219 protein-coding genes, 8 tRNA genes, 1 other RNA gene and 1 pseudogene (1 of these 229 only partly in view) are annotated in these 230,686 nt (G+C 27.0%); 144 read left to right on the top strand and 85 right to left on the bottom strand.

Annotated features, from left to right (window positions below):
* Nucleotides 1-663: the 5' portion of a lysophospholipid acyltransferase family protein gene (locus ACNSOS_RS09155; RefSeq protein ID WP_418185047.1), read on the bottom strand. The gene continues 1,041 nt to the left of window position 1, outside the view; only the first 663 of its 1,704 coding nucleotides appear in the window; it begins with the start codon at nt 661-663; its stop codon lies off the left edge, out of view.
* Nucleotides 664-1,055: 392 nt separating this feature from the next.
* On the opposite strand from ACNSOS_RS09155, the gene ACNSOS_RS09160 reads away from it, so the two are divergent.
* The 3 genes from ACNSOS_RS09160 (at nt 1,056) to ACNSOS_RS09170 (ending at nt 3,198) form a co-directional block, all read left to right on the top strand.
* Nucleotides 1,056-1,766 carry a DUF445 domain-containing protein gene (locus ACNSOS_RS09160; RefSeq protein ID WP_418185048.1) on the top strand — a complete coding sequence of 237 codons (711 nt, stop codon included), beginning with the start codon at nt 1,056-1,058 and terminating at the stop codon, nt 1,764-1,766.
* Between the two features lie 142 nt (nt 1,767-1,908).
* Nucleotides 1,909-2,673 carry a DpnI domain-containing protein gene (locus ACNSOS_RS09165; RefSeq protein WP_418185049.1) on the top strand — a complete coding sequence of 255 codons (765 nt, stop codon included), beginning with the start codon at nt 1,909-1,911 and terminating at the stop codon, nt 2,671-2,673.
* Entirely contained in the window at nt 2,674-3,198 is a 525-nt protein-coding gene (locus tag ACNSOS_RS09170) for a hypothetical protein (RefSeq protein ID WP_418185050.1), read from the top strand.
* Between the two features lie 7 nt (nt 3,199-3,205).
* On the opposite strand, the gene ACNSOS_RS09175 is transcribed toward ACNSOS_RS09170, so the two are convergent.
* The gene (locus ACNSOS_RS09175; protein WP_113908638.1) at nt 3,206-3,616 is read right to left on the bottom strand and encodes a hypothetical protein; all 411 of its coding nucleotides are present in this window, start codon (nt 3,614-3,616) and stop codon (nt 3,206-3,208) included.
* A 106-nt stretch (nt 3,617-3,722) separates the two neighbouring features.
* Between ACNSOS_RS09175 and ACNSOS_RS09180 the strand changes: the two genes are divergently transcribed.
* The 6 genes and pseudogenes from ACNSOS_RS09180 (at nt 3,723) to ACNSOS_RS09205 (ending at nt 14,787) form a co-directional block, all read left to right on the top strand.
* A complete protein-coding gene (locus ACNSOS_RS09180) occupies nt 3,723-4,028 on the top strand; it encodes a hypothetical protein (protein ID WP_418185051.1) in 306 nt (101 codons plus the stop codon).
* On the top strand, nt 4,028-7,015 hold the full coding sequence (mfd, locus tag ACNSOS_RS09185) for a transcription-repair coupling factor (RefSeq protein ID WP_418185052.1): 2,988 nt from the start codon (nt 4,028-4,030) through the stop codon (nt 7,013-7,015). The genes ACNSOS_RS09180 and mfd overlap by 1 nt, the downstream gene beginning before the upstream one ends.
* 26 nt (nt 7,016-7,041) lie before the next feature.
* Entirely contained in the window at nt 7,042-8,733 is a 1,692-nt protein-coding gene (locus tag ACNSOS_RS09190; protein ID WP_418185053.1) for an autotransporter assembly complex protein TamA, read from the top strand.
* Nucleotides 8,730-11,486: a translocation/assembly module TamB domain-containing protein gene (locus tag ACNSOS_RS09195; protein ID WP_418185054.1), complete on the top strand. Its 2,757-nt coding sequence runs from the start codon at nt 8,730-8,732 to the stop codon at nt 11,484-11,486. Before ACNSOS_RS09190 ends, ACNSOS_RS09195 begins: the two co-directional genes overlap by 4 nt.
* 345 nt (nt 11,487-11,831) lie before the next feature.
* On the top strand, nt 11,832-13,724 hold the full coding sequence (locus tag ACNSOS_RS09200) for a TonB-dependent siderophore receptor (RefSeq protein ID WP_418185055.1): 1,893 nt from the start codon (nt 11,832-11,834) through the stop codon (nt 13,722-13,724).
* Between the two features lie 297 nt (nt 13,725-14,021).
* Nucleotides 14,022-14,787, top strand: a pseudogene (locus tag ACNSOS_RS09205) (ORF6N domain-containing protein).
* Nucleotides 14,788-14,955: 168 nt separating this feature from the next.
* Here ACNSOS_RS09205 and ACNSOS_RS09210 read toward each other — a convergent pair.
* Nucleotides 14,956-15,903, bottom strand: a complete 948-nt coding sequence (locus ACNSOS_RS09210; RefSeq protein ID WP_418185056.1) for an endonuclease/exonuclease/phosphatase family protein — start codon at nt 15,901-15,903, stop codon at nt 14,956-14,958.
* Between the two features lie 105 nt (nt 15,904-16,008).
* Between ACNSOS_RS09210 and ACNSOS_RS09215 the strand changes: the two genes are divergently transcribed.
* The 14 genes from ACNSOS_RS09215 to ACNSOS_RS09280 all read left to right on the top strand — a co-directional run bounded on the left by ACNSOS_RS09215 (nt 16,009) and on the right by ACNSOS_RS09280 (nt 30,031).
* Nucleotides 16,009-16,440: a Spy/CpxP family protein refolding chaperone gene (locus ACNSOS_RS09215; RefSeq protein WP_418185057.1), complete on the top strand. Its 432-nt coding sequence runs from the start codon at nt 16,009-16,011 to the stop codon at nt 16,438-16,440.
* A 9-nt stretch (nt 16,441-16,449) separates the two neighbouring features.
* On the top strand, nt 16,450-17,130 hold the full coding sequence (locus ACNSOS_RS09220; protein WP_418185058.1) for a response regulator transcription factor: 681 nt from the start codon (nt 16,450-16,452) through the stop codon (nt 17,128-17,130).
* Nucleotides 17,127-18,356, top strand: coding sequence for an ArsS family sensor histidine kinase (locus ACNSOS_RS09225; protein WP_113908628.1), 1,230 nt, complete (start codon nt 17,127-17,129; stop codon nt 18,354-18,356). The genes ACNSOS_RS09220 and ACNSOS_RS09225 overlap by 4 nt, the downstream gene beginning before the upstream one ends.
* A 45-nt stretch (nt 18,357-18,401) precedes the next feature.
* Nucleotides 18,402-19,514: an NAD(P)/FAD-dependent oxidoreductase gene (locus tag ACNSOS_RS09230; RefSeq protein ID WP_418185059.1), complete on the top strand. Its 1,113-nt coding sequence runs from the start codon at nt 18,402-18,404 to the stop codon at nt 19,512-19,514.
* Nucleotides 19,515-19,565: 51 nt separating this feature from the next.
* Complete coding sequence (locus ACNSOS_RS09235; protein WP_418185060.1) at nt 19,566-20,966, top strand: methyl-accepting chemotaxis protein; 1,401 nt, start codon at nt 19,566-19,568, stop codon at nt 20,964-20,966.
* 1 nt (nt 20,967) lies between these two features.
* Complete coding sequence (locus tag ACNSOS_RS09240; RefSeq protein WP_113908626.1) at nt 20,968-21,342, top strand: response regulator; 375 nt, start codon at nt 20,968-20,970, stop codon at nt 21,340-21,342.
* A gap of 83 nt (nt 21,343-21,425) precedes the next feature.
* Nucleotides 21,426-23,258, top strand: a complete 1,833-nt coding sequence (locus ACNSOS_RS09245) for a PAS domain-containing protein (RefSeq protein ID WP_418185061.1) — start codon at nt 21,426-21,428, stop codon at nt 23,256-23,258.
* Nucleotides 23,255-25,681: a PAS domain-containing sensor histidine kinase gene (locus ACNSOS_RS09250; RefSeq protein ID WP_418185062.1), complete on the top strand. Its 2,427-nt coding sequence runs from the start codon at nt 23,255-23,257 to the stop codon at nt 25,679-25,681. The genes ACNSOS_RS09245 and ACNSOS_RS09250 overlap by 4 nt, the downstream gene beginning before the upstream one ends.
* A complete protein-coding gene (locus ACNSOS_RS09255) occupies nt 25,678-26,502 on the top strand; it encodes a TIGR00282 family metallophosphoesterase (RefSeq protein WP_418185063.1) in 825 nt (274 codons plus the stop codon). The genes ACNSOS_RS09250 and ACNSOS_RS09255 overlap by 4 nt, the downstream gene beginning before the upstream one ends.
* A gap of 50 nt (nt 26,503-26,552) precedes the next feature.
* On the top strand, nt 26,553-27,344 hold the full coding sequence (locus ACNSOS_RS09260; protein WP_113893507.1) for a hypothetical protein: 792 nt from the start codon (nt 26,553-26,555) through the stop codon (nt 27,342-27,344).
* Nucleotides 27,341-27,589, top strand: coding sequence for a hypothetical protein (locus ACNSOS_RS09265; protein WP_113893509.1), 249 nt, complete (start codon nt 27,341-27,343; stop codon nt 27,587-27,589). Before ACNSOS_RS09260 ends, ACNSOS_RS09265 begins: the two co-directional genes overlap by 4 nt.
* Before the next feature lie 24 nt (nt 27,590-27,613).
* A complete protein-coding gene (gene ubiE, locus ACNSOS_RS09270) occupies nt 27,614-28,324 on the top strand; it encodes a bifunctional demethylmenaquinone methyltransferase/2-methoxy-6-polyprenyl-1,4-benzoquinol methylase UbiE (protein WP_418185064.1) in 711 nt (236 codons plus the stop codon).
* The gene (gene xseA / locus ACNSOS_RS09275) at nt 28,324-29,517 is read left to right on the top strand and encodes an exodeoxyribonuclease VII large subunit (RefSeq protein WP_418185065.1); all 1,194 of its coding nucleotides are present in this window, start codon (nt 28,324-28,326) and stop codon (nt 29,515-29,517) included. Before ubiE ends, xseA begins: the two co-directional genes overlap by 1 nt.
* Nucleotides 29,518-29,554: 37 nt before the next feature.
* Complete coding sequence (locus ACNSOS_RS09280) at nt 29,555-30,031, top strand: chemotaxis protein CheW (protein ID WP_113893515.1); 477 nt, start codon at nt 29,555-29,557, stop codon at nt 30,029-30,031.
* A 1-nt stretch (nt 30,032) separates the two neighbouring features.
* On the opposite strand, the gene ACNSOS_RS09285 is transcribed toward ACNSOS_RS09280, so the two are convergent.
* A complete protein-coding gene (locus ACNSOS_RS09285; protein ID WP_113893517.1) occupies nt 30,033-30,578 on the bottom strand; it encodes a peptidylprolyl isomerase in 546 nt (181 codons plus the stop codon).
* An 87-nt stretch (nt 30,579-30,665) separates the two neighbouring features.
* Between ACNSOS_RS09285 and panD the strand changes: the two genes are divergently transcribed.
* The 8 genes from panD (at nt 30,666) to ACNSOS_RS09325 (ending at nt 37,383) form a co-directional block, all read left to right on the top strand.
* Nucleotides 30,666-31,049, top strand: a complete 384-nt coding sequence (panD, locus tag ACNSOS_RS09290) for an aspartate 1-decarboxylase (RefSeq protein ID WP_418185066.1) — start codon at nt 30,666-30,668, stop codon at nt 31,047-31,049.
* A complete protein-coding gene (locus ACNSOS_RS09295; protein ID WP_113893521.1) occupies nt 31,042-31,362 on the top strand; it encodes a YbaB/EbfC family nucleoid-associated protein in 321 nt (106 codons plus the stop codon). The genes panD and ACNSOS_RS09295 overlap by 8 nt, the downstream gene beginning before the upstream one ends.
* Nucleotide 31,363: 1 nt before the next feature.
* The gene (locus ACNSOS_RS09300) at nt 31,364-32,227 is read left to right on the top strand and encodes a polyprenyl synthetase family protein (protein ID WP_418186312.1); all 864 of its coding nucleotides are present in this window, start codon (nt 31,364-31,366) and stop codon (nt 32,225-32,227) included.
* Nucleotides 32,228-32,349: 122 nt separating this feature from the next.
* Nucleotides 32,350-32,607 (top strand): co-chaperone GroES, encoded by a 258-nt coding sequence (gene groES, locus ACNSOS_RS09305; RefSeq protein WP_113893525.1) that lies wholly within the window; start codon nt 32,350-32,352, stop codon nt 32,605-32,607.
* 85 nt (nt 32,608-32,692) lie between these two features.
* Nucleotides 32,693-34,330 (top strand): chaperonin GroEL, encoded by a 1,638-nt coding sequence (gene groL, locus ACNSOS_RS09310; protein WP_418185067.1) that lies wholly within the window; start codon nt 32,693-32,695, stop codon nt 34,328-34,330.
* A gap of 265 nt (nt 34,331-34,595) precedes the next feature.
* Nucleotides 34,596-34,802 (top strand): hypothetical protein, encoded by a 207-nt coding sequence (locus tag ACNSOS_RS09315; protein ID WP_418185068.1) that lies wholly within the window; start codon nt 34,596-34,598, stop codon nt 34,800-34,802.
* Nucleotides 34,803-34,980: 178 nt separating this feature from the next.
* Complete coding sequence (locus ACNSOS_RS09320) at nt 34,981-36,957, top strand: TonB-dependent siderophore receptor (RefSeq protein WP_418185069.1); 1,977 nt, start codon at nt 34,981-34,983, stop codon at nt 36,955-36,957.
* Nucleotides 36,958-37,047: 90 nt separating this feature from the next.
* Nucleotides 37,048-37,383, top strand: coding sequence for a ComEA family DNA-binding protein (locus ACNSOS_RS09325; RefSeq protein WP_418185070.1), 336 nt, complete (start codon nt 37,048-37,050; stop codon nt 37,381-37,383).
* 213 nt (nt 37,384-37,596) lie between these two features.
* On the opposite strand, the gene ACNSOS_RS09330 is transcribed toward ACNSOS_RS09325, so the two are convergent.
* The 5 genes from ACNSOS_RS09330 to ACNSOS_RS09350 all read right to left on the bottom strand — a co-directional run bounded on the left by ACNSOS_RS09330 (nt 37,597) and on the right by ACNSOS_RS09350 (nt 39,954).
* On the bottom strand, nt 37,597-37,974 hold the full coding sequence (locus ACNSOS_RS09330; RefSeq protein ID WP_418185071.1) for a DUF86 domain-containing protein: 378 nt from the start codon (nt 37,972-37,974) through the stop codon (nt 37,597-37,599).
* Complete coding sequence (locus ACNSOS_RS09335) at nt 37,967-38,266, bottom strand: nucleotidyltransferase family protein (RefSeq protein ID WP_418185072.1); 300 nt, start codon at nt 38,264-38,266, stop codon at nt 37,967-37,969. The genes ACNSOS_RS09330 and ACNSOS_RS09335 overlap by 8 nt, the downstream gene beginning before the upstream one ends.
* A gap of 51 nt (nt 38,267-38,317) precedes the next feature.
* On the bottom strand, nt 38,318-38,488 hold the full coding sequence (locus ACNSOS_RS09340) for a helix-turn-helix transcriptional regulator (RefSeq protein ID WP_418185073.1): 171 nt from the start codon (nt 38,486-38,488) through the stop codon (nt 38,318-38,320).
* Nucleotides 38,489-38,565: 77 nt separating this feature from the next.
* Entirely contained in the window at nt 38,566-39,609 is a 1,044-nt protein-coding gene (locus tag ACNSOS_RS09345) for a replication endonuclease (RefSeq protein ID WP_418185074.1), read from the bottom strand.
* A 78-nt stretch (nt 39,610-39,687) separates the two neighbouring features.
* Nucleotides 39,688-39,954 carry a hypothetical protein gene (locus ACNSOS_RS09350; protein WP_418185075.1) on the bottom strand — a complete coding sequence of 89 codons (267 nt, stop codon included), beginning with the start codon at nt 39,952-39,954 and terminating at the stop codon, nt 39,688-39,690.
* 143 nt (nt 39,955-40,097) lie between these two features.
* Between ACNSOS_RS09350 and ACNSOS_RS09355 the strand changes: the two genes are divergently transcribed.
* The gene (locus ACNSOS_RS09355; protein ID WP_152060394.1) at nt 40,098-40,346 is read left to right on the top strand and encodes a plasmid mobilization protein; all 249 of its coding nucleotides are present in this window, start codon (nt 40,098-40,100) and stop codon (nt 40,344-40,346) included.
* A gap of 34 nt (nt 40,347-40,380) precedes the next feature.
* On the opposite strand, the gene ACNSOS_RS09360 is transcribed toward ACNSOS_RS09355, so the two are convergent.
* From ACNSOS_RS09360 to ssrA, 5 genes are all read right to left on the bottom strand, one after another.
* A complete protein-coding gene (locus ACNSOS_RS09360; protein ID WP_418185076.1) occupies nt 40,381-40,881 on the bottom strand; it encodes a hypothetical protein in 501 nt (166 codons plus the stop codon).
* 1 nt (nt 40,882) lies between these two features.
* On the bottom strand, nt 40,883-41,749 hold the full coding sequence (locus ACNSOS_RS09365) for a hypothetical protein (RefSeq protein WP_418185077.1): 867 nt from the start codon (nt 41,747-41,749) through the stop codon (nt 40,883-40,885).
* Between the two features lie 30 nt (nt 41,750-41,779).
* The gene (locus ACNSOS_RS09370) at nt 41,780-42,178 is read right to left on the bottom strand and encodes a tyrosine-type recombinase/integrase (protein WP_418185078.1); all 399 of its coding nucleotides are present in this window, start codon (nt 42,176-42,178) and stop codon (nt 41,780-41,782) included.
* A 149-nt stretch (nt 42,179-42,327) separates the two neighbouring features.
* The gene (locus tag ACNSOS_RS09375) at nt 42,328-43,008 is read right to left on the bottom strand and encodes a tyrosine-type recombinase/integrase (RefSeq protein WP_418185079.1); all 681 of its coding nucleotides are present in this window, start codon (nt 43,006-43,008) and stop codon (nt 42,328-42,330) included.
* Between the two features lie 175 nt (nt 43,009-43,183).
* Nucleotides 43,184-43,584: a transfer-messenger RNA gene (ssrA, locus tag ACNSOS_RS09380) on the bottom strand.
* Nucleotides 43,585-43,724: 140 nt separating this feature from the next.
* Here ssrA and ACNSOS_RS09385 point away from each other — a divergent pair.
* The 7 genes from ACNSOS_RS09385 to def all read left to right on the top strand — a co-directional run bounded on the left by ACNSOS_RS09385 (nt 43,725) and on the right by def (nt 50,688).
* Nucleotides 43,725-44,927 carry a saccharopine dehydrogenase C-terminal domain-containing protein gene (locus ACNSOS_RS09385; RefSeq protein WP_418185080.1) on the top strand — a complete coding sequence of 401 codons (1,203 nt, stop codon included), beginning with the start codon at nt 43,725-43,727 and terminating at the stop codon, nt 44,925-44,927.
* Nucleotide 44,928: 1 nt separating this feature from the next.
* On the top strand, nt 44,929-46,077 hold the full coding sequence (gene nspC, locus ACNSOS_RS09390) for a carboxynorspermidine decarboxylase (protein ID WP_418186313.1): 1,149 nt from the start codon (nt 44,929-44,931) through the stop codon (nt 46,075-46,077).
* 21 nt (nt 46,078-46,098) lie between these two features.
* Nucleotides 46,099-47,022 carry a polyphosphate kinase 2 gene (ppk2, locus tag ACNSOS_RS09395; RefSeq protein WP_113893553.1) on the top strand — a complete coding sequence of 308 codons (924 nt, stop codon included), beginning with the start codon at nt 46,099-46,101 and terminating at the stop codon, nt 47,020-47,022.
* 9 nt (nt 47,023-47,031) lie between these two features.
* Entirely contained in the window at nt 47,032-48,162 is a 1,131-nt protein-coding gene (ppk2, locus tag ACNSOS_RS09400; RefSeq protein ID WP_418185081.1) for a polyphosphate kinase 2, read from the top strand.
* Between the two features lie 100 nt (nt 48,163-48,262).
* Nucleotides 48,263-49,564 (top strand): trigger factor, encoded by a 1,302-nt coding sequence (tig, locus tag ACNSOS_RS09405; RefSeq protein ID WP_418185082.1) that lies wholly within the window; start codon nt 48,263-48,265, stop codon nt 49,562-49,564.
* A gap of 14 nt (nt 49,565-49,578) precedes the next feature.
* Complete coding sequence (clpP, locus tag ACNSOS_RS09410; protein ID WP_113908595.1) at nt 49,579-50,163, top strand: ATP-dependent Clp endopeptidase proteolytic subunit ClpP; 585 nt, start codon at nt 49,579-49,581, stop codon at nt 50,161-50,163.
* A gap of 9 nt (nt 50,164-50,172) precedes the next feature.
* Entirely contained in the window at nt 50,173-50,688 is a 516-nt protein-coding gene (gene def, locus ACNSOS_RS09415; RefSeq protein WP_418185083.1) for a peptide deformylase, read from the top strand.
* A gap of 8 nt (nt 50,689-50,696) precedes the next feature.
* Here def and ACNSOS_RS09420 read toward each other — a convergent pair whose 3' ends face one another.
* Entirely contained in the window at nt 50,697-51,071 is a 375-nt protein-coding gene (locus tag ACNSOS_RS09420) for a hypothetical protein (protein WP_418185084.1), read from the bottom strand.
* Between the two features lie 83 nt (nt 51,072-51,154).
* Between ACNSOS_RS09420 and ACNSOS_RS09425 the strand changes: the two genes are divergently transcribed.
* From ACNSOS_RS09425 to ACNSOS_RS09470, 10 genes are all read left to right on the top strand, one after another.
* Nucleotides 51,155-52,660, top strand: coding sequence for a YifB family Mg chelatase-like AAA ATPase (locus tag ACNSOS_RS09425; RefSeq protein WP_418185085.1), 1,506 nt, complete (start codon nt 51,155-51,157; stop codon nt 52,658-52,660).
* 67 nt (nt 52,661-52,727) lie between these two features.
* Nucleotides 52,728-53,612 (top strand): GTPase Era, encoded by an 885-nt coding sequence (era, locus tag ACNSOS_RS09430; protein WP_113893595.1) that lies wholly within the window; start codon nt 52,728-52,730, stop codon nt 53,610-53,612.
* Between the two features lie 64 nt (nt 53,613-53,676).
* On the top strand, nt 53,677-54,561 hold the full coding sequence (locus ACNSOS_RS09435) for a hypothetical protein (RefSeq protein WP_418185086.1): 885 nt from the start codon (nt 53,677-53,679) through the stop codon (nt 54,559-54,561).
* On the top strand, nt 54,539-55,258 hold the full coding sequence (locus ACNSOS_RS09440) for a hypothetical protein (RefSeq protein WP_418185087.1): 720 nt from the start codon (nt 54,539-54,541) through the stop codon (nt 55,256-55,258). The genes ACNSOS_RS09435 and ACNSOS_RS09440 overlap by 23 nt, the downstream gene beginning before the upstream one ends.
* On the top strand, nt 55,227-56,591 hold the full coding sequence (locus ACNSOS_RS09445) for a GspE/PulE family protein (RefSeq protein ID WP_418185088.1): 1,365 nt from the start codon (nt 55,227-55,229) through the stop codon (nt 56,589-56,591). The genes ACNSOS_RS09440 and ACNSOS_RS09445 overlap by 32 nt, the downstream gene beginning before the upstream one ends.
* Nucleotides 56,591-57,769: a type II secretion system F family protein gene (locus tag ACNSOS_RS09450; RefSeq protein WP_418185089.1), complete on the top strand. Its 1,179-nt coding sequence runs from the start codon at nt 56,591-56,593 to the stop codon at nt 57,767-57,769. The genes ACNSOS_RS09445 and ACNSOS_RS09450 overlap by 1 nt, the downstream gene beginning before the upstream one ends.
* A gap of 11 nt (nt 57,770-57,780) precedes the next feature.
* Entirely contained in the window at nt 57,781-58,731 is a 951-nt protein-coding gene (corA, locus tag ACNSOS_RS09455; RefSeq protein ID WP_418185090.1) for a magnesium/cobalt transporter CorA, read from the top strand.
* A 27-nt stretch (nt 58,732-58,758) separates the two neighbouring features.
* Complete coding sequence (gene folE, locus ACNSOS_RS09460; protein ID WP_113893607.1) at nt 58,759-59,334, top strand: GTP cyclohydrolase I FolE; 576 nt, start codon at nt 58,759-58,761, stop codon at nt 59,332-59,334.
* Between the two features lie 218 nt (nt 59,335-59,552).
* Nucleotides 59,553-59,759: a hypothetical protein gene (locus ACNSOS_RS09465; protein ID WP_418184634.1), complete on the top strand. Its 207-nt coding sequence runs from the start codon at nt 59,553-59,555 to the stop codon at nt 59,757-59,759.
* A gap of 106 nt (nt 59,760-59,865) precedes the next feature.
* Nucleotides 59,866-61,911, top strand: coding sequence for a TonB-dependent siderophore receptor (locus ACNSOS_RS09470; RefSeq protein WP_418185091.1), 2,046 nt, complete (start codon nt 59,866-59,868; stop codon nt 61,909-61,911).
* 20 nt (nt 61,912-61,931) lie between these two features.
* On the opposite strand, the gene ACNSOS_RS09475 is transcribed toward ACNSOS_RS09470, so the two are convergent.
* Entirely contained in the window at nt 61,932-62,501 is a 570-nt protein-coding gene (locus ACNSOS_RS09475; RefSeq protein ID WP_418185092.1) for a YkgJ family cysteine cluster protein, read from the bottom strand.
* Nucleotides 62,502-62,564: 63 nt separating this feature from the next.
* Between ACNSOS_RS09475 and ACNSOS_RS09480 the strand changes: the two genes are divergently transcribed.
* The 14 genes from ACNSOS_RS09480 to ACNSOS_RS09545 all read left to right on the top strand — a co-directional run bounded on the left by ACNSOS_RS09480 (nt 62,565) and on the right by ACNSOS_RS09545 (nt 79,111).
* Nucleotides 62,565-63,338 (top strand): inositol monophosphatase family protein, encoded by a 774-nt coding sequence (locus ACNSOS_RS09480; RefSeq protein WP_418185093.1) that lies wholly within the window; start codon nt 62,565-62,567, stop codon nt 63,336-63,338.
* A gap of 61 nt (nt 63,339-63,399) precedes the next feature.
* On the top strand, nt 63,400-65,202 hold the full coding sequence (glmS, locus tag ACNSOS_RS09485; RefSeq protein WP_418185094.1) for a glutamine--fructose-6-phosphate transaminase (isomerizing): 1,803 nt from the start codon (nt 63,400-63,402) through the stop codon (nt 65,200-65,202).
* A gap of 181 nt (nt 65,203-65,383) precedes the next feature.
* Nucleotides 65,384-66,595, top strand: a complete 1,212-nt coding sequence (metK, locus tag ACNSOS_RS09490) for a methionine adenosyltransferase (protein ID WP_418186314.1) — start codon at nt 65,384-65,386, stop codon at nt 66,593-66,595.
* Between the two features lie 10 nt (nt 66,596-66,605).
* Nucleotides 66,606-67,472: an acetyl-CoA carboxylase, carboxyltransferase subunit beta gene (accD, locus tag ACNSOS_RS09495; protein ID WP_113893617.1), complete on the top strand. Its 867-nt coding sequence runs from the start codon at nt 66,606-66,608 to the stop codon at nt 67,470-67,472.
* A gap of 3 nt (nt 67,473-67,475) precedes the next feature.
* Nucleotides 67,476-68,087 (top strand): thiamine phosphate synthase, encoded by a 612-nt coding sequence (locus tag ACNSOS_RS09500; protein ID WP_418185095.1) that lies wholly within the window; start codon nt 67,476-67,478, stop codon nt 68,085-68,087.
* A complete protein-coding gene (locus ACNSOS_RS09505; protein ID WP_418185096.1) occupies nt 68,077-68,532 on the top strand; it encodes a 23S rRNA (pseudouridine(1915)-N(3))-methyltransferase RlmH in 456 nt (151 codons plus the stop codon). The genes ACNSOS_RS09500 and ACNSOS_RS09505 overlap by 11 nt, the downstream gene beginning before the upstream one ends.
* Before the next feature lie 53 nt (nt 68,533-68,585).
* Nucleotides 68,586-69,599, top strand: a complete 1,014-nt coding sequence (locus ACNSOS_RS09510) for a hypothetical protein (RefSeq protein WP_418185097.1) — start codon at nt 68,586-68,588, stop codon at nt 69,597-69,599.
* Entirely contained in the window at nt 69,599-70,531 is a 933-nt protein-coding gene (locus tag ACNSOS_RS09515) for a tRNA dihydrouridine synthase (RefSeq protein ID WP_418185098.1), read from the top strand. The genes ACNSOS_RS09510 and ACNSOS_RS09515 overlap by 1 nt, the downstream gene beginning before the upstream one ends.
* 70 nt (nt 70,532-70,601) lie before the next feature.
* Nucleotides 70,602-71,420: a 50S ribosomal protein L11 methyltransferase gene (locus ACNSOS_RS09520; protein ID WP_418185099.1), complete on the top strand. Its 819-nt coding sequence runs from the start codon at nt 70,602-70,604 to the stop codon at nt 71,418-71,420.
* Between the two features lie 3 nt (nt 71,421-71,423).
* The gene (gene ftsH / locus ACNSOS_RS09525) at nt 71,424-73,529 is read left to right on the top strand and encodes an ATP-dependent zinc metalloprotease FtsH (RefSeq protein ID WP_418185100.1); all 2,106 of its coding nucleotides are present in this window, start codon (nt 71,424-71,426) and stop codon (nt 73,527-73,529) included.
* 302 nt (nt 73,530-73,831) lie between these two features.
* Nucleotides 73,832-75,382, top strand: a complete 1,551-nt coding sequence (locus tag ACNSOS_RS09530) for a 2-isopropylmalate synthase (RefSeq protein ID WP_113893632.1) — start codon at nt 73,832-73,834, stop codon at nt 75,380-75,382.
* A 33-nt stretch (nt 75,383-75,415) separates the two neighbouring features.
* Nucleotides 75,416-75,733, top strand: coding sequence for a thioredoxin family protein (locus ACNSOS_RS09535; protein WP_418185101.1), 318 nt, complete (start codon nt 75,416-75,418; stop codon nt 75,731-75,733).
* Nucleotide 75,734: 1 nt separating this feature from the next.
* The gene (locus tag ACNSOS_RS09540) at nt 75,735-76,157 is read left to right on the top strand and encodes a heme-binding domain-containing protein (protein ID WP_418185102.1); all 423 of its coding nucleotides are present in this window, start codon (nt 75,735-75,737) and stop codon (nt 76,155-76,157) included.
* A complete protein-coding gene (locus tag ACNSOS_RS09545) occupies nt 76,154-79,111 on the top strand; it encodes a MutS-related protein (RefSeq protein WP_418185103.1) in 2,958 nt (985 codons plus the stop codon). The genes ACNSOS_RS09540 and ACNSOS_RS09545 overlap by 4 nt, the downstream gene beginning before the upstream one ends.
* On the opposite strand, the gene ACNSOS_RS09550 is transcribed toward ACNSOS_RS09545, so the two are convergent.
* Nucleotides 79,112-79,573 (bottom strand): hypothetical protein, encoded by a 462-nt coding sequence (locus ACNSOS_RS09550; RefSeq protein WP_418185104.1) that lies wholly within the window; start codon nt 79,571-79,573, stop codon nt 79,112-79,114.
* 222 nt (nt 79,574-79,795) lie between these two features.
* Here ACNSOS_RS09550 and ACNSOS_RS09555 point away from each other — a divergent pair, with 222 nt between their 5' ends.
* The 7 genes from ACNSOS_RS09555 (at nt 79,796) to ACNSOS_RS09585 (ending at nt 84,303) form a co-directional block, all read left to right on the top strand.
* Nucleotides 79,796-81,073: a Wzz/FepE/Etk N-terminal domain-containing protein gene (locus tag ACNSOS_RS09555; protein WP_418185105.1), complete on the top strand. Its 1,278-nt coding sequence runs from the start codon at nt 79,796-79,798 to the stop codon at nt 81,071-81,073.
* A 69-nt stretch (nt 81,074-81,142) separates the two neighbouring features.
* Nucleotides 81,143-81,388: a hypothetical protein gene (locus ACNSOS_RS09560; protein ID WP_418185106.1), complete on the top strand. Its 246-nt coding sequence runs from the start codon at nt 81,143-81,145 to the stop codon at nt 81,386-81,388.
* A 6-nt stretch (nt 81,389-81,394) separates the two neighbouring features.
* Nucleotides 81,395-81,661: a hypothetical protein gene (locus ACNSOS_RS09565; RefSeq protein WP_418185107.1), complete on the top strand. Its 267-nt coding sequence runs from the start codon at nt 81,395-81,397 to the stop codon at nt 81,659-81,661.
* A 95-nt stretch (nt 81,662-81,756) separates the two neighbouring features.
* Nucleotides 81,757-82,506, top strand: coding sequence for a hypothetical protein (locus ACNSOS_RS09570; protein WP_418185108.1), 750 nt, complete (start codon nt 81,757-81,759; stop codon nt 82,504-82,506).
* A gap of 96 nt (nt 82,507-82,602) precedes the next feature.
* Complete coding sequence (locus ACNSOS_RS09575) at nt 82,603-83,037, top strand: hypothetical protein (RefSeq protein ID WP_418185109.1); 435 nt, start codon at nt 82,603-82,605, stop codon at nt 83,035-83,037.
* Between the two features lie 61 nt (nt 83,038-83,098).
* Nucleotides 83,099-83,698 carry a MarC family protein gene (locus ACNSOS_RS09580; protein ID WP_113893642.1) on the top strand — a complete coding sequence of 200 codons (600 nt, stop codon included), beginning with the start codon at nt 83,099-83,101 and terminating at the stop codon, nt 83,696-83,698.
* A 2-nt stretch (nt 83,699-83,700) separates the two neighbouring features.
* Nucleotides 83,701-84,303, top strand: coding sequence for a hypothetical protein (locus ACNSOS_RS09585; protein WP_418185110.1), 603 nt, complete (start codon nt 83,701-83,703; stop codon nt 84,301-84,303).
* Nucleotides 84,304-84,310: 7 nt separating this feature from the next.
* Here ACNSOS_RS09585 and ACNSOS_RS09590 read toward each other — a convergent pair whose 3' ends face one another.
* The 9 genes from ACNSOS_RS09590 to ACNSOS_RS09630 form a co-directional block, all read right to left on the bottom strand.
* Nucleotides 84,311-87,343, bottom strand: a complete 3,033-nt coding sequence (locus ACNSOS_RS09590) for an efflux RND transporter permease subunit (RefSeq protein ID WP_418185111.1) — start codon at nt 87,341-87,343, stop codon at nt 84,311-84,313.
* Nucleotide 87,344: 1 nt separating this feature from the next.
* Nucleotides 87,345-88,037 carry an efflux RND transporter periplasmic adaptor subunit gene (locus tag ACNSOS_RS09595; protein ID WP_418185112.1) on the bottom strand — a complete coding sequence of 231 codons (693 nt, stop codon included), beginning with the start codon at nt 88,035-88,037 and terminating at the stop codon, nt 87,345-87,347.
* A 1-nt stretch (nt 88,038) separates the two neighbouring features.
* The gene (locus ACNSOS_RS09600) at nt 88,039-89,259 is read right to left on the bottom strand and encodes a TolC family protein (RefSeq protein ID WP_418185113.1); all 1,221 of its coding nucleotides are present in this window, start codon (nt 89,257-89,259) and stop codon (nt 88,039-88,041) included.
* Nucleotides 89,260-89,269: 10 nt separating this feature from the next.
* The gene (locus ACNSOS_RS09605; RefSeq protein ID WP_418185114.1) at nt 89,270-89,866 is read right to left on the bottom strand and encodes a TetR/AcrR family transcriptional regulator; all 597 of its coding nucleotides are present in this window, start codon (nt 89,864-89,866) and stop codon (nt 89,270-89,272) included.
* Between the two features lie 146 nt (nt 89,867-90,012).
* A complete protein-coding gene (locus tag ACNSOS_RS09610) occupies nt 90,013-91,869 on the bottom strand; it encodes a GGDEF domain-containing protein (RefSeq protein WP_418185115.1) in 1,857 nt (618 codons plus the stop codon).
* A 65-nt stretch (nt 91,870-91,934) separates the two neighbouring features.
* Entirely contained in the window at nt 91,935-92,642 is a 708-nt protein-coding gene (gene hisA, locus ACNSOS_RS09615; protein ID WP_418185116.1) for a 1-(5-phosphoribosyl)-5-[(5-phosphoribosylamino)methylideneamino]imidazole-4-carboxamide isomerase, read from the bottom strand.
* A gap of 106 nt (nt 92,643-92,748) precedes the next feature.
* On the bottom strand, nt 92,749-93,354 hold the full coding sequence (gene hisH, locus ACNSOS_RS09620; protein ID WP_418185117.1) for an imidazole glycerol phosphate synthase subunit HisH: 606 nt from the start codon (nt 93,352-93,354) through the stop codon (nt 92,749-92,751).
* 47 nt (nt 93,355-93,401) lie between these two features.
* Nucleotides 93,402-93,974: a ComF family protein gene (locus tag ACNSOS_RS09625; protein WP_418185118.1), complete on the bottom strand. Its 573-nt coding sequence runs from the start codon at nt 93,972-93,974 to the stop codon at nt 93,402-93,404.
* Nucleotides 93,971-94,915 (bottom strand): GlxA family transcriptional regulator, encoded by a 945-nt coding sequence (locus ACNSOS_RS09630; RefSeq protein WP_418185119.1) that lies wholly within the window; start codon nt 94,913-94,915, stop codon nt 93,971-93,973. Before ACNSOS_RS09630 ends, ACNSOS_RS09625 begins: the two co-directional genes overlap by 4 nt.
* Nucleotides 94,916-95,011: 96 nt before the next feature.
* Here ACNSOS_RS09630 and ACNSOS_RS09635 point away from each other — a divergent pair, with 96 nt between their 5' ends.
* Nucleotides 95,012-95,863 (top strand): MBL fold metallo-hydrolase, encoded by an 852-nt coding sequence (locus ACNSOS_RS09635; protein WP_418185120.1) that lies wholly within the window; start codon nt 95,012-95,014, stop codon nt 95,861-95,863.
* 17 nt (nt 95,864-95,880) lie between these two features.
* On the opposite strand, the gene ACNSOS_RS09640 is transcribed toward ACNSOS_RS09635, so the two are convergent.
* Entirely contained in the window at nt 95,881-96,498 is a 618-nt protein-coding gene (locus tag ACNSOS_RS09640) for a peptidase E (RefSeq protein ID WP_418185121.1), read from the bottom strand.
* Between the two features lie 13 nt (nt 96,499-96,511).
* Entirely contained in the window at nt 96,512-98,299 is a 1,788-nt protein-coding gene (gene lepA / locus ACNSOS_RS09645; protein ID WP_418185122.1) for a translation elongation factor 4, read from the bottom strand.
* Nucleotides 98,300-98,445: 146 nt separating this feature from the next.
* Here lepA and ACNSOS_RS09650 point away from each other — a divergent pair, with 146 nt between their 5' ends.
* Nucleotides 98,446-100,968 carry a heavy metal translocating P-type ATPase gene (locus tag ACNSOS_RS09650; protein WP_418185123.1) on the top strand — a complete coding sequence of 841 codons (2,523 nt, stop codon included), beginning with the start codon at nt 98,446-98,448 and terminating at the stop codon, nt 100,966-100,968.
* Nucleotides 100,969-101,045: 77 nt separating this feature from the next.
* Here the strand turns inward: ACNSOS_RS09650 and ACNSOS_RS09655 are convergent, their stop codons facing one another.
* Nucleotides 101,046-102,062, bottom strand: a complete 1,017-nt coding sequence (locus tag ACNSOS_RS09655; protein ID WP_418185124.1) for an OmpA family protein — start codon at nt 102,060-102,062, stop codon at nt 101,046-101,048.
* A gap of 61 nt (nt 102,063-102,123) precedes the next feature.
* Entirely contained in the window at nt 102,124-103,056 is a 933-nt protein-coding gene (locus ACNSOS_RS09660) for a ribose-phosphate pyrophosphokinase (RefSeq protein WP_113908558.1), read from the bottom strand.
* Nucleotides 103,057-103,225: 169 nt separating this feature from the next.
* Here ACNSOS_RS09660 and ACNSOS_RS09665 point away from each other — a divergent pair, with 169 nt between their 5' ends.
* Complete coding sequence (locus ACNSOS_RS09665; RefSeq protein WP_418185125.1) at nt 103,226-104,341, top strand: Opr family porin; 1,116 nt, start codon at nt 103,226-103,228, stop codon at nt 104,339-104,341.
* A gap of 27 nt (nt 104,342-104,368) precedes the next feature.
* Here the strand turns inward: ACNSOS_RS09665 and mnmA (ACNSOS_RS09670) are convergent, their stop codons facing one another.
* The 4 genes from mnmA (ACNSOS_RS09670) to ACNSOS_RS09685 all read right to left on the bottom strand — a co-directional run bounded on the left by mnmA (ACNSOS_RS09670) (nt 104,369) and on the right by ACNSOS_RS09685 (nt 108,150).
* A complete protein-coding gene (gene mnmA, locus ACNSOS_RS09670; protein ID WP_418185126.1) occupies nt 104,369-105,406 on the bottom strand; it encodes a tRNA 2-thiouridine(34) synthase MnmA in 1,038 nt (345 codons plus the stop codon).
* Nucleotides 105,407-105,417: 11 nt separating this feature from the next.
* On the bottom strand, nt 105,418-106,521 hold the full coding sequence (gene mnmA / locus ACNSOS_RS09675) for a tRNA 2-thiouridine(34) synthase MnmA (RefSeq protein WP_418185127.1): 1,104 nt from the start codon (nt 106,519-106,521) through the stop codon (nt 105,418-105,420).
* A gap of 47 nt (nt 106,522-106,568) precedes the next feature.
* Complete coding sequence (gene folK / locus ACNSOS_RS09680) at nt 106,569-107,054, bottom strand: 2-amino-4-hydroxy-6-hydroxymethyldihydropteridine diphosphokinase (protein WP_418185128.1); 486 nt, start codon at nt 107,052-107,054, stop codon at nt 106,569-106,571.
* Between the two features lie 70 nt (nt 107,055-107,124).
* Nucleotides 107,125-108,150 carry a M24 family metallopeptidase gene (locus tag ACNSOS_RS09685; RefSeq protein WP_418185129.1) on the bottom strand — a complete coding sequence of 342 codons (1,026 nt, stop codon included), beginning with the start codon at nt 108,148-108,150 and terminating at the stop codon, nt 107,125-107,127.
* A 79-nt stretch (nt 108,151-108,229) separates the two neighbouring features.
* Between ACNSOS_RS09685 and aroQ the strand changes: the two genes are divergently transcribed.
* The 3 genes from aroQ to sppA are packed head-to-tail and all read left to right on the top strand — an operon-like array spanning nt 108,230 to nt 110,834.
* Nucleotides 108,230-108,727, top strand: coding sequence for a type II 3-dehydroquinate dehydratase (aroQ, locus tag ACNSOS_RS09690; RefSeq protein WP_113893677.1), 498 nt, complete (start codon nt 108,230-108,232; stop codon nt 108,725-108,727).
* 3 nt (nt 108,728-108,730) lie between these two features.
* Nucleotides 108,731-109,954 (top strand): aminofutalosine deaminase family hydrolase, encoded by a 1,224-nt coding sequence (gene mqnF, locus ACNSOS_RS09695; RefSeq protein WP_418185130.1) that lies wholly within the window; start codon nt 108,731-108,733, stop codon nt 109,952-109,954.
* A complete protein-coding gene (gene sppA / locus ACNSOS_RS09700; RefSeq protein ID WP_418185131.1) occupies nt 109,947-110,834 on the top strand; it encodes a signal peptide peptidase SppA in 888 nt (295 codons plus the stop codon). Before mqnF ends, sppA begins: the two co-directional genes overlap by 8 nt.
* Before the next feature lie 67 nt (nt 110,835-110,901).
* On the opposite strand, the gene ACNSOS_RS09705 is transcribed toward sppA, so the two are convergent.
* From ACNSOS_RS09705 to ACNSOS_RS09720, 4 genes are all read right to left on the bottom strand, one after another.
* Nucleotides 110,902-111,252, bottom strand: a complete 351-nt coding sequence (locus ACNSOS_RS09705) for a hypothetical protein (RefSeq protein ID WP_418185132.1) — start codon at nt 111,250-111,252, stop codon at nt 110,902-110,904.
* A 26-nt stretch (nt 111,253-111,278) separates the two neighbouring features.
* Nucleotides 111,279-112,034: a hypothetical protein gene (locus ACNSOS_RS09710; RefSeq protein WP_418185133.1), complete on the bottom strand. Its 756-nt coding sequence runs from the start codon at nt 112,032-112,034 to the stop codon at nt 111,279-111,281.
* Nucleotides 112,035-112,045: 11 nt separating this feature from the next.
* Nucleotides 112,046-112,384, bottom strand: coding sequence for a hypothetical protein (locus ACNSOS_RS09715; protein ID WP_418185134.1), 339 nt, complete (start codon nt 112,382-112,384; stop codon nt 112,046-112,048).
* A gap of 93 nt (nt 112,385-112,477) precedes the next feature.
* Nucleotides 112,478-113,185: a hypothetical protein gene (locus tag ACNSOS_RS09720; protein WP_418185135.1), complete on the bottom strand. Its 708-nt coding sequence runs from the start codon at nt 113,183-113,185 to the stop codon at nt 112,478-112,480.
* Between the two features lie 203 nt (nt 113,186-113,388).
* On the opposite strand from ACNSOS_RS09720, the gene ACNSOS_RS09725 reads away from it, so the two are divergent.
* Entirely contained in the window at nt 113,389-113,766 is a 378-nt protein-coding gene (locus ACNSOS_RS09725) for a hypothetical protein (protein ID WP_418185136.1), read from the top strand.
* A gap of 39 nt (nt 113,767-113,805) precedes the next feature.
* Here ACNSOS_RS09725 and ACNSOS_RS09730 read toward each other — a convergent pair whose 3' ends face one another.
* From ACNSOS_RS09730 to ACNSOS_RS09860, 27 genes are all read right to left on the bottom strand, one after another.
* Complete coding sequence (locus ACNSOS_RS09730) at nt 113,806-115,005, bottom strand: acetate/propionate family kinase (RefSeq protein ID WP_113893685.1); 1,200 nt, start codon at nt 115,003-115,005, stop codon at nt 113,806-113,808.
* A 26-nt stretch (nt 115,006-115,031) separates the two neighbouring features.
* Nucleotides 115,032-116,027 carry a phosphate acetyltransferase gene (pta, locus tag ACNSOS_RS09735; protein WP_418185137.1) on the bottom strand — a complete coding sequence of 332 codons (996 nt, stop codon included), beginning with the start codon at nt 116,025-116,027 and terminating at the stop codon, nt 115,032-115,034.
* Nucleotides 116,028-116,217: 190 nt separating this feature from the next.
* On the bottom strand, nt 116,218-117,408 hold the full coding sequence (locus ACNSOS_RS09740; protein WP_113893689.1) for an acetate kinase: 1,191 nt from the start codon (nt 117,406-117,408) through the stop codon (nt 116,218-116,220).
* A gap of 100 nt (nt 117,409-117,508) precedes the next feature.
* Nucleotides 117,509-118,456: a cation diffusion facilitator family transporter gene (locus ACNSOS_RS09745; RefSeq protein WP_418185138.1), complete on the bottom strand. Its 948-nt coding sequence runs from the start codon at nt 118,454-118,456 to the stop codon at nt 117,509-117,511.
* Between the two features lie 4 nt (nt 118,457-118,460).
* The gene (locus tag ACNSOS_RS09750) at nt 118,461-119,651 is read right to left on the bottom strand and encodes an acetate/propionate family kinase (protein ID WP_418185139.1); all 1,191 of its coding nucleotides are present in this window, start codon (nt 119,649-119,651) and stop codon (nt 118,461-118,463) included.
* A gap of 16 nt (nt 119,652-119,667) precedes the next feature.
* Nucleotides 119,668-120,279: a 3'-5' exonuclease gene (locus ACNSOS_RS09755; protein ID WP_418185140.1), complete on the bottom strand. Its 612-nt coding sequence runs from the start codon at nt 120,277-120,279 to the stop codon at nt 119,668-119,670.
* The gene (locus ACNSOS_RS09760) at nt 120,272-122,113 is read right to left on the bottom strand and encodes a putative nucleotidyltransferase substrate binding domain-containing protein (protein WP_418185141.1); all 1,842 of its coding nucleotides are present in this window, start codon (nt 122,111-122,113) and stop codon (nt 120,272-120,274) included. The genes ACNSOS_RS09755 and ACNSOS_RS09760 overlap by 8 nt, the downstream gene beginning before the upstream one ends.
* A 59-nt stretch (nt 122,114-122,172) precedes the next feature.
* Nucleotides 122,173-123,840, bottom strand: coding sequence for a cation acetate symporter (locus ACNSOS_RS09765; protein WP_418185142.1), 1,668 nt, complete (start codon nt 123,838-123,840; stop codon nt 122,173-122,175).
* Nucleotides 123,840-124,157, bottom strand: coding sequence for a DUF485 domain-containing protein (locus ACNSOS_RS09770; RefSeq protein WP_113893702.1), 318 nt, complete (start codon nt 124,155-124,157; stop codon nt 123,840-123,842). Before ACNSOS_RS09770 ends, ACNSOS_RS09765 begins: the two co-directional genes overlap by 1 nt.
* 223 nt (nt 124,158-124,380) lie before the next feature.
* Nucleotides 124,381-126,027, bottom strand: coding sequence for a cation acetate symporter (locus ACNSOS_RS09775; RefSeq protein ID WP_418185143.1), 1,647 nt, complete (start codon nt 126,025-126,027; stop codon nt 124,381-124,383).
* On the bottom strand, nt 126,027-126,338 hold the full coding sequence (locus ACNSOS_RS09780; protein ID WP_258238022.1) for a DUF485 domain-containing protein: 312 nt from the start codon (nt 126,336-126,338) through the stop codon (nt 126,027-126,029). Before ACNSOS_RS09780 ends, ACNSOS_RS09775 begins: the two co-directional genes overlap by 1 nt.
* 121 nt (nt 126,339-126,459) lie before the next feature.
* The gene (locus ACNSOS_RS09785) at nt 126,460-127,095 is read right to left on the bottom strand and encodes a 3'-5' exonuclease (RefSeq protein WP_113908545.1); all 636 of its coding nucleotides are present in this window, start codon (nt 127,093-127,095) and stop codon (nt 126,460-126,462) included.
* A 1-nt stretch (nt 127,096) separates the two neighbouring features.
* Entirely contained in the window at nt 127,097-128,917 is a 1,821-nt protein-coding gene (locus tag ACNSOS_RS09790; protein WP_418185144.1) for a DUF294 nucleotidyltransferase-like domain-containing protein, read from the bottom strand.
* A 20-nt stretch (nt 128,918-128,937) separates the two neighbouring features.
* Nucleotides 128,938-130,635: a VC_2705 family sodium/solute symporter gene (locus ACNSOS_RS09795; RefSeq protein WP_418185145.1), complete on the bottom strand. Its 1,698-nt coding sequence runs from the start codon at nt 130,633-130,635 to the stop codon at nt 128,938-128,940.
* Nucleotides 130,636-130,893, bottom strand: a complete 258-nt coding sequence (locus ACNSOS_RS09800; protein WP_418185146.1) for a sodium/substrate symporter small subunit — start codon at nt 130,891-130,893, stop codon at nt 130,636-130,638. It abuts the gene before it with no gap.
* A gap of 74 nt (nt 130,894-130,967) precedes the next feature.
* Nucleotides 130,968-131,630, bottom strand: a complete 663-nt coding sequence (locus ACNSOS_RS09805) for a response regulator transcription factor (protein ID WP_418185147.1) — start codon at nt 131,628-131,630, stop codon at nt 130,968-130,970.
* Complete coding sequence (locus ACNSOS_RS09810) at nt 131,611-133,197, bottom strand: cache domain-containing protein (RefSeq protein ID WP_418185148.1); 1,587 nt, start codon at nt 133,195-133,197, stop codon at nt 131,611-131,613. The genes ACNSOS_RS09805 and ACNSOS_RS09810 overlap by 20 nt, the downstream gene beginning before the upstream one ends.
* A 69-nt stretch (nt 133,198-133,266) precedes the next feature.
* Nucleotides 133,267-133,343: transfer RNA gene (locus tag ACNSOS_RS09815), tRNA-Asp, on the bottom strand.
* 14 nt (nt 133,344-133,357) lie between these two features.
* Nucleotides 133,358-133,433: transfer RNA gene (locus ACNSOS_RS09820), tRNA-Val, on the bottom strand.
* 33 nt (nt 133,434-133,466) lie between these two features.
* A tRNA-Glu gene (locus ACNSOS_RS09825) sits at nt 133,467-133,541 on the bottom strand.
* Between the two features lie 21 nt (nt 133,542-133,562).
* Nucleotides 133,563-133,638, bottom strand: a tRNA-Lys gene (locus tag ACNSOS_RS09830).
* Between the two features lie 21 nt (nt 133,639-133,659).
* A tRNA-Asp gene (locus ACNSOS_RS09835) sits at nt 133,660-133,736 on the bottom strand.
* A gap of 14 nt (nt 133,737-133,750) precedes the next feature.
* A tRNA-Val gene (locus ACNSOS_RS09840) sits at nt 133,751-133,826 on the bottom strand.
* Between the two features lie 22 nt (nt 133,827-133,848).
* Nucleotides 133,849-133,923: transfer RNA gene (locus ACNSOS_RS09845), tRNA-Glu, on the bottom strand.
* Nucleotides 133,924-133,942: 19 nt separating this feature from the next.
* Nucleotides 133,943-134,018 (bottom strand) — tRNA-Lys (locus ACNSOS_RS09850).
* A 58-nt stretch (nt 134,019-134,076) separates the two neighbouring features.
* Complete coding sequence (locus tag ACNSOS_RS09855; protein WP_418185149.1) at nt 134,077-134,580, bottom strand: CinA family protein; 504 nt, start codon at nt 134,578-134,580, stop codon at nt 134,077-134,079.
* Between the two features lie 42 nt (nt 134,581-134,622).
* Nucleotides 134,623-135,978 carry an FAD-dependent oxidoreductase gene (locus ACNSOS_RS09860; RefSeq protein ID WP_113895052.1) on the bottom strand — a complete coding sequence of 452 codons (1,356 nt, stop codon included), beginning with the start codon at nt 135,976-135,978 and terminating at the stop codon, nt 134,623-134,625.
* Nucleotides 135,979-136,227: 249 nt separating this feature from the next.
* On the opposite strand from ACNSOS_RS09860, the gene ACNSOS_RS09865 reads away from it, so the two are divergent.
* The 11 genes from ACNSOS_RS09865 (at nt 136,228) to gmk (ending at nt 147,852) form a co-directional block, all read left to right on the top strand.
* Entirely contained in the window at nt 136,228-136,434 is a 207-nt protein-coding gene (locus ACNSOS_RS09865) for a hypothetical protein (RefSeq protein ID WP_418185150.1), read from the top strand.
* Nucleotides 136,435-136,618: 184 nt separating this feature from the next.
* Nucleotides 136,619-138,565 carry a TonB-dependent siderophore receptor gene (locus ACNSOS_RS09870; RefSeq protein ID WP_418185151.1) on the top strand — a complete coding sequence of 649 codons (1,947 nt, stop codon included), beginning with the start codon at nt 136,619-136,621 and terminating at the stop codon, nt 138,563-138,565.
* Nucleotides 138,566-138,737: 172 nt separating this feature from the next.
* A complete protein-coding gene (gene ileS / locus ACNSOS_RS09875) occupies nt 138,738-141,464 on the top strand; it encodes an isoleucine--tRNA ligase (protein WP_418185152.1) in 2,727 nt (908 codons plus the stop codon).
* A gap of 125 nt (nt 141,465-141,589) precedes the next feature.
* On the top strand, nt 141,590-141,865 hold the full coding sequence (locus ACNSOS_RS09880; protein WP_113895050.1) for a NifU family protein: 276 nt from the start codon (nt 141,590-141,592) through the stop codon (nt 141,863-141,865).
* A 4-nt stretch (nt 141,866-141,869) separates the two neighbouring features.
* Nucleotides 141,870-142,466 carry a hypothetical protein gene (locus ACNSOS_RS09885; RefSeq protein ID WP_113895049.1) on the top strand — a complete coding sequence of 199 codons (597 nt, stop codon included), beginning with the start codon at nt 141,870-141,872 and terminating at the stop codon, nt 142,464-142,466.
* Nucleotides 142,444-143,727, top strand: coding sequence for a UDP-N-acetylmuramoyl-L-alanyl-D-glutamate--2,6-diaminopimelate ligase (locus tag ACNSOS_RS09890; protein WP_418185153.1), 1,284 nt, complete (start codon nt 142,444-142,446; stop codon nt 143,725-143,727). Before ACNSOS_RS09885 ends, ACNSOS_RS09890 begins: the two co-directional genes overlap by 23 nt.
* A gap of 166 nt (nt 143,728-143,893) precedes the next feature.
* Nucleotides 143,894-144,688 carry a 30S ribosomal protein S2 gene (rpsB, locus tag ACNSOS_RS09895; protein WP_113908534.1) on the top strand — a complete coding sequence of 265 codons (795 nt, stop codon included), beginning with the start codon at nt 143,894-143,896 and terminating at the stop codon, nt 144,686-144,688.
* 1 nt (nt 144,689) lies between these two features.
* Entirely contained in the window at nt 144,690-145,733 is a 1,044-nt protein-coding gene (tsf, locus tag ACNSOS_RS09900; RefSeq protein ID WP_418185154.1) for a translation elongation factor Ts, read from the top strand.
* Nucleotides 145,734-145,772: 39 nt separating this feature from the next.
* Nucleotides 145,773-146,456 (top strand): ABC transporter ATP-binding protein, encoded by a 684-nt coding sequence (locus tag ACNSOS_RS09905; protein ID WP_418185155.1) that lies wholly within the window; start codon nt 145,773-145,775, stop codon nt 146,454-146,456.
* Nucleotides 146,453-147,232 carry a hypothetical protein gene (locus ACNSOS_RS09910; RefSeq protein WP_418185156.1) on the top strand — a complete coding sequence of 260 codons (780 nt, stop codon included), beginning with the start codon at nt 146,453-146,455 and terminating at the stop codon, nt 147,230-147,232. The genes ACNSOS_RS09905 and ACNSOS_RS09910 overlap by 4 nt, the downstream gene beginning before the upstream one ends.
* Entirely contained in the window at nt 147,229-147,852 is a 624-nt protein-coding gene (gmk, locus tag ACNSOS_RS09915) for a guanylate kinase (RefSeq protein WP_418185157.1), read from the top strand. Before ACNSOS_RS09910 ends, gmk begins: the two co-directional genes overlap by 4 nt.
* Here gmk and ACNSOS_RS09920 read toward each other — a convergent pair whose 3' ends face one another.
* The gene (locus ACNSOS_RS09920) at nt 147,853-149,472 is read right to left on the bottom strand and encodes an EAL domain-containing protein (RefSeq protein ID WP_418185158.1); all 1,620 of its coding nucleotides are present in this window, start codon (nt 149,470-149,472) and stop codon (nt 147,853-147,855) included.
* Nucleotides 149,473-149,556: 84 nt separating this feature from the next.
* Between ACNSOS_RS09920 and ACNSOS_RS09925 the strand changes: the two genes are divergently transcribed.
* On the top strand, nt 149,557-151,989 hold the full coding sequence (locus ACNSOS_RS09925) for a heavy metal translocating P-type ATPase (protein ID WP_418185159.1): 2,433 nt from the start codon (nt 149,557-149,559) through the stop codon (nt 151,987-151,989).
* 3 nt (nt 151,990-151,992) lie between these two features.
* Entirely contained in the window at nt 151,993-152,232 is a 240-nt protein-coding gene (gene ccoS / locus ACNSOS_RS09930) for a cbb3-type cytochrome oxidase assembly protein CcoS (protein WP_113895041.1), read from the top strand.
* A 14-nt stretch (nt 152,233-152,246) separates the two neighbouring features.
* Here ccoS and ACNSOS_RS09935 read toward each other — a convergent pair whose 3' ends face one another.
* The gene (locus ACNSOS_RS09935) at nt 152,247-152,537 is read right to left on the bottom strand and encodes a c-type cytochrome (protein WP_418185160.1); all 291 of its coding nucleotides are present in this window, start codon (nt 152,535-152,537) and stop codon (nt 152,247-152,249) included.
* Nucleotides 152,538-152,685: 148 nt separating this feature from the next.
* Between ACNSOS_RS09935 and ACNSOS_RS09940 the strand changes: the two genes are divergently transcribed.
* The 3 genes from ACNSOS_RS09940 to ACNSOS_RS09950 are packed head-to-tail and all read left to right on the top strand — an operon-like array spanning nt 152,686 to nt 154,776.
* A complete protein-coding gene (locus tag ACNSOS_RS09940) occupies nt 152,686-153,282 on the top strand; it encodes an ATP-binding cassette domain-containing protein (protein WP_418185161.1) in 597 nt (198 codons plus the stop codon).
* Nucleotides 153,269-154,195 (top strand): ferrochelatase, encoded by a 927-nt coding sequence (gene hemH, locus ACNSOS_RS09945; protein ID WP_418185162.1) that lies wholly within the window; start codon nt 153,269-153,271, stop codon nt 154,193-154,195. The genes ACNSOS_RS09940 and hemH overlap by 14 nt, the downstream gene beginning before the upstream one ends.
* 11 nt (nt 154,196-154,206) lie before the next feature.
* Nucleotides 154,207-154,776: a precorrin-2 dehydrogenase/sirohydrochlorin ferrochelatase family protein gene (locus ACNSOS_RS09950; protein WP_418185163.1), complete on the top strand. Its 570-nt coding sequence runs from the start codon at nt 154,207-154,209 to the stop codon at nt 154,774-154,776.
* Nucleotides 154,777-154,779: 3 nt separating this feature from the next.
* Here ACNSOS_RS09950 and cobA read toward each other — a convergent pair whose 3' ends face one another.
* Nucleotides 154,780-155,511: a uroporphyrinogen-III C-methyltransferase gene (cobA, locus tag ACNSOS_RS09955; RefSeq protein ID WP_418185164.1), complete on the bottom strand. Its 732-nt coding sequence runs from the start codon at nt 155,509-155,511 to the stop codon at nt 154,780-154,782.
* 144 nt (nt 155,512-155,655) lie between these two features.
* Between cobA and ACNSOS_RS09960 the strand changes: the two genes are divergently transcribed.
* From ACNSOS_RS09960 to ACNSOS_RS10070, 23 genes are all read left to right on the top strand, one after another.
* A complete protein-coding gene (locus ACNSOS_RS09960; RefSeq protein WP_418185165.1) occupies nt 155,656-156,411 on the top strand; it encodes a YdcF family protein in 756 nt (251 codons plus the stop codon).
* A gap of 352 nt (nt 156,412-156,763) precedes the next feature.
* Nucleotides 156,764-158,881 (top strand): TonB-dependent receptor domain-containing protein, encoded by a 2,118-nt coding sequence (locus ACNSOS_RS09965; protein ID WP_418186315.1) that lies wholly within the window; start codon nt 156,764-156,766, stop codon nt 158,879-158,881.
* Nucleotides 158,882-159,148: 267 nt separating this feature from the next.
* Nucleotides 159,149-159,889 carry a metal ABC transporter ATP-binding protein gene (locus ACNSOS_RS09970; RefSeq protein ID WP_418185166.1) on the top strand — a complete coding sequence of 247 codons (741 nt, stop codon included), beginning with the start codon at nt 159,149-159,151 and terminating at the stop codon, nt 159,887-159,889.
* A 12-nt stretch (nt 159,890-159,901) separates the two neighbouring features.
* Nucleotides 159,902-160,699 carry a metal ABC transporter permease gene (locus ACNSOS_RS09975; RefSeq protein WP_113908525.1) on the top strand — a complete coding sequence of 266 codons (798 nt, stop codon included), beginning with the start codon at nt 159,902-159,904 and terminating at the stop codon, nt 160,697-160,699.
* A 21-nt stretch (nt 160,700-160,720) separates the two neighbouring features.
* The gene (locus ACNSOS_RS09980; protein ID WP_113895029.1) at nt 160,721-161,557 is read left to right on the top strand and encodes a S1 RNA-binding domain-containing protein; all 837 of its coding nucleotides are present in this window, start codon (nt 160,721-160,723) and stop codon (nt 161,555-161,557) included.
* A 69-nt stretch (nt 161,558-161,626) separates the two neighbouring features.
* Entirely contained in the window at nt 161,627-161,902 is a 276-nt protein-coding gene (locus ACNSOS_RS09985) for a hypothetical protein (RefSeq protein ID WP_418185167.1), read from the top strand.
* Between the two features lie 15 nt (nt 161,903-161,917).
* On the top strand, nt 161,918-162,457 hold the full coding sequence (gene prx-suh, locus ACNSOS_RS09990; RefSeq protein WP_418185168.1) for a thiol peroxidase Prx-SUH: 540 nt from the start codon (nt 161,918-161,920) through the stop codon (nt 162,455-162,457).
* A gap of 126 nt (nt 162,458-162,583) precedes the next feature.
* On the top strand, nt 162,584-163,309 hold the full coding sequence (locus ACNSOS_RS09995) for a tetratricopeptide repeat protein (protein WP_418185169.1): 726 nt from the start codon (nt 162,584-162,586) through the stop codon (nt 163,307-163,309).
* 72 nt (nt 163,310-163,381) lie between these two features.
* Nucleotides 163,382-164,608, top strand: coding sequence for an NnrS family protein (locus ACNSOS_RS10000; protein WP_418185170.1), 1,227 nt, complete (start codon nt 163,382-163,384; stop codon nt 164,606-164,608).
* A 241-nt stretch (nt 164,609-164,849) separates the two neighbouring features.
* Entirely contained in the window at nt 164,850-166,892 is a 2,043-nt protein-coding gene (locus ACNSOS_RS10005; RefSeq protein WP_418185171.1) for an ATP-dependent helicase, read from the top strand.
* Nucleotides 166,893-166,918: 26 nt separating this feature from the next.
* Nucleotides 166,919-168,085 carry a cation:proton antiporter gene (locus ACNSOS_RS10010; RefSeq protein ID WP_418185172.1) on the top strand — a complete coding sequence of 389 codons (1,167 nt, stop codon included), beginning with the start codon at nt 166,919-166,921 and terminating at the stop codon, nt 168,083-168,085.
* A gap of 222 nt (nt 168,086-168,307) precedes the next feature.
* Complete coding sequence (gene soxC, locus ACNSOS_RS10015) at nt 168,308-169,642, top strand: sulfite dehydrogenase (RefSeq protein ID WP_113908470.1); 1,335 nt, start codon at nt 168,308-168,310, stop codon at nt 169,640-169,642.
* Nucleotides 169,611-170,819: a c-type cytochrome gene (locus tag ACNSOS_RS10020; protein WP_418185173.1), complete on the top strand. Its 1,209-nt coding sequence runs from the start codon at nt 169,611-169,613 to the stop codon at nt 170,817-170,819. Before soxC ends, ACNSOS_RS10020 begins: the two co-directional genes overlap by 32 nt.
* Before the next feature lie 9 nt (nt 170,820-170,828).
* Entirely contained in the window at nt 170,829-171,182 is a 354-nt protein-coding gene (gene soxX / locus ACNSOS_RS10025; RefSeq protein WP_418185174.1) for a sulfur oxidation c-type cytochrome SoxX, read from the top strand.
* Nucleotides 171,183-171,197: 15 nt separating this feature from the next.
* Nucleotides 171,198-171,644 carry a thiosulfate oxidation carrier protein SoxY gene (soxY, locus tag ACNSOS_RS10030; protein WP_418185175.1) on the top strand — a complete coding sequence of 149 codons (447 nt, stop codon included), beginning with the start codon at nt 171,198-171,200 and terminating at the stop codon, nt 171,642-171,644.
* Between the two features lie 58 nt (nt 171,645-171,702).
* Nucleotides 171,703-172,011, top strand: coding sequence for a thiosulfate oxidation carrier complex protein SoxZ (gene soxZ / locus ACNSOS_RS10035; protein ID WP_113895018.1), 309 nt, complete (start codon nt 171,703-171,705; stop codon nt 172,009-172,011).
* A gap of 32 nt (nt 172,012-172,043) precedes the next feature.
* Complete coding sequence (soxA, locus tag ACNSOS_RS10040; protein ID WP_418185176.1) at nt 172,044-172,958, top strand: sulfur oxidation c-type cytochrome SoxA; 915 nt, start codon at nt 172,044-172,046, stop codon at nt 172,956-172,958.
* 10 nt (nt 172,959-172,968) lie between these two features.
* A complete protein-coding gene (locus ACNSOS_RS10045; RefSeq protein ID WP_113895016.1) occupies nt 172,969-173,382 on the top strand; it encodes a hypothetical protein in 414 nt (137 codons plus the stop codon).
* Nucleotides 173,383-173,455: 73 nt separating this feature from the next.
* Nucleotides 173,456-175,222, top strand: a complete 1,767-nt coding sequence (gene soxB / locus ACNSOS_RS10050) for a thiosulfohydrolase SoxB (RefSeq protein ID WP_418185177.1) — start codon at nt 173,456-173,458, stop codon at nt 175,220-175,222.
* Between the two features lie 4 nt (nt 175,223-175,226).
* On the top strand, nt 175,227-176,018 hold the full coding sequence (locus tag ACNSOS_RS10055; protein WP_418185178.1) for a thioredoxin family protein: 792 nt from the start codon (nt 175,227-175,229) through the stop codon (nt 176,016-176,018).
* Nucleotides 176,018-176,467, top strand: coding sequence for an MOSC domain-containing protein (locus ACNSOS_RS10060; RefSeq protein WP_418185179.1), 450 nt, complete (start codon nt 176,018-176,020; stop codon nt 176,465-176,467). The genes ACNSOS_RS10055 and ACNSOS_RS10060 overlap by 1 nt, the downstream gene beginning before the upstream one ends.
* 3 nt (nt 176,468-176,470) lie before the next feature.
* Nucleotides 176,471-176,908, top strand: a complete 438-nt coding sequence (locus ACNSOS_RS10065; protein ID WP_113908462.1) for a DsrE family protein — start codon at nt 176,471-176,473, stop codon at nt 176,906-176,908.
* Between the two features lie 19 nt (nt 176,909-176,927).
* Nucleotides 176,928-177,701, top strand: a complete 774-nt coding sequence (locus ACNSOS_RS10070; protein WP_418185180.1) for an alpha/beta hydrolase — start codon at nt 176,928-176,930, stop codon at nt 177,699-177,701.
* 16 nt (nt 177,702-177,717) lie between these two features.
* Here the strand turns inward: ACNSOS_RS10070 and ACNSOS_RS10075 are convergent, their stop codons facing one another.
* The gene (locus tag ACNSOS_RS10075; protein WP_418185181.1) at nt 177,718-178,635 is read right to left on the bottom strand and encodes an MBL fold metallo-hydrolase; all 918 of its coding nucleotides are present in this window, start codon (nt 178,633-178,635) and stop codon (nt 177,718-177,720) included.
* 75 nt (nt 178,636-178,710) lie between these two features.
* Between ACNSOS_RS10075 and ACNSOS_RS10080 the strand changes: the two genes are divergently transcribed.
* Both ACNSOS_RS10080 and dgt read left to right on the top strand, forming a co-directional pair.
* A complete protein-coding gene (locus ACNSOS_RS10080; RefSeq protein WP_418185182.1) occupies nt 178,711-179,718 on the top strand; it encodes an HD-GYP domain-containing protein in 1,008 nt (335 codons plus the stop codon).
* Between the two features lie 24 nt (nt 179,719-179,742).
* A complete protein-coding gene (dgt, locus tag ACNSOS_RS10085) occupies nt 179,743-181,188 on the top strand; it encodes a dGTPase (protein WP_418185183.1) in 1,446 nt (481 codons plus the stop codon).
* Nucleotides 181,189-181,210: 22 nt separating this feature from the next.
* Here dgt and ACNSOS_RS10090 read toward each other — a convergent pair whose 3' ends face one another.
* A complete protein-coding gene (locus tag ACNSOS_RS10090; protein WP_418185184.1) occupies nt 181,211-181,894 on the bottom strand; it encodes a response regulator in 684 nt (227 codons plus the stop codon).
* Nucleotides 181,895-181,958: 64 nt separating this feature from the next.
* On the bottom strand, nt 181,959-183,788 hold the full coding sequence (locus ACNSOS_RS10095) for a 7TM diverse intracellular signaling domain-containing protein (protein ID WP_418185185.1): 1,830 nt from the start codon (nt 183,786-183,788) through the stop codon (nt 181,959-181,961).
* Nucleotides 183,789-183,998: 210 nt separating this feature from the next.
* On the opposite strand from ACNSOS_RS10095, the gene ACNSOS_RS10100 reads away from it, so the two are divergent.
* From ACNSOS_RS10100 to ACNSOS_RS10155, 12 genes are all read left to right on the top strand, one after another.
* A complete protein-coding gene (locus ACNSOS_RS10100) occupies nt 183,999-184,682 on the top strand; it encodes a hypothetical protein (RefSeq protein ID WP_418185186.1) in 684 nt (227 codons plus the stop codon).
* Nucleotides 184,683-184,694: 12 nt separating this feature from the next.
* Nucleotides 184,695-185,339: a hypothetical protein gene (locus ACNSOS_RS10105; RefSeq protein WP_418185187.1), complete on the top strand. Its 645-nt coding sequence runs from the start codon at nt 184,695-184,697 to the stop codon at nt 185,337-185,339.
* Nucleotides 185,340-185,405: 66 nt separating this feature from the next.
* Nucleotides 185,406-185,876: a hypothetical protein gene (locus ACNSOS_RS10110; protein WP_418185188.1), complete on the top strand. Its 471-nt coding sequence runs from the start codon at nt 185,406-185,408 to the stop codon at nt 185,874-185,876.
* Nucleotides 185,866-188,661 carry a hypothetical protein gene (locus ACNSOS_RS10115; RefSeq protein WP_418185189.1) on the top strand — a complete coding sequence of 932 codons (2,796 nt, stop codon included), beginning with the start codon at nt 185,866-185,868 and terminating at the stop codon, nt 188,659-188,661. Before ACNSOS_RS10110 ends, ACNSOS_RS10115 begins: the two co-directional genes overlap by 11 nt.
* Before the next feature lie 131 nt (nt 188,662-188,792).
* Nucleotides 188,793-190,052: a hypothetical protein gene (locus tag ACNSOS_RS10120; RefSeq protein WP_418185190.1), complete on the top strand. Its 1,260-nt coding sequence runs from the start codon at nt 188,793-188,795 to the stop codon at nt 190,050-190,052.
* A 3-nt stretch (nt 190,053-190,055) separates the two neighbouring features.
* On the top strand, nt 190,056-200,807 hold the full coding sequence (locus tag ACNSOS_RS10125; protein ID WP_418185191.1) for an Ig-like domain-containing protein: 10,752 nt from the start codon (nt 190,056-190,058) through the stop codon (nt 200,805-200,807).
* Nucleotides 200,808-200,819: 12 nt separating this feature from the next.
* A complete protein-coding gene (locus ACNSOS_RS10130) occupies nt 200,820-201,260 on the top strand; it encodes a toxin-activating lysine-acyltransferase (protein ID WP_113893190.1) in 441 nt (146 codons plus the stop codon).
* 6 nt (nt 201,261-201,266) lie between these two features.
* On the top strand, nt 201,267-202,544 hold the full coding sequence (locus ACNSOS_RS10135) for a TolC family protein (RefSeq protein WP_418185192.1): 1,278 nt from the start codon (nt 201,267-201,269) through the stop codon (nt 202,542-202,544).
* The gene (locus tag ACNSOS_RS10140; protein ID WP_418185193.1) at nt 202,537-204,675 is read left to right on the top strand and encodes a peptidase domain-containing ABC transporter; all 2,139 of its coding nucleotides are present in this window, start codon (nt 202,537-202,539) and stop codon (nt 204,673-204,675) included. The genes ACNSOS_RS10135 and ACNSOS_RS10140 overlap by 8 nt, the downstream gene beginning before the upstream one ends.
* Nucleotides 204,676-205,998: an HlyD family type I secretion periplasmic adaptor subunit gene (locus ACNSOS_RS10145; RefSeq protein ID WP_418185194.1), complete on the top strand. Its 1,323-nt coding sequence runs from the start codon at nt 204,676-204,678 to the stop codon at nt 205,996-205,998.
* 1 nt (nt 205,999) lies between these two features.
* On the top strand, nt 206,000-206,167 hold the full coding sequence (locus tag ACNSOS_RS10150; RefSeq protein ID WP_418185195.1) for a hypothetical protein: 168 nt from the start codon (nt 206,000-206,002) through the stop codon (nt 206,165-206,167).
* A 61-nt stretch (nt 206,168-206,228) separates the two neighbouring features.
* Nucleotides 206,229-206,471, top strand: a complete 243-nt coding sequence (locus ACNSOS_RS10155; RefSeq protein WP_418185196.1) for a hypothetical protein — start codon at nt 206,229-206,231, stop codon at nt 206,469-206,471.
* Between the two features lie 40 nt (nt 206,472-206,511).
* On the opposite strand, the gene ACNSOS_RS10160 is transcribed toward ACNSOS_RS10155, so the two are convergent.
* Nucleotides 206,512-207,177: a rhodanese-like domain-containing protein gene (locus ACNSOS_RS10160; protein ID WP_418185197.1), complete on the bottom strand. Its 666-nt coding sequence runs from the start codon at nt 207,175-207,177 to the stop codon at nt 206,512-206,514.
* A gap of 130 nt (nt 207,178-207,307) precedes the next feature.
* On the opposite strand from ACNSOS_RS10160, the gene ACNSOS_RS10165 reads away from it, so the two are divergent.
* The gene (locus tag ACNSOS_RS10165) at nt 207,308-209,959 is read left to right on the top strand and encodes a valine--tRNA ligase (protein WP_418185198.1); all 2,652 of its coding nucleotides are present in this window, start codon (nt 207,308-207,310) and stop codon (nt 209,957-209,959) included.
* Between the two features lie 73 nt (nt 209,960-210,032).
* On the top strand, nt 210,033-210,227 hold the full coding sequence (locus tag ACNSOS_RS10170; protein WP_418185199.1) for a YwbE family protein: 195 nt from the start codon (nt 210,033-210,035) through the stop codon (nt 210,225-210,227).
* A 37-nt stretch (nt 210,228-210,264) separates the two neighbouring features.
* Here the strand turns inward: ACNSOS_RS10170 and ACNSOS_RS10175 are convergent, their stop codons facing one another.
* Both ACNSOS_RS10175 and ACNSOS_RS10180 read right to left on the bottom strand, forming a co-directional pair.
* On the bottom strand, nt 210,265-211,110 hold the full coding sequence (locus ACNSOS_RS10175) for a hypothetical protein (protein WP_418185200.1): 846 nt from the start codon (nt 211,108-211,110) through the stop codon (nt 210,265-210,267).
* A 7-nt stretch (nt 211,111-211,117) separates the two neighbouring features.
* Nucleotides 211,118-212,428 (bottom strand): MFS transporter, encoded by a 1,311-nt coding sequence (locus ACNSOS_RS10180; RefSeq protein WP_418185201.1) that lies wholly within the window; start codon nt 212,426-212,428, stop codon nt 211,118-211,120.
* 74 nt (nt 212,429-212,502) lie between these two features.
* Between ACNSOS_RS10180 and ACNSOS_RS10185 the strand changes: the two genes are divergently transcribed.
* Entirely contained in the window at nt 212,503-213,102 is a 600-nt protein-coding gene (locus ACNSOS_RS10185) for a non-canonical purine NTP pyrophosphatase (protein ID WP_418185202.1), read from the top strand.
* Here the strand turns inward: ACNSOS_RS10185 and ACNSOS_RS10190 are convergent.
* From ACNSOS_RS10190 to ACNSOS_RS10205, 4 genes are read right to left on the bottom strand one after another with little or no spacing between them, the layout of a single operon-like run.
* The gene (locus tag ACNSOS_RS10190) at nt 213,092-213,412 is read right to left on the bottom strand and encodes a hypothetical protein (protein ID WP_418185203.1); all 321 of its coding nucleotides are present in this window, start codon (nt 213,410-213,412) and stop codon (nt 213,092-213,094) included. The genes ACNSOS_RS10185 and ACNSOS_RS10190 overlap by 11 nt on opposite strands.
* 5 nt (nt 213,413-213,417) lie before the next feature.
* Nucleotides 213,418-213,759, bottom strand: coding sequence for a hypothetical protein (locus ACNSOS_RS10195; protein WP_418185204.1), 342 nt, complete (start codon nt 213,757-213,759; stop codon nt 213,418-213,420).
* On the bottom strand, nt 213,749-214,048 hold the full coding sequence (locus ACNSOS_RS10200; RefSeq protein WP_418185205.1) for a type IV pilus modification PilV family protein: 300 nt from the start codon (nt 214,046-214,048) through the stop codon (nt 213,749-213,751). The genes ACNSOS_RS10195 and ACNSOS_RS10200 overlap by 11 nt, the downstream gene beginning before the upstream one ends.
* Nucleotides 214,035-214,799: a pyrroline-5-carboxylate reductase gene (locus ACNSOS_RS10205; protein ID WP_418185206.1), complete on the bottom strand. Its 765-nt coding sequence runs from the start codon at nt 214,797-214,799 to the stop codon at nt 214,035-214,037. The genes ACNSOS_RS10200 and ACNSOS_RS10205 overlap by 14 nt, the downstream gene beginning before the upstream one ends.
* Before the next feature lie 105 nt (nt 214,800-214,904).
* On the opposite strand from ACNSOS_RS10205, the gene ACNSOS_RS10210 reads away from it, so the two are divergent.
* The 3 genes from ACNSOS_RS10210 to ACNSOS_RS10220 are packed head-to-tail and all read left to right on the top strand — an operon-like array spanning nt 214,905 to nt 218,563.
* The gene (locus tag ACNSOS_RS10210) at nt 214,905-215,558 is read left to right on the top strand and encodes an outer membrane protein assembly factor BamD (protein ID WP_113893224.1); all 654 of its coding nucleotides are present in this window, start codon (nt 214,905-214,907) and stop codon (nt 215,556-215,558) included.
* Between the two features lie 24 nt (nt 215,559-215,582).
* Nucleotides 215,583-218,000 carry an endopeptidase La gene (gene lon, locus ACNSOS_RS10215; RefSeq protein ID WP_418185207.1) on the top strand — a complete coding sequence of 806 codons (2,418 nt, stop codon included), beginning with the start codon at nt 215,583-215,585 and terminating at the stop codon, nt 217,998-218,000.
* 2 nt (nt 218,001-218,002) lie between these two features.
* Nucleotides 218,003-218,563 carry a rhomboid family intramembrane serine protease gene (locus ACNSOS_RS10220; RefSeq protein ID WP_418185208.1) on the top strand — a complete coding sequence of 187 codons (561 nt, stop codon included), beginning with the start codon at nt 218,003-218,005 and terminating at the stop codon, nt 218,561-218,563.
* A 2-nt stretch (nt 218,564-218,565) separates the two neighbouring features.
* Here ACNSOS_RS10220 and ACNSOS_RS10225 read toward each other — a convergent pair whose 3' ends face one another.
* Nucleotides 218,566-218,997, bottom strand: a complete 432-nt coding sequence (locus tag ACNSOS_RS10225) for a MarR family winged helix-turn-helix transcriptional regulator (protein WP_418185209.1) — start codon at nt 218,995-218,997, stop codon at nt 218,566-218,568.
* A 137-nt stretch (nt 218,998-219,134) separates the two neighbouring features.
* Here ACNSOS_RS10225 and ACNSOS_RS10230 point away from each other — a divergent pair, with 137 nt between their 5' ends.
* Nucleotides 219,135-219,455, top strand: a complete 321-nt coding sequence (locus ACNSOS_RS10230) for a cupin domain-containing protein (protein ID WP_418185210.1) — start codon at nt 219,135-219,137, stop codon at nt 219,453-219,455.
* A 22-nt stretch (nt 219,456-219,477) separates the two neighbouring features.
* On the opposite strand, the gene ACNSOS_RS10235 is transcribed toward ACNSOS_RS10230, so the two are convergent.
* Nucleotides 219,478-221,016 (bottom strand): methyl-accepting chemotaxis protein, encoded by a 1,539-nt coding sequence (locus ACNSOS_RS10235; RefSeq protein ID WP_418185211.1) that lies wholly within the window; start codon nt 221,014-221,016, stop codon nt 219,478-219,480.
* 294 nt (nt 221,017-221,310) lie between these two features.
* On the opposite strand from ACNSOS_RS10235, the gene ACNSOS_RS10240 reads away from it, so the two are divergent.
* The 3 genes from ACNSOS_RS10240 to ACNSOS_RS10250 are packed head-to-tail and all read left to right on the top strand — an operon-like array spanning nt 221,311 to nt 223,236.
* Nucleotides 221,311-221,688: a PAS domain-containing protein gene (locus ACNSOS_RS10240; RefSeq protein ID WP_418185212.1), complete on the top strand. Its 378-nt coding sequence runs from the start codon at nt 221,311-221,313 to the stop codon at nt 221,686-221,688.
* 11 nt (nt 221,689-221,699) lie between these two features.
* Nucleotides 221,700-222,953 carry a methyl-accepting chemotaxis protein gene (locus ACNSOS_RS10245; protein WP_418185213.1) on the top strand — a complete coding sequence of 418 codons (1,254 nt, stop codon included), beginning with the start codon at nt 221,700-221,702 and terminating at the stop codon, nt 222,951-222,953.
* 58 nt (nt 222,954-223,011) lie between these two features.
* Nucleotides 223,012-223,236 carry a DUF2798 domain-containing protein gene (locus tag ACNSOS_RS10250; protein ID WP_113908425.1) on the top strand — a complete coding sequence of 75 codons (225 nt, stop codon included), beginning with the start codon at nt 223,012-223,014 and terminating at the stop codon, nt 223,234-223,236.
* Between the two features lie 27 nt (nt 223,237-223,263).
* Here ACNSOS_RS10250 and ACNSOS_RS10255 read toward each other — a convergent pair whose 3' ends face one another.
* From ACNSOS_RS10255 to ACNSOS_RS10265, 3 genes are all read right to left on the bottom strand, one after another.
* A complete protein-coding gene (locus ACNSOS_RS10255) occupies nt 223,264-223,812 on the bottom strand; it encodes a YceI family protein (RefSeq protein ID WP_418185214.1) in 549 nt (182 codons plus the stop codon).
* A gap of 98 nt (nt 223,813-223,910) precedes the next feature.
* Nucleotides 223,911-224,516, bottom strand: coding sequence for a Crp/Fnr family transcriptional regulator (locus ACNSOS_RS10260; protein WP_418185215.1), 606 nt, complete (start codon nt 224,514-224,516; stop codon nt 223,911-223,913).
* Nucleotides 224,517-224,534: 18 nt separating this feature from the next.
* A complete protein-coding gene (locus tag ACNSOS_RS10265; protein WP_418185216.1) occupies nt 224,535-225,149 on the bottom strand; it encodes a cupin domain-containing protein in 615 nt (204 codons plus the stop codon).
* A 235-nt stretch (nt 225,150-225,384) separates the two neighbouring features.
* Between ACNSOS_RS10265 and ACNSOS_RS10270 the strand changes: the two genes are divergently transcribed.
* The 4 genes from ACNSOS_RS10270 (at nt 225,385) to ACNSOS_RS10285 (ending at nt 228,124) form a co-directional block, all read left to right on the top strand.
* Nucleotides 225,385-225,948: a LysE family translocator gene (locus ACNSOS_RS10270; RefSeq protein WP_418185217.1), complete on the top strand. Its 564-nt coding sequence runs from the start codon at nt 225,385-225,387 to the stop codon at nt 225,946-225,948.
* Between the two features lie 31 nt (nt 225,949-225,979).
* Complete coding sequence (locus ACNSOS_RS10275; protein ID WP_418185218.1) at nt 225,980-226,822, top strand: biotin synthase; 843 nt, start codon at nt 225,980-225,982, stop codon at nt 226,820-226,822.
* A gap of 87 nt (nt 226,823-226,909) precedes the next feature.
* Nucleotides 226,910-227,197 carry a hypothetical protein gene (locus ACNSOS_RS10280; protein ID WP_418185219.1) on the top strand — a complete coding sequence of 96 codons (288 nt, stop codon included), beginning with the start codon at nt 226,910-226,912 and terminating at the stop codon, nt 227,195-227,197.
* A 54-nt stretch (nt 227,198-227,251) separates the two neighbouring features.
* On the top strand, nt 227,252-228,124 hold the full coding sequence (locus ACNSOS_RS10285) for a DMT family transporter (RefSeq protein WP_418185220.1): 873 nt from the start codon (nt 227,252-227,254) through the stop codon (nt 228,122-228,124).
* On the opposite strand, the gene ACNSOS_RS10290 is transcribed toward ACNSOS_RS10285, so the two are convergent.
* Nucleotides 228,121-229,044, bottom strand: a complete 924-nt coding sequence (locus tag ACNSOS_RS10290; protein WP_418185221.1) for an AEC family transporter — start codon at nt 229,042-229,044, stop codon at nt 228,121-228,123. The two genes, ACNSOS_RS10285 and ACNSOS_RS10290, sit on opposite strands and share 4 nt — an antisense overlap.
* A gap of 85 nt (nt 229,045-229,129) precedes the next feature.
* Nucleotides 229,130-230,581, bottom strand: a complete 1,452-nt coding sequence (locus ACNSOS_RS10295) for an acetyl-CoA carboxylase biotin carboxylase subunit (protein WP_113893255.1) — start codon at nt 230,579-230,581, stop codon at nt 229,130-229,132.
* Nucleotides 230,582-230,686: the final 105 nt, after the last annotated feature.

Raw genomic sequence — 230,686 nt, forward strand, 5'->3', positions numbered from 1 at the left:
CATCTCATTTGATAATAAAAGAGTTGAAAAAGTTTTATTTATCATAGAGATTGTATAAAATGTTTTTGAGTTTTTTGCATCTAAAAATATTGGTAATATGGGACTATTGCTATTTTTTGCAATACTTAAAAAACCTTTACTCCAAACTTGGTCTTTTATGCCTTTTGGTGTTGCACGGCTTACTTCTCCTGCTGGAAAAATGATAACTGCTTCTTCTTTGTGTAAAGCATCATATATTTTTTTTATACTACTTTTTGATTGTACATTTGAAAAGTTATTTACACAAATCATCAATGGTTTTAATGCTTCAAAGCCTAGTAAAAAATCATTTGCCAATATTTTTACATCTTTTCTTACACTTCCAATAAGCTTTAATAAACAAAGTGCATCAAGCCCACCTAAAGGATGATTTGCGATGATTACAACTTTTCCTGTTGATGGAATGTTTTCTAAATCATTACTTGAAACTGTGTAGTCAAAATCAAAATAATCCAAAACAGCATCCACAAATTCGAAACCTTTTAAGTGTGAATTTTGTGATAAAAATTTATTTATTGAATCTTCATGAACCAATTTTTTTGCTATTTTTAATAAAGATTTTTTTAAAATATTCTCTTTTATGTTTGGAAACTTTTTTTCTATCTCTTTTTGTATATTTATCATCTCTTCTCCTAAGGATTATTACTCCAACAATAAAATAAATTAATTTTAGCCACATTTTTACCATCAATTTTTGTTTGTAATTTATGAAGACATACATCGTATGTTGAGTAAATTTTGGACAAAAAGAATGTGTAAACAATGTGAAAGAAAACACCTAAATGTTAGTTCTATTATAAATATTTTTTGCGTTGAAAGTTATCGCTTACGCAATGGTAAGCTTCTAACTTTCGCCTTAAAAATACTCACAATAAAACTACTAAAATTTCATTTATTTTATTGTTGGAGTAATATGTATTTTAAAAAATGTTAGTAACAAATTAGTTACAAAATGAAAATTATTTCTTTTAAAAAAGATATGATAAAATTTTGTTATTTTTTCTCAAGGATGTTTTATGAATAAGGCTGATATTACAAATTTAATTACTGTTTTAATAATGGCTTATGGATATTCAAATAATAATGATTTGATATTTATGGTTGGACTTTTTGCTTTAAGTGGTGCTGTTACAAACACTTTGGCTATTTATATGCTTTTTGAGAAAATACCTTTTTTATATGGAAGTGGAGTAATAGAAAATAAATTTAAAGATTTTAAACTATCTATTCACAAGTTAATAATGCAAGAATTTTTTACAAAAGATAAGCTAAATATCTTTTTTCAAGAAGATTTAGACAGTACTAAAAAAACTATTGATTTTAAAGGTATTTTAGAGAAAACAGATTTTTCTAAAGCTTTTGATAGTTTAAAAGAGTCTGTTGTTGAATCTCCTTTTGGTGGAATGTTAGGAATGTTTGGTGGAGTTAATGCTCTTGAACCACTAAAAGAACCATTTGTAAATAAACTTCGTAGTTCCATTATAGATATTTCAAATACCCAATCTTTTCAAGATATTGTAAGTAATGCTTTGAAATCTCAAGATTTTAGCGATGATATTTATGAAAAATTAAGCCTTATGGTAGATAAAAGACTAGATGAACTAACACCAAAAATGGTAAAAGATATCATCAATAATATGATAAAAGAGCATTTGGGTTGGCTTGTACTTTGGGGAGCAGTTTTTGGTGGATTATTTGGACTTTTTGGAGTTTTAATTATGAAATAATTATTATGGTAGAATAGATAAAATAAATATTTGGGTGGTTTACTTTGTTTTTTGAATTATATTCAAAAGAACTTTTGAATGGCAAAGAAGTTTTTTTATTTGATATAAACTTTGAACTTATAAATTCTTATAATGTTGTAAAATGAATTTAAAATCTTATTTTGAATTAGGTAACAAATATAAAAGTAATTCACAAAAGGCAAGGGTCTTTACTGAAATGTTTGTTGAAGAAACTTTTTACTGTCCATATTGTGGTTCAAGTTTAATAGGGTGTGATAATAATGATAAAGTAAGAGATTTTAATTGTAGTAAATGTAATGAAAATTATGAATTAAAATCTAAACAAGGTAAAAGTTTAGGTAAAACAATAGCAGATGGAAAATTCAATACAATGATTGAAAGAATTAATAGCAATAGTAATCCAAATTTTTATTTTTTAAATTATGATAAAAATAATTTTGATGTAATAAATTTCTGTGCCGTTCCAAACTATTTTTTTACACCTAATATAATTATTCCAAGGAGAAAAGGGATACCAAATCGTCCTGATTATATTATGTGTAATATTTATATATCAAATATTCCAAGCTCTGGTAAAATTTTTTATGTAAAAGATAGAGAAATAATAAGTAAGGATAAAGTTCTTTATGATTGGAACAAAACTTTATTTTTAAAAAACTCAAATAATATAGAAGTCAAAGGATGGTTGCTTGATATTATGCAATGTATTGAAAAGCTTGATGGAAAGAAATTTAGTTTAAGAGATTTATATATTTTTGAAAACTATTTAAAAATAAAACATCCAGAAAATAATAATATTCAAGCAAAAATACGACAACAATTACAAAATTTAAGAGATAAAGGTTATTTGAAATTTACAAATAGAGGAAATTATGAGGTTATATAAATGCCAATAACAAGAAATTTAGCATTAAAAATTATTAAATATTTAATTGATAATCCATCTTTTAATTTTCCATTTTTAGTGATGTGTAAAGGTTATGGAATTGATACAGATGATAATGATTTTCTTGAGATTGTTCCAGAAGATGATTATGCAGACTTAGTAGAAGATTCTACATATGATACATTTGAATTATGGGAAAATTTGCAAAATTTGGATGTATTGACTATTGAATTAATGTTAAAAGGTTTCCTTGAAAAAATATTATTACAAGAAAATACAAATTTATTAAAAAAAGAATTTATATTCATAACATTTGAAGGATATACATTTCAACCAAATAGCGAAGAAATTATTCCAGATATTGAAAATATGCAAGTAATAGGATTTTCTAATGGAGTAAATAGCAATGAAGCCTTTAAGAATTTGAAAAAAGAAAAAATCTATTTAGAAAAAACAAATTTTGATGAAATAATTGCTATTGAATTAAAAGAGAAGAAGTTTGAATATTTTAATTTAAAAAATTAAGTTAGATTTACGAATAAAACTCCACAGAAGTAGCTCGATTTCTAACTGGAGTTTCATCTTGTTCTTTTAACTCTCTTTGTTTTTTATCTAAACTTGTTTTTGTGATTTGTTCATCGATTACCTTTTTTCTTTCTTGTTCTAAAAGGATTTTATTTGTCAATCTTTCTATCTCTTTTTCAAGTTTTTCTATCTCATCTAAAAGAAGGTTTTTTTCTATTACTAAACCACTATTTTCATTTTTTAATTGTCCAAAACGCTCTTTAAATAGTTTATTCTCTTTTTCTATAATTTCGTTGAATTCTTTTAAATTTTTTACTTCTTGTTCTAAAATCACATTCTTTTTTATCAATACAAGATTTTCACTCTTTAATCGTTCAGAGTCTTGCATTGCAAGGCGACTTAAAAGTTCATAATTCATAAATAATCCTTTTAATAAAGATAAATATTATATTATACTATAAAAAGATGGTAATTTGTCATAAAACTTTAATATGTTAATATTATGCTTTTTTAAAGGATTGAAAATGGTAACAATAGATGTTTTGGTTTTGCTTGAAGTTGAAGGGCTAGAAAATAAAGATGTATTTGAAAAGCATATCAAAAAAGAGGGTTTTTCAAAAGTTGAAAATGAAGATTTTGTATATACAGGAAATTCAACAACAACAACTTTTTCTACAAAAGCATATATTTTGGAAGTTTTTAAAAAAGGTTTACAAAAAAGTGGTTTTGATAGTGCAAATTTGATTTTTTTATTAAATGAAACACCATATCCAGCATATTATTATGATAAAGATACAAATGATTTTGAATTGGTAAAAGAAGAGAAATAGTGAAAAATATTTATGAATTTTTAAAGAGTTTACAAAATGAAAAGAGATTAAAAGAGTGCCAACTTCTAATAGTAAATGATGATGTTCAAGCACAAATTGCGAGTGATATTGTCACTTATTTGGGATTTAAACCATTTGTTTTATCAGATTTTAGAGCAAATTTTGGAGATGATTTACTCTCTTTTAGTCAAGAGTTACAAGAAATAACAAAAAATTTAAGTGATTATTATAAATACAAAAAAGAGAATAAAATACTTATCTCTCCTATAAGAACTATTAGTTTTCCTTTACCAAAAGAGAGATGTTTTGATGAATTTACAATCAATTTTGCTGATAATATAAATATTGAAGAGTTTAAAAGTAAGCTTTACAATTGGGGATATTATTTTGTAGATATTGTTACAAGTGAAGGTGAAATATCAATAAGAGGCGATATTATAGATATTTGTCCTTTAGGAAGTGAATTAGGATATCGAGTGAGTTTATTTGATGATGAGGTTGAAAGTATCAGAAAGTTTGATATAGAAGACCAAAAATCTCAAAAAGAAGAGATTGAAAGTTTCTCTATTAACCCAGCTTTTTTAGCATTAGATGAGCAAACTTTTGAAGATATAAATGAAAAAGTACAAACAATTTCAAGTGATGCTTTTGTAAAAGATATTCACTCTTTAGGGTTTTGGTATTTAGGCGATTTAGCACAATATTTACCACAAAATCTAAACTCTTTTATCACTCAAGAAGCTTTAAGTGAACTTGATGAAGTTTATGTTTTTGAAGAAAAAAGAGTAAATAAAGATAAATTTTTATTAACTCCACAAATTTACAGTAGTAAAAACTATCAAGAGATAAATCCTGCAAATGTAAAAGAGTTTATCTCTTTTCATAAAGATAAAAAAATAACTATCATTTCAAATTCAGAAGCAAAAGTAAAATCAGTTGATCTAGATTTGAATGATAAAAATATAAAGTATATTTTTGAAAATTTGATATTAAATTTAATAGGTGATGATGAAGTTATAATCTCACTAAATAAAGAGATAAAAAAAAGAAGAAAGAAAAAAGTAAAACTTGTCCTTGATGAACTACAATATAATGATTTTGTAGTCCATGAAAAACATGGAATTGGTCAATACAAAGGAATAGAACCTGTTGTTGTAATGGGAGCAAAAAGAGATTTTGTGATTTTACAATATCAAGGAGAAGATAAACTTTTAATTCCTGTTGAAAACTTAGATACTATTGATAGATATGTTGCGGATGGAAGTTCTTATGCCATTGTTGATAAACTAGGTCGAGGAAGTTTTGCAAAATTAAAAGAGAAAGTAAAAGATAGGCTTTTTGAAATAGCAAATGATATTATCAGACTTGCAGCTGCAAGAGAGCTTGTAAATGGAATAAAAATAGATATAAATAAAGATTTAATATCAACTTTTCAAAAAACTTCAGGCTTTGCTTATACAAAAGACCAAACTAGAAGTATAAATGAGATTTTTTCTGATTTAAGTAGTGGAAAAGTTATGGATAGACTTTTAAGTGGAGATGTAGGTTTTGGTAAAACGGAAGTTGCTATGAATGCACTACTTGCTGTTATTTCTAGTGGATATCAAGCAATTTTTGTATGTCCTACTACACTTTTAGCTACTCAACATTTTCATAGTATTCAAAAAAGATTTGAAAAATTTGATATAAATATAGCAAAATTAGATGGTAAAACTAGTGCAAAAGAAAAAACTAGTATCAAAAAATCATTTGAAAATGGTAGTTTAAAGATGATAATAGGAACTCACTCACTTTTAGATATAAAATCAGATGATTTAGCACTTGTAATCATAGATGAAGAGCATAAATTTGGAGTAAAACAAAAAGAGAAATTAAAAGCTTTAAGAGAAGATGTGCATATTTTTTCTATGAGTGCTACACCAATTCCAAGAACTCTAAATTTAGCCCTATCAAAATTAAAAGGTATGAGTAGTCTTTTAACACCACCTAGCGAAAGATTGGGTGTTCGTACTTTTGTAAAAGAGTATAATGATAAACTTATCAAAGAGATAATTTTAAGAGAAAAAAGAAGAGGTGGACAACTTTTTTATGTTCATAATAATATAGCTTCAATTGAAGCAAAGAAAAAAGATATAGAAGATATTGTTCCAAATATCAAAGTAGATATTATACATTCTCAAATCAAACCAGATAAAGCTGAAAAGATAATTGAAGCTTTTGAAAACAAAGAGTTTGATATTTTACTTGCTACTTCAATAGTAGAATCAGGAATTCACTTACCAAATGCGAACTCAATTATCATTGATGGAGCAGATAGATTTGGTATTGCAGATTTACATCAACTTCGAGGTCGTGTTGGAAGAAGTAATAAAGAAGGTTATTGTTACTATGTAGTTGAAGATAAAAAATCTATAACGCAAGATGCAGTAAAAAGACTTGTTGCTTTAGAATCAAACTCTTATTTAGGAAGTGGAACAGCTCTTGCTCACCAAGATTTAGAGATTAGAGGTGGTGGAAATATAGTTGGGGTTGATCAAAGTGGACATATAAAACAAATAGGTTATGGTTTATATTTAAAAATGCTTGAAGATACTTTGGCAACTTTAAGTGGTGAAAAAACACAAGATAAAAAAACAGTTGATATAAAACTTGCTATTTCAGCTTATATTAGCCAAGAGTATATAAGTGAAGATAGAGTAAGACTTGAACTTTATAGAAGACTTAGTAAAGTTATTTCTAAAGAAGAACTTTATACTATTGAAGAAGAGATGGAGGATAGATTTGGTAAACCAGATATTCCGACAAAACAGTTTATAGAACTTATTTTGATAAAGATTTTAGCAACACAAAAAAATATTCAAACAATAAGTTCTTATGAGATGAATATTACTTTTGTTAAAGAAAATGATACAAAAGAGAGTATAAAATCATCTAGTAAAGATGATGACGATATTATAAGTGCAACTTTGGGATATTTAAGGAGATAGTAATTGCTAAATATAGAGTTTTTTAAATGCGATATAAACTTTTAATAATAATTCTTTTATCTTTAAACTCTTTTTCAAAAGAGATTAGAACTATCGATTTTGATGGAGATATAGATTTAGTATTAGGAGATTTTTCAAAATCAACTTTAGAAAAAGTTTGTGATATTTCGTATCCAAGTTTTTATAAATTTTGGAAAGAAAATCCTATATTTAGTGAAAATGACATAAAACTTTGCAGAGATTTAATCGAAAATTATTCACAAAGTATAGGATTTTATAACTCTTTAATATCTTATAAAATAGATGAAGAGAAAGCTACCTTTAGTATAAAAAAGAATGAACAAATAAAAATATCTTCAATAACAATAGATGATGAATATAAAAACTTAATCGAACTAAAAGTTAATGAGGGATTTGAATCATCAACTTTTACAAATTCTAAAAAAAATATTTTAAAATATCTTGGAGAAAAAGGTTATCCAAAAGCAAAACTAGATGCAAAAGCTTATGTAGATATTGATGACTACAAAGTTGATATAGAGTATAAAATCACAAAGAATGCTATGCAATATTTTGGAGATGTAAAGATAGATAATAATGCAAAAATTGATACTTCACTTTTAGAGAAAAATCTTGAATTTCATAAAGGAGAGCAATATAACTCAAAACTTATAGATAAAACTTATGAAAACTTATACAATTTTGGTATTTATAAATATATTTCAGTTGAACCAGATATAACTAAAGAGGGTGATATTGTTCCTGTTGATATAAAACTTATTCAAGGCGATTATAGAGAAACTATGTATGGTTTTGGGTATGATACGGATACAAAATTTAGATTTAAAGCTCAATATAAAAATGAAAACTTTTTAGGGAATTTAAAGCAATTTACAATAGGAACAAAAGTAAATAGTGATGGATACAATATTTACAATAACCTTTATAATCCATATTTTATAAGAGATGATATCTCTTTTAACAATGATATTTCGTATGAAGATATGGATTATAAAAGCTATTCACAAAAGAAAATAGAAGAAAAATTGTCTTTTTCAAAAGATTTCTTTGGCTTATCTAACACTGCTGGAATTTTACTAGAATACTCTACAATAAAATCAGATTTACAAGAATATAAAAGTGGAAGTTATCTTCTAAACTCATTTTTTTATGAAATAATTTTTGATAAAAGAGATGATGTTCTAAATCCAAAAAATGGATATTATTTATCTTTTTATATTGAAAATGGTAGCAAAATATTGGCTAGTGAAATTGACTATATTAAGACTTTAAGTCAGTTTAGATATATAAAAACTTTTGATAAAGTTACAAGTTCATTTAAAACAAGTGTAGGAACACTAAATAAAGATTTACCTATTTTTAAACACTTTTTTGCTGGTGGTGATTATAGTAACCGTGGATACTCTTATCAAAAAGTTGGACTTAAAGATTATGAAGATAAGCCTTATGGTGGGCTTTCTATGATTGATAGTAGTTTAGAATTTGAGTATGCTTTAAATAAAGATTTAGGAGTAGTGACTTTTTTTGACTCTACAATGTTAAGTTTGCAAGAGAATAAATTTAACGATAAATTCTATAACTCTTATGGAGTTGGAGCTAGATATTATACTCCTATTGGACCACTAAGAGTTGATTTAGGTTTTCCTATTGATGAAGGTGGTTTTGTATTTCATATAGGAATAGGGCAAGTATTTTGAAAATCTTAAATATTTTAAAATATCTATTTTTTACAATAATTGCAATGTTTTTTGTAGGATTTTTGTATTTGATAACTTCAAAAGAAGTAACACAAAAAATATTTGATTATGTAAGTTTGGAAGTTCCTTTAAAATATAGTAAAGTTGAAGGAAGTTTATATTCAGGTATAAGAATAGAAGATTTAAATTATGATGATATGGTAAAAGCAAAAAGCTTTTATATAAAACCTAGCCTTTTATCACTTTTAATAAAAGAGATTTATATCTATGATTTAAAAATAGAAAATATAATTTTAGAAGATAAACTGTTTACATTTATAAATGAACCTAAAGATGAAGAGCAAAATAGTAGTTTTGATATACCATTTTCATTGTTTATCAAAAACTTTGAAGCAAATTTAAATGATTTTATTTATGAAGACAAAAAAATAGATGAGGTAAATTTAAAAGCAAAAAATTTCAGTTCCAATTTAAAAGATAGTCTAAATGCAGATATTTTTACAACTATTAAATCAAATTTAGCTTTTATTGAAGCTTCTATAAATTTAGATAAAAACAATTATAAATTAGATTCAAAAATAGAGTTAAAAGAGTATATAAATGCAAATTTTCTACTAAAAGCAAATGGAAATTTAGAAAAAGTAGATTTTGATTTAAGTAGTGGAGATTTAAAACTAAAAGATATTGATGAAAAATTTAATATCCAAAATTTAAGTTTGAGTGGAAACTACGATATAAAAAATGCAAATCTTGAAATTTCTAGCTTAAACTCAAATATAAAATATGACAAAATAGACTCAAATATACAAGCAAAAGCAAAATTACTAAACAATGATTTGGATAGTTTAGATTTTCATATAAATCTACAAACTACTATAAAAAAGAGTGTTTTTGAAGCATTGCATAAAGATATAAATATAAATTCAAATTTTAATGGAAATCTAAAAGAGATAAAATTTACAAATCATTTAGAATCAAACCAAGTAAAAATCGATAAAGAGATTGTAAAAATAGATGCTACAAATTTGGATGGAGTTTTAAAAATAGATGGAAAAGATATTGATATTCTTGCAAATACAAATTTAAAAAATTTTGGAAATATAAAGGTAAATAGTTCATATAAAAAAGATATTTTAAAACTGGATTTAAACTCTAAAATTGCAAATTTAAAGCTAGATAGTAAAGATTTAAAAAAGTTTATTTTTGATGTAGATATAAAAAATCTCAATCCAAATGATTTTTATAAACTAGATGAAATGATAAAAATAGATAAAATTGCTGGAAAAATAAAAGGTGAATTTGAAGAAAATCTTTTTTTAGATGCAAATTTATATTTAAATGATACATTTACTTTAAATTCAAACTTTAAAACAAAAAAAGATGATTTTGAAGCAGTAGTAAAAAATAGTGTTTTTCAAGCAAATATAGATAAAAATGCTGAAAACATAGATATAAAAGCAAATATAAAAGAACTTAAAAATCTTGAAAAAGAACTAAGAAAAATCTTAGAAATCCCAGCTTTAAATCTAAGTGGACTTATAGATACAAAGATAAAAATATCTTCAAAAGATATAGATTTTGAGTTAAATAGCCCAAAAATATCACTAGAAAATGAAAGTTTTGAAAAAATAGATGTAAAAGGAAAATTTAAAAATGAGAATATTATCTTAGATAGATTAGATTTTCGTATAGGAAAAATTTATGATATAAATTTATCAAAAAATTTTACTCTTTTAAAACCAGCCTTTTTCAATATTTCTAATTTTGATGGAAATATTGAATTTGAGAATCTTACATTAAAAACTTCAAAGGAAGATAAAAATATAGTATTGAATATAGCTACAAATGAACTAGCTTTAGAACATAGTTCTTATGCAAGTTTAGTTTTAAACTCTAAATTAAATATAAATATAGATGAAGATAATAAAATTTTTGTTTTTGGGAATATAAAAGCAAACAACCTAAAAGCTTTTTACAATATTCCAGCTCTAAGTATCAGCAAAGATAGAGATATTATAATCGTTTCAAAAAAAGACACTATCATACAAAAAGATTTTTTTGTAGAAAATATAGCTTTGGAACTTTTAATTGTTTCTGATGATATAAAATATAGTGTTAAAAATATTGATTTAAAAACAAAGGCAAATTTGAATATAAAAAAAGAGTTCAATCAAGCAATTAAGATATTTGGTTCTGTTCAAGGAGTTGAAGGTACTTTTACTGAACTTGGAAAAACATATGAAATAAGAGATTCAAATATCAATTTTAGAGGGCTTGAACCTGTAAATCCGATTTTGGATATAAAAGCTTCTACAAAAGTTGATAATATAGAAATATCTATTGTGATAAGTGGAACTTTGGAAAATCCAAGAATCAATCTAAGTTCAAACCCAATGATGAGTCAAAAAGATATTTTATCTTATCTGATTTTTGGAACAAATTTTTCGGGTGAATCAAAAAATACTCAAAGTAAACAATCTCAAGCATCTTTGTTTTTATTAAATGAACTTTCAAAAGATTATGCAAAAGAGTTGGGTGTGGATATGATATCTTTTCAATATGACCCAACAACTCAATATATAGAAACAAGTATTGGAAAAAATATAGGTGAAAAAAATAAAGTTGTATTGAAAAATAAATCACAATCAGGACAATTGATATTTATGAGAGAACTTACAAAACTTTGGAATATAGAGCTAGGGTTTGAAGAAAAAACTCAAAGTATAGATTTGATTTATAAAAGAAGATATTAGTATAGTTTTATATATAAATTTAAATAAATAATCAAAAATAAAACTTTTAGGACATTTTTTAGCCACTTTTTTTTATTACAATACTACTTTCTACTACATACTAGTAGTAGTTATTATAATTATATAAAGGAAAAAAGATGAAAATAAGACTAGCTATGTCTGTTGCTGCAATATTGACTTGCGGGGGGGGGTAACCTATTAAGTGCTAATGAAACTACAGTATTAGATACTATTTCAGTAAATGAAAAATTATCTTCTGGAAGTGCTGAAAATGGTTATGTTACAAAAGAGATAAGTGGAGTTGGACTTTGGGATAAAAGAAGTTTACAAGACACACCTTATCAAATGAGTGTAATTTCTCAAGACATGATTGAAAATACAGCAAGTGAAATATCTCAAGTTTTTAAAATGAATCCAACTGTTCAACTGAGTTATACACCAACATCATCACAAAGTTGGGGTTCAATAGGAATGAATATAAGAGGATTTTCTACTGTAAATAATACAATTTTAGATGGTATTCCAATATCTGGTGCATATACATCATTATCACAAGATGTAGAAAGAATAGAAATTTTAAATGGCTTATCAGGATTTTTATATGGAGTTGGATATGTTGGAGGAGCAGTTAATTATGTAACAAAAAGACCAACTTTAGAACGACTTACAAATCTTACTATTGGAAGTACAGGCAATCAAGCATTTTATGGGCATGTTGATTTAGGTGGAAAAATAGATGAGAAAGGGAAATTTTCTTATAGATTAAATGCTTTTAAACAAAATGGAGAAACTTCTATAAAAAATCAAGAAATTGATAATACTTTAATTAGTGGTGCTTTAGATTGGAGAGCCACTGATAATTTAATTTTTACATTCGATGCTTCTCATAAAAAAAGTAAAACAGATAAATTAACTGCTTCATTTAGTAGTAATGATGCTATTGGAAAATTAGACCCAAAACAAGGTTATTCTCCAGATTGGACATTTTCAGAAAGTTCTCAAGATAGATTAGGATTCAAATCTCTATGGTACATAAATGATAATATAAAACTAAGAACAGGATATATCTATCTTGAAAAAGAAAATGAATATAATCAACCTTATGTATATGATAATTATGATGGTACATATAGATTTAATTATTATAGATTATACCCTGATAAAATAAAAGATCATGGTGCTTATGTATATACAGATTTTGATTTTAATACTTTTGGAGTTGAACATACTTTAACAATCGGTGGTTCAGGAAATAAAAGAAAATCTTATGCAACAGATAATGTAAGAGAATGGATAAATTTAGGAAATTATACTTTAGGACAATTAAATCATGTATCAGAACCAACTTATTTAGGAAGTTCAAGTAATCCAATGTATAGATCAAGTACTAATGATAAAATTAATTTTATGATAGGTGATGATATAAGATTTAATGAAAATTGGAGTGCTTTAGTTGGATTTAATTATGTAAAAACACAAACAGATAGTTATAATAAAAGTGGAACTAGAACTGGTGGATATGATGCAGATAAAATAACGCCAAGTGTATCTTTAATATATAAACCTCTTGAAAATCTAACAACTTATGCAACGTATATGGAAGCCTTAGAGAATGGTACAACAGTAGGAAATGACTATAAAAATGCTGGAGAAGTTTTTGACCCTTATGTAAGTAAACAATATGAAGTTGGGGCAAAATACTCTATTTCTGAAAATTTACTTTTAAGTTCAGCACTATTTAGAATAGAAAAAGCTAATTCATATGAAGATTTAACAACATCTCCTAAAACACTTACTCAAGATGGATTAGTAATCCATGAAGGATTTGAACTTACAGCAACTGGAAAATTAACTGATAATTTAACAATAGTTGGTGGAGGAACATATATGGATTTAGAAATAGATAAAGCATTATCTAATGAAGGTAAAAAGCCAACGAATACAGCTAGTAAAATGGCAAAACTTTATGCAGAGTATAATCTTCCATTTATAAGTGGATTAACTTTAACTGGTGGAGCATATTATACGGGGAAATCATATAGAGATGGTGCAAATAAAGATGTTATTCCATCTTATACAGTTTATGATGCTGGTTTAAGATATAAAACAAAACTTGATAAATTCCCAACAACATTTATAGTTAATGCTACAAATTTAACAAATAAAAAATATTGGCGAAGCCCAACAGCATTTGGAGAACCTACAAATCTTGCATTTTCTATGAAAATGGAGTTTTAAGAATATTTAAAAATAAAGAGAGTTTTTGCTCTCTTTGTACTTTTAGGCATGAGTTTCAAAGTATTTATTTAATTTTGAGATTAAAATTTCGATGATAAAAATATACTTTCCTTTTTACTTTGGAACTCATACTTAAATGTATAAATAAAATCTTACAAAATGTAATATTCTTTATACAATTTTTCTTTTTATGATAGAATTTTAGAATTGATATCATAAGGATAAGAAATGGAAGATTTAACCATCACTGAAAATGGTATAAAAAATAAGATTTATAATATCAGAGGTTTACAAGTTATGCTTGATAGGGATTTAGCAGAACTTTACGGAGTAAAAGCCATTAGACTAAGGGAACAAAAGAAATATAGATAGATTTCCATCTGATTTTATGTTTCAACTCAACGAAAATGAAGTAAATTTCATGGTATCGCAAAATGCGATACCTTCAAAACAACATCTTGGAGGAACTTTACCTTTTGTATTTACCGAACAGGGTGTTTCTATGTTAGCAACAGTTTTAAAAAGTGATATAGCAATACAAATGAGCATAAAAATTATAAGAATTTTTGTAAATATGAGAAATTTTTTGCAAAATAATGCTTCTGTATTTTCAAGAATAGAAACAATAGAAAAAAGACAAATTTCTTATGAAATGACAAATGATTCAAAAGTAGATTTTATCTTAAATGCTTTAGAAGATAAAACTCTAAAACCATCAGAAGGTATATTTTATGATGGACAAATATATGACTCTTACAGTTTTATAAATGACTTACTAAAGTTATCAAAAAATGAAATAATTTTAATAGATAATTATATAGATGATACAGTTTTTACTCTGTTTTCAAAATATCCAAATATAAACTTTATTATTTATACAAACAATATTTCAAAACAATTAAATTTAGATTTTGAAAAATACTTTAAACAATATAAAAATATAACACTAAAAACTTTTAAAAATTCACATGATAGATTTTTAATACTTGATAAAAAAGAGATATATCATTTTGGTGCAAGTTTCTTGTGCTTCAGCACTCTCTGTGAGAAAAGATTTGGGTAAAAAATGGTTCGCTTTTTCTAAAATGAATTTGGATATAGATGATATTTTGAATAAGTTAAAATAGCTATCTTGTTACATATTGAAACACAAAAAAAGAATTTCAAAATTCTTTTCTTATTTGTGTCCGTTTTTTGTTATCTCAAACGTTTTATATATAGAAGAAACTTTTTAAAAAATCTCTATCTCACAAACGACTTGTGCATGGTCACTTTGTTTTAAACTTCCATTTTGATTTTTTTGTAAGTGTTCATCAAAAACTTTATAAGAGATTATTTTTTTTAGTTCTTTTGATACAAAAATATAGTCTAAAATATTTCCTTTCCCAGCAAAATAGCTTGTAGGAGTTCTTTTTAAACCTTTAAATTCTGGATGAGGATTGTAGATTTTTGGTTTAAAAAGATTGTAAGCATCAAAAAGTAAATAGCTATTTTCTTTCAAATTTTTATTATAAAACTTGAAGTTTGTAAGAGCATCAATCGTTATAGAAAACTCTTTATCATTCAAATCGCAAACCAAAATAGTAGGAATTTTTGAAGATTTTATATCAAAAAATAGATTTTTAGCTTCATTTATTCTTTGTTTCAAAGAAAGAGAGTAGTTATTTTTAAGTGATAATTCTACTTTTTTTAGTTTATCTTCTAGGGAATTATTTTGTGTAAAAATATATTCAAATTCATTTAATCTATTTGATTTTAGGTGTGTGACATAAAAATAAATCTCTTTTTTATCTTCTAGTTGTATTTTTGCTTTTATTGGTTCTCTTGCAAAATGAAAACCATCTTTTCTTTGGACTTTTTCGATTGATACAATTGGAAACTTTGAAGCTATTGCTACAGTTGTACTTATAAAAACAGTTGGATTTTTACTATCATATTTAGGAGAATCAACAACTTTAAAATATGAAAAACCACACTCTTGAAGTAGATTTTTTAAATCTTCTCTTGAGAAAACTTCTTGAAAACCTATGATATCACAGTTCATTTTAGAAATTTGTTGTTTTATCCAAAGCTTTTTTTCTTCCCAATCATTTGGGTTAAATTTGTCTTTTTTAGAATAAAAAGAGAAGTTTGGATTACAAAATTGGAAAAGGTTAAATGTAGCAACTTTTAAAATCATCTTGAAATATTAACTAAAAGAGATTAAGAAATCATTAAGATTTAGATTAAAAATCATTAAAAATATATTGTAATAATTTCAAACATTAAAAATAAGGAGTATTATATGATTTCAGGTAAAAAAATAGTTTCAAGTATGATTTTAGCTACACTTTTAGGTGGAGCATTATATGCAAATTGTGATATAAATAAAGGTCATAATAAAGGTGATAAAACACATTTTTCAAAAGATAAATTTCATAAAAAATCTGAAAATGGTCATTTCTTTGGAATTTTTAAAGAGCTAAATTTAACTTCTGAACAAAATGAAAAAATCAAAAAAATTATTGAAGATAGTAGAAAAGATAATAAATCTATAAATGAAGCATTTACAAAAGATAGTTTTGATAAAGATAAATATAGTAAAATAGTAAGTGAGAAAAGAGATAATATGCTAAAATCACAAGCAGAAGTTCTTGAAAAATCTTATGCAATATTAACGCCAAAACAAAAAGAGCAGTTAAAAGTTTTACTAGATTTAAAAGCAGAAAAGAAATAAGGATAAGTTTTGATAAAAATTGCAATGATAGAAGATGATTTAGAGTTAGCAGAAGTTCTATGTCAATATTTAAAGCAATTTCATATCGAAGTTACAAATTTTGAAGAGCCATTTTTGGCTCTTTGTGATTTGAAAATACACAAATATGATTTGATAATCTTAGATTTAACTTTACCAGGTATGGATGGATTAGATGTTTGTAAAAAAATAGTTGATGATTTTGATATTCCTATTATTATTTCTAGTGCAAGAAGTGATATTACAGATAAAGTAACAGCTTTAAAATTAGGAGCTGATGATTATTTGCCAAAACCTTATGACCCTAGAGAATTGGAAGTGAGAATAAAGACTATTTTACGAAGATTTAATCACTCAAAAATAGAAGATGAAGATAAAACTAGTAAAATTTTCCTCTTAGATGAAGAAAAAAGAGAGATAACAAAAAATAAAAACTATCTAAAATTAACCGCTGCTGAATATGAGATATTGTCATTACTTATCAAAAGAGAGAGTTTTATTGTAAGTAGAGAAGATATTTTTGAAAATTCAGATATTTTAAACCAAGATTATGAAAATTCTGGCTCATTAGCAGTTATTATAAATAGAATTAGAAATAAAATAGAAGATAATCCAAAAGAGCCAAAATATCTTCAAACTATTCGTGGAATGGGATATAAATTTTTACAATGAACAGGCAATCAATATTTTTTACAATAGTTGTAAGTTTTATAATATCTATTTTTTTGGTAATTATAAGTTTTATAGTTCTTCTGACAAATAACTATCAAGAACATGAAAAACAGATATTTGATAAATATTTTTCACTTTCAAAAATGATAAATAGAGCAGAATTTAATTTCAATGAGAGATTTATAAAAAATCTTGAAGAGATGAATTATAAAGTTTATATAAAAAATAGTGAAATTAAAGATGTTCAAAATAGCACAAATTTAATAGTTTTTTATGAAAGAGTTCATCCAAAGCATGGAGATATTTTTCGAATTTTAAAAGATGATGAAAACTTTTATGTTTATTCAAAAGTAAAAGATGGTGAATTTTTGATAAAAGATGAAAATAGTCCAAGCAATGATGGACAAATATATATTATTTTAGTATTTTCTATTTTGCTTGTTACTATTGTAATTTTATATTTGATGACTTTAAGAAAGCTAGTTCCTTTACGAATCTTACAAGATAAAGTAAAAAATTTAGGAGATGAAAATTTTGATTTTGAGTTCAATCAAACTTCTTCGAAAGATGAAGTTTCACAACTTTCAATGGAATTTAAAAAATCAGCTTTAAAGCTTAAAAATTTAAAAGAAGCTAGAAATGTTTTTATACGAAATATTATGCACGAACTTAAAACTCCTATTACAAAAGGAAAATTTTTAACTCAATTAGAACAAAATGAGCAAAATAATGAAAAATTAAAATCTGTTTTTGATAGGCTAGAATCTTTGATAAATGAGTTTGCAACTATTGAAGAACTTATTTCTTCAGCTGATAATATAGAAAAGAGAAATTACTTTTTAGATGATATTATTGATAATGCAAAAGATATTTTGATGCTTGAAGATGATAGTGTGGTTTGTGAGTATGAAAATAGAAAATTAAATGTAAATTTCAAACTTTTTAGTATTGCATTGAAAAATCTAATTGATAATGGTATAAAATACTCTATCGATAGAAAAGTAATTGTGAAAAATGAAGATGAAAATATCATAGTAGAAAACTATGCTGAAGAGTTAAAAGAACCATTTTCTCAATATTTAGAGCCATTTTATGCAAATCAAGGGAAAAAAGACTCTTTTGGTTTGGGACTTTACATAGTAAATAATATTTTAAAAGCAAATGGATATATTTTAAAATATGAATATAAAAATGGCTTAAATAGATTTATTTGTGTAAAAGGATAGAAAATCTACGATATAGCGATAATTGGAGCAGGTGCAAGTGGTTTGATGTTTGCTTCAAATTTAGATAAAAATAAATATAAAAATATTTGTTTAATAGAAGCAAATACGAAAATAGGGCAGAAGATTAAAGTTTCTGGTGGAGCAAAGTGTAATATTACAAATGAGTTTGTAACAAAAGATAACTATTTGGGCGATGAAAATTTTATAGAGAATATATTAGATATTTTTTCAAAAGATGACTTACTAAAATTTTTAAATAAAAACCAAGTTTTTCCAAAAATAAATCCAAAAATTGTCAAAGGAACATATTTTTGCAACTCTAGTCAAGATGTTATAGATATGTTTTCTTTGATTACAACAAATATAAAAAAATATTTGGATACAAAAGTTTTAGATGTAGATTTTGATAAATATTTTAGGATAAAAACATCAAGAGGATTAATTGAAGCTAAAAAAGTTGTAGTTGCAAGTGGTGGATTATCTTTTCCTAGTTTAAATGCTAGTTCTATTGCTTTTAATATTGCACAAAAGTTTTCTCATACAATCATAAAACCAGAACCAGCATTAGTTGGTTTTACAGTTCAAAAAGATCAGTTTTGGTTCAAAAACTTAAGTGGAATTTCATTGGATGTAAAAATATATATTGATAAAAAAGAGATTGAAGGAAGTATGCTTTTTGCTCATAAAGGTTGTTCTGGTCCAGCAATTTTAAGTAGTTCTTTATATTGGAAAAAAGGAAAAATGACAATAGACTTTTTACCAAATCAAAAGTTAGATAAATTTTTAAAGGGTAATAAAAATATTTCATCATCATTTCCTTTACCTAAAAGATTTATGCAAGAATTTTTAATATCTCAAAATTTAGAAGATAAGTCTATATCAAAATTAAGTATTGAAGAGATAGAAAAATTAAAATTATTAAAAAATTATGATTTCAGCCCAGCAGGAAATTTTGGTTTTTCAAAAGCAGAAGTTACTAAAGGTGGAATTTGTACAAACGAAATAAATAATATTACTTTTGAGAGTTTAAAACAACAAGGATTATACTTTATTGGTGAATGTTTAGATATTACAGGAGAGCTTGGTGGATTTAATTTTCAAATGGTTTTTGCACAAGGTTTTATCTGTGCAACGCAATTAAATAATATCAAGTATTAAGTTATTTTTAGGTAATCTATTGCCAATTTTAACAAATATAGGGTGGTTTTTATGTTTTTTGGAAATAAAGATAATGAGAACAAGATATCATTGCTACAACAAGAGATAGAAAATTTAAAAAGAGATTTGGACAATAAGACTCAAGAGATTGAAAATATTAAAGATAATTCAAAAGAGTTACAAAAGGTTGCATCTTCAAAAGATGATATGATAGATTTATTTAAGCATATAGCTTCTATATCTCAAGAAGAGGGTTTAGTTGTTTTTGATGAAACTGATAAAGTGTTTTTTGTCAATGAAAATACAAAACAAAATTTAAGTGATTTTTCTCCAATATTAAATGCTTTAAGAAACAGTGAAGACAGTGTTGTTTTAGAAGAGTGTGAAGTAAATATTATGGTAAAGAAATATGGTAATTATAATATTGTATCTTTACGAAAAACATCTATTCATGACAATAAAGAAGATGGACTTCTTTCAAGACACAATAAAAATATGACAAAATCTTTAAGTGATACGCAAAATACTTATTTAGGACTTCTTGAAGAACTTCAAGAAATGCAAAAAGAATCAAATGAAACTGCAAGTGGATCTACTGATGGTTTACATTTAATCAAAGAGATAGTTTTAGATACAGATAATTTACATCATGAAATTGCTAGTGAAAATGAGGTTGTAAACTCTCTTGTTTCAAAAAGTAAAGATATCGCACAAGTTATAAATATAATTCAAGAAATAGCTTTCCAAACAAATATATTGTCTTTAAATGCAGCCGTAGAAGCAGCAACAGCAGGTGAAGCTGGAAAAGGATTTGCAGTTGTTGCACAAGAGGTTAGAAATCTAGCAAGTAGAAGTGCTGATGCTGCAAAACAGATAAAAGATGTTGTTACTACTATTCAAATTGAAACAGAAAAGATAAAAGGTAGTTCAGATGTTGTTACAAGTGTTGTAAATGAGACAAAAAATAGAATAAATTCACTAAGTAAATTGATGTATACTTTCCAGAAAAACTCAAATAGAGGAGTTTATGAGGTAGAGAGTATTTCAAATAAAATATTTATCAACCTTGCAAAACTTGACCACGTAATTTATAAAAATAATTTATACCAATTAATTTTTGGAAATGAGAATAACTTTAATCCAGTAGATCATCATAATTGTAGATTAGGAAAATGGTATGATACAGGTTTAGGAAAAGAACAATTTAGTTTTGTGCCTTCATATAAAGGTTTAGAAAAATATCACCATACAGTTCACCATGAAGCAAATATTTTAGCAAAAGAGTGTTCAGGGAATAGTGTATCTTGTTCAAAACAATTGATTGAAGACAAGATAGATTTAGTTGAAAAAGCAAGTCAGCAAGTATTTATATATTTAGAAAAAATTCTTGAAGAAAAGAATGAAGCAGTTATGAAAGAAGCTACAAAAAAACTATTTGAAGGAGAAAAATAATATGAATAAAAAATATTCAATAGCATTAGTAGATGATGAAATAGAAATTTTGGATATGTTAAATAGATATTTATCTCGAAATCCAAATTTTACTATTTCATCTTTTTCAAATCCAGTATCTTTTTTAAGTAATATGGATAGTAGTAAATATGATGTTGTTTTACTTGATATTATGATGCCACAGATGAATGGTATAGAAGCTTTAGAAAAAATAAAAGATAAAAATGAAGATCAAAAGGTGATTATGATGACAGCATATTCTACTTTAGATAAAGTTCTTAAATCACATAAAATTGGGGCAACAAATTATGTTATGAAGCCTTTTAGTTCTCTTGATGCTTTAGAAAAAAAGATAATTGAAGTTTTAAAAGACTAATTATGAACAATAAAAACCTAATTTTTAGGTGTTTTATATATTTTATTATAATATTTGTCATTATATTTTTTGTATTAGATTATTTGAAAAAAGATGATTTAAATAGAGTTACAAAAAATTATGAAGAAACTACTTTAAAAAATTATAATATATATTTAGATGAGTTAAAAAAAACTGCTGAATTTATATATTTTAATGAATTTATAAAAGATAAAAAGCTAATACGTGTTTTTCAAAATGAAAATATAGAAGAACTATCTATAAAATTATATGATGAGTTTGAGCCAAATTTTGCTTATTATAAAACTCTAGGTATTTTTGATATAAGTTTTTATTCCAATCAAAAAAAGCATATTTTAAATTTTAAAGATATAAATTTTCAAGACAATTTTCTTTCATCTTTAGTTGGAGATGTAATATCAACAAAAAAAGATATTATGGAGTTTAAAAATAGACAAAATGAGACTTTTATCGTGTTTTTAAAACCAATAATAGATGATAAGCTAAATTTAGTTGGAGTTGTAAATATAGAGTTTGATTTTAATACTATTTTAGAAAAATTAAATGACAGTTTAAACTTAGAATATAAAAAAGCTATTTTGGATAAAACAGTAGTTAAAAGTGATGAGTTTTTAGAAATTTTTAAATCATCTTATTATGATAATAGTATATTTTTACAAATGAACAATATAAAAGATAGTGAAAGTATAAAAAAAATATATGATTTTTATGATTTATTACTTATATCTTTGATTGCTATTTTGGTTTTATTTATTTATATTTTTTATAAAATGAAGCTATTGCAATTTCAAAAAGATTTAATACAACACAATTATGATGAACTTTTTACTCAAATTGACAATTATGTTTTGAAGTTAGATACTAATTTAAAAGGTGAAATTACATATGCAACAAACTATTTTTGTAAATCTTCTGGTTTTTCACAGGATGAAATCATTGGCAATAATGTAAATATTTTAAGACATCCTGATATTTCTTCTAGTTTTTATAGAAATATGTGGAGTGATTTAAAAGCTACTAAAAATTGGCAAGGTGAAGTTAAAAATAGAGATAAATTTGGAAATACCTATTGGGTTAAAGCAGTTCTTTTTCCAAGATACAACTTTAAAAATGAGCATATAGGTTTTAGTTCTATTCGAACAGATATAACATCAACAAAACAGTTAGAAAAAACAAATAGATTGTTAAAAGAAGATTTATCTAGTAAATTAAACGATTTAAGAATAAAAGATGAAAAAGTTTTAAATTCAACAAAAGTTGCTTTGATGTCAAAAATTTTGGATTCATTTTCTCATCAATGGCAAGTTCCTATATCTAAAATATCATTTGAGTTACAAAAATTAAATAAAGATACTTTAGAAAAAAGTAGTTTAAATGATATAAAAGATAGTATAGAAGTAGAATTAAAAGAACTTTCAGATATGTTAAATGAAACAAAGATAATATTTACTTCAAGGGATAGTACAAATTCAAACCTTTTTGAAGTGATAAAAGAGACAATCGAATCTTTAAAATATGATAATATTGAAATTAAGTATGATATAGATGAATTTATAAATATAAATATTGCAAATAGTGAGTTGAAAAAAATTATTAGTAATATATTAGGAACTATAATAGAACAAGCTAAAACATATTCAATTTCAAAAGCTACAATAAAACTAAATATGGAAAATGATAACAATGACACAGTTTTAAAAATAGAGGATAATATTAAAGATATCAGAAAAAAAGCCTATTTAGATAATATTTTAAAATTTGAAGATGAGAAGTATTTTGATACAAAATTATATTTAGCAAAACTTTTAATAGATAAAAATCAAGCAATTTTTTGGTGTAATAATAGTTTAGAAAAAACTTCGTACTATATAAAATTTAAAAAGAATAAAAAATGAAAGCATCTTTTTATATAAAACTTTTTGGAGCTTTTTTAGCTCTTATTGTGATTTTATTATTTTTAATTACTCTTAGTTTGAATAATTTTTATTTATCATATAGTGAAAAAAAAGAGTCTGTAAAAATAGATACTATCTTAGAAACTAAAATAGATAAATTTTCATCTTATATTAAATCTTATGACAATAAATTGGTTTTCATAGAATCTATACTTTCAAAACAAAATAATTTAGTAGAGATAAAAGATTTTATAGAAAAAACTATATTTGAAGATACAAATATTTTGGATTTTAAAATAGTTGGTTTTGATTCAAAAGAGTTTTTAAAAATTGAAAATCTACAAAATAATGAAAATGCAAATAAAAATGTAAGATTAGAGTCACTTTTTTTTGAAGAATATTTTAAAATTTTACAATCTTTGAATAGATATCAAATTTACCATTATTGCGATACTAAAACAAATCAAGTATTAAATTTTGCAATTAGAGGTACAAATAATTTTTATATTTTTAAAGTTGATATGAAAAATATTTTAGAAGATGTTACAAACTCTTTTTCTAAAAAAATATTTATAAAAGATACAAAAGGTAATTTTATAGATAATTTTGATTTAGAAATATTAAATGATAGTGAATATATATCAAAAAAAGTTTATTTGGAAGACAATATATATTTTACATTTTTTATAAAAAAATCAGTAATTGAAGATGATTTTATAAAAGAGTATTATAAATATATTCTTATTGCTACATTTATCTTGGCATCAATTTTAGCACTTATTTTTACTTCAATTATTACTAAAGAGAGCAATAAAATAGAATTAGAAAATCAAAAATTAAATTTTGATATAAATAAAACAGATATCACTTTAAGTGAAAATCAAAAGATTATGGATAGCTATATTATGTTTATCCAAATTGACAATGATGGAATAATCTTAAAAGTTAGTCAAGCATTTTGTGTTTTTCTAGGGTTTTCAAAGAGTGAATTAATAGGTAATAGTTATAAAATCTTTTTCTATAAAGATATACAAAAATCTTTTAGAAAAGCTATAAACAATCAAGATATTAAAGAAAATTATAAAATTACAAATTTAAAAGGTAAAACAAAAGCAAGTGAAGATTTTTGGGTTGATTTGTTTATTGAAGAGTATATTTTAGATGATGAATCAAGAGTTTACAATATAGTTTGTCAAGATGTAACTGATAAAAAAAGAACATATCTTTTATATAAAAATCTAAATATGAAAATTGAAGAGTATGATGCAATCTTTGAAAATGTACATAGCGGAGTAGCACTTTTAACATTAGATTTAAAATTTGTTAAAGTAAATAATCAGATGAGCCAACTTTTAGGTTTTAGCAAAAAAGAGTTGCTAGATATGACACCTTTAGATATAGTAAATAAAAGTTCAAAAAATATTTTGAAAAATATTTTAGATGATATAAAAGAGTTTACAAATATATCAAAATTAGAACATATTTTTATAAGAAAAGATGGAACAGCAATACATTTAGAGCTTTCTTTAATTTTGATGCTAAAAAAACAAAGAATAATATTTATCATAAATTCATTAGAAGATAAAAGAGAATTACAAGAAGTAAATGCAAATTTAGAAAGTACAATTAAAAGTGAGATTGAAAAGAGTAAAGTAAAAGATGAAATACATCATAAAGAACAGTTAAAAAGTGCCAAACTAAGCTATATTGGTATATTGTCAGCTGGGATTACGCATGAAATAAATACACCTTTGACATATATAAAAGGTAATTTAGAACTTATGCAATATGATATTGAAGATTTACCAAATTGTCCAGAAAAACAAAGAATGTTAAATGATAGTAAAAAGATAAAAGATGGTATAAATAGAATAGCGAATATTGTTGAATCTATGAGAGAAATTTCTCATTCAAATGAAGAAACAAGAGGTGATTTTAATATATATGCTACTTTGAATACAGCTTTAACAATGGCTCACAATAGAGCAAAGCATATTAGTAAAATTTATTTAAATGGAGATTTATTTAGTATTGATAATATAAATAATGATAAATTCTCTTTTTATAGTTTTATCCAAAAACAAAGAGTTGAGCAAATTTGGATTATAATTATAAACAATGCTCTTGATGAGTTGATTAAGATTGAAGATTATGAAAAAAGAGAACTTAAAATAGATATTTTTGAAGAAGAAAATTTTATAGTTGTAAAATTTAAAGATAATGCAGAAGGTTTAAGCCAAGAGATTATGAAAAAACTTTTTGAACCATTTACTAGTTCTAAAGAATCTGGTGGAATGGGAATAGGTTTGTCTATTGCTAAGAAAATTGTAGAAGAGCATAAAGGAAGTATAAATGCATATAATGAAAATGGTGCAGTTTTTGAAGTAAGATTAAAAAAATATAAAGAAGAAGAAAATATATGAGAATAGGATTTATAGGCGATATAGTAGGACGTCCAGGAAGAAAAATAATAAAAGAAAATTTACAAAGTATAAAAGATGAGTTTAAAATAGATTTTATAATTGCAAATGGTGAAAATGCAAGTCATGGTTTTGGCTTAACACTAGATAGTTCAAAAGAGTTGTTTAGAAGTGGTATTGATGTGATAACTGGTGGAAATCATAGTTTTGATAAGAAAAAAGATATGAAAATTTTACTAGAAGAAGGAAATGTTTTAAGACCTGCAAACTATCCAGATGGTGTTGTTGGAAGTGGTTTAAAAATATGTGATGTAAATGTTGGTGAAAAGATAGAAAAACTAGCAGTTATTAATCTTATGGGACAATATTCTATGCCAATAGTTGATAATCCATTTAATTTAGCAACAAAACTAATTAAAGATTTAGAAGAACAAAATATAAAAAATATTTTTATAGATTTTCATGGTGAAGCAACAAGTGAAAAAAGAGTTATGCTTATGATGTTTAAAGGCAAAGTAAGTGCTATTTGTGGAACTCATACTCATATTGGAACCGATGATTTACAAATCTTTGAAAATACTGCATATTTAACAGATATTGGACTTACTGGTTGCTATGATAATGTGATAGGAATGGATAGTTTTGCCCCAATTCAAAGAGCAACTTTAGGTATTGGAGGACATTTTGAAGTTCCAAACTCTTGTAAATCTATTTTACAAATTATGGTTGTTGATATACAAGATGGTCTTGCTTCAAAAAGTTTTAAAATAAAAAAATATTGCAATAGCAGCGAACTTCATATCAGTAATGCAATTATTGTTTAATCATAGTTTAGATAAAATCTAAGAATATTTGCTTAAAAAAGGTTGAATTAATGATTATAATTCCTCAAACAAAAGGTGGTGTTGGTAAATCTACTGTCGCTATGCAAGTGATTGCACCATATTTGTATAAAAAGCATGGTAAAAAAATTACCTATATTGAAATTGACGATGAAAATAACGATTCAAGATCATTTACAAGAACTGAAATTGTAGATAAAAGAATGCTTGGAACAAATAGAATAAATGAATTAGATGAATTGATTTTAATGGATGATAATCACGAAGTTATCGTTGATGTTGGTGGGAATAAAACATCTTCTTTGGTTTTAGATGAGATAAAAAAAGTTGGTTCATTTGGAAATGTTAAATGGATTATTCCACTAGGTGATGGTGAACTTGATGGAAAAAATGCTATTGCAACTATGAAAAAAATTAAAAAAATAGAGAAGAATCCTGAAGAGAATTTAATTTTTGCTCTTACTAGATCTATATCAATGGAAGAAGATTATTATAGTGAACAATTCATAAACTTTTTTGGTCATAAATATCTTGATTCAAACTCTGTAATTTGTGATTTTGTAAAAGAACCAAAATATTTTCCAGTTCAAAATGATAAAATAATTACTATGAGTAGATATTTAGGAAGTACTGTTTGGGAAATGGCTTATAATAATACAGATTTTGCTAAAAAAGCTATTGAAGCAAAAGAGTTAGGAGATGTTGAGTCTGCTAGAAAGTATCTATTTTTTAGAAGAATACAAACAGAAGCAAAAGATTATGTAATAAATACGTTAAACAAAATATTTTGTGATTTGGATAAATGGATAGAGATTAAAAAATGAGCGAAATGAGTTTCAAACAAGCAAAAGAGCTTGTTGAAAGAATGGAGTTTAGTGAAATAGCTATTAGAAAGTCTATTGATAATTTAGAAAAAGCGTCTAATAGTTTTGAAGAAAGTCTAAAACTTCAAGATGATATTGTAAATAAACTTCCTTATGCTGATAAAAAACTTTCAATTATGAAAATTGCAGTTTCTTTAAATCTAGGTTTAATCTTAGGTATTCTAATAGGAAAATATCTTTTATAAAAATAAAATAGGAAAAATATATTAATGGAAAAACAAGAAAAAATAGTATCGATGTTCAATAACATTGCACCAACTTATGACACTGCAAATAGAGTTTTATCAATGGGAATAGATAAATCTTGGAGAGATAAAGCTTGTAAAAAAGCTTTTGAACTTTATGGAAAACATAGTATTGATAAAATAGTTGATGTTGCTTGTGGAACTGGAGATATGATACTTTTTTGGAAAGAAGTTGCAAAGAAAAAAAACATTGATTTAAAAAATATTGTTGGAGTTGACCCAAGTGTTGGTATGATGGAAGTTGGTAAGAAAAAACTTCCAGAAGTTGATTTTATAGAAGCTTTTGCAACTTCTATGCCAATTGATAGCCAAAGCGCAGATATTATCTCTATTTCTTATGGAATTAGAAATGTTGTACAAAGACAAGAAGCATTTATAGAATTCGCAAGAGTTTTAAAAAAAGATGGATTAGTAGTAATTAGTGAATTTACAAAAAATAAAAAAGAGAACTTAATTGACCATATAACAGCTTTTTATATGGATAAAGTTTTACCAACAGTTGGTGGAATAATATCAAAAAACAAAGAAGCTTATAGATATTTACCAGATTCAATTGATGAGTTTTTAACAACAGAAAATCTTTGCAAAGAACTAAAAAATGCTGGTTTAGAACCAGTTTATGTAAAAGCATTTTCTATGAATATTTCAACACTTATAATTGCAAAAAAAGTTTAATGAATCCAATTAGCGTATCAACTTTAAATACTCAAATAAAATCTCTTCTTGAAACAACATTTATGCAAATTTGTGTTGAAGGGGAGATTTCCAATCTTACAATTCATAGTTCAGGACATATTTATTTTTCTATAAAAGATGAAAACTCTACAATATCTTGTGTTATGTTCAAAGGAAATACAAAATATCTAAAATTTGAACTTGAAAATGGACAAAAAGTTCAAGTAACAGCAAGCATAACTGTATATGTCCCAAGAGGAAATTATCAGTTACTTTGTACAAAAATAGAACCATCTGGAGTTGGAAATTTGGCTTTTGCTTTTGAACAACTAAAAATAAAACTTCAAGCAAAAGGATATTTTGAACAAAGTATCAAAAAAACTCTTCCAAAATATCCTAAAAAAATAGCAATTGTTACAAGTGCTACAGGTGCTGCAATAGAAGATATGAAAAAAGTTGCTAGTAAGAGATGGGCTTTATGTGAACTCATATTAGTTCCAACTTTGGTACAAGGAAATGGCAGTATTGAAGATATAGCTAGTTCAATAAAATATGCTGATAAATTAAACTGCGATATTATGATTGTAGGTCGTGGTGGTGGAAGTATTGAAGATTTATGGTCGTTTAATAGTGAAATTGTTGCAGATGCTATTTTTCAAGCAAAAACACCAATTATTTCAGCCGTTGGACATGAAATTGACTATTTGATAAGTGATTTTGTAGCAGATGTTCGAGCTGCAACTCCATCAAATGCTATGGAGATAGCACTACCTGATATGAATGAACATATTTTATATCTTGATAGTTTTGTTAGCGAATTTCAAAATAGATTAAAAATGATTTTTTCAAATAAAGAGCAAGAGTTAATAAATACAAAAAAACTTTTAGAGCAAAACTCTATTGAGTCAAAGTTTAGTTTTATCTCTTCTCAAATTAAACTTATCAAATCATCTTTTAATAGTAGTTTTTCTCAAAAAATTCAGATTTTTCAAAATAGTTTAGATAATCTAAAATCAAATTATGTATTGAATCATCCAGAAAAAAAAGAAAAAAATGGTTTTGTACAAATTTCAAAAGATAATAAAATTGTGTCTTTAGAAGATTTGAAGATTGGGGATAGTTTAGAACTGCAAACTGTAAATATAATAGCAGATTGTAAGATTACTAATTTAAGTAAACAAAAGGTAAAATAGTTCAATTTTATTAATTGTGATTTAAAGAGGGGATAATATGGAAAATAGTTCAAATAAAAACATTAGTCCAAATGTAACAGAATTTATGACATTTGAATTAGGTAAGATGAAGTATGCAATTGAGTTGCCAAAGATAAAAGAAATTTTAACATATCCAGATAATATTACGATTTTGCCAAACACTTCTGAATGGGTAAAAGGTCTTATAAATTCAAGAGGTGAGGTTGTTCCTATTTTAGATATTAGGATTAAATTTAAAACAGGTCCTGCTATATATGATGAAAATACTTCTATTATAACAGTTATCACTGAAGATAAAAGAATGATAGGAATAGTTGTAGATTTAGTTGATGATGTTCAAAAAATAGATACAAATATGTTAGCACCTGTTGCAGAAATGGGTACAGGTATTCCAGCAAAATATCTAAAAGGTTATGTAAGATTGAACGATAGCAAAATGCTAGTTCTTATGGATATCGAAAAAGTTGTTTGTAAAGAAGAGTTAGAGGATTGATTTAATCCTCTATTTTTATAGATATAATTTTTACATCTTCTATTGGTTTATCACCACCATATTTCCCACTTGTTTTTACGTTTTCAATCTCTTTTACAACATCAAATCCATCAATAACATATCCAAAAATAGTATGATAACCATTTAACCAATATGTTGCTGCAGTTGTAATAAAAAATTGGCTATTGTTTGTATTTTTACCTTTATTTGCCATTGCTAAAATATATGGTTTATCAAAAAGAGCATTTTTAGAAAATTCATCTTCAAAATCTTTATTCCAAATAGACTCTCCACCAATTCCAGTTCCTGTTGGATCACCACCTTGAAGCATAAACCCTTTTATTACTCTATGAAAAATTTGACCATCATAATAACCATTTTTTGAATGTGTTATAAAATTTTCAACAGCCTTTGGAGCAATCTTTGGTCTAAGTTCAACTTTTATAATACCTTTTGATGTTTCAAAAATAGCAACAGGGTTCTTTTCTAAATTATTTGCAAATACAAATAGCGAAAAAGAGAAAATAAATAGCAATATTTTTCTCATAATCTTTTATCCTTTTAATATGATTTTATATGAAATTAGTATAGTATATTAGCTTTAAAAAAAAATAAAAAGTTAAGGATTTTTTATATGACATTTGAGATGTTATACAGCAAAATTCATAGAGCAACAGTTACAGATGCAAATTTGAACTATGTTGGTTCTATTACGATTGATGAAGATTTAATGAATGCTGCAAAGTTGAAGGTTGGGCAAAAAGTTGATATTGTAAATATTAACAATGGTGAGAGATTTCAAACTTATATCATAAAAGGAAAAGCAGGTTCAAAAGATATGTGTTTAAATGGAGCAGCGGCTAGAAAAGTTGAAATTGGCGATAAAATAATCGTTATTGCTTATGCAACATATAATGAAACAGAACTTGAAAACTATAGTCCAACAGTTGTTTTAGTAGATGATAAAAATAATATTGATTTAATTACAAATAAACTTGAAGGTGGAAAATATGTTTGATGGAATTGATTTAAAAAACTTAAATCTTGGTGATATGATAAATAAATTTCAAGATATGGCACAAAATGCACAAAGTGAAAATGCTTCTAAAATTTTTACATCAAAAGCTGGTGGAGGAATGGTTGAAATCTCTGTAAATGGGAATTCAGAAGTTGTTGATTTAAAAATTGATGATTCATTACTAGAAGATAAAGACTCTTTACAAATATTGTTAATTTCATGTATGAATGATATTATCAAACAAAGTGAAGAGAATAAAAAAATGATGGCTATGAACTTGATGGGAAATCTTGGTTCTTTTGGACAGAAATAAAATGCAAGAACTTTTAGAAACTTTTGAAGAGTATTTATTAGCAAATCTTCCAAAATCAAAAACTATTCATCCATATTTTGAATTAGCTTTGGGTGATATGCTAAAAGCTGGAGGTAAAAGATTTAGACCTATGTTGTTGCTTAGTGTTGTAAAATCTAAAAAATCACTTTTAGTAAAAAATAGTCTAAGCGTTGCTTTAGGCGTTGAATTTCTACATACATATTCTTTGATTCACGATGATTTACCAGCTATGGATAATTCTGATTTAAGAAGAGGATTTCAAACTTTACATAAAAAATATGATGAAGTAACAGCTATTTTGGTTGGCGATGCTTTGAATACGGAAGCTTTTAAATTGATTGCAAATGCTTCTCTTCACAATGATGTAAAAATAGAACTTATCAAATCTTTGTCACAAAATGGTGGAATAGATGGAATGATAATTGGACAAGCAATAGATTGTTATTTTGAAAAGCAAAAACTATCTTTAGAAGATTTGGAGTTCTTACATATTCATAAAACAGCAAGGCTTATAGCAGCTAGTCTTAAAATGGGAGCAATCATTTGTGAATATGAGAAAGAAATACAAGATAAACTTTATGATTTTGGTTTAGATTTAGGTCTTTTATTTCAAATTCAAGATGACATTATAGATGAAACTTGTAGTTCTGAAGAAGCTGGAAAAACTACTCAAAATGATAGTTTTAAAAACTCATTTGTAAATCTTTTAGGACTTGATGAAGCTAAAAAAAGTGCCGATAAATTGGCTTTAAAATGTATAGAAACTTTGGATAGTTTTGAAGATAATTTGAAAGAATCTTTAGAAGAACTACTTTTAAAATATATAAATAGACATAAACTTTAGTTAAAATGACTCAAAGATATTGACAAAATTTAAAAAATTTTATAAAATTTGGCACTTGGAATTTACAAGTGCTAAATTCTAAGCTAAATAAAAAAATAAATATAATAAAAAAGGAAGACAGTATGAATTTTAAACCACTAGGTGAAAGAGTTCTTGTTGAAAGAACAGAAGTAGAAAATAAAACAGCAAGTGGAATTATAATTCCAGATAATGCTAAAGAAAAACCACAAACTGCAAAAGTTGTAGCTATTGGTAATAAAGTAGAAGATGTTAAAGTTGGTGATGTTATTGTTTTTGAACAATATAGAGGAACTGAACTTAAACTTGAAGAAAAAGAGTATCTTATTTTAAATATTGAAAATGTTATAGGAGTTATGTAATAACATACGTTGCAAGGCAACTTATCCATTTACATAAAATTGTTTAAAATAAAAAATAAAATTGAAATAAAAAAGGAAGATGAATATGGCAAAAGAGATTTTTTTTAGTGATAATGCAAGAAATAAATTATATGCAGGTGTTGAAAAACTAGCAGATGCTGTAAAAGTTACAATGGGACCAAGAGGAAGAAATGTTTTAATACAAAAATCTTTTGGTGCACCATCAATTACAAAAGATGGTGTAAGTGTTGCTAGAGAAATAGAGTTAAAAGATACTTTAGAAAATATGGGTGCACAACTTGTAAAAGAAGTTGCTTCTAAAACAGCAGATGAAGCTGGAGATGGAACAACAACAGCAACAGTTTTAGCTCACTCTATTTTTAAAGAAGGTCTTAGAAATGTAACAGCAGGTGCTAATCCAATCTCTTTAAAAAGAGGAATGGATAAAGCTTGTGAAGCTATTTTAGCTGAACTAAAAATTGCTTCAAAAGTTGTAGCAAATAAAACTGAAATTGAACAAGTTGCTACAATCTCAGCAAATTCAGATAGTGCTATTGGAAAAATGATAGCAGAAGCTATGGAAAAAGTTGGAAAAGATGGTGTTATAACTGTTGAAGAAGCAAAAGGAATTTCTGACGAACTAGATGTTGTTGAAGGAATGCAATTTGATAGAGGATATTTATCTCCATATTTTATTACAAACCCTGAAAAAATGATAACAGAGTTTAGTAATCCATTTATACTATTATATGACAAAAAAATATCTTCATTAAAAGAGATGTTACCAATACTTGAAGCTGTAAATAAAACTGGAAGACCTCTTTTAATTATTGCTGAAGATGTAGATGGTGAAGCATTGGCTACTCTTGTAGTTAATAGATTAAGAGGAGCATTACAAATTGCTGCTGTTAAAGCTCCAGGATTTGGTGATAGAAGAAAAGCTATGCTTGAAGATATAGCAGTATTAACTAGTGGAACAGTTGTTTCTGAAGAATTAGGAATGAAGCTTGAAACTAGTGATTTGAGTATTTTAGGAACTGCTTCAAAAGTTGTAATAGACAAAGATAATACAACTATTGTTGATGGAAGTGGAGATAAAGATGGTGTTGTAGCTAGAGTAAATCAAATAAGAGCAGAAATTTCTAATACAACAAGTGATTATGATAGAGAAAAACTTCAAGAAAGACTTGCAAAACTTAGTGGTGGAGTTGCTGTTATTAAAGTTGGAGCTGCAACAGAAACAGAAATGAAAGAGAAAAAAGACAGAGTTGATGATGCTCTAAGTGCAACTAGAGCTGCAGTTGAAGAAGGAATTGTAATTGGTGGAGGAGCAGCACTTATAAGAGCAGCTTCGAAAGTAAAACTTGATTTATCAGATGATGAATCAATTGGAGCAGATATTGTTTTAAGAGCTATCAAAGCACCTTTAAAACAAATTGCTATAAATGCTGGATTTGATGCTGGAGTTGTTGCAAATGAAGTTGAAAAATCTTCAAATGATAACTTAGGATTCAATGCAGCAACTGGAGAATATGTAGATATGTTTGAAGCTGGAATTGTAGATCCTGCTAAAGTTGAAAGAGTTGCTATGCAAAATGCAGTTTCGGTTGCTTCTTTACTTCTTACAACAGAAGCAACAGTAACAGATATAAAAGAGGATAAATCTCCTGCTATGCCAGATATGAGTGGTATGGGCGGAATGGGAATGCCTGGAATGATGTAATAAAACATCATAAAAATTTTTAAAAAGAGAGTGATTTTTTACTCTCTTTTTTTTTGCTAAATTTTTACGATTTATATTTAAAATTATTATTTTATATAAATCCATTTTATGTTATTCTAACAACAAATATACTTAATTTTGTTACTAAAAGTAACTCTAGCTAACAAATTTTAAAATTCTTTCTTAAAAGTTGTCCATTTTTTTCATTTAAATCGTCTTACTATATAGAGAAACAAATTCTCAAAATTAATACAAAGGATTAAAGATGAAAAGAAAGATTTTCATATCAGTATTAACATCAATGATGTTAAGTGGAACAATGTTAAATGCAAAAGAGATAAGTTTGCAAGAAGCAGTAGAGAATATAGTAAAGAAATATAATGTAACATATATTTCAAAATCAAAAGATTTGAAGAATAAAATAGTAGATTCGGAAAAAGTGAGTTTCGGGGGGGGGTACGGTATTAAGTAATCTAAATAGCGTACTAGAAGAACATAATCTCAAAGCTATCGAAGAAGATAGCATAATTTACATAATAGAAAAACCAAAATATAAAAACTTTGGTAATACTACGGTTTTAGATGAAATTTCTGTAAAAGATAATAAAGAAAATAGCTATACAAGAACTCAAGATAATTCAGCAACAGGTATGAACTTATCACTTAAAGAAACTCCACAATCAGTTTCAGTTATAACTTCAAAAAGAATGGAAGATCAACAACTAAATACTATACATAGTGTTCTTAAGAATACAACAGGGGTTATAGTGGATGAATCACTATCAACAGGTGGAGTAGGTGAAACTAAGATTTTTTCTCGTGGTTATCAAATCAAAAATTTCCAAGTAGATGGAAGCTCAACGACTGTTTTTACAAATCATGATACAACAAATGGAGGTTTTGATACTGCTATTTATGATTCAGTTTCAGTAGTTCGTGGAGCAACTGGGCTTTTAACAGGAGCAGGTGATCCAAGTGGAAGTGTTAATTTAGTGAGAAAGAAACCAACAAAAGATTTTCAAGCATCTTTAGAAGCTCAAACTGGAAGATGGGATAAATATAGAGGAGTTGTAGATATTGGTGGTGGATTTAATGAAGATGGTTCAATCCGTGGAAGATTTATAGCTTCTTATAAAGAAGGTGGTTTTTATATCCCTGAATTTATAAATCAAACAAGCACTTTATATGGTGTATTAGAAGCTGATTTATCTGATTATACGACATTATCAGCGACGTGGGAACATACAGACGGAAAACATAATGCTCAATCAGATGGATCATTTGCTCCAAGATTTGACTGGAATAATGGGCATAGAATACTAACAAATTATGATAAATATACTTGGATAGTAGCAGATTGGGTAAAAGAAGAACAAACAAATGACAATTTAACTCTAGCTTTAACTCATCATATAAATGATTATTGGAAGATAGATACTACATATAACTATCTTCAAAGTGATGGTAAAGCTAAATATTTTGATTGGGATGAACCTTATAATACTAAATTTGATAATAAAGGGCATACAATTGATTTAAAACTAAATGGTGGTTTTGAACTTTGGGGACAAACACATGAATTAGTTTTAGGATTTAATGGTTCAAAAAGTAAATCTGATGGGTTTGATAGAGAACTTTTAGTTAGCAATATGAATGATAGACAAATTATAAATAATAAAATGGTGTGGAAAACACCAATCTGGGGTGAAAAAATAAGCGGTAGTTTTGAATCTAAGGTACGACAATATGGTGCTTTTATCTCAACTAAATTAAACTTTACAGATGATTTTTCAGCAATTCTAGGTGGAAGATATAGTGAATGGAAAGATGATTTTGTAAATTCTTGGGGTTATGAAGATCATCGTAAAACAAATGGTTATTTTTTACCATATTTAGCTTTAACTTATGATATTACAGAAAATCTTACAACTTATGCTAGTTATACAGAGATTTTTAATCCACAAAGTACACAAGATAAAAGTGGTAGGTTTCTTGAGCCTGAAACAGGATTTAACTATGAAATTGGGTTAAAAGGTGAGTGGTTTGATGGACGACTAAATAGTAGTATAGCCCTATTTCAATCAGGAAAAGACAATCTTGCAGTAACAGATAAAGATTCAAATGGTAATTGTTACAGAACTCCAACAGGTGATTGTGCTTCTAAAGCAGAAGATGATACAAAAAATAGAGGTTGGGAGTTTGAAATTGTAGGAGAAATCACTCCAAATTGGCAAGTTCAATTTGGTTTCTCTTCATCAATATTAAAAGATAGTGCTGGAAATAGATTAAATAGTACACTTACTCCAATAAGAACTGCAAATTTATTTACTACTTATAAACCTATATCTAAATTAACTTTAGGTGGTGGTCTAAGATGGCAAAGTGAAACTTCTGAAAATTATGTTAAAAATAATTATATTAGTATAGGTCGTGAAGATATGGTTGGAGAAGCTACACAAAAAGATTATTATGTAGTAGATTTGATGGCAAATTATGAATTTAATAAAAACTTAAATTTATTGGTAAATATCAATAATTCTTTAAATAAAGAGTATAAAAATAGTTTTCGTACTTACTCTTATGGAGATGAAAGAAATTGGATGGCTACTTTGAAATATAAGTTTTGATTTATTATCAATATAATTAGATATAAAATTGTATTGACATTATAATTATTAATCGATATAATTCTCATTATTTAAATTAAAGGAGATAAGATGAAAAAATTTATGGTATTACTGATGTTATGTAGTTCTTTTTTGTTTGCAATTAATTTACAAACTGCTTCAAAAGAGGAACTTATGGGGATAAAAGGAATAGGTGAGAAAAAAGCTGAACAAATACTAGAATATAGGAAGGTTAATAGTATTAAATCACCAGAAGATTTGAGAAATATCAAGGGGTTTGGAGATTCTATTATTAACAATGTAAAAAATGATGTAAAAGCTAAAGGCTCATCAAATAAAAATGATGAAAAAGAAGTAAAAGATTCTAAAGAAAAAGAATCAAAACAAGATAAAAAATCTAAAAAAGATGATGAAACTAAAAAGTAATCTTTTGATTTTTTTAAGATAGTTAAGAGTAATTCTTTTGGCTATCTTTTTTGTATATATTAATTTACAAAACTAAAACATAGCTCATAGATGTATTACAATTTGTTAAACAATGTATATTTGGTGGGATGTGCGGGATTGAACTAGCTTTTAAATAGGTACTTTGTAAGGAATTTATATAAAAGTACCCCTAAATATACCCCTAAAATAAAATTAATTTAGGTCTTTTATTATTTGAATTGTAGTTTCAAGTAATTCATTAACATCTTTTCTACAAATAGCAAAAATTACTTCAGCATCTAAATCAAAATAGTGATGAGATAAAATATCTCTGATACCTTTTACATTTTTCCACGGGATATTTGGATAATTTTTTAGAAGTTCATTATTTGATAATTTATCGATATTTTTAAATCCTTCTCCAATAGCTACTAATCTCATAGCAATACTATCAAGTTTTTCAAGCCCATTCTCATCTTCCAAGAAATCATCACTTGAATTGATATTTTTTGCTCTTTTTCTAATTAGTTCTAAAGAGTATTTAATATCTTCAAGTGTAGAAATAATCATCTCTTTTCGTTCATTATGCATAAATCAAATCTTTGTGAATCATTTTAAGAAATATAGGCTTAATATTCTTATGTTCTCTTATAATATCTACTTTTCTATTTAAATCATTTTCTATTTTTTCTTTAATAGCTACCATATCAAATAATGATGGTTTCATTTTTACAAAAATATCTATGTCGCTATTTTCAGATGCTTCATCTCTTGCATAGCTTCCAAATAGTCCTATCTGCTCAACATTATATTTATTTTTGAATTCAGAATAATGCTCTTTTAAATAATTTAAGATATTTGTTCTATTAATCTGTTTTGACATTGAAATATCTCCTTTTAAATTTTTATTCTGTTTGATTATATCATAAAATATTTATACCTTTTCTTTCATCCAAATACTTATTTTTTCTTCTTCCCAAATAGTTATTCTAGGACTCAACTTTATAGGCTTAGGAAATTTACCCTCACTAACCCATAACCAAATTGTACTTTTTGCAATGCCAGTTTTTTTCATTACATCTTTTATTCTCAAAAAATTGCCCATGTGTTCTTTCTCCTTTCCACTGTTTAGGCAAGGATTAAAATCCCTTATAAAATCTGTTTATACTTTTTAAAAAAGTATCAAAAATCTAAAAGTCCATTTTTCAAAGTATAGTTCTCACTTCTTTGGTAAATAAGCTCATCACCAAAAAATATTTCCATTATCTTATTTCTATTAGTTTGCAGTACATAAATAGCAAGAGATTTCTTTTTAACTAAAGAGGTTAATTCTTTTAAATTAAATTTTTCATGTAATAGTCTATATAAACTTAATGGTGCTAAAGTTTTACTACAATTAAATCTAACTATTCTATGTTTACAATACCAAGCATTTAAATATTTCTCTTTAGTTGATAAATTCTCTTTTTTAGATAAAGGTAATGTTTTATTAATATATTTCATAATATATGAAGTAGCATTTTTTATATCTGTTTGAATATCATTTGTTTTATTATCAAACAATCTTTTAAATGCAGTAACCACTCTATTTATACTTGATTTTGGAACAAACAATAATATATGAGTATGTGGAGTTCCATTTTTATGTGGCTCATTTACTCTAAAATATATTCTTTCATCTTTTGATAGTTCTTTTAAACTTCTATCATGTCTAAGTCTTGAAAACATTTTTGTTAAATGTTTTACAGCTTCTTTGGGTGTAACATGATTATATTTTGAATTTGGTATTAAAGTTTTAGTTTTTTTATCTATTTTCATTTTATGAAATTCACTTGGTAGTGTTAAAGTCATAAAGATTGGGAATAGATTATTTTCTTTTGCTTCATTTGTTAAAGTATTGATTCTATTTTGAATCAAAGCATGATATCTATTTGGATTATGATTTGCAGAAATTACTAAATTTTTTAATGGAATTTGTGTTCTTGATATTTTGTCATAGATATAGTTATATTCTAAAAAACAATTTTGTTTTTTGATTTTCTCTAATACATCTTCATAATCATTTTGAGTTAATCCATAAATCTTATGATTTTTGCTTATGTCCACAACTTTTTTATAAGTAGTCAAGGAAGATGAAGAAGAAAAAGTTTGTTCCGACACTACACAAACTTTTATCTTCTTATCTTCACTAATACAACTGTTAATATATTCTTTTGTATAATCCATTTAGATATCCTTTAGCGAGGTTATTTAGTTCAAAGGAAGATTAACCGCCAAGTAAAATTTTTCCTTTGGACAACTTAATTAAACTGCTGTTAATGAAATAGCAGACTTAGAATAAATGCTACAAATTACTTCAATTTGTTGCCCTTTTTTTGTCTCATATTTTGCTTTTGAATTTTCATCTATTTTTACATCATATAGTTCTGATTTCGTAGCACCATTTGATAATTTTTCTTCAACCAATAATTGAAGACCAAAAGTTTTTTGAGTTGTCTCACCAGTTTCTTTATTTACAAATGGAACTCTTTCGTAAGTGTTGAGCATAGTTCCTTTTAATGTAAGTTGCATTTTCTTCTCCTTTTTTTGTATAATGATAGACATAAATTGTTAGATGACTTTCTTAAATAAATAAATCGCCATCATAAATATAATAAATGACTGTCAAATATTATATGACATTAACTTAAATTAGACTTATAAATGGAGTACTTATGTTAGAAAATAAAGCAGGAAGACCAAAAGAAGAAAATCCAAGAGATGTAAAAGTAACAGTTAGATTTACAAAAGAAGAAAATGAAAGAGTAGAAGAACTAGCAAAAAAAATGGGTATGACTAAAGCTAGATTAATGAGAAACCTTGCTTTAGGTGGATTAGAAGATGCTGAATTTTTACAAAAGGTAGGAATTTTACCTCTAGTTAAAAATATTAGAGATTATGTAGATAAAATTAGAGGGATTTAGTAATTTTTAGGATGAAATATCTCAACCTAAAAATTTATTTTAATTTACTTGATAACAATAATATATCATTTATTGAAAGATAAATAACTAAAATAGTAATGAATATAGATAAAAAACTAAGTATCTTTAATAAAAAACAATAATATGAATCAATTGTAGTAATGATTTCAGAACTTGATAATAACATATAAAAAATACTAACAATAATTGACACAAAAATAAGAATTACACTCATCTCTACATTTGTAATTAAAAATTTTTTATAGTTAATATTTTGATTAGGTAGATTTTTAATTTCTTGTGTTAATAATACTGTTAATGAAAGTACCAAAAAAGCAATTATAATTGAATTTGTCGAAACTAAAACTGTGGCAACATCTTTATGATTAATTTTAACAACACAATAATGAAATATAATTTGTACTATTAAAGAAAAAACTAATGGATAGAATATTTTCCAGAAATAATAAAAAAAATTATGTATATTTAATTGTTTTCTGAAATTTATATAATCTATAAATATAGTTTTTATCATATTAATTCCTTAAAAATGTAAATAATGTATTTTGAAAGTTATCACTTAAATCAATTTCAATTCTAGCAGGTTGATTCCAAGATTCTATACCTGTTTCATTATGTAAAGTTGCTATTCTTCCATCTGAATCTTCACACTTTATAACATATCTTGCTCTACCTCTTCCTTGTAATCTTGATCTAGCAACAGCTAATGTACTAGATAAGCTTGTACGACCAGTAATACTTATTAAGATTTTTTCGCTATTTATTATTTCGCCTCTTTCTGTATTTTCATCCATATGTAATATAAGTTGTTTCCCTTTTGTTGCATTATCAAATAATACTTCATAATCCATAGTATTAAAATCCATAACTAATTCAAAATCATTATAATTATGAATATCCTCTAATACATCAATATTTAGAAAAGCTTCTTGTACAATATTTTTTAATAATTTATAGACTATAACATTCGGTAATGCATGATATTGATATTCAAAAGCAAATTTTATAGAATTATCATAAATTATACAAAAAACTCTTAATGTATAAGCAAGACCTTCGGAACTATTTAATTGACTTAATTGATCCCAGTTTGTAACATCGACAATAGCTTGATTATCATTAGTTTTTGCATAAATTATTTGAAATTCATATAATTCACGATTTTGAATAGTATTTAAAAGTATAGGTTTACTATATGTAGCAATTATATGTTGGAATGAAGCATAATCTATATCATAATTTAATGGTGCTTGGTTATAAATAGCAATTGTGTTATTCGAAATAATCTTATCAGTGTAAAGACTATTATCAATGTTATCTCCCGAGAATACATCTGTTAAATTATTGTTTAAAGTTCTTAATAAATATCTTTCAAAATACATATATTACCTTATTATTATTTTTTAATAATATCATAATATATTTATTATTTGAAATAGATAATTTTCATACCAATCAATTAATTTTCTCATTCCTTGTTTGTAAGTTGCTCTATTATAAGCCTCTTTAACTTTATTAGTTTCTTTGTGGGCTAATAAAGCTTCAATCACTTCTCCACTACATTGGTGTTCATTCATATTTTCATAAGCTATTGTTGAGAACATTGCCCTAAAACTATGAGGTACAAATTCTTCTTTTGTATAACCCATTCTTCTTAATGCAGAAATTAAAGTATTTTCACTCATTGGACGATTTTTATCTTTGAAACTTGCAAATACATATTTGCTATCAGAAGTAAATTTTTTTACTTCGTTTAATAATTCTATTACATAATTTGAAAGTGGAAGTATAAATTCTGATTTTGTTTTCATTTTGAAGCAGGAATTATCCACTCCTTATTTTCAAAATCTATTTCACTCCATTCACAATGACGAATATTAAAACTTCTTACAAATACATAAGGTAACATTTTCAAAGCCATTTTTGTAGTGTAGTCTCCTGAATATTCATCAATAGCTAGTCATAATCCTTTTATATCCTCTTTCTTTGTAAAAGTAGGGTAGTGATTCTTCTCAACTTTTCCTATTACTATTTTTTGTTCAATATCAGCAATTATATTATGAGGTATGTATTCTAAAGTTACAGCATATTTATATATTTTATTTAAAAGCATATAAACTCTTTTTGCAGTATCTAAAATATTTTTACTTTTTAAATCTTGTAATATTTCTATTATATTTAATCTTGTAATTTCTTCAATAGGTTTATTTTTTATAAATGAATAAACATAGTTTTCTAATGCTTTACCTATTTTAATATGATAATTCTCCGTTACTTCACTTTTATAGTTTTCTAACCATTCTTGAGAAACTTTATAAAATGTATTTTCTTTTTTCTTTTCATATATATTGATTTCTTCTTTAGATTGTTTTTTTTGTTCGTTTGGGTCGATGCCTTTTGCAATTAAAGTTTTATATTCATCTTTTATTTCTCTTGCATCTTTTAAAGATATACTTGGATAAGTTCCTAAAGCAATTATTTTTTCTTTATTATTGAATCTATATTTTAATCTCCATCTTTTTCCACCTGATGTTGCAACTAATAAAAAAAGACCACCACCATCAAATAGTTTATAATCTTTTTCTTTTGGTTTTGCATTTTTTATTTCTGTATTAGTTAGGGGTAGGATACTTTTTGCCATAATAAAAATCCTTTTAGGGGTATATTTTAAATTTATATTATGTATTTTAGCAATATACCCCTAAACTTTTTAGATTTTATGATTATTGTTTAGACTATATTGTTTGTAAAAGATATAAGAAGTTCTATTTTATGGGTGGTTTGTGGGCTTTGTAAGATTTTTTTGGATTGTATATTGGTGGAGATGTGCGGGATCGAACCGCAGTCTTAAAACAGCTCATAAAAGCGTCTACATGCTTAGCAAAGTTGAAAAATTTCACTCTATAGCAACTCAACTTCCAAAAGCAACTATAAAGCTAAGATCTAAAATTTCTCTCTAAAGTTCAATCAATCCTTTAAAGATAATCTATCTAGTGTGAACCAGCAATAATCTACATAGATAGAATCTGTAGTGCCAGTCTCCAAAGACTCAAGGCCAGAAAGGCCGAGTCAGTAAGTTGTTAAACTTACGCAGCTTTTGCGTAAGCTGGAGCGTAATTTGTATTGTTTGCGTCTAAAAAAAATGAACCGCGTAACGGCATGTTCAGGCCGACATGCAACTAATACTCACTGCTCTAATCGATACCAAGTCATCCCCAATATAAAACGTAATTCTACATAAATAAATTTAAAACTATGTTAATTTTGTAATTATATGTAATTAAATGGTTACTAAATACTATTTTTTTATTATAAAATAGTTATAATCAATACATAAAAATATTTGGAGTATTTAATATGAGTAAAAAAGGTATTTTAATAATTGGTGCTGGTGGTGTAAGTAGGGTTGCCACTGTGAAATGTGCAATGAATATTGACACTTTTGAAAAAATCACTTTAGCATCAAGAACAGTTTCAAAATGTGAAGCAATTGCTGAGGATATTTTAAAAAATCAAGGTGTAAAAATAGATGTAGCTTCAGTTAATGCTGATAGTGTAGAGGAATTAGTAAAATTAATAGAAAAATTAAATCCAAAATTAGTATTAAATGTAGCTTTACCTTATCAAGATTTAACAATTATGGATGCTTGTACGAGATGTGAAGTTGATTATGTAGATACTGCAAATTATGAACATCCAGATGAAGCTAAATTTGAATATAAATTACAATGGGCAAGAGATAATCAATTTAAAGAAGCTGGAGTTATGGCTCTTTTAGGTTCTGGATTTGACCCAGGTGTTACAGGTGTATTTTGTGCTTATGCTCAACAAAATTTATTTGATGAAATTCATACAATAGACATTATGGATTGTAATGCTGGTGACCATGGGTATAAATTTGCTACAAATTTTAATCCAGAAATAAATCTTAGAGAAGTATCTGCAAATGGTAGATATTGGGAAAATGGTGAGTGGATTGAAACAACTCCTTTAGAAATTAGAGTCGATCATGATTATCCAGAAGTAGGAATAAAACCATCATATTTACTATATCATGAAGAGTTAGAATCATTAGTAAAAAATATCAGAGGTTTAAAAAGAATTAGATTTTTTATGACTTTTGGAGATAGTTATATTCAACATATGAATTGTTTACAAAATGTTGGAATGCTAGGAATTGAACCAATTGAACATAAAGGTGTAATGATTACTCCCATTGAATTTCTAACTACATTATTACCAGACCCTGCAAGTTTAGGTCCACGTACAGTTGGAAAAACAAATATTGGTTGTATAATCGAAGGTATCAAAGATGGAAAATCAAGAAAAGTTTATATTTACAATGTTTGTGACCATCAAGAATGTTTTAAAGAAACGGGAGCACAAGCTGTAAGTTATACAACAGGTGTTCCAGCTATGATTGGAAGTAAACTTTTATATAAAGAAATTTGGAAAAATACAGGAGTATTTAATATAGAAGAGTTTGATGCAAAACCATTTATGGATGAGTTGATGACACAAGGTCTTCCTTGGAAAATTTTAGAGTTAGATGCAAAATAGTATGAATAAAAAATATGAGATTTTAGATAGTTTTGAGAAGCTTCCAAGTCCTGCTTATGTTTGTGAAGAACAACTTTTAGAAAAAAACTTAAAGCTTTTAAAAAAAGTTCAAGATGAAGCAGATATTAGTATACTTTTAGCATTAAAAGGTTTTGCTATGCACTCAACTTTTGATTTATGCAAAAAGTATTTAAAAGGTTGTTGTGCTTCTGGACTTCATGAAGCAATTTTGGCAAAAGAAGAGTTTGGAGGAGAAGTTCATACTTATAGTCCAGGATTTAAAGATGAAGAAATTGATGAAATTATTTCTATTTCAAATCATTTAGTTTTTAACTCTTTTAGTCAATTAAAAAGATTTAAAGATAAAGCTTTTGGAAAAGTATCTTTAGGAATTAGATTAAATCCTGAATATTCAAGTGTTGAAGTTGATTTATATAATCCCTGTGCACCATTTTCAAGAATGGGAACTACAAAAGCAAATTTTGATGAATCTTATCTTGAATACTTAGAGGGGTTTCATTTTCATGCTCTTTGTGAACAAAATGTTGATGCGCTTGAAGGTGCACTTACAGCTTTTGAAAGAAATTTCTCTCAATATTTTGATAAATTAAAATGGGTTAATTTTGGTGGTGGACACCATATTACAAGGGCTGATTATGATGTAGAAGGATTAATAAAACTTTTAAAAAGTTTTAAAGCTAGATATCCACATCTAAAAGTTTATATGGAACCAGGTGAGGCTATTGGTTGGCAAACTGGATATTTAGTTGCAACTGTTCTTGATATTATAGAAAATGGAATGAATTTAGCAATTTTGGATACAAGTGCAGAAGCACATATGCCAGATACTTTAGCAATGCCATATCGTGCAATGATAAGAAATAGTGGCGTTGCAAATGAGAAAAAATATACTTATAGATTAGGTGGAAACACTTGTTTATCAGGTGATATCATTGGGGATTATTCTTTTGATGAAGAGTTAAAAGTTGGAGACAAAATTATTTTAGAAGATATGATTCACTATACAATGGTAAAAACAACAACTTTTAATGGAATAAAATTACCATCAATAGTTATAAAATCTAAAGAAGGTAATTTTAAAGTTATAAGAAATTTTGGATATGAAGATTATAAAATAAGACTTTCATAAAATTTACATAAGGATAGGAAAATGGGACACGATAGAGGATTGGTTAAACAAACATTTGAAGATAAAGATGTTATTGATACTCAAGAAAATATTGAGCATGGTCAAGATAAAAAAAGAAAAAGGGTTAAGTTAAAAGAAGAGATACAAGATGGAGAGCAAAAAGTTCAAGTTTGGATAAAAAAAGAGACTTTAGAATATCAAAAAAAACTTACAAAGCTACAAATTGAGCTTTTAAAACTTCAAAATTATGTTAAATCTAATGGACTAAAAGTTTTGATAATCTTTGAAGGAAGAGATGCTGCTGGAAAAGGTGGAACTATAAAAAGAATCACTGAACACTTAAATCCAAGAGGAGCAAGAATAGTGGCTTTAGAAAAGCCAAGTGATACAGAAAGAACACAATGGTATTTTCAAAGATATACACAGCATCTGCCAAGTGCTGGAGAGATAGTATTGTTTGATAGAAGTTGGTACAATAGAGGTGGAGTTGAACCTGTTATGGGCTTTTGTACAAAAGAAGAACATCAACAATTTTTAAGAGATGTTCCTGAATTTGAAAAGATGCTTGTAGAATCTGGAATAATATTATTTAAGTTTTATTTTTCTGTATCAAAAAAAGAACAAGAAAAAAGATTTAAAAAAAGAGAAACTGATCCATTAAAACAACATAAATTATCACCAATAGATAAAGAGTCACAAAAGATGTGGGATAAATATACATCAGCAAAATACTCTATGCTTATGGCATCTCATACACAAGTTACTCCATGGATTATAGTAAAAAGTGATAATAAGAAAAAAGCTAGAGTAAATTGTATTCGACATATGTTAAATTCTATAAATTATGATAAAAAGTCTAAAGAAGATATTTTTGAAATAGATAAAAAAATTATTATTGGTGGAGCTTTAGAGCTTGAAAATATGCAAAGAGAACAATTATCATAAAGGTTTGTAATGAATTTAAATGAATTTGAATTAACAATACAAAATGGATTGTATATATCCAAGGATGAACACCCTAAATATGGTAAAAAATATATAGCAAGATTTCAGTATGATAAAAAAAGATATGTTAAAGTTTTAGGATATACAATAAGAGATAATATTACTTTAAATAAAGCTATTGAGCTTATTGAGAATTTTAAAAATTCTGTTATAAAAGATACAAAATTAACTGCAAAAACTGCATCAAAAGTATTAAAAGAAGTTCCTAAAAAACCAGTAAATAATAGATTAGAAGAACTTCAAGATGAGAATAAATATCTTAAATCTTTATTAGGTGATTATAAAAAATTGGATAAAGAAGTTTTAAATGAAGGTGTTCAAAAAATATATGATTTACAAAGTTTAAAACCTTATCAAATTGAACTTATAAAACTTCAAGATTGGCTTGAAAAAGTAAATAAAAGAATGATTATTATCTTTGAAGGAAGAGATGCTTCTGGAAAAGGTGGAGCAATAAGAAGAATTACAAGATATATGAATAACAAGCACTACCGTGTTGTAGCTCTTGGAAAACCAACTGAAACTCAGAAAAATCAATGGTTTTTACAACGATACATAACTCATTTTCCAACTGGTGGAGAGATAGTTTTATTTGATAGAAGTTGGTATAATCGTGCTATGGTTGAACCAATTTTTGGATTTTGTACAGCTGAAGAACATGAAATTTTTATGGAAGATATTGTAAATTTTGAACAAGATTTAGTTAGACAAGGAATGATTCTAATCAAACTATACTTTTCTGTTTCAAAAGAGGAACAAAAAAGAAGATTTGATAGAAGAATAAATGATCCTTTAAGACAATGGAAATTTTCAGAAGTTGATATGCAGGCACAAGATTTATGGGATGAGTTTAGTGAGAAAAAGTATGAGATGCTTAGACGAACTACGTCAAGAAGTGCTCCTTGGCATATCATAAGAAGTGATGATAAACATTTAGCAAGACTTGAAGCTATGAAAATAATTTTAAATTCTGTTGATTATGATGGAAGAAATTATTCTTTAAATTTTGAAGCAAATGAAAATATAAATATTTCAGTTCAAAAAGAGCTACTTCAAATGAGAAAAACTAAAGATTATTAATCTTTAGTTTTTCTTTTTACTACATTAAAAAACTTTTTAGTAAAGCCTTAGTAAATTTTCGGTAAAATATTTGTTAAAATTTTAATTCGGAGTAAGTTTAATGGAATTTAAAGCAAATAGAGTTGATGAAGCAAATGTTGAAATAACTGCAACACTTTCAAAAGATTTAATTGAAAAAAACTTAGATAAAGTAGCACAACAAGCTGCTAAAACTATGAATATTCAAGGATTTAGAAAAGGTAAAGTTCCTGTTGCTGTTGTAAAACAAAGATATGCGGATAAACTTTTAGAAGATGCACAAGGTGAAGCTGTTAGAAAAGTTTTAAATGAAGGGTTAAAGCAATTAGATATTAAAAATTCAGATTTAATTGGTGAACCAAATATTACTAAATTTGATAAAAAAGACAATGGAAGTGTAGAGATAGAAATATCTGTAGCTTGTAAACCACAAATTGATTTAGGTGATTATAAATCTTTAGTTCCTAATGTTAAAGATATTGAAGTTGGAATAGAAAAAATTGATGCAAGATTGACTGAAATTGCATCTTCATCTGCACCTTTAGAAAAAATTTCTAGAAAAAGAGCAGTAAAAGATGGAGATTATGCGGTAATTGATTTTGAAGGTTTTGTTGATAATGTGGCATTTGAAGGTGGAAAAGCTGAGAAATATCCATTACACATTGGTTCAGGTTCATTTATCCCAGGATTTGAAGAACAAGTTATTGGAATGAAATATGAAGAGGAAAAAGATGTTGTTGTAACTTTCCCAAAAGAGTATCAAGCAAAAGATTTAGCTGGTAAAGAAGCTATATTTAAAGTAACTTTACATGAAATTCAAGAAAAAGCAGCTCCTGAATTAAATGATGAGTTTGCACAAAAAATGTTACCAAATGAAAAAGATGTAACAATTGATACTTTAAGAGAAAAAATAAAAGAGCAAATGGTTGCACAAGATAAAGCTACATATTATAGAGAAGAAGTTAAACCTACATTCTTAGAAGCTTTAGTTGAAAAAATTAACTTTGCTTTACCAAAAACAGTAGTTGAGCAAGAAGTAAATTTTGCATTAAATAACAAAATTAGAACAATGAGTGAAGAAGAAATCAATGAATTAAAAGAAGATGCTTCTAAAGTTGAAAAAATAAGAGAAGAATTAAAATCTGATGCAACAAATTCTGTAAAAGCTACATTTATCATTGATGCTTTAGCAAAAGCTGAAAGTGTTGATGTAACTGATCAAGAAGTTACACAAGTACTATATTTTGAAGCATTACAAATGGGACAAAATCCACAAAATGTAATAAAACAATATCAAGAAGCTGGATACCTACCTGCTATTAAAATGTCAATGATTGAAGAAAAAGTTACTTCAAAATTATTTGATGAAAAATTAGGAAAATAATTTTAGGAAATAAAATGAGTTATATACCTTATGTAGTTGAAAAAACTGGACGTGGTGAACGAAGTTATGATATTTATTCAAGACTTTTAAAAGATAGAATCATCATGTTAAGTGGAGAGATAAATGATGCTGTTGCTTCAACAGTTGTAGCTCAGCTTTTATTTTTAGAAGCTGAAGACCCAGATAAAGACATTTATCTATATATCAACTCTCCAGGTGGAGTAGTAACAAGTGGTATGTCAATTTTTGATACTATGAATTATATTAAACCTGATGTTTGTACTATTTGTATTGGACAAGCTGCATCTATGGGTGCATTTTTACTTTCAAGTGGTGCAAAAGGTAAAAGATACTCTTTACCAAACTCTAGAATTATGATTCATCAACCTTTAGGTGGAGCAAGAGGTCAGGCAACTGATATCCAAATTCAGGCAAAAGAGATTCAAAGATTGAAAGATACTTTAAATGGTATTTTAGCTAGTCAAACTGGACAAGATGTTAAAACTATTGAAAAAGATACAGATAGAGACAATTTTATGAGTGCAGATGAAGCTTGTAAATATGGTCTTATTGATGAAGTGATTTCAAAACACAAATAAGAAAGAGTTATGATTAGAGAAATTATTACATATCCAAATAAATTACTTCGAACAAAATCTGAAGATGTTATGAAGTTTGATGAAGAACTTCACACTCTTTTAGATGATATGTATGAAACTATGATGAACGCTTCTGGAGTTGGACTTGCAGCTATTCAGGTTGCAATTCCACTTAATGTTTTGATTATAAATATTCCAAATGAAGAAGATATTCAAGATAAGGCTGAGTTAATAGAAGCTATAAACCCAGTTATTACTCACAAAGATGGTGTTCAAATATATAAAGAGGGTTGTCTAAGTGTTCCTGAATATTATGAAGAAGTAAAAAGAGCAAAGCATATAATTGTTGAATATTTCAATAGATTTGGAGAAAAGCAAACTATGGAATGTGAAGACTTTTTAGCAGTTGCTTGGCAACATGAAATGGAACATTTAACTGGGCATCTTTTTATAGAAAATCTATCATATACAAAAAGACAAAAATTTGAAAAAGAGTATAAAAATAGAAAAAAATCTAAAAGATAATTTCTATTTTAAATACTTTTATATGTAATATTCGCTATTAAAACTATCAAAAACGAATTAAAAACTATCCAAACTCCCCAAAAAAATATCTTTTCAAATCTTGAAGCAAAAATATCTCTAAAATGAATAGGGCAAGATTTAAAAGCCATAAATATGGCAAATACAATAGAAATAATAAAACTATAAATATTAATTTGTGAAAAGAGAACAGTAAAAAATACTAAAAATGGTGTAAAAACATTTAATGCAAAAAGCTTTGCATAAGATTTTCTTCTTTTATCTCCATTGAAATATCCTACTGTAAAACCACAATTTGGGCAGATTGTTCCTAATCTTGATAATATTTTATTGTTACAATCTGGGCAATCTATAAAATCTGACATACAATTTCCTAAAATTTTTTGCCAATTATAGCTATATTATTTTAAATATTGTACTATAATAAAAACACTTTATGAGAAAGATAATGAAAATAATAAAATCAGCAAGTCTTGATACAATAGATGCTATTTTGATAGATGTAGAATCAACATTTACAAGAGGAATGCCAAGTTTCACAATAGTAGGTATGATAAGTACAAGTATAAGTGAGTCTAAAGACAGAGTAAAATCAGCTTTATTAGTAAATAATTTTAAATTTCCACCTCTAAAAATAACTGTAAATTTATCTCCTTCTGAAATATCAAAAAAAGGAACACATTTTGACTTGGCTATTGCTTTACAAATAGCACTTTTTGATGAACAAAAGCTAAAATTTGATGATTTTTATTTTTTTGGTGAGTTGGCACTGGATGGAAGTATAAAAGATACAACATTGATTTTCCCTATGGTTTTATCTTTGGTTAAACAAGGATTATTAAAAAAAGTTGTTGTTTGTGAAAATAGTGCAATAAAACTATCAAATATACCAAATATTGAAATTTATGTAGTAAATAATCTAAATAGTGCCATAGAGTTTGTAAAAACTGAAAATAAAGAGAGATTTTTATATAAAAAAGAGATTTTAGAATATAAAACTATTGAATTAAATGGTGAAAAATATTTTTATGATACAAATTATACAGAAGATTTTAGAGATGTTTTAGGACAAGATATGGCTAAATATGCAGCTATGATTTGTGCAGCTGGAAATCATAATTTGATTATGGAAGGAAGCCCAGGTTGTGGAAAGTCTATGATTGCAAAAAGATTGCAATATATTTTAGCTCCTATGAGTTTAGAAGAGATTTTGGAAAAAGCAAAACTTCAAGCACTTGATTTTAAGGATGTAGATTTTTCTCCAATAAGAGCTTTTAGAAGTCCACATCATACGGCAACAAAATCTTCAATTTTAGGTGGAACAAACTCAAAAATGGGCGAAGTTGCACTAAGCAACAATGGGATTTTATTTTTTGATGAATTACCACACTTTCCAAGTAATATTATAGAAGCTTTAAGAGAACCACTTGAAGATAATAAAATTTTAATCTCAAGAGTAAATAGTAAGGTTTTATATCAAACAAAATTTATCTTTGTTTCAGCACTCAATCCTTGTCCTTGTGGAAATAGGCTCTCTAGTGTGAAAGAGTGTAGGTGCAATGAGCTTGAAATTCAAAGATATAAAAATAGACTTAGTGAACCATTTTTGGATAGGATTGATTTGTATTTGGTGATGAATGATAGTTTTAATGACAATAAAAATATCGTAAGTTCAGCCGAACTTCACGAAAGTGTTATAAAAGCTTTTATCAAACAAAAAAGTAGGGGACAAAAAGAGTTAAATGGAAAACTAAGTGATGAAGATATAAAAAAGTATTGTATCCTTGATGATGAAAGTAAGGAAATACTTGAAAAAGCAAGGATAAATTACTCACTATCTTTTAGAAGTATAAATAAAGTTTTAAAAGTAGCACGAACTATTGCAGACTTGAATAACAATGAGATTATTTCTAAAAATGATTTATTAAAGAGTTTAAATTTTAGAAGAAGGTAAAATATTAAAAATAAAGCCTTATAGAAATTATGTTACTATTACAACTATTTATTAAAAAAGGCAAATAATGACAAAATGTGGATATGTTTCAGTTGTAGGACGACCAAACGCAGGTAAAAGTTCTCTTCTAAATTGGCTTGTTGGTGAAAAAATAGCGATGGTTTCACACAAAGCAAATGCTACAAGAAAAAGATCAAACATAATAGTTATGCACGAAGATGACCAAATTATATTTGTAGATACTCCAGGAATTCACGAAACAGAAAAACTTTTAAATCAGTTTATGTTAGATGAAGCATTAAAAGCTATGGGTGATTGTGATTTGATACTATTTTTAGCTCCAGTTACTGATAGTTTAAAATATTATGAAGATTTTTTACAAAAAAATAAAAAGAATACAAAACATATATTACTTCTAACAAAAATAGATTTTATAAACAATGATGAATTGATGGTAAAACTAAAAGAGTATGAAAAATATCAAGATAGATATGAAGCGATGATTCCAATATCTATAAAACGAGCTACAAAAAAATCTGATATTTTAGATGAGGTTGTGAAATATTTGCCAGAACATCCATATTTATTTGACCCAGAGATTATGACAACTGAACATTTAAGAGATATTTATAAAGAGTTTATAAGAGAATCAATTTTTGAAAATATTAGTGATGAAATACCTTATGAAGCTGATGTTGTTGTAAATAAAATAGAAGAAAAATCAAATGTAGATGTGATAAAAGCTACAATTGTAGTGCAAAAAGATACTCAAAAAGGTATGATAATAGGAAAAGGTGCAACTGCCATAAAAAGAATAGGAAAAGATGCAAGAATAAAAATAGAAAAACTTAGTGGTAAAAAGTGCTTTTTAGAACTTTTTGTAAGTGTTAAGAAAAACTGGACAAAAAATAAAGAAGCTTTAAAATCTATGGGTTACGAAATAGAGAATTAATCTTAATTTCAAGATAGCTTAAATATAATTCAAATGTTTGCTCTATATTTTCTAGGGGATAAATATGACTACATTTGCTTTATCAAAAGATATTTTTGTTTTTGAGGTCGAAACTAGCGAAAAAATAGATGAAAGATATTTAAAAAATTTTGTCTTATCTAATTTAAAATTAAAAAATATCAATTTAAATCCAAACAATACCATATATATAAATTTTATTGAAAATATAAAAGAGTATCAGTTTTTTATAATAGATAATAGTTTTAAATATTTTGAATTTGAAGCTTTTTACTCTATTTATCAAAATAAAAAAGTTAAAGGATTTGAACTTTTTATTTGTGATGATTTCTTTGTTATTTTTAAAGACTCATCATTTTATTACTACCAAAAAATAAGCCAAAATATAAATCAAGATGATTTTTTACAATTTTTAGATAAAAAATTTAAAATAAAAATAGAAAAAATACATCAGATAAATAGTGATTTTTTAAAAGATTTAAAAATTGAATTTTTAAAAACAGTTCCTAAAAAATACTCAAAAGAACCATTAAAAAAGATTGAACTAAAAAGAGATTTTAGTTTTTATATATATGTTTTCTATATTTTTATAGTTATTTTTTGTTCATATTATTACTATGAAGATAGTCTAAAAGTAGAAGAGAAAATAGAAAATATAGTCAATATTGAAGATATAAAAGAACAATATGCTTTTAGAAGTTTTGAAGATAGTTTTTATGAAATTCTAAAAAATATTGATAAAAATGGAATTGTTTTGATATCTTTTGAATTTAGGCAAAATATGGCAAAAATTGTTCTAAATTCACAAAAAAAAGAGAATATAAATATTTTTCTAGAAAATTGCAAAAATGTATTTTCATCTTCTATAAATTTTATTGAAGATAGTAAAACTTTTGAGGCTACAATAGATGTTGAATTCAGTCAAAAATAGCTTTGAAACAAGTAATTTAAAAATCAAAATAGAGCTTTATATACTACCTATATTGGTTTTATTTTTAATATATATTTTATTTTATGAACAAAATAGTGAAGATTTTGCACAAGATCAAAATATAGAATTAATAAATCTTGAAAATAAAAAATATGATAAATCAACATTAGAACTTTTAAATGATATTGAAGAAATAGCAAAACAGAACAATATTTTTATCCAAAAAAGTGAAAATAGCAAAGATGATATTTTTTTACAAGCAAAATCAAAAAAGAGTGATTTATTAAATTTTTTACATAAGATAGAAATTCTAAATAATTTTACAAATATTTATAGTTTGAGTTTAAAAAAAGTTGGATTTGATGATTATTTATTTGATTTAAGAATAGATATATCAAAGTTTTATATTAAAAAAATAGAACAAAAATATTTGCTCAAAAATGATGAAATATTAGAAAATATTGAAGATATAAAAGAAGAAAAAATAGATTTAGGAAATAGTCAAAAAATTGATTTTGAAATTGGTGCAATAGTTGGAAAATATGCTTTTATAAATAATACTTGGGTGGAATTGAACGACTATATATCTGATTACAAACTTGATTTTATAAGTAGAGATTTTGTTTTATTAAAAAAAGATGGAGATATTGTAAAATTGGAGGTGAATGGTATTGAGTATCTTAAAAATTCTAATTGATTACTCTTTATTTGAAAAATATGATCAAGAGTATTTTATAAAAAATTTGATTGTTCCGATTTGTGAAGATAGTATTAGTTTGAAATTTGCAGTTTGTAAGAATTCAAATTTAACAACTATAAAAGATGATTTTGTAAAACTTTTGACTTATGTTGAAGTTGATGAATTTGAGATTTTATTTATATTATCAAATTTAGAAAGTAGAAAAAATCTATACAAAATCGCACAAAAATCAACAATCCAAAATAGTTCTGAGAAATATACGGCACAGTTTTTAGATGAACTTATTTTATATTCAATAGAACAAAGAGCAAGTGATATTCATATTGAAAAATTTAAAGATTTAGTATTGTTTAAATTTAGAGTTGATGGAAGATTGAAAATATTTTTTAGTTTTGAAGCTGAATTTTTTAAAATATTTTCATCTTTTGTCAAGCTTATATCGAATTTGGATATGACACAAACACGCCTTGCTCTTGATGGTAGATTTACACGATATATCGATGATAAAAAATATGATTTTAGGCTTTCAACTATGCCAACAATAGAAGCTGAATCAATAGTTTTAAGAATTTTAGACAATAAAAACATAGATAAAAATCTTCAAACTTTAGGTTTGAGTGAAGATATATATTCTACACTTTTTGATGTTTTAAAACTAACTCAAGGTTTGATTTTGATATCTGGTCCAACAGGAAGTGGTAAGACTACAACTTTATACTCTATTTTAAAAGAGTTAAATAGTGATGAAAAAAAGATAATAACAGTTGAAGACCCTATTGAATATAAAATAGATAGTATAAATCAAGTACCTATAAACAATAAAGTAGGGCTTAGTTTTGAAGTTGTTTTAAAAAATATTTTAAGGCAAGATCCAGATATCATTTTTATTGGAGAAATAAGAGATAAATTTTCACTAGATATTGCACTTCAAGCTTCACTTACAGGGCATTTGGTATTGGCTAGTATTCACTCTTCAAACTGTTTGGAAACAATCACAAGATTGATTGATTTAAAAGCAGATCCATTTTTGATATCCACAACTTTAAAAGCTATTATGGCTCAAAGATTAGTTTTGACTTATTGTAAAAATTGTATGGCAAGTGGTTGTAAAAAGTGCAATTTTACAAAATTTTATGATAGAAGTTCCATAGCTGAAATTTTAAAAGTTGATGAAAAAATATCATCTTTGATTTTCCAAAAAGCAAGTTTAAATGAGTTTAAAGAGTATTTAAAAACTATCAATTTTAAAACAATGCTTGATGATGGAAAAGAAAAAGTTGATAAAAAGATTACAAATATTGATGAAGTTTACAAAGTGGTAAACTTTTGATGAAAAAATATAAAATCAAATATCAAGAAAATGGACAAATAAAAACTAAAATTGTAACAAATACAGAACTAGAAGAACAAAAAATATCTAAAAATATTTTGGATATTAAAGAGCAAAAAAGTTTTAATTTAAACAAAAAAATTGCTATTGATGAAAAAAGTTTGAAAGATATATTTTATGAATTAAATTTGATGTTAAAAGCAAATATAAATATAAGTGATGCTTTGGAAATCTTGATAAAAAATAGAAAAGATAAAAATATTATAGATTTTTTGCAAACTATAAATTACTCTTTATCAAATTCAAAGCCTATAAAAAATGAGTTAGATAGGTTTAAAATAGATACAAACATAAAGTCTTTTTTAGAAATTTCTCAAAATAGTTCAAATTTAAGTTTGAGTATTGAAGCAATTTATATTTTCTTAAATGAGTCAATATTGATGAAAAAGAGTTTTTATAAAGCTATTTCATACCCTATATTTTTAAGTTTTAGTTTTATTGCTTCAATTATTGCTATATTTTTGATAGTTGTACCAAATTTTAAATCTATTTTTGCACAAGCTGGAAATCATTTACCACTTGCTACAAAAATCTTACTTTATATGGAATATTTTTTTAGAGAGTATTTTATTTTTTTAATATTAACTCCAATTTTACTCATACTTTTTTATATCTTTCTTTCTAAATATAGCACAAGATTCAATTTTCTTGTAACCAAAATGTTATTAAAGAATATTCCATTAATAAGAAAAATATACCTAAATTTCGAGTTATATAAACTATTTTTGGTTATAGACATAATGCAAAAATCAAAATATGAGTTTCATAAAGCTTTTCAAACTGCACATCTTTTATTAAAAAACAAATATTTGTTGGATAAAATATATAGTATTAATAATTTGTTAGAAAATGGAAAAACCATTAGCTATTCATTTAGTAAATCAGAAATTTTTGATGATATTGTTTTAAATCTTTTAAATACAGGAGAAGTTTCGAACTCTTTGGAACTTACTATTTGTGAGATTAAAAAGATTTATAAGAATAGATTTGATGATAGCGTAAATTTTTTAATTTTATTGATACAACCAATATTTCTAATATTTATGGCGTGTTTAATTCTTTTCATTGTAATTGCAATATTTACACCAATTTGGGATATGGGAAGTATGATTCAATAAAGGAGCGTATATTGATAAATTGTTATTTAAAAAAAGACAATAGGCTCACAGTAGTTGAAGGGATTGATTTTATCAGTAATGATGAAGATAAAAGTAGTGTTATTTGGATAGATATGCTTTTCCCAACAACAAGTGAAGTAAGAGCTGTTGAGGAACTTTTTGATATGAAGTTTCCTACAAAACAAGAAACAGAAGAGATAGAACTAAGTTCTAGGTATTGGGAAGAAGATAATAGAATTGAGATAAATAGTTATTTCTTGATCAATGATAAAAATGAACCTATCAATGAAACGGTATCTTTTATTCTTCAAGAAAAACTTTTAATATCTGTTAGATATAAGAATTTGGCAAGTTTTAGCACTTTTACGAAAAGATTATTAGCTAGTCCAAGAGAGTATAAAAATGGTTATTCTATTTTTTGTCAAATCATTGATATTAGAATCGATGCTGATGCTGATATTATTGAAAACTTAAGTAAAGATATAACAGTTTTGAGAAAAAAAGTATTTCATGATGATTCAGATACTGAAGATGTGTTGGAAAAAATATCTACTTTTGAAGATTTGAATATGAAAATAAGAGAAAACCTTACAGATAAGCAAAGAATTCTAAATTCTTTGATAAAATCTCAAAAATTTGTAGATGAGAAAAAAGAGATACCAATAATGTTAAAAGATATTAAATCTTTGATTGAACATACAAATTTTAATTTTGAAAGATTAGATTATTTACAAAATATCTTTGTTGGACTTTTGAGTGTACAACAAAATAAAGTTATTAAAATATTTACAATTGTAAATGTTATTTTCTTACCACCAACGCTAATAGCGAGTATTTATGGAATGAACTTTGTAAATATGCCAGAATTAAATTGGGAATATGGTTATCTTTTCTCAATAGGAATTATGGTTTTAGCAGCAGTTAGTCCATTGATAATATTTAAGAAAAAAGGATGGATCTAATTTTAAATATGAAAGGAATAAATTTTTATGAATAATGAGATAAATTTTGAAAATGCAGTAAAAAATATTTTAGAGTATGTTGGAGAAGATATAAATAGAGAAGGTTTACTTGATACTCCAAAGCGTGTTAGAAAAGCTTATGAGTTTATGTTTAGTGGATATCAATTGAATCCAAAAGAAATCATACAAAAAGCACTTTTTACATCAACAAATGATGAGATGGTTGTTGTAAAAGATATAGAGTTTTACTCTTTTTGTGAGCATCATATGTTGCCTATTATTGGTAAAGCGCATGTTGCATATATTCCAAATGGAAAAGTTGTAGGGCTTTCTAAAATCCCAAGAGTTGTAGATGTTTTTGCAAGACGACTTCAAATTCAAGAGCAGATGACAGAACAAATCTGTGAAGCCTTAAATGAACACTTAAAACCAAAAGGTGTTGCAGTTATGATAGATGCAAGACATATGTGTATGGAAATGAGAGGAGTTGAAAAAATCTGTTCTACAACAGTAACTTCTTCTTTAAGAGGACTTTTTAAAAGTGATAAAAAAACAAAAGATGAGTTTTTATCAATCGTAGCTTCTTCATCTTTTCGTAAATAAAACTATTCAAACTTTTTTCTATTTTTAGAAAAAAGTTTTTAGTTTTACTTTTTTATAATCCAAAAATAAAAATAACTAATTTTATCTACTTTTGTTACTAAAAGTAACTCTAGCTAACAAATTTGAAAATTCTTTTGTAAAAATTGTCCATTTTTTTCATTTAAATCGTCTTACTATATAGAGAAACAAATTCTCAAAATTAATACAAAGGATTTAGGATGAAAAACAAAGTTTTCATGTCAGTTGTAACATCATTGATGTTAAGTGGAACAATGTTAAATGCAAAAGAGATAAGTTTGCAAGAAGCAGTAGAGAATATAGTAAAGAAATATAATGTAACATATATTTCAAAATCAAAAGATTTAAAAAATAAGATAGTAGATTCAGAAAAAGTGAGTTTCGGGGGGGGGTACGGTATTAAGTAATCTAAATAGCGTACTAGAAGAACATAATCTCAAAGCTATCGAAGAAGATGGTGTAATATATATAATAGAAAAACCAAAATATCAAAACTTTGGTAATACTACTGTTTTGGATGAAATATCTGTTTCTAGTTCTAATTATAAAAATGGAAGTGCAGAAGCTGGATATTTAGTAGATGAAACATCTGGAATTGGTATTTGGAATGATAGAAAACTACAAGACACTCCATACTCAATGAGTATAATCTCAAAAGATTTAATCGAAAATGTACAAGCAAAAGATATGAATCAGATATATAAAATGAATCCTACAACACAAGAAATAGGAAAAATTAGCTGGGGTGAAGATTCTGCATTTACTCCTACAATGCGTGGATTTACTGTATCCAATCCAATAGTAAATGGGATTTCTTATGCGAGTAGATCTACTAATATTCCAATGATGCAGGATATAGAAAGAGTTGAAATCATAAGAGGAGCAACAGGATTTTTATATGGTGGTGGGAGAGTTGGTGGAGCAGTAAACTATATCACTAAAAAACCAACTACAAAAGATTTAAGAAATGTAACTATTGGAAGTTATGGAAACGAATCATATTATGGACATATAGATTTAGGTGGACAGTTTGATGAAGATAATACTTTTGGATATAGAATAAATGGATTTTATCAAGATGGAGAACTATCAAATGAATCTAAAAAAGAACAAAAAAATATTAGTTTAGTATTTGATTGGAAACCAACTGATAACTTTTATACAGATATAAAATATTCTCATAAAGATAGTTTAGAAAAAGGTGGAAGTTACTTTGATTCCGTGATAGACCGAACAGGTATAAAAAAGAGCAAAAACTATAATCCAGATTGGATGGAAAGTGAAATAAAATCAAATCGAGTTGAAAATAGTATAAGATATGATATCAATGATATTTTTACTTTAAGAATAAATGTCTTTTATGAAAACATGAAATATAGAGGTGATCATTCTTATTTAGATCTACAAAATGGTTATGCAATTGCAAATAATTCTTATTTCTCAAAATCTGCTTGGCATGAAAGTAAAAATTATGGAGCAAATATCTATTTTGATTCAAAATTCGATACTGGAAGTATCAGTCATACTCTAACAACAGGATACTCTTTAAGTTCAAATAAAGTATTTCAATCTTCAGACAGTTGGAATTATTATGATTTACCGAATGATACAAGCTTAAATGACTTAAAAAACTTAGCAGAACCTGATAGTTCTTTTTGGACTAATCAAATAGGAACAAAGCCAAGAAAACTCAATATAAAAACTCAATATAAAAATATTTTAATCGGTGATGATATAGTTTTCAATGACCAATGGAGTGCTTTGATTGGAGCAAATTATGCAACTATAAAAAATTGGGGAGCTTGGAATAATTCTTTGTATGATTTATCTGAACTTACTCCCACATTATCTTTTATATATAAACCATTTGAAAATCTTACAACTTATGCAACATATATAGAGAGTTTAGAAGCTGGAGAGATTGTTGGAAGTCGTTATTCAAACGAAAATGAGATATTAGATCCATATAAAAGTAAACAATATGAAATAGGAGCAAAATACAATCTATTTGATGAAAAACTTTTACTGACTTCAGCATTATTTAGAATAGAAAAAGCAAACTCTTATGATGATAATAGCACAGTTGCAAGTTTAGGTAAACCAACACTTACTCAAGATGGAGAGCAAATTCATCAAGGAATTGAGCTTGGATTGACTGGAAAAGTTACGGATAATTTAACTTTGATTGGTGGTGTAACATTTATGGATTTAAGTGTTAAAAAAGCTACAAACAAAGCTTTAGAAGATAAAAAGCCTACAAATGCTACTTCAAAAATGGCAAAATTATTTGCAGAGTATAATATTCCATATATCAATGGTTTATCTATAAATACTGGAGCTTACTATACAGGTAAAAGATATGGAGATAATCTTAATACCGATATTTTGCCAAGCTATACACTTTATGATGCTGGGCTTAGATATAAAACAAAACTAGATAAATACCCTACAACTTTTAACTTAAATATTCAAAACTTAACAGATAAAGTTTATTGGACAGATAAGTATTCTTTAGGTGATCCAAGAACTGTTGCATTTTCTATGAAAATGGAATTTTAAGAATATTTAAGTTTTACTCTTTATAAATTTAATTCTAGTTTTTCTAAACTTTCAAGTGAAAGCTTATGGAAGTTTAGATAACTAGAGTTTTCATCTCCCATATATTTATAAAAATTTTCATTTCTTATCGTACAAATAAGTTCAAAATCTTTTCTTTTAAGATTTTCAAATTCAAAGTGGGTTTGGATATATTTTTCTTGATAATTTTTAAATACTTCATCTTCAAAATTTAGTTTATTTGTCCCTTTATTTAGTTCAGGACAAGAACTATCTATATAGACTTGATTATCTAAATTTGGACTCAATGGATAAGTTTTACAAACTTTTGGGCGATTTTCATAAATAGTACATCTAAAATCTTTTAAATGTGGACAAAAATCAAAGCCATTTGATAGCAAAATTACAGGTTTTATAAAATCTAAAGAACCAAAGATAAATAAAATAGGAAAATTTTTGTAAACAGTTTCAAACTCTTCTTTTAATATTTGAGAATATATACTTCCATATAAGCCACTACAACATTGTGCTTGGCAATTTTTACAATCCCCAAAAGTAAAAGTTTGATTTGAAATAGGTATAAAATCTTTCATAAACGAGATTTTACATATATTTTGTTTCAATTAGATAAAATATAAAAAAATTTAGGAAAAATAGTGAAAAAGAAACTAATAAAAATTATAAAAAAAGCTGGAAAAATCTTAAAAAAAGGTTTTTATTCAAATAAAGATGTAACTTTTAAAGCAAAAAAAGATTTAGTTACAAAATATGATGTTGCTGTTGAAAACTATTTAAAAAAACACTTTAGCAAATATTTTAAAGAGTTTAATATCATCGCTGAAGAGTCAGATAACTCAAAAGTAGAGTTTAATAACTCGATTATAATAGACCCAATAGACGGAACTACAAACTTTGTAAATGGAGTTCCTCATACTGCTATATCTGTTGGAGTTTACAAAAATAAAAAGCCATATTTGGCAGTTGTTTATAATCCAATTTTAGATGAACTATATGTTGCAAAAGTTGGAAAAGGTGCATTTTTAAACGGTAAGGAATTAAAAGTAAGTACAGAAGAAGATTTACAAAAATCACTTCTAGCAACAGGATTTCCATATACAAGTGGTTCAAATGAAGATGATTTAAATGACGTTTTGAAAAAAATCAAAGATGTTTTACCACATTGTCAAGATTTAAGAAGACTAGGAAGTGCTTCTATTGATTTGTGTATGGTTGCAAAGGGAACTTTTGAAGGTTATTATGAGATGAATTTAAAACCTTGGGATGTTAGTGCAGGAGTTTTGATATTAAGTGAAGCTGGTGGAAAAATAACAAACATAAGTGGTGGAGAATATAATCTATTTGAAGATAAATATATTGTTGCGACGAATGGTAAAGTACACAATCAACTTTTATCAAAACTTGATATTTAGTAAGATTTATATATAATCTTAGATTTTAAAATGAAATAATATATAAAATTAAGGGAAATTTATGTGTGGAATAGTTGGATATATTGGGAAACAAGATACTACAAAGATTTTATTGGATGGTTTAAAAGAGCTTGAATATAGAGGATATGATAGTGCTGGTATTGCTCTATTACAAAATGATAATATTGATGTTTTTAAAGCAGTTGGAAAGCTTGTAAATCTTGAAGAAAAAGTAAACTCTGTACCAAAACAAGATTATTATTTAGGTATCGGACACACAAGATGGGCAACTCATGGAAAACCAACAGAACTAAATGCACATCCACACTTAGGGGAATACTCTTATGTTGTTCATAATGGAATCATTGAAAACTATAAAGAGTTAAAAGATGAACTTATACAAAAAGGTCATCATTTTGTATCTCAAACAGATACAGAAGTTATAGTACATCTTTTTGAAAGTTTTTATAATGAACTAGATGATGCAACAAAGGCTTTCCAAAATACAATAGAGCGACTTGAAGGTGCTTATGCAATTTTGCTTATTACAAAAGTTGAACCAGAAAAAGTATTTTTCTATAAACTTGGAAGTCCTATGATAGTTGCTCGTGGAAATGAAAAAGATGAGATTTTATTTGCTTCATCTGATTCAGCTTTGATAGGACTAGCAAAAGATGTAGTTTATCTTGAAGATAGAATGGGTGGAGTTGCAACGGCTTCAAATATAGAATTTTTTAATAAAAATGTATTATGGTCAAAGCTTCCAACTTCTAAACAATTTGCTCAAAAAAATGGTTTTAGATTCTTTATGGAAAAAGAGATTTATGAGCAAAGTGATGTTGTAAGTGATTGTATGCTTGGAAGAATAAAAGATAGTGAGATAAATTTTGATGAGATAAATCCTTCAATATTAGATGGGATAAATGAGATAAAAATTTGTGCTTGTGGAACTTCATATCATGCTGGAGTTACATCTTCATATTTATTTGAAAGATTGTCAAAAATAAAATGTTCTGTTGAAGTTGCAAGTGAGTTTAGATATAAAGAACCACTTTTAACAACGGATACTCTTTTTATTGTGATTTCTCAAAGTGGTGAAACAGCGGATACTTTAGAAGCTTTAAAAATGGCAAAAAATGCAGGACTTAGGACTTTAGTTATTTGTAATGTTGATAACTCTTCTATGACAAGAGTTGCTGATGCTACTATTTTAACAAGAGCTGGAATAGAAAAAGGTGTTGCTTCTACGAAAGCATTTTCTACTCAAACAGTTGTTTTATGGATGTTAAGCTTGTATTTTGGAAAAATAAGAAATAGTATTTCAAAAGAAAAACTTCAAAGTGAGCTTTCAACTTTAAGAGAAGTTCCAAAATCTTTAAAAATAGAAGATAGTATTCATGAAAAAGCAAAAAGACTATCAAAAAGATACTTACATGGGCATGGATTTTTCTTTATAGGAAGAGATGTTTTCTATCCACTTGCTTTAGAAGGTGCTTTAAAATTAAAAGAGATTTCATATTTACATGCAGAAGGTTATCCAGCAGGTGAAATGAAACATGGTCCTATAGCACTTGCAGATCCAGAACTATTTACAATAGCTCTTATGCCACAAAATATGTTATATGATAAAATTAAATCAAATGTTGAAGAGTTAAGTGCAAGAGATAGTACAATTTGTGCTATATCGCCACTTGATTTTGATTTAGCTGATGATTTTATAAAAATAAATAAAACTGAACATTATATGCTTGAATTTTTTGAAATGTTAGTTGTTTTACAGCTTTTATCTATGGAGATTTCTATAAGACTTGGAAATGATGTAGATATGCCAAGAAACTTAGCAAAATCTGTAACTGTTGAATAATTTTAAAAATATAAGTTACATTTAGATAAAATTAAGAACTTTTTTCTCAAAATGAGAAAACTGATTCTTTAAATTTTTATTTTAATTTTCTTAAATATTTTATAAGATATACAAAATGGAAAACAAAAGATGGAAAACAAATCAAGCTAAAGCTTGTGGAAAACAAAGGATGGAAAACAAAATGGAAAAAAAATCTCAATATTTGTTTACAAGTGAAGTTGTAAGCCCTGGACACCCTGATAAATGTGCTGATATCATAGCAGACTCTATAGTTGATAGATTAATAATAGAAGATAGTAATAGTAGAGTTGCAAGTGAAGTATTTGTAGCTGGAAAACACATAGTTATCGGCGGTGAAGTAAAATCTAATGCAAAATTATCACAAAATGATTATGAAAAAATAGTAAAAGATGCATTAGCAAAAATTGGATATGACGGGAAAAGTGCATTTACAAAAGAACAAGCATTACACCCTGATGAAGTAAAAGTTCAAGTTTTATTAAATCAACAAAGCCCAGATATAAGTCAAGGAGTTGATCAAACAACTGGAGAAATAGGAGCTGGAGATCAAGGAATTATGTTTGGATTTGCTTCAAATGAAGCAGATGAATATATGCCAGCAGCAATAGTTTATGCAAGAAAACTTTGTGATACAGTTTATAATTATGCTCTAAAAAACAATGATAAATTTGGTGTTGATATAAAAACACAAGTTACTGTTGATTATGAAACAAAAGAGAATTTTGAAAATTGTAAACCACAGAAAATTCACACAATAGTTGTATCAGCACCTTGTGTTGAAGGTATGACTATTGAAGAAGTTAGAAAGACTATTCAAGGATTGATTGATAATTCTGGATTACCTTCAAATTTATATGATAAAAATAATACAATTATTCATATAAATCCAACAGGAAGATATGTAAATCACTCATCTTTACACGATAGTGGACTAACAGGAAGAAAACTTATTGTTGATAGTTTTGGTGGATATGCACCTATTGGTGGTGGAGCTCAAAGTAGTAAAGATTATACAAAAGTTGATAGAAGTGGACTTTATGCGGCACGTTGGATAGCAAAACATATAGTTGCATCAGGCTTATCTAAAAAAGCAATAGTTCAAATATCTTATGCTATTGGTGTTGCAAGACCAACATCAGTTTCAGTTGATACTATGGGAACTTATACAAAACATAATGATGATAAATTATCACAATTTGTAATGGATACATTTGCTTTAACGCCAAGATGGATAACTCAAAAGTTTAATTTGGATAAACCAAGTTCTACTACTTTCCTTTATGCAGATGTTGCAGCACGTGGACAAGTAGGACAGGCTGATTATCCGTGGGAAAAACTTGATGAACTTGATAAGTTTGAGAATATAAAATAAGGAGAAAATTTTGGATTTAAGAAATCTATTTAGCAAAATTTCATTTGATAATAAAGATAAAGAACAAGCAACAAAAAAAGATGCACCAAGTCACTGGGTTAAGTGTCCTTCTTGTAGTGCTTTGATGTTTTTTAAAGAAGTAGAGAATCAAGATAATGTTTGCCCAAAATGTTCATTCCATATGAGAATTGGTGCAAAAAGAAGAATAGAAATATTAGCAGATGAGAATAGTTTTGTTGAATTTGATGCTTCTTTAAAGCCAAATGATCCTTTAAAATTTGTCGATAAACTATCTTATAAAAAAAGAGTAGAAGAGGGACTTGAGAAAACAGGAAGAACATCTTCAGTTATAAGTGGAGAGTGTAAAATTAATCAAATTCCAGTTCAACTTGTTGTTTTTGATTTTGCTTTTATGGGTGGAAGTTTAGGTAGTGTTGAAGGTGAAAAGATTGTAAGAGCAGTAAATCGAGCAATAGAAAAAAGAGAAGCAGTTATCATAGTATCAGCTTCAGGTGGTGCAAGAATGCAAGAATCAACTTTTGCTTTAATGCAAATGGCAAAAACTTCAGCAGCACTTAAAAAACTTGATAGTGAAAAATTACCATATATTTCTATTTTAACAGATCCAACAATGGGTGGAGTTTCAGCATCTTTTGCATTTTTGGGTGATATTATTATGGCTGAACCTGGAGCTTTGATTGGATTTGCTGGACAAAGGGTTATTAAACAAACTATTGGAGCAGATTTACCAGAAGGCTTCCAAAGAGCAGAGTTTTTACTAGAAAAAGGTTCTATTGATATGGTTGTTAATAGACAAAAAATGAAACAAACTATTACTGATTTATTGACAATTTTTAATCAAGAGAAAATTAGTTAAAAAATGATTTCAAATTTAGAAAAAGCTTTAGGTTTTAAACTTGAAGCTTTTAACTACTTATATGTTTTATGTGATTATGAAACACTTTTAAAAAAAGATATATCTTTAGAAAAATTTGCAGATTTATGTAAAAAAAAAGATGTAAAATTACTACAATATAGAGATAAAATATCATCTTTAGAAATTCAACAAAACAATCTTTTATATTTAAAATCTAGCCTAAATATTCCTATTATTATAAATGATAAAATTGAACTTATAGACTTTGCAGATGGGGTTCATTTAGGACAAGAAGATTTTTTTAAAATTCATAAAGATAAAAAAATAGCAATAAAGCTTTTAAGGGCAAAAATAAAAGGTAAACTATTAGGGCTTTCAACTCATAATGAAATGGAAATTCTTGAATCAAACTCTTTAGATATTGATATGATAGGATTAGGTGCTTATAAAAATACATCAACAAAAGATGTTGATACAATTTTAGGAGATAAAATTTCATATTTGGCAAAAATATCAAAATATCCAGTTTGTGCAATAGGTGGAGTAAAAGTTGATGATATAATAGAAAATATAAGATTCAATGTTGTAGGAAGTGCATTTTTAGATGAAAATTAGTATTTATGCAATATTGAAACCAACAACTGATGATTTTGATAAAATTATAAAAGAGTTTATAAAAATGTCATCAAAATATGCAAAAGTTGAAGTTCATTATATTTTTAATAAAGACATAGCAAAAGCACAAAGTATAGGAAATAAAGAAGCTCAAGAAGTATATACAAAAACTTATTTGCCACTTTTAAAAGGCTTTAATATAGCTTTAGATGTTTTAGGGAAAAAAGTTGATACTTATGCTTTTTCAAAATTAATAGAAGATAAGAATGAAATAAACTTTTTTATAGGTGGAGCTTTTGGCTTTGAAAGGGATTTTTTAGCTAAATGTGATAGTGTTATATCTCTTAGTGAATTAACTTTTGCACATAAAATAGCTAATATTGTTTTAACAGAGCAGATATTTAGAGCCTTATGTATCCAAAACAACCATCCATATCATAAATAATTTATATATTTTCTTGTATAATAGAAACTCGTAAAATACAAAAAGGACATAATATGGGTCTTAAACTTTATATCTTAGCTACAATACTATTTCTTATTCTATTATTTGGATATACGTATAGTTTAGAGTTAGGAGAGTATACGCTTACATTTTTTGGAAATAGTTTTACATTTCCTGTTGCAGTATGGATAGTATTTCCAGTATTATTTTTAATGGTTGCTACATACTTACACATAATTTTTTATGGTTTTATAAAATATATAAAACAAAAATTTGTTGATTCTGATTTGGATACAACGGTTGATATTTTGAAATCAAAACTATTAGGAAAAGATACAAAAGCTGTATATAGAACACAAAAATTTAAGAATATAGCAGAACTTTTTGGTGCTTTTGATTTAAGTGTTACAAAAAATAGTTTTGACTCTACAAATCCTGATTTTAATAGAATTGTTACTGCTATTCAAGATATTAATAATGGAAAATATGTTAGTGAAAAAGTTGTAAAACTTGAAGTAAATTCTGAAATTGCAAAGAAAAACTTGATAAATAAAATAAATGAACAAGTTGATTTTGCTGTTGATGTTGTTAAAAAAGCAGATAATTATGATTTTGATATTGTAAAAATAGCTTTAAAAAATATTATCAAAGAAAAAAGTATGACAACTGTTAAAAAGCTTTATAAAAATATCAAACTTGATAAAGAATTGGCTTTTGAACTGTTAAAAAAAGATATTGATAATAAAGAGTTTGGTTTTACTGATGAAGAAATTATAGAAATTGTAAAAAATGTTGAATTTACAAATAATGATTATTTAGAGTTAGCAAAACTTTATCAAAAAGAGTTAAACCCAGATAGATTGATAAATATTTTTGAAAAATTATCAAATGAATTTGACGAAGCAACAACTGCAAATTTATATGTTTTAAGTGAATTAGAGATGATTGATAAATTAAGAGAAACTTTAGCAAGTTCACCTGAAGAAGACTTCTTAGCATTTAAAGCTCTTTTAGATTTAAAAGATGCTGGAAAACACTACAATTTAGAAACTCTATCATATAAATAATGGAAAAAAAACTTGATTTTACAAGACCTTTAGTGGTGTTAGCACCACTTGCAGGTTATACAGATTTACCTTTTAGAAGTGTTGTTAAAAAGTTTGGTGCAGATTTAACTATTTCAGAAATGATTAGTTCAAATGCTTTAGTATATAAAAGTGCAAGAACTCTAAAAATGGTAGAAAAATCTCCTAGTGAAGATCCATATTTTGTTCAAATTGCAGGAAACAGTGTAGATTTAGTAAAAGCAGCTGTTGAAATACTAAATGATGTTGAAGGTATTGATGGAATTGACTTAAACTGTGGTTGTCCTGCTCCAAAAGTATTTAATCATGGAAGTGGTTCAAACTTACTTGGTGATTTAAAAAAGCTTGAAGAAATTTTAAGTACAGTAAAAAAATACTCAAAAAAACAGTACACAAGTGCAAAAGTAAGACTTGGAGTAAATGAAAAAATCCCAGTTGAGATAGGAAAAGTAGTAGAAGCTTGTGGAGTTGATTTTGTATCTGTTCATGGAAGAACAAGAGCTGGGAAATATAAAGCCCCAGTTGATTATGATGCAATAAAACAGATGAAAGAGGCTATCTCAATTCCTGTTATTGCAAATGGTGATATAAAAGATTATGCTAAGGCTAAAGAAGTCTTAGAATATACTAAAGCTGATGGAGTGATGATAGGACGAGGTGCTATTGGAAAACCCTGGGTATTTTATCAATTAAAACATGGTCTTGAGGATATTGATAATAGTATAAAAAAAGAGATAATTTTAGAACATTATGACAAGATGCTTGAGTTTCATGGCAATTATGGAGCGATAATATTTAGAAAACTTTTACATGCTTACTCAAAAGGTTACACAGGAGCAAATGAGTTTAGAGATATTGTAAATAAAGTTTCAGATGTAAATGTTATGAGAGATTTAATTGATAGCTTTTTTTAAATTTAATATATATAAAAAGTTATTTAGATAAAATATTGCACTTTTTAAAAAAATTAGAAAAGGAAAATTTTTGTCTAAACAATATTTTGAATTGGCGATAAAACCACAAAGCCATTATGAACTTTTTTTGGATTTGGTTGAGTCTATTACAACTGATGCAATTGAAGAGAATGATGGATTTATAATAATAAGAAGCGAATATAATCTTGATGATTTTGCAGAAGCTGTAAAAAAATTTGGTGAAGCTTTGCAAACTGAGTGTGAGATATCTTGTGAAAAGAAAGATAATATAGATTGGATTAAAAAATATCAAGACTCTATAAAATCAGTTGAAGTTGGAAGTTTTTATATTCGTCCATCTTGGGAAGAAAAAAAAGATAATAAAATAGATATTATCATCGATCCTGCACTAGCTTTTGGTTCAGGACATCATGAAACAACTTCATCTTGCATAGAAGCAATCGATGAGTTTGTTCAAAAAAATGATACTTTACTTGATGTTGGAACAGGAAGTGGAATTTTAGCAATAGCTAGTGCTAAAAAAGGTGCGATTGTTGATATTTGTGATACAGATGAGATTTGTATAGATAGTACAAAATCTAATTTTGAATTAAATAAGGAGAAATTTAATCAATTTTGGATTGGTTCAGCTTCAAAATCAACAAAAAAATATGATGTAGTTGTAGCAAATATAATAGCAGATGTACTTGTTATGATAGCAAGTGATTTGAAAAAATGTTTAAATGATGATGGTATATTGATACTTTCAGGAATTTTAGATAAACATGAAAAAAGAGTTTTAAATAAATTTCAAGATTTAAAAGAACTAAAAACTATTCATAAAAATGAATGGGTAACAATAGTTTTCAAAAATAGTAAGGAGTCTTAAAAGATGAATAATAAACGACAAAGTGGCAGACCTCAAAATAATAGACAGCCAAATAATAATCCTAATAACAACGATAACAACAACTTTTTTAATAATAATCCAATTTTAATATTTGTAATTTTTGCAATAGTTACTATATTTGCTTTTAAAGTAATTATGCCAGAAGAAGTAGTAAATGCTACACCAAACCAAAATATACAAGCATTTGGTAGTAATAGTGGTTCAAATAAAACTATTGCTTATTCAGAGTTAAAGAAATTGATAAGTTCTGGTAAAATTGAGTATGTTGGTATTGGAAATACTCAAATTAGAGCGATAAGCAAAAATGATGGAATACAACGAATTACTTATACAGCAAGAAGAGTAGTTCCTGATGAAACTTTAATTCCTGAATTAGAAAAATATAATATTGGATATGGTGGAATAAATGAAGAAAATGTTTTATCAGATATTCTTTTTGGTTGGGTAATACCAATTTTCTTATTCTTTGCTATTTGGATGTTTTTAGTTAAAAGAATGCAAAAATCTATGGGTGGTGGAAGTGGAGGAATACTAGGAATAGGTTCTTCTAAAAAAATGATAAATTCTGAAAAGCCAAAAGTAAAATTTGATGATATGGCTGGAAATAAAGAGGCAAAAGAAGAAGTTCAAGAAGTTGTAGATTTCTTAAAAGCTCCTGATAGATATGTAAGACTTGGTGCTCAAATTCCAAAAGGTGTTTTACTTGTAGGACCTCCAGGTACTGGAAAAACTCTTTTAGCAAAAGCAGTTGCTGGTGAAGCTGATGTACAGTTTTTATCTGTTTCTGGTTCAGCATTTATTGAGATGTTTGTTGGAGTTGGTGCAAGTAGAGTTCGAGATTTATTTGAACAGGCAAAAAAAGTAGCACCTGCAATTATATTTATTGATGAAATAGATGCCATTGGAAAAAGTAGAGCTAGTGGTGGACCAATGGGTGGAAATGATGAAAGAGAACAAACATTAAATCAGCTTTTAGCTGAAATGGATGGTTTCTCTACTGAATCAGCACCAGTAATCGTACTTGCTGCAACTAATAGACCAGAGGTTTTAGACCCAGCACTTTTACGACCAGGAAGATTTGATAGACAAGTTTTAGTTGATAAGCCTGATTATGAAGGAAGAATAGAGATCTTAAATGTACATATTAAAGATGTAAAATTGGCTAAAAATGTTGATTTAAAAGAAGTTGCTAAAATGACAGCTGGTCTTGCTGGAGCTGATTTAGCAAATATTATAAATGAAGCTGCACTTTTAGCAGGACGTGCTTCTAAAAATGAAGTTGAAGCAACTGATTTTAAAGAAGCAGTTGAAAGGCAAATTGCTGGATTAGAAAAAAAGAGTAGAAGAATATCTCCAAAAGAGAGAAAAATTGTAGCTTATCACGAAAGTGGACATGCTTTAATTGCTGAAATTACAAAAGGTGCAAAAAAAGTAAATAAAGTATCAATAGTACCAAGAGGTTTAGCAGCACTTGGATATACTTTAAATACTCCAGAAGAGAATAAATATCTTATGCAAAAACATGAACTTATAGCTGAAGTTGATGTTCTTTTAGGTGGAAGAGCTGCAGAAGAAGTATTTATCGGTGAAATTTCAACTGGTGCTGGAAATGATTTAGAAAGAGCAACAAATATTATAAAATCTATGGCTACTATTTATGGAATGAGTGATATCGCTGGTTTAATGGTATTGGAAAGAAGAACAAACCAATTTTTGGGTGGACAAACTCAAAAAGATTTTTCAGATGCTATGGCAAAAGAGCTTGATAACCATGTAAAAGATACTCTAAATGAAAGATACAAAATGGTACTTCAAGCTTTAAGAGAGAATAGTGAATCAATTGAGCAAATGACTGCTGAGCTTCTTGATATAGAAGTAATTACAGGTGAAAGAGTAAGAGAAATCATAAAAGAAAATGGTGGAACTGTTTTTGAAGATGAAGATTTACATACAGAAGCCTTAAATAAAGAAGAAGAAAAAGAAGACGAAACTTCAAAAAGTGAAGTAAAAGAAGAGCAAAAAGATAATATTGAAGATAAATCTTCTGAAAATTCTCAAATAGAAGAAACTAAACCTACTGAAAACTAATAAACTAATTTATTTCAAAGTTATACTTTGAAATAAATTTATATATATTTTACAAACGATAAAAATTTTCCTTGACAATTATAAAAAAATAAAATATACTTTCAGAACTATTTATAAAAAGGGAGAGTAATATGAAAATATTTGATATTTTTAAAAGCAATTTCATTAAAAGTGTAAACTCTCTACTCCTCTTAAAACAATCACTCTAATTATAAATTTATAATTAAATATTCCAAAAATCTGTTTTTCTTTTTTTATTTAAAAAAAGATATAATCAAATGTTAAATTAAAAGGTAAATATTATGGATAAAAATAAAATTATTGTATTTGATACTACTTTAAGAGATGGAGAACAAAGCCCTGGTTGCTCTATGAATACTGATGAAAAGATAAAAGTTGCTTTACAGTTAGAGAAATTAGGAGTTGATGTAATAGAGGCTGGTTTTGCAGCAGCTAGTCCAGGTGATTTTGATGCAGTTAGTCAAATTGCACAAATTGTTAAAAATTCAACTATCTGTTCTTTAAGTAGAGCAATAGAAAATGATATAAAACAAGCAGGTTTAGCGGTACAAAAAGCAAATAAACATAGAATTCATACATTTATTGCAACAAGTCCTATTCATATGCAATATAAATTAAAAATGACACCAGATGAAGTTATAAAAAGAGCTGTAAGAGCTGTTGAATATGCTAAAACTTTTGTTGAAGATGTAGAGTTCTCTTGTGAAGATGCTGGAAGAAGTGAAATATCATTTTTAAAAGAAGTTATGGATGCAGTTATAAATGCAGGAGCAAAAACAATAAATTTACCAGATACAGTTGGATATAGATTGCCAACAGAGTTAGCTTCGATGATAAAAGAGTTGAGTGAATATGCAAAAGATAGAGCAATAATTTCAGTTCATAATCACAATGATTTAGGATTGGCAACAGCTAATACTTTAGCATCAGTTTTAAATGGTGCTAGACAAATAGAAGTTACTATAAATGGTTTAGGTGAACGAGCAGGAAATTCCGCTTTAGAAGAAGCTGTTATGGCTATAAAGGTACGAAAAGATATATTTGGAGATTTATATACAAATATTAATACACCTGAACTTTATGCAACTTCAAGATTAATTGCAACAATAACTGGAGTTGAACCACAACAAAATAAGGCAATTGTTGGTAAGAATGCTTTTGCACATGAAAGTGGTATCCATCAAGATGGTGTTTTAAAACATCAAGAAACTTATGAAATTATGAGACCTGAAGATGTTGGAGTTATTAAAGATAGCACATTGATTTTAGGAAAACATAGTGGAAGAGCAGCATTTAGAGATAAAATAGTTCAATTAGGTTTTGATAAAGTTAGTGATGATGAATTAAATGCGGCATTTGAAAGATTTAAAGTTTTAGCAGATAAGAAAAAAGATATAACAGATGATGATGTAAGAATGTTGATAACTGATGAAGCTTTAAATCATGATAAAATTTATGAATTAGTAGGTTTACAAATAAGCGACTGTTCAAGTGGTATGCCAATGGCAGCTGTATCTATAAAATATGAAGATAAAATTATAAAAGATGCTGGTTTAGGTGATGGAACAATGGATGCTATTTTTAAGACTATAGATAGAATCACTGGATATTCTGGCGAATTAAAAGATTATAAGGTTATATCTGTAAGTGAAGGTAAAGACTCTTTAGCAAAAGTTACAACAAGAGTTAGCTTTGAAAATAGCCAAGCTTTTGTAGGTCATGGATTGAGTATAGATACTATGCAAGCAACTGCAAATGCTTATATTGGAGCTTTAAATTCATACCTTTCTCAAAAAAATAGACTTACAAAAAACTGTGGACATCAGGTATAAAAAGATAGGTTAAATCCTATCTTTTAAATGATAATGCAAAAATATATTTTAAAAGATATAAAAAATATTTTAGAAGAGAATAAAGCGGTTTTACTATATTTTAGTGCAAATGATTGTTCTATTTGTAAAGTTTTGAAACCAAAAATAGAGCATAGTTTACAAAATAATTTTCCTTTAATGAAGACAATTTTTATTGAAGATAGTATGGAAATAAGTACATATTTTACTATTTTCTCAAATCCAATGATAGTAGTTTTTTTTGAAGGAAAAGAGTTTAAAAGATATGGTAGAAATATTAGTTTATCTTTATTTGAAGAAGATATAGAAAGATTATATAAGATGGTATTTTAATATGAAATTAGCAATAGGAATATTAGTTTTAGTGTTTGTAGCTATGCAGTTTATAAGACCAGAAAAGATTGAATATGAAAAGAATTCTATTTCTGAACTACAAGCACCAGAGAATATTAAAGAAATATTAGTAAAAGCTTGTTATGATTGTCATTCAAATCAAATAAATTATCCTTGGTACTCAAATATCGCTCCTTTTTCTTGGGTAGTTATAAATCATACAAACGAAGGTGTTAGAGCTTTAAATTTTTCTCAATGGGAAAATTATAATTATGTTGAAAAACAAGCAAAATTAAAAGCTATTTATAGAAGTGTATATTCTGCTATGCCACTTCCTGCATATACTTTAGTACATATTGAAGCTGATATTACAAAAGAAGAAAGAGAAATGGTTAGAAAATGGACTGGAGTTCGAGCACCGTGAGAGAAGAGGTTGCTGAACTTTTAGAAAATAGGGGTGAACTGCTTACTATTACGTATTTTAAACTTCAAAAATTATTTGAGAAAAAGTATGGTTCAAATGCTTTAGTTCTTATGGAAATAGGGACATTTTTTGAAGTTTATGAAGTAAACAACGATAAAGAAAAAATAGGAAAAGCAAAAGAGATAGCAGAACTTCTAAATATTCAACTAACAAGAAAAAATAAATCTATTTTAGAAAACTCAAGAGAGAATCCTATAATGGCTGGAGTTCCTGCTATTTCCCTTGAAAAACATTTGGCTAGAATAATAAATGAGCAAAAATATACTATTGCTATTATTAGACAAAAAGGACTTCCACCAAATGTAAGTAGATACTTAGATACAGTTGTAAGTCCAGGAACAAACTTTGATTTTGTTATTTCACAAGATGAAAATAACGTAACTTCACTTTTAATTGATCAAATAAGAGGAATATATCTTGTTGGTTATAGTGCTATTGATGTTACAACAGGAAAATGTTATTACAATGAAGTTCATGGAACTAGTGAAGATAAGTTTTTTGCACTTGATGAAGTATTTAATTATATGAATATGCACAAAACAAATGAAATAGTTGTAACTTTTGCAGATAAAAATATAAATCAAAAAGAGGTTCTTGATTATTTAGAACTTAGCCTTAAAACTTTTCATATAGGAAACTTTAGACCAAAAATCTCTTACCAAAATGAACTTTTTAAAAATGTCTTTAGTATAGAATCTCTTTTAACTTCTATTGAACATCTTGATATGGAAAGAGTTCCTTTAAGTACTGAATCACTTGCAGTTTTGATAGATTTTGTAATAGGACATGATTCAAACATCATTCAAAAACTTTCATATCCAGAAAAACTTGATATTAGTAAATATATATATTTAGGAAATAATGCTTTAGAGCAGTTAAATATAATAGAAACTACACATAATCCAAGTTTAATAAAACTTATAAATCATACTTCAACAGCTATGGGGAAAAGACTTCTAAAGGAGCGACTTACTCATCCAGTTAAAGATAGTAAAGAACTTCTTAGACGATATGCCTTATCAAAAGAGTTGTATGATTACCACGCTCCAATAGAAAATGAATTAGCAAATATTTATGATATTGAAAGATTAACAAGAAGAATAAAACTTAACCGACTTCATCCTTTTGAGTTAAACTATTTATATGATTCTTTGATAAGTATAAAAGAAGTTGTAACTTTTATGGAAAATTATAAGTTCATAACTCCACCTTGTAGTAGTGCTGATTTGGCTTTATTTATTCAATCTATTGATTCTACATTTGATTTGAATGTTAGTGGTAAATATATGCTAAAAGATGTTGATACAAATATGGTTAGTTTTGGAATCAACAGTCAAATTGATGAATTAAATAGTCAAAATGAGATTTTATATTCAAAACTTGAACTTTTAAGAAACCATATTTTAGCATCTATGAAAGTTGATGATTCAAACTTTGTGAGTATAAATCGACTTGATAAAGAAGGATTCTTTATATCTTTAACAAAAAGTAGGTTTAATCTAATAAAACAAGAGTTACTAAATTCTCATTTGATTGTTGATGATGAATTACATCTATTTAAAGATTTTAATATAAAAGTTCAGACAAATTCTGTAAAAATATTTTGTAAATTAACTGAAGATGTTTCGGATAAATATGTACATAATTTACGAAAAATTGTAGAGTTAAATAAACTTGTCTTTAGAGAAAAAATTCAAGAATTTGAGAAAAAATTTGCTGTTTTACTTCAAGAATTAGTTCAATTCATTGCTGAGGTTGATTTAACAGTTTCAAATATAAAAACAGCAAAAAAGTATAATTATACTTGTCCAAAAATAGTAAAAACAAAAGATGATGAAAACTTTTTAGAACTTATTGATTTAAGACATCCAATAATTGAAGCAAATGAGGAACAAGGAATTTATGTCCCAAATGATATTATTTTAGGCGAACTTAGTCTTGCATCAAAAGAGTATGAAGACAATATCATCATAAAAAATTCAAATCCAGTAAATATGTATAACAATAAAATGCACGGAGTTTTACTCTATGGGATAAATTCTTCTGGAAAATCTTCACTTATGAAAGCCATAGGAATTTGTGTAATACTTGCACAAGCAGGATTTTATGTACCTTGTAAAAGTATGAGATTTTCTATTTTTGATGCAGTTTATACAAGAATTAGTGGTGCTGATAATATCGCAAAAGGTCTGTCTTCTTTTGCAGTTGAGATGCTAGAACTTAAAAATATTTTCAATCGTGCTTCTAAAAACTCGCTTATTTTGGGAGATGAAATTTCTCATAGTACAGAAACTATGAGTGGATTGAGTATCGTTGCTAGTGCTATTTTAAAACTGGCAAAACTTGAAGCTTTGTTTGTTTTTGCTACACATCTACATCAGTTACCAGAAATTGAAGAGATACAAAAATTAAAAAATATTATCTCTTTACACTTATCAGTTTTTTATAAAGACGATGAAGATAAACTGATATTCGATAGAAAACTATCTTTTGGAAGTGGTTCTTCTATGTATGGTTTGGAATATGCTAAATCACTTCACATGGATAAAGAATTTTTAAGTGTTGCAAATGAAATAAGAAAAAAATTAACTGATGATTATAATCCACTAGAAAGATTATCTCAAAAGAAAACTTCAAAATACAACAACAATGTTTTTGCTTCAAATTGTGTGATTTGTGGAAAAGCTTGTGATGATGTTCATCATATAAAAGAACAAGCACGTGCAAATAAAGATGGATTTATAGGACATATAAATGCAAACCATAAATATAATCTTATTCCACTTTGTAAAGAACATCATAAAATGGTACACGATGGAACTATCAATATAAACGGTTTTGTAGCAACCTCTAAAGGTTTAGAGTTGCACTATACAAGTTTGGAAGAAAAATAGCTATTTTGTAAACTTCAAGGTCAAATCTTTGTAGTTTTTCAAAGTATTTTCTAACTCTTTTAAAAATATTTCAGGTGCATAAACTAATAGTTCATTTATCTTATCTATATTGTTTCTATTTATTTTATTATTAATATTTGTATTACTACATAAATGAGATTTTAAATACTCTTTTTCTTCACTTGAAGCGGTAGCCAAAATATGTTTTAAGTACATTTTTCTATTAGCAGAACTATCATCAAACAATAATTGTTCAGGTACTTCTAATACTTCAGCTATATAAGGAATCAACTCTATTTTTATACCAATTCTTCCATTTAAATATGCATAGATAGTATTTTCAGATGGTATTTCTCCTGTGTTCTTTAATTTTGGTTCAAGAGTTAAAAGCTTTTTAGAAAACTCTTTTTTTGATAACTTATTAATTTTTAGAAGCTGATTTATTCTTTCAAAAGTCTCCATAAATGTACTTATCCTATTTTTTTGTATCTATAGTACAAAAGTAAAGAATATATATGATACAATTTTTTCTTATTATTTGTATTATAAATACAAATTTAGGAAAATAGGGAAAATAAAATGGAAAAAAAACAAAAATTATATTTGTACGGAATGATATTTACAGCAAGTTTATTGATTGGAATACTATATTTTATATTCTCTACAAATTTATTAGGATAAAAAATGCAAGATAGATATTTACAAGAGGATGAAATAGATTTAAAAGAGTTATTTAAAATAATATGGAATAAAAAGCTTTTCATATCTATTTTTACTATATTTACAACTATTCTAGCAGGATTCTATATTTATAATAAAACACCAATATATGAAGTGAAATCTTATATTGAGATTGGGTATATAAACAATGAAATACTTGAAGATATAAATATTTTAGAGCAAAAATTAAAAGTTATATATTCAGTTGATGAAGCAAAGATTGGTGAAAATAGCTTTGAAAAAGGGATAGTAAGCTCTATAAAACAAATAAAAGGTGTAAAAAATCTTTTAGAAATAAAAACAGAAAGTTACTCAAATGAAAATGCTTTAGAAAGAAATAAAGAAATTTTAATATTTATTCAAAATTTATTTATTGAGAAAATAAAACAATATGAAATAGTTTTAAATAATAGTATTTTAGATACAAAAAGAGAGATAGATTTTATAAATAATATTGAGATAAAAAATATAAAATCACAAATAGAAATTTTAAAAGAACAAGAGTTAAAAAATATTGATAGGCAAATTGAGATTTTGAAAACACAAGATATTGAAAATATAAATAAAGAGATAAATTTATTGAAATCTCAAGAAATACCAAGCTTAAAAAAACAAATAGAGTTTTTTTCTAATTCAAAAATAAAATCGTTACAAGATAAAATTGATTACTACTCAAATAGCTTAAAAACTTATATTTTAGAACTAGATAAATTAAATAAAAATATAGATAAATCAGATAGTTCAATTTCTATGATAGCCTCTGTTCAAATGTTAAATTATCAAAATTTAATAACAAATGCACAAAATCAAATAAAAGATTTAGAACTACAAATTGAACTTATTCAAACTGAAACTATCCCAAAATTAAAATATAAATTAGAAAATATTACAACAATTCAAATCAGAGATTTAGAAAATAAAAAGAAAAATATTTCAAATGTAAATATAAAAGATTTACAAAATAAAAAATTAAATGTTTCAAATGAAACTATTAGAAAGCTTGAAGATAGAATAAATATTGAATTTCAAACTAAAATAACTCAATTAAACGAAAAAATAGATACTTTGAATTTTAAAAAATCTGAACAAAATCTTAGCAATTCAAAACTAGTAGGAAATTATATAGTAAATGATTACCCTATAAAACCAAAGAAAAATTTGGTTTTAGCAGTTTCCTTTGTAACTGGATTTATATTGTCAATATTTTTAGTGTTTATTTTTAATTTTATTAGAAAAGATTAATTAGTAAAATATTTAAGCTTAAGTTTATCTGGATAAAATATTTGTCAATTTTTAAAATAAGGAAAAATTATGGAAATTTTAGCAATAGCTTTATTATTTATAGGGCTTTTAGGAGCTAGTTTTTTGTGGAGTTTTAAAGAAGATAAATTCTTTAAAAAAGAAGCTAAAAGATGTTTAAATAATTTTTGTGAAGTAGATGAAAATTGGAATTCAAATGGCAAGGTCTACACAAAAGGCTTAGCAGTAATTGAAAAAGATAGTACAAAAGTATTTGTAAAACAAGCAAAAGTATGTGATATAGGTATTTTAAACTAATCATATATGAGTAAGGATATTTTAAATTGGTATGGATGGATACCAACAAATAGGGGTAAAATTTCTTTTGATTTTATAAATGTACCTGCATTTTTACAAAATGAAAATTCTGAAATAGATATAGAAAAAGACTCAATTAATATAAAAAATATAGATGTATCATATCTTTCAGATAGTTATATATTTAGAAAATTTATAAATAAATCAAAAGTTAAATCAACAGAACAAATAGCAACTGCAAACCTTAATTTTCAAAAAAAGCAGAAGGCATAGAGGGAAATATAGAGATTTGTTATAAAGATTTTACAGATATAAAAGCAAATTTTAATATAAAATCAAATGGTGAAGTAGAGTTTGAAAAATTAGAGTTGAAAGTAGAAATAGAAGATGATATATTATTTGAGATTAAAAAGTTACTTTATGTTCTTACAAAAACAATAGTTCATGGAGATGCACATCATCATCAAAAAATTGATATTGCTTTACCAATAATAGAAAAAACTTTTGACCCAAAAATAGTTTCAGAATCATTACTTGATTATATAAAATTAGCAGAAAAAAATACTAAAAACACAAAAGATTGCAACTCTTTATTTAGAAATGAAAATATAGTATATGAGATAGATGGTTATTTAGCATATTTTAAAAGCTTTACTTTATTATTTGAAGATAAAGAAATTAAAAAAGATTTTGAATTTGCTACTTCTGTTGTGTCTTCATTGAAAAGTACTGTTCAAAAAAGAAAAAATAAAACAGATTTTTATAATGGTTTATATACTGCTTTTTTTACTTTCTTGGGTATTTTGATATCTATAAATATACTTTTAAATGGATTTTGGAAAATAGAGCAAAATGATATAGTAGAATTTTTATCAGATACTAATAGGATAAATACTTTTTATATATCGTTAGTTATTATCTTAGCACTATTTTTTTCTTATACAAAATGTAAACTACAAAGTCTTATGTATTATAAATATTATGAAATATTTGAAATTCTTAAATTTATAAAATATTCATCTTTAAGTGATTTGTTAATACTAGGTAAAATAATTAAAATTTCTCCTATTTTATTAGTTTTTTGCTCAGTATTAATAATTCTTTATCAATGTTTTTAGTTTGTTAGGAAATAGTAATTACTAAAATATAATAAAAGACAAACTTAAATCATATTCTTATATAATCAACTCCATTAAAAGAAAAAAGGTAATAAATTGAGTAAATATTTGATTGTTTTTGATATGGATACAAACTGTTTAAAATCAAACTATCACAACAATAACTACAACAATGCTTACTATGATATAAATAAAATCTTATCAAAACATGGATTTGAAAATATTCAAGGAAGTGTTTATTTAGGTAAAGAAGGAATAAGTGAAGCTCATGGGACAATAGCTTTGCAAGAGCTAACAGCTACTTTTGATTGGTTTTATATGTGTGTTTCAAATGTCCGTTTTTTTCGTATAGAAAGCGATTTAGATGCTCAATTTATTTTAGATGGTGTTTATGCTGCAAAGCAGAAGTTTTTAAATAGAATAAATTCTTTGAAATTAAATCTACAAAAAGCAGGATTAACAGAAGAACAGATACAAAAAGTTTTAAAACAAGAAGAAAAAGAGTTATTGAAAATAGATAATATAGATTAAACACTCTTTCAAATTATAAAAGTTAAAATAAGCCCAAAATTAGTTTATTCTAGGAAAAAATATGGACTTTTTTATATCAACACTTTTAAAAATGTTTTTTATTATGACACCATTTTTTGTTCTTTCAGTATTTTTAACTATCACAAATGATGCAACACCAAGTGAAAAGAGAAAATTGGCAGTTAAGGTTACATTTTCAGTTATTGTTATATCTTTAGTTTTACTATTTTTTGGACAACACATCTTCAAAGTTTTTGGAATAACTCTTGATGCTTTTAAAATAGGAGCTGGGGCATTGTTATTTTTAACAGCAGTTGGGCTTATATATGGAAATAAAGATGGTCAAAAACCAACAGATAAAAATCTATCTGATTTAGCAGTTGTTCCTTTGGCTTTGCCTATTACTATTGGACCTGGAACTATTGGAGTTTTGCTTGTTATTGGAGCAGAATTTCATACTATTTCAAAACTTATTATTGGAAGTTTGGCTCTTTTATGTGCTATTTTGCTAATTGGAACGATGTTATATCTTTCAAGCATTATAGAAAAGTTTATAGGCAAAGATGGATTATTGATAATATCAAAAATAACTGGTCTTTTTTTGGCTGCATTATCAGCACAAATAATGTTTGATGGAATAAAAAGCTTTTTAGGATTATAGTTTTGTTAATAAACAATAAATTTCTAAAATACCTATCTTTTATTATTTCAACAATATTTTTATTGTATCTTTTTTATATAATTTATCAATCTTTTTTTGTAGTAAAAACAAGATTTACAGATATTGGAAAAGCAACTTATGTAAATCAAGTAAGAGTTGATGAATATACAAAAAATCTAGCTTTATTTCTTACAAAAGATTGTAAAAATGATAAAATATGTGAAGTTCAATCAATGCTTGATTTTGTTACAAGAATTCCATATAAAATAAATGATGGAATCGCAAAAAATCCAAGGAGAGTTGTTGAGCAAAATTTTGGCGATTGTGATGACAAATCAAATTTGCTTATTTCACTACTTAAAACAAAAGGTTATGAAGCTTATTTTGTTTTAGTTCCAGAACATATTTTTGTAATTATAAATCTTGAAGAAAATATAGATAAAAAAGCTTTATATGTAAATCATAAAAGATTTTATATTTTAGAATCAACAGCTACAAACTCAAAGATTGGTTTTCCTTTGAAATACCAATTTGAAGAGATTGAAGCTATTGTTGATCCTTTTATAAATAAAAAGTTAGTTGTATCAAAAATAGAGTACAAATAAATTTTATTTAAACTTTTTTATGAGTATAAATTTTTCTAATTTTATCATCAAGTGGAGCTAACAATCTATATAAAGCTGGAACTACAAATAAGCTTAAAATTGTAGATATTATCAACCCACTAATAACACTAATTGCCATAGGAGCTTTTATACTTGAACCTTCTCCAACAGAAATCGCAAGAGGAAGCATCCCTAAACACATAGAAATAGTTGTCATCAAAATAGGACGTAATCTTGATATTCCTGCTTGGATAATCGCTTCATCTAAAGCTATACTGTTTTGTCTATTTCTATTTGCTGCATCAACTATCAAAGTTGAATTCTTACCAACTAAACCTAGAAGTAAAAATAATCCCATCATACTAAATAAACTCATATTCATATTAGCTAAATAAAGTCCTAAAAATGCCCCTGTAAAACTAAGTGGCATAGCACTCATAATAATTATTGGTTGAAGTGGAGATTCATATAAAGAAGCAAGGATTAAATATATCATTATAATTGCAGCTATGATTGCAACACCAAAGGCAGTTGCTGTATCTTGCATATCTTTTGCATCACCTTCAAAAGTATAAGTAGTTCCATCTAAAAGCCATTTATCTTCATTTTCAACTACAAAACTTACTAAAGCATCTAATGCTAAGCCATTTGTTATATCACTTCCAACTGTAACTTGTTTTTGTCTATCATATCTTTTTATAACAGATACTAACTCTTTACTATTTATATTTACCAAACTTGATAGAGCAATAAGTTCTTCTTTATCATTTTTTACATTTAACTGATTTATCACATCTTTATTTGTTCTTAAATCATCAGATAATCTCATCACAATATCATACTCTTTACCATTTTTATTAAAATTACTTATTGCAATTTCCCCTGAATATGCCATGGCAATAACTCTTGCAATATCACTACTTTTTACTCCAAATTTTGAAGAATTTTGTTTTAGTATTTCTATAGAAACTTCAGTTTTTTTAGGTTGAATATTGTTTTGAATATTTGTTGTTCCTTCAATTGTTTTTAAATAATCTATTAGTTTTTTTGCTGATTGTTCAGCAAGTTTTGAATCACTTGCTTTTAATATAAGTTGAAAAGGAGTCATAATCTCAGCACCTGAATTCATATCATCAGTTTCATTTACATTTATCTCTATATTTTTGAATATTTTTGATTTTTTTCTAATCTCTTCCATTATTTGATGTTGGTTTTTAGTTCTTTTTTCAATTGGAATCAACCTTACATAAATAGAACTTTCATAGATATTTCCATTTAATCCAATAGTCAAAGAAGAGTAATCAACTTCATTTATTGAAAGCAATTCTTCTTGGATATTGATTGCAGTTTTCTTCATCTCATCCATTGAAATATCTGCATTTGCTTTGATAGAGATAGAAAATTGGCTTCTATCTTCTTTTGGCATAAAAACCATTCCTAAATTTGAAGATAAAATTATCGAAATTACAAATATTACAAATGCGCCAAGTAAAGTTGTAAGTTTGAAATTTATAGCTTTTGTTAAAAGATTTTTATAAATTCTATCCATTGATAAGAAAATTGATTCTGTCATCAAATAAAATTTTGAGTGTTTAGGATTTACCAAAAGTGAACTAATCATAGGAATAACAGTAATTGCAATAATATATGAGATTATTACAGAAGCTACGATTGTTATACCAAAACTTTTGAAAAATTTACCTACAATTCCACTCATATTTGCAATAGGAATAAAAATGGCTAAAAGCATAGCTGAAATTGCTAAAATAGAAAAAGATATCTCTTTTACTCCTTCAAGTGATGCTTCATATCGACTTTTACCTAATTCTAATTTTTTATAGATATTTTCTATTACAACTATTGCATCATCGATGATAATTCCTATTGATAAAGTTAAGGCTGTAAGAGTCAAAATATTTAAAGTTTGGTCGCTCCAACCCATAACTGCTAAAACACCTAATATTGACACAGGAAGAGAAATAGCTGCAATGATTGTAAAAGTGAAATTTCTTAAAAATACAAATACTATTAAAGAAGCTAAAAAACAACCTAAAATTAAGTCAAATTGAACACTTTTATAAGTTGATTCGATAAATGTTGTAGTATCAAATAATAAATTTATGTCAAAATCACTTGATAACTCTTTTATATAAGGGATTTTTTCTTTTACTACTTTTGCAATATTTACTTCATTTGCTCCAGAGATTTTTTTTACTTGTAGTAAAACACCTTTTTGAGTATTGTAGTTTGCAAAAGTTCTTTCATCTTTTATTGTTTCTTCAACTATTGCAACATCTTTGAGTCTTATTCCATCTTTTATTTTTATATTTTCAAGCTCTTCTACATTTATAGCATCTGAATCGATAGAAATATTCCATTCTTTTTCATTTTGGATTACTCTTCCACCATCCTTTTTGATATTTTCTTCATCTATTTTTGAAGCTAGATTATTTAAATCAAGATTATATTTACTCAAAAGAGTTGTATCTGGATAGATTTTGATTACTTTATCTCTAAAACCTGCAATATCAACTTCTCCAACTCCTTCGATACTTTGTAAAATTGGTTTTACTACTTCATTTGCATGAAGCATTAAAGAATCAAGATTATCAAGTTTTGTTGATAAGAAAAGTGTGATTATTGGAGCAGAACTACTTGAAAATTTTTCGATTATAGGTTTATTTGCTTCAATTGGTAAAACAACAGTTGATACTTTATCTCTTACATCATTTGCTGCTTCTTCCACTGGTTTACTTAACTCAAATTGTGCAATTACGATTGATTGGTTTTTTGAAGTATCTGACCTTATAATATCAATTCCTGAAATACCACTTATTGCTTCTTCTATTTTATCAGTTATTTTACTTTCAATAATTTCAGTTGAACCTTGATCGTAAGTTGTAACTATGCTAACAACAGGATAATCAACATTTGGTAAAAAGGCAATTGGCATTTTTTGCATTTGAGTGTATCCAAAGAAAACTAGAGCAAATACAAACATTAAAGTTGTAATTGGTCTTGAAATGGCAAGTTTGTACATCTTAGTTTCCTTTTATTATTGAACCATCGCCAAAATTACCAACTTTTAAATCAACTCCAAAAGCTTCTGCATTTAGCTTTTTTTCATTATTTAAAGTAGGGTAAACTTTGTAAATTTCAACACAAGTTTTGTTTTCTTCTTTATTTGAATTTATACAAAATAGATCACCAGCTTTTACATCTTGAGCGAATTTTGAATCAAATGCTAATAAAAGTTTTTTTTCATTTGAAACAAGTTTTAATAAAGCTTTTTCATTATTACTTGACATATCACCAACTTCTATATTCTTTTCAGAAATTACACCAGAAAATGGAGCAATGATTTTCATCTTTGAAAGTTTTGCTTCATTTAGATTTATCAAATCTTTTGCACTTTTTAACTCTGATTCCAATTTATCTAAGCTATTTTTATCAAAAACTTCTGCACTTTTTTTATATCTTTCATATTGAGTTAATAAAAATTTATATTCATTTTTTGATATTTCAAGGTTTGCTTTTTCTTCTGAATCATTTAGTGAAAGTAAAACTTCACCTTTTTTTACTTGTTTTCCTATATCTGTATTTATTTTAGAAACAATTCCAGATGTAGAAACATTTAAAGAGGCTTCATTTAATGCTTTTACTTCATAAGTTGCATAAACATCAGCAAATAAAATATTTGTTAGAAGGATTGTTATAAGTTGTATTTTTTTCATTTTATTCCTTTATAAGTGTTAATAAATCAATTCCAAGAGCAAAAGCAAGATTTGCTTTTTTTAGTTCAATATCATTTTGGGCTAAAATTACTCTATAATTTGCATCTTGTTTTTTTGTAAGTTCAGTTAAATATTCAGTATAACTTATCAAATTTGCATCAAATCTTTTTTTACTAAAATCATAAGTTGTATTAGTAGCTTCAAGTGCTGCTATTGCACTATCTAATTTAACTTTTGAAGATTCTAGTGATTTTAAAGCAAGTTTTCGTTCTATTTGGATAGATTTTTCTTTATATTCAATCTCTTTATTTAAGGCTAAAGTCTCTAATTGGCTAGCTTCTTTATCTTTTGATATTTTTCCAAAATCAAAGATAGGAATATTGATTTGTAAAGATATTTGATTATTTAATTTATCATTATATATTTCATCATAATCTAAATATTTTTGTTTTTTCAAAGAGTTATTTATTGAAATTGTTGGTAAATAATTATGCATTTTTTCATTGTATTTCAAACTTTGTGCTTCAAGCTTTTTTGCTTCAATATCATATCTTTGTTCTTCTTTATAGATTGGCTCCAATAATTTGTCATCATCTTTTGGCAAGATATCAAGTCCTGTTAAAAGAGATAGTTGTAAAATGGCATTTTCTAAATCAATTTTTAGTGTTTCAATATCATATAAAGACTCTTTTTTAGAAGCAATTAAAGCTTGAAGTTTATCTTTTGTTGCGAGGTCATTTTTCACTAAAATTTCAGATTTTCTGATTTGTTCGTCTAGCTCATTTATTTTATAATTTAAAACTTCAATAGCAGACTTGCTATTTTGAAAAGAAAAATACTCTCTTATAACATCTAACATAATCTCTTGTTTTAAGTATTGAGTATTTAATTTTTGTGATTCGTGTAAACTTTTTTTAGCTAATTTATTGTTTATTATTCTTCCACCATCATATAAAGTATATGATGCTTTTAATTCTCCATATAAAATATCTTCTGGCTCATGTTCTAAAACTTTTGAATTATTTTCATAAGCACCAATTAGATTTAAAGTTGGAAAATTATCTTTAGATGCAGATTCGTACTGCTTTTTAGCCATTTGTTGTAAAGCTTGTTGGGCTTGATAGTTTTCATTTGTTACTTCTATACTATTTAGAAGTTCTTTTAGTGAAACAGCGTATAAAGAAGTCGATATTAGAAAAAATATCAATATATTTTTTAACATAAAAATCCTTTTATTTTTTTAATTGATTTGTAGTTTGGATTAAATAGTCTGTAACAGTTTTTTTCAAATTGTAATTACTCAATATCAAAGAGTGATAGTACATACCATCAACTGTTGCAAGAATTATTTTTATAGATTCTTTTGAATCCTCTTTTAAAAAACCTTTTTTTATTTCATCATCAAAAATATCTTCTATTATTTTGTACATATCAGAAAATGTACTTTCATAGCTTTTCATCTCTTCTTTATATTTTGGATGAAGATATAAGTGTATTGATTCAAACATAATTTTTCTTGCATCAATAAATATTTTTTCTTTATCATTCAAAATAAAAGCAAAGTATTCAAATAATTTCTCTAAAAAATCATTTTCTTTTAAAATATTTTCTTTGATTATTTTTGTAAATTCAAGCTCTTTTATTTTTAAAGTTTCAAATATAAGTTTCTCTTTTGATTTAAAATAGTAATAAAATTGTCCCTTTGACATATTTAAATATTCTATGAATTTATTTAAAGAAAATTCAGCAACTCCTTCTTCAATGAATCTTTCATAAGCTAAAGTACATATTTCTAATCTTTTTTCATCAGAATTGATAATTTTTGGCATTTTATAACCTCTTTGTATAGACTGATAGTTTTTTAAACTAGTGGTCTAATAGTAAGTTAAAAAAGCTTAATAAAGAATTAATTAACAATATCATTTTTATTTTTGATTTTAACATATAAAGATTTGTAGATAAAAATCTACAAATCTTAGTAGTCTATTTTTTCACCATTTTTAAGAATATCTTTAGAAAATCTTACAACTTTATTTCTTCCTGTATCTTTTGCTTCATACAAAGATATATCAGCATATTTTATACATTTCCAAAATTGTTCTGTATCTGCTGGGAAGAATGAGTAACCTATACTTACAGTTTTATTGAAAGTATCATTTCCATAATTAAATACTATTTTTGAGAACTCTTTATTTATTCTTAGTGCTAACTCTTTTGCACTATCTTCTGTTGGATTTCTCATCAAAATTAAGAATTCCTCTCCACCATATCTTATTATGCATTCATCTTTACTTATTAATTTTTTCATAGTAACGGCAAGTTTTCTTAAAATATCATCACCTACATCGTGACCATAAGTATCATTTACCATTTTGAAATAGTCAATATCTAAAAACATAATAGCAAATGTTACTCCATCTTTTACATCAATAGGAAGCTGTCTATCTATAAATTCATCTAAATATTTTCTATTGTAAAGCCCTGTTAAAGCATCTGTTAGATTTTTATGTCTTAAAACATCCATTAAAATTTTACTTTCTAAAATAGGTTTTGTCTCTTCAAGATATTTTTTGATAATTCCTATTTTATATTTCAAATCCTGCATCTCTTCACTATTTTTGACAACTATATGAATTACTAAATTTACTTGTTCATTTATAGGAAATGGAATACAAATATGTTGTTCTTTATCTTTACAATTTGCAATTCTACAAATTTTAGGAAAATTATTTGAAGTTACAATACTATTTAATCGTTCTGCTCTACAAGCTTCTTTTATATTTTTATCCAAGCTGCAACAAGGTTTTGTATCTTTTGAAGAGTATATAGTTCTTCTTTCATCTTTTATTAAATTTGTTTCAAATATAAAGAAATTTTTAATAAAAAGTTTATCTTTTAAGACCAAAATTAATCTGTTATATATATCATCAATAGTTAAGTCATTTTCAATAGTTTTTTTGTAGTGATAAATTTCACTAATATCTTCTATTATTTCTTTTGCTGTTATTAATTTATCATGGTTTATATTTGAAGCACGATTATGAACAAATGATGTCAGATTCTTTTCAATTCCTGTTAATACAGTTTCTAATTTATCTATAAGCTCGTTTAACCAATTTGAAGCTTCTTTATCTTCTTTGAGAACACCATCTTTTGCACGAACTGAATAATCACCTTCATGGACTTTTTTTAGAACTTCTGTAATCTGATCAAAAGAACTAGTATATGGAGTTATTTTTTTTCTTAGGAATATTAAAATTATTACAAAAAATACTGTTATTGTAGCAATTACATATAGAAGGACCACTATATTTGAGCTTCTATCTTCATTTATATCAAATACTAAAGATATAGCACCTAAAACTTCCCCTTCTTGTGCATTATGACATGATAAACAGTTTGGTTTATCAAGTGATGAAGCTGTATATGGAATAGTAATTCTTAAATTTGCATTGAATAAAGATTCATCTATTACAATTTTTTCTTTACCACTATTTAAGACTTCCATATCTATATTGTCTTTAGGATTTTCATTAGCTAAATGAGATTCTCCAAATTGTTCTCTTATGCTTTTAGACCTAACCAACCACAAAGATTTTACATCATCTAGTTGGCTTATACTATTTAGGAAAACATCCCTTTGGTGCATATTTCCATTTATCATATGTGAAGTGAGAGATTTTTTAACAATATCTGCTGTTAAGTGAGCTTTTTTCTTAACATTTTCATATCCAGTTTCTCGCGAACCAATAGCAACTAATACAACAATTATAGTTGTTAAAAGTGCTATTAAAGAGAATATTATTAGAGTTATTTTTTGATTAGAACTCATATTAAGCCTTGTGCAAAGTTTATGACTATCATTTTACCAAAAAATTATTTATTTTTTATGTAAATTTACAAAATTTTAAAAGCCTCTTCAAGGTTTATTGTTCCTTCATAAAATGCTTTTCCTACAATTACTCCAGCAATATTTCCATTTTTTTTACAATTTTTTATATCCTCAATATCTTTTACTCCACCACTTGCTATTGTTTCAATACCTGAAGCAAGTGCAATACTTTGCGTAAACTCAACATTTACTCCACAAAGCATTCCATCTTTGCTTATATCTGTACAAATAATTGCTTGAACTCCTGCATTTGCGAACTCAAGTGCCAAAGTAGTAGCTTTCATAGTAGAAACTTCTGCCCAACCTTCAACTGCAACCATTCCATCAATAGCATCTATTCCAACAGCTATTGGATGCTTTTTTGCCATATCCTTTACAAATTGTGGATTTTTAACGGCAATTGAACCAAGAATTAATCTATCAACTCCAAGTTCTAAATACATTTGAATAGTTTCTTCATCTCTTATTCCACCACCAAGTTCTATTTTTAAGTTACAATTTTCTCTTATTTTTCTTATTTGATCTAAATTTGCTGGTTTTCCTTCAAAAGCTCCATTTAAATCAACTATATGAACCCATTTTGAACCTAACTCTTCAAATCTTTTAGCAACCATCCAAGGTTCATCAGAATAAATTTTTGCACTATCCATAAGACCTTTGCTAAGTCTTACAGCCTTTCCATCTTTTAAATCAATCGCTGGTAATATATCCATAATTTCTCCTTTTTTAATAGTTCCTATTTAAAAAGGAACTTTTTCTTAATTACTACTTTTAGCAGGAACTCTTTTGCTTTAGCACAAGAGAACAAAGCCTTTTATGTCATAATGTTATAAAATTTTCTAAAATTTTAAGGCCGTTATTATGAGATTTTTCAGGGTGTGGTTGAAATCCAAAAATATTATCTTTGTTTACAGCACTTGTAAACTCATAACCATAATTTGTAGTTCCTATTATATTTTCTTTACTTGTAACTGCATGATAAGAGTGTACAAAATATAAATAAGGGTCTTTTAAACCTTTAAAAAGTTTATTTTCTTTATTTAATATTTTATTCCAACCCATATGAGGTATTTTTAAATCTTCACTCATTTTTAATTTATCAAATTTTATAACTTTCCCATCAATAAGACCTAAACCTTCAGTAAATCCAAACTCTTCGGAGCTTTCAAACAATAGTTGCATCCCAAGACAAATTCCAATCATTGGTTTTCCACTTTTTGCAAAATCTAAAATAGCACTTTTTAAATCATTGCTATTTAGGTGTTCCATTGCATCTTTATATGCTCCAACACCTGGTAGAATCAATCTTGATAGATTTTTGATATCATTGGCATCTTTTACTATTTTTACATCAGTTGTAAACTTTGAACAGGCGTTATAAACACTTGCCAAATTTCCCATATTATAATCAATAATTCCTAGCATAAATAAGTCCTTAATAAAGCGAAAATTATATCTTTTTTAATTTTATATTAGTTTAAAAATGAGCATAAAGTAAGAGCAAATAGTACATTTACCTTATGTTTTTTTAAAACTTTTCTAGCTTCTAATATTGTTGAACCAGTTGTAATAACATCATCAACTAAAATAACATCACAATTTTTTGCTCCATTATATTTAAATTTTCTTAGATTTTTTTGTCTAAATTCTAAGTTTTTACCCGCATATTTCACAATATTTGAAGCTTTTAAACTATTAAAAACAGGCTTTATAAAAGGTGATTTTAGATGTTTTGCTAAAATTGCAGTTTGTGAAAAATCATGTCTTGTATGGTCATCTATTGGAATGGCTAAAATAGGCTGAGTGAACTCAAAATTTGAAGCAAATTTTTTGAAACTAAGTTTTGCTAAAGTATTAAAAACTCTATCTCCATAAAAATAATATTTACTTTGGATTAAATCTTCTAAATCTTTGTAGTCATAAAAAGAGTAAACAAAAAAATCTTTATCTAGCTCTTTTTTATAAAAACTTGGTTCAAGAAGTGTGCTTTGACAAGTTTTACAAATAATTTGCAAAGATAATTTGTTGCAAGATGTGCAAATCATTTAGAAAAACTCACAGTTTGTTGAAATCTTTTTCTAAAATCTTTTGGATTTAAAGATGTTTCTTTTTTGAAAAGTTTTCTAAAACTATTTTCATCAAAATATCCAACTTCCAAAGTAATATCGCTAAAGCTTTTATTTGAAGAGATTAAAAGTTCTTTTGCTTTTTCAACTCTTAAATTTTTAAGATATTGTAAAGGTGAAATATTAAGAGCCTTTTTAAATCTTCTTGAGAATGTTTTTTCTGTAAGATTTATATTCTTTGCTAAGTCAAAAATATTTAACTGTTTATGCAAATTATCTTTCATATATGAAATACTATTTTTTATATCTTCATCATCAAAAAGTAAAATTGTAGAGAATGCCTTATACGATTTTTGTGATTCTCTTACTCTATCAATTAGCATTAAATTTGCTAGTTGAGATGCTGTTTTACAGCTATGAAATTTCTCAATAATATATAAACACAAATCTAAATAAGCATTTATTCCACCAACAGTTATGATATTTTTCTCATCTACTAAGATTTTATCTATATCAAGAATTACATCTGGATACTCTTTTTTAAAAAGGTCTTCATAAGCCCAATGAGTTGTTGCTGATTTATTATCTAATAAACCAGTTTTTGCTAATATAAAACTACTTAGACAAGCTGAAGATAAAATGGCTTTATTGTTGTATTGATATTTTAACCATTCAATAATTTGTGAATTTATATTAAAAACTCCATTTTGAAGTGTTGGTGGGATAATAACCACATCATAAATTGTGTTTGATATAGAAGTTGTTTCAAAATATTTTGTATCTTCCAAACTTACAAAAGTAGTTTTTATCTCAACTTCTTCTTTTGATTTACAAGAAATATTGTTTAGGTAAAATAGCTCTTCTATACCATAAGCCGCCGATTTTAATACATCTTTTAAAATTAAAATAGCTATATTCATCATTTGTCCTAAATAACCTTTTATATGTCAAAAATACCTATTTTAAATTGTAGCATAATATGAAATAATTACAAAATTTAAAAAAAGGATAGAAATATGTTAAAAAATAGTTTAAATAAATTTGCGAAAAGTGTTTTGCTTTCATCTTTTTTGTTAGGTTCACACTTACTTGCTTCTGAAGTTACACAAATAAGAAATGCTACAGTTAAGATAAATTATGGTGGAAAAGTTTTTTTAGTAGATCCAATGTTTGCAGTAAAAGATGCTTACAAAGGTTTTGAAGGAACTTTAAATAGCCATTTAAACTGGCCAAGAGTTGAGTTACCTTTTAGTACCGATGAGATTTTAAAAGATGTAGATGCTGTAATCATAACTCATACTCATGAAGACCATTTAGATGAAGTGGCTATTAAGGAGTTACCAAAAAATATTCTTATATTTGTACAAGATGAAAAAGATAAAAATTACTTAGAAAAATTTGGTTTTACAAATATCAAAATTATGAAAGAAGATACTTTTTTAGGTAATGTAAAACTATCTATTACAGCTGGACAACATGGTTCAGATGAGGTTATGTCATATGCAAAAGATGTTTTAGGAGAAGTAAGTGGAGTTATTTTTCAAGCTAAGAATGAAAAAACTATATATTTAGCAGGAGATACTGTTTATAATAAATATGTAGAAGATGTAGTTGAAAGATATAGTCCAGATATTATTATTTTAAATGCTGGAGATGCCAAGTTGGAAAATGGAGATTCAATTATTATGGGTAAAGAAGATGTTTTAAAAACTCATAAAATTGCACCAAAATCAATTATCATAGCTTCACATATGGAAGCTGTAAATCATGCTTCACTTACAAGAGGAGAGTTAAAGAGCTTTGTAAAAGAGAATGGCATTGAAGATTTTGTTCTTATCCCTAAAGATGGAGAGAGTTTAGAATTTTAATTTATAGAGAATTTTCTCTATAAATTAGATTTTATATTGAATTCATTATTATTAATTAATATTACTTCATTATTACTAATTGGTTTTAAAAAGAGTTTTGAAGAATAAATTTCGATAATCTTTTTTACACTTTCTTCAAAAGGAAAATTTTTATAGTGAGGAACTAAATAAAAATCTACTAAATTCAAAGCATCAAAATTTTTTAGATTAATATTTTCTTCTATACTATCCATCTCTTTCGCATACTCTATATTTTTAGATGTAATTATAGCACCAGCTGACTCGCCTATATAAAGTTTTCCTTTTTTTACCTCTTCAACAATTATTTTATCTGCACCAGTTCTTTTTAATTCTTGTAGTAAAAAGAAAGTATTTCCACCAGATACATAGATAAAATCATTTTTTATTAATTTACTCTCTATTTCTTCACTTGTAGCAGTTGAAATCTCTAACTCATCTACAATCAATCCTAATCTTTGAAAATCTTTTTTTGCTAAATCTACATAAAAATTAACTTCTTCAACAATAGAGGCTGTTGGTATAAAAGTTACACTTTTCCCTTTTAAATCTTTTTGAAAATCTACAAAAATATCTATAACATCACTAAAAGATGAAGATAAAAAGAGTTTTTTCATACTTATTTTTCCTTTATATTTTCAATACAGCCATAAAAGCTTCTTGTGGAACATTTACTTTTCCAATAGCTTTCATCCTTTTTTTACCAGCTTTTTGTTTTTCAAGTAGTTTTCTTTTTCTTGTAATATCTCCACCATAACATTTTGCAGTTACATTTTTTCCCATAGATTTTACAGTTTCTCTAGCAATAATTGTACTTCCAATACTAGCTTGAACGGCAACTTCAAAAAGTTGTCTTGGAATAAGCTCTTTTAGTGCTTTTACAAACTCTCTTCCTCTTGAAACTGATTTATCTTCAGGAACTATTATTGATAAAGCATCAACAATATCTCCTGCAACTCTAACATCGAGTTTTTTCAAATTACCAGGTCTAAAACCTATTGGCTCATAATCAAAAGAGGCATAACCTTTTGTAGTTGATTTTAATTTATCATAAAAATCCATAACTATTTCATTCATAGGAATATCGTACTCTAAAAGAACTCTTTTCCCTATATAATCCATTTTTAGCTGTATTCCTCTTTTATCATTTAAAAGTTTTATAACATTTCCTAAAAATTCATCAGGTACTAAAATAGTTGCTTTAACATAAGGTTCAAAAATAGTTTCAATATAGTTTGGTTCTGGAAGTTCACTAGGATTTTGAATTACAACTTTTTCTCCATCTTTTTTTAAAACTTCATAAACAACCGTCGGAGCAGTTGCTATTAAATCTAAATCAAATTCTCTTTCTAATCTTTCTTTGATAACTTCCATATGAAGCATACCCAAAAATCCAGTTCTAAAACCACTTCCTAACGCAATAGAACTTTCAGGTTCAAAAGATATTGATGAATCGTTTAGTTTTAATTTGTTTAGTGCTTCTCTTAAATCTTCAAATTTATCTGTTTCTATTGGATAAAGTCCAGCAAAAACAAATGGTTTAGCTGGTTCAAAACCATCAATTACTTCAAGTGTTGGATTTTTTGCATCAGTCATTGTATCACCAACTGCAATTCCATCTAATGTTTTAAGTCCTAAAACAACTATTCCAATTTCTCCCGTTTTTATCTCTGTTGTATCTTGTCTTTTTAGAGGATGTGGATACATCAAGCTTATTACTTGGTGTTCAACTTTTGTATTCATCATACGAAGAACTTGCCCTTTTTTTATACTTCCATCATAAACTCTCACAAGTGCCAAAGCTCCCAAATAGTTATCAAACCAACTATCGTAAATAAGTGCTTTTGTAGGAGCATTTTCATCTCCAGTTGGGGAAGGAACTCTATCAACTATTGAATCTATTAAATCTTTTACCCCAAGTCCAGTTTTCGCACTTATTAGATTGTGAAAAGTACAATCAAGCCCAATAGCTTCTTCAACTTCTCCTAAAACTCTCATAGGGTCTGCACTTGGTAAATCTATTTTGTTCACAACAGGAAGTAATTCTAAATCATTATCCATAGCTATATAAACATTTGCAATAGTTTGTGCTTCAACTCCTTGAGTTGAATCAACTATTAGTAAAGCACCCTCAGATGAAGCTAAAGAACGGCTAACTTCATAAGAGAAATCAACGTGACCAGGAGTATCTATGAGATTTAGAACATATTTTTGTCCATCTTTTTCATAATTTAATCTAACACTTTGAGCTTTTATAGTAATTCCACGCTCTTTTTCAATATCCATATTGTCCATAACTTGTGAAGTCATCTCTCTATCACTAATTCCACCACACTCTTGGATAATTCTATCTGCTAGTGTTGATTTCCCGTGATCAATATGTGCAATAATACTAAAGTTTCTGATATTTTTTTGCAATTTTCTTCCTATAAATTTAAAAGATTTTTTGTAAAGTGGCAAGATTATATCCAAAAAGTAGTAAGTTTTTGTTAAAGTTTTATCGCTTCATCAGTATTTAAAAATAGCTTAGCTAATATTATTGATAGTATTTATCAAGGAATTTTATGAAAACAGAAAAATATGATATAAAAGGTATGACTTGTTCTGCTTGTTCAAATGCAGTGGATAAAAGTGTTAAAAAACTAGAAGGAATAAAAGATATAAATGTAAATTTGCTAAGTAATAGTATGCTTGTAAGTTATGATGAAAATGTTTTAGATTATGAAAAAATCATAAAAACAGTTGAAGATGCTGGATATAGTGCAAGTTTAGTTTCTAAAGATAATAGTAAAAAAAATGATATAGCAAAAGATAATATTGCACAAATTGAAATATATGAGTTAAAACAAAGGTTAATCATCTCTTTGATTTTTGCAATTCCACTTTTTTATGTTTCAATGGGACATATGTTAAATTGGTATTTACCATCATTTTTTCATGGAGTTGAAAATGCTATAACTTTTGCATTTACGCAGTTTTTGTTATCTTTACCAATAGTTATAATAAATAGGAAGTTTTATAAAGTTGGTTTCAAAACCTTATTTAAAGGTTCACCAAATATGGACTCTTTAATAGCCATTGGAACTGGTGCAGCGATGGTTTATGGAGTTTTTTCTATTTATAAAATTGGGTTTGGATTGGGGCATAATGATATAAATATGGTAATTCAATACTCTATGGATTTGTATTTTGAAAGTGCAGCTATTGTATTGACTTTAATAACATTTGGAAAATTTTTAGAAGCAAGAGCAAAAGGAAAAACTAGCGAAGCTATAAATAAACTTATTGATTTATCTCCTAAAACAGCTTTAGTTTTAAAAGATGATAAAGAGGTCGAAATTGCAGTTGAAGATTTGAGATTACAAGATATTATTATCGTTAAACCAGGACAAATTATCCCAACAGATGGAGTTATTATAGATGGAAATACATCTATTGATGAATCTATGATAACAGGGGAAAGTTTACCAGTTTCAAAGAAAATTGGAGATAAAGTAATAGGTGCTAGTATAAATAAATATGGTGCTATAAAATTTGAAGTTACAAAAGTAGGTGAAGATACTGTTTTATCACAGATTATAAAACTTGTTGAAGAAGCAAGTTCTTCAAAAGCTCCTATTTCAAAACTAGCTGATAAAGTAAGTAGCATTTTTGTACCAACAGTTATAGCTATTTCTATAATTGCTACTATTACTTGGCTATCTTTAGGGTATTCATTTGAATTTTCTTTATCAATTGGAATAGCTATTTTGGTTATTTCTTGCCCTTGTGCATTGGGACTTGCTACTCCAACAGCAATTATGGTCGCAACAGGAAAAGGTGCTCAAAATGGTATTTTGATAAAAAATGCGGAAGCTTTAGAAACTCTACATAAAATAGATACTGTTGTGTTAGATAAAACAGGAACTATAACACAAGGAAAACCGAAAGTTACAGATATTCTTACAAATGAAAATATAAGTGAAAATGATTTACTTCAAATTGCTTTTTCTTTAGAAAAAAATTCTGAACATCCTTTGGCTCTTGCAATAGTTGAAAAGGCACATGAAAAGAAATTAGAATCTTTAAATATTGATAATTTTAAAGCTATAAATGGTTTGGGAATTGAAGCAAAAATTGAAGATAGAACAATATTTATAGGAAATAAAAAGTTTATTGATAGTAAAAATATATATTTAGATGAGTTTTTTACTAAAAGTGAAGAGTTGTCAAATAGTGGTAAAACGCCTATTTTTATTGCTAATCAAAAAGAAATTTTAGGACTTATTGCAATAGCAGATACTATAAAATCTACAAGCAAACAAGCTATTTTAGAGTTTAAAAAAATGGGACTTGATGTGATAATGCTAACTGGTGATAATAAAAATACAGCACTTTCAATAGCAAAAGATTTGAGTATTTCAACTGTTATATCAGAAGTTTTACCTCAAGATAAAGAAAAAGCCGTAAAAAAGCTTCAAGAAGATGGTAAAAAAGTTGCTATGATTGGTGATGGAATAAATGATGCACCAGCACTTGTTCGTTCTGATGTAGGAATAGCAATAGGAGCTGGAACTGATGTAGCAATAGAATCAGCAAATATTGTTTTAGTTAAAAATGATTTACTTGATGCTGTAAAAGCTATCCAATTAAGCAAAGCAACTATTAAAAATATAAAACAGAATCTATTTTGGGCATTTATATATAATATTATTGGTATTCCATTAGCAGCAGGACTGTTTTATACAATTCTAGGATGGAAACTAAATCCAATGTTTGCTGGTGCTGCTATGAGTTTGAGTAGTGTTTCAGTCGTTTTAAATGCTTTACGATTGAAGTTATTTAAGCCAATAATAGATGAAGAATTTAATATAATAAGCAATACAAATCAAAAAGGAGTTAATATGACAAAAGTTTTAAAAGTAGATGGTATGAGTTGTGGGCATTGTAGTGGAAGAGTTGAAAAAGCTTTAAATGCGATTGATGGAGTTGATAGTGTAAAAGTTGAATTATCAACAAAAGATGTAACTATAAATATGTCAAAAGAGTTAGATGAACAAACTTTAGTAAGTGCTATAAGTGATGCTGGGTATGAAGTTATAAAATAAAGTTAAACTTTAAACAATAAAAAAAGGGGTTGGAAATAAGTTTCCAACCCCTTTTTAAATAGAAAAACTATTTAGAATTATTTTACCATTACAGCATCAACTCTTCTATTTTCAGCTCTTCCTTCTACAGTATCATTAGAAGCAACTGGTCTTGTTTCACCATAACCAACAGCTTTAATTCTATCTTTTTCAACACCAGCTTCAACTAATGCTTTAACAACAGAAGCAGCTCTTCTTTCTGATAATTTTTGATTATAAGCATCTTTTCCAACAGAATCTGTATGTCCTTCGATATCAGCTTTTAATCTTTTGTCTTTTTTCATAACTTCTGCAAATTCGTGAATTCTTGTATTGTAAACATTTTTGATGTCAGATTTGTCTGTATCAAAATTAACATTTAAGTTAATTAATGTAATACAACCAACAGTATCAACTTTTGCACCTTTTGGAGTATTTGGACATTGATCTAATTCATCAATTACACCATCACCATCACTGTCTAATGGAGCAGCAACAGGAGTTGGAACAGGAGTTGTAGCAACTACTGGAGCAACTTTAGCAGCTTTTTCTCCAAATGGAACAGCAAGACCTAAAGTATATAATAATGTATTATCTCCTCTATTTGTTTCAATTAAATGTCTAACATCAAATTTAACTGCTAATCTTTCAGCAATTTGATATTTAGCACCAATACCATAGTTTCCAAATACACCATTTTCATGTCTTCCAAATTCGCTATCAAAGAATTCAACACCAACTCCGATTAATCCATATAAAGATAAATCATCAGTTAAAGAATAATCTTTTACTAAGTTAGTAAATACTCTAGTGATTCCAGTATCTCTACCTTGGAAACCATTTTTACCATTTAAATCTTCTAATGTTCTTAAAAAACCAATTTCAACTTGGTCAATAAAAGAATCAGTTTGGTTAAAACCAAAAGCTAAACCACCATTAATGTAGTTTTTCTCATGATTTGCATTACCTTCTGTAAGTCCTCCAGAGATTAATGGAGTTATTTCATATTTGTAATCACTATTTGCAGCTAGTACTAAAGAAGCACAAGCTAAAGATGATAATAAAATTTTTTTCATTTTGTATCCTTTTTTAAAATATAATCGTACAAATTATATTAAATCTTTTTTTAAACCTAAATTAATTATTAAAAATAGAGTTAACAGATTCGTTATTATGTATTCTTCTAATAGCTTCTCCTATCATAGATGAAGCTGTTAGAACTGTAATTTTTTCTGCGTTCTCTTTTGTTGGAATAGTATCAGAAATTACAAGTTCATCTAAAACACCATTTGCAACTCTTTCATATGCTGGGCCACTTAAAACTCCATGAGTACAACAAGCCATAACACTTGTAGCTCCTCTTTGTTTTAAAACTTCAGCTGCTTTTACCAAAGTTCCAGCTGTATCAACCATATCATCTACTAATATTACATCTTTACCTTTTACATCGCCAATGATGTTCATAACCTCTGCAACATTTGCTTTTTCTCTTTTTTTATCAACAATTACTAAATCATAACCTAATTTATCAGCATATTGTCTAGCACGTGCTACTCCACCAATATCTGGACTTGCAATAATAGGATTTTTAAGATTTTTACTTTTTATATAGTTAATAAATAAAATTGAACCAAATAAATTATCTGCAGGAAGATTGAAAAATCCTTGAATTTGGGCTGCATGTAAATCTATAGTTACAATTCTATCAATTCCTGCAGCTTCAAGTAAATCTGCAACTAATCTTGCACTAATTGGAACTCTTGGAGCTGCTTTTCTGTCTTGTCTTGCATATCCATAATATGGAACAACGGCATTTATGCTTTTTGCACTAGACCTTTTAAGTGCATCTATCATGATTAATAATTCCATTAAATTATCATTTGTCGGAGCACAAGTTGGCTGAATTATATAAACATCTTGTCCTCTTACACTTTGAGTTATTTGAACAGATATTTCACCATCACTAAATTTATTTAAAGTTGCATCAGATACTTTCATACCCAAATATTCACCAACTTTTTTTGCAAATTTTGGGTTTGCACTCCCACTAAATAGTTTAAATGTTGACATAAAATTCCTTGAATTTCTATATTTTAATTATAAAATTCTATCAAAAAAGGGCTTAATAAAGATGTTCTAATTTATTAATAGTAGATTAATGAAACATTAATAAAAAAAATAATATAATTTTATGCCTAAAATATTGATAATAGGTATCATCAAGTCAAAAGGAGACAAAATGAAAAAAATTAGTTTAGCTGTGGCAAGTTTGGTGTTATCAACATCTGTTTTCGCTGATTCTTCAACTATTGATGAAGCGTTTAAAAATAGTGAAATTGAAGGTGCAATATCTCTATATGGACAAAAAGTAGAAAATAAAAAAGCACAAGACTTAGCTTATGGAAATGGAAATTTAAGATTAGGCTTTACTACTGACTCTTTTTATGGTTTTAATGCAAATGTTGAAGCTAAGGGGAATTTAAAATTAGGGCAACAACACGGAAAAGACTACAAAGATGGTGCTCCTTTTGAAAATAGTGCTTTATTTACACAAGCATATTTACAATATGAGTTAGACAATATTTTATCTATTAAAGCTGGAAGATATGAAGGCGAGTATGAGTGGCTTACTGATTATCAACAAGGAGCAGTTGCAGAAATTTTAGCAATACCAAATATGGTTTTAGCTTTGGGATATTCAAATAAAAAATCTGAATCAGGAATAGATTTAAGTGAAGATTTTCATAAACCAGAATTAACTGATAAAGGTGTTTATTTTGTGGATATTCAAAATAATAGTTTAGATTTTGTTACATTTAATCCATACTATTATGAAATGCCAGATTTTGGAAGATTTTATGGTTTAAAAACAGTTTTTGATACAGATTATTTTGGAATTACTGCACAATATGCGAAAAGTAATAGAGATGATAAAGTTTCAGCTTCTTATGAAGATGGAAGTATAGCGCATATTGAAGGTATTGTTAAAATAGAAGATTTTGAAGCATTTGCTGGGTATGCAAAAACACATAAAGATGGTGGTGCAAATATGATAGCTTCTTTTGGAGATACTTTGTCACCATTTGAAGATGGAAACTATGTTTATGATGTAGATGCTAAAACTTGGTATATTGGAGCAAATTATTCTATAGCTGGGATTGATTTAGGTGTTTTATATGGAGATACAAAATATAGCGAAGATAATTTTAAAGAAAAAGAGCTAAATTTAAGTATTGGATATGGAATTACTGATAGTTTAAGTATAGGTGCAATGTGGGTCAAAGTAAATGCAGATGAAAATGCTGGTGATACAGATTATAACAAATATTTAGCAGCTGTTGAATATAGCTTTTAGTTTTAAGAAAGAGGTTTCTCTCTTTCTTTAGTTAGAACTTTTTATAAATGCACTTCCTATTACTCTATCTTTATCATAAAAAACTGCAAGTTGTCCACTAGCAACTCCAAAAGCTGGTTCTTCTAAAGATATATAAACTTTATCCTTTTCTATTTTTACTTTACATGGTATTGTATTTGAACGATATCTTAATTTTACTCCACAATAAAATTCTTTATCATCAATATACATATTTAAACTATTACCAATAACTTCATTTACCTCTAAAGATGGTTTTTTACCAACAATAATAGTATTGTCTTTTGGATTTAGTTTTGTAACAAAGTGAGGTTCTTGTGCACCTTTAACTGTAAAACCTCTTCTTTTCCCAATTGTATAATGAGCATAACCTTTATGTTTTCCAACTATATTTCCATTTTCATCTAAAACATCACCTTCAACATCAATATTTGAATGTTTTTTTACTACATCAGTATAAACTGTTTCAACAAAACAAATCTCTTGAGATTCATTTTTTTCTGTGATTTTTTTATATGCAACATCAAGATTTGCACCAAATTTTACAATATCTTCTTTTTTGTAACTATTTAATGGAAAAATCATATAAGGAAGTGCATTTTTTGGAACTTGAGATAAAAAATAGCTTTGATCTTTTGTTTTATCATCTGCCATATAAAAAAACTTTCCATCAGTTTTTGCATAGTGTCCAGTTGCTAAATATGAAGCACCATGTTTTTTTGCAAAATCAAGCATAGCACCAAATTTTATCTGTTTATTACATTTGACACATGGATTTGGAGTAGTACCTTCTAAATATGAGTTTACAAAATAGTCATAAATCTCTTTGGAAAATTTATCTGTCAAATCTAAAATATGATATTTAATACTTAAAAATTTAGTAACATCGTCAATATAACCTAAATTTGATTCGTGATAACCATCGGTTCTATTATGAAGTTTTAGATAAATTCCTTCAACTTCATAGCCTTGTTGTTGTAGCATATAAGCAGTAACAGAAGAGTCAATTCCTCCACTCATTCCAACCATTACTTTTTTTTTACTCATTCTTTGCCTTTTTATTTGTAGAAACTGATAAAGCCACCACCAAGACAGTAATCACCTAAATATAAAACAAGACTTTGTCCTAGTGTTACAGCTCTTTGAGGATTATCAAACTCAACTACTACTTTTCCCTCATTTGCTTCAACTACTGTACAAGCTTGTTTTTGTTGTCTATATCTAACTTGTGCCATTAATTTATCACCAACTTTTGGTGCCTCTTCAAGTACCCAATGCATATGACTAGCTTCTACAGTTTTACTCATAAGTAAAGGATGATTTGTATCTTGAACAATTGTTAATGTATTATTTACTACATCTTTAGAAGCTACAAACCAAGGTTTGTGTGTATTGTTTTCACTTTCATTGCCTTTAATACCACCAAGACCAATACCTTTTCTTTGACCTAATGTATAACAAACAAGACCTTTGTGTTTTCCTATAACTTTTCCATTTTCATCTAAAATATCGCCTGGAATGGCTTTAAGGTGTTGTGTAATAAATTCATCAAATTTTTGATTACCAATAAAACAAATTCCTGTACTATCTTTTTTATCACTAACAGGAAGATTATGCTTTCTAGCTATTTCTCTAACTTCTTTTTTTGTTAAATCTCCAAGTGGAAACATAGCGTGTGATAATTGTTCACTTGATAATGCGTGTAAAAAATAACTTTGATCTTTTGAATTATCTTTTGGAGTATCAAGTACAAAATGATCTTTGTATTTTGCAATTTTCGCATAATGACCAGTTGCAATTATATCTGCACCCATACTTTTTGCTTCATTTAAAAATACATTGAATTTTATTTCTTTGTTACATAAAATATCTGGATTTGGAGTTAGACCTTGTTCTAAACCTTTTAAAAATACATCAAAAACTCTATCTCTGTACTCTTTAACAAAGTCTTTTCCTCTTACTTCTATTCCTATTAATTCACCAACTTTTTTTGCATCTTCAAATTCTATACGATTAGGACATTGGCTACCTTTGATTCCATATTCCCAGTTACGCATGAATAGTCCAACAACATCATAACCTTGTTGTTTTAATAATAACGCAGTAACAGATGAATCAACTCCACCTGACATTCCTACAACTATTTTTTTATTTTTGTTCATTTTTTTACCTTTAAAAAGTTCTCTTTTAGAACTCTGTTTACAACAATTTAGTTGTTTTTCATATATTTTAAAGGAATAATCACTGATTCTCTAATTGCCCAATTTTTGTGAGGGATAACTAAATTTTTTGTATTTATTTTTTTATTGTCAAAAAATATTATATCTATATCCAAGGTTCTAGGCGCATCTTGAAAGGATCGCTTTCTTCCGAATTTTTTTTCATATCTTTGCATGGCTTTTAAGAAGTCATTAGGACAAAGATTAGTTTTGAGTGAGATTATACCATTTAAAAAGTAGCTTTGTTCTAAAAATCCAAAAGGAGGATTTTTTAGTAGGGGTGAAGTCATAAGTAAAGTAAATCGTAAATCTTTTTTTAAACATAAGATTAAATTATCAAATATTTTTCTTGTATTTCCAATATTTCCCCCAATACCAATAGTTACACAATACTTTTTATTTGAAGTAGTATTAAATATTTTTGGAAAATTTGGGTAATAAAAAAGTGTTAAATCATTATTTAAATTTTTTTTCAAAATTCTCTCTTTTTTTATAAAAAATTAAAACTTATTAAATAAGTCAAGTTTACTTTAGCATTATTTTAATTTATAAGATAATAGCTTTTCCATTTTTCATTACAATAGTATCTTCTATTCTTACACCAAATTCATTTGGAAGATAGATACCTGGTTCTACTGTAAAAACCATATTATCTTCTATTATTAAATCATTTTTTGTATTTATATTTGGAAATTCATGAATATCAAGTCCAACTCCATGACCTGTACTATGAACAAAAAATTCTCCATATCCAGCTTTTGTTATAATATCCCTAGCAATCTTGTCAATTTGAGAAGCTTTCATTCCACTTCTTGCTTTTTTTATAGCAGTTGTTTGTGCTTTATAAACAATATCATAGATTTTTTGGTGTTTTTTATTTTTAAATTTTTGTTCTCTTTCAAAGCTAAAATTTTCAAAATCAACTGCACTTGTACAAGTTCTGTCTGAACAATATCTTTTATATTTCACTCCCGCATCAACTAACAATAAATCATTTTGTCGTAATTTTTTTGTAGTTGGTAAAGCATGTGGTTTTGCTGCATTTTCATTTATTGCAACGATTGGTTCAAAAGAGATATTTAGTTTTCCAGTTTGACTCATATTTTCAAAAGCTTTAAAGTATAAAAAATCTTCACTTTTTTTAAGACCTTGTTTTTTAATATATTTTGCAAAGTTTTTAAAACCATCCTTGCCTAACATACTAGCTTTTTTTAATAATTTTATCTCATCATCATTTTTTATCAATCTTTTTGTTTTTGAAAAATTTAGTTCTTGTGTAAAAATAGTTTGCATATCTTTTACAAAATTTGAGTAAGTTGCATAACTAAAATCATTTGGATCAAATATTAACTCTTTTATTTGATTTTTATTTAGAATATTTTTTGCTGTTTCTACTAAATCTGAACTTTCTATAACTTCACAATTTTTAACATTTTGTTTTGCTTCAAGAGTATATCTAGCATCTGTTATAAAAAAGTTTTCACTTCCTAAACTCAAGAATATTACATTATCACAAGAAAAATTAGCTTCATAATATATTGCATTTTCATTTTTTAAAATAAAGTTTTTCATCAAAAATTGCCTTTTTTTGGGTTGGTTTAACAAAAATTTAATTATAATCTTACCTAAATTTTATAAAAGGAAAATAATAATGAAAATAGCAGTAATTCAAGGACCAAATCTAAATATGCTTGGAGTTAGAGAACAACATATTTATGGAAATATTACATTAGAGCAAATTCATAACCAATTAGAAAGTGCAGCAAAGCAAAATGGAGTTGAAATTGAGTTTTTTCAATCAAACTTTGAAGGTGAAATAGTAGATAGAATTCAAGAATGTTTAGGAACAGTTGATGCAATTATGATCAATCCAGCAGCATATTCTCACACTTCAATTGCAATAAGAGATGCTTTAGCAGCTGTTAATATGCCAGTTGTGGAAGTACATATTTCAAATATTTATAAAAGAGAAGAGTTCAGACAAAAATCTATAACAGCAGGTTCAAGTACAGGACTTATCACTGGATTTGGTGGATTTGGATATCACTTAGGATTAATCTCAATAATTCAAATGTTAAATGAATTAAAAGCTTTGCAAGAAGCTAGAAATGCTCAAATTCAAGCACAATCAGAAGAAGAAAATAAATAATTTATGAAAATAGTAAGTGCTTCTTATATTTTAACTTTCGACAAAGATTTTAGCATCATCAAAGATGGTGCTATTGTTTTTGATGAAAAAATTATTGAAGTAGCAAGTTTAAATTATATCTTAGAAAAATATCCAGATTGTGAACATACAAAATTGGATGAAAACTCTGTTTTGATGCCAGGATTGATAAACTCACATATTCATTTGGAGTTTAGTGCAAATAAAACTACTTTACAATATGCAAATTTTTATTCATGGTTAAACTCTGTTATAAAACATAGAGAAAAGCTCATAGAAAAGGCTAAGACATCTTTAATATCTCAAGAATTAAAAAAACTCTTAAAAACTGGAACTACAACTATTGGAGCTATTTCTTCATATTCATTTGATTTGGAAGCTTGTTTGAAATCTCCAATAAATAAGGTGTTTTTTTGTGAAGTTATTGGCTCAAAAGCAGATATGATAGATACTCTATTTGCTGATTTTAAAGCCAGACTAAAAGATGCACAAAAATATAATAGTAAGAATTTTAAAGCAGGAATTGCAATACACTCTCCTTATTCTGTTCATCCATTTTTAGTACGAGAAGTTTTAAATATTGCAAAAGAACAAAATTTAGCTGTAACTTCTCATTTCATGGAATCAAAAGAGGAAAAAGAGTGGCTAAATAAAGATGAAGGAAGTTTTTTGGAGTTTTTCAAGAACTTTTTAAATCAAGAAAAAGCTACTGGAAAACCACTAGAGTTTTTAAATCTATTTAAAGGTGTTGAAAATCTATCTTTTACTCATTGTGTTGAAGCAGATTTTGAAGAGTTAGAAAAGATAAAATCACTAAATGCAACGATAAATCATTGTGTTACTTCAAATAGATTTTTAAATAATAGTAGATTAAATCTTGAAAATTTAGATGAAATACCTTTTAGTATAGGTACAGATGGTCTTAGTTCAAATAACTCTTTGAGTATGTTTGATGAATTACGAGCTTGTTTAAATATACACTATGAAAAAGATATTGTGAAATTTTCTAAAACTTTGTTAAAAAGTGCAACTGTAAATGGTGCAAAAGCTTTAGGATTAAATAAAGGACAATTGGAAAGTGGTTTTGATGCTGATATTATAGGTATTTATTTACCTGATGATATAGAAAATATAGAAGATATTTATATGCACATAATTTTACATACAAAATATGTAAATAGTGTGATAATAGGAGGCGAATATGTTTGAATTTTTTAAAAAGTTGTTTTCTCCAATAATAGCAGTTTTGGATTTTATTACAAAATATTTTAAAACAATAGTTTTTTTAACTATTATTTATGTTCTATTTTTCAATAATACCGATGAAACATCATCTACAAATAGAAGTTTTGCTAACTTACAAAAAATAGAGCTAAGTGGTGAAATATTGGATGTTTCAAAAGTTATGGAAAATATAGAAAAAGCAAAAAATGATACAAATATAAAGGGTGTTTTATTAGTAGTTGATAGCCCTGGAGGTGCTGTTGCTCCTTCTGTTGAAATAGCTTATGCGATAAAAGAATTAAAAGAGTTAAAACCAGTAGTTGTATATGCAAGTGGAGTGATAGCTAGTGGAAGTTACTATGCTTCTATTTGGTCAGATAAAATCATAGCAAATCCTGGGAGTATGGTTGGTTCTATTGGAGTTATTATGCAAGGGTTTGAAGTGAGTGAACTTATGGAAAAAATAGGTATTTCAACACAAACTATCAAAGCTGGAAAATATAAAGAGAGTGGAACACCTACAAGAAAGTGGTTTGACTATGAAGAAGAGCAACTAAAAAGTGTGATAAATGCTACATATAATATGTTTATAACTGATGTTGCAAATGCTAGAAATCTTGATATAAAAAATCATACACAGTTTGCGGATGCTAGAGTTTTTACATCATTTCAAGCAAAAGAAGTAGGGCTTATTGATGAGGTTGCAACTATTAGCTATGCACAAAGTGTTTTAATAGAATTAGCAAAAGTTGAAAAACCTGTTTGGAAAAAAGAAGATAAGTTTGAAAAGTTTATTGATAAACTTATGAGTCAAGCTATATCAAAAGTTCTTATGAGTTTTTCTAGTAGTTTAAAGGCTATTTAAATTAGTAAAAAGTAGTGTTAATCTACACTACTTTTTATACCACCATTGTTGTTTAAATCTACTTCACCTATTTTAATCTCTCTATTTTTAATAAATTATAATTTTTATCTGAAATATATAAATACTTTTCACCATCTGGTTTTGTAGCTATGAGAGTTGATTTATCATTATCTATTTCAACAAAATCTCCAACTTCAAGATTTATTTCTTGATTTGACTTATTTTCAGGAAATGCTATGCCCCAAGCTTGGCTATCTTTTAGTACATAAATTTTCAGAATTTTTCCAAAAGAACTAACAAATCTTGTTTCTGTGTGTGAGATAGTTCCTGTTGCCTGTTTTATAGTTGTGTTTTTTGTAGCACAACTTGTAAAAAATAGTAATATAAAAGCTAAAAGAATTAATTTGATTTTTTGCATTTTTTTCCTTTGTTTATATGTTTTATTTATCTCGTTGATTCAAGTAAGAAAACAAGAAATACAGTTGCTATAGTTATAGCAACAACTGTAAAAATGATTTTTGGTCTTCCTAACTTTGCTTTTTCTAGTTCAATTTCTTGTAATCTTTGTTGTTCAAGTTTTTTTAACTCTTCAAGTTTTGATAGTTCTAATATAGTAACTTTATAGTTTATTTTTAGTACATTTAAAAAAGATTCTTTTATCTTTTCATCATATTCTTCTTGAGTACATTCTCCTTTATAAATTTTTACTCTTTCATTATCAGAGTTATAAAAATTTAAAACTTTAATAAATTCTTCTATAACCGTATATAATCCCGTTTCTTTAATTAACTTTGAGATAACTTCAAGTTTATCTGCACCAGACACTGTACTATATACATCTTTTGGATAATATATTTTATCGCCTAGGTTTATGCTTGCCCCAAGAAGATATTCAGCATCTTTTTCTAATTTTTTTTTGCTTTCTAAACTATTTGTAAATCCAAAAACTGAATCTACTTCTTTTCTCAAGTATTCTACATCTTTTTTTATATTTTCATCGTAGTTTTTATAATTTTCTAAAAAACGAATACTTTCATCTAAGTTAGAAGATATTTCTTGAAAAGTTAGTGTTTTTTTTAGATTGTTTCTTTGAACAGCTTCCACACCAGCTATTGTTAGTTTCCCTAAACCATCAATAACACCAGAAGAGGCTTTGGTTGCTACATGTCCAGCTTTAAATCCAGATTTTATTATTCCCATTTTACTTTCTCCTATTTTTTGTCTTGGTTTTGTAAAGAATCTCTAATATCTTTTAACAAAAATAATAAGTAAAATGAAACTATAAATGCTAATATACTTGGTACAAAAGTTACAGTAAAAGTTACAACAAAAGTTTCTAACCTATCTGAAACATAAAAATATTTTGCTTCCTTTGCTGTTATAACTGATATAACAAATATTGTAACTATTCCAATCCAAAATACTATAGGGATAAGAAATTCTGTTGTTTTTACTACAATATTTCTAACCAATGACTGATTTAAAACCTTTTTTGTAACATCAGAAGCAATTTCTTGAGATGTTTTTTGTTCATTATTTTTATTTTCCATAATTTTCCCTTTATTAAATAATTTTATTTTAAAAAAATCTATTCTAAATTTAAGAATAGATTAATTTATAAGATTAAAAAGACTTTATTCTTTCTACTCTTGTATAATTTTTGTTTCTACCCATTTATTACTAGCTTTATCTGTAGTACCTAAAGTATATTCAAATTTGGCATCTATTTTATTTCCATCTTTATCAAAAGCTTCAAGTTTTATATCTTTATAAGTAACTTGTGTCTTTCTGAGTAGGCGACTACTACTAAAAGATTCATACTCAAACTTTCCAGTTACAATAGCACTAACTTGTAAAAAAATTGTATCACCTTCTAAAACCTTTCTTAAAATATCTTTTGATGATACATCTATTTGTAGATCCCTAATACTTGGACCACTATTAGAAGGATTGTATACTGTAAGTTTACCAGCTTCATATCTCTTATCTTGATTCTCAAATAGATCTTTTTTATGAACTATTTTTATACCAACAAAATTATCTCTTAAGTTTTGTAGTTTATCTACAAGTTTTTTTTCAGCATCACCTTTATCTATTACATCTGTTATTTTTTCTATTTCTTTATACTCTTCTGGATAAGCCCTTTCTATACTATATCTACTTATAGTATCATTCGCCTGTGCTACCCAAAATTTTTGCTCATCAGCTTTTTTACTTAAATCAAGTACAATTTTCTCTTTATTACTACTTGAAGTACTTTCACTTGTAGAAGAGTTTTCACTATTTCCACAACCACTAAACAAAGTTAAGCTTAAAAGCCCAATCAAACCAATTTTTACTAACTTTTTCATACTTCACCTCTTTTTATTTATATCCATTTTGGTTAATTGATATTTATATGATAATTTATATTTTGTACTATAAATAGTTTATTTCTAGTATCTAGTAAATTATTTAATAAATATATAAAATCCAAATTGGTTAATAATATCTATTTTAGACTTTATAAAAACTTACGATTTGGTTATTGAAATCTATTTTGTATTGGAAAAATATGGAAATTTATGAAAAGATAAATTATCTTGTAGAAGAGTCAAATATGACAAAAAAAGAGTTTGTTGATAGAGTTTTATCTTTAGAACCAAGGATGAAAAATACAGGAGAGATACCATCTGCACAAACAATTTACAGATACTTAAATGGAAGTAGAGAGTTAAAAGTAGAGATTTTGCCATATTTTGCTGAAGTTTTAGGAGTAAAAGAACAAGAGTTTTTTGAGTTCGATATAGAGTATGCAAGTTACAATAACTTAAAACAATCAAAAGAGATAAGAGAAATATTAAATTTATTAGAGTATTTACCAACAAAAGCTATAAAAGATTTAAAGAATAGATTGTATGAGTATAAAGTTTTGTATGAAAAAAAATTTTAAACAAGATTAAAAGGCGAATTCTCGCCTTTTAAATTGCATCTATCTATTTGTAGATACGATATTGTATGTATCATTTGCTATAACATACTCTTCTTGAGTTGGAATAACAAATATTCTAGCAGTTGAAGCATTTGTAGAGATATCTCTAGCTGAACTTGATCTTCTATTGTTTTTAACTGGATCTATTACAAGTCCCATAGAGTCCAATCCTGCACAAACTTTTTCTCTGATTAATGAAGCATTTTCTCCGATTCCACCAGTAAAGCAAAGTGCATCAATACCATCAAGAGCAGCAACATAAGAACCTACATATTTTTTGATAATATAAGCAACCATATCAACAGCTAATCTACATCTATCATCTCCATTTTGCATACCTTCTAAAACTTCTCTTAGATCAGAAGATTTACCAGATATTCCTAAGATTCCAGATTTTTTATTCATAACATCTAAAGTTTGATCTATTGTCATATTTTCTTGAGCCATCATATATTGAATAGCACCAGCTCCAACATCTCCTGATCTTGTTCCCATCATTAAACCTTGAATAGGTGTAAGCCCCATAGATGTATCGATACATTTTCCATTTAAAACAGCACTAACAGAAGAACCATTTCCTAAATGACAAACTATGATTCTACTATTTTGTTTTTTCTCTAACATTCCTCTAGCTTCGTTTGAAACAAAATAGTGGCTAGTTCCATGGAAACCATATTTTCTAATTCCGTGTTTTGTATACATTTCATACGGAAGTGCATACATATAAGCATAATCAGGCATTGTTTGATGGAATGCTGTATCAAATACTCCAACATTTGGTTTTCCAGGCATTAATTCTTGACAAATCTCAATACCTAAAATATTTGCTGGATTGTGTAATGGTGCTAGAGGTGATAATCTTTTCATAGTATCAATTACTTCTGGAGTAATTAAAACTGAACTTGCAAACTCTTCTCCACCATGAACTGTTCTGTGTCCTATTGCTTCAATATCGTTGATTGAATCAATAACTTTTCCTTCCCCCGTAGTTAATGTTGATAATACAGCACTAATAGCTTCTTTATGAGTAGGCATTGGAACATTGATTACAAGTTTTTTACCATCACCATATTCATGTTTTAAAACACCATCAATCCCGATTCTTTCACAAATTCCAGCTGCAAAAACTTTTTTTATAACTGGGTTCATCAATTGATATTTTAACGATGAACTCCCTGCATTTAATACAAAAACTAACATTTTTCTCTCCTTAATTTATAGTTTAATTATTTGATTTGTGTTGCTGTAATAGCTACTAAGTTTGAAATATCTTCAACTGAACAACCTCTTGAAAGGTCATTTACAGGTTTATTTAAACCTTGAATAATAGGTCCATGAGCTTCAGCTCCAGCAAATCTTTGTACAAGTTTATATCCTATATTTCCAGATTGTAAATCAGGGAATACTAAGATATTTGCATATCCTGCTACTTTAGAATTTGGTGCTTTTTTTACACCAACAGATTCAACAATAGCTGCATCAGCTTGTAACTCTCCATCAAATGCAAAATTTACTTTTCTATCTTCTAATATTTTACAAGCTGTTGTAACTTTATCAACAAGTGGATGCGATGCACTACCTTTTGTAGAAAATGATAACATAGCAACTTTTGGCTCTAAACCAACAACACTAGAAGCTGTTGCAGCAGTAGCACTTGCGATATCAGCTAATTGTTCAGCAGTTGGATCTGGAATAACAGCACAATCTGCAAATAGTATTAACCCATTATCTCCAAATTTTCCATCTTTTGTTTCCATAACAAATGTTGAAGATACAGTGTTAATCCCTGGAGCTGTTTTAATAACTTGAATAGCAGCTCTTAAAACATCAGAAGTTGGTGAGTTTGACCCAGCTACTAATCCATCAGCATCTCCTAGTCTTACCATCATACAACCAAAAAATCTTGGTTCATTTAAAATAAGCTCTTTTGCATCTTCTCTTGAAAGATTTTTACTTTTTCTAAGTTCAACTAACTCATCGATATATTTTTCAATATTGTCAAATTTTTTTGGATCAACTATTGTTGCTCCTTCTATATTTGCACCACATTTTGAAGCATCAGCTTTTATAGTTTCAGAATTTCCAATTAGAACTACTTTTGCAGTTTTATCTTGTAAAACTATTTGTGTTGCTTTTAAAACTCTTTCGTCTTCTGATTCTGGAAGAACGATAGTTCTAAGTTGCTTTTTAGCTTTCTCTTTGATTTTATCAATTAAACCCATTTCGTAATTAATCCTTTCTGTTTGAAATTTAGAAAAAATTATAATGAAAAAATATAGCATTAAAGTAGCAATAAAAAGCGAATTTTTAGGGATTTTTTTTAGGTAAAAATTTAGAAAATATAAAATTTAAATCAAAAAGAGCTTATTGAGTAGTTTTTACAACCCAAGCCCTTTTTATTTTATTTAAATTTTACTTTTTAATAAGATTGTAAGTATCTGTTGCTATTACTAGCTCTTCATTTGTTGGAATTACATAGATTTTTGTTTTTGAATTTTTTGTATTTATTTCTCTATTTCCTTTAGCTCTTGTAGAGTTTTTAGTTTTATCAAGTTCAATTCCCATAAATTCTAAACCTTCACAAACTTTTTCTCTGATTAAGTCAGAGTTCTCTCCAATTCCAGCTGTAAAACAAATAGCATCAACTCCATGCATTAACCCAGCATAAGAGCATAAATATTTTTTAATTCTTTCACATAGCATTGTAATTGCTACTTGAGATCTTTTATCTCCATCATTTGAAGCTTTTATAACTTCTCTTAAATCTGAACTAACTCCAGAAACTCCTAAAATACCAGATTTTTTATTTAAATAATCAAGAATTTGAGTATGGCTTAATCCTTTTTTCTCCATTAAATATGGAATAACACCAGCATCTATATCTCCACTTCTTGTACCCATTATTAAACCTTCTAATGGAGTCAATCCCATAGAAGTGCTTATAGATTTCCCATTTTCAACAGCACAAACAGATGAACCATTTCCAAGATGGCAAACTATAACTTTGCTATCTTTTTTATTTAAAATTTTTATTGCTTCATTTGAAACATAATAGTGGCTTGTTCCATGGAAACCATATTTTCTTAAATGGTGTTCTGTATAATCTGCATAAGGAACAGCATATAAAAAGTTTTCTATTGGCATTGTTTGGTGAAATGCTGTATCAAATGTTACAACATTTGGAACTTTTGGCATCAATTCTTTACAAATTTTAACACCCATAATATTTGCTGGATTATGAAGTGGCGCTAAAGGTATAAGTTCTTCAATTTTTTGAATAACATCTTCATCAACAATAGCTGAACCTTTAAAATACTCTCCACCATGAACCACTCTATGCCCAATAGCTTGAATTTCTTCAATAGAGTTTATAACTTTTGTTTCATCATTTGTTAATATTCTTAAAACTAACTCGATTGCTTCTTTGTGAGTTGGAATAGGAAGTTCAAAAGTTATCTTTTTATTCTCTCCAATTTCATGTTTTAAAATACCATCAATTCCAATTCTCTCCACTAAACCGCTAGCTTTTAACTCATGTGTTTTAGCATTGATTAATTGATATTTTAAAGATGAACTACCTGCATTTAGCACAAATACTAACATATAAAATCCTTTTGTATTAATTTAAACTTAGAATAGACTTAATAAATAATATTAGTCTTTTCAAATGGTATCTTATTAAAACTTAAATGAAATTTTATATTCATTCTGCCCATTCAAAATCAGTTGTAAATACAATTGTAAGCCAAAGATGTGGGTCATCTTTACCCAAATTCTTTTCTATTTCATCTCTTAATAAATCCCACTCTTCTAGTTTTTTTGGAGCCCAACTTTTTGGAACTATAAAATATAATTCTATTTGTCTTCCTCTGCCAACTCTTGCAACATAAGCTCTAAAAGAATCAAAACCATATTTTTTTACGATATTTTTTGCAACTTTATCAACATGAATTTTTAATTCACTAGGAGTTACAAGCAAAATATCTGAAAGCGCTTGTTTTACAGTTTTTAAAGGCATTGGAATTACAAAAATTGATACCACTATAAGTATTAATGGGTCTATAAAAGGTGTAATCCATGAAATTTTAGTATCTTCTATCATATATCCAAAGATAAAAGCAACAAGATAACCAAAAGACATAGATGCGGAGATTAACCAACTTATTGAGTCTAAATTTAAAAATTCAGATTTAATCTCTTTATTTGCTTTTTTTATAAAAAGCCCTAAATTTAATTCGACTACAATAGATATTAAAGTAATAATTATTGCATATTCAAATAGTATTTCTCTCCCACCAAGTAAAAGGCTATCTATAGAATTTATAAAAGCATAAGTTGCTGCACCAATAAGAAGCATTCCATTTAAACCTAAAACAATAGGTTCAAGGTGCCAAAATCCCATAGTAAAATGTTTTTCTAATTTATTGTTAATAAAATCTTTAGATGTAGATTTTGTAATCAATCTAGCAACAATTAGTGCTAAAGTAGTCATTACTGCATCAATCATTCCAAAAATACTATCAAATATTATTGCTGATGAACTAGCAATTAGACCAAAGACTATGCCCACTATTGCAAGTAAGATAGTAGTAAATATTGATAATCTTAATATTCCATCTTCTGTTTGTAAATTAAGATATTTAAATGACATAGTGTTATTTTACAATATTATATGTATCTTGAGCAATAACTAATTCTTCATTTGTAGGGATAACGAAAATCTTTGTTTTTGAGCCATCTTTACTGATTTCTCTAATTTGATGATTTCTAATTTGATTTTTTTGATTATCTAGTTCTATACCCATAAATTCTAAATTATGACAAACTTTTTCTCTTACAATATCAGAATTTTCTCCAATTCCAGCAGTAAAACACAAGGCATCAACTCCACCAAGTAAACCAGCATAAGAACACACATATTTTTTTACACGATTACACATCATATCTATTGTAACTTGTGCTCTTTCGTCACCTTCACTTGCGGCACTTATAATTTCTCTTAAATCAGAACTAATCCCAGAAACTCCTAATATGCCTGATTTTTTATTTAAATAATCAATGATTTGGTGAGTGTTCATATTTTTTTTATCCATTAAATATGGAATTATTCCTGGATCAATATCTCCACTTCTTGTTCCCATCATAAGTCCACCAAGAGGAGTTAATCCCATTGTTGTGTTGATAGATTTCCCATCTTTTATAGCACAAATTGATGAACCATTCCCCAAATGACAAACTATAATTTTTGAATCTTGTTTATTGTCCAAAAGCTTTATAGCTTGTTTAGAAACAAAATAGTGACTTGTTCCATGGAATCCATATTTTCTTAAATGATGTTCTGAATAATCTTCATGTGGTACTGGAAATAAAAAGTGAACTTCTGGCATTGTTTGATGAAATGCTGTATCAAACACAGCAACATTTGGAACATTAGGTAACAACTGCATACAAATTTTTATTCCTAAAATATTAGCAGGATTATGCAAAGGAGCAAGAGGGATAGCTTCTTCTATTTTTTTTATAACTTTCTGTGATACAAGAGTAGATTGTTTGAAATACTCTCCACCATGAGCTACTCTATGTCCAATAGCTTCTATTTCATCAATAGAATTTATTATTTTTGTATCACTATGAATTAAAGTTTCTAATATAAGTTCAATAGCTTCTTTATGTGTTGGAATAGAAGCTTCCATTGTTAATTTTCTATTTTCATCAATAACTTGTTTTAATATACCATCAATTCCTATTCTTTCTACTATACCACTTGCTTTTAGTTCACTTGTTTTTGCATCAATTAATTGATACTTTAAAGAAGATGAACCAGCATTTAATACAAATACTAACATTCCTAATAATCCTTTTTTATTTAATGCTATTTTTCAATTTTAAAAATATCATTGCTGTCATCAAAGCATCATTTAATGCATCATGTGTATTAAACGATGGAATTTCAAGTTCCTTTAAAATTGTACTAAACTTCAAATCAATGAAGCCTTGAGGAATTAATTCAATTTTATAATCATGATACATTTCAGATACTTCATACGTTTTGTTTGGCAAATTTATACCTAGTTGAGGTTTTAAATATTTGTTTATCATAGAAATATCAAAATTTAGAAAATATCCAACTAAAACTCTATTTTCAATAAATTTTAAAAAATCTAAAATAACATCTTCAATATCACAAGCATGTTCTAAATCACACTCTCTTATATGATGTACCTTTATAGATTCAACACTTAAAGCACAACTTTTTGGTTTTACATATCTTACAAATTTTTTGCTAGCTAGTATGGTATTGTTTTTTATAATAACTGCACCAATAGATACTATATCATCAATATTTGGGTTAAGTCCTGTTGTCTCACAATCAAAACATACAAATTCATTTGTATTTGGCTTATCAAATAAAAATGAATAGTTGTTATCTTTTAAGTTTTTTTTATTAAAACTGTTTTTTATTGTTCTAAACATAGTTCAACTTAAAATGAGATTCTAATTTTTTCTTTAATCTATTTACAATTTTAAAAGAGTCTTTTAACAAGTCTTTTTCCATAATTGAAAGATTGTTTGGATTGATATAGTTATCTATTTTTTCTTTTCTATCTAACTTTTCAAGATTTGACTTTAATTTTAAATTTGTTAAAAAATTAAATGCCATAATTAACTCTTTTGCACTTTCTTCATCTAAAACTTTTATATCTTTTAGAGCATTTATTCTTTTGATTGTATTTGTATTTAGTATTTTATTTTCTAAACTTAAAGATCTAATTCCTTGTACAAGTATAAAAATACCACCTCTTTTTATATCTATTTCATTTTTATGTTTTTCATCTTTGCTATTAAATACAAATCCATCAAAAAATCCTAAAGGAACATCAAAACTATTTATAATTTTTGCAAAATTTGAATAAAAACTTTGAGAATTTGAAGAGATTTTAAACATATACTCTTTTAACTCTTTTATCATAGCTATATTTCCTGAAACACAGAGTGCGTCATAAAATATTGCAATATTCATAAAATTATCACCGCTTGGTTCATTTATCCATTTATAAATTAATTCTTTAAAATCACTCATTCTTCTACACCAATAATTATTTGAAACCATTATATTTCCATCACATCTAGGAAATCCAAATTCTACAAGCGTTTCTGTAAAATGATGTGTAAATTTTTTTAAGTCATCTTCAGAAATATCGCAATTATCATCTACTATCAAAGCATTGTCTTGGTCAGTTCTGAGTATTTGTTCTGCTCTTCCTTCACTTCCCATCACGATTAGGCAAGATTTTCCCAATAACTCTTTTGGTGCTAGAAGTTTGTATAGTTTATCAAGTAATTTTTTATTTAGTTGATTTATAAGTTTTGATATAAAATCTATTCTTACACCTTTTGCATTTAGTGATTTTATGATTTTTATAAATGAGTGAGAAGCTTCTTTTAACTCTTCTAGTGTTTCGGCATTTATTATTTGATTTGAAACAGCAAAAGTATTTGTTGCAAAAAATGATGATAAAGAAATTTGGTCTAAAATACCAATAATTTTTTCATCATCATTTTTTACAACCACTCTTTTTAAGCCATGTTTAGCCATTTGAAGTTGGGCATTAAATAAAAAATCATCTTCATATATATAAATTAAACCTTTTGATGCAATTTTTACAACATCTTCATCAAAGTTTATACGATTTAAAATGACTTTTTGCCTAAAGTCAGAGTCTGTTACGATATACATTTCTCCATTAGAGTCTTTTAATAAAAGTGTAGGGATTTTCTCTTGTTTTATCACTTTTGCAGCTTCAAAAATAGAAGTTTTAGTATCTACAATTACCGCTTTATGAACTTTTGCATCTTTAACTTTTGCAATCATAATATTTGCCATATCTTTATTTTTCTCATGTAAAATATTATTATTTAGTTTATCTGATATTGATTGAAAGAAATAGTTTTCTAATTGCTGATTTGAACGCAAGATATTTATAAAGATATCTTTTTTCAGAGCATAGCAAATTGATTCTTCAATAGCTACAAAACTATTTTTACTAAAATTTTTTATAAGTGAAACTGAATCGAAAATTTCACCTTTAGAGTATATACTTAAAACTTCATCATCATTTTTTTCTTGAATTAAGCCTTTTAAAACAAAATACAAAAATTCTGGATTACTATCTTGAGCTTGTATCGTAGAATTTGCTTTAAAATACATAATATCCAACTCTTCGACTAAATCATCTAGTTCATAGCTTGTTAAATTGTCAAATGGATGTATTGTAGAAATAAATTTTTTTTGTTCTTGCATACTCATAATCTCCCCTTTTAAGTCGTAGTGCAAAATCAAGAAGAATTATCTCTTCTTGATAAGTTTTAGTGAGAAACTGCTCCTGCAGATCCAATTCCCGTGTTTGCTCTTACATTTTGTGCTCTAAATCTAGCTCTTTCTTCTTTAGCTTTTTCAGAGTTATCTATAATAGAAAACAACCAAATTCCTAAAAATGCAACTGTAACAGAGAATAATGCAGGGTGAGCATAAGGGAATATTGCCTTTTCATTACCTAATATTTGAACCCAAACATTTGGTCCTAAAATTACAAGTGTAACAGCAGTAATTAGTCCCATAAATCCACCTATAAATGCACCTCTTGTTGTTAGTTTACTCCAATAAATTGATAAAAATAGTATAGGAAAATTTGCCGATGCTGCAATACCAAAAGCAAGTCCAACCATATATGCAATATTTTGTGACTCAAATGCAATACCTAGCGTAACTCCAACTATTCCAACAATTATAACAGTTATTTTTGAAATTTTAACAACTTTTTCATCACTTGCATTTGGATTTATAACATTTGCGTAAATATCATGTGAAATAGCACTAGCTCCTGCTAATGTAAGTCCTGAAACAACAGCTAAAATTGTAGCAAAAGCAACAGCTGAGATAAATCCTAAGAAAGCATTTCCTCCTAGCATATGAGATAAGTGAACAGATGCCATATTACTTCCACCAAATAAAGTTCCACCTTGTAAATATGCTACACCATTTGTGAAGTATTGTGCTCCAGCGTCACTATTTAAAAATGCTATTGCTCCAAGTCCAACAATAGATATAATAATCCAAAAATATGCTACAAATCCAGTTGCATAAACAACAGATTTTCTAGCTTCTTTTGCATTTCCAACTGTAAAAAATCTCATTAAAACATGTGGAAGACCAGCAGTTCCAAGCATTAAAGCCATACCTAAAGAAATAGCTGAAATAGGATCAGATAAAAATCCTCCTGGTTTTAAAATATCTTCGCCTTTAGTATGATTTTCAACAGCTTGAACAGCTAATTCTTCAAAATTAAAGTTAAAGTGCCATAAAACCATAATAGCCATAAATGATACCCCAGATAAAAGTAGTACAGCTTTTATAATTTGTACCCAAGTTGTTGCTAGCATTCCACCAAATGTTACATAGATAATCATTAATGCTCCAACCATAAATACAGCATATTCATAATCCATTCCAAATAAAATTTGTATAAGTTTTCCAGCACCAACCATTTGAGCAATTAGATACAAAATAACAACACTTAAAGAACCAAATGCAGCTAAAGTTCTTATCTCTTTTTGTCCAAGTCTATATGCAGCAATATCTGCAAAAGTAAATTTACCCAAATTTCTTAGTTTTTCTGCCATAAAAAATAAAATTACAGGCCAACCAACTAAAAATGATACAGCATAAATAACTCCATCATAACCATTCATATAAATAAGTCCAGAAACTCCCAAAAATGCAGCTGCACTCATATAATCTCCAGCTATTGCTAAACCATTTTGAAATCCACTTATTCCTCCACCTGCTGTATAAAAATCACTTGCAGATTTTGTCTTTTTTGCTGCCCAATAAGTTATCCCTAATGTTCCAGCAATAAATACTAAAAACATAGCAATTGCAGCTATATTTAGATCTCTTTTTCCTTCAAATGTTGCATCACCTGCTGCAAATATACTTACAGCAAAAATTGATATTAGTGTTAATATTTTTAGCATTATAATAAATCCCTTACATCTTTTTTGATTTCATTTGTCAAATCATCAAATTCACCATTTGCTTTTTTAACATAGATTAAAGTTGTCAAAAAACTTATTATAAGTATTGCTAAAGCTATTGGAAATGCTATTGTTGTAACATAACCTTCAGCAACTTTTAAAGAAAATAGCTCTTTATTAAAAGCTATTATAGTAATGTAAGAATAGAACATTACTAAAACAAAGATACCTAACTTTAGTGCTAAAGAGTTTCTTTTCTTTAACAATTCTTGGTATTTTGGATTGGCTTCAATTTTATCAACCAATTTATCATTCATACTTATTCTCCAACCTTTTTATTTTTATCTATAAATAAAGATAAATTAGCTGATTATACAAATATAATTGTTTTTTTCTATTTTATAATGTAAAAATTATGTATAAATTTAAATTATTATGTAAAATTGTAACAAAAAATAATATTTTAATTATTATATTTAGTTATAAAAATTAAGTGTTTTTTAAGAAAACTAAAGAGAGATATCTCTCTTTAGTAAAATTTTAGTGTGATACAGCTCCATCAGCACCAATACCAGTTTCAGCTCTAATTCTTTGAGCTTCAAATCCAGATTTGTCTTCTTCTGCTCTAGCTGATTTATCAGTTATAGAGAAGAACCAAATTCCAATAAATGCTGCAAGTATAGAGAATAATGCAGGTTGTGTATATGGGAATATAGCACTTTCAAATCCAAATATATCAACCCATACTGTTTTACTTAATACAACTAAAAGTATAGCAGTGATAAGTCCTAAGAACCCACCAATAAATGCACCTCTTGTTGTTAATTTTGACCAATAGATTGATAAAATTAATATTGGGAAGTTAGCTGATGCTGCAATAGCAAATGCAAGACCAACCATGAATGCAATATTTTGATTCTCAAATGCAAATCCTAAAAGAATAGCAACTATACCAATAACTAAAACTGTTCTTTTAGAAACTTTCATCTCTTCAGCATCTGTAGCTTGACCTTTTCTAATAACGATTGCATATAAATCATGTGCAATAGAGTTAGAAGCGGCTAGTGTAAGACCAGCAACAACGGCTAAAATAGTAGCAAAAGAAACAGCCGCAATAAATCCTAAGAAAATATCTCCACCAACAGCAGCAGATAAGTGTACAGCAGCCATATTATTTCCACCAATAATACCTTTAAAGTCAATAATTCCATCTTTAAAGTAAATTGCACCTTCAGGGCTTAGTAAGAAAACAACAGCACCTAAACCAACAACACCGATGATTAAATAGAAATAACCAATAAATGCAGTTGCCCAAACAACAGATTTTCTAGCTTCTCTTGCATTTCCAACTGTAAAGAATCTCATAAGAATATGTGGTAATCCAGCAGTTCCTAACATTAAAGCAAGTCCTAATGATACAGCAGAAACTGGATCAGCAACGAATGGACCTGGTTTTAATATAGCTTCACCTTTAGGGTGCATACTAACAGCTTCAGCTGCCAAACTACCAAATGAGAAACCATAGTGTGAAAGAACCATTATAGCAATAAATGTTACTCCAGATAGAAGTAATACAGCTTTGATAATTTGTACCCAAGTAGTAGCAAGCATACCACCAAATGTTACATAAATAATCATTAATGCACCAACAATTATAACTGACCAAGCATATGGAATATGGAATAATAATTCAATTAATTTTCCAGCTCCAACCATTTGAGCAATTAAATAGAAAGTTACAACTGTTAAAGAACCAAATGCAGCAAGAATTCTTATTTTTTGCTCATCAAGTCTATATGCAGCAATATCTGTAAAGTTAAATTTACCTAAGTTTCTTAATTTTTCAGCCATTAAGAATAGAATAATTGGCCAACCAACTAAGAATCCAATAGCATAAATCATACCATCAAATCCATGTAAAAAAATCATTCCTGAAATACCAAGGAATGAAGCAGCAGACATATAATCTCCAGCAATTGCTAGACCATTTTGGAATCCTGAAATTCCACCACCTGCTGTATAGAAATCTGAAGCAGATTTTGTTTTACTAGCAGCCCATTTTGTAATACCCATAGTTCCTACGATAAATACAAAGAACATTATAACAGCAGGAATATTTACTGTTCCCCCATCAGATGCAAATAATGCTAATGATGATAAACCTAATAAAGATAGTATTTTTAACATTATAGAATATCCTTTACATCATTTTTAATAGACATTTCTAAGTCTTCAAATTCACCATTTGCTCTTAAAACATAAATAAGAGTTGAAACAAATGCAATAACGATAATAGTTGCGGCAATAGGCCATGCAACAGTCATAACTTCACCAACTTTTGTAGCGAAGAACTCTTTATTAAATGCGATAACTAAAACGAAACCGTAATAAACTACCAAAATAAAGATTGCTAATTTAATAGCAAAAGAACTTCTTTTTGAAATAAGCTCTTTGTATTTAGGATTAGATTTAATCCTTTCTACCAATTCTTTGTTCATTTTTTCTCCTAAAATAAGATTCATTGAAATAGTAAAATATCTTAGTTGCAAAAGCATAGCATTTAAAAAAATATTGGAAAAAAATATTTAGAAAGTGTAGAAATACCAGAAAATGGTATTTCTATAGCTTATTTTTTTGAGAATTGTTTTGTTTTTGAATTTCTTTTAGTTTTAAAAATATCATAGAAGTCATAATTGCATCATTTAAAGCATCATGTTTTCCTAAAACTGGAATATCAAGAAACTTCATAATAGTGTCAAATTTTAAGTCTATAAAACCATAGTTTGCAGTTGATTTTCTAATATCATAATACATTCCTGATACTTCAATCGCTTCATTTGGAAGTTTTATTCCGATTAATTGTTTTGTATATTTAGAAATTATTGACATATCAAACTCTATATAGTATCCAACAATTGGACGAGAACCAATAAATTCTAAAAGTTTGTAGATAGCATCATCTGGCTCAATAGCATTTTGTAAGTCAATCTCTCTTAATAAATGGACTTTTATTGATTCTGGATTTATATTTTTTGATGGTTTTAAGAAAATATTAAATGTCTTTCTCATTAAAACTTTATTTTCTTTAATTAAAACTGCACCAATAGATAAAATTTCATCTTTTTTAGGATTTAGACCTGTTGTTTCGCAATCCAAACTTATAAATTCTCCATAAGGAGCCTCGTCAAAGAGAAAATCATACTTTTTATCTAAAAGCTTTTTTCTTTGCCATTTTCTAATTAAATTTTTAAACATATTAGAAAATCTTATTTAAATTAAATCTATATGTTATGAAATTTTTAAATTCATTTACAATTTTAAAAGACTCTTTTAGTAAATCTCTTTCTATTTTCCCTAACTCTTCTATATCTATTTCATTTGATATAGGTTTATTTTGTTGTAGAAGATCTAGTTGATTTTTTAATCTTAAGGTATTTACTATCTCAAAAGCTTCTATTAATTCTGCAGCTTTGTCTTTTTCTAAAATATTTTTTTGTTCAAGAATTTTTATTCTTTTTACAGTTGTAGTTTCTTTGATTTTTTCTCTTAAACTTAAGCTTCGTATTCCTTGAACTATTGGAAATATCGCAGCCTTTTTTATATTTATAAGGTTGTTTTTTCCCATAAAATTAGATATTGTTGTAGGTGTTTCAAAGGCTGTTGTTGATTTTGCGAAATATGCCATAAAAATATCATTTTGAATCTTTGATGATAAAAATTCTTTTAATTCAATTAAAAGATTTTTATCTCCTGCAACTGCAAAGGCATCTACAAATATAGCCAAATCCAAAAAGTTCTTCATATCTTGAGTGTTATTTAGCCATTTTATAATAGTAGATTTAAAATCACTAAAAGATTTGCACCAATATGGATTCGAAACCATTATATTGCCATCACAAGGAGGATAACCTAAAAATATTAAGCTATCTGTAATTTGTTGCATATAAGGTCTATATTGTTCAACATCTATACCATCTTTTACAATTAGCCCATTATCTTGGTCTGTTTTTACTATTTGTTCATTTCTTCCTTCACTTCCCATAACGAATAGACAAGCATCTTTTTGTAAGTTTTCAGGAAGTATTAAAGAAAAAATCTTTTGATAAACTTTAGTATTTAATTGACCTATAAGATTTGAAATATGATGTATTTTTACACCTTTTGCTTGTAAGCTTAGTATAATATCTATAAAATCTTTGCTTGCATCTTTTAAATCTTCTATATTTTTTGCATTTTTTATCTTTGATTCTATTACATATGTATGATTTGCGAAGTGCGATAATATATCTATTTGCTCTAATACTCCTATCATTTCACCATTGCTATTTGTAACTCCAACTCTTTTTATGTTTTTTTTAACTAAAATTGTAAGCGCTTCAAATAAATAATCATCATTTTTTATAGTCAGAAGTGGAAAAATAGCTATGTCTTTTACAGGTATTGATAGATCTCGTCCTTGAAGTAGCACTTTTACTTTAAGTAAGGAATCCGTGATGATTCCATACTCTTTTGTATTTGATTGAACGATTATAGTTGATGTTTTATATTGCATTGATTTATCAATTGCATCTATTAATTTTGTATTTTCATCAACAAGACAAGCTTCGTGAATTAGAGTATCTTCAACTTTTGCAATCATAAAAGATGATAGTTGTGAAGTGTACTCTTTATCTTTTAGAGTTTGGATTTTATTTACTAAGTCCTTTAAAAAAAAATCTTTAAAATCTTGATTTTTTTCTATTAAAGATAAAAAAGCTTTTTTGTCTATTTCATAGCATATAAGTTCTTCATGAACTTTAAAAGTATGTTCACATTGTCCATAAATTAAAGAGTTTGAATCAAAAGTGTCTTCACTTTGATAATCCATAACTACAATATTTTCTTTAGAATACTCATAAACTGACCCTTTTATAATTATAAAAAAGTAATTAGGTATTTTTTCAGGTGCTATTAATATGGTGTCTTTTGGATAATACGCTATATCCATATGTTGTACACACATAGCCATTTGGCTAGGTGATAAAACTTCAAATGGATGTATTTTTGATAAAAAACTCTCTTGATCTTGAATGCTCATCTTTACTCCTTGTGTATTGGTTATGTAAGCCTAATAAAATCAACAAATTCATCAATGTCTTTTGGTGGTTTTGATGTGAATTTTGAAACAATTATTGTAACAATAAAGTTAAAAATAGCTCCTAAAAATCCTATTCCTTCAACTCTTATATTAAAAATAAAGTTTTCATTCATATATAAACAAATAATACTATAAATTAAAGTAAATATTAATCCTGTTAATATACCAAAAATAGCACCTTGTTTATTTGTTTTTTTATAGAAGATTCCTAAAAATAAAGTAGGAAATATTGTAGCTGCACAAATAGTGAATGCAACAGCTACTGTTTGTAAAATAGTAAAATTTGGAATATAAAATAAAGTTGCTAAAACTATAATTATGATGATTATAAGTTTAGATAGTAAAACTTTATTTATTTTATTTGTTTTTAGATTTTGTTCCAATAATTCGTATGATATTGTTGTTTTTATAAGTAAAATTAGCCCAGTTATTGTAGACAATGTTGCAGCTAAAGCTCCAGCTAATACTAAGGCTATAATCCAATTTGGAAGGTTTGCAATCTCTGTATTTAAAAGTGCTATTGCATCTGGATTGATATTTAATTCTCCAAAGTTATTTTCACCACTTTTTAAATCTATAATTCCATTTTGATTGTTGTCTTCAAATTTTACTAATCCTATGTTTTGCCAAATAGTTAGCCATTTTCCGCTATTTATTTTATTATCTTGGGTTTTTATTTCATCATTTATAAAAGCTTCATATTCTATGTTATTAGTATTCTCTACAATATTTAAAGTTGAAATAGCAAAAATAGAAAGCATTGATGTATAAATAACAGATATAAAAACTAATGCCCAGAAAGCAGATTTTCTAGCAGATTTTACTGTTGGGTTTGAGAAAAATTTAATTATAATATGTGGCAAGCAAGCAACACCTAGTATTAAAGACATAGTAATTAAAACAGTATTTAATAAGTTTAAATCAGAATTTGGTATAAATCCTAAATCATCTAAAACTTGCTCGAAGGCGAGTAAAAGATGAGTTCCTTCTTGAACAGTATTAGAAAGAGCAAAAGATGTTTTTGAAAAAATTGCTAATTGAGGTAAAAATGTTGTTGTAAATTGAATAGTTAAAAATATAGCTGGAGTCATAAATGCAAATAAAATAATGATATATTGTGCAATTTGTGCATAAGCCATATTTCTCATTCCTCCAATAAATGCATAAATTAAAGTTATACACATACCCAATAATAAACCAGTTGTTAAATCAAGTTGAAAAATTCTTGAAAATATTATTCCCACACCTTTTAATTGTGCTGAAATATATATAAAAGATATCAAAACTACTATAAAAATAGATATTACTTTTATAGATTTTGAGTAGTACCTTTTTTCAAAAAAACTTGGAATTGATAGAAATTGTGCCTTGTGTAAATATGGAATAATAAGAGTTGAAAGTAAAACAAAACCACCAATTAAACCTATAATGTAGGATATACTTCCATATCCATAACTTAAAAAAGCACCGCTTAAAGATATAAAAGTAACAGCACTTATAAAGTCAACTGCAATAGAAGCTCCTCCAAAAATAGGATGAAAAGTATTTTTAGCAATATAAAAATCCTTTGTAGAACTAGCTCTTGTCCATAAAGCTAAACCAAAGTATATTGTAAACGATACACCTACAAATAAATATATTAGAGATTGTAGTTCCATTTATTTTAAAATCTCATATTTTTTCTCAATTTGAGATATTTTTTTATTATAAATATATAGTGTAAAAATAGAGAAATAAATAGTTAATTGACCACTTATAAAATATCCTAGTTTTGTACCAAAAATTTCTATTTGATTATAAAAATCTATGAAAATTATCCCAAAAATTATAGAGAATATAAAAAATGGTATAACTAGATTCAAAATTAATATAATATTATCTTTAAAAAAGGATTTTTCTAATTCTTGATTGCACATAACTGTCCTTATAAAATTAGGGAATTATAGTTATGAATAGTAGCAAAAACATAGCAAAAAGCTAAGTTTTATGTTTATACTGAGTAGTATCTATCGATTTTGTAGCCAAGACCACGAATATTTTTTATAAAATCTTCTTTTAAGGCTTTTTTTAATCTTGAGATTTCAGCTCTTATTGTTGGATTATCTATATTTTCAGCATCCCAAACATCAACTCTAAATCTTTCAAAATCTACAATCATATTTATATTTAGGGCTAAAATATGTATTATTTCAAGTTGTTTCTTTGTAAGATTTTGTGGTTCACCATTAAAATATAGAGTTTGTTTATCTTTTGAATAAGAGTAATTTTCAGAAAATCTAATATGAGAAGTATTGTTTTGTTCTTTTTTTAGAATTTGATTTATTTTTATACCCAATTCTCCTAAATGAAAAGGTTTTTTTATATACTCTCTACAACCCAATTCGTAGGCTTTAGTTATATCTTCTATATCAATTTGAGCAGATATAAAAATAGTTGGAATGTGAATTTTCTTGATATTTAATTCATTTAAAAGTTCAAATCCATCAATTGTTGGAACATTTACATCTAAAATAAGTAAATCATATCCATTGGAAATATTATCTAAAGCATCTTTCCCATCTAAAAAATTTTCTACCATATGACCTATATTTCTTAAATATTCGCAAATAGCAGTATTTAACATTAATTCATCTTCAAGAAGTAGTATTTTCATTTATTTTAAACCTATAAGTAAATTTTGTCTCTTTTTTATCTGATAATATAGATATTGTAACGAAATTCTTATCACAAATTTCTTTTACAATTTTTAAACCTAATCCAAATCCTCCTCGAGAAGAATTTTCTCTATAAAAATCTTCAAAAATTCTATCAACATCATCAATACTTTTCGAGTTTGTAGTTACACTAAATTCTATATTTTCATCATCTATATAAAAAAGTTTTATGAAAATTGCAGATGTACTAAAAGAATATTTTACAGCATTAGATAAATTATTATCTATTACCCTTTGAAGTTCAGTTGAATTAAATTTGATATATACATCATCTTCAATATTTTTTATAAAATATAGTGAATTTGATTTGACAATTTCATCAAAAAATTCTAATCTTCCTTTTAGAATATCAGAAAAGTTTAAATACTCTTTTTCATAAATTACTCTATCTTTTTTGATTAAATAAGATAAATCATCATATATATATTGGATTATTTTTGAACCTGATTCTATATTTGTAATATAATTATTCTCTGGAACTTTCATTTTAAGTAGATCAATATTTGTTCTTATAATAGCTAATGGTGTATTTATTTCATGAACAGAATTTTTTATAAATTGCTTTTGTGATTCAACTAAATTTGAAAGTTCTTTTGTTTTTTCATTAACCTTAAATTCTAAATTTTTATTTAATTCTTCAAGCATAGTAGTTTTTAGTTTCATATTTGTCATGGCATCATTTGCATAGTTTGCTATTACTTTGAATTCACCAAAAATAATCCTATTTTGATTTATTGGATTACTATTTTCCTCTGATTCTTTAAAATATTTTCCAATTTCTTGAACATCTTTTACGATTAATATGGTTGCATTTTTATAGATAAATATTGAATATAAAATAAGTAAGATTGTTAAAGATGTAATTTGTAAAGTATAGTTAGATATTTTTTTATTATATTCTTCTTCTTTTTGTTTTATTAATCTATCTATTTCATCAAGATATACACCTTTGCCTATTATCCAATTCCATTTATCGTAAGATTTTACAAACGATAGTTTATTTTTTTCTTTGTGTATTTCTGGCTTTGACCAAAAATAATCGACAAAACCACCATCAACATTTTTAGAAGCTTCTATTAATTCTAAAAGAACTTTTTTACCATTAAAATCTTCGAAATCTGAAAAATTCTTTCCAATATTTGTTTTATCTATCGTGGCATTGTATATTAAAGTTGCATTATCATCATAAATAAATATATATTCATTTGGATCAGGGCTTATTGAAATTTTTTCTAAAGCTTTTAAAATATCTTTTTTTATTTCATCATCTGATTTTTTGTACTTATTCTCTTCATAATAGTAATCAATAAATTTTAAAATATAATTCACATAGTTTTTTAATAAGTCTTTTTGATTATTTGTATAGTCAACTTTTAAAGTATGTACCTTTTCTTGTAGTTCATCATGAGCATTATTAATAATAATAAATGTAAAAAAGGAGATTAAAATAACTATAAAAAATATACTGTATACAATTAAGTGATAAAGACTTTTGGCTTTTAACATTTGCAACCTTATGTAAATAAAGTGTAATGATAACTAGATTTTAATAATAAAGAGTTAAATTTATTTAAGTGGCGCGGCCGACGAGACTCGAACTCGCGACCTCCTGCGTGACAGGCAGGCATTCTAACCAACTAAACTACGGCCGCACCTAAATAAACAATGGTGGTCGATATAAGACTCGAACTTATGACATCTACCTTGTAAGGGTAGCGCTCTACCAACTGAGCTAATCGACCAATTAAGTGGATTTATAGTTGTATAATTGACCTTGGTGACCCCTAGGGGATTCGAACCCCTGTGGCATGGATGAAAACCATGAATCCTAACCGTTAGATGAAGGGGCCAAGTTATACAACAATAAAAAGTGGTGACCCGTGATGGATTCGAACCATCGGCCTCCTCATTAAAAGTGAGATGCTCTACCGGCTGAGCTAACGAGTCAAAATAAAAAAGTTATTTAAGTGGCGCGGCCGACGAGACTCGAACTCGCGACCTCCTGCGTGACAGGCAGGCATTCTAACCAACTAAACTACGGCCGCACCTAAATAAACAATGGTGGTCGATATAAGACTCGAACTTATGACATCTACCTTGTAAGGGTAGCGCTCTACCAACTGAGCTAATCGACCAATTAAAGTTACATATTGACCTTGGTGACCCCTAGGGGATTCGAACCCCTGTGGCATGGATGAAAACCATGAATCCTAACCGTTAGATGAAGGGGCCAAGTATGTAACAATAAAAATGGTGACCCGTGATGGATTCGAACCATCGGCCTCCTCATTAAAAGTGAGATGCTCTACCGGCTGAGCTAACGAGTCATTTAAAATATTTTAAGTGTTCTACTTAAAATGGACTGGAATTATAGTGCAATTTATTTTAATTGTCAAGAGTTTTTTTCACAAATTTTAAAATTTGTTTTAAAGCTGTTTGTGCAGCTTGTTTTTGTATCTCTTCTCTTTTACCTTTAAAGTTAAATATTTTTACTTTTTTATGCCCTAAATCATTGCAACTTCCAATAACGACCATTCCTACAGGTTTTTCTTTTGTTCCACCTAATGGTCCTGCAATTCCTGAGATTGCAATAGCAAAATTTGAATCAAACTTTTTAATAGCACCTTCAAGCATCTCTTCAACCACTTCAATGCTTACTGCACCAAAACGATCTAAAGTTGATTTTTTAACACCTAATTCTTTTTCTTTTATATGATTTGAGTAGCTGACAATACTTCCATTGAAAATATCAGATGAACCAGATATTTTTGTAATCATACTAGAAACTAATCCACCAGTACAAGACTCTGCTGTTGTAATTGTTTTTTGTGATTTGCGTAAAGTATTTTGTAATTTTTGCATATTTTTGTTAGAGAATATTTTTGACATAGAAAGCCTTTATAAAAAAGGGCTTTTAAACCCTTTTTAAAATTATTTTTCTGTAAAATCAGCTAAGAATTGTTCTTCGTGGAAAGCCTTTCCTAAATATTTACAAACTTCTTTGATATCTCTTTCAGCATTTCCTAAACAAGAAGTAGCACCTGGAGATGGAGTCATATTGAAAATAATTCCATTACCTGGATTGATTGAAGCTTCTCCAAGCATTAGTTTTTTCTCTTCTTTATTTAAAACTTGTGGTCTTACTCCCCCAAATCCTTTCGCATACTCAATATCTTCTACACTTAAAGAAGGAACAATTTTTTGTGCATCTTGAACGAATAACTTTTTATTAATCCCAGGAATTTCAAATAAGAAATTTTTAAATACATAGTTTCTTATTTCACTGTCTTTTATTAAATCCCAGAAAATTTTCATAATATTTCCATCAAAATTCATAGTTTTTAAGCATTGGAAGAATGATTTTCCACCTTTATATCTTTCTAAAACTAATAGTGCAAGAGCAGTTGGTCCAAATCTAGTTTTCCCTTCACATAAAATATCTGGATCACCATGAAGTGCTGCAAACGGTAATTTATCATTTTGTACCATATAAACTTTTCCATTTAAATATGTACCATTTGTAATATAAAATGACCCAGCCATAGATAAAGAACCCATATGTTTTCCATATCCCATTTTATGTGCTAAGTATAAAGAGTGTGCACCAGCATTTACAACAACAAAATCAGCAGTATAAACAGTACCATTTACTGTTGTAACTTTAAATTTGTCAGCAATCTTTTCTATTTCATCAACTTCAGAATTAAAATATACATCAGTTGTTTTTTCACTGTTTGCATTTTGACCAGCTTTTACAAGCTCTTTTGTCATAGCTCCAAAATCAACAGTTGTATATTGGTCATTTGTTCCCATAGCAACTATTGGTTCTGGTCTATCTTTAGTTCTTTCTTTATCTGCATAAACTAAAAGTGGTTCTTTCTCTCTTAAAGTTTCTTTATCCCATAGTTCTAAATAAGGGAAAATTTCTTTAAATTGATTGTATCTATTTGTGATAAATTCAACTTCTTTTTCACCAACTCCTAACGCCATTTTTTGGTGTTTGAACATAATTTTATCTTGAAGATCATACATAAGATTGAATTTTTCAATCATTTTTGCTGTTCTTTTTGTTATTTTTGCTTTGTCAAAAGTATAATTTGTCTCAATATCTCCAACGTGAATAGTTTGAGAATTACTTGTTCCTTTTGAATTCAAAGTTGCTAAATCATCGTACTTTTCAAGTAAACAGATACTATTTACATCAGAATATTTTGCTAGCTCAAAGAATAAAGCTGCACCAGAAATCCCACCACCTACAATAATTACTTCATAGTGTTTTGCACTCATTTTTTTCCTATCCTATATTTTTTTCAAAATTTTGCAAAGATTCTATCATATAATATTTTTATTTTAGTTTAACAGATATATAAATATATTTCCTAATAAAATATTTTAGAATAGATTATTTTTGTTACCAAAAGTAACTCAAACTAGCAAATTTCAAAATTCTTTTGCAAAAATTGTCCATTTTTTTCATTTAAATCGTCTTACTATATAGAGAAACAAATTCTCAAAATTAATACAAAGGATTAGAAGATGAAAAATAGAGTTTTCATTTCAGTTATAACATCAATGATGTTAAGTGGAACAATGTTAAATGCAAAAGAGATAAGTTTGCAAGAAGCAGTAGAGAATATAGTAAAGAAATATAATGTAACATATATTTCAAAAGCTAATAACCTGAAAGATAAAAGTATAGATTCCCAAAAAGTGAGTTTCAGGGGGGGGTACGGTATTAGATAGTTTAAATAGCATATTAAATCCCAATGAATTAAAAGCTATACAAGAAGATGGTGTAATATATATAATAGAAAAACCAAAATATCAAAACTTTGGTAATACTACTGTTTTAGATGAAATATCTGTAAATAGTGGAAATTATCTAGGAAGTACAACAGAGAACTCAAACTCATACACAACAGGAAGTATGAGAACAGCTACAAAACTTGATTTATCTATCCGTGAAACTCCACAATCAGTATCAGTAATAACACAACAAATGCTTGAAGATAAAAAAATAGATGATTTTTCTACTTTGATGAAAAATGTTACAGGTGTAACTGTAAGTCGAACTGCTGACCCACGAACAGCTTATTACTCTAGAGGTTTTTTTATGGATTATTATCAATTAGATGGTATACCAACATCTCAAAATGATTTTACTGTAAATAATTATAATATGGATAAGCTTGATAGAGTTGAAATAGTAAAAGGTGCAAATGGACTTACAACTGGAGCAGGAAATCCTGCAGCTTCTATAAATATGGTAAGAAAACATGCCAACTCAAAAGTCTTTAAAGGTGATATAGATGTAAGTGCTGGTAGTTGGGATACTTATAAACTAAAAACAGATATTTCAACACCATTAAATGAAGATGGAAGTATAAGAGGAAGATTAGTAGCAAGTTATAAAGAAACAGATACTTTTAAAGATAGATATCATCAAGAAAATGATTTAGTTTATGCAGTAATTGACGCAGATATTACAGACAATACTACAATTTCAGCAGGTGCAAGTTATGAACTAGATGATAGAGATATTAATGGTATGCCAACTTTTTATATAGATGGAACAAGAACAAACTTTGCTAGGTCAAAAAACTATACAGCAGATTGGACATCTTGGGATACAGAAATAAAATCATATTTTGCAAGTGCAAAACACTATTTTGATAATGACATATTAATAAATACTATATATACACACAATGATATGAAGACAAAGGATAGATTAGTTGGTATTTTAAGAAATAGTTTGAATAAAGATGGCTCAGGATTAAGTTATGGTGTGATGCATATGCCACAAGAAATAAAAGAGGATAATGTAGATATTTATAGTTCTATTCCTTTTAAACTTGCAAATAGAGAACATGAGATTATTGCAGGTTTTCAATACAATAAACAAAATGCAAAACAAACATGGAAGGGTGGTCCAACTTTTATTATAGATAATTTATTTACTCAAGATGGAAGTGGGCTTGTTAAACCGAGTAGTACAATATCAGTTCCAAATTTTGTAACTGAATCTAAACAAACAGCTTTTTATCTTACAGGTAAATTTGAAATAATTGATGATTTAAAACTTATTCTTGGAGGAAGATTAACAAATTATGATTATCAATCAGATAATGATAGATTTAGTATTTATGAAAAATATGATTTCACAAATGAATTCACACCATTTGTTGGTTTAGTTTATGATGTGAATGAAAATCACTCGGTATATGCTAGTTATACAGATATTTTTAAACCACAAAATGCAAAAGATATAGATGATAAGCTTTTACATCCAATTTTAGGAAGAAATTATGAAGTTGGAATTAAAGGTGAGTATTTTGATAAAAAATTAAATATGGGATTAACTGTATTTAGAATAGAACAAGATAATTATGCTGAAGATACATGGGTAACAAATCCTAATACTGGAAATAATATTTGGGAATCAAAAGATGGAGTTGTTTCAAAAGGAGTTGAACTTGAAATTTCTGGAAAACTTACTGATAATTGGGATTTAAGTGCTGGATTTGCAAACTATGAAGCAAAAGATGGAGAAAAAAATAAAATTAATACTACAAATGCTAGAAATAATATAAATATTTTTACAAAATATAGTATAAATGACTTTAGTATAGGTACAGGAGTTAATTGGAAAAGTAAAGGCTATTCAAGAAATTCATCTGGAACACGAGAAATTAAACAAGATGCATATGCAACAGTTGATGTGATGGCATCTTATAACTTTAGTAAAAATTTATCTGGACAGTTAAATATTAATAACTTATTTGATAAAACATATTATTCTGGATATAACGGTACTGCTTATAACTATGGAGAACCAGTTAATGGAATGTTGAGTTTGAAATATAAATTTTAGTATTAAATAAGAAATAAAGAGAGTTTTTTGCTCTCTTTATTTAATTCATCATTTTTTATTACTTTTCTCATCAAATTGCCTTAAAAATCATTAAATATAAGTTTTAAAATATATTTAGATATAATCTATCCTTTAATAAAACTATAAATATTTGAGAATAAAGGTGTTAAGAATGGATTATAAAGATAGTTTATTGCTTCCAAAAACAGAATTTCCTATGAGAGGAAATCTTCCGCAAAATGAACCATTGAAATATAAACAATGGGATGAAAAAAAAGTTTATGAAAAGATGAAAAAAAACAGAGAAGGTTGTGAGTCATTTACACTTCATGATGGACCTCCTTATGCAAATGGAAATATACATATAGGTCATGCTTTAAATAAAATTTTAAAAGATATTATCAATAAATTTCACTATTTTGAAGGAAAAACTATAAGATATGTTCCAGGTTGGGACTGTCATGGACTTCCAATTGAGCAAAAAGTTGAAGAAAAAATAGGAAGTGAGAAGAAAAAAACTATTGCAAAATCAAAACTTAGAGAACTATGTCGAGAACATGCTACAAAATTTGTAGATATTCAAAAAAATGAATTTAAACAACTTGGAGTTATCGCTGATTGGGACAATCCTTATTTAACTATGGATTTTAAATTTGAAGCAAATATTTATAGAGAATTATGTGCTATTGCAAAACAAGGATTATTAATCCAAAGAAGCAAACCAGTTTATTGGTCTTGGGCAGCACAAACTGCACTTGCTGAAGCTGAAGTTGAGTATGAAGATAAAACTTCTCCATCAATTTATGTAGCATTTAAACACCAAAATCTTGATGCAAGTTTGATTATATGGACAACAACACCTTGGACTCTTCCAGCAAATCAAGCAATTGCTATAAATCCAGAAGAAGAATATGTAAAAACTAGTGATAAATTTATAGTAGCAAAGAAACTTTATAATTCATTGATTGAAAATGAAGTAATAAAAGGTGAAATAGTTGAAATTATAAATACAAAAGAGTTAGAAAATACAAAAGCTATAAATCCATTAAATGGTAGAGATTCTGTAATTATTTTTGGAGATCATGTTGAAATGAGTGCTGGAAGTGGTGCTGTTCACACTGCACCTGGTCATGGTGAAGATGACTACAAAGTATCGCTTAAATATGGAATTGAAGTAATTATGCCTGTTGATGCTTTTGGAAAATATGATGAAACAATAGTTAGAGAAAAACTTTTTAAAGATACTTCTAAATATTTAGGTTTAAATGTATTTAAAGCAAATGATTTAATTCTTGAAGAGTTAGGTTCAGCATTGCTTAAAAAAAGTGATATAAGACACTCTTATCCACATTGTTGGAGAACTCATACACCAATTATTTTTAGAGCAACAAAACAGTGGTTTATATCAATAGATGATAAATATGGAAATAAAAACAAAACTTTAAGAGAAAATGCACTTGAAGTTGTAGAAAATCTAAAATTCTATCCAGAATGGGGAAGAAATAGACTAAAAGCAATGCTTGAAGGTCGTCCTGATTGGTGTATTTCAAGACAAAGAGATTGGGGAGTTCCAATCGCATTTTTTAGAAATAAGAAAACTGATGAAATCATCTTTGATGAAAAAGTTTTAAATTATACAGCTATGATTTTTGAGCAAAAAGGTTGTGATGCTTGGTATGATTTGGAAGTTAGTGAACTTTTATATCCTGGAAGTGGATTAAACCCAGATGATTTAGAAAAAACTTTAGATATTTTAGATGTTTGGTTTGATAGTGGAAGTACACAAAATGCAGTTTTAAGAAGTAGAAATTACGATGCTGGAACTTTCCCTGCTGATATGTATCTTGAAGGAAGTGACCAACACAGAGGTTGGTTCCAATCTTCACTTCTTACAACTTTAGCAAGTAGCGAAATCGCACCTTATAAATCAATTTTAACTCATGGATTTACTGTTGATGAAAAAGGTGAAAAAATGAGTAAATCTAAAGGAAATGTTGTAGCTCCTGACAAAGTTTTAAAAGAGTATGGAAGTGAGATTTTGAGACTTTGGGTTGCTATGAGTGATTATCAAAGTGATTTAAAAATCTCTGATAATATCTTAAAACAAAATGGTGAACTTTATAGAAAGATAAGAAATACGGCAAGATTTTTATTGGCAAATATTGATGGTTTAGAAAAAATAGTTGATGTTTCACAAATGGGAATTTTGGATAAGTGGATTTTAAATAAAGCTAAAAAAGTATTTGATGAAATAGAACAATCTTTTAATGCTTATGAGTTCTCAAAAGGATTAAATAAGTTAAACAATTTTTTAGTTGTTGATTTATCTGGGATTTATCTTGATGTTTGTAAAGATAGATTGTATTGTGATGATAAAAACGATATTCATAGAACAGCGTCTCAAAGTGCGATGGCACTAATTGCTAAAAAGCTTATATCAACTATGGCTTGTATATTGACATATACTATGGATGAGCTTTTAGAGTATGCACCAGCTATTATAAAAGAAGATTGCCAAGATATATTTGATTTTAAAAAGTTTGATTTACCAGAAATTCAGTCAAATATCAATGAAGAGTTATTTTTAGAAGCTAAAGAAAAATTCTCTGAAGTAAAAGATGCTTTAAGTAAAGAAAAAATTATAAAATCAACTTTAGAGTTGGAAATCTCTACAAATTGTGAAGAGTTTTTAGCTTTAGATGAAGTTGAATCAAGTGATTGGTTCTTGGTTAGTTCATTATCAAATAAAGAAGCTAAAGATATTTTAGGAAGTTTTAAAATAGAAGATAAAGAGTTTAAAATATTTAAAGCAACAGCACATAAATGTCCAAGATGTTGGAAGTTTACAGCAAATGATGAAGAATCTCTTTGCCAAAGATGTGAAGAAGTAGTAAAATAGGAAAAAAATGTTTCAAGAAGAAGTAACTTTAAACTTTATATTTCAAACAATAGCAGTTCTTTTGGTACTAACTGCTATTGGAATATATTTAGTAAATAAGAAGAAAAAAAAGTAAGGAGATAAAGATGTTTCCATTTACAGATGAAGATTTACAAGAGCCAGTAAAAAATATTGTTGAGAAAAAAATATCTCCAATGTTAGCACGAGATGGTGGTGCAATGGAACTTTTAGCTATCAAAAATGCAAAAGTTTATATTCAGCTTCAAGGTGCATGTGTTGGTTGTAGTGCAAGTGGAAGTACATTGAAATATGTTGTTGAAAAAGAGTTGAAAAGTGCAATACATCCAGATTTACAAATAATAAATGTTCCAATAGGGCAAGAAAACTATTTAGAGGATTGAAATAATGGTAAATGAGAGTAGATTATTAGATGATGCTAACTCTTTGTTTATGCAAAGAAGATTTGATGAAGCTTTATTTTTATACTCTTTATTAACTTCACATTTTCCAGAAAATAAAGAGTATAAACTCTATCCATTATTTTGTGATATAGCTTTAGAGGATGAAAATAAAGCTATTGCTTTATTTGATTATTTCACAATCGTTAAAGCCAATGATTTAGATGAAGCTATAAAATATATGGAAGATATGATAAATGCTTATGATGGTGATGTTGAAAAAATGATGAACTTGCTAAAAGAATTTAGTGATTCAACTGTTGATTCTCTTGAAGCCATAAAATATGATGATTTTAAAAAACTAATAGAAGAAAGAGGTTCTTTTAAAATTGCTTTTGAAGATATTATGTTTTCAACAAAAGTTGCTATTGAAACAAAAGAAGATTTTTATGATTTTGTTACAAAACTTATAGAAAATGGCTTTAGTAGTACAGCGTACAATTATTTAGAAGGTTTTAATGAGTACTTTACTTATGATAAAGAGATTTTAAAACTATATGAAAAATTAGAAGAGAAAAAAAATGAAACTAATCATAAAAGATAGAATTTTTACAGATAATACAATCGAACTTGAGCAAAATAGTGTTTTTGTAGTTTCAAAACAAAATGAGCAATATAAAGATATTGCATTAAATGGTGGATTTGAAATAATAAATGCAGATGAACTAAAAAATTATTTGGATATGAGTTCTATTAAAGTTATTGGAATAACTGGAACAAATGGAAAAACAACAACAGCAACAACTATTTATAATATTTTGTTAAATTTAGGATATAAAGTTGCACTTCAAGGTACAAGAGGATTTTTTATAAATGAAAATCAAGTTGAAGATTATTCTTTAACTACTCCTGTTCAAATCGGAAATTTTACACATATTCAAAAAGCTATACAAAATGCTTGTGAATTTTTTATTATGGAAGTAAGTTCTCATGCAATAGAACAAAAAAGAATTGAGGGATTGGATTTTGCTTTAAAGCTTCATACAAATATCACAAGAGACCATCTTGATTATCATAAAACTATCGAAGAGTATATAAGAGTTAAAAATCTTTTTTTAAGTGATGAAAGCAAAAAACTTATAAATATAGATGATAAAGTTGTTAAATACAATCCTACAAATGCTTTTACCTACTCTTTAGAAAATAATTCAGACTATAAAGTAAATAAATATGAGTTTGAACATGGTATGAAAGTAGAGTTTTTGTACAAAGATAAAACTTATACATTTTTTTCAGAAATGATGGGAATTTTTAATATTTACAATCTTATGGCTAGTCTAGGAGCAGTTCATATTTTGACAAATAGAAAATTAGAAGATATTTGTAAAACATTGGAAAATTTTGGAAGTGTTAGTGGTAGAGTTGAAGTTGTATCTTTAAATCCACTTGTTATTGTAGATTTTGCACATACTCCTGATGGAATGGAAGAAGTTTTAAAAAGTTTTCCTAATAAAGAGATAATTTGTGTTTTTGGTGCTGGTGGGAATAGGGATAGTGCAAAACGACCACTTATGGGAAAAATTGCACAAAAGTATTCAAAAAGTATAGTTGTAACTAGTGATAATCCAAGATTTGAAGAGCCAGAAAGAATTATTGAGGATATTTTAACTGGTATATATGATAAATCAAATGTTATAGTTGAAGTTAATCGTGTAGAGGCTTTGAAAAAGGCTATTGCAATGGCAAATGATAAAAGTGTAGTTCTAGTTTTAGGTAAAGGTGATGAAGCTACACAAATTATAAAAGATAAAAAATATCCATTTAGTGATAAAGAAGAGATCTTAAAAATATTAAACAAATCTTAATGTAATTTGGATATAATCGCAGTTCTATTTTTCAATTTTTTGAAATTTAGTACCTCACATGTATCAATCCTTGTTCGGGTTGTGTTGAGTGTAAGCTTTGCATTAAGGGATACAGAGGCTAAACCCATACAAAAAATAAAACAAATTAATTCAAGGAGAATTACTCATGGTTACTATGAAAGACCTATTAGAGTGTGGTGTACACTTCGGACACCAAACAAGAAGATGGAATCCAAAAATGAAAAAATTCATTTTCGGTGTTAGAAAAAATATCTATATTATAGATTTACAAAAAACGTTAAGATATTTCAGATATACATACAATGTTGTTAGAGATAGAGCTGCTGAAGGTCAAACAATGATTTTTGTTGGAACTAAAAAACAAGCTAGTGAAACTATCAAAAAAGCTGCTGAATCTTGCGGTATGCCATATGTAAACCACAGATGGTTAGGTGGAATGCTAACAAATTTTGGAACAATTAAAAAATCAATTAGAAAATTAGAAATTATTAAAAAAATGAGAGAAGAAGGTCAAATAAACCTTTTAACTAAAAAAGAAGCTTTAATGCTTACTAGAAAAGAAGAAAAATTAGAGTTATATCTTGGTGGAATTAAAGAAATGAATAAATTACCAGATATGATGTTTGTTCTTGATGCAGTAAAAGAGAAAATTGCTATTGCTGAAGCTAGAAGACTTGGAATTACTGTTGTAGCTCCACTTGATACAAACTGCGATCCAGATGTTGTTGATTTACCAATTCCAGGAAATGATGATGCTATTAGATCAATTCATTTATTCTGCAACGAAATGGCAGCAGCTATGAACGAAGGTAAAGCAGCACTTGCTGATGCAAATGGTGAAGAATTTGTAGAGCCTGTAACTCAAACTGAAAAAGATGAAGTTTTAGCTGAAGCTATGGCTGAAGGTGAAGAAGTTGCTTTTGAAGGTGAGGAAGCATAATATGGCTGTTACACCACAATTAATTAAAGAATTAAGAGAACTTACTGGTGCAGGAATGATGGACTGCAAAAATGCTTTAAATGAGACTGGTGGAGATTTAGATAAAGCTGTTCAAGCTTTAAGAGAAGCTGGACTTGGAAAAGCTGCTAAAAAAGCTGGAAATGTAGCTGCTGAAGGTTTAATTGCTATTGAAATAAATAGTGATAATACTAAAGGTGTAATTTTAGAGCTTAATGCACAAACAGATTTTGTTGCTAAAAATGAGAATTTTATTAACTTGACAAAAGAGATTACTTCTCATGCTGCAAATAATGGAATTAAAGATGCTGAAGCTTTAAATAGTTCATCAATTAATGGACAAGAGTTTTCAACATTTTTAGCAGAAAAAATTGCAACTATTGGTGAAAATATTGTTGCTAGAAAATTATCAACTTTAAGTGGAGAAGTTGTTAATGGTTATGTGCATGTTACTGGAAGAACAGGTGTTATCTTAGCAGCAAAATGTGATGCTGGTGTTAAAGATAAAGCTGCAGCATTATTAAGAAATATTGCAATGCATGCAAGTGCTATGAAACCAACAGTTATATCTTATACAGATTTAGATCCAGCATTTGTTGAGTCTGAAAATAGAGCTATTAGAGCTGAGATTGAAGCTGAAAATGATGAATTAGCAAGATTAAAAAAACCGTTGAAAAAAATTCCAGAATTTGTCTCTAAATCTCAATTAACGCAGGAAGCAATTGCAGCTGCAAAAAAAAGATTTGAAGATGAATTAAAAGCTCAAGGTAAACCAGAAAAAATTTGGGCAAATATTATTCCTGGACAAATTGAAAGATTTATCACTGATAATACTCAATTAGACACAAGATTTGCACTTTTATCTCAAGCTTATGTTATGAACGACAAACAAACTGTTGAACAAGCTATTGCGGAAGTTGATGCATCTATTCAAATTACTGGATATGTAAGATTTGAATTAGGTGAAGGAATTGAGAAAAAAGAAGAAGATTTCGCAGCTGAAGTTGCAAAACAAATGGGAAAATAACATAGTTCTTTAACTATGAAAATATAAAAAGGGTATGCAATGAGTGAAAATTTCAAAAAGGATACACTCCTTGCATCGACTCTACTTGAAGCAAAAAATATATCTCATAACTTTGATTATGAACTTTTTAAAAATATAAATATAAGCTTACATAAAAAAGAATCAATCGCTATTATAGGTACAAGTGGAAGTGGAAAATCTACTTTGTTAAATGTATTATCTTCCCTTTTAAAGCCAACAATTGGAAATGTTGTTTTTCAAAGTAAAGATATCTACCAACTAAAACAAAATGATTTACTAAAAATTAGAAGAGATGATTTTGGTATCATTTTTCAAGCACACTATTTGTTTCGTGGATTCAGTGCTTTTGAAAACTTGCAAATTGCTACACTTTTAAGTAAAAATAATTTAGATAATGATTTATTGAAAGCATTAAATATAGAACATATTATAAATCAAGGTGTTGGAGAGTTAAGTGGTGGGCAACAGCAAAGATTATCTATTGCTAGAATATTGATGAAAAAACCAAAAATTATTTTTGCAGATGAACCAACAGGTAATTTAGACAAAGATACAGCAAATATAGTGATGGATTCATTATTTGATTATATAAAGAATTATGACGCAGGACTTATATTGGTAACACACGAACATGATTTAGCTTTTAAATGTGATAAAGTATATAAGTTGGAAGATTTTAGTTTAAGGGAGATTATAAAGTGAAATTACTTTTAATTTGCAACACAGCTATAATTGAGCATATTTTTTCACTAGTATGTAAAAGATTGAAGATTGAGCTTACTATTCAAAATACAAATAGTGTTTCAGCGAAATACGATTTGATAATAATTGACCAGCCTTTTTTAGATAGTAAATTTATAAAAATTAAAAGATTTGCACAAAAAATTGGAGCTATAAGTGCTGAAGAATTGCCTTTTGATAAGCCAAGAGATTTTTTAATCCCAAGACCTTTCCTTCCAACAAAACTTGAAAGTTTATTGAAAGAACAAATTGAGATTATAAAACAAGACCAGAAAGATAATATAGGATTGTCTCATTTTGTTACTGAAAATGAAGAAGATATTGTAACTCCTTTAGTAGATTTTATAAATGATGAACTTGACGATAATATAGAATTTGAATTAGAAGAAGATTATATTGAGGAAGACGAAAGTATAGTGAGTTTAAGTGCTTTACAAAAAGGTGGAGTTTTAGACAATACTGAATTAAATAAGATAAATACTATTTTAGAAGATACTTCAACTACTATCAAAGAAGAAGATTGGAAAGATATTTCACAAATAATAGATGAAGCTTTAGATGAAGTAAAAGATTACGAATTTGAACTAAATGAAGAAGAACAGTACCATCTTATATTAAGTAAATTTAAAATTGATGATTTAAAACCACTTTTAACAAAATTAAATCAAGATTTAGTTGATAAATTGAGTCGTGGTGAAACTATTGATATAAAAATATCTTTAAAGGATGAACAATGATAAAAGAGATTAAAGGTGCAATTTTAATTATTTCAGGTCCTAGTGGTTGTGGAAAATCAACTCTTTTAAGAGAAATTTATAAAAATATTCCTAACTATTTTTTTTCTATTTCAACAACAACAAGGGAAAAAAGAGAAGATGTTGAAGAAAATGGAGTTGATTATTTTTTTGTAACTAAAGAAGAATTTGAAAAAGACATAGAAAATGGAAATTTTTTAGAATGGGCAAATGTTCATGACAACTATTATGGAACGAAATTACAACCAATAGTACAGGCTTTAAATGAAGGAAAGTTAGTAATTTTTGATATAGATGTTCAAGGACATAAGATATTAAGAGAAAAGTTAAATTCTTTAATAACTTCTGTTTTTATTACAACACCAACTTTAAAAATATTGGAACAAAGATTGGTTAGTAGAGATACAGACTCTTTAGAGATGATTGAAAAAAGATTAAGAAATGCTAAAGTTGAAATAGAATCTTTTACAGACTATGATTACTTGATAGTGAACGAAAATATTCATAAAGCCACACAAGAAATTTTATCTATAGCAAGTATTGCAAGAACTAAATCAAAGCTTTTTAATAAAGATGAAATAGTATCAAACTGGCTAAATTAATTAGTCAATTTGTTCATAACTTAGAGGTTTATCAAAGTAATAACCTTGTGATAAATCTATATTTAGTTCCTTTACTTTATTGTAAATTTCTTCATTTGCAACAAACTCTGCAACAGTTTTAATGTTAAACTCTTTTGCAATATTGGATATAGTTTTTACAATAATTTCTAAATCTTTTGATTCGTGAACATTTTTTATTAAAGAACCATCAATTTTTATAAAGTTTATAGCTAAAGTTGATAGAAGATGAAAATTTGAATATCCTGCTCCAAAATCATCTATACCCACAATGCAACCATATAAAGATACTTTTTCAATAAATGTATCAACAAGATTAAAATCTAAAATTTCTTCTGATTCTAGTATTTCAAACTCTAAACTAGATGAATATTGTTTATTTCTTTCTAAGAAATCATAAATATATTTTGTAGTTTTTTCATTTAAAATATCTTCATAAGAGATATTTACAGATACTCTTTTATGCTTTTCTTTTATTAATTTTAAAGAGTCATCCAAAACAACTTTTATAATATTTGAGTACATTTTTGTTTTTTTAGCAATATGTAAGAAGCTATATGGACCAAACTCAACACCTTCAGGTGAAATATATCTTATCAGTGCTTCATATTTTATGATCTCTTTTGTTTTTGTATCTACTATTGGTTGGAAATATGCTTTTAAAAGATTATCTTTAAAGCCTTGTTTTAACTGTTTTATCCATTTAATATTTTCTTCGAAAGATTTATGAATATTGTATGAATCATCATAAAGCATAATCTTTTGACATTTTTTTCTAGCATAACTTATAATTCTTTTTGTATATTTATATGCTTGTGGACCTTCTCCTTGTGCAATTCCAATAGTAATATTTACATCAATTTCATTTTCATCAATTAAGAATGTTTCACCCTCTATTTTTTCTAGGAATTCTTTACAAATAGTAAAAAACTTTTCAATTACAATCTGATTTTTGGGAACAACTGCAAATTTATCTGATTCAATTCTATATAACAAATATTCATCAACATCAAAAAATGTTCTCATTTTATGTGCGAATTCTTTTAATATTTTATCACCTATTTCTTCTCCAAATAGATCATTTGTTGCTATGAAATCATCAATATCTATCATAGCCATAATTTCATAATTTAATTTTTTTAGATCTTTTCTTAATCTGTTTTTATTTGAAAGATTTGTTAATGCATCTGTATATAAATCTTTTAGTTCATGATAATTTAGAGATTGTGCCATTGCATGTAGTAGTTTTGAAATATCGACTGGTTTTAAAACATATTTATCTACACCAATATCAATAGCATCAAGTAAGTATTCTTTATTTGAAAAGGCAGTTGTTACAATGATTGGAACTTTTTTATTTATATCTTTTATCTTTTTTATCATATCTAAGCCATTTAAAATTGGCATATTTATATCAGTAATAATTAAATCTATTTCTAATTCATTTTCTAAAAAAAGATTGTAACCTTCTTGACCATTTGATGCAATAAACTGATTTTTTGTGAAAGATTGTAAAATTGAAGAAGTTATCTCTCTTAAATCCTTTTCATCTTCTACATATAAAACTGTAATATTTTTAAGATTTGATATATCGTTATTCATTAAACCACTCTTTGAAAATTATTAAGATATAATACACAAAAATTTTAATAAGAAGTTTAATATTAATATAAATGGAGTGTTTTTTTGCCAAAAGTTGAGTGTAATCATTGTCATTTATCATTTGATGATGAAATAATGATAAAAGAGAATGATTTAAGATTTTGTTGTAATGGCTGCCAAAATGTTCATCATATTCTAAAAAGTGATGGTTTAGAATCATTTTATGAGAAACTTGGAAATAAAAAAATAGCTCCACCTTTAGAAATTTCAAACAATGATTTAGATAAATTTGATTCACAAAATTTTTTAGATAACTACACGACTTTTACAAAAGATGGTTTTTTACAAATTGATTTAATCTTAGAGGGAATTCATTGTGCAGCTTGTGTTTGGTTAAATGAAAAGGTTTTATATGATACCAAAGGTATTTTTGAAGCAAATATAAATTTTACCACAAATAAAGCTAAAATTGTTTTTAACCCTGAAGTTATTAAATTATCACAAATTATTTTAAAAATTCGTTCTATTGGATATAACGCTTATGCTTATGATTCAAGTATAGCTGATATTGAAGCAAATAAGGCAAAACAAGATTATTTTATAAGAATGATGGTTGCAGTTGTTTGTACTATGAATATTATGATGTTAAGTGTTGCAAAATATACAGGATTTTTTACTGGAATGAGTAATGAAGTAAAACAGATGATACATTTTGCAGAATTTATACTTACAACTCCAGTTTTGTTTTTCAGTGGTTGGGTATTTTTCAAAGGTGCTTATTCTGGTTTAAAAAATAAAATTGTATCTATGGATTTGGCCGTTTCAACTGGAGCAACTTTAAGTTATATGTATTCTATGGCAGTTTTATTTCATCTTACAAAAGGTGAAAGCTATTTTGACTCTGTAGCTATGATAATAACCTTTGTTTTAGTTGGAAAATATTTGGAGGTAATAGGTAAAAAATCAGCTGTTGATACTTTGGATAAGATTAAATCAACTATTCCATTGGAAGCAACAGTTATAAAAAATGGTGAAAAAAAAGTTCTTGCTTTAAATAGTGTAAAAGTTGGAGATATCATAGAAATAAAAACTGGCGAAAAAGTTGCAGTTGATGGAAAAATAACTTTTGGAAGTGCAAGTTTTGATGAATCTAGTTTAACAGGAGAGAGTTTGCCTGTATATAAAAAAGAGGGTGATACTGTATATAGTGGAACTATAAATTTAGATTCGTTAGTACATTTTGAAGTTACAAAAGATTTTAAAAATTCAACTTTTTCATCTATCGTTACTTTACTTGAAGACTCACTAAATTCAAAACCAAAAATCCAATCTCTAGCAAATAAAATCTCAAGAAAATTTAGTGCCACAATGCTAACGATAGCATTTATTACATTTTTAGTTTGGTATTTTCTGGGGCTTGATTTAGGATTTTATTTTGAAGGTATAAATCAGTTTGAGCGGTCTTTTATGGTGGCCGTATCTGTACTAATCATCGCTTGCCCTTGTGCATTGGCACTTGCAACTCCTATGGCTAGTTTAGTTGGAATTTCACAATTGGCTAAAAAATCACTGCTTTTTAAAGAAGCAAAATTTATAGAAACTATTGCAAATGCCACAACTGTTGTTTTTGATAAAACTGGAACTTTAACTAAAGGTGAATTAAGCATTATAAATGCAACATATTTTGATAAAAATGAAAAAAATTTAAGTTTACTATTCTCTTTGGTAGATAGTTCAAATCATCCTATTAGTCAAAGTATCAAAAAATATTTACAAGAAAATATTACTTATCAAAAATTATTTTTAGAAAATATAAAAAATATTGAAGCAAAAGGATTGAGTGCTTCTTTTGAAGATTTAGAAATTTTAGGTGGAAATATCGAACTTCTAAAAGATTTTGGAATAGAGTTTGAATTTACTACAAATAATAGTTTATACATTTTTGCGATAAATAAAAAAGTTGTTGCTATTTTTGAACTTGAAGATGATATAAAAGATGATGGAAAAGAGTTGATAGATTATTTAAAAAAAGAGCAAGTTGAAGTTATTATGCTAACAGGGGATAATAAATATGTAGCTTCCAAAGTTGCAAATAATCTAAAAATAGAGAAATTTTATTCTTCTCAAACTCCAACATCAAAAGCAAATTATATAAAAGAGTTAAAAAACTCTGGAAAAATTGTTGTTATGGTTGGAGATGGTGTAAATGATAGTGTTGCACTCGCAAGTAGCGATGTTTCGATTGCTATGGGAAATTCTGCTGATGTGTCTTTGAGTGTTTCAGATATAGTTTTACTTAATTCAAAATTAAAAGCTTTAAAAGATGCTTTTGTAATATCTAAAAAAACATATAAGCATATAAAACAAAACTTGATTTTTTCACTTGTTTACAATGCTGTTACAATACCATTAGCTATGTTAGGATATGTAATACCACTGTTTGCAGCACTTTCTATGAGTTTAAGTTCACTTATTGTAATCTTAAACTCACTAAGAATAAAAAAAGGATTAAAATAAATTATGATTGATGATACACTATTTTTTATGTTAATTGTAGGTTTAATAATATCTGCAGGAATGTTGATGTTGTTTATTTGGGGAGCAAAATCAGGACAATTTGATGATTCTTCAAAAATGACAAATGGATTGCTTTTTGATAGTGTAGAAGATTTAAATGATGCAATAAAAAAAGAAAATTCTGTAAAAGAAGCTAAAAAAGAACAAAAAAAAGAGGAAGATAAAAATCTTCCTCAAGAATAGAAAAATAATCTAAATTATTTACCCATATAGTCAGCTAAAGCTTTGATATCAGCATCAGACAATTTAGCAACTTGACCTTTCATTAAAGCTTTCATAGGACCACCATAAGAACCATCTTTATAACCATGTAAAGCTTTTTCAATTTCAGCTTTAGTTTGATTAGCAGGAACATGAGATTTACTTTGAGTAGTAATATTTATCTCACCTTTTACCCCGTGACAGGCTTTACATGTTGCATAAGCAGCAGGTGCATCAGCAAAAGCGAAAGCAGCCATTGCTACAGTTGCAAGAACTATTTTTTTCATTTTAAACTCCTTTAAATTTGGACAAGAATTTTATCAATCTTTTCTTGTTTTTTTGCTTAATAACTATGGTTTTTTTAGCTATTACAATTAGAAGTTTTGCTTATTATTGTATAATGATTGTGTAGATTAAAAACAAAGGAATATTTATTTGGAAAATGTAGTTTTAGAGATAAAAAATCTATCTTTTTATTACAAAAAAGATAGTCCAATTTATAGAGATTTTAATTTGAGTTTACAAAAGGGAGAACTTGTAACTATTTTTGGAAAAAGTGGAAGTGGAAAAACAACACTTTTTGAACTTATATTAGGTAATTTAAAAGCACAAAAAGGAACAATATCCAAATCAAAAACATCGATGATTTTTCAAGATCCATTTAACTCTTTTCATCCAACATATACGATTTATGAACAGATATGTGATGTTGTAAAAAGAGATTTTAAAGAAGAGATAGATACTATTTTGGAAAAATTAAGTCTAAATTTGGAACTTTTACATAAAAAAAGTTATGAGTTAAGTGGCGGACAGCTTCAAAGATGTTCTATTTTAAGGGCAATTTTACAAAAGCCAGATTTACTTTTGATAGATGAACCAACATCCGCACTTGATAATATAATAGCTTATGATGTGATGAAACTTTTAATTACACTTTTGAAAGATAGTGCTATTTTGTTGGTAACTCACGATATAGATATGGCAAAATGGTGTAGTAATAAAATAATAAGGTTAGAAGATGCAAACAAATAGAGCAATAGTTCTACTAAATATGGGTGGAGCTAGAAACAAAAATGAATTAAAAATGTTTTTAACAAATATGTTTAATGATGAAAATATTTTAACAATAAAAAATAGTTTGATTAGAAAAATAGTAGCTTCTGTTATTGTAAATAAAAGATTGGATAGTGCTTGGGAAAATTATGAAAAAATAGGTAATAGCTCTCCTATCAATCCTCTTACAGAAAAACTGGTTGAAAAATGTAACAAAAAAATAGAAGATTTCAAAACTTACCAAATTATGAGATATACGCCACCTTTTGCAAATGAAGTAATACAACAAATGAAAAAAGATGGTATAGAAGAGATTATTTTGCTTCCTTTGTATCCACAATACTCTACAACTACTACAAAATCTTCTTTAGAAGATTTTTTAAAATATGAAAAAAATAGTTTTAAAATAAAAGTAATATATGATTTTTATAAAAATGATAGTTTTAACAACTGTATTGTAAATGAAATTTTAAGAAATATTGATGATGAAACAAATTACAATATAATATTTTCAGCTCACGGACTACCACAAAAAATAGTGGACAATGGCGATCCATATCAAAGACAAATGATTGAACAAATAGAACTTTTAAAGCAAAAGCTAGAAGAAAAAGGTAAAGTTTTTAAATCAATAAATCTAGCGTACCAATCAAAAGTTGGACCTTTAAAATGGCTTGAACCATCACTTGAAGAAATGTTAAAAAATTTCAAAGATGAAAATGTCATCATATATCCATTGTCTTTTATCGTTGATAACTCTGAAACAGATTTTGAACTAGATATTGAATATAGACATATTGCACAAAATTTAGGAATAAAAGATTATAAAGTTTGTAGATGTGTAAATGATAGTGATGAATTTATAGAAACTATTAAAGATATTATAAAATAAAAGGCTTATTTATGGCATATTTTCCAGCTTTTTTAAAGTTTGATGATAAGAGAGTTTTAATTGTTGGTGGTGGAAATATAGCTTTAGAAAAACTAACTCATCTTCTAAATTTTTCTTCAAATATTACTTTAATAGCAAAAGATTATCTATTTCAAACAAAAAGTTTGATTGATGAAAATAACTTAAAATTTTTTAAAAGAGCTTATGAAAAAGGTGATATAAAAGATTTTGATATTGTTATTGTTGCAGTTGATGATTTTAATTTACAAGAAAGTATTTATTTTGAAACAAGAAATTTCAATATTTTATGTAACTGTGTAGATTTACAACAATATTGTGATTTTATCTTTCCTTCTTATATAAAAAAAGGTGATTTAACAGTTGCTATCTCAACAAGTGGAAGTTCTCCTGCATTTGCTAAAAATTTTAAGCAATATCTTTTAAAAGTAATACCAGAAGATGTAGAAGATTTTTTAAAAGAGTTAAAATCTTTACGAACTATCATTCCCAAAGGAAAAGAAAGAATGCAACTTTTTGATAAAAAAGTAAAAGATTATATAAACTCTTGGGATAAAAGATAAGATTTAACTAAACCAGTCTAACTCTTCTCTTAGCTTTACAACTTCACCAACCACTATAATAGCAGGAGTTGGCATATCTTTTGATTTTTGTACGATATCTTTTAAAGTTCCAGTTACAACTTTTTGATTTTTTGTTGTTCCTTTTGAGATAATAGCACAAGGTGTATCTGATGGTTTTCCAATTTCTAATAGTCTGTTTTTTATTAACTCAATATTGTGAAGTCCCATCAAAAAAATTATTGTTTCATTTGTTTTAAAACTTTCCCAATCTATTTGACAAACATCTTTATCTGGAGTTTCATGCCCCGTTACAACTCTAAAAGAACAAGTTATTCCTCTATGTGTTACAGGAATTCCAGCATAAGCTGGAACACTAATACTTGAAGTAACTCCAGGAATTATTTCAAATTTAACACCTCTTTGTTTTAAATATAGTGCTTCTTCTCCTCCTCGTCCAAATACGAAAGGATCTCCACCTTTTAGCCTTACAACAACATCATATTTTAAACTATTTTGGTATATTATCTCATTTATTTCATCTTGTGGAATTATATGTTTTCCAGACTCTTTTCCTACAAATATAAACTCACATCCATCTTTTGCCATATCTAAAATATCAGGATTTGCTAATTTATCATAGATTATTATATCTGCTTGTTTTATAACTTTACAGGCTTTTAAAGTTAATAGTTCAATATCTCCTGGACCTGCTCCTGTTAAATATACTTTGTTCATTTTCTCTCAATTTAAAAATTTTTATAGAGTTTTAGCATTTAAAGGCTTTTTTTATCTTAAATTTTGGGTGTTTTTGCCAAAAATTTTGCTAATTTGTGTTATAAAGATAGTTTTAAATCTATATCAAATTTGTAAGGTTTGTCTATGTTTGTAATCAAAAAAATCATCTCTGCTTTTTTTCTACCTATCCCAATAGGGTTGTTTTTATTAATTTTATCTCTATTCTTTTTACTAAAGAATTCATATAAAAAAGCTAAATTATTTTTAGTTTTTTCTTTTGTTTGGTTTGTTTTAATATCAAATCAAATAGTATCAAATGCTCTTCTTTCTCCACTTGAAAATTATTATCCAGCTTTGATAGATACACCAAAAGTAAACTATATCTTAGTTTTAGGAAATGCACATAAAAGTGATGAAAATTTGCCTATATCTTCTCAAGTAAAAGAGACTGCCATTAATAGATTGGTTGATGGCATAAGACACTATAATAATTTGAAAAATAATCAATATTCTGTAAAACTAATAGTTTCTGGATATAGCTTTGATGATATAAACTCTCATGCACAAATGCAAAAAAAATTAGCAATATCTTTGGGTGTAGATGAAAATGACATCATCACTCTTGATACACCAAAAGATACAAAAGACGAAGCAATAGAAACAAAAAAAATAGTAATAGATGATGAAATTATTTTAGTAACAAGTGCAAGTCATATGAAAAGAGCTGTGTTACTTTTTGAAAAAGAGGGTTTAAATGTATTCCCAAGTCCTACTCAACACAAAGGATATAGCACGATTTATCCTACTTCATTTTTTGATGCAAATAATATAAAAAAAGTTGAACTAGCTTTTCATGAATATTTAGGAATGATTTATTACTACCTAAAAGGTGACATATGAGAATAAATTTTTAAGAATTTCTAATAATTGTTATTGATTTTATCTTTTTTTAAGTTTAAAACATTAAGATTGCATTTACCTTTTATTAATAGTTGCTATCAACATTAATACAAAGATAATAAAATAGTTTCTCCTAAAACTATTTTAAGAAATTTTAAGTCGAAAAAAACAAAAAAAGGAAGAAAATGAAAATACGAATGGCTAAAACAGTAGCAACAGCTCTACTAGTTTACGGGGGGGGTACAACCTACTAAGTGCTAACGAAACAACTGTACTTGATGATGTACAAGTTGTAACATCTGCTGCTGGGTATGAACAAAAAATAACAGATGCTCCCGCATCAATCTCTGTAATCACTCAAGAAGACTTACAAAAAAAACCATATACAAACTTACTAGATGCTGTTAAAGATATTGAAGGTGTAGATATAGGTGAAACAAATGATAAAACTAACAATGGACAAGTTAGTATCAGAGGTATGGGTGCTGACTATACTCTTTTACTTGTAGATGGAAAAAGACAAAATAACAATGGAGATTTATATCCAAATAGTTTTGGTGGTGTTCAATGGGCAAGTATTCCACCACTTTCTATGGTGGAGAGAATAGAAGTTGTAAGAGGACCTATGAGTACACTTTATGGTTCTGATGCAATGGGTGGAGTTATAAATATCATAACTAAAAAAATATCAAATGAATGGACTGGTGCCATAGGTTATGCTAAAACTATCCAAACAGAAAATGATTATGGAAATGACGATAGAGTAGATTTTTCTATTATGGGACCAATTGTAAAAGATAAATTAGGTTTAAGTTTGAGAGGGAGTTTCTTTGATGTAGATAAGTCAAATCCTGAATATGCTAAGTTGTACTACAATGGAACAGATGTTAGTAAGGGAAATGATAGTTTTGGTTCTGGAAAAGGAAATGTTAAGCATGAAGATTGGACATTTGGTGCTGGATTGGCATTTACTCCAAATGAGAATCATACAATTAAATTTGATTATGATGTAGCAAAACAGAAATATGATAATACACCTTATATAAAAAGAGATGGTACAATAGGGGATCCATTAGGTACAAATGATACATATAGTGCTTTACTTCAACAAAGAGCTGGATATAAAGATGAGTTAAGATTTGAAAGAGAACAATATGCTTTAAATTGGGAAGCAGATTGGGCTGTTGGTAAAAGTATAGTTGGTATTCATCATGTAGATACAAATAATAATGGTAGAACTTTACCACCAACTCTTGATGAAAGAGAATATATGAAGGATAAAGGTTATCTTTATGGAAATAAGGATACTGATGCACAAAAAGAAGCAAAATTAGCTGCTGCAATGCAAGATCCAGTTTTCCTTGCTATGTTACCAAGACCTGATAGACCATTACAATCAAAAAATACTACATATAGTGCAAAATATGAATTACCTTTAAATAATCATTTCTTAGTCGTAGGAGCTGAATATCAAAAATCTGAACTTAAAGATGGTGTTTTTGGTATGGAAAAAGGAAACTCAGATGTATCTAAAGAATATTATCAGTATGCTCTATATGCAGAAGATAATTGGAATATTATAGATCCATTAACTCTTACTGTTGGTGCAAGATATAATAAACATGAAGATTTTGGAGATAATATAAGTCCAAGAGTTTATCTAAGTTATGCTGCAACTGATAGTTGGACTTTTAAAGGAGGAGTATCTACTGGATATAAAGCTCCAAAGGCAACAGACCTTTATGATGGTATTACTGGATTTGGATCTCAAGGGGCTAATCCTATGATTGGAAATCCAGATTTAAAACCTGAAAAATCTGTAAGTTATGAATTAGCAGCTTATTATGAGCATGAAAATAAACATAATTTCAATGTTACTTTATTCCAAAATAATTTTAAAGATAAAATAGAAACAAATAATGATTTTAAAGGAACAGCTGGAGATAGATGGGAAGCCTTAAGAGCTGCAAATGGTTCATTAAGTAAAAAAGAAAATGTTGCTAAGGCTACTATAAAAGGTATTGAAGTTGCTGGTAAATATTATATTTTAGATAATTTGTCTATTAAAGCAAACTATACATATTTAAATTCAGAGAATAAAGCTGATGATAAACCATTATCTAATTCTCCAAAACATATGTATAATGCTACTTTAGATTGGGAGGCTACATCTAAACTTAATACATATTTACAATTATCAGGAGATATCGATAGATATAGAAGTACTTATGAAGATTCTAATGGAAATAATAAAGATTTATATTATAAAAACTTCTCAATTTGGAATTTAGGTGCTTCATATAAATTTACAAAAGACTTTACTCTTATTGGTAGAGTAAACAACTTATTTGATAAAGATTATTTAGAATATGGTTTAGCTGATAGAGTTAGAACTACAAATTACTATGATGAGTATAATAATAAACCAGCAGGTAGAAACTTCTGGTTAAGTGCTAGATATACATTCTAAAATAGATAGATTTTCTATTTTATTCGTTCTCAAGTTATTAACTTGGGAATGAAAAAATTTAAGTGTGGGTTATAAAGTATTTTTCTTGTGATTAAAATTTAGATTAAAATACGATAAACAATAAATAATTTGAAAATAATTTTATTTTCATAGCATTTCCTTTCATACTTTGTAACTCATACTTAAGTTTTAAACTATTTTCTCCTTTCAGCAAATTTAATCCACATTTTGATACTATTGCAACAAAGTTGCAAATAAAGGTTTTTAGTGAATTTAATAAATATAAATAAACTTTTTTTTAAATATCAAAAAACAGATGTTTTAGAAAATGTAAACTTAGCAATTAAGAATAATGATTTTCTAGCTATCATAGGACCAAATGGTGGTGGAAAATCAACTCTTTTAAAGCTAATTTTAGGGCTTTTACCTATTCAAAATGGAACAATAGAAAAAAATATAAAAACTAGTGAAGTAGGCTATGTTCCTCAAAATACAAATTTAAATATTGATTTTCCTATTACAGCTTTAGAAGTTGTTTTAATGGGACATATAAGTAGTAAAAAAAGATTTTTTGGATATTCAAAAGATGAAATTGCTTGTGCCTTAACTTCTTTAGAGCAAGTAGGTATGAAAGATTTTTCAAATAAAAAAATAGGTGATTTAAGTGGAGGTCAGCGGCAAAGAGTGTTTATTGCAAGAGCTTTGTGTTCAAATCCAAAAATTATGCTTTTGGATGAACCAACAGCAAGTATTGATGTCAAAGGGCAACAAGAGATATATGAACTTTTAAAAGAGTTAAATAAATCAATTTGTATAGTTGTTGTAAGTCACGATTTATCAATACTATTAAACTATGCAAAAAATGTAGCCCATGTAAATAGAAGTTTAGTTTTTCATAGTTTAGAACAAGTACAAAAAAATGTTACTTTAACAGATGATCATCTTTGTGAAGTTGAACTTCTTTCAGCTTTAGGTAAAACACAAATTTGTTGCAACCACATACATTAAAGGCAAATATTTATGGAAATTTTACAATATGATTTTATACAAAATGCACTTATTTCAGGAGTTTTGATATCTATTGCAGCTGGAGTTATTGGAACTTTAGTAGTAGTAAATAAAATAACATTTTTAACGGGGGGAATAGCACATAGTGCTTATGGAGGTATTGGTCTTGCTATTTTTTTAGGAATTCCAGTTTTATTTGGAGCAACTATATTTGCTGTAATTACAGCTATCATCATAGCTATTATAACTTTGAAAAATAGAAGCAGAATAGATGCAATTATTGGTATGATGTGGGCAAGTGGAATGGCAATAGGTATCATCTTTGTGGATTTAACACCTGGATATAATGTAGATTTGATGAGCTATCTTTTTGGTTCTATTATTGCAGTTTCTAGTGAAGATATAGTATATATGAGTTTATTAGATATTTTTATAATAGCAATTGTTTTGTTTTTTTATAAAGAGATTTTAGCAGTTTCATATGATAGTGAATTTGCAACTTTAAGAGGTATAAATGTAAAGTTTTTTTATACTTTGATATTGATTTTATCAGCACTTTGTGTAGTTGCGGCTATAAAGGCTGTTGGATTAATACTTGTAATTGCACTTCTTACAATTCCAACATATTTAGCAGAAACTTTTGCTTCAAAATTATCTACTATGATGATAATTAGTTCAATTTTAGCTACAATGTTTACAATAGTTGGGCTTATCTTTTCATATTTTTATGATATAAGCTCTGGAGCTAGTATAATTATGGTCGCAGTTGTTGCTTTAGGAGTTGTAAAGCTAATCAAATATAAAAAATAAAAATGAAACGGAAAAACCAAAATGAATAAAAAAATAGAAGTAGGGAAGATAAATACCCTAAAAATTTATAGAGCAAGTGAACCAGGACTGTACCTAAAAAGTTTAGATGAAGAAGAGGTTTTATTGCCAAATGCTTATGTTAAAAAAGAGATGGCAATAGATAGTTTACTTGATGTTTTTATCTACACAGATAGTGAAGATAGACTTGTTGCTACTACTTTGAAACCTTATATATATGTAAATGAGTTTGCCTTTTTACAAGTTGTTGACAATGCAAAATTTGGTTCTTTTGTAGATATTGGATTGCCAAAAGATATTTTAGTTCCAAAGAATAAACAAAAAAGTACTTTTGTAAAAGGAACTTATAAAGTTCTTCAACTTCAGCTAGACAAAAGAACAAATAGACTTTGTGCTTCTGAAAAATTTGAATTAAAAAAAGAGATAAAAAATTTAAATAAAAGTGATGAGGTTGAGATATTGTTATATTCAAAAACACCACTTGGTTTTAAAGTTATTGTAAATAATCTTTATGAAGGTATGATTTTTCACTCTGAAATTTTTGAAAATATTAAAATAGGTGATAAAAAACGAGCTTATGTAAAAAGTGTAAGAGAAGATGGAAAATTGGATATTAGTTTACAAAAAATAGGACAAAAAGTTGATGAAGATAAAGTTATTGAGATATTAAAAGCCAATAATGGAAGTGTAAATTTTACATATAAAAGTGAAGCTAGTGATATAAAAGACATATTTGCTATGAGTAAAAAGGCTTTTAAGGCTACTTTAACAAAATTAATAGAACGAAAAAAAATTGTATTAGAAGAAAATTGTATTAGATTAAATAGTAAAAATTCTTGATTTAGAATAAGAGTATTTTTATCCTATTTTAATATAATTACAAATGAATATCATAAAAAAAGGAAAAGTATGTTTGGATTTAGTAATAGTATAAGATTTGAGAAATTTAGGAAATTTGGTTATTTCTTTTTTTTAGTACTATTTTTTGCATCTTTTTCTTTTCAAACTTATGATTTTATAGTTTATAGAAAGAGTTATGAGTTCTTTTCTTTGTTGGTTCCTATGTTTTTTACTTTTTATTTTCAATTTTTTTATGGTATTGAAGCTATATTAAAAAGATTTGATGAGATAAATGAAAAAGCAAAAAAAGAGGCATTAGAAGAAAAAAGTATAATAAAAAATTAATACAAAGGGTTTAAAATGGCAACAGTAAAATTTAAAGGTGAATTAGAAGTAAATTTAAGTGGTAGCGAAGTAAATGTTGGAGATATAGCTCCTGTTGTAAGTGGAGTTGGAGCTGATTTAAGTGATGTTACTATTGGTGGACAACAAGGTCTTACTCAAATTGTTGTAGCAGTTCCATCTCTAGATACTGGTGTTTGTGCTGCAGAAGCTAGAAGATTCAATGAAGAAGCTTCAAAAATAGAAAATGCAGAAGTTGTTATAGTTTCAATGGATTTACCATTTGCTATGAAAAGATTTTGTACAACAGAAGGAATTGAAAACCTAAAAGTTGCATCTGACTTTAGAGCAAAAGCTTTTGCAAAGTCTTATGGAGTTTTACAAGCAAATGGACCATTAGCAGGTTTAACTGCAAGAGCAATATTTATAATAAATCCTTCTGGGAAAATAACTTATAAAGAGATAGTTCCTGAAATAACTTCTGAACCAGATTATGCGTCTGTTTTAGCTGCTCTTAAAGATGCTACATCAACTTCTTGTTGTGGAAGTTGTCACTAAAACAATATAATTATAGCTTAGAAAAATTCTAAGCTATAATCTTTTAAAATCTCTCTAATTTATCTTTAATTAATCTAAAAATAGTAACATATTTCGTAAAATCTTTTTATTTTAAAGGAGTTAATTATGTTTAGAAATATACTTAAACTTTTGTTTGTATCATTTTTTTCTTTTCAAATATCAAATGCAAGTTTGGTAGAAGATGGTTATTTAGAACTTGAAAAAGGGAATGTCTTAGAAGCTGCAAATATATTTAAAAATGCTTGTGAAAAAGGTGCATTTGCTGGTTGTTATAATTTAGGACTTATGTATTACAAAGGTGAACATATAGCTAAAAACTATGAAAAAGCTTTTCAATTATTTACAAAAGCTTGTAATGAAGGGCATAAAAATGCTTGTTATAATTTAGCATATATGTATGAAAAAGGACAAGGAGTACAAAGTGATAGTTTTAAAGCTGTTGATTTGTATATAAAAACTTGTAAAGATGGAATTAGTTTTTCTTGTCTTAACTTGGCAACAATGTATGAAAAGGGAAATGGTGTAGAGCAAGATAATTTTAAAGCTGTAGAGTTTTATACAAAAGCTTGTGAATTAAACAATCCTAAAGCTTGTTTTTCTTTGGCACTAAAATACAATAATGCAAATGGTGTAGAACAATCTCCTTTAACAGCTATAAATCTATATCAAAAATCTTGTGATTTAGGATATTCTTATGCTTGTTACAATTTGGGAGTTATGTATATTGATGGAAAGTTTTTATCACAAAATAAAAATAAAGCAAAACAATATTTTAAACAAGCTTGTGATATGAAATTGGATATTGCTTGTAAAGAGTTGAATAATCTTTAGATCTTGTTTAATATCAAGGTATATTTGATAAAAAATAGATAAAATCTTCTAAATTAATATTTAGGAGATTTTATGAATTCTTGGTATAAAAAATTTGCTTCTCAGCCACATCAACCATTTTTTACAAGTGGTATAGTTTTTTTCATACTTTTTATTACACTATTTGCTCTTGCTTACTCAAATATAATAAATTTAGATAGTTCACTTTTAACTTATCATGCTTATAGTTTAATATTTGTTGTTTTTATACAGTTTTTTTTAGGGTTCTTATTTGTTGTTTTTCCAAAATTTTTGATGCAAAGTGAAATAGCTGTAAATGAATATATGAAGCAATTTTTTATATATTTATTTGCTAGTATTGGTATTTTTTTATCTTTGATTTTTTATTCAAAAATAACTTTTATTTTCCAAATTATACTTTTTATTGTTCAGATTATGAGCTTTAAATTGCTATATTCAATTCATAAAAAAAGTATTATGAAAGATAAAAATGATACAAAATGGGTTTTAATTTCTTTTATAGCTGGACTTATATCTCACTTTTTTTACATTGCTTCAAATTTAGATTTTACAAACTCTTATATGCTATCAAAAGTTGCTATAAATGGTGGTTTTTATCTCTTTTTATTTATGATTGTTTTTGCAATTTCTCAAAGAATGATTCCTTTTTTTACAAGAGTTATGGTTCCAAACTATGTTATAAATAAAAGTAGCAAACTTTTAGATATATTATTTCTATTACTTATTTTAAAAGTTATATTGCTATCTTTTGATAATCCTAAATTGAATTTAATTTCGGATATTCCTATTTTTATATTTTTAGTAAGAGAGTTGTTTATATGGAAATTACCAACTTTTAAAGTTCCTCCAATTGTTTGGATTCTACATTTGGGATTGTATTGGATTTTAATTGCATTTTTTATATCAATTATTGAAGGAATTTTTGCTTTTATTAACCCAAATTTTTTCTTTGAGAAAGTTGTAATTCATACTATTGCTATTGGATATTTTGTTACAGTTTTAGTTGGATTTGGAACTAGAGTTGTGTTAGGACACTCTGGAAGAAAAATAGAAACAAAACTTTTTGCAGTTTCAGTTTTTGTTGCAGTTCAGATTTTAACTTTTATTAGAATCTTTGCTTCAATTAGTTCAAATTTTGGTTTAAACTATATCTTTTTTATAGAGTTAAGTGCTATTTTGTTAGTTTTAGCCCTTATAATATGGTCTTTTAAATACATTACTATTTTAGTGGAAAATGAAAAAAAGGTAGAAAATATTTCAAAATGGAGTTCGAATTAATTTTCGATTAATCTTTTTTGTGTATAATTTCGGTATAAGTTAAGTTTAACATAGCTTAATTTATACGAGTATTTTTAAGATAAGTTTCTTAAATAGATAATTTTTTTATGTTTCCTTGTGTAGAAAAGGTCGCTTCCCCTAGGCGACCTTTTTTTTTGTCTTTTTTTCAATCTTTCTTAAAACTTTTATGATACTATTCCAAAATGATTTCACTTTATACAATAATTAAATAAGCCTAAAAATGCCTCTATCAAACTTAAATCAAGAACAACTCTTAGCAGCAACTTGCAAAAGCGGATATAATCTCATCATTGCAAGTGCAGGAACAGGAAAAACATCTACGATTGTTGGAAGAATATCTTATTTGTTGAATTCTGGTATTAATCCCAAAGAGATTTTACTACTTACTTTTACAAATAAAGCAGCCCAAGAGATGGTTTCTAGGGTTTCTAAAATATTTGGAAATGAGATAGCTAAAAAAATTACAGCTGGAACTTTTCACTCCGTTTCTTACAAGCTCTTAAAAGAGCTAAACTTAAATATTGCATTAAAACAACCAAATGAATTAAAAACTTTATTTAAATCTTTATATGAAAAACGAGTTTTTATGGATAGAAGCGATGAAGCTTCTCCTTATGATGGTGGATATTTATACGATATGTACTCTTTATATTTAAATTCTCATAATAATGAAGATTTTTCAACATGGATAAAAGAAAAAAGTCCAGCACATGAAATATATACTTTAATATATGAAGATGTTATTGATGAGTTTAACACTCTAAAAAAAGAGTATGGATATGTAAACTTTGATGATTTGCTTACAACTATGCTTGAAGTTTTAGGAGATAAAGATTTTGAATTTAAAGAAATTTTAGTAGATGAATATCAAGATACAAATCCTTTGCAAGGAAGATTACTTGATGCTTTTAAACCAAAATCTCTGTTTTGTGTAGGAGATTATGACCAAAGTATTTATGCTTTCAATGGTTCAGATATTGGAATTATCTCTACATTTTCAAAAAGATATAATGATTCAAATGTTTTTACTTTAAGAAAAAACTATCGTTCAACTAAACCTATTTTAGATTTAGCAACAAAAGTTATAGAGTTTAATGAAAGAGTTTATGAAAAAAAACTTGAAGTTGTAAGAAGTGAAGCTATTTACCAGCCAAAACTTTTAGCTTTTGATGAACTTTTTTCTCAATATGAATATATTTCAAAACTGATTTCACAAAGTCAAACTCCACATAATGAAATAGCAATAATTTATCGAAATAACTCAAGTGCAGATGGAATAGAAGCAAATTTAAGAGAGTTCTCAATTCCAGCTAAAAGAAAAGGTGGAATGAGTTTTTTTGATTCAGTAGAGGTTAAATTTATACTTGATATTTTGGTATTACAAGTTTCAAACAATGATATGATGGCATTTATTCATATAGTAGAACATGGTAAAGGCATAGGAAAAGCAGTTGCAAAAGATTTGTTCGATGCTTTGATTACTTTAGGAGATGGAAATATTTTTCAGGGACTTTTCTCTCCTAATCCATCTATAAATAACCCTTTTGATAATAAAAAAGTTAAAAATCAGCAACTAGGACTTTTTGATGATTTTTTAGAATTAGGAAGTGTATCTAAATATAAAGATTGTAATTTTGAAGAAGCTTTTTTATCAAATCCTATATTAAAACATCCAAAACTAAATGTTGATAGTGCAAAGTATTTATATGATTTATATTTACTTTTCAAACAATTACGAAGAACAAAAAATCCTGAAAGCTTAATAACTATGATTGGTTCATCAATGGCTTATTCAAAAATTAAAGAGTTTTTATCTACAAAAAGAGCAACTCAAAAAGATGGAACAATAAATCCAATACAAAAAACGAAAGCCTTAGCTAAAATCAATAGAAAAGCAATGCTTTTAAAAAATCTTTCAAGAAATTTTAGTGATTTATCAAAATTTATCAATTCTATGATTTTAGGCGGAAGTGAATTAAGTGAAGGAGAAGGAGTAAACCTTTTATCAATCCATGCAAGTAAAGGGCTAGAGTTTAAAGAAGTTTATGTAATAGATCTGATGGATGGAAGATTTCCAAACAGAAAACTTATGAGTAAAGGTGGAAGTTTGGAAGAAGAGAGACGTCTTTTTTATGTTGCTGTTACAAGGGCAAAGGATATTTTATATCTATCTTATGCAAAATATGACAAAATAAAAAAATTAACTTTTATTTATAGTCCATTTTTAAAAGAAGCTGGATTAATCAAAGATGAAAATCAATAAAATATTGATATTTTTTTAGGAAAAATATGGAAAAAATACTTTTAATTATTACGATTTGTACCATAATTATGGTATCTCCACTTATTTCAAAGCTTATAAAAACACCAGTTGTTGTTATAGAAATATTGTTAGGATTACTTTGTGGTTATTTAGGTCTTATTTATGATGATGAGACATTAAAGCTTGTTGCTAAGTTTGGCTTTGTTTATTTGATGTTTTTAGCAGGATTGGAAATAAATTTCAAATTAGTAAAAGTTATAAAATCTACTATGGCTGTAAATGTTATTTTATATTTTATACTTCTATACACTATTTCAGGTATTGTTTGTTGGATTTTTGATTTAGGTTTAACTTATTTTGTTGCTCTTCCTATCTTCTCACTTGGAATGTTAATGATGCTTATAAAAGAGTATGGAAAAGAAGAACCATGGCTAAATCTTGCCTTATCAATAGGTGTTGTTGGAGAAATAATAAGTATTTTAGCACTTACCTTATTTGCTGGTTGGACAGAGTATGGATTAAGTAGTAATTTCTTTATTTCTATTCTTACTATTATAGGAGTTGTTGCTGCTACAATTTTATTATTAAGATTTTCATATATGACTTTTTGGTGGTTTCCTGAAGTAAAAAAATATTTAATTCCAGATAATGTTGATGATAAACATGACCAAGATATAAGATTTTCGATATCACTACTTTTAATATTAGTATCTATTATGCTAATTTTAAAAATAGATGTTGTCTTAGGAGCATTTACAGCTGGACTTTTCTTTAAAATGTTTTTTCATCAAAAACAAGAACTTCTACACAAAATAGAATCTTTTGGTTTTGGTTTTTTTGCTCCAATATTTTTTATATATACAGGTTCAACTGTAAAATTAGATATGATAACTTTAGATATTTTAACTCATGCACTATTTATTATGTGTGCAATTGTGAGTATAAGGTTTATTAGCTCTTATTTAGTATTTTTAAAATATTTAAAACCAAAACAAACTGCACTTTTTGCTTTAAGTGATTCTATGCCACTTACTTTTATGGTTGCAATCGCAATGCTTTCATACAATTATGGATTGATCAGTGAATCTGAATATTTTTCATTTATTATTGCAAGTATGATAGATGGTTTACTTTTAATGATAATTATTAGAAAACTATATAAATTCTTTAAAGTAAATCCTCAAATCAACTAAACTTTATAAAAAACAGCAAATTATAACTGGCTGTTTTTTTAATTATAAGAAAATAAAATAATCAATAAAAACTTATTTTTAATGCTATATTTATGCTACTCAATAGGTGTAGAATTTTAAATCTATATAAGAATATTTAATATTTTAAGTTTAAATTTAACTTATGGTATTTATAATCAAATTGAGAATATAGATTTAAATAAATTTTTATAGGAGGTTAGCTTGGAGAGCAGTAAAGTTTTAGATAATAGTAAAAATTCTGAAGTTGTAGAAGTAACTAGCAGAAGAGATTTTTTCAAAAAAACTGCTATGTACTCAGCTGGGGCTTTGAGTGTTGCATCAGTATTATCGCCAGTTGCTTTAAGAGCAGATGATCCAGCAATTATAAATGAAGCACCTTGGGGACAGAAGCTTGGAGATGTTGTAAATAAAAATCCTTATGGATTACCATCTCCTTATGAACATAATAATATTAGAAGAACTCATGATTTATTATCATCTGGTGATGCATATGCATCTATATCAATGTGCCCAATTCATGAAAGTGAAGGAATAATTACTCCAAATGGATTATTCTTTACTAGAAATCATGGTGGAACAGCACACATTGACCCAAATGAGTATAGATTGATGATTCATGGTAAAGTAAAGAAAGAGGTAGTTCTTACACTAGAAGATATTAAAAGATATCCAAGTGAAACAAGAACATATTTTATCGAATGCCCAGCAAATGGAAGTCCTGAATGGAGAGCTCCACAATTTAATAGCTTACAGTTTATGAAAGGTATGATGAGTTCAGCACAATGGACTGGAGTTATGCTAAAAACAATACTTGAAGATATTGGTTTAGAAAAAGATGCAGTTTGGATGTTGGCTGTTGGAAGTGATAATGCTTCAAATCCAAGAACAATTCCAGTAGAAAAAGCTCTTGATGATGTTATGGTTGTTTGGGGACAAAATGGTGAAGCTTTAAGGGCAGAACAAGGTTATCCAATAAGGCTTGTTGTTCCAGGTTGGGAAGGTAATTTAAATACTAAATGGTTAAATAGATTAGAATTTAGTGACAAACCTTGGCATGCAAAGGAAGAAACTTCAAAATATACTATGCTTCAAAAAGATGGAAAATCTATAAGGTTCTTTTGGGTAAATGAAGTAAATTCGGTTATTACAAAACCATGTCCAGAAAAACCTTGGACACATCTAAAAGCTGGTGATATGGTAGAAATAGAAGGTATTGCTTGGAGTGGACATGGAACAGTAAAAGGTGTTGATATATCTTTTGACGGTGGAAATAATTGGGTTGAAGCAAAACTTAAAGGTTTAGTTTTACCAAAATCTTGGACGAGATTTAGTTTTATTTATAAATGGGATGGAAAACCCATACTTCTTTCAAGTCGTGCTTATGATGATTTTGGAAATATTCAACCAACAATTGATCAAGAAACAAGTGCCGTTGGAGTTGAGTCAGTTTACCATAGAAATGCAATAGTAACTTGGGAAATCACAGATAAAGGAGAGTGTAACAATGTTCATATTAGAAAACATCACAAAGCTTAAAATTTCTCTTTTAGCTGTTGGTTTTATAGTATTAGCTACTGGTTGTAATGATACATCTGATAAATCATCAAGTACAAATAATGAAACTCAAATATCAGTTGATGGAGGAGTTAAATATCCGATAAAAGATGAAAAATATACACAATACCATGTAAATATAAATAGTACTAAGTTTAATATAGGAAGAGATGCAACTCCTACTGAAATTGCAGCTTGGGATTTAGATGTTATGTATGATGGTACAGGATTGCCAGAATTTGATATGAAACATGGAAAAGCTGTTTTAGATGAAAATGGGCAACCAAAGAAAGCCCAAGGAAGTGTAGAAGAGGGAGCTGAACTTTATGATGCTCAATGTGTTATGTGTCATGGTGATTTTGGAAGTGGAGGAAAAGGTTATCCAAAACTAGCTGGTGGAACTGTTGAAAGTTTGAAAAAACAAAGACTAAATCCAGCAGATGAACATCCAAATCCAGAAAGCCCTGATAAAACAATAGGTTCATTTTGGCCATATGCTAGTACATTATTTTGGTATGTTCAAGAATCGATGCCATTTAATGCTCCAAAAACTTTAACAAATAGTGAAACTTATGCTTTAACTGCTTATTTATTATCTTTGAATGATATTACAATAGATGGTGAAGAATTAGATGATGATTATGTGTTAGATAAAGAGAAATTTTTGAAAATTGTTATGCCAAATGTAAATGGATTTTATCCTGAAACAAACACAACTGATAATCCAATTCAAGGTGTAAAAAATATGACTGAATATCTTGGTAATCCAACAAATTATGGAACTGGAACTAGATGTATGAAAGATTGTATTCAAGGTGATGTTGAAAATCTTGTTTTAAGAATTCAAGATGATTTAACAAAAACTGCAAATGAACCACTTTCAACGCTTAGAGAGTTACCAAAATTGGATACAAGTATTATGCTTCCTGGAAAAGTAGATTATGAAACTAATTGTTCAGCTTGTCACTCAAATGCAGCTATTGGAGCACCAGTTGTTGGGGATAAAGAAGCTTGGATAAAGGTTATGGAAAAAGGCTTAGAACAAGTTTATTATAATGGAATAAATGGTATAAATACTATGCCACCTAAAGGTGGAGTGGATATAAGCGATGAAAAAACAAAAGAAATCATTGATTATATGATTAATTCAAGTAAATAAGGATTTCAAATGACATTAATCAAAAAATATGTAACTGTTTTATCAATAAGTTCTTTTTTAGCTTTAAATAGCTTTGCTTTGGATAGTGATTTGATTAAAAAGGGAGAAGAAATTTTTAATACAAATACTAAAGGAAATTGTTTGGCATGTCATGATGCAAATGGTAAAGAACTTGATGGACCAGGGAATATGGGACCAAAACTACAATTTTTAGCTTTGTGGCCAGAGGAAGTTTTATATGACAAAATTTTTGATCCATCAACAACAAATCCAACTACTTCAATGCCAGCTTTTGGAAGAAATGGTTGGTTAAGTGACGATGAGATTAAAGCTGTTGTTGCATATATAAAAACAATAAATTAAAATAAAGGATGAATTATGTTAGATAGAAGAAAATTTTTAGGAATAGGTTTAAGTGCTGTTGCAATTGCAACTACAAATTTGAGTGCAGAAGATTTTAGAGCAAGTAAGCCAAAAGCTTGGACTGCTACAAAAGTTGATGAAGCAATAAAAGAGCTTTTTGGAACAACTACTACAACTGAAAGTGGTATTAACTTAAAGGCACCAGAAATTGCAGAAAATGGGGCAGTTGTACCTATATCATTTGATACAAAATTAAAAGCTTCAAAAATTGCAGTATTCCAAGATGCAAATCCTGAAAGTACAGTTGCAGTATTTACTGTAAATGATAGCATGGTTTTAGATTATGCATTTAGAATTAAAATGGCTCAAACAGGGAAAGTTACTGTTATTGCAGAAGTTGATGGAAAATTACACTCTGCAACTAAAGAGATTAAAGTTACACTTGGTGGTTGTGGTGGTTGATTTTATCATCATAAAAAATAAAGAATTAAAAATATAAATAAATTAAAAAGGATATAGTATGTCAGGAACTACAAAAATAAAAGCAAAAATAGATAAAAATGGTGTTTGTGAAGTAAAAGCTTTGGCAAGTCATGAAATGTTAAGTTATCAAGAAGCTCAAAGAGCGAAAAAAGAGGCGAATTTTATTACTTATTTAGTTGCAAAAGTTGGAGATAAAGTTGTTTATGAAGTAAGTTCAAGTCAATTTCTATCAAAAGATCCATACTTTAAATTCTCATTTACGGGAGCAAAAGTTGGAGATACTGTTGAAATGACTTGGAAAGATTTAAAAGGTAATACTGATACAAGTAGTGAAAAAATCAAGTAGTTTTAACTACTTGATTCAATAAAGGAGAGAAGATGTTTTCTAAAATAGTTACAACAATAGCTTTTTTAGTTATTTCAACTATATCTTTAAATGCTTCAAATTTTAATAAAGATGCAGAGAAAGATAGACTTGAAATGATTAAATATTTTGAGGCAAAGTTTGAAGATGCAGCAAAAAACCAAGCTAGATTTTTTCCATATTCTGATGCTCAAGAACTAGAAACAAAGTATGAAAAAAATTTGAAATTTTTGGATTTTAATATTGGAAGTTATGCTTATGCAAAAGATGCAAAATTTCAATATGATGAATTAAAAGAGATGCCACCTTATGAAGATGCTATCGAAAAAGGAGAAGAACTCTACACAAAACCTTTTTTAAATGGTAATTCACTACAAACATGTTTTCCTGATTTAACGATTGCTGGTACATTCCCATACTATGATGAGAAAACAAAAAAGATGGTTTCTTTAACTTCGGCAATTAACGACTGTTTAAGGTCAAATGGAGAAAAAGAGTGGGGAACTAGAAAAGGTTCTATGGCAGAGTTTCAAGCATATTTTTTAAATGAAAGCAAAGAAGCTGGTAAAATCTTTGATGTTAAAATAGAAAGTCAAGCACAAAAAGATGCTTATGAAAGAGGGAAAGAATATTATTATACTCAAAGAGGTTATTTAAAACTAGCTTGTTCTAATTGCCATGTTGATGGAGCAGGAAAAAGAGTTAGAAATGAGATACTTTCTCCTTTAGTTGGACAAGTAACACATTTCCCTGTTTATAGACTTAAATGGGATGAAATAGGTACTTTAGAAAGAAGAATATCTGGTTGTGTTGTTGATCAAGGACAAGTTCCACCAAAAGATGAGAGTCAAGAGATGATAGAACTTCTTTACTTCTTAGCTTATATGTCAAATGGTTTACCAGTTGATGGACCTGATGTAAGAAAATAAAGGATAAAAGATGAATAAAATTTTAAAAATATCTTTAGTTACAGCTTTGTTTTCAGTTTCTTTATTTTCAGATAGTTATTCTCATCTTGATGTAAAAAAAGAGTGTGATGTAAAATCTAATGGTATAGAAAAAGTGATACAAACAGCTACAAAGTATAATGAAATAGCCATTAAAGAAAAAGTTGAATTTATGAGATTTGGAATGAAAGCTAGTCAATATATTCAATCTGTTCAAGATGCTTTAAAAAATGGTTCAAAAGAGATAGAGTTAGTTGATGAAAAAGCTAAACCAACTGGAGAAAAAGTTTCTATTGAATTTGCAGCTTGGAGAGCTTGTAGCTTTGGTATTAGTGCTTTGACACAAAAAGAACAATCAAAAAAAACTTGGAAATTAGCTAGTCCAAGTGATGGATATAAGTATTAAATTTTAAAAGTATCTATTTAAAAAAGTCAAGATTTTATCTTGGCTTTTTTTATTTATAATGAAAGGATATAAAATGAGTAAATTAAGTAGAAGAGAATTTGTTTATATGATGGCAGTTTTAGGTGCAGCACCAGTATTTGCAAATTCTCATACTCGAATGATAGAAACTTCAAAAAAACTTGAAGATTATTATAAATTAAAACCATTTGGAAATGCTAGATTTTTACATATGACAGATTCTCACGCTCAATTACTTCCTGTATATTTTAGAGAACCTAGTGTAAATTTAGGTCTATTTGGAAATTTAGGAAAAACTCCACATATTGTTGGAGAAAAATTTTTAGAACATTATGGAATAAAAGGTAATAAAAGACTTGAATATGCTTATTCATGTGTAAATTTTGAAGAACATGCAAAAGTTATGGGAAGAACTGGTGGTTTTGCTCAAATTAAAACAGTTGTTGATTTTTTAAGAGATAGTTTTGGAAAAGATAAAACTCTATTTTTAGATGGTGGAGATACTTGGCAAGGAAGTGCAACATCTTTATGGACTAGAGGAAAAGATATGGTTGGTGCTTTAAATTTGCTTGGTGTTGATGTTTGTGTTGGACACTGGGAGTTTACATACAAAGCTGAAGAAATTTTAGAAAATATAAAAGAGCTTAATGCAGAATTCTTAGCACAAAATATCTTTGTTAAAGAAGATTCTTTGATGAATGGAGTTGAAGCATATGATGAAGATAGTGGATTAGCATTTAAACCATATACTATTAAAAAAATGGGAAATGCAAGAGTTGCTATTATCGGACAAGCCTTTCCATATACAACTATTTCAAATCCACAAAGATTTATTCCTGATTGGAGTTTTGGTATATATGATGATACTATGCAAGATCTTGTAAATGAAATAAGAGAAGAAGAAAAGCCAGATGCAGTTATTGTTTTATCTCATAATGGTTTTGATACAGATAAAAAAATGGCAGAAATTGTTACTGGAATAGATTTTATCATGGGTGGGCATACTCACGATGGTGTTCCTGAAGCAGTACCAGTTAAAAATGCAGATGGTTTAACTTATGTTTGTAATGCTGGAAGTAATGGAAAATTCTTAAATGTATTGGATTTAGATATTCAAAATGGAAAAATAAAAGATTTTAAATTTACACTTCTTCCTATTTTCTCTGATTTAGTTCCTGAAGATAAACAGATGAAAAAATATATTGAAGATGTAAGATTACCATTTATAAAAGAATTAACAAGACCAATAGCTACAACGGAAGAGACTTTATTTAGAAGAGGAAACTTCAATGGTTCTTGGGATCAAATTATATGTGATGCTCTTTTAGAAGTTAAAGAAGCACAAATTTCGTTAAGTCCTGGATTTAGATGGGGAACTTCTGTAATAGCTGGTCAAACTATAACTTTTGATGATTTGATGACTCAAACAGCTATGACATATCCTGAAACTTATGCAAGGGATATTAAAGGTAGTGATATTAAAGATATTTTAGAAGATGTTGCTGATAACTTATTTAATGAAGACCCATTTTACCAACAAGGTGGAGATATGGTAAGAACAGGTGGAATTTCATATAAAATAGATCCAAAAGCAAAAATTGGAAGTAGGATTTCTGAAATTGTATTAACAAAAACTGGTGAAAAGCTAGATGCTTCTAAATCTTATAAAGTTGCTGGTTGGTCAACTGTTGGTTCACAAAGTGAAGGAGAACCAGTTTGGGAAACTGTTGAAACATATTTGAAAAATGTAAAACATATAAGTAACTTAAAAGTTGATACTCCTGATATTGTGGGAGTTAAAGGGAATCCAGGGATTATATAAAAATATGAAAGTTTTATTTTTGATTTTATTAAGTATTTCAACTCTTTTTTCATCTTTTGAAGATGGTAGAGAGGTTTTTGTACAAAAATGTGCAACTTGCCATAAAGAGTATATATCTTTAAATCTTATCAAAGAGAATTTTTTTGAGAAAAACAATAGCTTATTAAATTTAAAAGCTCCAAGTGCAAATATGATAGTTTGGGCTATGATGGATAGTTCTAAAAAGATAGGAGATCCAAATGAACCAGATTTTCAACAAATACAAATAGAAAATTTTTTAAAAGATTATTTGGAAAATCCAGATAGATTTAATTCAATTTGTGATGAAAATGTTTTAGGTTACTATGACAATAAAGATAGTATGAAAGGTGAATTAAGCGAAGATGATTATACAAATCTTAGTTACTATTTTTTAGAATATAAGGATAATTTTAAAGAAGAAATTACTCAAAAAAAACCTTTTTTATCACTTGAAGATGAAGAAAAATATCTAAAAATTGCAAATAAAGAGAATAAAAGAATCATAGTTTATGCTACTTCAAAAACTTGTTTTTTCTGTAAAAGAATGGATAAAGAAGTGTTTCCAAAAGATGAAGTTAAAACTTTGCTTGATAAAAACTATATTTTTATAGAAGTTGATATGGATAATACTTCTTTACCATTTAATTTACAAAAAGAGTATAAAAAAATAACTCCTAGTTTCTTTTTTGTAGATAAAAATGCAACTTTTTTAAAACAATATGTTGGTTCATGGACATTAGAAGATTTTACTAAAATTTTGCAAGAGAATAAATAGTGTTAGAAATAGGACAAGTTTTAGAAGTTTTTAGTGCTAAAACAACTTGTACTACTTCTTTGCCACGACCAAAAGTTGAAAAATTGAATTTAATCAAAGATTATGGAATAGAGTTTGATAAATTTGCTTTGAAAAATCTTGACCAAACAGTTATGATTGTAGGATTAAAATCTTATCAAATAGCAAAAGATTATGGAATTGATTTAAAGTTTGGAAGTTTGGGAGAAAATATTTTATTAGATTTTGACCCACATGATTTTGAAGTTGGCGTTAATTTACAAATAGAAAATAGTATCATAGAAATTACTCAAATTTGTACCGTTTGTAATCATTTAAGTATTTTTGATGAAAACTTACCAAAATTATTAAAAGGACATAGGGGAGTTTATTGTAGAATTTTAAAAAGTGGTGTTGTATCAAAAGATACTAAAATTTATTTAAAAGGATAAGATATGAAGAAACTACTAATGATTTGTATATTTGCTATTTATTCATTTGGAGCAAGTACTTTTAGTAATCCACAACCAAGCTTTGAAAACCCACGAAAAGTTGTTTACTCTTTATATGTAAATGATTTGGATACTGTAAAAGCAACAGTTGGTTCTATGTATAATATTTTAAAAGAGTATCCAGCAGAAAGTTTAAAAATAGTTGTTGTTGCTTATGGAAAAGGTATGAGAGTATTTAAAAATGACTATGATAAAACAACACTAGACAGAATAAAATCATTAATGGAATATGATGTGGAGTTCATAGGATGTAGAAACACTATGGATAGTATGGGTTGGAAAGACGAAGATTTTATTGATGGTATGAGTTTTGTACAAGCTGGAATTGTAGAAGTTATAGAACGGCAAGTTGATGGATATATAGGTATTACAGCGTATTAATTAAATAAAAGGAGAGAAAATGTTTAAGAAATTTTTAGTTTTATCACTATTTTTTGCTAGTTCACTTTTAGCAAATATTACAAAAGATGATTGCAGTAAAAAAGGTGAAGGATTTATATTTGTACAAAATGAGTGTATAAATTATAAAAAATTTGATGCAGATGGAGATTCTTTAAATATTATTATTCATGGAACATGGGATGAAGGAAGTGATACTTTAGCTAGATATTCGCCTTTTGCAGAAGATATAACAATGATGAGTGATATTTCTACTATTGCTATTGCACTTCCAGGATACTCACAAAGCTCATCAAATAAGCTTCTTTCTATTGGAAATAAAAAAGTTAAAAATTTGGCTGCTACAAAAGAATATATAGGTTTTTTAGCTAGTTTGGTAGAAGCTTTAAAAGAAAAATATATTGCTTCAAAAATAAATTTAATAGGTCATAGTGCAGGGTGTTTGATGAGTTCAACACTTCTTGGATTAAAGCCAGATTTAGTTGATAATTTAGTGTGTGTTGGTGGAATTTACGATATTCATCAAAGAAGTGATGATAAAAATCTTATTTCAGCTATTGATGTGATAGATAATATTTCAAAAAATATTAAAATAGTTTTGGTTTATGGAACAGCAGATGATATTTCAACTCCACAAATGACAATAGATTTTTACAATTTGGCAAAATCAAAAGGCTTAGATGTAAATTTAGTTGAGGTTAAAGATGGTGTCCATCTTGATTTGGATATGACAAGCGAATCTAAAAATGCTATAGTTGAACTAGTTGAAGAGTAGAATTTTCTACTCTTCTTTATTCTTCATCATAAAATTCTAGCTCTGTAAAAGCATCAAAAACATTTCGACTATTTAGTTCATCAAACATAGCAATATCTTTAAAATCATCCATTGTTACAACTTTTGCAATCTCTTGTGCTGTTACTCCAGCATCGATAGCTTCTAAAACTCTTGTTTTTAAAAGAGTAAAATATTTTTTTGTATGTTCTAGTACCGTTTTATCTGTTATATGTCCGTGTCCCGCTATCAAAATATTCCAATCAAGATTTTCTATAAAATCAATAGTTTTTAAAGTGCCTATTACAGAACCATCTCTATTTGATGTAATTCTTTCATTCATAATTATATCACCAGTAAATATTAGTTTTTCATTTGGTAGATAAACTAATAAATCATCATTTGTATGAGCAGTTAGTTTTGTTGGTATGATTTTTATCTCTTTATTTCCTATTTTTACTGTTTTTTCATCACTTACTAAAATATCTGCTTTTATAATCTTTGTATTTTCCAAATCTTTTTCATCTAAAATATCAAAAATTCTAGGACGAGATTTTTCATCATAGTTCTCATTTATTGATTTTGGAGCATAAATTGTGCTATTAAATTTATCTTTATAAAAACTATTTCCCATCCAATGGTCATCATGTTCATGAGTGATTATTATATTGCTAACAGGTAATTTTGCTATTTGTTGCATAGCTTCATAGGCTTGTTTTGCAAAATTGTAGCTTGTACCACTATCGATTAAAACATAGCTATCTTTTGCATTTATATAGCAAGAATTTGCCATAAATCCACCATTTTCTTTTGATGGAACTTCAGTTTTTCCAAAAAAACACCAGATATCTTCACTCACTTTTTGCGGTTTTAAGTTATAATCAAACCCAAAAGCAAAAGAGCAAAGAATTAGTGAAAAAGCAACTTTTTTCAACATAAAATTCTCCTTTAGTATAATTAAAAATTATATTATAATATCTCTTTTATATAAGTAATTTGAAATGAGGATAAAATGGATAAGAAAAGACAAATGGTATTTAATTTAAACAATTTTCTACTAGCTTTTAGTGAAATATTGGATAGCAAAAAAACTTCGTATATAGCTTTGAATTTAGCTTTAGAATACAGTTTAGAAGCTAAAAAACTAGCTGATTTATGTTCATATTCATTGGTATCAAATCTTTCAAAAGATGATATAGAAAAATTTGATTTTATAGATAAAGTATATTTAGAAGATAAAGTTTTTCAAGATATTGTAAAACTTTCAAATGATATTTGTAAAAAATTTGATTTCCATAAAAACAGTATAAAACAAAGAGTTGAATGTGTAGAGTTTGTAAAAAACTGTGATGATATTTATAGTAAAGATTTGATAGAAAAATTTTGCAAAATTTCAAATAAACTTTCATTTTGGCTTGATTTAGAAAATGAAAGTGAAATAGTGATGTTTATTTATTCAAATTTGAGTGATTTTACAAAAGTTTTAGATTTTGAAGATATTTTAAATATGACAACACTGTTTCACAAATTCCAAAATCCAAACTCTCAGATACTAAAATATGCTTCAATACTCACAGATTATTTAGAATTTGAACATAAAGATAAACAAGTTTTTTTAATAGCAACATCGCTACAAAATATAGGAAAATTATATATTCCAAAAGAGATTTTGGAGAAAATTGAGCCTTTAACTTATGAAGAAAAAGAGATAATAAAATCATATCCATATCACACAAAAAGACTATTAAACTCTATTATGGGATTTGCTGATATTTGTAATCTTAGTTTTAAAGTTCAAGAAAGACTTGATGGTAGTGGAACTTTTGGTTTAAGTGCAAAAGATTTGAGTTTTAAAAATAGATTGCTTATTTCTTTGGTGATTTATAGTGCTTTAAGAGAGAAAAAAGCTTATAGAGATAGTTTTCCTCATAAAGAAACAATAGAAATTATGAAAAATGAAGCTAAAAATGGCAAAATAGATGAAAGTATAGTAGATATTTTTGATAAGATATTAGAATAAACTTTTATATAAAAGAGATGATATATGATAAATTATAAAGAAAAATTTACTTTAGATAGAGAGTTTTATCCATCAAAAGATATAGAAATAACAGTTGAAAGTGATAGAGGAAGGATTTTATCTTCATCAGCTTTTAGAAGACTTCAAAAAAGAACTCAGGTTTTTGCTTTGGAATTAAATGCTTCTATTCGTTCAAGACTTACACACTCACTTGAAGTTGGACAAAATGCAAGATATATTGCCAGAACCATTTTAGATGAGTTGAAAAAAGAAGAACTACAAACTTATGGTTTAGATGGCTTAGAAAATGCTTTTATTTCAACTTCTGAAATGACAAGTTTGATTCATGATATAGGAAATCCACCTTTTGGGCATTTTGCAGAAGAGACTATAAATAAATGGATAAAGATAAATATTTTACCAATTTTAGATAGACTTGAATCAACAACACAAGAAGTTAAAGAATTGAAAAAATTAATATCTAAAGATATTTGTAACTATGATGGAAATGCTCAAGCTATAAGGATTATCACAAAACTGCAAAGATTAAATCTTTCGTATTTTCAAATAATTGCTGTTTTAAAATATACAAGAGGTGCTTTTGAAGAAAAACCTTTAAAAGAAGATAATTTATCATATTTGAAGAAAAAACCAGGATTTTATTATAGTGAAAAAGAGTTAGTTGAAAAAATACAAGATAGACTAAAAATAGAAGTAGGACATAGATTTCCAATAACTTATATTATGGAATCAGCCGATGATATTTCATATTTAACAGCTGATTTAGAAGATAGTGTTGAAAAAGGAATTTTATCTTTAGATGAAGTTTATAATATCATCAAAACAGAGTGTCAAAAACAAAATGAAGAGTTTTTACAAGATATAATAGATAAACAGTATGAAAAAGCAAAAAAAGATGATGAACCATATCAATTTAATATGTTTTTTACATTCTTAAGAGTTGGATTGGTTACTAGTTTTGTAAGACATGTTTCAAGTGTATTTGTACAAAATCATCAAGCTATTTTTGAAGGAAGTTTCAATCACGCACTTTTGGAGTATGATAAACAAAGTAAATATTATAAAGCTTTGAAAGTTTTACAAGATATTTCAATAAAATATATCTATCAAAATAAAGAAGTTCAAACTTTGGAACTTCAAGCTTATACAATTATAAACTCGTTGTTTGATATGTATAAACCACTTTTAGAGTTAAAAAATGAAGATTTTTCAAAACTTTTAAGAGATGAAAAAATAGATTGTTTTATATCAAAAAGATTGATAAAAAGAGTGTCTTCTAAACAAATAGTAGCTTATAAAAATGATGTTGAAAAACTTAATATTGATAATATTGAAGAGTTCAATATTTTAGAATATTATTATAGAGTTAGACTGATAATTGACTATATTAGTGGGATGACTGATGATTTTGCTTTGGAAGAATATAAGATATTGTCTGCTATGAAATAAATTTTATATTTTAAAAAAATCATTATATCTTTATTTTACATCCTAAAGAACTGATAGTTTCAATTAATTTATGATTTAATTTACTTCTAAGTCTATATATAAGAGTTCTTAAAGTACTACTTGATACTGTTTTATTAGACCATATAAAATGCTCAATATCCGAAAATGTAACAAGTTCTCCTTTTGCTTTTATAAGAACTTCTAAAAATAATCTTTCATTTTTTGTTAATTCAATTTCTTGATTTTCATAGAATATTTTTAGATAACCATCCAAACTATAATAGTAACCATCAGAGATTTTAAATTTTCCATCAACTAAATTATGATTGATATGTTTTTTTTGTAGTTTATATACAACTATATTCATAGTACTTTTTAAATCATTACGATTAAAAGGTTTTACTAAATAACCAAAAGGTTCAATTTTAGCAGCTTGTGACAATGTTTCATCATCACAATAAGCACTCATAAATATAATAGGAGTAGCTTTTATTTCATTTATTTTTTTTGAAATTTCTATACCACTAAGACTATTTTTTAGAAAAATATCCATTAATACAATATCAGGTTTATTGCTTAAAAAAGAAGATATTGCTTCATCATAATTAGTCACAATATCAGTTATTTCATAACCTAATTTAATTAAAGTGCTTTTTGTATCAAGTGCAACAATAGTTTCATCTTCAACAATCAATATTTTTGTCATATTTTAAATTTCCCAATTTTTTATAGGTATATTACAGTAATATAATCACATTTTTGTCACAAAATTAGTCTTTCCACGTAATTTCTACTTTTACACCATCATTGCTAATTATGTTTAATTGTGCTTTTAATTGTTTTTTTGTCAGCGTTTCAATTAGTATTAATCCCAATGAACTTTTTTTGATAGTTGGGTCATATCCTTTTCCATTATCACTATAAATAAGATAATATTCTTCATCTTTTTTGAAAAAACTTATTGATATTATTCCTGTTTCATCCTTATTGAATGCATGTTTAAAACTATTAGTTAATAGTTCATTTACTACTAATCCACAATAAATAGCAGATTCTGAACTTAAAGTACAATTTATATTGTATTCGACTTCAATATTATTTTCAAAACTTTGTTGTATTTCAAAAATAATCCTTTCAAAGTATTCATTTGCATCTATAAATGTAATAGTATCTTTTTGATAAAGAAGCTCATGTAGATGACTCATAGCACTGATTCTATTTTGAATAGTTGTTAAAAGTCTATTTATTTTTGAATCATTTATTTCGTCATTTTGCAGTCTAATCAAAGAAATTATTGTTTGCATATTATTTTTAACTCTATGATTTAATTCTTTTAATAATATCTCTTTTTCTTCAAGAGCAATTTGTAGATTATTAGTCTTTGTACTAACAAGATTATTTAGTTTGATTTGGATGTCTTTTTGTTCAGCAATTAATTTGATTTGTATTTTGTCTTTTTCATCTTGTAATTTTTTTATTCTATTTGCAAGAGCAACAGAAAATACTAAAGCTTCCAATACGAAAGAGATTTCAACAACATAATATGACGATAAATCAACATTTATTATCCCTGCACTTGATAGGTACATAATCAATCCACCAAAAAGGATGGCAGCCCAACCAAATAATATTAATTTTGCTTGGCTATTTTTTTTGATTACAGAGTACAAAGTTATAAAAAATAGATAAATCATAACTGATATTGGAATAACATTTCTATATTTCTCAAAGTAATTAGTGAAGATAAAAAATATAACTGATAGAAGCAATAATCCTATGAAAATATTCAAGGTTAAATTTATTTTATAATATTGAGATGTTTGAAGAAATGACTTTGAGAAAAGTGATAAAAACAAAACAGGTAAAGCTATAAAAATTGCTGCATAATTAACTATATGTTCCATAAAAGATGAATTGAAAATATATAAATTTGCAAATCCAACATAAAGTAAGTGATGAAATACTAAAGTTACTATATATCCAACATAATAAAAATAACTTATGTCCTTTATCATAAAATATATAGATAAATTGTATAACGCCAATACTATCATTGCTCCAAAAAATAGACTTAAAATTATTTGATGGATTATCTCTTCTGTATAAAAATCATCAAAAGAATAAAGTCCTAACTCTAATGTTAAAGAGGTTTTTTTTGATGAGGCTTCTATATAGTAAGTTTTTGTTTCATATTTATTTAAATTTATAGAAAATATAGGATTTATGGTTTTCCTTTCTATATTTGTATTTAATAATCCTTCTTTGTCTATAAAAGTGTTATTTTCATATAAAATAATATCTGTTACCAAAGAGTCATCAAATTCTAAAATCTTTGAAATATTTTCATCTTTCGTATTTTGTAATGTAAATTTAATCCATACTTTAAAATCAGGAGAATAACCAAATCTTTTAATAGATGTTTTAATTTCAGAAAAATTAACTTGATTATTTAATATTTCATTAATAGTTAATTCTTTTGAATAGTCAATGAATATCTCAGAATAAGCTAAAATCTCTTTATTTGAAGACTGATTTACATCAATAGAGTTTGAAAATAAATAAGATAAAAATATCATAAATATGAATAAAATTTTTTTCAAAGTAACTCAATTATTTTAGTTTAATTGTTCTAATTATGCCTTAAATGGTATAAATTATAATTAATAAAACTCTATATATAAAGCTATTTTCTTCTAAAAATAATATAAATTTCAAATATTATAAAAATGTGACAGCAATGTGACAATTTTTTGATACAATTTTGTTATGCAACTAATAATTGGTTTCATTAAAATATATAAGGAAAAAAGATGTATAAAAAAATGGTTTTAAGTTTGCTATTTATAATAGCTATATTTAGTGGGTGTGCAAGTAAAGTACCACCAAAAAACTTTGCTTTACACAATGATACAGTTCACGATATAAAACAAAAAGATATAAATGTCGAAGTGTCAAATGTGAAATTAACAGGTGATGCTTTAAATAATAAGTATATGCATATTGCTCTTATTGATGAAGAAGAGATTAAAACTCATCTATTAAGTAATATAAATAAGTTTTATAACAACAATCCTATAAATTCAAAAATTTATAAAGTTGATATAGATATGAATTTTGAAAATAAAAAAGTATTGGGAGATTCAGAAGTAGGTGTTGATGGAATCTATAAAATTTATAGAGAAAATCAATTTATGGAAACGATAAATATATCTTCTAATTATGTAGCTGAGTTTGAATTAACATTTAAAGATGTTATGTATTCTGCATTTACTGGTAGATATGAGAATCAAACAAATCAAGACTTCAAATATGATAGTTTAGAAAAAACAGGGTATGCAGAAGATGATACTGTAAGCTTATCTTCTAAGCTTGGAACTACTAGGGTAATATTGGCTTATGCAGGTGCTATAAGACTAAATTTTGCTAAATTTTTACAAAAGTTCAATGAATTTTTAAACGATGAAAATAAAAAATTAATAACAACAAATAAATAATAAAGATATAAAATGTATAAAAAAATATTTATAAGCTTACTATTTATAACAGCAATTTTTAGTAGTTGTTCTTCTAAAAATAATATTTCAAAAAAGGAAAGTTACAGAATCTTAGATGAAGTAGCTGTTGTAGGGCAAAAAGGTAGAGAAAATGAAACAGTTATCGAATATAATGGTAAATTTGCAAATGGTGGGATATGTAAGCAACAAGCTAAAAACTATTTTGATGAACTTACAAATATAGATAAGTTAGAAGAACTACTAAAAGATAAAAATGTAAAAATCTCAAAAATAGATAAACCAATAAAAAAACTACTTGTAGTAAAACCAATAGATTATGAGAGTATGAATTTTTCTAATGACTGTTTACCTTCTAGTATGTTTGTAGATATTATCTTGTATGATATGGAAGAAGTATCTAAAAACTGGACTGTAGGAAATAAAATAGATTTTAAATCTTTAGATGATAAAAATATTATTTATAGATATAGGTTTTATTTAGATAGTTTTTATAATAGTTACTCAGAGTTAGACACTTTTGCTGTAGGCATAGCATATAGACTAAATCAAGACCCAAATAGAGATAAAAAAGATGTGGAGAAGTTTTTTAAAGAAGTTATAAAAGATTTAGAAAAAGTTATGAAATTTCCACAATAAGGGAAGTTTTATATTAAAGTGATAATTGGTTTCAAAGTAGGATTTTATATAAGGAAATGGATTGAAATGAAAGATAAAAATATTTTATTAGAATTAAAGATAAGTTCAGAAGGATTAGTTGTTGGAATGTTAATTTGTATGTTTGCAATATTTCTAGGATTTTATTTGATATTTTTTACTAAACAAATTATGTCATTTTTATTTGGGATATTTTTTATTGTTATTTTTATATATAAACTTCTTGATATTTGGTTCTTTAAAAGAGTAATTTTTATAAATTATTGTGTTATTAAAGAGTGGAAAGTATTTGGAAAAATTTATTTTAATAAAATTAAATATAAAAATTTAAAAGTAGTAATTGCTAAAAGAGGTCTTGTAATTAAGTCTTTTGTTTTTAAAAATAAAAAACATAATTTTTTTAAAAGATTATGTTGTTTTGGAGTTGATTTATTTCTTACAAAAGAAGCAAATATAGAGAAAATGAAAGATATTTTAATAGAAAAGAAAGTATTAAAGGGAGACGAATATGGCTGGTAATGATATTAATAAGATAGAAAATTATAAAAGTCAATTAACTTTAGAAGTTGAAAATGATAGAATAGTTTTTTTAACAAACAATAATACAGAATCTAGTAGTACAATAGCATTAAATACTTTTAGTGGTTATATGACATTTTCAGGGCAAATGGCTGAAAGTTTTGGGAAATTACCAAGTGTAAATTTAATTTTTAGCGTTGTAAATGGTGTTGTTACTGGGGTATTTGATGCTAATCTTAATCCTCAAAAAGATTATATTGATATAATAGGTACACAACTTGTATCATATGGAAGTTCTTCTGCTGGTGCTTTTTTGGGAGGACTGATAGGTGGTCCTATAGGAGCAGTTGTAGGAGGAGTCTCTAGTGGATATTTAATAGACATAACTAAATCAATAATTGAAACGGGAAGAGAAAATATATCTTTTAGTACAGGAAAAATAGAAGGAACTATAACTAAAGAAGAGTTTTTAATAAAATTATATAATGAAGACCCTAACTACATATTAAAAGTTTTTCCAGAATATATAAGATATCATCAAAAAATAGAAATAAAATCTTTTGATGAAAAAGATACTTTAGTTGGTAAATTAAACTATGATAAAAATACAGATATAGTAACATTTGAAAAAATTGATGAAACAACAAACGAAAAAACTGTATATAGTGTAGATACAAAAAATAATAATAGTTTATCAGCAATAATTATAAAAGATGGAATTTCTTATCTTCAATCAGGACAAACAATCTCACATATAGCAGTAGGTACAAAATATACAACAAAAGAGTTACTACAATACAATGGATTAACAGAAGAACAAGCAAAAAAACTACCAGTGGGATTTGAAGTAAAAGTTCCAAAAGATGTTGATAATATACAAGGTGGACATGGAAATGTAAAAGTATATGAAGGACATGATGGAAGTCTTACATATTATATTCCTTCAGATGATAAAGGAAATATAAAAGTAGTAAAAATAAGTAGTAATGGTGAGATTTTACAAAATGATTTTGATATAAGTGATAATACTGTAAAAGAATTTGTAAATAAAGATAAAACATTAGATACGAATGGATTAGAAGAAACATATAAAGATAGTATGTTATATGTTAGTAATCAAGAAAAAAGTAAAACTCAAGTATTGCTAGATGCCCAAGCCAGAGAAGTTTTAGAAAAATTTGGTAATAGTGAAGATATAAACCTAGATGAAGTAATTAAGTATGTTCAATATTCTCCTGATACTATGAAAATATTAGGAGAAGTATTGCAAGGTAAAGGGAATTATGATGTTGCAGATTATATAGATAAAAATGGAAATTTTAAAGGACATGTTACTTCTGATATGCAACAAAGATTTTTTTTAGAGGCAAAAGAAGGGGATGCTTTATCAACAAAACTAGGAAGTAGTATAGGTGGAAGTATAGGAAGTATAATCATAGCAAATAATGATTATTCAAATATAGAAAAACTAGCTATTTCAACTTCAACAACAGTTGTAGGACAAAATGTAGGTGAATATCTATTTTGGGATAGTAAAAATGCAAATGGTACAGGTGCATTTGATGATATAGGAACAGATTTTAAAAATACACTTCAAGGAGCAGTCGTATCTTTTGCTATTTCATCTTTTTTTGCAAAAAATGATACTTTAGCAGATATTCTAGGGATGGATGGAACATTTGTAGGTGGGTTAGCTGATTTCACGGTAAGCTATACACTTGGTTATTATGGTTCACAAGCTGTGTCAGAACTTTTTGCTTCTTATACGGCTTCTTCTACAGCTTCTTCAAGTTCATCAACAATAGGTTCAACAGCAGGAGCGACTAGTGGTAGTGCATTAGATGCTTTTTATGCAGGACTTGGTTCAGCAGTTGCAGGATATGTAGGAAATGCTTTAGCAAATAAAATAATGGATTGGGATACAAAAGATGAAGCTTTAGGAGCAAGTATTGGCTCTACAATTGGAGCTGTAATTGGAACAATTATATTACCAATCATTGGTACTTTTATAGGAGCATTTGTAGGAAATGTAATAGGAGGAATAGTAGGAGGATTGTTTGGAAAGAAATCTCCACCACCACCAAAAGCCCATGCAAAATATGAATTTGATGAAGAAGATGAAAGCTATAACCTAATCTCAAGTGGTTCAAGTGATGGTGGAAATAAACAAGCTATGATAGATATAGGTAAAGCTTTTGCAAATCACCTTGAAAATATGTTTAAGCTCCCAGGAGGACAACTAGTAGATGCTAGTATGCTTCCAGATATACAAGTAAATCAAAGAAGTAAAACAGTAACTATCAATGGAAAAAGTGGAAGCTTTGATGAAGTCAATGATATATTGTCTCACCTGCTAGTAGATAGAATACCATTTATCAATGTAGAAAATGGTGATGAATATATATTAAGAGCATTGAATAGAACAAATGAGAAGTTCCAAGAAGAAGATATATACGCTAGAAAAGGAAGAGGGGATTTAGAAGAACTGTATGAGAATATTTCACTAGCAAGTGATTATAGTAAATATAAAAATGAAACTGTAGTGTTAGTAGATAAGAATGGAAATCTTATAAGTGATACAAGTAAACTTCAAGAGATAAATACTCTGTTCCAAACTATTCAAAATATCCAAGATGAAACACAAAAAGAAAAAGCTTTAAAAGAGTTCCTAGAAGAGTATAACTTTGTATCTCAAAAAGATTATGTAGATAATCTTCTAAAAGAGAATAATCCTGTAAATAATATAAGTTATAGTAATAATAAAATATTTAAAAAAGTATCATAAAAATAATTAAACTTTAAGAAATAAAGTTATAACATACAAAACAATAATTGGTATCAGATATTTAAAAATTCTAATACCAGTTTTAAATAGGGCTTGAAATATTGAAATCATACAAGGAAATAGAAAATAAAATGAAAGCTTTTAGGGAATTAAAATCTTATATTAGAGTGTTTTTACCACTTCTAATATTATTTACTTTTAGTGGGTGTAGTGCTATAAAGTTACCACAATATGAATTAAAAGAAACATATTCAGAAAAACAAGTATTAGTTTATGATAAAACTATTAGTTTACCTACAAAATCATATATATCTAAAATGAAGTTTTCTCCAACAAATAAAGATGAATTAGTTATGTCATTATTAGATACTTACTATCAAACACATCATACTGACCGCTTTATCGTTATGGATTTAAAAAGTGGAAAAGTAAAAAAAGATATGAAACTTGATAACAATAGATATATATATTCTATAAGATTTACTTTTTCAGATGATGGTGAAAAACTGTATTTAAGAGATGTTTATGAAAATGGTAGCCCTAAAGACATATGTAAAAGTAATAAAGAAAAATGTCAAGAAAGTTTTAGATTATGGGCAATATATGATAAGTTTACTATATTAGACTTAGATACAGGAGAGTTATCTCCTTATTATAGTTATAACTGTAGAGAATTAATACCAAAAAATTTAAACAATGTAGAAGATGGTATAGAAGCTGATTGTTCTGTAAATAAAAGTGTTTATTTTAGAATTGACTTACTAAAAAGTAATTTTATAGATTATAAATATAAAGATGAAAAAGGATTTGGGTCTGGTATTGCTGTACTTGATAAAGATAGTTTTAAACCAAAAAAGATTATTACTGCAGATAATAGACTAGATACAGAATTTAATGTAGAAATTATAAGTGAAGATGGACAATATGTGCTTTTTGAAAAAATTATTATGGATAGTAAAAGATATAAAACAAATAAAAAATATGTAGTATATGATTTAAAAAATGATAAAGCTATTCATAGTTTTGATGCTCCATTTCCTATAAATGGAAGAGCAGAAGCATTTATAGATAAAGATACTTTAGTTTTTAGTGTTAATAAACCCAAAGAATATTTAGGAATTATAAATTTAGTTACAAATGAAAAAAAGATTTTTTCTGATTGTGGTGGGGGAAAATGTATGTTATCTACGGGGGGTGTATATAATTTGAATGATAGATATATGATGTGGAGAAATTATTCAAATTATTATGTTTTTGATAAAAAAGATATGAAAATATTTCAAGAGTTTAAAGGAGCAGCTAATTTTACAGTGAGTAGAGATTTTAAAAAAGTTGCTTTTTATACAATTAATAATGATTTATATTTATACGATATATCACAAGGAGAGTAGATTATGGCAAAGATTTTAGATATTGCAAAATTTGCAAATGATGCTTATGAAATTGAATCTAAGTTAAATTTACCTAGTATAAACTTTGAAAAACTAGATGTAAAGTATGATGGTTCAAATGGCTTTCAAGGTTCTGCCTATTTTAATTCTAAAACAAATGAGTTAGTTGTAGCTTATGCTGGTACAGATTTTACTAGTATAAAAGATTTAAAAGCTGATTTTGGAATATTGGTTCGAGCTGCTATTGGTCAAACAGATAGTGCTAAAAATTTTTTAAGTGATGCTTTTGATAAAGCTAAAGGAGAGGAAGGTTTTGACTTAAGCAACATTAATGTAACTGTTACTGGACACTCTTTAGGTGGGTATTTAGCTCAACAAGTTATGGGTGACCTTTTAGGAAAGGGTGTAAAATTTGAAAATACATCAGCAGTGGTTTTTAACTCTCCAGGTCTTCCAGGTATTGAAGGAAATAGTCTTTTCCCAAATCTTATTTCAATATCTGATGCAAATGACCCTATTACGGGAATTGGTGGAAATATAATTACAACTAATCATATGACTCTTGGTAATACATCTGGTCCTTTGGCTGCACACTCTATGGATAATATGATTAATACTTTGGAAGAAAGACCTTCTATAAGTAATTTTGATGTAAAAGAGATAAATAATTTAGAACCAGATATAAAAAGTGTTGTATTTAAAGATTCTGAAAATTCTATTGTTTATATAACAGAAAAAAAAGCTGAATTTTATAAAAAATTAATAGAAAATAACCAAGAATTAGCTAAAAAACTAGAGATAGAATACAATAATCGAAAAGCAGTTAATGCTATAAAAGATTTTAATGGTGGAAGCCAAGATTTTGGGGAAGTTATAAAATGGGTATCTGTTTCTCCAAAAGCTATTTCTGAGTTTAAAAGTATTTTAGAAAAAAAAGGAAATTATAATTTACTTAAATATCTTGATGACCCTCAAAGTTTTAGTCAAGCAAAATTAGATATACAAAAAATAATAGTTTTAGAAACACAAGAAGGTAATGCTCTATCGACTCAGTTAGGTACATCTATAGGTGGAAGTATAGGAAGTATAATTATAGCAAATAATGATTTTTCAAATATAGAAAAACTAGCTATTTCAACTTCGACAACAGTTGTAGGACAAAATGTAGGAGAATATCTATTTTGGAAACAAAATGGTGAAAGTGGTGCTTTTGATGATATAGGAGCAGATTTTAAAAATACACTTCAAGGAGCAGTCGTATCTTTTGCTATTTCATCTTTTTTTGCTAAAAATGATACTTTAGGCGATATTCTAGGAATGGATGGAACATTTGTAGGTGGATTGGTAGATTATGCAGTTACTTTTACTGCAGGTTATTATGCTTCAATAGAGATATCAAATGCTATTACATTTATGGAAACTGGAAGTTATGGAACAGGTGTAGGTTCATTGGATGGACTTGCAGGTGGACTTACAACTGCAGGAGCAGGATATATAGGAACTGTTATAGGAAAAGAGATAACAAAAGGTTGGGTAGATACAAAAGAAGAATCTATAGGTTCTAGTATAGGAAGTACTGTTGGAGTAATAGCAGGTGCAAAGATGGGAGCAACTTATGGTTCTTGGGGTGGACCAATAGGAGCATTGATTGGTGCTGTTATTGGAGCAGTAGTAGGAGGAATAGTAGGAGGACTATTTGGTAAAAAACCAAAAATACCAAAAGCCAATGCAAAATATGAATTTGATGAAGAAGATGAAAGCTATAACCTAATCTCAAGTGGTTCAAGTCATGGTGGAAATAAACAAGCTATGATAGATATAGGTAAAGCTTTCGCAAATCACCTTGAAAATATGTTTAAACTCCCAGGAGGACAACTAGTAGATGCTAGTATGCTTCCAGATATACAAGTAAATCAAAGAAATAAAACAGTAACTATCAATGGAAAAAGTGGAAGCTTTGATGAAGTCAATGATATATTGTCTCACCTTCTAGTAGATAGAATACCATTTATCAATGTAGAAAATGGTGATGAATATATATTAAGAGCATTGAATAGAACAAATGAAAAGTTCCAAGAAGAAGATATATACGCTAGAAAAGGAAGAGGGGATTTAGAAGAACTATATGAGAATATCTCACTTGCTAGTGATTATAGTAAATATAAAAATGAAACTGTAGTATTAGTAGATAAGAATGGAAATCTTATAACTGATACGACGAAACTTCAAGAGATAAATACTCTGTTCCAAACTATTCAAAATATTAAAGATGAAACACAAAAAGAAAAAGCTTTAAAAGAGTTCTTAGAAGAGTATAACTTTGTATCTCAAAAAGAGTATGTAGATAAACTACTAAAAGAGAATAAGCCAGAAAAACAAAGTGAAATAGACCACTGGAAAAAAGTATTTGCAATAGCAGAAGAGTTACAACTAGATACTCATCACTATAGTGAAGATTTTAATAAACTAAATACCCTGATAGATAAATATAACTATCAACAAAGTGAACTAAATGGTGAACTTATAAATATAGATTATGATAAATATCTAGCTGAAATTGAAGCTAAGATGTTGAAAATCTATAATCATAATGAAGACTCACTAAATACTCTTACAAAAGAAGATAATCCAAATAATCTTACAAAAGAGGAAGCAAAAGCAATACTAGAAGAGATAGGATATGATTTTTACTCTTATGAAAACTCTCCTTTTGGTAGAGATTTTATCTTTGAAAAAAATGTATCTTTAACTCCCCAAAGATTTGGTGAACTTCTTAATCTTGCAGGTATTGAAAATCCTTATGAAGATATCAAACCTATTGAAGATGCTTTTTCATTTAAAGGTAAAAGTTTAAATGACTTGCAGTTTAAACTAGAAGATGGAAAACTATATATAAAAACTTTTGATAAAGATTTAGACTTAAGTGAAGCACAAGAACTTTCAAAAACATTTGTGATAGATAACTTTGTTAAATGGGATAAAACAAATACTCATATAGAACTTCCTGATGGTACAAAAGTAAATTTACAAGCACTGCTTGATGTTATAGGTGTAAAAGAAGGTGTTGGCTTTGTAGATGTAAATGAAGCTTTCTTAAATATACTAAAAGATAATGAAACTATAAGTTCATACCTAAAAGATTATGAAACAAAAAATGTTTATGTAGGAACTAGCCAAGATGATATCATAAAAGCATACTTTGAAGATACTTTGATAGTAACTGGAACTGGGAATAATACCATCGTTACAGGAACAGGTGATGATATAGTATTTGCACATAATGGAACAAATGATATAAATCTAGGAAGTGGAAATGATACAGTAAGCTATGAGTTAAATAAAGGTTCTGTATATGTAAGCTTAGAAAGTGGTAGTTCTTCTACTGGTGATACTTTAAAAGATGTAGAAAATCTTCATGGAAGTAAGTATAACGATATTTTAGAGGGTGATTCAAAAGATAATATCCTTTTTGGAAGTGCTGGAGATGATATCCTTATAGGTCTTGGTGGAGCAGATACACTTGATGGTGGAGAAGGTATTGATTTAGCTAGTTATGAAACTTCAAGTGCTGTTGAGATAAATTTAAAACACAATTACGCAGATGGTGGAGAAGCTACTGGGGATAAATTTATAAATATAGAAGGTATAAAAGGCTCAAAAGAATCTGATACTATCGTAGGGGATAATAACTCGAATTTAATATATGCAAATGATGGTGATGATAGAGTAAGTGGAAATGGTGGCGATGATATAATCTTTGGTGGTGCTGGAAATGACTATATCAAAGGTGATGATGGAAATGATACTTTATATGGTGAAGATGGTGATGATATTTTAATTGGTGGAGCAGGTGATGATATACTTGTTGGTGGAACTGGTAAAAATATGCTTTATGGAGATAGTGGAACAGATACTGTTTTATATAAAGGGAAATCAACTGATTATGAAGTATTGATTGTAAATGAAAATACACTCTTTGTAAAATCAAAAGACGGAAAAACTCTTGATACTCTAAGAGATATTGAAGAACTAGCTTTTGATGATGCAGTTTTTCAAATAGATTATGAAAATAAAACTCTTATTAAAAAAGTTGTATTTGAAAATCAAGAAGATGATAAACAAAACGATACTTCAAAAACAGCTCCTATAAACCAAAATGAAAAATCTTCAGTTATTGAAGAAAGTACAAAAGAAGAAGATAAAACTGACACTTTAGAAAATATACTTTTAGATGAAGCCGTTGTAGTAGAAGTACCAACTTTGACACAAGAAAATCCTTTATATAAACTTGTTCAAAAGATAAAAGAGCATAACGCTAGTCAAAATTTAGAACCAAATAAAGATGAAAAAGATACAAATAACAATCAAGCAGCTTCTATAGCAACAGCTATTATGCTAGGAACAGTTGCTGCTGCTGAGACTATAGAGTCTTCAACAGATGAGATGAACTATCTAAGTGATGACCCAGCTTCTTTAAAAAATTTAGTAAATACTAAAGATATAGATGTTCCAATACTTACAAAAGATAATCCACTATATGATATTGCACAAAAAATCAAAGAATATAATAAGCAAAATGTAAATAATTCAATATTAGATAACTCAACTAGTGCTGATGATATAGAAGAAAAGATCTATCAAATTGAAACGAAAAAAGAACTAACAACTGAAGATAATCAAGAGAAAAAAGAAGAAAATAATAAGATAGATATAATAACTCCTAAAATTATGGTTCAAGAAAAAAACATAGTTAGTGAGTTTACAGTCACAGTTGAAAATAGTGTGGAAGATGAAAGTTTAGAGCCACTTATTGCTGCCCAGATTACTTTAGACCAAGTGGTAATAGATGAAGACAATAATCTTTATGGGATAAAAGTATCAGACTTAAATAACTTCACTACAACATTAGAAGTTGTATTTATAGGACTTCCTGATAAATTTTTACTAAGTGCTGGAGAAAAAAGAGTTGATGGAAACTGGTATTTAAAGGAAACAGATTTAAAAGATTTGTATATGATACCACAAACAAATAATTCTGATGATTTTGATTTAACTATAAAAGCCATAGTTTCTGATACACATGGAAGAGTAACTATCTCTACTTTAGTACAAACGATAACTATAGTTGCAGTTGCTGACACTCCAAATTTAGATATTTTAGACTCAAGAGGTGATGAAGATACAGCAATAGCTTTAAATATAGAAACTTCACTTGTAGATGATTTAGGTGGAGTTGATGGAGAAGAAAGCATTTATCTTACAATAGAAAATGTACCAAGTGAGGCAGTTTTAAATAAAGGCATAAAAAAAGAAGATGGTATTTGGTATCTACTTCCAGAAGATTTAAAAGATTTGACTATTACTCCAAAGTTAAATGATGCAGATGATTTTACTATCAAAGTTACAGCATATTCTGTTGAAAGTGAAAATAATAGTATAGCTTCAATAAGTAAAGATATATTTGTAGAAGTTGTAGCTGTTGCTGACACTCCAAATTTAGATATTTTAGACTCAACAGGAGATGAAGATACAGCAATAGCTTTAAATATAGAAACTTCACTTGTAGATGATTTAGGTGGAGTTGATGGGGAAGAGAGTATTTATCTTACAATTGAAAATGTACCAAATGAGGCAGTTTTAAACAAAGGAACAAAAGCTGAAAATGGAATTTGGTATTTACTTCCTCAAGACCTAGAAGGTTTGACTATTACTCCAAAGTTAAATGATGCAGATGATTTTACTATCAAAGTTACAGCATATTCAACAGAGAGTGAAAATGGTGATGTAGCAAGTATAAGTAAAGATATATTTGTACAAGTTATTGCTGTTGCAGATACTCCAAATTTAGAAGTTGTTGCTTCAAAAGGTTTAGAAGATACAGCAATAGCATTAAATATAGAAACTTCTTTGGTAGATGATTTAGGTGGAGTTGATGGGGAAGAAAGTATTATTATTGAGATAAAAAATGTACCAAGTGATGCTATTTTGAATAAAGGTGTTAGGGATGAAACTGGAATTTGGTATTTATATCCAAATGAATTAGAAAATCTTACAATAACTCCAAAATTACATAGTGGTGATGACTTTACTATAAATGTAACAGCATACTCTATAGAAAGTGAGAATAACAGTATAGCTTCAATAAGTAAAGATATATTTGTAGAAGTGGTAGCTGTTGCAGATACACCTATTTTGGAAGCTTCAAATAGTTTAGGAGATGAAGATACTCAAATATCATTAAATATTAAAGCTTTTTTAGTAGATACAGATGGAAGTGAAGATTTAAAAATAAAAATAGAAAATATTCCAACTGGAGCAGTTTTAAATCATGGAACAAAAGATAATAGTGGGGTTTGGCATCTTTTGCCAAAAGATTTAACGAATTTAACTATAACTCCACCATTACATGATGCAAAAGATTTTACTATAAAGGTTATAGCATACTCTACAGAAAAGGAAAATACAGATATAGCTTCAATATCAAAAGATATATCTGTAGAAGTAAATGCTATAGCTGATGAAGTTATTTTAAATACTCTACAAGCTTTAAATGGTAGAGATGATTTAATAGAAGCAACGGAAGATGTAAGTATTATGATGTTGGATATTTCATCTACATTTATAGATAAAGATGGTAGTGAAACGGTACATTATATCGTAGAGGGATTGCCTAGTGGAGTTAGTTTAAATCAAGGAACAAATATTTCTACTGGTACATGGAAGATTTTGCCAAATCAATTAAATGGTTTAGGTATGTTTTTTAAAAAAAATAGTGATGAAGATTTTAGAATAAAAGTATCAGCAGTGACAACAGAAGCAGAAAATGGTCATCAACAATATACTTCAAAATTTATAGATGTAGTTGTAGATTCTGTAGCAGATTATGCAAATTTAACTGTTTTAAATGCTAAGGGTATTCAAAATGATTTTATTCCTTTAAAAATAGAAGCTTCTTTAAATGATACGGATGGAAGTGAAGTTCTCGAAATAATTATTGAAAATGTGCCTAAAGGTGCAATTTTAAATAATGGTATTGAGAAAAATGGAAAATGGTATTTAACAAAAGATGACTTAACAAACTTACAAATACGACCACCATTTAATAGTACTACAGCTTTTGAATTAAAAATAAAAGCAGTTACAACTGAACAAAAAAATGGAGATAGTGTTGAAACTATAGGGTATTTAAAAGTAAATATTGAGTCAGCACCAAGTTCAGCAAATGTTACAGTAAAACCAATAAGTATATTAGAAGATTCTATTTGTAAATTGGATATAAAAGTTGATGAAAGTAGCCTAAAACCTAAAGAATCAATTTATTTAGAAATATTTTTACCAAAAGATTTTATGTTAAATCAAGGACAACAGTTGTCTAACGGTAATTGGAAAGTAAGAACTGACCAATTAGATGATCTTATTTTAAAAGCACTTCCAAATTATTCTGGAAGTATTACTCTTGATGTTATACCAGTAATTGTTGAAGCAAATGGTACTTTAAGAAAAACTACAACTGTAAAATTACCTATAGATATACAAGCAGTTGCGGACGAAGCCTTACTTGAAGTAAAAAATATAGTTACAGATGAAAATAGTCTTGTTTATCTAAATATTAACTCAAAACTAACAGATTTAGATGGAAGTGAAAATTTACAATTAAGGATTTCTGGAATTCCTCAAAATGCTATTTTAAATGTAGGTAAGAAAGATGGAAATATTTGGATAGTTGAAGAAAAGGATATAAGTACAATAGCTATGTTAAGTCCAAAAGGAGTTAATGGTGATTTTAATTTAAAAGTTGAGGCTATATCTACAGATAGTAATGGACATCAAAAAATAGTATCAAAAAATATGCTGATAACTTTAAATGAAGTTTCTACTGAAACATTTAAAGTTGAAACATCTTTTGAAAGTGAAAATACAGATTTTTATGTAGAAAATATTGAAGTGTACTCAGATACAAGCCAAGGCGACTTTTTAGAATATTCAGGGGCAAATGATACTATAAAAAGTGGTGGTGGTTCAGATATTATATATGCAAATGGTGGAAATGATATTGTTTATGCAGATGAAGAAAGTGGCAAAATAACAGTATCTTTTAAAATTAACTCAAATTTACATAAAACAGATGGTAGTGAAAAAGTAATTTTTTATATTGAAAATTTACCTGAAAGTTTTTCAATAAATAAAGGTTTTATTCGTGATGGTAGATTGATTATTGAAGATGATAATTTTGATGGAAATATAACTATTTCGTATCCGTATACAAAAGATAATATAGAATTAAAAATTATTTCAGAAATAACAAGTACAGATGAAGAAAATCCATATAAAAAAGACACTTCTTTAACTTTAAATATTCTTGCTACAGAAATAGCTGGAAATGACTATATTAATGCAGGAAGTGGCGATGATATAGTTTATGGAGAAAGTGGCGATGATATTATCTTAGGTGGCGATGGCGATGATATTTTATATGGTGGAGCAGGTAATGACTATATAAATGGTGGAAAAGGTGCAGATAGGATTGATGGTGGGGCTGGTGATGATATCATAGTTATGGATGCAGAAGACTTTTCTCGAAATACTTTTATTACGGAGATTGTAAATGGTGGTCTAGGATTTGATACCGTTATAATACAAGGGGATAAGGGTGTTAATTTTGATATGGGACTAACGAATGTTGAAAGTTTTATAGGTGGAGATGGAAATGATAATATCATAGGAAGTAAGTTTTCTGATATTATAAGAGGAGGAAAAGGTGCAGATACTTACTATACTTTAGGAGGAGATGATATTGTATATATTGATGGTGAAGATATAAAAGCTAAATCAGGGAATTTTATAGATACTGGAGATGGGTACGATAAAATTTATATAGAAGATAGTATAGGAGTAGATTTTGATGTTGCTGATACTAATGCAGAAGAGATAATATCTGGAAGTGGAAATGATATATTAAGAAATAGTAAAAATGATAATATGACTATTTATGGTATGGGTGGAGATGATATTATTTATGGAAGTGCTGGTATAGATATTTTAGATGGCGGAATAGGGAATGATACTATAAATTACTCAAATAGTAATGCAGCTGTAAATATAAATCTTTTAACAAATACAGTTTCTGGTGGATATGCAACAGGTGATACTATTAAAAATTTTGAAAATATTGTTGGAACAAAATACGATGATAATCTAACAGGAAATAATAAAGATAATATTTTTTATGGTGGAACTGGAAATAATACGATAAATGGTATGGGCGGAATTGATACGGTAGTATTTTCTGGAAGTTTACTTGATTACTATAATGGAAAAGATAAAAAAAATATTGTTACAAATTTTGAAGGGAAAGCTACAGTTTATAGTAGTTTAGGTGTAAATACTCTTACAAATATAAATAAATTGCAATTTGATGATTATGTTGTTTATATAGATGGTACTAAAGATAATGCTCCATTTGTTTACAATGATAAAGTAGTTGGAGTTGAAGATACAAAATTGGTAATAGATAGTAGTACCTTATTGTCAAATGATTTTGATATAGAAGGGGATAATCTAAGAATAATTGGAGTGAAGAACGCTACAAATGGAACAGTAACGTTAGGAGTTGATGGGAAAATAACATTTAATCCAAATTCAAACTATAATAGTAGTACAAATAATACTTTTGATAAAAATTCAGCTTTATATAAAGGAAGTGCAGGATTTGAATATATTGTAGAAGATAAATCAGGAAATCAAAGAACAGCCTATGTTGATGTAAATATCTCTGCTGTAAATGATGCTCCAACTATTACTCATCACTCTTTTAATCAAAATGGTAATGTATCAGGGAGAGGTAGATTTATAGTAGAAGATGTGGATAGTAATGTAGATAATATTAGTTTTAAAGTTATTTCTTATATCTTTGGTTATACAAATATATCTGGAAGAACAGCTGATGCAAATGGAGAGTTTTATTTTGATTACTATGGAGAAATTGATTGGGATGGTAGAATGGAGGTCCATTATATGGAAACTTTTATGGTACAAATATCTGATGATGGTGAACCATTAACAGGTAAAAATATAGGAAGTATTGTATTTGAAACAGGTTTAAATTATATGAGAGTTTTTGGAGATCCTATTGTTATAGACCTTGATGGAGATGGAGTAGAAATAGGGGAGTTTTACTATGATACACACAATGATAATTTAATAGGTGCCTATAAAGATGATGCAATTTTAGTTTGGGACAAAGATAAAAATGGAACTATAAGCTCAATAGATGAAACAAATTTTTTAGGACTTAGTCAAACAGCAAAAAACGATTTGGAGGTATTACGAGAAATTTTTGATACAAATAAAGATGGTCTTTTTGATAAAAATGATGAAGAGTGGAATAATTTTGCACTATGGCAAGATAAAAATATGAATGGCTTAGTAGATGATGACGAGTTTACAAAAATTTCTGATAGTAATATTTTACAACTAAATTTAAATTCAAATAAAAATAAAGAAGTAGATTTTCCAATTCTTGAGTATGCTTCATACACTACAGAAGATGGAGAAGAGTATGATATAGCTGCTTCTCATATTGATACTACTATGACAGAAGATAAATTATCACAAGAAGATATTTTAGTTTTAAAAGAGGCAATAGTTTTAATAGAGCAAATGGCATCATCAAATAATAATATAGATAAATATGAGGAGTTAGAAGTAAATAACTCTTTTTTTGATGATAACTTAGATGAAGAAAATATAGCATAAAGGATAAATAAAATGGAAAAACAAAATCAAACTTTTGAGATGAAAGCAAAGATTACAGAGGTTTTAGGTGAAGCACTTTTAGTATTATTAAACTCAAATGCACATAGATTGAATTTTTTTATAAGTGATGTTGAGTGGTTGTTACTTGCTCCAATAACAAAAGAGCAATTTAGACTATATAAAGATGCAGAAGGAAAGCCAGTAGGACTAATTTTATGGGCTTTTGTAAATGAAGAAGTGAATAAAAGATTGGAAATGGGTATTGGAAAGTTAGGATTTAATGAATGGAAAAGTGGTGAGACTTTATGGATTATTGATTTAATAGCTCCATTAGGTGGTGCTGATAAAATGCTTGAAGAGTTAAAAGATACAGTATTTAAAGGTAAAAAATTTAAATATCAAAGTGTAGATAAAGAAGGTAATAGAACTATTTTAGAAGCTTTTGGTAATTAGTAATATATGAAAATATTTATATTTTTATTAACTTTTTCTAGTTTAGTTTTTGGAAAAACATATAGTTTATTTGATCTATACAAACTATCTTCACATATTAGTGAAGATTATGAGATTAGTAAACTACAAAATCAATATAGTGATAAAGAAGTTGATAAATCTATATCAGCTTTTTATCCAAAAGTGGATATATCTTCTGAACTTATGAAAATCAATGAATTCCCTGTAATTATAGATGGTGTAGAGCAAGAAAGACGAGATAATAGAAGAGATACTACTTTTACAGTAGAACAAACTATTTATGATAGAAGTAAATATTATGATTATAAAGTGAAATCAAATGAATTATTACAAAGTGAGTTTGAAATTCATACGCAACAACAGGAACTTATGTTTAATGTTATAAGTTATTACTTAGATTCTTTATTAAAAGCAAAGCAAATAGAACTGTTGAATCAAAAATTAAAAAGAATAGATACTATAGTATTAAGAGCTAAAGTTAAAATGGATAGTGGACTAATCTCAAAAGCTGATTATTTAGAAGCTAAATTACAAAAAGATGAAATATTGACTCAAATTATAAAAAGAAAATTAGATTATAAAGTAAGTAAATCTTATTTAGAAAAACTTTCAGGAGTTCAAGAACTAGATATTAAAAAAAATATAAACTTAGCACTTTTTGATATAAAAAATTTAAATGAAGCTAGTAAAGATATTGAAGATAATTTAGATATTCAAGTACAGAAATTAAAATTACAAAATAGTGATATTAAAGTTTCTAAAAGTATTAGTAGCTTTGAACCAGTTATATTTGCAAAATATGAACATGTAGCAAATGATATACCAGAGAATGAAAATGAGAGAACTTTGAGTTTATTTTTAAAATTTAATATTTTCAATGGTTTTTATGATATTAAAAATTATCAGCAATCAAGAATAGAAAAGAGTATTGAAAAGTTAAATTTTAATAAGCTAGTAAAAGATGTAGAACAAAATATAAAAAATAAGGTAAATAACTTATATTCTTATTATGAAATAATAAAAAGTTATCCAGAAGTTTTGGAAGCAAAAAGATTTGTAGTTGATGGAATGCAAGAGAGGTTTAATATTGGTACAAAATCTATTATTGATTTATTAGATGAGGAAAATGAATATTTTGAAAAACTAAATATTTTTACAGAGTATCAATACCAGTTATTATTGGAATATACAGAGTTAATGAAATATACAAATTTTTTAAATGAAGAATTTTTAAATGAAATTGATAGGTTGATATATGAGTAAAAAAATAATTGAAAATGAGTTGATTCACTCTTTCTTACTTCTGACAAGAATGTTAAATTGTGAAATAAATTATGATGATTTGATATTTAAAATGGGTTCATCAAATGACATAATAGAAGAAGATTTATTATATGTTGCAACAGAATATTATGATTTAAAAACAAAAAAGGTAAGTGTAAAACTTGAAAAACTCAAAAACAATCCACTCCCTGCAATAATAAAGTTAAAAGATGATAAATATAGTTTGCTTTTTTCAATAGAGGATAATAAATATAATATATATGATTTTAATACCTCTCAACAGTTATCGTTAGATGAAGAAGAATTTATAAAAATTTATGATTATGAATTAATCTTAATATCAAAGGATGATAGTAAAGATGATTCTACTATTAATAATTTTGGTTTATCTTGGTTTATTAAATCATTTTTTAAACAAGATAGGTTAATTTATCATGTCCTTTTTGCAGCTTTTATTATTCAAATTTTTGCTTTGATAACACCTCTTTTTACAATGATAATTATAGATAAAGTTTTTAGTTCAAGTGGAAGTAGTACTTTAGAAGTTTTAGTTATTGGACTTTTTATTATAGCAATTTTTGATTTTGTTATTAGTTATTCACGAAAGCATCTTCTTAATCATATGACAGCAATTATAGATGTTACAATGGTTTCTAAGTTTTTTAAGCATCTTACCTCTTTACCTTTAAGTTTTTTTTCTAGTAAACAATCAGGAGATGTAGTTGCTAGATTTAAGGAAGTTGAGTCTATTAGAAATTTTATTAGTTCAGGACTTTTAACTTCTTTTATAGATTTTCCTTTTGGTATTATATTTTTGATTGTTATGTTTTTATTTTCACCAACACTTACAATAATTGTTTTAATAGCTATAGTAACTATTTTCCTATTATATGGAGTAGCAAATCCAATATTAAAAGAGAGATTAAAGAAAAAATTACAACTTTCTACTGATTCCCAATCATATTTATTTGATTGTGTTTCTTCTATTGAAACTATAAAATCAATGTCTATTGAACCTACAATAAGAAGGGATTATGAAGAACATTTATCAAAACAAACTAAACACAATTCAAAAACAGATGATATATCTGGAAATATTTCTCAAATAGCATCTTTTGTCAATAAAATAACAGTTGCTTTATGTCTTTGGATAGGAGCAATAGGTGTTTTAGATGGTAATATGACAGCAGGACAATTAATTGCATTTAATATGTTAATTGGACGAATTATGGCTCCTGCACAACGAATAGCACAAACTTTACAACAAATATATCAAGTAAAAATATCAACAAAAAGAGTTCAGGAGATATTTAATACAAAGCAAGAGATTTCTATTAACTCTAAACAAACAAATTTACCAAAGATAAAAGGCGAAATTGTTTTTGATAAAGTCTCTTTTAAATATAGTGAAGAATCTTCTTTAGTTTTAAATAATATAAATTTAAAGGTAAATATTGGTGATATTGTAGGAGTTGTTGGAAAATCAGGTTCAGGTAAGACTACTTTTACAAGATTATTACAAAGACTATTTCATCCAACTAATGGGAAAATAACCATAGATGGTTTTGATATTTCAACTATAGATCCCAATTGGCTTAGAAGACAAATTGGTGTTGTTATGCAAGATAATTTGTTGTTAAATAAAAGTATCAAAGATAATATAACATTATCAAATCCAAGAGCAACTATGAAAGAAATTGAGTATGTTTGTGAACTAAGTGGAGCAAATGAATTTATCTTAAAATTACCAAAAGCTTATGATACTATTGTTGGAGAGAGAGGTAGTCTATTGTCTACAGGACAAAGACAAAGAATAGCGATTGCAAGAGCCCTGATAAATAATCCAAAAATACTAATTTTTGATGAAGCAACGAGTGCAATTGATTTTGAAAGTGAAATTATTATTCAAAGAAATTTAAAAAAGATTTGTGAAGGAAGAACTGTATTTATTATTTCTCATAGGGTATCAGTTTTAAAAATAACAAATAAAATATTATCTTTATATGATGGGAAGATTATAGAATTAGGAACTAAAGAAGAGTTATTAAAAAATGAAAAAGGGTATTTCCATAATCTTTGTAAAGCCCAAAATATATTAAGTGAGATATAGATGAAAAAAGAAAATAGTGATTTTTTAATTGGAATAGAATCTATTTTAGCTACAAGACCATCAAAATTATTGTGGTTAGTTCCTTCATTAATTGGGAGTTTAGTTTTATTTATAATTTTATGGCTTACTTTTAGTCAAATTGATGTTATTGCACCATCTTTAGGTAAAACAATACCAAGTTCAAGAATGATTTTAATTCAAGCAAAAGAAACAAGTACAATTGAAAAAATTAATGTAAAAAATGGAGAAAATGTAAAAAAAGGGACTTTATTAGTTGAGTTTAAAAATAGTTTAGAAAATTTTGATAATAATAGTATGAAGGCAAAATATGAAACACTTTTATTAAAAAAGGTTTTTTTAGATGAAATGATTAGATATATAGATACAAATAATAAAATAAAAACTATAGAAAATAGTGAAATATCATCTAATTTACTAAAATTAGCAAATGATAAATTAAATAGTCACATATCTTCATATGATACTGAGATTAAATCTTTGAATGTAAAAATAGAAAAAGTAGTTTATGAAAAAAAAATGGTGGAAACAGAAGTAAGAAAACTTTTAGAACTTTTACCATTTACTCAATATAAATTAGAACAAATGAAAAAACTTGTAGAAAAAGGGCTTGAACCAGAAATATCTTTGAAAGATTTAGAAGAAAAATATATAGAGCAAAAAAGTAATATATCTATAAAACAAGATGAAATAAAAAAATTATCTACACAATATGAAATTTCCAAACATGAACTTATGCAGTTTAAAAATAATACAAGAAAAGAATTACTTGAAGAGTTTAATAAAACAACAGATGAGTTAAATACAACTTTGCCAGAAGTTGATAAAAGTAATTATCTTTTAGAAAGTAAATTTATATATGCTATAGAAGATGGATTTATATATAATTTAAATAACGGTACTAGTGGTAGAGTAGTACAATCAGGTGAAGTTATTATGGAACTTATTCCAACTTCATCTGCTTTAGAAGTTGAAGCAAAAGTATTGAATAGAGATATTGGATTTGTACATTTAGGTCAAGAGGTAAAAGTAAAAATAGATAGTTTTAAATTTACAAAATATGGATATATAGATGGTATAGTTACAAATATAGCAAAATCATCTATACTAGATGAAAAATTAGGAGAGATTTATCCAGTATTAATTGAACTAAAAAATGATACTATGAAAATAGATGATAATTATATAAAACTAATGCCAGGTATGACTTGTAGTGTTGATATAAAAATAGGTAAAAGAAGACTTATTGAATATATTATTTCTCCTATGATAAGATACAAAGATGAAGCGTTAAGGGAACAATAAAATGTTTAAAATATATATAAGTATATTTATACTATTGATTTTCTTTAGTGGATGTTTAATAAATGGTGATTGTTCTAGTAGTTATAATGTACATTATGTAAATTGGGGAAATGGTACTGGTATGCAACCAGTCTTTACACCAAATTATTCATCAAAACTTTGTAAATAATAAAATACATTTAAATATCTTTTGCTAATATATGGTATTCCATAATTAAAAGGATTAAAATATGAAAAAAATAGCTATATTTTTTATTGTAAGTTCTGTATTTGCATTTGCAAATGAACCAAAGATTGATATAAAAGTAGGTTGTGTAGAAACAAAGTTAAATGAAACAACAAGTATTATAAGTTGTCCTAGTGCTGAATACAAAGTTGTTTTTGAGCTAAGAGGTACAAAAAGAGCAGCTGATGAACCAGTTAGCATAGAAAAAATTGGTGAAGTAAAACCGATAATAGTAAATTATAAATAGATAAAATTCGTATTAAAAAGCTTGGAAATTTCCAAGCTTTTTAAGGTTTAATTGTTGTAAATCCTAAGCTTAACCAAGATTGCATTCCACCTCTATACCATTTCATTTTCTCTTGAGGATATCCAATAGCCATTAACTCTTTCATAGCTTCAGGAGATTGTCCACACCAAGTAGCATTACAAAACATTAAAATTGTTTTTGCATTTGTAAAGTTATACTTTCCATCTTTTTGTTTAACTCCAAAAAGTTCTAAAGTTTCTTCAAACTCATCTGGATATTGAGATTTTTTTGTATATACATAAGGTACATTTACTGCACTAGGGATTGTTTGGTAGTTGTACCAATTTTCAGTTCTTGAATCAACCAATAGAAAATTATTATCTTTTTTTGCTTTTTCAATAAACTCTAAAACTTCTAACTCACCATAAGTATCGATATTTGGTGCAGCTTTCATAGGTGTGATTTTTCCAAAATATGTAACAAAACTTCTTTGACAGTTTTCATCTATATTTTTTGAACTTTGTGTAACTTCTCCAAAAATATCTTTTGGGTCTAAAGTTATACTTTCACACTCTTTTGGTTTATCTTCTCTTTTTACTGAGATTTTTTCACCATTTTCCAATATTACTTCAACTCCAGAATTTTGTAAATCAGCACCAAATATTGCACTTGATAAAACTATACTTCCTAAAAATATTTTAAACATAAACTCTCCTTATTTTAAAATTATATAGAGTTTGATTTTAACAAAAAGTTTTACAAAGTGCAAGTTATAAGCTACTAAGCCAAATTTAGATAAAATCTAGCCTATTTTAGTAACACAATTAGGATTTTTTATGAGCGATAAATATGAACCATCAAAGATAGAAGATAGTTTTTATAAAATTTGGGAAGAAAGAGGTTATTTTGAGATAGATGGAAATAAAGCTATCCAAGAACCAAACAAAAACTTTGCTATTATGATGCCACCACCAAATGTAACAGGAAGTTTACATATAGGTCATGCACTTACATTTACTCTACAAGATATTATTACACGATACAAAAGAATGGATGGGTTTAAAACTCTTTGGCAACCTGGAACTGATCATGCTGGAATTGCAACACAAAATGTAGTTGAAAAACAACTTTTGGCAGAAGGAACTACAAAAGAAGAGCTAGGACGAGAAGCTTTTTTAGAAAAAGTTTGGAAATGGAAAGAGTTTAGTGGTGGAACAATTGTTCATCAAATGAGAAAATTAGGAGTAAGTCCAGCTTGGAGTAGAGAGCGATTTACTATGGATGAAGGACTTAAAGAAGCAGTAAAAGAAGCTTTTGTAAAACTTTATGATGATGGGATGATTGTACAAAATAACTATATGGTAAATTGGTGTACACACGATGGAGCTTTAAGTGATATTGAAGTTGAACACGAAGAAGTAAATGGTAAATTTTACCATATGAACTATCACTTTGCAGATGGAAGTGGCTTTGTAACAGTTGCTACAACTAGACCTGAAACATACTTTGGTGATACAGCTATTATGGTTCATCCTGATGATGGTAGATATAAAGATTTAGTAGGGCGTGAAGTTGTTTTACCACTTACAAATCGAAAAATAAAAATTATTACAGATTCTCATGTTGATATGGAGTTTGGAACAGGGGTAGTTAAAGTTACTCCTGCTCATGATACAAATGACTATGAAGTTGGAAAAAGACACAATTTAGAGTTTATAAAATGCTTTGATGAAAAAGGTATTTTAAATGACTATTGTGGAGAATTTAAAGGTTTAGAGCGATTGGAAGCCCGACCAATAATTGTTAAAAAACTTCAAGATGAAGGTTTTATAGTAAAAATTGAAGAACACAATCATCAAGTTGGACATTGTTATAGATGTAAAAATATCGTTGAACCATATATTTCTAAACAATGGTTTGTAAAAAAAGAAGTTGCTGCTGAATCTATAAGAAAAACATATGAAGGTGAAGCAAAATTTCACCCAAGTCATTGGTTAAACTCTTATAGAGCTTGGATGGATGAGTTAAGAGATTGGTGTATTTCAAGACAACTTTGGTGGGGACATAGAATTCCAGTATTTTATTGTGATGATTGCAATCATCAGTGGGCAACAAAAGAAGATGAACCAAAAGAGTGTCCAAAATGTGCTTCGAAAAATATTCATCAAGATCCAGATGTTTTAGATACTTGGTTTAGCTCTGCTTTATGGGCATTTTCACCACTTGGTTGGGGAAATAATGGACAAATGAAAAACACATTTAATGAGAGTGATTTAAAAGATTTCTATCCAAACTCTTTACTTATTACTGGTTTTGATATTATGTTTTTCTGGGTTGCTAGAATGATGATGATGGGGGAATACTTTAAAAAAGAGTTACCATTTAAAGATATTTATATGCACGCTTTAGTACGAGATGAATTTGGTGCAAAAATGTCAAAATCAAAAGGAAATGTTATCGATCCCCTTGATATGGTAAAAGAGCATAGTGCTGATATTATCAGATTTACATTAGCTTATTTAGCTGTTCAAGGACGAGATATAAAATTAGGAGCTAAAAACTTAGAACAGTTTAGAAACTTTACAAATAAGCTTTATAATGCTTCAAATTTCTTAAGTTTAAATGTAGAAACTTTCCCTGATTTAAAAGATATTACTATCAAAACTCCACTTGGATTATATATGCAAAGTCGTTTAAGCCATGCAGTTGATGAGGTAAGAAATACACTAGAAAGCTATAAATTTAATGAAGCAGCTTCAGTGTTATATAGATTTGTATGGACTGAATTTTGTGATTGGGGAATAGAGTATTCAAAAGCTAGTAAAGATAGTATAGTTGAACTTGGAGCAATTTTCAAAGAAACTTTAAAAATGGTAAGTCCTTTTATGCCATTTATTTCAGACTATTTATATCATAAATTAAGTGGTACAACTTTAGAAGAGGGTGATTCTTTAATGATTACTAACTTCCCTAAAAATGTTAAGAAACATAATTTCTGGGAAACAGGATTTGGAATAATTGAAGAATCTATTACTGCAATTAGAAGAGCAAAAGTAATTATTGATATGGGTAATTCAAAAATTGCTAAAGCTTATTTAAAATTAGATGAATCTTTATTAACTAATATAAAACTAGATATTGAAGTTCAAGAATTTTTAGATACAGCAAAACCATTTATAGAAAAATTGGCAAAAGTTGAAGATGTAGAGTTTGTAGATGCAAAAGTTGAAAATAGTATTACAGATGTTTCAAATAACTTAGAAGTTTATCTTCCAACAAGTGAAATTGATATGAAACCAATCATTGATAAATTGACTAAACAACAAGAAAAAGCACAAAAAGAGTTTGATAAACTAAATGGTATGTTAAGCAATGAAAGATTTGTAGCAAATGCCCCAGCAAATGTAATAGAAGAGAATAAAAAAGCATTAGAAGATGTAAAAACTAGACTTGAAAAAATAGAAGCTGAACTTAAAAGTTTGAGTTAATAGAAGAATAATTTTAGTGAAGTTTTTAAAGACCTATCAATGTTGATAGGTCTTTTTTATTTAAAGGAAAAATATGATTGATGGAAAAAAAAGAATAAATATAAAAGCAGGTTTAAAAGTAAATATTGTACTAAAACAAGACCAAAGGACAGGTAATCTCACTTGTGGGATAGTAAAAAATATACTTACAAATTCACCATCTCACCCACATGGAATAAAAGTACGGCTTCAAGATGGACAAGTCGGAAGAGTTCAGGAAATATTATAGTAAATTACTAAAGTTTTGATTGTAAATAAAACTAGACTTATTTCACCAAAATTCTATATAAAAATCCCAAACCAAGTATTCCAAAAATAGTTAAAACAATAGATAAAAGATATATTAAAAATTTCTCTTTTGTTTTTTCATAAAGTTCAAAATAGACTTTTTCTAAATTTGTATTTATATAAAATATTGCATTGTTTTGTAAGCTATTGTTTATATTATTTGACTCTTCATTTATATATATTGGTATTAAATCTTTAAACCATTTTGGAGCTAATTGTCCATTTTGGTTTGAAAGATTTATGATGCTTTTATCAAAATTTACAGTTGTACTAGAATTTATGGTTTCATCAAATTGATTTGTTGCATCGAAATTTATAAGTAAAGAAGATATATTTCTAAAGTTTTTATTTGGAATAAAAGTGTATATATCGCTACTAGGAACTAGGTTTTTATTTAACTCATTTGGAATAGAACCTTCAATAGTCAAAAGTTCTTTTTGTAAATCATCGCTTTGAGTTGTTTGTAGTATTTGTCCTAAACTTTCATCAATTTTTAGATTTGTAAGCTCCCAAATAAATTTCTTATCCAAATCATTTGATAACTCAACCAACTCATTTTCAGATATATCAAAGCTTGATTTATCTACTTGGATTGATGAAAAATTGTCATTGAAAGCAGTTTGTATTTTGTTTAAAATCTCTATATCTTTGCTTTCAAGATATTTTTTTAAATTATCTTGAATATACAAAGATGTAGTTTTTGTTTCAAGTTGATATTTTGTGAGAATTTCATCTTTTATAGTATCGAAATCATTGCTATATTTTGATACAAATCCAGCTAATAAACCTATAATAAATAAAATAAAAAATATAAACTTTTTCAAAATTTTATCACTTTAAAATATCTTTTATCTCTTCAGGAGTGATATTTTCATTGTATTTTATAGCAACAATATTTTCTGTGTTGTTGATATACCACTCTTCTATATTTTTATTTTCATTTAGTTTTCCACTATTTTCAAGTTTGTATTCATCTAAACTTAAATATAAAGATTTTGTTTTTGATGGATTTGGCATAGTCAAAATCAAAACTGCCCACAAAATACAGATAATTGCAATAATAATAGAAAATGTTGATAGATCAATATTATCAAGCATAATTCCACCTAAAAGTCCACCAACAAATGTCCCTAAATATCCAAAAGAGTTAAATACTCCTAAAACACTTCCTCTTTGATGAACTTTTGCAAATTTTGAAGTAAGTGATTGCATAATTGGTTCGTGCATATTAAACCCAATAAAGAAAATCACAACTCCAATAGCAAAAACAAAAGCACTAGAACTAAATCCTATCACTAAATATGAGATGATGAAAAATAGTATCCCAATAGCTAAAATTTCTCTAAATTTTCCTTTTTTCTCTGCAATAATTGCAGCTGGTGCCATAGATAAAAGTCCAAAAATCATAGCTGGAACATAAACATACCAAAGTTCACTTTTTTGCCAACCATAAGTTTTTGTCAATATTATTGGAATTACTAAAAAAGCGAATGTCATCAAAGCTTTTTGTAAAAAATTTGTGATATTCATTCGATTGATATTTGCATTTCCTAAAATATCTACTAATCTTAATTTATCATTGTAAGTGTGAGTGATAACTGGTGGATTTGGAACTTTTTTTACTAAAATATAAATAGAAATAAGTGCTAAAAACATAGTAATATAAAATAAAACTTCAACTCCAATAAAACCACCAATAAGTGGACCAGCTAACATAGCAATTGCAAATGAAAGACCTATGAACATTCCCATCATTGCCATAGCTTTTGAACGCTGTTCTTCTTTTACTAAATCACTTATCATAGCAGTAACAACTGCTCCAATAGCTCCTGAACCTTGTAAAAGACGACCCAACATCAAAGTGAAAATATCAGTTGCTATTGCACAGATAAATGAACCAATAGCAAAAAGTAAAAGCCCAGTTATAATAGTGCCTTTTCTTCCTAATTTATCACTCATAATCCCAAATGGAACTTGAAAAATAACTTGTGTTAAAGCATATCCTCCAACAACAATTCCTACTAAAGTAGCATTTGAACCTTCCAAAGATAGAGCATATACAGAAATAACAGGTAAAACAATAAAAAGCCCAAAAAATCTAAGAGCAATAATAAAACTCAAAGGCATTACAGATTTAATCATTAATAATCCTAAATATATTATAATTTTGGTTTATTATATAAAAAATTCGATAATAAGTAGTATAAGGACAAAATTTGAAAATAGTTTTAGCATCAGCAAACAAAGGAAAAATAGAAGAATTTAAAAAGCTTCTTCCAAATGATGAAGTTGTAGCATTTAGTGAGATTTTAGGAAAAATTGAGATTGATGAAGATAAAGATACTTTCCAAGGAAATGCTATAAAAAAAGCACAAACAATATATGATGAATTTCAAAAAAAAGATTTTGGTGATGTTGTAGTTATTTCTGATGATAGTGGTATTAGTGTACCAGTTTTAAACAATGCCCCTGGAATTTATAGTGCTAGATATGCTGGATTTAATGCAAGTGATAAAGAGAATAATGAAAAATTAAAAACTGAACTAAATAAGTTAGGTTTAGAAAAAACTCCAGCATTTTACACAGCTTGTATAGCAATAGTTTATAAAAATGAAGTTTATACAGTACATGGTTGGATGCACGGAGTGGTTTTAAATAAAGAAATAGGGACAAATGGTTTTGGATATGATCCTATGTTTATTCCAAATGGATATGATAAAACTTTGGGTGAACTTGATGAAACTGTAAAAAAAGAGTTTTCACATAGAAGTAGGGCTTTAAAACTTGCAATGAAAGTTTTAGAGGTTATTTTATAATTAACTTTTTTGTAACTCTAATATCAAAATCAAAAGATTGAACACTTAATAAATAGTGTTCAAAACCTTCTGATTTTTTTGCTTTTATATCAAAAAAATCATCATAAATTTCTATTTTTTCAATATCTTTTAAATCAATACTTAAAAGATATTCTTCCAAAAACTCAAGATGATTTTTTGCTTGAATATATAGAACTTTTTGTTTTAAACTTTCATTTCCCAAAGAGTTATTTTCCAAAATCTGATTTGCAGATATACTAAAAACTACAAGTAAAATCAAAGTTATAAGAAGAGTGTATGATTTTTTCATAGTTTTCATAATTTTATTGCCCACTCTTGTTTTAAATTATTTGATAAAGTTATATTAATAGTTGCTATATTTCCATTGCTATTTATTGTAAAAGCTTTAACATCTTTGAGTAGTAGAGAATTTTTAAAATATAGATTTTTCCCATCAAATTGAATTTGAGATAAATCATCTTTATTTTTGTCTAAAAAAGCTTTTGTTGAAAATAGTTCTAGTTTTGAAATCTCTAAATTTAGAGTTTCTTGATTTTTTAGTGACAGTTCTTTTATAAAAATTGTTGAATATACAACTATTGAGCTTGATATAATCAAAGTTAAAAGAAGCTCAATAAGAGAAAAACTACTTTTCATATTTGAAAACTTTTATTTTATTATCAATATATTCATATTTCTTAACAGTTAAATTTTCAATTTCAGTTTCATCTCCTATTTTAGTTTTGGTGATTTGTAAATTTGTAGCAGATGGAATAAAACTTGAGTAGTTTTTTGTAGTGAAATCATTTTCTATATTGTTGATGATATGAAAAATATTGTCATCATTTTCACTATTGTAAGAGATTTTTAAAAAACCACCTACAACAGTTGATAATATCAACAAACTTATCAAAGTTTCTATTAGAGTTATACTATTTTTCAGCAATTTTTTGTGATTTTGTAAATGAACCTTCAATTGCTTTTATAAAGGCATCTCTTACACTTCCTTCTTCAAGTTTTGCATATCCAGCAGCTGTTGTTCCAGCTGGGCTCATAACAGAATCTTTTATAACTGCGGGATGAGTATGTTTTAAAATAGAAGCAGTTCCGCTAAATAGCCCTTGAACTAAATGTTGTGCTAAATGTCTTTCTAGTCCTACTTTTACAGCTCCATCGGCTATTGCTTCAGCAACTAAGGCTAAAAATGCAGGTCCAGAACCAGTTATTGCACTTGCAATGTCTAGTTGAGTTTCGTTATTTACCCAAATAGCCTCACCAATAGATGAAAAAGCTTCCAATGCTATTGCTTTTGATTCAATATCTCCAGTTACTGTTGTCATAGAGTTTTGAACACTTGCAGCAACATTTGGCATAGTTCTTATATAATTTTTAGCTTTTATTTGTTTTTTTAAATAATCAAGTTTTGTTCCAGCTAAAATAGAGATTAAAACATCAGCAACACCAGTAAGTCTTACTGAAACACTCTCTAGTGCATAAGGTTTTACACAAAAAATAACATTTTTACCAGTTATATCTTCTTTGTCACTTAGTTCTTTGATAGTTAATTGTGGTATTTTTTCGTGAATTAGTTTTAATTTATTTATATCTCTTCCTATCATTTCAACTTCATGATTTTTTACCAAACCAATAGCAAGTGATTGAGCCATTATTCCATTTCCAATAAGAGTTAATTTCATTTTATTACCTTAAATTAGTTTTTTAGATTATAACACATTAACATTTATAAATATAAAGCTTTTTTTCGATAATATATTGCTTTTATGACAAATAAGGATGATTAAATGGTAAAAAACCTAAGAATAAAAAATATTTTGTTATTACTAAGTGCTACATTTATTTTTAATGCTTGTTCTTCAAAGAGTGAACAAGAGTATAATAAACCAGCTCTTTATTGGTACAATAAAATGATGATGCAAATTGGAATGGGAGATTTAGATGAAGCAGATGATACATATACTTCACTAGAGAGTGAACATAGAAATTCACCATATATTCCAACAGCAATGCTTATTTTGGTAAATGCACATATGCAAGATGAAGAGTATGCTTTAGCAAATTTCTATTTAGATGAATATATTAAAAGATTTAGTTTAAGCAAAGATATTGATTATGCTAGGTATATGAAAATTAAAGCTAATTTTATGGGATTTAAACAACAATTTAGAGATCAACAGTTGATTGATGATACATTAGCACAGATTTTAGAGTTTAAGAATAAATATAAAAATTCTCCATATATGCCTCTAGTTGATACTATGAATGCAAGACTTTTTATGGCAAAAGCTTCTATGGATAAAGAGATTTCTGAACTTTATCAAAGAAGAGATAAACCTATGGCATCAGAGTATTATATGCAAAAGTCTCAAGATTCTTGGGTTAATCCAGAAGAGATAAATAAAGTTGAAGTGCCTTTTTATAGAGCAATATTCGAATAAATGTTTAAGGAGATAGAGTAAGATATGCAATTAGCAAATTATGGTAATTTTCCACAAACTATACCTTTAATTATTGAAGATGAGGTATTTTTATATCCATTTATGATTACACCTCTTTTTCTAAATAAAGAGGAAAATATCAAAGCAGTTGAAAATGCAATAGAGTTTAATAGACTTGTAATGGTTACTGTTTCAAGACCATCAAAAGAAGGCAAAAGAGAAAAAGATTCTTTTTATGATGTTGGAGTTGTTGGAAATGTTATGAGAAAAATTTCTTTACCAGATGGTAAAGTTAAAGTTCTGTTTCAAGGTGTTGCAAAAGCAAAAATAATAGATTTTGTACCAACCCAAAATATTTTTGCAACAGTTGATATTATTGCAGATGAAATATCAAATGAAGAGAGTATTAAATCTTTGATTGCTATTTTATTGGATAATATTAAAAAACTTTCAAAACTAAACAATAAATTTCCAGTAGATTTAATAAAAGCAATAGAAGAAAATGAAGATGCTATAAGAGTTGCGGATTTAATATCATCAGTTTTAAAACTAAAAAAAGATGAAGCTTATAGAATTTTTGCAAATACAAATTTAGAACAAAGAATTTTAGATATTATTGAAGTTGTAAAAAAAGAGATAGAATCATATAAAATACAAAAAGAGATAACTCAAAAAGTAAACTCAAAAATAGAAAAAACTCATAAAGATTACTTTTTAAAAGAGCAAATAAAGGCTATTCAAAAGGAACTTGGAGCTGATAATCAAAAAGATGAAGAGATAAAATCTTATAAAAAAAGATTAAAAGCTAAAAAGTGTTTTATGGGTAAAGAATCTTATAAAGAGACAAAAAAACAAATTGATAAATTAAGTAGAATGAATCCAGATTCTCCTGATGCATCATTGCTTCAAACTTATGTTGAACAGGTTTTAGATATACCTTTTGGAGATTATGCAAATGATAAAATATCAGTTTCTAGTGTTGAAAAACAATTAAATAAAGACCATTATTCGCTAGAAAAAGCAAAAGAGAGAATTGCTGAATATTTTGCAGTAAAACAACTACTTGAACAAAGAAAAATAGAAGATTTAAAATCAAAAGGTACAGTTTTATGTTTTGTAGGACCTCCTGGGGTTGGTAAGACTTCATTGGCAAACTCTATTTCTCAGGCATTAAAACGACCACTTGTGAGAGTAGCTTTAGGTGGGATGGAAGATGTAAATGAACTAAGAGGACATAGAAGAACTTATGTTGGAGCAATGCCTGGAAGACTGATCAAAGGCTTGATTGATGCTAAAAAAATGAATCCAGTTATAGTTTTAGATGAAATTGATAAATTGGGTTCAAATCATAGAGGTGATCCTGCATCTGTTATGCTTGAAATACTTGACCCAGAACAAAATCATGAGTTTAGAGATTTATATTTGAATTTCCCTGTTGATTTATCACAAGTTATTTTTGTATCAACAGCAAATGATATAAGAAGAATTCCAGCACCATTAAGAGATAGAATGGAGTTTATAGAACTAAATTCTTATACTCCAAATGAAAAATATCATATTGCAAAAGATTATTTAATTCCCCAAGAGTTACAAAAACATGGACTTGATAAAAATGAAATTAGCTTAAGTAAAGCAACTATTGAATTGATAATATCTAAATATACAAGAGAAGCAGGGGTGCGAAACTTGCGAAGAGTTTTCTCTAAATTATTTAGAAAAGTTGTAAAGATGATTTTACAGAATCCAGAGCTTACAAAGGTAACTATTGGAACAAAAGATTTAAAAGAGTATTTAGATAATCCTATCTTTGAAATTGAACCAGCTGATAAAATAGATGTTGTTGGAGTTTCAAATGGTTTGGCTTGGACTAGTGTTGGTGGAGATATTTTAAAAATTGAAGCAATTAAACTAAAAGGAAAAGGTTCTTTAAATGTAACTGGAAATTTAGGTGATGTTATGAAAGAATCTTCAAGAATTTCTTATTCGGTAGTTAAGCATTTAATTGATAAAAATATATTAAAAATTGATGAAAATTTAATCCCAAAATCTGTAAAAGAAGAAGAGGAAAAAACAAAAATTGATAGTAGTGAAGTTTATAAAAGATATGATATTCACTTACATATTCCAGAAGGTGCAACTCCTAAAGATGGACCAAGTGCTGGTATAACTATGGCTTTAACTTTGGCTTCAGTTTTAAGTGATAGAAAAATCAAATCTGATGTTGCGATGACAGGAGAATTGACACTTTTAGGAAAAGTTTTACCTATTGGGGGATTAAAAGAAAAATTAATAGCTGCATATAAAGCGAAAATTAAAAAAGCTTTAGTTCCAAGAAAGAACTTTGAAAGGGATTTAGAAGAAATTCCAGATGAAGTAAAAAGTGCAATGGAAATCAAAGCCGTTGATACAATAGAAGATGTTTTAAAAGAGGCATTAATCTAAATATGAAATTTTCAAAAAAAGATTTTACAGCTACAAATGTGATTATTTTTATCACAGTTGTAGCTTATATTATCCAAATTAATATTCCAAATGGTTCACTTTTTATGGGATTGAACTTATATTTCTTAGTTGGTGGATTTTATTGGCAACCACTTACTTCTATATTTTCTCATGGTGGAATAGCACATCTAGGAATGAATATGTTTGTCTTATGGCAATTTGGAAATCTTATAGAACAAGCTCGTGGTAAACAAAGATTTATAACCTTATATTTTGTAACAGGTATTTTAACTTCTCTTTTATCATTTTTATATATTTTTTATGTTGATATCCAAGTAAATTTAGTTGGTGCTAGTGGTGCAATATGTGCTGTTTTAGGCTATATTGCATATTTTGATAAAAGACAAAGAAGCGGGATTATAACTTGGATTTTACTTATCTCTGTTGCTCCACTTCTAATAGGACTTCCAATAGCTTGGTATGCTCACTTTATAGGACTTGGTGTTGGTTTTGTTTATGCAATTATAGAAAAAAGATTTTTTCCATTGGTAATTTATAGATAAAATTAATTGTTCAATTTAGATAAAATCTTGTTACAAATTTTAATAATATCTTCTTGTTCTTCTTTACTTAATTGAATTTTGCACTCCATATTTTTGAAAATATGAGCTGTTTTATCTTTTAAATCTTTTCCTTCTTTAGTTAATTTTATTATTTTCCCTCGTTCATCACTTAATGATTGAGTTCTAGTAATATATGATTTTTCTTCTAATCTTTTTAAAATAGGTGTTAATGTTGCTGAATCAAAAAATGTTTCTTTGCTTATATCTTTTATTAATATATTGTCATTATTCCAAAGTGTCATCATCACCAAGTATTGTGGATAAGTTAAATTAAATTCTTCTAAATGAGGTCTATAATCTCTAATCATTGCATTTGATGTAGAGTTTAATAAAAAACAAACCATTTTTGAGAAATCAAACTCTTTTTTTTCCATATTTTTCCCTTTATTGAATAGTAAGCAATTATATCAAAATATATCTTGTGTACAAACTAATTGACAAACAAAAGTTTTTTCAGTAAAATTACTTTGTGTGCATAATATTAGCTAGCAAATTAAAATAAAGGAAAAATATGGAAGTAGTAAATTATGAAGGGATTTTATCAGTTTTATTAGATGATATAATCCCAAATGAGATTACAAAAGGTGTGAAGCAATATAAACTTAAAGAGAATAATGATGGAAAATTGACAGCTATTTATAAATTTGAGGAAAATAGTAAATTACCTTTTATTGATAAACATGATTTATTTGATGAACATATATTTGTAATTTCTGGAGTATTTAATGATGGAAATAAAGAGTATAAAGAAGGTTCATTTATAATAAATCCTAAAGGAACATCTCATATACCACAATCAAAAGAAGGATGTACTATTTTAGTAACAAATTAATCTGAATTTAAAAGTGCTTATATTAATTAAGTACTTTTAATGTATCAATAAGATTATTTGAAATACTTATTAAATTATTTGAACTATCTTTTGTACTTTGTGCTTCAATTTGAGTATTACTTGAACTACTTGAAACTTTTACCATATTAGTTGTAATTTGATTTAAAGTTTGGCTTGTTTCTAAAGCTGTACTAGCTAGTTCATTTGATATATTTTTTTGATCACTAATTGAACTTGATATATTTGATGACATCAAACTTATTTTTTCAACTTTATCATCAATATTATGAATAGACTCAAGTGAATTTCTTACCAAAGATTGAATAAATTCGATTGCTGATGTTATATCTTTTGCTGCTTCATTTGATCTTGTTGCAAGGTTCCTTACTTCGCCAGCAACAACTGCAAATCCTTTCCCAGCTTCTCCAGCAGTTGCTGCTTCAACTGCAGCATTTAAACTTAATATATTTGTTTGAAATGCAATTTGAGTTATTACGTTTATTGTATCACCTATTTTTATAGATTCTTCATTTAATTTATTCATTGCAATTGCAGTATCTTTTGACTGACTTTTTAATTCAAAAACAACCTTTTCACTTTGTGAAGTGGTATTAAAAATATTTGTAATAGAAGATAGCATAATTTCTACTTTTGTTGATAACTCTTGAAAAGCTTGATTTAACTCTTCTATTGAAACAGTTATGGCTTTTGAACCTTCCATGCTTGTTTTTGCTTCATTTACCATTGATGTTGAAGCATTTTGAAGTTGTTTTAGTGATTTTGTAAGATCTTCAATCTCTTTTCCTATATCAAACATTGTATTTTTTTTCAAAGTTATATCTGTTGCATATTTTACAACTTTAAAAGGAATACCATCTAAATCTAAAATAGGATTGTAACTTGCTTGAATATAAACTTTTTTACTGTTTTTACCAATTCGCAAGTATTCTCCTGCATCATATTCACCTTTATTGAGTTTTTCCCAAAACTCTTTGTACGCATTTGAATTTCTATAAGATTCTTCACAAAAAATACTATGATGTTTCCCCATAATTTCATCTAATGAGTAACCTAAAGTATCTAAAAAGTTTTTATTTGCATTTAAAATAATTCCTTGCATATCAAATTCTATAACAGCTTGGGATTTATTTATAGCATTTATTTGACCAAGATAATATAAATCTTTTAATCTTTTCTTAGTAATGTCTTGTGCTAATTTAATAACTTGAACAACTTTGCCATTTTTATTTGAAATTGGCATATATGATGCCCTTAAAAAAACAGCTTCACCATCTTTTTTAATTCTTTTAAATTCAGAAGTTATAGATTTCCCTTTATTTAAAGTATCCCAAGCTTCTTGGTATTCTTTACTTTCAACAAATCTTTTATCACAGAATATTTTATGGTGTTTCCCTATAATTTCATTTAATGTATAGCCCATTGTGTCTAAGAAAAGTTTATTGGCTTTTATTATAGTTCCATCATTTCTAAAAACTATGGTAGCATAGTTTTGGTCTATAGCCTTCAGCTGTAGCTTATCCTCTTTATTCGAAAAAAACATAAATTCTCCTATAATAAAATGAATGTTAAAGATTCTATCTATTATAGATTTAAATTATTATAAATATAGAATATTATGAAATCACATAATTTTTATATTTAAAACTTTATTATTCTTAAAATAATATTTAAAATAAATACGTTTAGGTATTGATTTTTTTTCTTAAATATTCTACTATTAAATATTATTTTTATAAAGTATTATTTTAAATAATCAAACATTATATAGTTTGTGTTTACTTATATATACAATATAAACCATAATAACTAAATTGCATAGGAAAGGAGTCTCAAAGTGTCAAAAGAAATAACATTTAGTAAAGATATAATAATTGTAACTGAAACAGATGAAAAAGGTATTGTTGTATTTGCGAATGATGATTTCTGCAAGGTATCAGGGTATTTGTTATGTGAATTGGTTGGTAAACCCCATAATGTGGTTAGACATCAAGATATGCCAAAAGAAGTTTTTAAAAATTTATGGGAAACCATACAAAGTGGAAAAATTTGGAAAGGAATAGTTAAAAACCGAACAAAAGATGGAGGTTATTATTGGGTAAATGCAACTGTTTACTCATCAAAAAGCGTAAATGGAGGATTAAGATATATTTCTGTTAGAGTAAAACCGACACAAGAAGAAATATTGACTGCTACAAAATTATATTCAAAATAGAGGAGATTACGATGTTTTTTAACAATAGAAATACTGATATTTTAGAAATATTAAATATGATAGAGTCATATTTAAAGAACGAGATAAATTTTTTGTCTATAGATGATTTTGAGTGCAAAGGTTACAATAAGGAGATAAAAGCTAAATTAGATTCTATATGTAATATACTAAATCAAAGAAACGATGATGAACTACTAATTTATGGTGAGATTATGCTTATTTCTGAGAAAATTGAAAAAGGTATAATCGGAGATAAAATTCATCATACAAATACCACAAATATAAAACTAAACTATATAGCAAAAACTATAAATAATTTAGTTGAAACACTTCATAATTATATAAATCAGATTATTACAATTTTGTCAGAATATAGTAAATATAACTATTTAAGTTCTTTAAATACAAACCTAGTAAATAATGATTTTAAAAAATTATTTGAAGGAATAAATACTTTAAGGCAAACAATAACACAGATGTTAACTGAAAATAAATCCAATGGATTAATTTTAGAAAATAACTCAAAAATATTGTTAGAAAATGTAGATACTTTAAATTTATCTTCAAGTAGAGCAGCCGCAAATCTTGAGGAAACAGCAGCTGCATTGGAAGAAATCACTTTGCATGTTAGAAATAATACAGATAACATTTTACAAATGGCAACTTTATCAAAAAATGTAAGAAAGTCTTCAAATGATGGTGAACAGTTAGCAAATCAAACAGTCTTATCTATGGAAGAGATAAATAATCAAGTAAGCTTAGTAAATGAAGCTATAAGTGTAATTGATAATATTGCCTTTCAAACAAATATTTTGTCATTAAACGCAGCAGTAGAAGCTGCAACAGCAGGAGAGACAGGAAAAGGATTTGCTGTTGTTGCTGGAGAAGTACGAAATCTTGCAACTAGAAGTGCTGATGCTGCTAAAAGAATAAAAAGTATAGTTGAAAATGCAACTAAAAAAGCTTACAATGGGAAATCTACAGCAAATGATATGATTGTAGGTTATAAAGAGTTAAATAAAAATATACTTCAAACTATAAATTTGATAGAAGAGATTCAAAATGTTTCAAAAGAACAACTTATAAGAATAGAACAAATAAATGATGCTGTTAATAAGCTAGATGAACAAACACAGCAAAATGCAAGTGTTGCTTCTCAATCTCATGATGTAGCAATAACAACAGATTCTATCTCAAAATTAATAGTAAAAAATGCAAATGCAAAAGAGTTTGAAGGTAAAAATGATATTGGCATAAATGTTTAAAATTTAGACTTTAATAGTTAATCTATTATAATCCATTCTCTATAGACAAAGGATATAAATGATAGATAAAAAGTATGAAAAGTATCTTTTTGCAATAATTATGGGTACAGTGATGAGTTTTATAATGAGCTTTATAATTACATTTATAAACTTAGGATTTATTGATGGATTTTTTACTAAATGGATAGAAGCATTTTTTAAAGCTGCTGTCTGTGCCATTCCAATAATATTTATTGTAGCTCCAAATGTTAGAAAAATAGTTTCTAAGATTGTAAGAGATTAAAATATAGCCTAAAAAAGGCTATATTATTTATTTAAAAGGGATTGTAAACTCTATATTTACATCAGAATAAGATACATTTTCATGTAAAGCACCACAAATTTCCGTAAATGCTTTGTATGAACTTGCCATATTAAAATCTAAAATATCTATAACTCCATTTGCTACAATCTTTCCATCATTTATTTCATATTTCATAGAAGTAGCTTTTTTGATACCATTCATTACAACATCTAAAACTAAAGTTTTATTTACTTCATCTACACTAGAGATATTTCCTTCTATAAAATTTGCAGAAGTTAAAGAAAATAGTGTTGAAGTGATATTTAAATTTCTTGCTTCATCTTTTGATTCTAAAGATTTTGATTCAATTTTTACTTTTGCACTTTTTAGAAACGCTGTTAAACTATCAGATTTTTTAATATCTAAATCTATTTTATTAAATGTTCCAGAAACTCCAACCTTTGAAGCAAGTTTAAATCCAGTCCATTTTACACCCAAATCACCATTTAACTCATAAGCATTAATACTTGAAACTAGACCAAATGCTAAAACAGATAGCAAAATTTTCTTTTTCATACAACTCCTTATTTGTAAGTATAATAATCTTTAACAAGATTAGTTTGATTTTATCAAATATTTATTAAAGTAAGATAATTTTTATTTAATAAAATATTTTATAAAATAGTTATTGTTCCTCTGGCTAATTTTATGAGATTTTTATTTTTTAAATCTTGTAAAACTCTATTTATTACAGTTCTTGAAGTACCCAAAGAAGAAGCTATTTCACTATTTGTAATTTTTATTTCTTTTGAATTATAAGATTTCAGAAAATCTAAAATTCTACTATCTAATCTTTTAAATTTTATATCTTCAATTAAAGTAGTTAAAGAAGAATATCGAAGTGTAAAAAGAGAAAAAATCATTTTTTGATAACTTGGAGAGTGAACTATCAGATTTTGTATAACATCAATCGGAATTAAATACCCTTTTATTAAAGTTGTAGATTCAGCTGTTGCAACAGCTTTTGTTTGTGAAATGGCACTTGCAATATTTACAATACATTGTTCACCTTGGCAAAAATCATATAAAGGAATTTCATCATTTGTATTTGCACTAACTGAAAGTTTGATATTTCCTTCAATAAGATATAAAACATCTTTACAAATATCTCCTTCATAAAAAAGTATTGTCCCTTTTGGAATTTCTACATATTTTGAATTAGATTTTATATTGTTTACTAGCTCTTCATTTAACTCACTAAAAAAATCAAAATTTTCCAAGTCTTTCCCCTAAAATTATTATAAATGTCCTGTTTTAACTAAAATTATAGTCTCTTCTTCTACATAAGGAAAATGTTCACTTAAATGAGGGCTTCTAATCCAATATCCTTGAGGATATTTTCCATGTTCATCTATAAAAATCCCTTTGAGTACAAGAATCTCTTCTCCACCCCAATGTTTATGAGAAATAAATTTTTCATTTTTTGGCCATTTCACTAAAGCTGTTTGTTCATATAAAGGCATTACTTCCAAATTTCCTTGTCCTTGTAACCATTGAGAACTAGTAGTATCTATAATTATTTGTTGTTCATCTGTAAAATAATTTATTTTTCTAAAAATTATACAACCAATATCTGTTTTTACATATGCTTCATCTTCTTTAGGAAGTCTTAAATAAGTTCCTACTTCAAATTCTCCAAATTGATTAATATATTTTCCTTCTAAAACAAAGATTTCTACACTATTAATTTTTGAGTTTTTATTTAAAGTAGAATTCTTTTCAATTTTTATTAAAGCTGTTTCATTATGTAAATCACTAGAAAGCAATTTTTTTAAAACATGGTCTTGCGCAGTTTTTTGCCATATTAAAGACTTTGTGTCTATTAAAACTCTTTTATCATAATTTTCATTCATCATATCTCTTAATATATAGTTTTATCATACATTATAGTAGTATTTAACTATTTTATATACAACATATGTAGCAGACATTATTTATATTTTTGTGTAGATTTTCAGTTTTATTAAAAAATATAATAAAATATTTTAACTAAATACAATTTTTATAAGAATATTAGAAAAATAAGGACTTTTTATCACATACTTAATAGAATTACTTTTAATAGCTACAACAATACAAATAGCTTTGATGTCACCAGGACCAGATTTTATGGTGATATTAAGACAAACAATAAATTATGGAAAAAAATATGCTTATTTTTCTAGTTTAGGTATTGGAGCTGCTATTTTAGTTCATGTAGGATATACATTACTTGGAGTAGGTCTAATTTTAAAGAATTTTCCATATTTTTTAGACATAGTTAGAATCTTAGGAGCCTTGTATCTCATATATTTGGGATATGGAAGTTTTAGAAGTAACTCTTCAAAAATAAAAATTCAAAAAGAAAAAAGGCTTAGTTATAGTTATAAAAAATCTTTTTTTGTGGGATTCATAACAGACCTTTTAAATCCAAAAGCAACACTCTTTTTCCTATCCGTTTTTACAGCAATTGTAAGTGTTGATACTCCTATGTATATTCAGGGACTATATGGTTTTTATTGTGTTTTGGCAAATATTTTTTGGTATATGTTTATAGCAAATATTTTGTCAATAAAAAAGAATTTGGATTTGTTTAACAAACATCAAAATATTATTGAGAAAGTTATTGGAATAGTTCTTGTTTTACTGGGAATTAAGTTGATTTTTTCATAACAAAATAAAATTATAAGAAGGATTAAAAAATATGAATATAAATAAAGAAGTATATTTATGTTCAATATCAAATATAGAAAGCGGTACTTGCAATGAAGATTGTAAATTTTGTACTCAAAGTGTAAAAAATGATATTGAAATAACTAGATACAAAAGAAAAGAGATAAAAACAGTAGTTGAAGAAGCAAAAAATGCAAAAAGACATAAAGCACAAGGTTTTTGTTTAGTAACTGCTGGACAAAAACTAACTGATAGTAAACTTGAATATATTATCTCTTTAGTTTATGCAATCAAAAAGGAAGATTTAGATTTAAAAATAAATGCTTGTAATGGTTTAGCAACTTTAGAGCAATTAAAAGAGTTAAAAAAAGCTGGAATTGAAGTATATAATCATAACTTGGAGGCTTCAAAAGAATTTTATCCAAAATTGTGTTCTACTCATACTTGGCAAGAAAGATATGAAACTTGTTTAAATGTAAAAGAAGCAGGACTAAATTTAGCCTGTGGAGGAATATTTGGAGTTGGAGAATCACATGAAGATAGAATTTCACTATTTAATTCAATAAAATCTTTAGAACCAATGATTGTTCCTTTAAACTTTTTTCATTATACAAATAATCTACCAATTTCTAAAAATGTATTAACAAAGCAAGAAGCATTTTCTATAATCAAAACTGCAAGAAATATGATCGATAGTGCTAAAGTTGTTATGATTGGCGGTGGAAGAGAGAGTATGTTTGAAGATAGACAATATGAAGTTTTTGAATATGGAGCAAACTCTTTTATTATTGGAGATTATCTTACAACTTTTGGAGAGAGTGCAAAAAAAGATTTAATATCTTTAGAAAAGTTAAACTACAAAATAGCAAATTAGTGAAACATATGTAGTTTATTTAAAAATACTTTTTTTATAAAATTTCAAAATCTAGCTAGAAAAATTTAAAAACAAAAAGGATTTAAAATGCCAAAAGCTTTTTTAGAAATTACACTGAATATTAAGCCAGAAAATAGAGCAACAGCAGCAGGTGTTTATACAAAGTATAAAGAAACTTTTTTAAATGAAATTATTGGTGCTAAATCAAAAGATTTATTAGTAAGAGATGAAGATGTGCAAGTTTTACATGGATTTGAATGTGTTGATAGTGCAAATGCATATTTAACATCTGAATTATTTAAAAATGATGTAGTAAGAGAACTTTCACCGCTTTTTGAAAGTGCTCCAGATATTAGAATATATACAGTAGCTTAAAATATATCCCAATTTTGGGATATATTGTATAATACTTTAAAAATTAGGAATTATATGAAAAGTTTAAATTTTGATTTAAAATTAGTAGTTTTGATTTTTATAGTGTTATTATTTTTTGCTTCAAACTCAATTTTAGCTAGAATGGCTATTTCTACACAAAATATTGATGCTTTTACTTTTACTTTTTTAAGAATAATATCAGCTATGTTTGTTCTTTTAGTTATCTATTTTTATAAGAACAAAAATCTTAAAATAGGGCTAAAATCTAACTATCTTAGTGGATTTATGTTTTTTTTATATTCAATTTGTTTTTCATATTCATATATAAATATGCTCGCAGGTGTTGGAACTTTGATTTTATTTGCAGTTGTTCAGCTAACTATGATTATTTTAGCTCTATTTTTTAATGAAAAACTAACTCTTAATAAAATTATTGGAATAACGATAGCTTTTGTAGGACTTGTATATCTTTTATATCCAAAAAGTGATTTTACAATCTCATATTTTCATACTTTTTTGATGTTTTTATCTGGGTTTGGTTGGGCAGTTTTTAGTGTTCTTGGAAAGAAATCAAAAAATGCAACTTTAAATGCAACAGATAGTTTTTTCAAAGCTTTTATTTTTACTATAATTTTTGCTATTTTTTATCTTTATTTTTTTGAGAATAGTCTCAAAATAGATTTTCCAACTTTTATAATGGCAACTACTTCAGGTTCAATAACAACTGCTTTTGGAGTATTTCTTTGGTACACAGTTTTACCAAAAATGCAGATTATGACAGCAAGCATAGTTCAGTTAATAGTACCAATAATGGCAATATTTTTAAGTATTGTTTTTCTGAATGAAACTCTTACTTTTGAGCTTTTTCTTTCAACTATTATTATACTGTTAGGAATTTTTATAGCTTTATACAAAAAAACAAATTAATTCATATACCAATATAAAATCAATGGAATATAAAACAGTGAAATCACAGTTGAAATAAACAGTGCAACACTCATCATTTGTGGTTTTACATTTAGTAAAGTAGCTACTGTTACAGTATTTCCAGCAAGTGGAACAATAGAAAATAAAAACATAACAGTATATAAACCATCATTTAAAAATTGAATATAAGTTTTATCTATAAAAATAAAAGCAAGTACAACAACAGGCCACAAAATAAATTTTATAAACATTGCATAAGATATAAATTTCATATCAAAAGAACCATTTGTTCTTATGTGTTCAAGTCCCATTCCAACTATCATCATACCAAAAACAGTATAAGCACCTTTTAAATATTCGTTGTAGTTTTCAAAAACTTCTGGTAATTTTATCTCTAGTAAATTACAAATAATTCCTAAAATAAATGCATATAAAACTGGAAGTTTTAACATTTTTAAAAGGCTTTGTTTTGCACTAAAATTTCCTTTTGCAGTTATATAATATCCAACTGAATTTTGATATAAAAGTGAAGCTAAAACAGTAAATATAAAAACATCAACCATACTTGGTTCTAAAAATAAAATAGCTAGAGGGATTCCTATATTTCCAGTATTTCCAGTTGAGGTACTAAAAGCCAATAAATTTGCAGTATTATCACTATAAACTCTTTTAAAATATGCTAAAAGTATAAAGCTTAAAATAGAACTAAATAAAAAGAAAAATATTGGTAAAAAAAGTATTGAAGCACTTAGATTTACATTTAAAGCAGCATTGAAAATAATAAGTGGTGACAGAAGATAAAGCAAAATTTTTGCTACTGTTTCTTTATCACACTTTAAAATATATGTGCTTAAAAATCCTAAAATAATACTTATATATAAAGGGATTATTTTTCCTAAAAGAGTAAAAAATATTGACATTAAATAACCTTGGATAAATTTTTTTATAAGTATATATTATCAAGGCTTTAATTTATGTAGATTAAACAACTAAGAACAAAAGTTCTTAGTGTCTTGTAGCTATATTTTTTGAGTTAATAGTATCTATTAATTTTTTAAGATTTTGAATTTTTTCTTCTTCTTCTGAAATATTATCTTGACTATTAAGTGTGAAAATATCCATTTTTGTATCAAGATAATTTGTAGTAAATTTTCCATCTTTAAAATCTTGATCTCTTACAATTTCTCTATGAAGAGGAATGTTTGTAGGGAAACCTTCAACATAAAATTCATCTAAAGCTCTTTTTGCTTTTTTTACACAACCTTCCCAATCTAATGCCCAAACAATAAGTTTTCCTACCATTGAATCATAGTTTGGTGGAACTTTATATCCAGTATAAAGTGCAGAATCAAGTCTTACTCCTGGACCTCCTGGAGTTAAGTATTTTGTTACTGTTCCAACAGATGGCATAAATCCTTTTAATGGATTTTCAGCATTTATTCTAAACTCAATAGAGTAACCTCTAAAGTTAATCTCTTCTTGTAAGAATATCATCTTATCACCTTCAGCAATTTGAATCATTCTTTGAATAATATCAACACCAGTAATAGTTTCAGTAACTGGATGCTCAACTTGAACTCTTGTATTCATCTCGATAAAGTAAATATTGTCATCTGGATCAAGTAAGAATTCAACTGTTCCAACGCTTTCATATCCAAGTTTGAACATAGCTTTTGTTGCAATTCTATAAAGTTCTTTTCTTGCTTCATTATTCAATCTTGGAGATGGAGCAATTTCGATAACTTTTTGGTGTCTTCTTTGGATAGAGCAATCTCTTTCCCCCAAGTGTAGAACATTTCCATATTTATCAGCAATAACTTGAATTTCTATGTGTCTTGGATTTTCAACATATTTTTCAATAAATGCTTCTCCTCGACCAAAATATTTTAAAGCTTCGTTTGATGCACTTTCAAATAGTTCTTTGAAGTCTTTTTCTTGTCTTACTATTCTCATCCCACGTCCTCCACCACCGAACGCAGCTTTGATGATAACAGGAAAACCAATCTCTCGTGCAATTTTTGCACCTTCTTCAATGTCAATAATTGGTTCATCAGTACCTTCAAGTACAGGAACACCAACTTTTTTCATAGCAACTTTTGAAGCCATTTTATCTCCAAAAAGTTCTATATGTTCTGGTTTTGGACCAATGAAAATAATACCATTTTCTTCACAAGCTCTTGCAAAATCAGCATTTTCACTTAAAAATCCATATCCAGGGTGAATAGCATCACAATCAGATTTTTTAGCAATAGATATGATTTTTTCATAGTCTAAATATGCTTGAACAACATCCCCTAAAATTGGGTAACACTCATCTGCTTTTCTAACCCAAACACCTTCTATATCTACCTCAGAAAAAATTGCAACACTTTTTATCTCAAGCTCTTTACAAGCTCTGATAATTCTTAGTGCAATCTCTCCTCTATTTGCAATAAGCACTTTTTGAATCTTTTTCATATTTTTAGCCTTTTCAAAAATTTTATATATGATTGTAGAGTTTTTTTTTTATTAATTCTTCTTAATTTTTGTTAATAAAATTGTTTAAAATTGCTAATTATATTT

Source organism: Aliarcobacter vitoriensis, from assembly GCF_048320235.1.
GTDB classification, from domain to species: Bacteria; Campylobacterota; Campylobacteria; order Campylobacterales; family Arcobacteraceae; genus Aliarcobacter; species Aliarcobacter vitoriensis.

Excerpts from the sequence above, each read along its gene's own strand:
- ACNSOS_RS09160 (WP_418185048.1), top strand. The coding sequence starts at position 1,056 with ATGAATAAGGCTGATATTACAAATTTAATTACTGTTTTAATAATGGCT.
- ACNSOS_RS09165 (WP_418185049.1), top strand. The coding sequence starts at position 1,909 with ATGAATTTAAAATCTTATTTTGAATTAGGTAACAAATATAAAAGTAAT.
- ACNSOS_RS09170 (WP_418185050.1), top strand. The coding sequence starts at position 2,674 with ATGCCAATAACAAGAAATTTAGCATTAAAAATTATTAAATATTTAATT.
- ACNSOS_RS09175 (WP_113908638.1), bottom strand. The coding sequence starts at position 3,616 with ATGAATTATGAACTTTTAAGTCGCCTTGCAATGCAAGACTCTGAACGA.
- ACNSOS_RS09180 (WP_418185051.1), top strand. The coding sequence starts at position 3,723 with ATGGTAACAATAGATGTTTTGGTTTTGCTTGAAGTTGAAGGGCTAGAA.
- ACNSOS_RS09190 (WP_418185053.1), top strand. The coding sequence starts at position 7,042 with ATGCGATATAAACTTTTAATAATAATTCTTTTATCTTTAAACTCTTTT.
- ACNSOS_RS09200 (WP_418185055.1), top strand. The coding sequence starts at position 11,832 with ATGAGTGTAATTTCTCAAGACATGATTGAAAATACAGCAAGTGAAATA.
- ACNSOS_RS09210 (WP_418185056.1), bottom strand. The coding sequence starts at position 15,903 with ATGATTTTAAAAGTTGCTACATTTAACCTTTTCCAATTTTGTAATCCA.
- ACNSOS_RS09215 (WP_418185057.1), top strand. The coding sequence starts at position 16,009 with ATGATTTCAGGTAAAAAAATAGTTTCAAGTATGATTTTAGCTACACTT.
- ACNSOS_RS09225 (WP_113908628.1), top strand. The coding sequence starts at position 17,127 with ATGAACAGGCAATCAATATTTTTTACAATAGTTGTAAGTTTTATAATA.
- ACNSOS_RS09230 (WP_418185059.1), top strand. The coding sequence starts at position 18,402 with ATGTTTGCTTCAAATTTAGATAAAAATAAATATAAAAATATTTGTTTA.
- ACNSOS_RS09235 (WP_418185060.1), top strand. The coding sequence starts at position 19,566 with ATGTTTTTTGGAAATAAAGATAATGAGAACAAGATATCATTGCTACAA.
- ACNSOS_RS09240 (WP_113908626.1), top strand. The coding sequence starts at position 20,968 with ATGAATAAAAAATATTCAATAGCATTAGTAGATGATGAAATAGAAATT.
- ACNSOS_RS09250 (WP_418185062.1), top strand. The coding sequence starts at position 23,255 with ATGAAAGCATCTTTTTATATAAAACTTTTTGGAGCTTTTTTAGCTCTT.
- ACNSOS_RS09255 (WP_418185063.1), top strand. The coding sequence starts at position 25,678 with ATGAGAATAGGATTTATAGGCGATATAGTAGGACGTCCAGGAAGAAAA.
- ACNSOS_RS09260 (WP_113893507.1), top strand. The coding sequence starts at position 26,553 with ATGATTATAATTCCTCAAACAAAAGGTGGTGTTGGTAAATCTACTGTC.
- ACNSOS_RS09265 (WP_113893509.1), top strand. The coding sequence starts at position 27,341 with ATGAGCGAAATGAGTTTCAAACAAGCAAAAGAGCTTGTTGAAAGAATG.
- ubiE (WP_418185064.1), top strand. The coding sequence starts at position 27,614 with ATGGAAAAACAAGAAAAAATAGTATCGATGTTCAATAACATTGCACCA.
- xseA (WP_418185065.1), top strand. The coding sequence starts at position 28,324 with ATGAATCCAATTAGCGTATCAACTTTAAATACTCAAATAAAATCTCTT.
- ACNSOS_RS09280 (WP_113893515.1), top strand. The coding sequence starts at position 29,555 with ATGGAAAATAGTTCAAATAAAAACATTAGTCCAAATGTAACAGAATTT.
- ACNSOS_RS09285 (WP_113893517.1), bottom strand. The coding sequence starts at position 30,578 with ATGAGAAAAATATTGCTATTTATTTTCTCTTTTTCGCTATTTGTATTT.
- panD (WP_418185066.1), top strand. The coding sequence starts at position 30,666 with ATGACATTTGAGATGTTATACAGCAAAATTCATAGAGCAACAGTTACA.
- ACNSOS_RS09295 (WP_113893521.1), top strand. The coding sequence starts at position 31,042 with ATGTTTGATGGAATTGATTTAAAAAACTTAAATCTTGGTGATATGATA.
- ACNSOS_RS09300 (WP_418186312.1), top strand. The coding sequence starts at position 31,364 with ATGCAAGAACTTTTAGAAACTTTTGAAGAGTATTTATTAGCAAATCTT.
- groES (WP_113893525.1), top strand. The coding sequence starts at position 32,350 with ATGAATTTTAAACCACTAGGTGAAAGAGTTCTTGTTGAAAGAACAGAA.
- groL (WP_418185067.1), top strand. The coding sequence starts at position 32,693 with ATGGCAAAAGAGATTTTTTTTAGTGATAATGCAAGAAATAAATTATAT.
- ACNSOS_RS09315 (WP_418185068.1), top strand. The coding sequence starts at position 34,596 with ATGAAAAGAAAGATTTTCATATCAGTATTAACATCAATGATGTTAAGT.
- ACNSOS_RS09320 (WP_418185069.1), top strand. The coding sequence starts at position 34,981 with ATGAACTTATCACTTAAAGAAACTCCACAATCAGTTTCAGTTATAACT.
- ACNSOS_RS09325 (WP_418185070.1), top strand. The coding sequence starts at position 37,048 with ATGAAAAAATTTATGGTATTACTGATGTTATGTAGTTCTTTTTTGTTT.
- ACNSOS_RS09330 (WP_418185071.1), bottom strand. The coding sequence starts at position 37,974 with ATGCATAATGAACGAAAAGAGATGATTATTTCTACACTTGAAGATATT.
- ACNSOS_RS09335 (WP_418185072.1), bottom strand. The coding sequence starts at position 38,266 with ATGTCAAAACAGATTAATAGAACAAATATCTTAAATTATTTAAAAGAG.
- ACNSOS_RS09340 (WP_418185073.1), bottom strand. The coding sequence starts at position 38,488 with ATGGGCAATTTTTTGAGAATAAAAGATGTAATGAAAAAAACTGGCATT.
- ACNSOS_RS09345 (WP_418185074.1), bottom strand. The coding sequence starts at position 39,609 with ATGGATTATACAAAAGAATATATTAACAGTTGTATTAGTGAAGATAAG.
- ACNSOS_RS09350 (WP_418185075.1), bottom strand. The coding sequence starts at position 39,954 with ATGCAACTTACATTAAAAGGAACTATGCTCAACACTTACGAAAGAGTT.
- ACNSOS_RS09355 (WP_152060394.1), top strand. The coding sequence starts at position 40,098 with ATGTTAGAAAATAAAGCAGGAAGACCAAAAGAAGAAAATCCAAGAGAT.
- ACNSOS_RS09360 (WP_418185076.1), bottom strand. The coding sequence starts at position 40,881 with ATGATAAAAACTATATTTATAGATTATATAAATTTCAGAAAACAATTA.
- ACNSOS_RS09365 (WP_418185077.1), bottom strand. The coding sequence starts at position 41,749 with ATGTATTTTGAAAGATATTTATTAAGAACTTTAAACAATAATTTAACA.
- ACNSOS_RS09370 (WP_418185078.1), bottom strand. The coding sequence starts at position 42,178 with ATGAAAACAAAATCAGAATTTATACTTCCACTTTCAAATTATGTAATA.
- ACNSOS_RS09375 (WP_418185079.1), bottom strand. The coding sequence starts at position 43,008 with ATGGCAAAAAGTATCCTACCCCTAACTAATACAGAAATAAAAAATGCA.
- ACNSOS_RS09385 (WP_418185080.1), top strand. The coding sequence starts at position 43,725 with ATGAGTAAAAAAGGTATTTTAATAATTGGTGCTGGTGGTGTAAGTAGG.
- nspC (WP_418186313.1), top strand. The coding sequence starts at position 44,929 with ATGAATAAAAAATATGAGATTTTAGATAGTTTTGAGAAGCTTCCAAGT.
- ppk2 (WP_113893553.1), top strand. The coding sequence starts at position 46,099 with ATGGGACACGATAGAGGATTGGTTAAACAAACATTTGAAGATAAAGAT.
- ppk2 (WP_418185081.1), top strand. The coding sequence starts at position 47,032 with ATGAATTTAAATGAATTTGAATTAACAATACAAAATGGATTGTATATA.
- tig (WP_418185082.1), top strand. The coding sequence starts at position 48,263 with ATGGAATTTAAAGCAAATAGAGTTGATGAAGCAAATGTTGAAATAACT.
- clpP (WP_113908595.1), top strand. The coding sequence starts at position 49,579 with ATGAGTTATATACCTTATGTAGTTGAAAAAACTGGACGTGGTGAACGA.
- def (WP_418185083.1), top strand. The coding sequence starts at position 50,173 with ATGATTAGAGAAATTATTACATATCCAAATAAATTACTTCGAACAAAA.
- ACNSOS_RS09420 (WP_418185084.1), bottom strand. The coding sequence starts at position 51,071 with ATGTCAGATTTTATAGATTGCCCAGATTGTAACAATAAAATATTATCA.
- ACNSOS_RS09425 (WP_418185085.1), top strand. The coding sequence starts at position 51,155 with ATGAAAATAATAAAATCAGCAAGTCTTGATACAATAGATGCTATTTTG.
- era (WP_113893595.1), top strand. The coding sequence starts at position 52,728 with ATGACAAAATGTGGATATGTTTCAGTTGTAGGACGACCAAACGCAGGT.
- ACNSOS_RS09435 (WP_418185086.1), top strand. The coding sequence starts at position 53,677 with ATGACTACATTTGCTTTATCAAAAGATATTTTTGTTTTTGAGGTCGAA.
- ACNSOS_RS09440 (WP_418185087.1), top strand. The coding sequence starts at position 54,539 with ATGTTGAATTCAGTCAAAAATAGCTTTGAAACAAGTAATTTAAAAATC.
- ACNSOS_RS09445 (WP_418185088.1), top strand. The coding sequence starts at position 55,227 with ATGGTATTGAGTATCTTAAAAATTCTAATTGATTACTCTTTATTTGAA.
- ACNSOS_RS09450 (WP_418185089.1), top strand. The coding sequence starts at position 56,591 with ATGAAAAAATATAAAATCAAATATCAAGAAAATGGACAAATAAAAACT.
- folE (WP_113893607.1), top strand. The coding sequence starts at position 58,759 with ATGAATAATGAGATAAATTTTGAAAATGCAGTAAAAAATATTTTAGAG.
- ACNSOS_RS09465 (WP_418184634.1), top strand. The coding sequence starts at position 59,553 with ATGAAAAACAAAGTTTTCATGTCAGTTGTAACATCATTGATGTTAAGT.
- ACNSOS_RS09475 (WP_418185092.1), bottom strand. The coding sequence starts at position 62,501 with ATGAAAGATTTTATACCTATTTCAAATCAAACTTTTACTTTTGGGGAT.
- glmS (WP_418185094.1), top strand. The coding sequence starts at position 63,400 with ATGTGTGGAATAGTTGGATATATTGGGAAACAAGATACTACAAAGATT.
- metK (WP_418186314.1), top strand. The coding sequence starts at position 65,384 with ATGGAAAAAAAATCTCAATATTTGTTTACAAGTGAAGTTGTAAGCCCT.
- ACNSOS_RS09500 (WP_418185095.1), top strand. The coding sequence starts at position 67,476 with ATGATTTCAAATTTAGAAAAAGCTTTAGGTTTTAAACTTGAAGCTTTT.
- ACNSOS_RS09505 (WP_418185096.1), top strand. The coding sequence starts at position 68,077 with ATGAAAATTAGTATTTATGCAATATTGAAACCAACAACTGATGATTTT.
- ACNSOS_RS09510 (WP_418185097.1), top strand. The coding sequence starts at position 68,586 with ATGGGTCTTAAACTTTATATCTTAGCTACAATACTATTTCTTATTCTA.
- ACNSOS_RS09515 (WP_418185098.1), top strand. The coding sequence starts at position 69,599 with ATGGAAAAAAAACTTGATTTTACAAGACCTTTAGTGGTGTTAGCACCA.
- ftsH (WP_418185100.1), top strand. The coding sequence starts at position 71,424 with ATGAATAATAAACGACAAAGTGGCAGACCTCAAAATAATAGACAGCCA.
- ACNSOS_RS09530 (WP_113893632.1), top strand. The coding sequence starts at position 73,832 with ATGGATAAAAATAAAATTATTGTATTTGATACTACTTTAAGAGATGGA.
- ACNSOS_RS09535 (WP_418185101.1), top strand. The coding sequence starts at position 75,416 with ATGCAAAAATATATTTTAAAAGATATAAAAAATATTTTAGAAGAGAAT.
- ACNSOS_RS09540 (WP_418185102.1), top strand. The coding sequence starts at position 75,735 with ATGAAATTAGCAATAGGAATATTAGTTTTAGTGTTTGTAGCTATGCAG.
- ACNSOS_RS09550 (WP_418185104.1), bottom strand. The coding sequence starts at position 79,573 with ATGGAGACTTTTGAAAGAATAAATCAGCTTCTAAAAATTAATAAGTTA.
- ACNSOS_RS09555 (WP_418185105.1), top strand. The coding sequence starts at position 79,796 with ATGCAAGATAGATATTTACAAGAGGATGAAATAGATTTAAAAGAGTTA.
- ACNSOS_RS09560 (WP_418185106.1), top strand. The coding sequence starts at position 81,143 with ATGGAAATTTTAGCAATAGCTTTATTATTTATAGGGCTTTTAGGAGCT.
- ACNSOS_RS09565 (WP_418185107.1), top strand. The coding sequence starts at position 81,395 with ATGAGTAAGGATATTTTAAATTGGTATGGATGGATACCAACAAATAGG.
- ACNSOS_RS09580 (WP_113893642.1), top strand. The coding sequence starts at position 83,099 with ATGGACTTTTTTATATCAACACTTTTAAAAATGTTTTTTATTATGACA.
- ACNSOS_RS09590 (WP_418185111.1), bottom strand. The coding sequence starts at position 87,343 with ATGTACAAACTTGCCATTTCAAGACCAATTACAACTTTAATGTTTGTA.
- ACNSOS_RS09595 (WP_418185112.1), bottom strand. The coding sequence starts at position 88,037 with ATGAAAAAAATACAACTTATAACAATCCTTCTAACAAATATTTTATTT.
- ACNSOS_RS09600 (WP_418185113.1), bottom strand. The coding sequence starts at position 89,259 with ATGTTAAAAAATATATTGATATTTTTTCTAATATCGACTTCTTTATAC.
- ACNSOS_RS09605 (WP_418185114.1), bottom strand. The coding sequence starts at position 89,866 with ATGCCAAAAATTATCAATTCTGATGAAAAAAGATTAGAAATATGTACT.
- ACNSOS_RS09610 (WP_418185115.1), bottom strand. The coding sequence starts at position 91,869 with ATGAGTTCTAATCAAAAAATAACTCTAATAATATTCTCTTTAATAGCA.
- hisA (WP_418185116.1), bottom strand. The coding sequence starts at position 92,642 with ATGGATATATTACCAGCGATTGATTTAAAAGATGGAAAGGCTGTAAGA.
- hisH (WP_418185117.1), bottom strand. The coding sequence starts at position 93,354 with ATGCTAGGAATTATTGATTATAATATGGGAAATTTGGCAAGTGTTTAT.
- ACNSOS_RS09625 (WP_418185118.1), bottom strand. The coding sequence starts at position 93,974 with ATGATTTGCACATCTTGCAACAAATTATCTTTGCAAATTATTTGTAAA.
- ACNSOS_RS09630 (WP_418185119.1), bottom strand. The coding sequence starts at position 94,915 with ATGAATATAGCTATTTTAATTTTAAAAGATGTATTAAAATCGGCGGCT.
- ACNSOS_RS09635 (WP_418185120.1), top strand. The coding sequence starts at position 95,012 with ATGTTAAAAAATAGTTTAAATAAATTTGCGAAAAGTGTTTTGCTTTCA.
- ACNSOS_RS09640 (WP_418185121.1), bottom strand. The coding sequence starts at position 96,498 with ATGAAAAAACTCTTTTTATCTTCATCTTTTAGTGATGTTATAGATATT.
- ACNSOS_RS09650 (WP_418185123.1), top strand. The coding sequence starts at position 98,446 with ATGAAAACAGAAAAATATGATATAAAAGGTATGACTTGTTCTGCTTGT.
- ACNSOS_RS09655 (WP_418185124.1), bottom strand. The coding sequence starts at position 102,062 with ATGAAAAAAATTTTATTATCATCTTTAGCTTGTGCTTCTTTAGTACTA.
- ACNSOS_RS09660 (WP_113908558.1), bottom strand. The coding sequence starts at position 103,056 with ATGTCAACATTTAAACTATTTAGTGGGAGTGCAAACCCAAAATTTGCA.
- ACNSOS_RS09665 (WP_418185125.1), top strand. The coding sequence starts at position 103,226 with ATGAAAAAAATTAGTTTAGCTGTGGCAAGTTTGGTGTTATCAACATCT.
- mnmA (WP_418185126.1), bottom strand. The coding sequence starts at position 105,406 with ATGAGTAAAAAAAAAGTAATGGTTGGAATGAGTGGAGGAATTGACTCT.
- mnmA (WP_418185127.1), bottom strand. The coding sequence starts at position 106,521 with ATGAACAAAAATAAAAAAATAGTTGTAGGAATGTCAGGTGGAGTTGAT.
- ACNSOS_RS09685 (WP_418185129.1), bottom strand. The coding sequence starts at position 108,150 with ATGAAAAACTTTATTTTAAAAAATGAAAATGCAATATATTATGAAGCT.
- aroQ (WP_113893677.1), top strand. The coding sequence starts at position 108,230 with ATGAAAATAGCAGTAATTCAAGGACCAAATCTAAATATGCTTGGAGTT.
- mqnF (WP_418185130.1), top strand. The coding sequence starts at position 108,731 with ATGAAAATAGTAAGTGCTTCTTATATTTTAACTTTCGACAAAGATTTT.
- sppA (WP_418185131.1), top strand. The coding sequence starts at position 109,947 with ATGTTTGAATTTTTTAAAAAGTTGTTTTCTCCAATAATAGCAGTTTTG.
- ACNSOS_RS09705 (WP_418185132.1), bottom strand. The coding sequence starts at position 111,252 with ATGCAAAAAATCAAATTAATTCTTTTAGCTTTTATATTACTATTTTTT.
- ACNSOS_RS09710 (WP_418185133.1), bottom strand. The coding sequence starts at position 112,034 with ATGGGAATAATAAAATCTGGATTTAAAGCTGGACATGTAGCAACCAAA.
- ACNSOS_RS09715 (WP_418185134.1), bottom strand. The coding sequence starts at position 112,384 with ATGGAAAATAAAAATAATGAACAAAAAACATCTCAAGAAATTGCTTCT.
- ACNSOS_RS09720 (WP_418185135.1), bottom strand. The coding sequence starts at position 113,185 with ATGAAAAAGTTAGTAAAAATTGGTTTGATTGGGCTTTTAAGCTTAACT.
- ACNSOS_RS09725 (WP_418185136.1), top strand. The coding sequence starts at position 113,389 with ATGGAAATTTATGAAAAGATAAATTATCTTGTAGAAGAGTCAAATATG.
- ACNSOS_RS09730 (WP_113893685.1), bottom strand. The coding sequence starts at position 115,005 with ATGTTAGTTTTTGTATTAAATGCAGGGAGTTCATCGTTAAAATATCAA.
- pta (WP_418185137.1), bottom strand. The coding sequence starts at position 116,027 with ATGGGTTTAATTGATAAAATCAAAGAGAAAGCTAAAAAGCAACTTAGA.
- ACNSOS_RS09740 (WP_113893689.1), bottom strand. The coding sequence starts at position 117,408 with ATGTTAGTATTTGTGCTAAATGCAGGTAGTTCATCTTTAAAATATCAA.
- ACNSOS_RS09745 (WP_418185138.1), bottom strand. The coding sequence starts at position 118,456 with ATGTCATTTAAATATCTTAATTTACAAACAGAAGATGGAATATTAAGA.
- ACNSOS_RS09750 (WP_418185139.1), bottom strand. The coding sequence starts at position 119,651 with ATGTTAGTATTTGTATTAAATGCTGGTTCATCTTCTTTAAAGTATCAA.
- ACNSOS_RS09755 (WP_418185140.1), bottom strand. The coding sequence starts at position 120,279 with ATGTTTAGAACAATAAAAAACAGTTTTAATAAAAAAAACTTAAAAGAT.
- ACNSOS_RS09760 (WP_418185141.1), bottom strand. The coding sequence starts at position 122,113 with ATGAGTATGCAAGAACAAAAAAAATTTATTTCTACAATACATCCATTT.
- ACNSOS_RS09765 (WP_418185142.1), bottom strand. The coding sequence starts at position 123,840 with ATGCTAAAAATATTAACACTAATATCAATTTTTGCTGTAAGTATATTT.
- ACNSOS_RS09770 (WP_113893702.1), bottom strand. The coding sequence starts at position 124,157 with ATGAATGATAAATTGGTTGATAAAATTGAAGCCAATCCAAAATACCAA.
- ACNSOS_RS09775 (WP_418185143.1), bottom strand. The coding sequence starts at position 126,027 with ATGTTAAAAATACTATCTTTATTAGGTTTATCATCATTAGCATTATTT.
- ACNSOS_RS09780 (WP_258238022.1), bottom strand. The coding sequence starts at position 126,338 with ATGAACAAAGAATTGGTAGAAAGGATTAAATCTAATCCTAAATACAAA.
- ACNSOS_RS09785 (WP_113908545.1), bottom strand. The coding sequence starts at position 127,095 with ATGTTTAAAAATTTAATTAGAAAATGGCAAAGAAAAAAGCTTTTAGAT.
- ACNSOS_RS09790 (WP_418185144.1), bottom strand. The coding sequence starts at position 128,917 with ATGAGCATTCAAGATCAAGAGAGTTTTTTATCAAAAATACATCCATTT.
- ACNSOS_RS09795 (WP_418185145.1), bottom strand. The coding sequence starts at position 130,635 with ATGGAACTACAATCTCTAATATATTTATTTGTAGGTGTATCGTTTACA.
- ACNSOS_RS09800 (WP_418185146.1), bottom strand. The coding sequence starts at position 130,893 with ATGTGCAATCAAGAATTAGAAAAATCCTTTTTTAAAGATAATATTATA.
- ACNSOS_RS09805 (WP_418185147.1), bottom strand. The coding sequence starts at position 131,630 with ATGAAAATACTACTTCTTGAAGATGAATTAATGTTAAATACTGCTATT.
- ACNSOS_RS09810 (WP_418185148.1), bottom strand. The coding sequence starts at position 133,197 with ATGTTAAAAGCCAAAAGTCTTTATCACTTAATTGTATACAGTATATTT.
- ACNSOS_RS09855 (WP_418185149.1), bottom strand. The coding sequence starts at position 134,580 with ATGTCAAAAATATTCTCTAACAAAAATATGCAAAAATTACAAAATACT.
- ACNSOS_RS09860 (WP_113895052.1), bottom strand. The coding sequence starts at position 135,978 with ATGAGTGCAAAACACTATGAAGTAATTATTGTAGGTGGTGGGATTTCT.
- ACNSOS_RS09865 (WP_418185150.1), top strand. The coding sequence starts at position 136,228 with ATGAAAAATAGAGTTTTCATTTCAGTTATAACATCAATGATGTTAAGT.
- ACNSOS_RS09870 (WP_418185151.1), top strand. The coding sequence starts at position 136,619 with ATGAGAACAGCTACAAAACTTGATTTATCTATCCGTGAAACTCCACAA.
- ileS (WP_418185152.1), top strand. The coding sequence starts at position 138,738 with ATGGATTATAAAGATAGTTTATTGCTTCCAAAAACAGAATTTCCTATG.
- ACNSOS_RS09880 (WP_113895050.1), top strand. The coding sequence starts at position 141,590 with ATGTTTCCATTTACAGATGAAGATTTACAAGAGCCAGTAAAAAATATT.
- ACNSOS_RS09885 (WP_113895049.1), top strand. The coding sequence starts at position 141,870 with ATGGTAAATGAGAGTAGATTATTAGATGATGCTAACTCTTTGTTTATG.
- ACNSOS_RS09890 (WP_418185153.1), top strand. The coding sequence starts at position 142,444 with ATGAAACTAATCATAAAAGATAGAATTTTTACAGATAATACAATCGAA.
- rpsB (WP_113908534.1), top strand. The coding sequence starts at position 143,894 with ATGGTTACTATGAAAGACCTATTAGAGTGTGGTGTACACTTCGGACAC.
- tsf (WP_418185154.1), top strand. The coding sequence starts at position 144,690 with ATGGCTGTTACACCACAATTAATTAAAGAATTAAGAGAACTTACTGGT.
- ACNSOS_RS09905 (WP_418185155.1), top strand. The coding sequence starts at position 145,773 with ATGAGTGAAAATTTCAAAAAGGATACACTCCTTGCATCGACTCTACTT.
- gmk (WP_418185157.1), top strand. The coding sequence starts at position 147,229 with ATGATAAAAGAGATTAAAGGTGCAATTTTAATTATTTCAGGTCCTAGT.
- ACNSOS_RS09920 (WP_418185158.1), bottom strand. The coding sequence starts at position 149,472 with ATGAATAACGATATATCAAATCTTAAAAATATTACAGTTTTATATGTA.
- ccoS (WP_113895041.1), top strand. The coding sequence starts at position 151,993 with ATGATTGATGATACACTATTTTTTATGTTAATTGTAGGTTTAATAATA.
- ACNSOS_RS09935 (WP_418185160.1), bottom strand. The coding sequence starts at position 152,537 with ATGAAAAAAATAGTTCTTGCAACTGTAGCAATGGCTGCTTTCGCTTTT.
- hemH (WP_418185162.1), top strand. The coding sequence starts at position 153,269 with ATGCAAACAAATAGAGCAATAGTTCTACTAAATATGGGTGGAGCTAGA.
- ACNSOS_RS09950 (WP_418185163.1), top strand. The coding sequence starts at position 154,207 with ATGGCATATTTTCCAGCTTTTTTAAAGTTTGATGATAAGAGAGTTTTA.
- cobA (WP_418185164.1), bottom strand. The coding sequence starts at position 155,511 with ATGAACAAAGTATATTTAACAGGAGCAGGTCCAGGAGATATTGAACTA.
- ACNSOS_RS09960 (WP_418185165.1), top strand. The coding sequence starts at position 155,656 with ATGTTTGTAATCAAAAAAATCATCTCTGCTTTTTTTCTACCTATCCCA.
- ACNSOS_RS09975 (WP_113908525.1), top strand. The coding sequence starts at position 159,902 with ATGGAAATTTTACAATATGATTTTATACAAAATGCACTTATTTCAGGA.
- ACNSOS_RS09980 (WP_113895029.1), top strand. The coding sequence starts at position 160,721 with ATGAATAAAAAAATAGAAGTAGGGAAGATAAATACCCTAAAAATTTAT.
- ACNSOS_RS09985 (WP_418185167.1), top strand. The coding sequence starts at position 161,627 with ATGTTTGGATTTAGTAATAGTATAAGATTTGAGAAATTTAGGAAATTT.
- prx-suh (WP_418185168.1), top strand. The coding sequence starts at position 161,918 with ATGGCAACAGTAAAATTTAAAGGTGAATTAGAAGTAAATTTAAGTGGT.
- ACNSOS_RS09995 (WP_418185169.1), top strand. The coding sequence starts at position 162,584 with ATGTTTAGAAATATACTTAAACTTTTGTTTGTATCATTTTTTTCTTTT.
- ACNSOS_RS10000 (WP_418185170.1), top strand. The coding sequence starts at position 163,382 with ATGAATTCTTGGTATAAAAAATTTGCTTCTCAGCCACATCAACCATTT.
- ACNSOS_RS10005 (WP_418185171.1), top strand. The coding sequence starts at position 164,850 with ATGCCTCTATCAAACTTAAATCAAGAACAACTCTTAGCAGCAACTTGC.
- ACNSOS_RS10010 (WP_418185172.1), top strand. The coding sequence starts at position 166,919 with ATGGAAAAAATACTTTTAATTATTACGATTTGTACCATAATTATGGTA.
- ACNSOS_RS10020 (WP_418185173.1), top strand. The coding sequence starts at position 169,611 with ATGTTCATATTAGAAAACATCACAAAGCTTAAAATTTCTCTTTTAGCT.
- soxX (WP_418185174.1), top strand. The coding sequence starts at position 170,829 with ATGACATTAATCAAAAAATATGTAACTGTTTTATCAATAAGTTCTTTT.
- soxY (WP_418185175.1), top strand. The coding sequence starts at position 171,198 with ATGTTAGATAGAAGAAAATTTTTAGGAATAGGTTTAAGTGCTGTTGCA.
- soxZ (WP_113895018.1), top strand. The coding sequence starts at position 171,703 with ATGTCAGGAACTACAAAAATAAAAGCAAAAATAGATAAAAATGGTGTT.
- soxA (WP_418185176.1), top strand. The coding sequence starts at position 172,044 with ATGTTTTCTAAAATAGTTACAACAATAGCTTTTTTAGTTATTTCAACT.
- ACNSOS_RS10045 (WP_113895016.1), top strand. The coding sequence starts at position 172,969 with ATGAATAAAATTTTAAAAATATCTTTAGTTACAGCTTTGTTTTCAGTT.
- soxB (WP_418185177.1), top strand. The coding sequence starts at position 173,456 with ATGAGTAAATTAAGTAGAAGAGAATTTGTTTATATGATGGCAGTTTTA.
- ACNSOS_RS10055 (WP_418185178.1), top strand. The coding sequence starts at position 175,227 with ATGAAAGTTTTATTTTTGATTTTATTAAGTATTTCAACTCTTTTTTCA.
- ACNSOS_RS10065 (WP_113908462.1), top strand. The coding sequence starts at position 176,471 with ATGAAGAAACTACTAATGATTTGTATATTTGCTATTTATTCATTTGGA.
- ACNSOS_RS10070 (WP_418185180.1), top strand. The coding sequence starts at position 176,928 with ATGTTTAAGAAATTTTTAGTTTTATCACTATTTTTTGCTAGTTCACTT.
- ACNSOS_RS10075 (WP_418185181.1), bottom strand. The coding sequence starts at position 178,635 with ATGTTGAAAAAAGTTGCTTTTTCACTAATTCTTTGCTCTTTTGCTTTT.
- ACNSOS_RS10080 (WP_418185182.1), top strand. The coding sequence starts at position 178,711 with ATGGATAAGAAAAGACAAATGGTATTTAATTTAAACAATTTTCTACTA.
- dgt (WP_418185183.1), top strand. The coding sequence starts at position 179,743 with ATGATAAATTATAAAGAAAAATTTACTTTAGATAGAGAGTTTTATCCA.
- ACNSOS_RS10090 (WP_418185184.1), bottom strand. The coding sequence starts at position 181,894 with ATGACAAAAATATTGATTGTTGAAGATGAAACTATTGTTGCACTTGAT.
- ACNSOS_RS10100 (WP_418185186.1), top strand. The coding sequence starts at position 183,999 with ATGTATAAAAAAATGGTTTTAAGTTTGCTATTTATAATAGCTATATTT.
- ACNSOS_RS10105 (WP_418185187.1), top strand. The coding sequence starts at position 184,695 with ATGTATAAAAAAATATTTATAAGCTTACTATTTATAACAGCAATTTTT.
- ACNSOS_RS10110 (WP_418185188.1), top strand. The coding sequence starts at position 185,406 with ATGAAAGATAAAAATATTTTATTAGAATTAAAGATAAGTTCAGAAGGA.
- ACNSOS_RS10115 (WP_418185189.1), top strand. The coding sequence starts at position 185,866 with ATGGCTGGTAATGATATTAATAAGATAGAAAATTATAAAAGTCAATTA.
- ACNSOS_RS10120 (WP_418185190.1), top strand. The coding sequence starts at position 188,793 with ATGAAAGCTTTTAGGGAATTAAAATCTTATATTAGAGTGTTTTTACCA.
- ACNSOS_RS10125 (WP_418185191.1), top strand. The coding sequence starts at position 190,056 with ATGGCAAAGATTTTAGATATTGCAAAATTTGCAAATGATGCTTATGAA.
- ACNSOS_RS10130 (WP_113893190.1), top strand. The coding sequence starts at position 200,820 with ATGGAAAAACAAAATCAAACTTTTGAGATGAAAGCAAAGATTACAGAG.
- ACNSOS_RS10135 (WP_418185192.1), top strand. The coding sequence starts at position 201,267 with ATGAAAATATTTATATTTTTATTAACTTTTTCTAGTTTAGTTTTTGGA.
- ACNSOS_RS10140 (WP_418185193.1), top strand. The coding sequence starts at position 202,537 with ATGAGTAAAAAAATAATTGAAAATGAGTTGATTCACTCTTTCTTACTT.
- ACNSOS_RS10145 (WP_418185194.1), top strand. The coding sequence starts at position 204,676 with ATGAAAAAAGAAAATAGTGATTTTTTAATTGGAATAGAATCTATTTTA.
- ACNSOS_RS10150 (WP_418185195.1), top strand. The coding sequence starts at position 206,000 with ATGTTTAAAATATATATAAGTATATTTATACTATTGATTTTCTTTAGT.
- ACNSOS_RS10155 (WP_418185196.1), top strand. The coding sequence starts at position 206,229 with ATGAAAAAAATAGCTATATTTTTTATTGTAAGTTCTGTATTTGCATTT.
- ACNSOS_RS10160 (WP_418185197.1), bottom strand. The coding sequence starts at position 207,177 with ATGTTTAAAATATTTTTAGGAAGTATAGTTTTATCAAGTGCAATATTT.
- ACNSOS_RS10165 (WP_418185198.1), top strand. The coding sequence starts at position 207,308 with ATGAGCGATAAATATGAACCATCAAAGATAGAAGATAGTTTTTATAAA.
- ACNSOS_RS10170 (WP_418185199.1), top strand. The coding sequence starts at position 210,033 with ATGATTGATGGAAAAAAAAGAATAAATATAAAAGCAGGTTTAAAAGTA.
- ACNSOS_RS10180 (WP_418185201.1), bottom strand. The coding sequence starts at position 212,428 with ATGATTAAATCTGTAATGCCTTTGAGTTTTATTATTGCTCTTAGATTT.
- ACNSOS_RS10190 (WP_418185203.1), bottom strand. The coding sequence starts at position 213,412 with ATGAAAAAATCATACACTCTTCTTATAACTTTGATTTTACTTGTAGTT.
- ACNSOS_RS10195 (WP_418185204.1), bottom strand. The coding sequence starts at position 213,759 with ATGAAAAGTAGTTTTTCTCTTATTGAGCTTCTTTTAACTTTGATTATA.
- ACNSOS_RS10205 (WP_418185206.1), bottom strand. The coding sequence starts at position 214,799 with ATGAAATTAACTCTTATTGGAAATGGAATAATGGCTCAATCACTTGCT.
- ACNSOS_RS10210 (WP_113893224.1), top strand. The coding sequence starts at position 214,905 with ATGGTAAAAAACCTAAGAATAAAAAATATTTTGTTATTACTAAGTGCT.
- lon (WP_418185207.1), top strand. The coding sequence starts at position 215,583 with ATGCAATTAGCAAATTATGGTAATTTTCCACAAACTATACCTTTAATT.
- ACNSOS_RS10220 (WP_418185208.1), top strand. The coding sequence starts at position 218,003 with ATGAAATTTTCAAAAAAAGATTTTACAGCTACAAATGTGATTATTTTT.
- ACNSOS_RS10225 (WP_418185209.1), bottom strand. The coding sequence starts at position 218,997 with ATGGAAAAAAAAGAGTTTGATTTCTCAAAAATGGTTTGTTTTTTATTA.
- ACNSOS_RS10230 (WP_418185210.1), top strand. The coding sequence starts at position 219,135 with ATGGAAGTAGTAAATTATGAAGGGATTTTATCAGTTTTATTAGATGAT.
- ACNSOS_RS10235 (WP_418185211.1), bottom strand. The coding sequence starts at position 221,016 with ATGTTTTTTTCGAATAAAGAGGATAAGCTACAGCTGAAGGCTATAGAC.
- ACNSOS_RS10245 (WP_418185213.1), top strand. The coding sequence starts at position 221,700 with ATGTTTTTTAACAATAGAAATACTGATATTTTAGAAATATTAAATATG.
- ACNSOS_RS10250 (WP_113908425.1), top strand. The coding sequence starts at position 223,012 with ATGATAGATAAAAAGTATGAAAAGTATCTTTTTGCAATAATTATGGGT.
- ACNSOS_RS10255 (WP_418185214.1), bottom strand. The coding sequence starts at position 223,812 with ATGAAAAAGAAAATTTTGCTATCTGTTTTAGCATTTGGTCTAGTTTCA.
- ACNSOS_RS10265 (WP_418185216.1), bottom strand. The coding sequence starts at position 225,149 with ATGAATGAAAATTATGATAAAAGAGTTTTAATAGACACAAAGTCTTTA.
- ACNSOS_RS10270 (WP_418185217.1), top strand. The coding sequence starts at position 225,385 with ATGTCACCAGGACCAGATTTTATGGTGATATTAAGACAAACAATAAAT.
- ACNSOS_RS10275 (WP_418185218.1), top strand. The coding sequence starts at position 225,980 with ATGAATATAAATAAAGAAGTATATTTATGTTCAATATCAAATATAGAA.
- ACNSOS_RS10280 (WP_418185219.1), top strand. The coding sequence starts at position 226,910 with ATGCCAAAAGCTTTTTTAGAAATTACACTGAATATTAAGCCAGAAAAT.
- ACNSOS_RS10285 (WP_418185220.1), top strand. The coding sequence starts at position 227,252 with ATGAAAAGTTTAAATTTTGATTTAAAATTAGTAGTTTTGATTTTTATA.
- ACNSOS_RS10290 (WP_418185221.1), bottom strand. The coding sequence starts at position 229,044 with ATGTCAATATTTTTTACTCTTTTAGGAAAAATAATCCCTTTATATATA.
- ACNSOS_RS10295 (WP_113893255.1), bottom strand. The coding sequence starts at position 230,581 with ATGAAAAAGATTCAAAAAGTGCTTATTGCAAATAGAGGAGAGATTGCA.